Origin of the sequence: beta proteobacterium MWH-UniP1, from assembly GCA_036362785.1 — a bacterium.
In the GTDB taxonomy this organism is placed as follows: Bacteria; Pseudomonadota; Gammaproteobacteria; order Burkholderiales; family Burkholderiaceae_A; genus Lacustribacter.
Window position 1 is genome coordinate 1,719,222 of the sequence record CP143625.1, and the last position, 230,169, is coordinate 1,949,390.

Sequence of the window (230,169 nt, forward strand, 5' to 3'; positions counted from 1 at the left end):
GGTACTCTGCGGGCCCCAATAGCCCACACGGCCCAGGTCGTAGAACTTGCGCTCAACGCTACTCTTCAAAAATGCCTTTAAGCAGCCCAGCAGGTATTTACGCTTGGTCTTATCGCGTGTCCATGGGTAATGCAGGAAGGACTTGCGCATGAAGAAGCGCCGGTAGTTGGCCATGACACCATCCAACAATTCACCACGGGTGATTGCCTCTGGCTTCATGATGGGCGTGACAAAGTTGTATTTCTCGTAGTCAAAGACTTCCACTTTGTCGCCAAGCTCTTGGAAGAGATCGCTAAATGGCCAGGGCGTGTACATGGCCCAGTTGGCCATGTCCGGATTCCAGTCCAGGGTCATGCGATAGGTTTCTTCCAGCGTTTCCTTGGTCTCGTTTTCCAAGCCCACAATGAACTGGGCTTCGGTCACGATGCCGGCATCACGCAAGAGCTGAATGGCTTTCTTGTTCTGTGCAATCGTGGTTTCTTTGTTGAAACGGTCCAGCTTTAGCTGGGCTGCAGCTTCCGTGCCCAGCGAGACGTGAATCAGGCCGGCCTTGCGGAACATTGGCAGCAGTTTTTCGTCGCGCAGAATATCCGTCACGCGCGTGTTGATTCCCCAGAGAATCCCCAGATCACGATCAATCAATTCTTGGCAGAACTGAATGAACTTTTTGCGGTGAATGGTGGGCTCTTCGTCAGCAAGAATGAAAAAGCCGACGCCGTGGTTCTTGACCAGATCTTCAATCTCATCCACGACTTTCTTGGGATCACGAATCCGATAATCCCGCCAGAACTTCCATTGGCTACAGAACGTGCAGGTAAATGGGCAGCCCCGGGCGAAGTTGGGAATGGCCACACGGGTGTTCATGGGAATGTAGATGTACTTACTCCACTCCAAAATCCCCCAATCAGGCGTAATGCGATCCAAATCTTCAATGGTCGCCTCAGCAGGTGTGGCAATGATTTTGCCGCTGGCATCTGCATAAGCAATGCCCTTCACCGAGTTGTGGTCTGCAGCCCAGCTGCCGTTTTCAACAGCAATCACAAAATTCAAAAAGACCTGCTCACCCTCGCCACGCACAATGGCGTCGATCCACGGGGCCTCTTTCAGCACCTGGGGATACATAAAGGTGGCGTGAATGCCGCCCAGCACCGTCACCACATTGGGGTTGACTTCCTTGGCTACCTGCAAAATTCGCTCAGCCTTGTAAATGGCTGGCGTAATGGCGGTGGCGCCCACGATATCGGGCTTTAATTCTGCGAGTTTCGCGCGGACCACATCTTCTTCCAGATCGTCGGTCATCGCGTCGATGAAGTGCACATCGGTGTAGCCGCCTGCTTTCAGGTAGCCAGACAAATAAGCTACCCAGGCCGGTGGCCAGTTGCCCGCAATCTCGGCACCACCGGAGTGGTAATTCGGATGAATAAAGACGATGCGCATTGCTTCCCCTTGCACGCCAAACTGGCGTTTGTTAACGTCTTCTCAAGGTAACAAAACGCGTGTCAACTGTTCTTGACACTAATCAAGGAGCGCCGTTTTCCCGCGAATCAACGAGTCGATCAGCAATGCCGGCACCCAGCCACATGCCCAGCAGACTCAGCCAGGCCGTTAGCGCGAAGATGGCCCCACCCGTCACACCCGCCCCCACGGCACAGCCGCCGGCAAGCATGGACCCAAAGCCCATAAATATCGCGCCCAGAATGTAACGGGGCATGGTGTACGCGCCACCAAAGCCTTCTAGCTTGAGATCGCCCCCAATGGCTGCGCCAATCAAAGAACCCAAAAACACACCGGGCAGCATGCCAAACTCAAATCCAATTTTCGGTGCCGGCTGGGACAGCACCCGCATCAGCCACTCAGCAGACGGCCCGCTAAAGGTCAGGCCCTGAATCTGTATCGGTTCAAAAGAATTCTTAGCAACAAGCTGGCTAAACCCCCAGGCCGCCGCCACCATCAGGCCAGTGCCAATACCGCCGATCCACATCCACCGGCTACGGGTGGCGCTTCGGCGCACGAAATACAGGGCAGCCACTGCCCAAATCAGCCCCATCACCAGGCCGCCCATATGCCCAACACCCAACTGGGCCAGCATGTCACGGCTCGGGCCCCCGTCAATGGTCCACCAGCTACTGATTTCCGTTCGAAGCGGTGATAAGGCCCCCGCCAACGACGCCTGGGCAGTGACCGCGAAAATTAGCCCAGACAACAAGGCCCGAAGATTGCCATTGGCCGACAACACCAAGAGCCGGCTGGCGCAGCCACGGGTCAGGATCATGCCGACACCAAACACCACCCCACCGACCAGGGCCCCAGAGAGACTTCCAGTCGCGGAAATTTGACGGGCGGAACTGGTATCAAGCCAGCCGGTCATGGCCATCACCTGAACCGCGATCACTGCGCTGGAAAAGGCCAGCAACCAGATCGAGAGTTTTTCACCAAAACGACGCTGCCAAAACTCAATCACCGCCGCACGAAGACAAAAGCGCGACCGCTGGGCAAAAAAGCCAAACAGCATGCCAATCACGGCCCCGCCTGCGGCCAGGACCAGGCCTTCGCCATATTGTTCGATGAAATTCGCCAGCATGATTTGGTTTAAGGAATAATCCAACATCCTAACCACCGGCCGCCCTGGCTGGCTTGATAAGCGTCAATAAAAGGGATCTACCCACCATGATGTCGATGTTCTGGTCCAGAACGTTTTTGATTCTCGCGGGAATTTTTGGGGCGACCGGGGTTATTGCCGGTGCCTATGCATCCCATGGCCTAGCGGCCATGGTGGAACCAAGACTTGTTGAGATTTTTGCAACAGCCGCCCGTTATCAGCTGGTTCATGCCGTGGCGCTGCTGGCGCTGGCCATGGTCAGCACCTTTAAATTCTTCAGAACCTGGTCGGTGGTGGCGGGGCTGGCCTTCACCTTTGGGATTGCAGTCTTTAGCGGCAGTCTGTATTTGCGCGTGCTCTTAGACATACCAAGCCTGGGTGCCGTGACACCCATTGGCGGGCTGGGGCTGATTCTGGGCTGGGTCGCCCTGATCATTGCAGGCTGGCGGGCCAGTGTTAACGCCGCGTAACAATCGCAACGTCAATCACAGCAGGGCCCGCCCTGCATCAAACTCACATCAAATTACAGTCCCAATGCCTTATCAATCCAGGCCGTGTCGTATCGGCCTGAAGTGATTTCGGCAAGCGTGGTTTTTTCAGAATCCACCTTGGCCCAAGAGGCCTTCGCAATTTCCTGGGCGATGGCAGCGGGGATCGCCACAATGCCATCAGAATCACCCACGATCACATCCCCTGGATTAACGGTCATGCCACCAATGGTGACGGGCACGTTGATGCTGCCCGGGCCGTCTTTATAGGGGCCACGGGGTGTGACCCCACGTGCGTAGCAAGGAAACTTGGCCTCTTCAAAAGCGTCCACGTCACGAATAGCGCCATCCATAACAAAGCCAACACAGCCGCGCAGTTTCGCAGTGGTCATCATGATCTCGCCCACCAAGGCACGCGTGATATCACCCTCGCCGTCAACAAGTAATACATCGCCTGCTTCCAGCATGGTGAGTGCCTTGTGAATCAATAGATTGTCGCCAGACCGCACACGAACGGTGAAGGCATTGCCCACCATGGCCACCGGCGAACGATTCACAGGCGCCAATCCGACCGAGCCGGGGATACGGCCCATGACATCGCCAATCGCAGAAGATGGCAGACCACGGCAGGCCTCGATGGCTGCCGCAGCACCCGGAACACGGGGATTAATTTGAATTCCTGGTTTCACTGTTTATTCCTTTGGTGCGCCGGAGTCACGAACAATGCCTTCGTAGCGCTTGATTTCAGAAGCGGCGAATTTACCAAACTCATCTGCAGTACCACCGCCAATCTCTGCACCAAGTTCATGCAGACGCTTACGCACTTCCGCATTCTGCAGTGCCTTGTTGAATTCCTTGTTCAGTCGGGCCACCACGTCTGCAGGTGCATTAGCAGGCAGCATCACACCGTACCAGGCCGACGCCAGCATGGGGAAACCCGCTTCAGCAAATGTAGGCACATTGGGCAACACTTCGAGCCGCTTTTTAGAGGCGACCGCGAGTGGCTTAAGACGGCCCGCACGCACACTACCCAACGAGCCCGTGTCCACCATCATGTCGATATGTCCCGCAATCAGGTCCACCGCAGCGGGGCCGCTGCCCTTGTAGGGCACATGCCGAATATCAATACCCGTAATGGTTTTAAAGTTGGCGCCCGCCAAATGCTGCGAACCACCAATGCCAGCAGAGCCATAGGTGTACTTGCCCGGCTCTTTTTTCGCAGCATTCACAATGTCTTTGATCGAATTCCAAGGCGAATTCGCCGGTACCACCATCACATTGGGCACGGATGCAACAAACACAACCGGCGTGAAGTCTTTATTTACATCAAAGCCCTGGCTCTTATACAAGTGGGGGCCTGCTGCGTGAGTCGAACTGGTGGTTAACAAAATCGTATAACCATCCGCTTTTTCCTTAACAAATGCTGCTGTGCCGATATTGCCGCCAGCACCACCTTTGTTTTCCACCACCACCGACTGGCCGAGCGACTGTGACAGGGTCTGCGCCAGAATCCGTGCAATCTGGTCGGTTGCACCACCCGGCGCCCAGGGCACCACAAACTTGATTGGCTTAGAGGGATAGGTGTCCGCCATGGCCGTGGTCGGCATGGCGACAGCAAGGGATGACAGCGCAACAGAGAACAAAGAAGTCACAACAAGAGTTCGACGTTTTTGCATGATAAAAACTCCTAAACGAAAAAAAGCGGCTGAATTGCCGCCTTTGCCAAGCACTTTGGACGAGCCTAAGTTTATCCCAGCCCCAGGACTCATAAATTTGATCTGCTGCAAGCGCACACGACATAAAAAGCAAAAAAACTACTGCTAAGATTCCGGTCAAGTTCAGTACTAAAGCGGTACAAGATTCTCGATTTCACGTTCCATCAAAGGAGTTGGTATGACATTTCCCAGACTTCGCCGCAGCCTGCTGTCTGTTGTGATCGCGGCAACCCTTCCCTCTGCAGTCTTGGCCGAGACCATCTCGGTTGTCACCTCGTTTCCAAAAGAACTCACTGCCGCTTATAAAAAAGCATTTGAGGCAAAGTACCCCAACGACAAGCTAGAAATTCTGAACAAAAACACCGCGGCCGGTATTGCCTATGTTCGTGAGCAGCCGGCGGGCTCACGGCCCGAAGTGTTTTGGGCATCCGCGCCTGATGCATTTGAAGTCTTATCCAGCAGCAAATTACTCACCAAGATCGGCGCAGGCAATCCCGCTATTCCCGCCAAAGTCGGCAACTATCCGGTAAATGACCCCGAGGGCTTTTATCGCGGCCAGGCGCTGGCTGGTTATGGCCTGATGTGGAACACCCGTTACATGGCGGCCAACAAACTGCCCGCCCCTAAAGAGTGGGCTGACTTGGTCAAACCCGTCTATTTCGGCCACTTGGCCATCTCTAGCCCATCACGCTCGGGCACAACCCACCTCACGGTGGAAACCATCTTGCAAGGCGAAGGCTGGACCAAGGGCTGGGCACAGTTGCTCGCCATTTGTGGCAACAGCGCCGCGATTACTGAGCGCAGCTTCGGTGTGCCCGATGGTGTGTCCAACGGCCAATACGGCATTGGTCTGGTGATCGACTTCTTTGGTTTAGCCGCGAAGAACTCGGGCATGCCCGTTGAATTCGTTTACCCATCTGTCACGTCGATTGTTCCAGCCAATATTGGTTTAATTGCGGGTGCCAAATCACCCGAGGCTGGCCGCCGCTTTATTGAATTCACACTCTCTGAAGAAGGCCAGATGCTCTTGCTGCAAAAAGACATCAGCCGTCTGCCGGTGCTGCCATCGATTTATGCCAAGGCCCCAGCCGGCTACCCCAATCCATTTGGCGGCAACATCAAGGCCAAGGTGAACTTCAACTCCAACTTGTCGGAAGCCCGTTACATGGTGGTCCGCTCCATGTTCGACCAAATGATTACCTTTCGTCACAAGGAATTGGTGGCTGCAACAAAGGCCATTCATGACGCCGAAAAACGCATTGGCGGCAAATCAAATCCGCGACTCGAAGAAGCGAAGAAGCTCGCCTTTTCTCCAGTGGTCGATGACAAGCAAGTGACCGATGCCAAACTCTTGGCACTCTTTAAAGCTGAAAAATCAGACGCAGAGGCCACCAAAAATAAGGCCAAGACTGAAGAAGAGTGGGCCACCAAGGCCAAGGCCAACTACGCCAAAGCCATTGAGATTGCCAACGCCGTAAAATGATCTAAGGCCGACCCCAACCAACACCCCCGCCATGTCGGGGGTGTTGTCTTAAAACCAACGTGAATCGTCGACACCACCCTGGCACCGTTGCAGTTGCGATTGCGATTGCCGCCTTTCTGATTGTCTTTCTGATCGGGCCAATTCTGTCCGTGATCTACACGGCATTTTCCGATGGCTCCGGCGGTTTCACGCTGTCGCACTTCGCCGCGTTTGCGGGCATCTCGCTCATGCGCGAGTCGTTTGCCAACAGCCTGTTTGTGGCTGGCATGACAGTACTTTTTGCCACCCTGATCGCTGTGCCCCTGGCTTATCTAACCATGCGGTTTCAATTCCGTGGGGCCGTGTTGATTCAAACCCTGGGGGTCTTGCCGCTGGTGATGCCGGCCTTTGTGGGCGCAGCGGCCATGCAGCTCATCTTTGGCCGCTCAGGTGCGGTCAATCTCATTTTGAATGACACGTTTGGCTTTGGCATCCCCGTTATGGAAGGGTTGTCGGGCATTATTTTTGTCGAAACGCTGCACTACTTTCCGTTTATTTTGCTGAATCTGTCGGCATCACTGGCGGCCATTGATTCCTCTATGGAGGAAGCCGGACAAAATCTGGGGGCCTCGGGTTTTCGGCTCTTTCGCAAAGTTGTTTTTCCTTTGGCACTGCCTGGCTACATTGCTGGTGCATCGCTGGTCTTTATTAAAGTCTTTGACGACCTGGGCACGCCGCTGGTGCTTAATGTCACCAACATGCTGGCCCCACAGGCCTATCTGCGTGTGACATCGGTGGGCATTGAAGACCCGATTGGCTATGTGATCTGCGTGATCTTGGTCTTATTTTCCATTTTCGCCATGGGCGGGTCATGGTGGTTTGTCAAACGCAAAGACTATGCGTTGGTGTCTCGTGGTGGCGCCCAGGCCCCCAAACGAAAACTCAGCAGCTGGCAGACGGCACTGGCCTATGGCTGGATTATTGGCGTGTTGATGTTGGTGTTATCACCCCACATTGGCATTTTGTTGATGTCCTTTTTCAAGGTCTGGAGCTTTAGCGTGCTGCCCGAGCAGTTCACGCTGGCCCACTACGCCACCGTGTTTACCGATGCCAAGCAGATGATCTGGAATACGCTGCTGTATTGCGGTCTGGCCGCATTTGTCGACGTGATCATCGGTGCTGCGATTGCGTATATCGTGGTGCGCACCACCATCCCAGGCCGGCAGATTCTGGATCACTTGGTCACCATCGCCCTGGCCATGCCGGGCTTGGTGCTGGGCATTGGCTATCTGCGATTCTTCCGCGGCGTTGAACTGCCCTTTGGCATTGGCGCCTTTACTGCCAGCTGGTTGGTCTTTGTGGTGGCGTATTCGGTGCGCCGCCTGCCCTATGCGCTGCGTTCCTGCATGGCAGCACTCACCCAAGTCCACCCCGCACTCGAAGAAGCCGCAGAAAATCTTGGCGCAAGCCGCTGGCGCATCATCCGCCGGATTGTGGTGCCACTCATGATGGGTGGATTGCTCGCCGGCTTTGTGACCAGCTTTATTACTGCTGCCGCAGAAATTTCCGAAACGATTCTGCTCACCAGTAAAGAGAGCCTGGCACCAATGTCGTACGGCATTTATCTGTATTTCCAATCGATCGCTGGCCGCGGCCCTGGGGCTGCACTGAGCGTGGTGGCCGTCACACTTGTGGCACTGGGCACCTATATCAGTCACCGTCTGGCCGCAGCCGCGACACCGCATCAGAAAGTGGGGGGCCGCGCATGAAATCCGTTGGCATCGACATCAAAAATATTGCTTTGTCATTTGGCAGCACATCGGTACTTAAAGACATTAGCCTCACCATTGCGCCCGGAGAGTTTTTTGCACTTCTGGGGCCGTCAGGTTCCGGGAAGTCCACACTCTTGCGATTGATTGCCGGCTTTAATCAGCATCAGCACGGCGAACTCCTGATCGATGGCAAAGATGTCACGGGCACACCCCCATGGCTTCGCAATGTAGGCATGGTCTTTCAAAACTATGCACTGTGGCCCCACATGACCGTTTTTCAAAATGTGGCCTTTGGTCTAGAGGCCCGCAAGCTGCCCAGTGCCGAGATCGAGAAAAAAGTTCAGGCCGCACTCGAATTGGTGGACCTGGCCAGCTATGCCGATCGCAGACCGGGTCAACTATCAGGCGGCCAACAACAACGTGTTGCGATTGCACGCACACTGGCCATTGAGCCGCAGGTGTTGCTCTTAGATGAGCCACTATCCAACTTAGATGCGAAACTTCGCGCCCAGACCCGCCAAGAATTGGTACGGCTGCAGCGCCGCCTGGGCATCACCACCATTTTTGTGACCCACGATCAGGAAGAAGCGCTCACCACTTGTCAACGAATTGCCGTGATGGACCAAGGCATCATTCAGCAGGTGGGCACCCCCATGGAGCTCTTTGATTTCCCGGTGAACCGTTTCGTGGCCCAGTTTGTGGGCTCGGTGAACCTGTATTCTGGTGAGATTATTCGTGAAGGCGACGCACCAAGATTTAAATCAGACGCATTAGGGGACATTGTGTTGCCCCGTGGCTTGGCATTGCCCGCCCAGTCGGCCGATCTGGCCTTTCGGCCACACTCGGTGAGTTTTGCGCCGGATACAAGCGCCGATGCATTACACCTCACTGGCACCGTAGAAGATTCAGAATTTTTAGGTGAGTTTTTGCGCTATGACATTCGTGTGGCCGAAGCCATGATCAAGGCGGATATCCCGCATGCCCGCGGCGCTGTCCCACTGGCCACTGGCTCAACCGTGCAGTTGACCGTGCCGTCTTCAGAGATTCGTTTCGTTAATCGCTAGCAAACCGCCAAGTTAGCATAACGGGCCCAATCGGCGTTCAATTCGATTGATGGCCGCGCGGGCCCTGAGTACCGGTATCTTCGCTCACCAGTGGGGAGACTACATAAGGAGCTACCCGAGCGGCTGAATTTGGCGCTATCGACATTTCCAACAACCCCTGACGGACTAGTACCTGAACCAGATTGGGTTACTCTGGGGTTCGTCGGGGCCGGTGGGTCTGAAGAATGGGTGGATTTTTAAGCCAAATCTATTTCCTCATCAGTTGACGCAAAATGTCGTCAGTATCTAAGGGTTTTTGTTGGGCGGGCGCTGACTGTGGCGCAGGGGCCGCTTGACCTGGTGAGGCACCGGGATCTTTAGCAGCGTCTTTCTCGCCAACCAATGTTTCACCAACTCGTTTGCGGACTTCGGTAACCGTTTCCTGCGGGGTTGCATCACCCGAATACCATTTCTGTATAGCACCGAAGCCAAGATACAACACAGCCACCACAACGACAACCCCAATCAGCCTGAACATGATAATTCCTTAATATCGACAAGTTAAAAATACCTCTCTTAACGACTTTAGATCTTTTGTATCTACCGCAGGATCCAAACCGATCACCTTGATTTTCTCTTGGCTATCCGTCATTACTGCTTCTGAAAACAAATCGAACATTTTGATGGCGATTTGAACCATGTAACGTAGATCGTAATCTTTTAAACGATCAAACATTGCTTTCGGTAGCTCGTTATTTTCAATTAACAATATCTTCTTATCAAACAAAACATTTTTTCTTTGCGCGTCAGAAACCTTGATAAAAAGTGACATTCCGCGGGCGTATAAGATATTCGCAATGTTAGATCCATTCGATTTTCGGAGCGCGCGATGCACGGTTAAGTCAATCACATAGTTATTTTCAAGCGGATCATTCAATCTCCCAAAAATCTTGCTAATGTTTGGAAACTTATTGAAACGTGAGGCAAGCGATCCATTCAAGACATCATTTTGTGCGAAAGGTAGTACTGAAATATCGGCCTTCTCCGCCAATGATGCTGTCAGTGCCTGGCCGAAAAACTGCTCATTGAGCGACTCTGAAATTCCCAACTCTTTAATTACGGCCGCCGCTTCTGGAGTAATCGTTACTGAGTTGACCTTTAAGCGTTTCGGTAATCGCGCCTCGCGGAACTTCTTTGTCGCGACCTTTCGCCCAAAAACATTGACGAGAGAGTTATCTACTTCGAATACGAGTTTTTTAAAGTTTTGCGTCCTATCGGTGTCATTACCGATTTTCGCGATTTCCCCCGACTGAACTCGAAAAGGAAAGCTATACAACACCCTTAAATCTCCGTCAGAACCGCCAGATCGAGGCAGATCGAGATAAAGCACTTGTGCGAGAGCATAGACAAAAGAGAGCTGGAAATCGCCCCCTCCCCCGTCGTTTGGCACCAGAATCATCTGCTCATAATCCAAAGACACCGTAAATATAAGCGCGGGATCTGAATTCGCATCCATTAATTTCGCGGGATCTTCCGCTATGCCACCGGAATAGTTTTTTCCAAGCTGGGAGGTCAGTGCGAGAGCGAGCTTCGACTGCCCACCACTTGCGTTTAGCGCCTTGGTCAGTATTGGAAAAGCCCGCGATACATCAGTATTAGGCACAGAAAACCCCATGCCACCCCACATAACCTGATCAGCTCTAGGGGGGCGTCCTGAGGACTGCGCGAATAACCTTAAAGGAATTGCCGAGGTAATAAGCGCCGTGGAAGCAGTTAACACGGTTCGACGTTTCATTTAATACCTCAGAGATCTTTGGCGAGAGCCGTCGGCGGTAGTTGCGGGGTGGGTACACCGGCCTGCTTCGCGAGCTCTACCTGACGACGTCCAACACTACATGCGTCCCGGAAGTAACGGTTAATGTGTTCTCCCGATTCCATCGTACCCCCAATATCACCCGAAAAAAACTTTAGGGCAACCTCTACCGTAATCCCTTTTAGGGAGTTCAGGTTTTCCACCATCTTTTTGTTGGCATCAGCCAATTTGGCCTTCGCTTGATCATCAAGCTGCGGGTTTTTCGCTAGCAAAGATGTCACCTCCGATTTGTATGCGGCTGACTGATTGGCAGCAACTTCAATAAGATTGGCTTCGCCAGATCCCTCTTTTTTAAGCATTTCCGCCTTGGCTCGAATTTCTGCCATACGGGGGCCTGCCCCTAGAGCCTCAAGCGTCAACTCATCAATTTTTTTACCCTCACTCATCAGCGCGAGAGCTCGCTTATTGGTATCCGAAGATTTCGCTGCGGCCCGCTGCCTGTCAAAGTCCGCAGTCATTTGCTGACTCTGCTTCAGGAGTCCTAGATATTGATCTCGAGACTGCCAGTTTGGAAGATTGTTAAGCGCAAAAAAAATCGTCTGATCGGCTAACTTGACTGAATATTGCGAACTCGCACGTCCAATATAATTTGAAAAAGTCGAAATATTCTTTTGAGCGTAATCACCAAATAAATGATGACGCGCAATCAATGCGATACCCAAACCTGAATTATCCAGGCTGGATTTTCTCAGTATTTCGTGAGCCTTCCCCTTGTCTAAGGCGAGATCAGGATATTGCATTAAGAGCATCGCGAGCAAGGTCTGTGCTTCGGTACGCTCAGATGGTTTGTCACCATCACGATAACCGTCTCCAGTCTCTGCATAGGAAATTACCTGTGCCAACATGGCCACAGAAGGGTTTGCATTGAAGGCCTCAGCCAAATCCCTAACGGTAGTGTCGTGAATGTCCGGAATATGAGCGCGAAGATTTACAAAGGAGCCCTGATGGGATTTATTAATACCCTGAAGTAACCTTTGCTCTAAATCTGCACTTAGCTTGAAATATTTTCCTGCGATCACATCTGGTGCTGCCGAAAGTTTTTTCTCTTTAAAACTTGCCCCTAAAACCTGCTTACACGTGGAGTTAAAAGCATCGCCAGCGTTTGATGCTCCACCTTTTTGCCCAGGACTCGCTGCAGCTGGTGATCCACCACCCTGCTGAATTTTCTTTAGCTTATCGTTTAACTTATCTAAGAAAGCGTGTGAAGGCGTTACTCCAACCGTCAAAAGGGTCGCAATAAACATTAGTCGTGTCTTTTTCATTTTCTCACCAGATAATTAAAGAGTGTCAATATAAATTTTCGGTGCTGCCGAGGGGGGCGCAGACTTTGGTTCAGCCGGCGGAGTTGAGGCACGCTGTGGAGGTGAAGTGCCTGCCCCACCCTCAATCATCCGCTTGGCTTGCTCCATCACATCACCCGTAGCCGATGCCGACTGCGATGCCTCCCAATTAAGATTCGATCGTGATACCCAGACAAGAATAACCGTCTGTGTTCGACATTTTTTTGCTACTGATTGGACTCCATGGGAAATTAGTGCAGCAGACTCAGAAGGAGGGCTTACTAGTTTCGAGTAGGCTTTAATAAATTCACGATATGCATAAGTTCGAGCCATGGCACTTGCGGCCTGACCATTTAGACCATCTGCAGATAATTCCTCTACAGAAACCTTGTATGCGTATGTTGCATCGCTTTCTTTTGCGATCTCAGCAAAAGACCCGATCTTTGTTTTTGCAAAACCGGTGTCATCGCAAATGCGAGATTCGATGGGTTGATTTGAAGCAGCGTTTACAAAGCCCACCCACAAAAAACAAAAGGCGAGTAAACCCGCCTTTTGCATACCTTGATTAAAAATCATCGGAGCCCTTGCGACGCTGCTCAAAACTCTTCAGATTTTTTTGCTGCAAAGTTTGCCCCTGGGCGGACTGAGGCTGGGCAGCAGGTGCGGGTGCGCCCGTACCGGGGTTGGCCGACCGTGCTGCGCCTGCCTGCGATTGCGCTGCTGCTGCTTGGCTCTGACAGCTAACTCCAATTTTTACTGTCACAGTACGCTGTTTTGCATCGACTTGACGACCCAACACCTGCACGCCAGATAACACGGCTTCCGCGCTTGTTTCGTCGATACTCGCCATCATGCGTTGGGCCTCTGTGCTACCGCTACTCGAACCATCAGCATTGGTCATCATCGTTGATTTACTGGCGTTAGCGATAGCTTCTTTGGCTTTTTGTTTGGTGGAATAGAACATCGCTAACTGACTTCTTGCTTTATTTGTTGCTTCTTTTGTGGCAAGTTGCACGTCCATTGCAGTATTAGCAAAAATGTTACCCACGCCGTAGCACTTGATGCGAGCCTGACAACCATTTTTAGGTGGAGCTAAAGAACATCCTGCAAACCCGCCTAGCGGAACTTCGTCTGCAGCTTGTATTGGTTCGCCCTCGGATTGGGCATAAACTACTGAGGAGATTCCAGTCAACGCGAGGAATACAGTGGTGATTAGCTTTTTTTTCATGATTACCCCTTAAGATTAAAATTGTTAATCGTCATCGTCACTTGTAACAAAAAGTTTTTTAGCTTTTTTGCTTTCGCCTGATCCCGACTCCACGAATACACCAAGCCCGCCAAAGGCGTCGGCTCCGTTTTCTCCGGTTCGCCATACTTGATAGCTTTGCATGGCCAACAGACGTGGATCAAGTTCAACTTTCCCAGCTAATTTCGCTCGTGAAATTCTTGCGTCAGCATAAGAGATCACGGCCGTGCCAACATCAGAGTGGTCGTGACTAAGATACTCCCCTGTGTGTGGGTCTCGTAGAGCGGCGCCCATTTTTTTGATAACTAGCTTGTCACCTATTGAAAAAAAATCAGACCCCTGCCCGATCGTTATAAAGCCACTGTCTTGACCAAGTACGGTTGGCGGATAAACGGTTTGAATAACAGCCCGTGACAATCCTTTACCTAACATTGCGATACGTCTTGCGTTGGAAGTTTCGTCACCGAATTTCAAAGGAACATTTTTCTTTTCAGAAAATTTGACTTGCCGAGTCGAATAATAGATTACTTCAAGCGTCGCGAAAGCGGACTGCCTACCATCGTTTCTTCCCGCGGTTGTAACTGACACAACCGCAATAAAATCCGGTGCAACCTCCGCTGATAAACGGACAGAGTCCTCTAAAGATCCGCTTTTGCGAATGCGAGAAAGCTGGGATTCAACCTGCACCGAATTTCTACGGTCCATAACAGCGAACTTACGACCGGTAGTCAATTGCTGGGTTACCTCGCTCAAGAGTGCATTGGTATACCTTGGATCCCCTGTGTTTGACGGAACGACAGCCAGCTTAATTCTTTTTAACTGCTCAGACCGTTTGAGCACAAAAACATCTACTGCAGCAGAGGCCGCATAGTCACCGGCCGGAGATATTTCAGAGGAAATCTTTGTCCAAGATCTAACAACCCCTTTTGTCTTGCGAGAGATATCTTCCTCGATACTACGACTCATGGATGTCGAGCTATTTGCACCATCTGAACTCGATTTTGCCGTAGTCGAAATTCTTATCGACGAAGCAACTGCCTCACCATTTACCTGCGCAACACCATTAAAAACGGCATCAGATAGCGCTTCCGCCTCTGTCTTTCCAAACCCGCTCGCCGTAACGGAGACAACCTGTATTTGCTGCGCAACAGCCGCCAAAGGAATTATTGATAATGCGACTCCCCCAAGAAAGAGGGCACGAAGACATGCCAAAAAAGTTTTAGGTGGCTGTTTATTCACGTCAATATCTCGAATTAATTGAGGTTTTTCGACCGCAACTGATTCACGATCTGCTGCGCCGCTTCTTTCGCCGCCTGCTTCAAGGCGTCTGAACGCGCACCATCTTCACGCGGCCCTACGCCGTAGTAGTCAACCGGACCCACAGACGCCACTTTTCGGGGCAAGCGACGTGAGAGTTCATAAACCTGGATATTTACTGAAGCACGAGCTCTTACACCGCCACTATTTCGGTCTTGTTCGATGCTATCAAAATCAAGCGTGCCCATTGCAAAAAACTTTTGTTCACATTTACGCATAGCATCAAAAACGAGCTTTCGTACATTATCTGACAATTCAGCGGTTTCAGATGCGAGCAAGTCAGAGCGCACCTCATTGGTTTTTACACTACCGCATTCTGCTGCCACGTCCGCATAGGCGGACGGTTCGTAACCAGCTTCCGTCAGATACTTTGAGATGTTTGAATCAACATCTTTTGCGTCGCCCAGTGCCCACTTAACTTTTTGAGCCTTACGAGTGGTCGATCCAGAGGTCGTCGCTGAGGCTTTCATCGTTACTTTATCCCCCTGAATTGCGCGCTCAGAAGATCCGCCGTCGGCTTCCTTTAATTGCTCAGCGTCAATTTTTTCATTGACTAAGCTGGTACTTGCGCTGGCCTTTTTGACCACTTTTGCATCAAAGCTCTTCGCCTCTGCTTGGATACGCGGAAGAATTAAAAAGCCAAATGCACTACCCTCACCCGACTTAGCACCGCCGGCCGAGAGGATAGTGGCGACGAGATTGTCATTCACAACGCCACGCACTGTAAAGCGCATCTTCTTTGCGTTTTTGTCTACTTGCTCGTCTATAAATTCAACATTTGTTACGAAATCGTCAATACGTTTTTGAATTTCTTCTTTCTTGGACTCAATTACACGAATCGTTGACGTATCTTGCCTGCCAACGTAACTTTTCCATAGCTCTTGCTTGGCAGTTGGGGTGATTTTCTTTTTGGTTTCTTCATTAGGTGAGTCAGAAAAAAAACCCGACTCATAGTTAATCTCAAACGTCGTTCGAATGCTCGCCGCTATCGCAGAAGTCGAGGTTAAAAGTGCAATCATGGCACCTAACCAAAAAGAACGTTTCATACCAATCTCCTAAACAAAAAATTATTTACCGTACGAACTGACGATATCGATTAGCACTTCGACTGGGTATCGCTGCTTTTTCTATCTCTGTATTTACCTGTTTCGCTAGAGCGATTCGACGATTTTCTGCAGAGGGATGCGTCGACAACAAAAGTTCGTTTGAGGGTTCTTTTGGCGACAAATTCGCGAGTTTTTCCATTACACGCAGCAAGGCCGAAGAGTCATATCCTGCGCGAGCCGCGTAAATCATTCCGTCTCGATCAGCCTCATACTCCGCCGATTGATCCAAACCACGCGCAAGAATCTGCCCTACCATCGCCGAGAGTTTGTCTGACATACCGGTTGCGTCGTCGGTAATTTTCACGGCTTGGGCACCAAACTCCAACATCCGCTGCTTACGAATAACCCGATAGTGATGCTTACGTACAACGTGAGCGACCTCATGAGCGAGAACCGCAGCAAGCTCATCCTCAGACTCGAGCAATTGCATGAGTTGGCTTGTAATTAAAATCTGCCCACCCGGCGCCGCAAATGCATTGACCGCGGTCGAATCCACCACGCCAAAAGACCATGAAAGATCTCGTCGCTCGGATTGATCAGCCACGCGACGACCCACTAAATTGACGTATTTCTGAATTTTTGAATCCGGCAGCAACTTGGCGGCACCAAGAATCTGACCTGCTACTAAGCGCCCCGTAGCCAACTCTTCCTGAAGGCTCTCGGGATCCATTTTTAATGCAGCGCCACCGATGTCAAGATTGATCGATTGGGCCTTCGCGACCCCACCCACGACGAAACACCAAGTGACTATCGCCGTACACAACCAGAGCTTTAGGGGGCTCATCAAGAATTTAATCGTCGTCATCATCTCCATCACCAGATTTTTTTCTGTCCGCGGACCTCTTAGGAGACCCCTGCGAAGCCTTTCCGTCTCGACTTGTCGGCCCAAAAGTCGGCCTTCCTTTTACACCCTGCGGGGGAGCCGCCAGGAGCGCTAATTTGCGATTTTGAAGCCCGCCTTGAGTTGCGAAATCGTCCGCAGCGCTCGCAGAAACCCCCAATTTTTTTAATTCTTCGACTTGTAAGTGATCAGGTTTCGAGGCGATCACATCTTTTGAGGAAAGCCCGCGAGCCGCCGATGTAGAAACAATATTTCCCTTGCCAGATCTCCCGCTGTCTAAGTTCGAAAGGCCACCACCAGCCCCCTTCGGCGTAGAAACTTCTGATGCTTTTAGCCAGCCTTTTGCTCCACCAGATTCCACTTCTAAGTAGAAACCCTGCCGTCTTAAAACTTTAACGGGAGCGTTTGCCGGTAACTGCTTAAGTGCTTTCGAATCTGCTGTGGGCTCAGCCCTCAAAGGCGCAGGGACGGCGAGTTCCTGGGCAAGACCAATCCCTGCGGAACACACCAAAAAGATGCATAAAAGGCAACTTTTAAATGGTACGGAGCTAAAAAACACAGGATCCCCAAAAAAAACATCTAGTTGATTTTAGACTTAATACTTATTTTTGTAAAATTGCTATAGCGATAGTTATAAGCCTTCCGTTACAGTCAAAATTTTCGATACTTCCCGATATCAAACTGATTTTTTTGAAAGTTAAAAACCCATGCCCGAGACAAATGACACCGCATCCCAAGCTGACCAATTCGAGAAAAGAATTTCGATCACGATCTCTGGAGTCGCTGTTTTGCTTTTACTGAACTCGATGGGCGCCGGAAATGCAAGTTCCGAGGCGGCCTTTCAAAATACTGTCGCAATCAACACATACGCGTTTTATCAAGCGAAAACAATTCGACAAAACGACCTTGAACTAGCCGCCAACGCGCTAGACACTATTGTTGATACAGCCGTTCCGGCGATCAACTCCGAAACAAAAAAGAAAGCAAAAGAAATTGCGGTAGGTTATCGCGCCAAAGCCTCGAGTTATGACAGTGATCCAACCACCAGCGAGGGCAAAAAGGAATTGCTCGAGAAAGCGCGTAACGCGGAACAGCAACGCGATTCAGCGATGGAGAAAGGACCTTACTTTGACTTGGCAAGTCTGTTGCTGCAGCTAGCAGTGATTCTTTTTTCGGTCGTGCTACTTACCAAGAAAAAAACCCTATTGCTCGCCGCTTCAGCTACGGCCGTGACTGGGGGATTTTTCACACTCAACGCTTTTTTTATGCTTATCAAAATCCCGGGGCTTGGATAACAGAGCGAACAACGCATCTCACGACCCGGAGGAGACTAATTGGACAAATTGTTTGAGATTTTCTTTGACTGGTTTCAGGAATTCTCAAAACGATACCTGCCAGCCATCTACAGATGGATCGAAGCAGGATTTCATTTTAGAGATCGAGCCACCACAGCAACGGCAAGGCTCCTAAGGACCTCGGGAGATCGCGGCATTTTACTCGTTGCGATTCTTACCTCGGCGTATGCGCTTTATCTCTATGGCGTGGACGTCTACAAGCCAAATACGCCCAAGCCATCTCATGACACTATCTTAAAAGCAAGATTCTCTAGCCCAGTACCTTCTGCCAATATTGTTATTCTGGATGTCGACGAACGATCAATCGCCAATATGGCAGATCAATATGGGCGATGGCCATGGCGCAGAGATGTCTTGGCTGACGGTCTTCAAAAACTTTCGGAATACGGCACAAAAGGGATTCTATTTAACGTCCTTCTGTCAGAGCCTGACAAACAAAATCCAGCTGCCGATCGGCTAATGAATGTCGCTGCCGACACAGTTAAAACGAGTGCTTATCCAGTTATCCGACTAGCACAGCAAAACGATGGCCTCAGCCAATTAAAAGTCAGCAGTCTTCCGGGGACTATTGTCGAGCCGAAAGCAGAAGATAACACCATCGCAGTCATCGTCCCCCTTTTCCCTGGAATGCACGAACGACTCGGCATCGCTAATCAGCAACCAGATAGTGATGGAATCGTCCGTAGGTATCCTTTTTATTGGGCCGAACCCGGTTTTAAATTGCCCTCAATTGTTGCCACTACATTGTTTGTCTCTGATTTGTCACCCAGCAAAGATTTGCCAGATAGCTTTTCTTTAAACTGGCGTAACAAAAAGGGAACGTATCAACGCATATCCTTCAGCGACCTATTTTTAGATCAATTATCCGAGCAAGACAAAAAATCGCTAAAGAACGCTTTAGTTGTTGTGGGTGTATCTGCCCCCGGGATTGGGCAGACAAAACCGACTGGAGTAAAAGCAACTACAGACGACAGTGAAATCATTGCAACAGCCATTGATGATGCACTTCATGATACTCACCTACGAATCACGCCCGCTTGGGTATTGTTAGTCTTGAATTTAGTATCTATCTGGTCGCTTTATTTGGTGTTCTCCGTCAAGACTGCCAAGAATCCACCGCTAAATAAAATTTTTGTCGTACTGCAGACCGCACTTGGCGGGCTAACTATGCTATCTGCAAGCTATACAAGTTATCTTGTTGACCTTACTGATAGCATGAAATTTGCCCTTGGAGTTTTTGCTGCGATAAAACTTGCTCAATCTCTTGATGATCGTTGGTCGCGCGGACGCAAAGGGTATCGTCGCCTAAGGTCTGGCTTAGCTGGACAGACAATTTTAATTATTAGTTACTTTGATAACTCCATAGTCGATGCAAATGAATCTGAGCTTCAGCGAGAGATTGAGAAAATCGTCGGTGTCGATCGTGTAGTCCGCATTGATGATTTATTTAGTGGCGAGAGTTTCGTTAAAAATTTTCTTTCTGGTTGTCACGGCCTCGTCATTTGTGTGTCCTCCATTCCTTTGAAATTGCAGGTAATCCAGACAATAAAAAGCTTCAAGATTGACCCCGTTAGCGTGCGCGAGTGCCCCATGACACACACATGGGATCTTGAAGACAAGAACTTCGCCAAAGCTATCAGTCCGGCTCTCTTGGCTAATATAGGCGGCCTGCTTGGTCCGGCCGACGGCAAACCCGTAAATTTATAGAAATTCACTGCGCCTTTTTACAGTTACCATGGTTCTTCTATTTCTCTGGATTTACGAGAAGAAACTTCTCTACTTAAAAGTCGGTTTGCTGCTATCAACTTTGACTGGACTGATGTTTTCGTATTAAATTTCTGCACAACAACCAAACTTTTTAAGTTTGGTCCTCGTCTACGGGACCCTTTTTTGCTCTCAAATTTTATGACCCATTTTCCCCAGCACAAGTTTATTCATCGGTGAAAAGACTCTCTTTTATTCTCATCACGTTTGTCACAATTGCGCTTGCCGCATGCAAATCCGCACCAGAAAACTATGCGCACATACCGGGAATCAGTGGACTAGCTTCGCTTGGCCAAAATAATTTTTTGACGGTACACGATACTAAATATGCCCCCACTGACCGACAAGGAATTTGGTTTGGTCTACTCTCTTATCCTGATGAGCATTTAAATAAGCGGTTTCTATGGTCACCGTTACATGTGGATTGGGGGCATTTAGACCAACTTCCGAGCGATCTTGAATTCGCTATTAATATTCCAAACACTAACTTTATTCTCGTCGGAGAAAGCGGAAGTTCTGGCAGTAACCATAGCCGCCTTTTTGTTTTTCGAAATGTAGGACAGAACATCAAAGTCGAGACTATCGTCAATTGGCCATCGAAGGTCTTCAATATCGAGGGGGCCTCAGTATGCGAAGTAAATGGTGTTTATTGGTTCATCTTCGCAGAGCGATCAACCAAGAGAAACGAGATACAACTTGGGTATGCGCAACTTTCCATAGACACTTTTGGTTTTTCAAAAGTTCAGTTTTTAGCAATCCCCTATCATGTAACACTAAAAAAAGGGCATCGCGCCGTATCTGATCTTATCTGCACCCCCTCGGGCTTGTTAATTGCCGCTTCTGCCGATGACCCCGGCAACGAGGCCGGCCCTTTTTATAGCCAACTTAGGGTGCTTGGTAAGTTCTTATGGACACCAAATGGGCCCATAATCGACACGAGTTTTTCGCGCCACTTAGCGCAAATTGCTGGCTTTAAAATTGAGGCTTTGTCATTACTTCAGCACAAGTCTGAAACAATATTGCTGTTTGGCACCGATGACGAATCCTTTGGTGGCACGGTTCGGACGCTACTTCTTCAGTAGGCTATTCGGTGACATCTTGTATTTCTGATATTGCATGGCCTTCCATCGGGCCGCTAAGGGTGAAGGCTCAGGGCGACTTCCCGTGATCGCCCGCATCCGCCGAATCAGAAAACGAGACTCGGCGGAAATAGAAAAGTCATCGTCCACATGAATGGGCTGACCAAAGAGCGCCGGCTGATCGAGCTGCCCCTTCTGGATAGCCTCTTGAATCTTATTTTCCGCAATGACGTCGAAAATACTCATGGCTGAAGTGTAATGCGGCCCATACCAAACAGGTGCAAACAACACTACAGTACAGACCATTTCTAGTGAAAACCCCGCCGAAACCGGCCAAATTCGCTGACCTGCCCCGCCTAGAATTACAGGTTAATTAAAGCGAATTAAGCCATGAACCCACCCGTATTGCAGATTGCTCGCCTATCGGCCCCCAGCGAAGAAAAAATCAACGCGCGCTTAAAGGTCACGCTACTGGCCAACCAGGCCCAGCCCGATGATTTCTTAAAATCCCGTGGCCACGAATTCCAGGCTTTAATTACCACGGCCCCCGTTGGCGCCTCTGCCGAACTCATGGCGAAGCTACCAAACCTAAAAGTCGTAGCTTGCCGAGGCATTGGTGTGGAAAAAGTCGATCTGGACTACACCAGAGCCCATGGCATTGCCGTGTCTTGCACGCCGGATGTGCTCACCGACTGCGTGGCTGATCTGGCCCTTGGTTTGATGATTGATACGGCACGGGGCATGAGTGCATCAGACCGTTACGTGCGTGCGGGCCGCTGGCCCAACGGAAATTTCCCCCTGTCGACCAAAGTCAGCGGAAAGAAACTGGGCATTCTTGGGCTTGGGAAAATTGGCAAGGCCATTGCAAAACGCGCCAAGGCGTTCGATATGGAGATTCGTTATCACAACCGCCAGCCTGTTACGGATTGCCAGTATGGCTATGTGTCGTCCATGGTGGAACTTGCAAGGTGGGCCGATTTTTTCATGATCGCTGTTGATGGCGGGCCACAGACTCGTAATTTGGTCACCAAAGAAGTGCTCACTGCACTTGGCCCAAAGGGGTTTATCTTTAATATCTCGCGCGGCACGGTGATCGATGAAACCGCACTGATCGAAGCCCTTCAGAACAAAACAATTGCGGGCGCGGGTCTTGATGTCTTCGTAAATGAACCGAATATCAATCCAGCCTTTTTATCCATGGACAACGTGGTGCTTATTCCCCATACCGGCAGTGGCACCGTGGAGACACGCAGCGCCATGGAGGGCCTGATTCTGGAAAATATTGAATCATTTTTTAGCACTGGCAAATTGGTCACACCAGTGCTGTAAATCAAACCCCAAAGGAGACTGCAATGGATTTAGGCTTAAAAGGAAAACGTGCCCTGGTGTTTGGCGCAGGCGCTGGTCTTGGCAAGGCAGTGGCCATGTCGCTGGCCGCTGAGGGCGCCATTGTGGTGGCTGCGGGCCGCACAATGGAAAAGCTTGACAACACCGTTAAAGAAATCAGCGCTGCCGGTGGTCAGGCCCATGCGCTTGCCTGGGATGTGAAGCAAGTGGATGCCATCACCGCCAACATAGAAGCCGCCAAGAAATTGCTCGGTGGCCCTGTTCAAATTCTTTTCAATAACGGTGGCGGGCCACCCCCCACGCCCGCCCACGGCCAGCCCGTTCAGGCCTGGCACGATCAGTTCTCCGCCATGGTGATTCCTGTAATTGCCATTACCGATGCCGTGCTGCCCGATATGCAGGCCGCCGGCTGGGGCCGCATTCTGACCAATGCCTCTTCCGGCGTGATCACACCGATCTCGGGTCTGGCCATGTCGAATTCGCTGCGCGGCTCTTTGGTGGGCTGGTCCAAAACATTGGCGGGTGAGGTTGCAAAGTCCGGCATTACGGTGAACATGGTGCTGCCCGGCCGCATTGCCACCGACCGGCTAAAGTTTCTGGATGAAGCCCGCGCCAAGCGCGAGAACACCACCTTGGAAGATGTGGAGCGTCGGCTAAAAGGCGCGATTCCCATGGGACGCTATGGCGAAATGCGTGAATACGGCGACGCAGTGGCCTTTTTGGCCTCTGAGCGGGCCAGCTACATCACGGGCTCGATGTTCCGCGTAGATGGCGGACAGATTCCGTCGATTTAATCTTAGCGACTATCTATGAGCCAGTCGGGGTATACGGATTACGCGGTTGTTTGGCTTCTCTGCGGCGCTCCAAAAACGCCAGCCACTCCCCCACCACACCGCGACGAAACGCCAACACACAGATCACGAAAATCGCACCCAGCACAATCGTGCTGAAAGATCCAATTCCAGCAAGATAGTTTTGTAATCCAATCACCACGCCTGCGCCCACAATCGGCCCCAAGATGGTGCCAATACCGCCCAGGATGGTCATCAGCACCACTTCGCCCGACATGTGCCAATGCACATCGGTAAGCGTGGCCAGCTGAAACACCAGCGACTTCACCGAGCCGGCCATGCCGGCAAGGGTGGCCGAGATCACGAACGCGACCAGCTTGAATTGGTTCACGTTATAGCCCAAAGAAATGGCGCGGGGTTCGTTTTCACGAATCGACTTCAACACCTGGCCAAAGGGGGAATGAATCGTGCGCTGAATCACAACAAACCCAAACAAGAACACTGCCAAAACGAAGTAGTAGATGGCAATATCACCCGACAGATCGATCAGGCCAAATAACTTTCCACGCGGCACGCCCTGAATGCCGTCTTCGCCGCCTGTGAACTTCATCTGTAGCGCCAAAAAGAAAATCAGCTGCGATAAGGCCAGTGTGATCATGGCGAAGTAAATGCCCTGGCGGCGAATGGCCAGGCTACCAAACAAATAGCCTGTGATTGCTGCATACGTCATTCCCAGCAGCACAGCAACCTCTGGCGTAAGGCCCCACGCTTTCGATGCGTGGGCGGTAATGTAAGCCGCACCGCCAAAAAATGCCGCGTGCCCAAATGACAGCAACCCCGTGTAACCCAACAACAAATTAAACGAGCAGGCAAACAAGGCAAAGCACAGCAGCTTCATCATAAAAACGATATAGATGAAGTCTTGGAAAGGAATTAGCAGCAACAGCAGGACCAAAATTCCGTAGAGCACTTTAGCGTTTGTATTCATGGCAGCGCTTATTTTTCCTTACCAAACAGGCCTGCCGGGCGAATCAGCAAGATGATGGCCATGATCACGAAAATTACGACACTCGATGCCTCGGGGTAAAACACTTTGGTGAGACCTTCCAGCAGCCCAAGGCTAAGACCCGTGACAATCGACCCGAAAATCGACCCCATGCCCCCGATCACCACCACAGCGAACACCACAATAATTAAGTTAGACCCCATCACTGGGTTCACCTGAAAAACCGGCGCCGCTAACACACCAGCGAAAGCCGCCAAGGCCACACCAAAGCCATACGTCAGGGTGATCATCAAGGGGACATTGATCCCCAGTGCCTGTAACAGCTTCGGGTTTTCAGTGCCAGCACGCAGGTAGTTGCCAAGCTTGGTCCGCTCAATCACGTACCAAGTTACAAAACACACGACAAGCGACGCTGCAATGACCCACATCCGATATTTCGGTAAAAAGAGTTCCAGGCTCTCGATGCGAAAGCCACCCTGCAGAGCTTCTGGCACCGTGTAACTCTCGCCCGAGATGCCGTACCAGTGGCGAAACATGCCCTCAATGACCAGGGCCAGGCCAAAGGTCAGCAGTAGCCCATACAAATGGTCCATGTGATACAGCCGCCGCAGCATCAGCCGCTCCACCACAATGCCGATGGCACCAACAATCAAAGGGGCGGCCACCAGGGCCACCCAATAGTTCACGCTGAACTCTGGGTCGCCGATCCAGTTGCCGATTTGGGTCAACCCAATCCAGGCGACAAAGGCGCCCATCATGTACTGCGCACCGTGCGTGAAGTTAATCACGTTCAACAGGCCGAAGATAATCGCCAATCCCAAACTTAAGATGGCGTAAAAAGACCCGTTGATAAGCCCCACCAGGAGCTGAGCCACCAGCGCCTGTGGGGTGATTGAAAGCATCTCAAACATGATGAACCGTTACGCAGTGCATGAGTGGGCAGTGATTACTTCACCAGCTTGCAGGACTTGTCCAGCGGTGCCGATGCTTCAGCGGCTGGAATGGTCGCTACGACCTTGTAGTAATCCCAAGGGCCTTTGGATTCCGATGGTTTTTTAACTTCAAACACATAGAAATCATGGCTGAACTTACCGTTGACCTGGATGTTGCCCTTGAACAAGCCATCATCAATTGGCGTGGACTTCAGCTTGGCCATCACCGTCGCTGTGTCGTCGGTTTTAGTGGCTTCAATCGCCTTTAAGTAGTTCATCACCGAGGAATACACGCCCGCATGGACCATGGTGGGCATGCGCTTATGCTGCTCAAAAAAGCGCTTGGACCATGCGCGGGTTTTGTCGTTTAAGTCCCAGTAGAAAGACTCGGCAACGCTCAGGCCCTGGGCCGACTTCAAACCAAGCGAGTGAACGTCGGTAATAAAGGTGAGCAAGGGAACAATGGTCTGCTTTTGGTTAATGCCAAACTCTGCCGCCTGCTTCACTGAGTTGATCGTGTCTTGGCCAGCATTGGCCAGGCCAATCACCTGGGCACCAGAGGACTGGGCCTTTAACAAGAATGATGAAAAGTCGCTGCCGGGGAAGGGATGGCGCACGCTGCCCAGCACCTTGCCGCCATTGGCCGTTACGATGGCAGAAGTGTCGCGCTCCAGGTTGTGGCCAAACGCATAGTCTGCGGTCACAAAGAACCAGGTCTTTTTGCCTGACTTCACCACCGCTTCGCGGGCCTTGCCCAGGTTGTACGTGTCATAGACCCAATGCACGTTGTTGGCCGTGCACTTGGAACGGGTGATATCCAGAGAAGCAGCGCCTGAGTTCAGAGTGATCTTGTTTTTCTGCTCGGCGATTTCCATGGCGGCAAGGCCTGCGCTTGTGGTCACCAAGTCGACAATCACGTCGACTTTTTCTTTGTCAAACCACTCGCGGGCTTTATTGGCCGTGATGTCAGCCTTGTTTTGGTGGTCCGCAGAGATGACCTCGATCTTTTTGCCCAGAATCATGCGGTTTTTGGCAAAGTCGTTGACCGCCATTTCAGCGGCAATGACCGAGCCCTTGCCCGCCAAGTCGGAATAGGTGCCCGACATGTCGGTCAGCACGCCAATTTTTACGACATCGTCGCTAATTTTCTGGGCAGCAACGCCGCCAGCAGCAGCGGCCATAAACAATGCGGCAACCGCCTTGGACATCATGTTTTGTCTCATCTTCCTCTTCCTTTGATTTAAAAATACAGCTTATAAGAACAACTCAATTACTACTCATTACTTTCAAACCACTTTGAAACGCTTACACACCAAGGTACTCGTTGAGCATCTCGCTGTTGGCGGCCAATTCATCTTTTTTCACCACTTTCACGACTTGGCCACGCTCCACCACGTAATGACGATCTGCCAGTGGTGCGGCAAAGCGGAAGTTTTGTTCCACCAACACAATGGTGAAACCTTTGTCACGCAATGCCGTTACGATCTGACCAAGCCTTTGAACAATCACCGGAGCCAAGCCCTCGGTGATTTCATCGAGCAATAAAATCTTGGCGCCTGTGCGCAAAATACGGGCAATCGCCAGCATTTGTTGTTCCCCACCCGAGAGCCGGCCACCTGGGCTGTTACGGCGCTCTTTTAGGTTGGGAAACATGTCGTAGATTTCGTCAATACTCATTCCCCCGGCTGCAACGACAGGGGGAAGCAGCAGATTTTGTTCGCAAGTCAGGCTGGTGAAAATGCCACGCTCTTCAGGGCAGTAACCAATGCCCAACCGGGCAATGTTGTGGGGCTGCATGCTGATCGTGTCGATGCCGTTGACCTTGATGGTGCCGGTGCGACGCCCCACCAACCCGCAAATGGATCGCAAGGTGGAGGTTCTTCCCGCGCCATTACGGCCCAGTAGCGTGACCACTTCGCCATGGGCGACTTCCAGACTCATGCCGTGCAGCACGTGGGATTCGCCGTACCAGGCATGCAGGCTATGGATTTGCAGAGCGTCCATCGGTCAATGCCCCGCCGGCGAGGTCAGCTCGGTGTGTGCGGAACCCATATAGGCTTCCATCACATTCGGGTTAACCGAGACCTCAGCGTAAGTGCCGCTAGCAATCACCGCCCCGCGCTGAAGCACCGTGATGGTGTCGGCAATGGTTGAGACGACCTTCATGTTGTGTTCCACCATCAGCACTGTGCGGCCAACCGAGACTTTTTTGATCAACGATGTAATACGCCCCACGTCTTCATGGCCCATGCCCTGGGTGGGTTCGTCTAGCAGCATTAAGTCGGGGTTCATGCCAAGCGTGGTTGCAATTTCAAGTGCACGCTTTCGGCCATAGGGCAGACTGACTGCCGTTTTATTTGCAAAATCGGCAAGGCCCACTTGATCGAGATAATTCATGGCTTCGTCGTTTAGAACATTTAGGCTTCGCTCGCTCTTCCAAAAATGCATGGATGTTGCCAGCCGGCGCTGCAGCCCCACCCGCACGTTTTCCAGAACGGTTAAATGAGGAAACACCGACGAAATCTGGAAAGAGCGAACCATGCCGATCAGCGCAATATCAGCAGGGCTTTTTTGGGTGATGTCTTGGCCCTTAAAGGTGATCTTGCCCCGTGTGGGCGAGATAAATTTTGTCAGCAGGTTAAAGCAGGTGGTCTTGCCGGCGCCGTTGGGGCCAATCAATGCATGAATGGTTCCCGCGCGCACCTTGAGATCGACATTGTTGACCGCAGTAAAGCCCATGAACTCCTTGGTGAGTCCTTCGGTAGTAAGAATGTAGTCCGACATTTGAGCGAATAATTCAGAGATCTGGGCGGGAAGTATTGGATTTAATTGGGCAACAGATCCATGAGCCCGTCTGCCATGGCCGGGACTAATTCTTCGCCCAGCCGAACCGACTGCGACAGGCCAGAAACACCGGGCAATATGTGATGGAAATAAAACACTGCAACCCCAATCTTCATCAAATAGAACAAATCGGAAGAATTATCTCGATGTTTTTGGGCGGCGAGTATTGCGGATTTCCCCAGTAACCAGGCGCCGCAAATGTTACCGAAACATTTCAGTAGGGGGCCCGCGCCCGACAAAGCAGCCGCGGGATTCTTGGGATAAACATCCAGCACCCACTCCACCGAGCGATCCAGTGTCAACGCAGCAACGCCCAGTGTCGCGCCCATGGTTTTGAAACGCATATCTGCTGAACCTTGCATTTGCTTGGCCAACGCATTGATTTCTGCAATCAGACGACGGGCCTCTTGGCCACCATCGCGCACAATTTTTCTGCCCAGCAAATCGTTGGCCTGAATTCCCGTGGTGCCCTCGTAGATGGGGGTGATCCGTGCATCGCGAAAATGTTGGGCGGCGCCGGTTTCTTCGACATAGCCCATGCCACCGTGCACCTGAATTCCAAGTGAGGCGATTTCAACCGAGATCTCGGTGGAGCAGCCCTTCACAATTGGAATCAGAAAATCAGCCCGCGCCTGAGCAAGCGCCCGGGCTGATGGGTCAGGGTGGGCCCGTGCACGGTCTAGTTCCGCAGCGGCCAAATAGGCCAACGCCCGCATGGCCTGCGTCTGCGAACGCATCATCATGAGCATTCTGGACACATCGGGGTGATACGCAATCGGCAGGCTGCCCGACTTTCCGGGAATTTTCCCCTGCACGCGCTGTATCGCATAGGCGGCCGCCTGCTGATAGGCCCGCTCTGAAATGGCCACGCCCTCGAGTCCCACAGCAAGCCGAGCGTTATTCATCATGGTGAACATATATTCCAGCCCGCGGTTTGGCTGCCCAACCAAATAGCCAACCGCACCACTCGTTTCACCAAAGGACATGACCGCAGTTGGGCTGCCATGAATGCCCAGCTTGTGTTCAATCGAGATGCACTTCACATCATTGCGCGCGCCAATGCCGCCGGCACTGCCTAACAAAAACTTCGGCACAATAAAAAGGGAGATGCCTTTAACGCCAGCGGGTGCATCCGGCAGGCGGGCCAAGACCAAGTGAATAATGTTCTCGGTAAGGTCGTGTTCACCAAAGGTGATAAAAATCTTGGTGCCAGTAATGCGATACGTTCCATCGGTGTGGGGCACTGCCTTGGTGGCCACAACCGACAAATCCGAACCCGCATTGGGTTCGGTTAAGTTCATGGTGCCGGCCCACTTACCCGAAATCAAATTGGGAAGATAGGTTGCCTTTTGTTCGTCTGAGCCGTGATGCTCAATGGCTTCAATAGCGCCTGCCGTTAACATGGGGCACAGGCCAAAGGCCATATTGGCCGAATGCCACATCTCGTTCACGGCAGTGGCCACCACCGTGGGCATGCCCTGGCCGCCGTGTTCCGGATTGCAGCCCAGCCCCAGCCATCCCGCTTCCACGAACTGGGCATAGGCCTGCTGAAAACCGTCTGGCGTTTTCACTGTATCGCCAGAGAGCGTGCAGCCCTGTTGGTCCCCGGTCCAGTTCAACGGCGCCAGCACACCGCCAGCAAATTTGGCGGCCTCTTCCAGAATCGCCCCAACCAATTCGTCAGTCGCTTCCTCGTAGCCAGGCAGAGCCACAATCTCTGACATGGGCACGAGCTCATTTAATACAAACTGCATGTCCCGAACGGGAGCGATGTAGTCAGCCATTTTTTCTAAACCCCTGAATAATCAATTGACTAGACGTCAATAGCAGACGATGAACCAGCTTTTTTACGAAGCTCGAACTTTTGGATTTTTCCTGTGGATGTCTTGGGTAGATCACCAAAGACCACGGCCCGTGGCACCTTAAAGCCGGCAAGATGTTGTTTGCAGTGGGCAATGATGTCTTCTGGGGTAACGTTTGCGCCGGGTTTGACTTCAACAAAAGCGCATGGTGTCTCCCCCCATTTGGGGTCTGGCTTTGCCACTACCGCAACAGCAAGCACCGCAGGATGCCGGTACAACACATCTTCAAGCTCAATGCTGGAGATGTTTTCGCCACCAGAAATAATGATGTCTTTGCTGCGGTCTTTAATCTTCACATAGCCATCGGGGTGCATCACGGCAAGATCGCCCGAGTGGAACCAGCCACCAGCAAACGCCTCGGCGGTGGCACCCGGGTTTTTCAAGTACCCCTTCATGGCGATGTTGCCGCGAAACATGATCTCGCCGATGGTTTCTCCGTCGGCGGGGACTGGCTGCATGGTTTCAGGGTTAATTACATTAATGGCGTGCTGCAGGTGATAACGCACACCCTGCCGGGCATTGAGACGGGCCTGCTCGCCAAGATCTTGGTTAGACCAATCGTCATGCTTGACACAGACCGCTGCAGGCCCATAGGTCTCGGTTAAACCGTAGACATGCGTGATATCAAACCCCATTTTCACCATGCCTTCGATCATTGCGGCTGGCGGCGCGGCACCGGCCACCATTGCGTTGACCTTGTGATCAATGCCCTGTTTCATGGCATCGGGGGCATTGATCAGCATGCCATGCACAATCGGTGCGCCACAGTAGTGGGTGACTTTGTGCGTGCGAATGGCATCAAAAATATTCTGCGCATCAATCTTGCGCAAACAGACATTGACACCGGCGCGTGCGGCAATGGTCCATGGAAAACACCAGCCATTGCAATGAAACATGGGCAGCACCCACAAATACACCGGATGGCGCGGCATGTCCCATTCCAAAATATTGGATATGGCATTGGTGTAAGCACCGCGATGGGAATAGACCACGCCCTTGGGGTTACCGGTGGTGCCCGATGTGTAATTTAGGCAGATGGAATCCCACTCGTCTGGCGGCAGACTCCAGGCAAACTCTGGGTCCCCGGTCTTAATCAGGTCTTCGTATTCTGTTGTGCCAAGCGATTCACCGGGTCCAACATATAACGGATCCGTGACATCAATCACGGTTGGCATGGGCTTGCCAGTCTGCGCATGACTGGCCAGGGCCGCTTTCATCACCGGTGAAAACTCACGGTCCACAATCACGACCTTGGCCTGGCTGTGGTCCAACATAAAGGCAATGGCCGATGGATCTAGCCTGGTGTTCAGCGAGCAGAGCACGGCACCCAGCATGGGCACGCCAAAATGACACTCCACCATGGGTGGCGTGTTGGGCAGCATGACCGCAACCGTGTCGAACCGTTGGACACCAAGCTTGGCCAGGGCCGAAGCCAGCTGCCGGCAACGGGCGTAGGTTTCGCCCCAGGTACGCTGCAGCGCACCATGAACCACTGCTGTTTTGTAAGGGTAAATCTGCGCCGTTCGTTCAATAAAGCTTAGTGGCGACTGCGCAACAAAGTTGGCTGGATTTTTATCCAAGCCTTGTTCGTAAATACTGACCACGTGCTCCTCCCTGTTGAGCGCCTTTTTATCTTGGAACGGTTTTGTTACCGTTTTGTTGTAAATCTTACTCTAGTCTCATACAAGATATTTTTCAGCTGGTGTTAGCGGCCCGCTTTCAGCGAATCACGTATCTCACGCAGCAGCGCAATGTCTTCCGGGGTTGGGGGCGGCTCTGCGGGCGCGGCTGCGGCCTCGTCAGCCTTTTCACTCTCGGCCAGTGCTTTCAGGCGGTTGATTTGTTTCACCATCATGAAAATGATGAAGGCCAGAATGACAAAGTTAAACGCGACCGTTAGAAAACTGCCATAAGCAATCACGGGCACACCTGCCGCCTTTACTGCATCCAGTGTTTTCGGAATGTTGTCCGGCACGCTGCCAAGCGCAATGAAGTACTGCGAAAAATCGAGCTTGCCAAAGGCCAGGCCCACAATCGGCATGATCAGATCGCGCACCACCGAATCCACGATCTTTCCAAATGCTGCGCCCACAATGACACCCACGGCAAGATCAATCACATTGCCGCGGACTGCAAATTCACGGAACTCTTTTAAGACGCTCATGGTTTGGTTCTCCAAATGTATGGTTGCGTTTGAAATTTAGACTCTATCAGCCATACCCTGCTTTTTCACCCCAGCAATTACGCCAACAACAATCGATCAGAACTTGACCTAGATCAGGTCTTGGTAATCGCTTTATGCGGCTAGGCGCATAGAATAAATCTCGGGTTCAAAACAAAGAAACAAAGTACTTGGGAGAGTCAGCATGCTTAAACACAGCAGCCAACTATCGGCCAACCGTCGTCGCTTTCTCGCCGGCATGGCGGCACTGCCCATTGCGGGGGCCGTCACCACCACACCAAACTCTGCCAAAGCCGCTATCAAAACCGGTGCACGCATTGTGATTGTTGGGGCCGGTGCAGCTGGCCTAACGGCTGCCGCCCGACTCTCTAGCCAGCTAGATGGCGCCACGATCATTTTGATCGATGGCCGCAAGGAACACCATTACCAGCCTGGCTACACACTGATTGCGGCAGGCATCAAGCCCCGCAATTACAGTGTCTCCAACACTGCGGATTACATCCCCAAAAATACCCAATGGATTTCTGAGCGGGCCCGCGAGATCGATCCCGACGCCAAAAAAGTTGTCACCGAATCTGGCCAGACGGTGGCCTATGATTTTCTGATTTTGTCGTCTGGGCTTGAGCTGAACTACGGCGCAATCGAGGGCATGGACACCAGTCTGATTGGCCAAAACGGGCTGGGCAGTGTCTATAACGGGCCCGATGGCGCGCTGGCCACATGGCTGGCCATGTCTGAGTTTTCCAAAAAAGGTGGTGTGGGTCTTTTTGGTCGGCCCCTTGGCGAAATGAAGTGCGCTGGTGCCCCACTGAAATACACCTTTATTACCGATGATCGCCTGCGCCGGGAAAACCAACGCGGCAAGGCCGAGTTGATTTACATGGCACAAAACACCACCTTGTTTGGTGTGCCCATCGTGTCAGAAAAGGTGCGCATGCTGTTTGTGAATCGTGGCGTGAAGGTGAACTACGACCATGTGCTCACCGCGATTAATCCCAGCAAGCGAATTGCCACTTACCAGACACCCAAAGGCAAAGTGGAACAGGGCTATGACTTTATCAATGTGGTGCCGCCCATGCGGGCACCAGAAGTCATTCGCAAAAGCCCCCTGCCGTGGACGGATGGCCCCAATGCGGCAGATGGTTGGGTAGAAGCCGATAAGGCCACGCTGCGCCACCTGCGTTACCCCGAAGTGTTTGCCGTGGGCGATGTGGCGGGTGTGCCCAAAGGCAAAACTGCTGCCAGCGTGAAATGGCAGGTGCCCGTTGCCACCGACCACTTAATTGCGGATATCACCGGCAAGGCATCGACATCGAAATACGACGGCTACACCTCTTGCCCGCTGATCACGCGGCTAGGCCGGGCCATGCTGATTGAATTCGATTATCACAACAACCTGATTGAGTCCTTCCCCGGCATTGTTGCGCCACTGGAAGAACTCTGGGTGAGCTGGGTCATGAAGACCATGGCGTTAAAGCCCACTTACATCAGCATGCTGCGCGGCCGCGCCTAACCGGAAAGGACAGACCAATGAAAGAACTCGACATCATGGTGCTGGTTGCCGTCTTCCAAGAGATGCTCGGCATTTGGTTGTGGGTCATGTTAGCGGTTGCCATTGCAGGTATTGTGGGGTTTGTTCGCGTGCTCAAGCGCGAATCCGGCATTAATGCCAAGCGGCTGGTGAAGTCAGAAGTGCTGGGGGTGTTCGGCGGATTTTTGGCACTCGTCATCATGGCCAAGGTGTCGTCGTCTGGCTTTACCGATGCCGGCGGCCCAGCTGACTGGTTCCTGATCTTCGGTGTCTATGGCGTGGGTTTAATCGCCACCACGATCTTGGCGTACGCCGTGTTGGGGCACAGGCACATGCCCAAACAGCCAAACTGAATCAGTGATCTGATCAGTACTGCTTGGCTACCGCCTGCCGTGCTGCCGTGGCAATCCAGTGGGCGCTGATACGGAATTCATCGCGAAGGCTCGCCCGGGTATCACTCTTGCCAAAACCATCGGTGCCCAGCGTTTGATATGGTGCGCCCACATAGGCGCGAATCATCTCCGGTAGCGCACGCACATAATCTGACACGGCAATGACTGGCGCCGCACTTGATTGCAGCATCTGCGTGACCCAGGGCGTTGTTACGGTATCACCCTGCAGTATTGCTTGCTCACATCGCATGCCATCTCGGGCCAGCTCGCTGTAACTGGTCACACTCCAGACCTGAGCCCGGATACCGTGCTCACGCTCAAGCTGCTCTGCGGCCGACAAGGCCTCGGCCAAGATCGCCCCAGACCCAAGCAGCCGAACATCAGGGTTTTCTGCTTGCCGCACGCAGTGCATGCCACGCAAAATGCCTTCCCGCGCGCCATTGGGCATGCTGGGCTGCGCCTGGTTTTCGTTGGTTACAGTGATGTAATAAAAAACATCATCGTGCTGCTGACCCATGCGGTGCATGCCGTCATCAATAATTGTGGCAAGTTCATAGGCATAGGCGGGATCGTAAGAAATACAGTTCGGCACAGTTGATGCCATTAACAAGCTGCTGCCGTCTTGGTGCTGCAAGCCTTCCCCAGCCAAAGTCGTGCGGCCAGAAGTTGCCCCAATCAAAAAGCCCCTGGCCCGCTGATCGGCTGCGGCCCAAATTAAATCGCCCACCCGCTGAAAGCCGAACATGGAGTAGTAGATGTAAAAGGGCATCATGGGGAGCCCATGCACGGAGTAACTGGTAGCGGCTGCCGTCCACGATGCCAATGCGCCGGCTTCCGAAATGCCCTCTTCCAGAATCTGGCCGTCTTTGGCCTCGCGGTAATACAGAATTGAGCCAATGTCTTCGGGCTCGTACAACTGCCCCTGCGCCGAATAAATACCCACTTGTTTAAACAGATTGGCCATGCCAAATGTTCGGGCCTCGTCGGCAACAATCGGCACCACATGTTTGCCGAAATCCGGTGCCTTTAAAAGATTGCCCAGCATGCGCACCATGGCCATGGTGGTGGACATTTCTTTTCCGTCAGCCTGCAGGGCAAACTGGGCATGAGATTCCATGGATGGCACGGGAAGTTGGCCAGGCGCATGCGGCCGACGCGGCATAAAACCACCCAAAGCCGCGCGCCGCGCTAAGAGATGCTGCATCTCGGGGCTTGATGCCTCTGGCTTATAAAACGACAGTGACGCTACCTGCGCATCGGTGAGTGGCAGATGGAAACGATTACGGAATTCAAGAAGATCTTCTTGGTCGATCTTTTTCTGCTGATGCGTGGTCATACGGCCTTGGCCGGCTTTGCCCATGCCAAAGCCTTTTTTGGTCTGGGCCAACACCACCGTGGGGCGGCCCTGGTGCTGCGAAGCCGCCAGATACGCCGCATAGATCTTGCGCATGTCATGTCCGCCACGCTTTAAGCGGTCAATCTGTTCATCAGTGAGCGATGCGCCAATGGCCTGAAGTGTCGGGTTCTGGCCAAAGAATTTCTCGCGATTAAAGGCGCCATCATTGGCGGCAAAGGTCTGCAACTGCCCATCTGGGGTGTTGGTGAGCGCCCGTATCAATTCCCCCGACTGATCGCGTGCCAAAAGCGGATCCCAGTCCGATCCCCAGAGCAATTTGATGACATTCCAGCCCGCGCCCTCGAACAAGGTCTCCAGCTCATCCACAATGTGGCCATTGCCGCGAACCGGGCCGTCTAAACGCTGCAGGTTGCAATTGATCACAAAGATCAAGTTGTCGAGCTTTTCACGCGCGGCCAGCGACAAGGCTGCGAGTGATTCGGGCTCATCCATCTCGCCATCACCAAAAATGCCCCAGACTTTTCTGGGCTGCTGTGCAAGCAGACCACGGTGTTCCAAGTAACGCATGAATCGCGCCTGATAGATGGCAGATATGGGCCCCAGCCCCATGGAGCCCGTGGGGAACTGCCAGAAATCCGGCATCAGCCACGGGTGCGGATACGACGACAACCCCTGTATCCCCTGGCGTTTGGCCTGAATTTCGCGGCGATAGAACTCCAGGTTTTGCTCGCTGAGTTCACCCTCTAAAAAAGCCCGCGCATACACACCCGGCGCTGAGTGCGGCTGAAAGAAGACCACGTCACCAGCAGACTGCGCATTGGGTGCATGGAAAAAATGATTAAAGCCCACCTCAAACAAATCGGCGGCCGATGCATAGCTAGCAATATGGCCACCGAGTTCTGTCGACAATTGATTGGCCCGCATGACCATGGCCAGGGCATTCCAACGCATGATGCCTGCGATGCGCTCTTCGATCTGCAGCGCAGTGGCGCCACCGGGGTATGGCGGCTCTTGATCGGGGGCAATGGTGTTGATGTAAGGCGTATTGCGCGGCCGCTGCCAATTCACACCCAGGGACTTCGCGGTTTTATAGACCTCGCTGATTAAAAATGCGGCACGCTCTGGCCCCGCATTGGCAATGACCGATGCCAATGCATCGCGCCACTCTTGGGTCTCCGTCTGATCGGGGTCCAGCATCTGGGCGATGAACCCCTGGTTCGACATGTCCATGTTTTGCTCCCACGCAATGCCAGCCCCGGTCGCCGGGGCTGCTGTTGTTTGAATAAACAACACGATATGGGAACTCGGCCAGCAGTTGATGCCAAAAAACCTTTAATTTCTGTTTTTTAAAGCATAAAATGCCGAACAAATACTTTTAAATCGAATCTTATGTCTATAGAACTGGATCTCACAGATTTAAAAATTCTGCGCTGGCTGCAAACCGATGCCAGCATGACCAATGTGGAGCTGGCCGAAAAAATCAATCTCTCGCCATCGCCCACCCTGGCCCGCGTGAAGCGGCTGCAGTCCGAAGGGGTTATTTCTAAGGTGGTTGCCCTGGCTGATCCACGGGCCCTGGGGCTCAAGGTCAATGTGTTTGTGCGCGTATCGCTTGAGAAACAGGAATCAGGAGTGTTGGAAAAATTCGAGCGGGCCGTCAGCAAATTCGACGAGGTCATGGAGGTCTATCTGATGACGGGCGACGAAGACTATCTGCTGCGGATTGTGGTTCCGGATATTCAGGCCTTGGAGCGATTTATTCTGGAGCATCTCACCAAGATTCCAGGCATCAAGAACATCAAGTCCAGTTTCGCTTTGAAACAGGTGAAATACAAAACCGCACTGCCGATCAGAACGTCGGCTTAAAAAAGAAGACTGGGGGGAGTGCCTACAGTCCACCTGGGCGGCATTCCTGAACCGGAGGTCCAGGTGGGCTAGATCAGGCCGGCTCTGGGGTCAACTGCTAAGAATCGACACACGCCTGACGGCCAATTTTCATGCCCTTGCTCGAAAGCATTGGTCCAAAGAACTAGACCCAAGCAGACTGCAGACAAATTAATTCTAAACCTTAGTTGATGGTTTGTAATGTGGATTTTTTGGGAACTCAAGCCCTTAGACAAAATCTGAATTCTTTGGCCAACCTCGGGGTATTCTTTCAGCCATGGAAAAAGCGATCTACATCCACCAAACCCATCATTCCCCAAGCAGTGTCGCGCGAGCGCCATGACGCTTAGCGGCCTACTTCTTGCCCCTTTCCTTGGCAGTGTTATTGCTGCCTTTTTGCCCGCCAATGCACGCAACCGCGAGGCATGGCTTGCTGGCGCGATTGCGCTCTTTGGCCTGATCACCGTAGTCTCGCTCTACACACCCGGCCAGATAATCTACGAAAGAATTTCTTGGGTGCCCGCGCTGGGCCTGGAGTTCACGCTCCGCATGGACGGCCTGGCCTGGGTCTTTGCCATGCTGGTGCTGGGCATTGGCCTGCTGGTCGTGCTGTATGCCCGCTACTACATGTCATCAGAAGATCCCGTGCCCCGGTTCTTTTCGTTTTTGCTTGCGTTTATGGGGGCCATGCTGGGCGTGGTGCTCTCGGGCAATCTGATTCAACTGGTGATTTTTTGGGAATTGACCAGCCTGACCTCTTTTTTACTGATTGCTTATTGGCATCACCGTGCGGATGCGCGCCGGGGTGCCCGTATGGCCTTCACGGTCACCGCAACCGGCGGGCTATGCCTGCTGGCTGGCGTACTTATTCTTGGCCACATTGTTGGCAGCTACGACTTGGACAAGGTACTGGCGTCCAAAGCCCTAATTCAATCGCACGAGCTGTATCTGCCTGCTTTGATCCTGATCGCACTTGGCGCCTTAACCAAAAGCGCACAGTTTCCGTTTCACTTCTGGCTGCCGCATGCAATGGCTGCACCAACACCAGTCTCTGCATACCTGCACTCGGCCACAATGGTGAAAGCAGGCGTTTTTCTGCTCATGCGCCTGTGGCCCGCATTGGCAGGCACCGAGGCATGGACTTGGATTGTGGCTGGTACCGGCACGGCTACCCTGTTAATAGGGGCGTTCGCTGCGATCTTTCAGCGTGACATGAAGGGCTTATTAGCCTATTCCACAATTAGCCATCTGGGACTCATCACCACACTGCTTGGTATTGGCACGCCGCTTGCCATGGTGGCCGCTATCTTTCATACCCTTAATCACGCCACTTTTAAGGCATCGCTCTTTATGGCGGTGGGCATCATTGATCACGAGACTGGCACGCGGGATATGCGGGTATTGCGTGGACTCTTTAAAAAAATGCCGTACACCGCAACGCTTGCGATTGTGGCAAGTGGCGCCATGGCCGGAGTGCCACTGCTCAATGGCTTTCTCTCGAAAGAGATGTTTTTTGCCGAGACCCTGCACGTAGGCGGTACGACCAACTGGTGGATGTCATACGCGGCGCTTGCGGTTGGAATTTTTGGTGTGATCTATGCGCTTCGCTTTATCGCGGTATTTTTTGGGCGGCCCGCAAAACCACTAGAAAAAGAGCCACACGAGCCGCCGCGCTGGATGCGACTGCCAGTTGAACTCTTAGTCGTAGCATGTCTAGTGGTGGGTATCGTCCCGAGCATAAGTATTGGGCCAATTCTGCACGAGGCTGTGATATCGGTACTGGGCACTGATGCACCAAGCTACAGTCTTGCCATCTGGCATGGCTTTAATCTGCCATTGCTCATGAGTGTGCTGGCCTTGATGATCGGCGCCTTAGGCTACGTGGTGCTGCGGCGTCAATTCAACTTAGATTGCCGTGAGGGCACACCAGTTTTGAGTCGCCTAAGTGGTGCCCAGGCCTATGAAAGCACCATGCTGGCCCTGGGCCGACTGGCCAATTTTTTACTCCATCACTTGGGCACAGAGCGCCTGCAGCCGCAGATGCTCGCCATGATCGCAGCATTGCTTGTGGTTCCCATGCTACTGGTCGGTCTGCCCACGGGCTGGTTAGTGCCACCCCCAAATGCCATTGATCCGTTTTTCGCAATGCTCTGGATAGTGGGGGGCATCTGTGCGATCGCCACCGCATGGCAAGCCAAATACCACCGACTTGCCGCACTCGCGCTTATCGGCGGTGCGGGCGTTGCCACATCGATCACTTTTCTTTGGCTCTCAGCGCCGGATCTTGCGTTGACGCAGTTGATGGTTGAGACGGTCACCACCATTTTGATTCTGCTTGGCCTGCGTTGGCTGCCCCCAAGGCTGGATCGCTCGGATATGAAACCACCTGCCAGTTGGCGTACCCGGTTGCGCCGCAGCCGAGACATGCTGCTGGCCGTTGGCGGGGGGCTGGCCATTGCCGTGGTCAGCTACGCTGTCATGGTGCGGCCCATGCCCGAGAGCATTGCCAATTTCTTTTTGGAAAAAGCACTGCCCGAGGGCGGTGGCACCAACGCAGTCAATGTGCTGCTGGTGGATTTCCGCGGCTTTGATACGCTGGGCGAAATTACCGTGATTGGCATCGTGGCGCTCACGGTCTATGCCCTGCTGCGTCGTTTCCGACCCGCACCAGAGAGCATCACGATTGCCGCCCAGGCGCCCAATCCGTTTGATGCGGCAACCCGACAGACCCCGGATCAACAGGCCAACAGTGGCTACCTGCTCGTGCCCGGAATTTATGTGCGCCTGCTGTTGCCCTTCATGACCATGGCTGCGGTCTACTTCTTTCTGCGCGGCCATAACCTGCCCGGTGGCGGATTTGTCGCGGGCCTGATCTTCTCAGTGGCCATCATCGTGCAATACATGCTGGCAGGCACCCATTGGGTCGAGACCCATCTGCATTTGCGGCCCCACCGATGGTTAAGCTATGGCCTGGTGATTGCGTGCGCAACGGGGCTTGGCGCATGGGCCTTTGGGTATCCATTTCTGACCAGTCACACGGCACACCTGAATCTGCCGCTGATTGGTGAACTGCATATACCAAGCGCTTTTATGTTTGATCTGGGTGTCTTCATCACTGTGGTGGGCTGCACCATGCTGATACTGGTTGCTTTGGGCCACCAGTCGATTCGTAGCCACCGCCCGCAAGAGCGCACAGATCGTCTTTCGGGGGCCAACTCATGGAAGCCGTGATCTCGATTGCCATTGGTGTGCTGTTTGGCTCTGGCATTTGGCTGATTCTGCGGCCGCGGACATTCCAGATCATTACCGGTCTGATGCTGATGTCGTATGCCGTGAACCTGTTCATCTTTGTGATGGGCCGGGTCTGGATTGACAAGGCCCCGTTAACGCTAAAACCGGGCCTGCCCGTGCTTGGTGATTACGCCGATCCTTTGTCACAGGCCCTGGTGTTGACTGCGATTGTGATTGGCTTTGCCACAACAGCGCTCTATCTGGTGATCATGATTGGTGCGCGGGGGTTAACTGGCACGGACCATGTGGACGGCAAGGAGCCTGACGCATGAGCGGACTTGCCTGGGCCCAGCATTTAATTCTGCTGCCGATAGTGCTGCCGCTTCTTGCAGGTGCGCTGCTGATTACCGTGAACGAGGCACGGCATGGCCTGAAATTTGCAGTCAATCTGGGCTGCAACATGCTGTTGCTTGTCTTCGCCGTGGCGCTCTTTTGGAAAACGGACCTCGAACTATGGCCCGGCCCGATGGGCGTGTATTTGGCGGCCAACTGGATTGCGCCATTCGGCATTGCGTTGGTGGCCGACCGACTTGCGGCCCTGATGCTGGTGCTCACGGCAGTCTTGTCGATTTGTGTGCTCATTTTTTCGTATCGGGGCTGGGGCCGCATTGGGGTGCATTTCCACTCACTGTTTCTCTTCATGCTCATGGGGATTAATGGCGCATTTTTAACCAATGACTTATTTAATCTCTTTGTGTTTTTTGAAGTCATGCTGGCGTCTTCTTATGGCCTGGTGCTGCACGGCTATAACGTCACACGGATTCGGGCAAGCCTGCAGTACATCGCGATTAATTTGTTGGCTTCTCTTTTATTTCTAATCGGCATTGCCCTGATCTATGCCAGCACCGGCACACTCAATATGTCGGACCTTGGGCCACGGGTTGCAGCGATTGGTGCCGCTGATCTTCCGCTACTGCAAACCGGTGCGTTGATTTTGGCGCTGGCATTTCTAACCAAGGGCGCGGCGTGGCCTTTGGGCTTTTGGCTACCCACCACCTATTACGCAGCATCGCCACCGGTTGCGGCCATGATGGTGCTGATGACCAAGGTTGGCATTTACGCGATTGTGCGGGTCTGGTCTTTGGCTTTTGGCCATGGGCCGCTAGATGGGTTCTCACTTGATGCGCTGTTTTGGGTGGGTCTGATCACGCTGGTATTCGGAAGCATTGGCATGCTGGCCAGCGAGCAGGCCGGAAAAATGGCAGGCTACGCCGCCATTATTTCTTCGGGCACCTTGATGGCTGTGGTTGGAACCAACCAGACCACACTCTTAACCGCGGGGCTTTATTACCTGGTGGGTTCGACTCTGGCCACTGCTGCGTTTTTGCTGCTTGCCGGATTGATTGAACGGATTCGCACACCGGGTTCTGCACTGCTGGCACTCAGTATGGAAGCCTTTGCCATTGAAGAAAAACCCGAAGAGCCAGTGGGGGTTGGTATCCCAACGGCGCTTGCTTTTCTTGGGCTTGGTTTTGCGGCCTGCACGCTTGTGATGACTGGTCTACCACCGCTATCTGGTTTTATTGCAAAGTTCAGCCTGTTTCACACCCTGCTTGAAGCAGAGCCAGCCGTTGCCCATGAGGCTTGGCTTTTTATCGGTTTAATTCTGGTCTCAGGTCTGACTGGCATTATTGCCATGATGCGGTTTGGTGTGCGCACCTTTTGGGCATCCGGCAGTATTCAGGCGCCAAGCCTGCACCTGAGCGAAGTGGCCCCAGTCAGTGCGCTGATTGCGATCTGCATCGGCATGACCATCTTTGCGGGCCCGCTTTTTGGCTACCTAGACCGCGTTAGTCATGATCTGGCCCTGCCCGCAAATTATGTGGAACGCGTTCTATCCACCCCGGCTGTACCAGGGCCGGCAGGAGTAAAGCCATGAGGCGTGTGATTCCTTCACCCCTGCTATCTCTGACGCTGCTTATCACATGGCTGTTGCTCAGCCAAAGCACTGAGGCCGCCCACCTGTTGCTTGGCGGATTGCTGGCGATCGTTATTCCGCTACTGGTTCGCCCCCTTCAGCCCCATGGCTATGCGCGTATTCGCAGGCCCTGGTTGCTGATCAAGCTGCTCTTAAAGGCTGGTGTTGAGATAGCGCGTTCGTGTTTTAACGTTACTCAAATTATTTTATTGGCCAAACCCGCCGGCCTGAACTCGCAGTTTATTCGTGTGCCACTAGATATGAAAAGCCCGCACGGCCTGGCCCTGCTGGCTGGCATTATCAACATGACTCCGGGCACCGTCTGGGTGGAAATTCTTCCTGACACCCATGAGTTGGTCTTGCACGTGTTTGATCTACACGATACCCAGTGGTGGATTGACACCATCAAGCGCGACTACGAGCAACCGTTAATGGAAATTTTCGAGGACTCAGCGCCATGAACCAGCTATTACCACTTGCCTTAAATTTCGCAATGGCTTGTGTTGCAATTGGCGCACTTTTTTGCGCCGTGCGGTTGGTGATTGGGCCGTCGGCCCAAGATCGGGTGCTGGCACTCGACACACTATGGATGTGTTGCATGCTCATCTGCCTGCTGCTCGGGGTGCGCTTTGGCAGCATGGTTTATTTTGAGGTGGCGCTATTGATCGCTCTGCTGGGCTTTGTATCAACCATTGCGATCGCCAAATTTCTGATGCGTGGGGAGATTATTGAATGAATCTAGATCGTGTAGTGATGACTGGAAATTGCGATGACTAACTTGGAACAGCTACCTTTGTGGGCCAGCTTACCAACTGCCATCTTGTTGGTTCTTGGTGGATTGGTCGCCCTGGTCGGCTGCCTGGGCTTGTTGCGGCTGCCACACTTTTATCAACGCGTGCACGGGCCTGCCATCACGATCACGCTTGGCGCGGGCTGCATTCTTCTTGCGTCAATGGTTTTATTTTCCACCCTAGAAACCCGGCCAGTGGTGCATGAGCTGCTGATTGCCATGTTTGTGCTGATGACGGCCCCGGTGGTGTCGATGCTGATTATGCGTGCGGCCGTGCACCGGGAGCTGCGCAGACCGCGGCCAGAACAGCCAGGTGAGGAAAGCGCTTGGAATGCGTATGACCACATTCCCAGGCAGTAAAATTGAGTTACTAGTACTTATTTGGCGGTGTGGCACACAGAATTTCGGCAGACAAAAACATGACAATCACCATCAAAATTGACTTCGTATCCGATATCGCCTGCCCCTGGTGTGCAGTGGGCCTGGGCAATTTAAATAAAGCCATGGCGTCTATGGGCGATCGGGCTAAATTCGAACTGCACTTTCGGCCCTTTGAGCTGAATCCACAGATGCCCAAGGGCGGCCAAGAGGTGATCGAACACCTGACCGAAAAATACGGCATCAGTGAAGCGCAAGTCCAAGAAAACCAGGCGCAGATCCGCGCTAAGGCAAAAGAGGCTGGCTTTGATTTTCACCCACAGGGCCGAAAACGGGTATACAACACCTTTGATTGCCATCGGCTACTCTTTTGGGCCGCGAATGAACTTGGTCTTGCGCAGCAGGCCCTGCTCAAAGTTGAATTACTCAAGACTTACTTCTGCCTAGCCGTCGACTTAGACGATGAGCAGAACTTATTGGATGCGGTGATTCGGGCCGGGCTGGATCCGCTACGGGCGCATCAGGTTTTGGCAAACAATGAGTTCGCTCAGGAAGTACGCCAAGAAGAGCAACGCTACACTAGCTTAGGGATTCACTCCGTGCCGTCGATCATCTTGAATGATCAGTATCTGGTTCAAGGGGCCCAACCGCCTGAGTCATTCGTGAGTGCGTTTGAGCAGCTTATCGAGCACACAAGCCCAGAAAAATAGCAAGCAAAGCCTGCGCCAATCCAGGCGCAAGTTCTATCGATTCCTGGCCGCGCCACTTTTTGCAAGAATTGCGTGGCCATTTGTCATGCAAAAGCTAATGGCGTTGACAAACATCACGGACAAGGCGGGGCACCATCTTTAAAATTTTGAGCGTTGTAATAGCTATTTACTCAAAATTTAAAACTTTGGAGTACTCGTGTCATGGACAACTCCCCCTCGCTTAAGCTTGTGCCATCAGCAATCGCTATTGGTATCGGTCTTTTAATCTGGTTCGGTATTCCCGTTCCGGAAAATGTCACCCCCGAAGCATGGCATCTGCTGGCTTTATTTATTGGCACCATCGCAGCCATTATTGGCAAAGCCATGCCAATCGGTGCGCTGTCAATTATCGCCATAGCACTGGTGGCCATTACAGGTGTCACACGGCCCGGTAAGCCCGATGGCGCCATTGCCGACGCACTTAGCGGTTTTGCCAACCCGCTGATCTGGCTCATTGCAATCGCAGTGATGATTGCGGTGGCCCTGACCAAGACCGGCCTGGGCAAGCGCATTGGTTACTACTTTATTTCTCTTTTTGGCAAGAAAACACTGGGTGTGGCCTATGGCCTGGTGGTGTCCGAGCTGGTGATTGCACCGGTCACGCCAAGCAATACCGCCCGAGGCGGCGCCATTATTCACCCCATCATGCGGTCGATTGCAAACGCCTTTAATTCCACCCCGGAACTTGGCACCTCAAAAAAGATTGCGCGTTACCTGGCACTTGTGAACTACAACACCAACCCGATTACATCGGCAATGTTCATTACAGCAACGGCCCCTAATCCGCTGGTGGTTGATTTGATTGCCAAGGCCACGGACTCAAGCATCAAAATCACTTGGGGCCAATGGGCGTTGGCAGCGCTGGTACCCGGTCTGGTCATGCTCTTGGTCATGCCGCTGGTGCTGTATTTCCTGTTTCCACCAGAAATTAAAAATACGCCGAATGCCAAAGAGTTGGCCGACAGTGAGCTGGCCAAATTAGGCCCGATCAAGAACAACGAAAAGATCACGCTTGGCGTTTTGGGTCTGATGCTTCTGATGTGGGCCAGCGTACCGGCATTCTTGTTTGGTCCGGCGTTCGAAATTAACGCCACCACCACCGCCTGGATTGGTCTATCGCTGCTCTTGGTCACAGGAGTGCTTGAGTGGGACGACCTTTTAAAAGCCAAGAGCGCTTGGGACACACTGGTCTGGTTCGCTGCCTTGGTCATGATGGCAACTTTCCTGGGCAAGCTGGGCTTGATCAGTTGGTTTTCAACCTCGATTCAGACCAGCATCGGCTATCTGGGTCTAGACTGGGTGAGTGGCACGGCAATCTTGGTGGCGGTCTACTTCTACGCCCACTATTTCTTTGCCAGCACAACAGCACACATCACGGCCATGTTTGCGGCCTTCTTTACCGCAGGCGTAGCGCTTGGGGCACCCCCCATGCTGCTGGCCCTAGTGCTGGCTTTTTCATCTTCCTTAATGATGTCGCTCACCCATTACGCAACCGGCACTGCGCCCATCATTTTCGGATCGAACTACGCAAGCCTAAACGAGTGGTGGGGCGCTGGCTTCGTCATGAGCGTGATAAACCTACTAATTCTTATCGTGGTGGGCGGGGCCTGGTGGTCTGTGCTGGGCTATCTGTAAACAAGACTCAGCGGAAGTAATGTCGGCAGGCAGTCACGGGCAATTGTTGCTCGGGCAGCCTGCCAGCCAGATTTACGCAGACAAGTTTGGCGCGTATATTGACGCCTGCTTATGACTAAAACCACTTCTTACCCATCCCCAGACGAAGCCGCTATCAGTTGGCTCAACAGGCTCTTGGGCTTTTTGGCTGAGACCTGCAACGTGCCATCAGCACTCATCATGCGCGTGAGCGCCGATGAGATTGAAGTGCTCTCCTCTGCGAACACTCCCGCAACGCCCTATCAAGTCGGCGATAAAGAGCATTTAAATTGTGGCCTATATTGTGAGCATGTAATGGCACACAACGCGCCACTCTTGGTACCCGACGCCACCGTGGATCCCGAGTGGCGCGACAATCCAGATATCCGCCTGGGAATGATCTCTTACCTGGGTTTCCCGCTGACATGGCCAGATGGAAACATCTACGGCACGATCTGCATCCTGGACTCGAAAAAGAATGCCTACTCCCCGCGGATTCAGGGCATTGTTGAGCTATTCAAAAATATTGTGGAAAACTATTTGGCTCTCATGTTTGAGACCCAGCGGGCCAAAGATGCCCTGGAATCGCTCCAGTCCAACCGAGAAGAACTGACTCAGGCAATTTTGCTGGCCGTGGAGGCCAAAGCCAACAATTCAAAAGTGATCAAAAAGACCTCGGACGATTTATCCGATACGGTTGACGACTTGATTCATCTTCTTGAGTCACCGGCTTGGCAAAAACTTGTTGCACAAAGTGCCAATGATGAGGACCTGCAATCACAGCTGCTACAAACGATTAGTAAGGTAAGCGCCTTATCCAGAAAATTAGCGCGCTCTCAAACCAACTCCAAGGACTAAGCGTAAGCTTTAGCCACTTAAAAATTTTGAGCATCGGTGATAAAAGTTGATCAACTGAGCAATATTGTCGAGCTCTAACTTTCGCATCAGATTCGCCCGGTGCATTTTTACCGTGGGGATAGACAGGCCCAGATCGCTACCAATTTCTTGATTTTTCCGGCCTTTCGATATCAGCAATAAAACCTCCCGCTCCCTTGACGTGAGGGTGGCGTAAGAAGCCCTTAGTACTTCTATTTCGGCCTGGTTGTCTGCTGTGGGAGATGCCCGCCCTTGACTCAGACACGATCGCACGGCCGCCACAAGCTCGTTTGCGTCAAACGGATGGGGAAAGAAGCTGGCAGCGCCATTTTTCCAGGCGTGAATGACGGACTCAACACTTGCCTGGTAACTATAAAAAATGACCTGTAAATTGGGCTCAAGCTTGCGAACCTGAACTTGCGCGTCTAACCCACTGATGCCCAGCTGGTGCTCATTCAGTACAACGCAGCGGCAGCACCCCAGGTGAGTGGGATAGCGCATCAGGTGGATAAGCATTTGCTCAGACGTATTAAATGGCTTGACGAAAAAACCGGTCTGCGCAAATACGCCCTGCAAATAGGCCCGATTCTCTTCATCTGGCTCGACAAGAAAAATCTCTACGGTTTTCACAAAATCAAAAGAAATCTCTGCAGTCGAAGTGGACGAGATGGACCCGCGGTGTTTGCACCTATCCCAAAGGATAGGTTTTGCCATACCAAATGCTAGCTGTAACAGGCAGTAACTCTGCCTAAGATGATTACTATCGTAACACTATAGGCAAAAGAGACAGTCGCACGCATGTGAACGGCACGGCAAGTCGGCTGCGTTTCTCGCTAAACAAATGAATCTAAATCCGAGTTCTAGGTGGTTGTTTGTCCGTGAGCGCGTAGTCGAACTAGCGTTTTTCGGATTGGTGCTGGGTGGTATCACTTACCTGATTACACAGGGGGTGTTTTTCATGGCGGCCTTTGTCATTAGTGCCGTTTACTTTCTGATCTTTATTGGAATTTGGGTGCGAAGGCTCAGGCGACTGTCTGCCACCTGAGTCTCTGGCTATGCAATAGCCACTGGATGTAATTGGTAGGGCGTGCTGGACTCGAACCAGCGACCAAAGGATTATGAGTCCTCTGCTCTAACCAACTGAGCTAACGCCCCCCCGAGACTTCTTTTTGCCCCGGCCTTTGCGATCCGAGTCATGTGAAAAGGCCTGGTTCCCCAGGCCTTTTGTTTACAGCGTATCTAAGAAACTCTTCAGCTTGTCGCTGCGGCTGGGGTGCCGCAACTTACGCAGGGCTTTCGCCTCGATCTGACGTATTCGCTCACGCGTGACATCAAACTGCTTACCCACTTCTTCCAGGGTGTGGTCGGTGGCCATTTCAACACCAAAACGCATACGCAGGACTTTGGCTTCACGTGGCGTGAGCGAATCCAACACCTCTTTCACCACGTCGCGCATGGAATCTTGCAGTGCTGCTTCCATGGGGGCTACCGTATTGGTATCTTCGATGAAATCGCCAAGATGGGAGTCATCATCGTCGCCAATCGGCGTTTCCATGGAAATAGGCTCTTTGGCAATCTTCAGAATCTTTCGAATCTTGTCTTCGGGCATTTCCATCTTAACCGCCAAGGTTGCAGGATCGGGCTCTTTGCCAGTCTCTTGCAAGATCTGGCGCGAGATGCGATTCATCTTGTTGATGGTCTCGATCATGTGCACCGGAATACGGATGGTGCGGGCCTGGTCAGCAATCGAGCGGGTAATCGCCTGGCGAATCCACCAGGTGGCATAGGTTGAAAACTTGTAGCCACGGCGATATTCAAACTTATCCACGGCCTTCATCAGGCCGATATTGCCTTCCTGAATCAGATCGAGAAACTGCAGACCGCGGTTGGTGTATTTCTTGGCAATCGAAATCACCAGCCGCAGGTTGGCTTCGGTCATCTCTTTTTTAGCAGCGCGTGCTTTGCGCTCACCCGCCACCATCTGCTTGTGAATCTCACGCAGATCGTTTAACGGCAAAATAACTTTCTTTTGCAGATCAATAAGCTTTTGCTGCTCTTCCTGTAAAGCCGGCAGGTTCCGCTGCAACAGCTGTGCCGAAGCGCCTGCGGAAGTAACTTTCTTTACAAAGAGATCAAGATTGGTCTCATTGCCCGGAAATTCTTTGATGAACCATTCCTGGGTAAGACCCACTTTATCCACGGCGATAGAACGAATCTTGCGCTCGATCTTGCGGACCTCTTCGGTCTGAGCGCGCAGCGTGTCAGCAAGCCGCTCCACCATTTTCGCAGTGAAGCGAATGCTCATGAACTCGTTGCTAATGGTCTGCTGAGCCTTGTCGTAAGCGGCTGACTTATAGCCGCCCTCGCTTTCAACCGTTTTCAAAAGTTTGTCATACGCCTTTTGAATCACCTCAAACTTTTCAAGGGCGGCAGTCTTGCGCTCTTCCAGGCGTGCGGTGTTGGCTGCGGCAGCAGCGGCACCATCGTCGTCTGGCTCTTCGGTGGCTTCAATGGCCGCAAACTCTGCTTCGGTGGAAGACAGCAAATCTTCTTCGGGTGCGTTTGGATCCACAATGCCGTCAACCACTTCGTTGATTGGCATTGTGCCTTCGCGGATCTTGTTGGCCGAATCCAGAACTTCCGCAATGGTCACCGGGCAGGCAGAAATTGCCATCACGATGTCACGCAGACCCTCTTCGATCTTTTTGGCGATCACAATCTCGCCTTCGCGCGTGAGCAACTCGACGGTGCCCATCTCGCGCATGTACATACGCACTGGGTCTGTGGTGCGGCCAAACTCGGAATCGACGGTCTGTAGCGCTGCCTCAGCCTGCTCTTCTGCGTCATCATCGTCAGAAGCAGGCGCATTGCTGGTGAGCAGCAAGGTTTCCGTGTCTGGCGCTTGCTCATAGACAGAGATGCCCATGTCGCTAAAGGTGGCAACGATTGTTTCGATCTGCTCAGCATCCACAACGCTCTCGGGCAGATGGTCGTTGATTTCCGAATAAGTCAGATAGCCACGCTCTTTACCGAGTTTAAACAGAGTCTTGAGCTTGGCCTTGCGGGCTTCTAGCTCTTCAGGCGTGACAGCACCACCGGCTGGTAAGAACTCTTTTAAAACACGATCACGGGCCCGACGGGCAGAGCCTTTTTTCGGTGGAGGTGGCGGCTCCATGACATCGGCAGCATCGACATCGTCGATCACCGTGTCATCAAGACCGCTGGCTTCTGCCTCGAGCTGCTCTGGCGATTTTTTCGGTGGGCGACCAGGCTTGCCCTTGGGTTTGACAACCTTGGGTTCCGGCGCGGGTTTGGGTTCCGCTGTTTTTTTTGCGGCAACTTTTTTGTCTTCCGCTTTTTCGGTTTTCTTGGCGGCTTCTTTTTTGAGCGCTACTTTTTCTTCTGGCTTTTTGGTATCGGGTTTTTTTGCTTCCGCTTTTTTTACATCAGCAGTCTTGGCTGCCGGTTTGGCCGCAGGCTTTACGGCAGGTTTCGCTGCTGGTTTGGCCGCGGGTTTTGCTGTTGGTTTTGCTGCTGGCTTAGCGCTGGCTTTGGCAGCGGGTTTCGCCGCAGGTGTTTTAGCCGGAGTCTTTGCCGATGTTTTTGCAGCAGGTTTGGCTGCTGGCTTTTTCGCAGGGGCTACCTTAGCGGCTGGTTTTGCAGCAGGCTTTTTCGCTTTGTCTGCGGCTTTTGCGGCAGGCTTTGCTACAGGCTTTGCCGAAGTTTTTGAAGCAGGCTTGGCCGCGGGCTTGGCAGCTTTTGCGGCAGGTTTTGCTGCGGGCTTTTTCTTTGGCGCAGCCGCTTTGACTGCAGCTTTCTTGGCCGCAGGTTTTACGGCGGGCTTAGCAGGCTTTACGGCCGACTTTGCCGATGCCTTGGCCACGGGTTTTGCGGGTGCTTTTTTTGCGGGTGCTTTTTTAGCTTTGCTCACGGGGCAGGGATCCTTCGGTGGCAAGAACGGAACCCTTAATTTTACCAGATTTAACCCTATTAAATCAAAGCGTTAGCAGATTTTTACCCTGCTGGTGCCGCCCCAGATTCCGAGGGGTGACGCAGGGCCTTAATCTGGGCCCGTAACTGCTGTAATTCCTGCAAAGCCCCAGGGGTGGTGGCAGCCGCTACGGCCAGTCGGGCGGCCTCTTCCTCGAGCATGCGGATCTTGAGCCGTGAGATGGCCAACAGCAACTCCTCCCGCAGCTGGGCGGGCTGGGTCTCCATCAGGTCGTCTAAGGCTGGATCGGGCTTGGAGAGTTTTAAGAAATATCGCACCGTATCCGAGCCCCGCTCCCTGCCCTCGGCCAGGGCGGCCTCGTGCAGCACGGCAAAGTTCGTCCCAGGATTGGCAGACGTTTTTTCCTGAATCCAGCCCAACAGATCTGCCTGGGATTCGTCTAAAAACCCAGTTAATTCTGGGTCGATATCCACTGACCAGCCGGGCTGACGGACCAGAATCTGCAGCACCCGTTCGGCCAGGGGGCGGATCACAGGCCGGGGCAGACGAATCGGCGGAGGCGTGTTTTTATTCCAGGGTTTTTTAAATCGGCCGGACTGATCGAACGATTTGGCGGGGGCCTGAGTCTGCACCGGCACGGCACTGGCTGGTTCAGCAACATCAAACTGCCGATTCACCCCGCGCAGAATTTGATCCCGCAAGGCATTGGCGGCCATCAGTTTGATCAATCGTTGGGCCTCGGATGCAGCGGCAGCACGGCCCTCGGCAAACTCAAGTTGTTGGCCTTGACTGGCCACTTCAATCAGCCATGCCGATAAAGGCTTGGCCTTTGCCACCCACTCTTTTAACGCATCAGCGCCATACTCACGCACAAAGCTATCGGGGTCGTGTTCTTGCGGTAAAAACGCAAAGTCGATGCGATTTTTTTCCGATGCAAACGGCATGGCCGTTTCTAATGCGCGCGCCGCGGCACGACGGCCCGCCGCATCACCATCGAACATGAAGACCACGTGATCGCTTAAGCGCAACAGCTGTTGCAGATGCTGTGGTGTTGTTGCAGTACCCAGCGTGGCCACGGCATGGCCAAGGCCGTGTTGCGCCAGGGCCACCACATCCATATAGCCTTCGACCACCCAGACCTGCTTGGCATCGCGAATATGGGGCCGCGCCTCAAAAACGCCATAGAGTTCGTAGCCCTTGGAAAAGACCGGGGTCTCCGGTGAGTTCAGGTACTTTGGCTCGTCGTTGCCCAATGTTCTTGCGCCAAAGCCCAACACCTCGCCACGGCCACTCAGAATGGGAAACATGATGCGGTCACGGAAACGGTCGTAACGTTTTCCGCCGTCGCCCTCGATCACCAAGCCCGCATCCACCAAGTCTTTGCTTTGGTAATCACCAAAGACCGATTGCAGTGGCTGCCAGCCCTCGGGTGCGTAGCCCAGGTGATATTTCGCGGCGATCTCACCTGACAAACCGCGGCGCTTTAAATACTCAATGGCCTGCGGCGAATCCTTTAATCGGCGCGCATAAAACTTTGCCGCCTCCAGTAATGCATCACGCAATCTCGCCCGAAAGTCGGTTTCTTTTTTCTTCGCAACGGGATCAACATCGGGCGCCTGCTTGGGCACTTCCAATCCCACACGGCGGGCCAGATCCTCAACGGCCTGCGGAAATGGCAGGCCAAGATGTTCGATTAAAAAACCAAGGGCGGTGCCGTGGGCGCCACAGCCAAAGCAGTGATAGAACTGCTTAGATGGGCTTACCGAAAACGATGGAGACTTTTCGGTATGAAAGGGGCACAGGCCGGAATAATTCGCGCCGGTGCGCTTGAGTTGAACGTATTGACCGACCACTTCTACGACATCAACACGTCGTAGTAGATCGTCAATAAATTGCTGGGGAATCATGGCCTTAGTGTAGGGCCACTGGTTTTTATTTTGCGAGCCTGGACTTCAGAATCTGCGAGACTAGGCCCATATCGGCCTTGCCAGCCAACTGAGGCTTAATCACCGCCATGACTTTGCCCATATCCTGCGGGCCAGCAGCACCAACCTGGGCGATGGCAGCCTGAATGGCAGCGGTCACTTCGGCTTCTGACAACTGGGCCGGCATGTAGGCGGTAAGAATCGCGAGTTCAGCCTGCTCGATATCCACCAGATCTTGACGGCCACCCGCCTGAAACTGGGCGATCGAGTCTTTGCGCTGCTTGATCATTTTCTCAAGCACGGCCAACACGGCGGCATCGTTTAATTCAACGCGCTCGTCGACTTCTTTTTGCTTGATTGCCGCTGTGACCAGACGCAGGGTCGACAGACGACCCGACTCTTTGGCCCGCATGGCGGACTTGATGTCTTCTTGGAGTTGTTCTTTGATGGACATCGCTTGCTGCTTGGCGCCCCGGGAGAACCCAGTCATGGCGCCTGAAGGATGAACAGTAAGTTGAGCGAGAACGCTAGGTAAAGATTAGTACTTGCGCTTGGGCAGCATCATGCTGCGAACACGCTTATAGTGGCGCTTCACAGCGGCCGCTTTTTTACGCTTGCGCTCAGCAGTGGGCTTTTCATAGAACTCGCGTGCGCGCAGCTCAGTCAGCAGACCAATCTTTTCAATGGTGCGCTTGAAACGGCGAAGGGCGGCCTCGAAGGGCTCGTTTTCTTTGAGTCGAACAACAGGCATGTAGGTGTCCTGGCAATAATATGTTGGTAGGGAACCCGTAAGTATCGTGGAGATAAGGATTTCTGGCAAGTGAAGGACCCCCAAATTCCGGCAACAACCAGTGGTCAGGGCCCGGCCGAGCCGGCCCAGGTCTTGATTCTGGGTATTGAGACGTCCTGCGACGAGACGGGCGTGGCCTTGGTTCGGGCCCACCGGAGCGGCAGGCGGGGCGAGATCCTGGCCCAGGCCCTGCACAGCCAGGTGGCGCTTCATGCCGCCTATGGCGGTGTGGTGCCCGAGTTAGCGTCACGCGACCACATTGTTCGACTATCGCCCCTGACCGAGCGGGTCATGGCGGATGCCGGTGTGGGCTGGACTGAAATCGATGCAATTGCTTACACACAAGGTCCCGGTCTGGCTGGCGCCCTGTTGGTGGGGGCCAGCACGGCCCAGGGGATCGCCGCCGCCACAGGCAGGCCGACCATGGGGATTCACCACCTGGAGGGCCACCTGCTTTCTCCGCTTTTGGATGACCGGGCCAGCGGCCTGGACTTCCCATTTCTGGCCCTGTTGGTCAGTGGCGGCCACACCCAGATCATGCAGGTCGACGGTATAGGCAAGTACACACTTCTTGGCGAAACCATAGATGACGCGGCCGGCGAAGCCTTTGACAAAAGCGCGCAGTTGCTTGGCTTTGGTTACCCGGGCGGGCCAGAGATTGGCAAGTGGGCCATGAAGGGTGACCCCAAAAGGTTTGATCTGCCTCGGCCCCTGCTCAAACGGCCCACCCTGGACTTCAGTTTTGCGGGCTTAAAAACGGCTGTGCTGACCCAAGTCCAGAAACTGCAAAAGGCCGGGGAATTAAACGATCAGTCCCGGGCCGACATGGCCGCCGCCGTTCAATCAGCCATTGTCGATGTGCTGATGGCCAAGTGCCGCAAGGCGATTCTGGATACCGGCATCCGGCAGCTGGTGATCGCGGGGGGCGTGGGGGCCAACGCAGAACTCCGCCAGCAATTAACTGGGCTAGAGAAAACCGATGGGGTACGGGTCTGTTTTCCGGCGCCCAGTCTGTGCACCGATAACGGCGTGATGATCGCCTGGGCAGCAGGGCTGAGAATTCTGGCCGGGGCCGCCACCACGCAGGCAGCCGGCACATTTCAGGTACTGCCCCGCTGGCCACTGGCCCAAGAAAATAAGGCCGCCTAGGATTTTTTCTTAAAAGACTTTTCCTGGCCCGACAGCAGCTGAGCAATATTTTTCTTGTGGCGAATCACCAACAAGACGGCAATGCCCAGCACCGACCAAAACGTGACGTCTAGCCCATGACGCCACAAGGTAATTAGAGGTGCTGCCGTTGCTGCAGTTAAGGCCGCCAGCGACGAAATGCCACTTACCTTGGCCATAAACAGCCAAAGCACCCCCACCATTGCGCCCAGCACAGGGTCAAAGGCAAGCAATACACCAAAGGCCGTGGCCACACCTTTGCCGCCCTGGAAACGAAAATAAACAGGAAACAAATGGCCAAGAAACACACTAAAGCCCGCCACTGCCGTGGCCGCCAAGTGCCAATCCGCAGGCAACAGCAATTCGGCAAATGCTTTGGCCGTTAAGACCATGACCAGGCCCTTGGCCGCATCCCCCAGTAGCGTTAACGCGGCGGCGACTTTGTCGCCACTGCGAAGCACATTGGTGGCACCTGGATTGTGTGAGCCATAGGTACGCGGATCATCGATGCCACGCAGGCGGCTCACCACAATGGCAAAAGAAATTGAGCCCACCAGATAAGACAGCAGGCCAATTAGAAAAATAATGAACTCAAATGACATACCGGGATTCTATGCCCGCGGGTGGTGTTTCGCATGAATCGCCTTCAGGCGATCATTGGCCACATGGGTGTAGACCTGGGTTGTTGAAATATCTGCATGGCCCAACAACATCTGCACAGCACGCAGATCGGCCCCATGGTTCAACAGATGTGTTGCAAAGGCATGCCGCAGCGTGTGCGGGGATACCGACATCTGGATGCCCGCTTTGATCGCGTAGTCTTTAATGATTTTCCAAAAACGCTGGCGACTCATGGCATGGCCGCGATCCGTGACAAATAAATCGTCAGCACTTCTTCCCGATAACAACAGGGGCCTGGACTCGCGCATGTATCGCGTAAGCCAGACCATGGCCTCTTCACCAATCGGCACAATGCGTTCTTTGTCGCCCTTGCCGATCACACGAACAATGCCGTCGGAGTGCGAGACATCAATGCTTTTCAGCACAATCAGCTCCGAGACACGCAGGCCTGCGGCATACATCATTTCCAGCATGGCCCGATCACGCAAACCCAGCGCAGAACCTGTGTCAGGGGCGTTGAGCAAGTCTTCCACTTGCGACTCAATCGGTGCCTTTGGAAAACGGGCAGGCCGCTTGGCGCTTTTCAATAACAGGCAGGGATCGTCATCACGCAGGCCTTGCAGCATGAGCCAGCCGTAATAGCGGCGCATGGAAGAAAGCCTGCGATTGGCCGTGCTGGAGCGAATGGCCGCAAAGCGCTCAGAAAAATAACGGCTAATCTGCTCCCGAGATGCTGTGGGCAGCGCTGTCTGGTTGTGGTCCCTGAGCCAGATCGCCAGGTCTCGCAGGTCTTGCCGATAGGCGGACAGTGTGTTTTTTGATAGACCGTCTTCTAGCCACAGACCATCACAGAACCGGTCAATCTCAGCGGCATCTGCGGGGTCAAGAATTGGTGGGGGTGCGTCCTGGCCATGCCGATCAAATTCAGGCGATTTGCCAGCAACGTTAGACTGAGGGCTTTTCTGAGCGGCCATGAACGGATTTTCACTTCTTTTCCCAGACTTCGCCATGATTGTGGCGGGGCTGCTCATGGCCCGCACCCACTGGCTTGGCCGAAGCTTCTGGGATGGCTGCGAGCGACTGATCTACTTTGTGCTCTTTCCTGCTCTGCTCTTTGCTGCCCTGACCCGAACCAATTTTGCAGCTGGCCAGACGGCGATCATGGTGCAAATCGCTGCACTGGCCACATTGATGGCCACCGCACTCGCTGTTCTAACGCGCTGGATTCCTGGCATCAGCCGCATGGACTGGGCATCGGGAATTCAATGCGCTTTTCGATTCAATAGCTATGTCGCCTTTGCATTGGCCGCGCGCGCGGCCGGCAGTGAGGGCTTGGCCTTGATCGCCCTGCTGGTGGGCGTGGTGGTGCCACTGGTCAATGTCTTGGCGGTGTCCTTTCTGGCCAATACCTTTCACCCCATTAAGCTCTTCAAAGAGCTGTCACGCAATCCGTTGCTAATTGCCACACTGTCCGGAATTCTCGCCAATCTGGTTGGATTTAAACCGCCCGATTTGATTTACGGCGTTTTAGATCGGGCGAGTTCTGCTTCCATTGCCCTGGGATTGATGTGTGTGGGGGCGGGCCTAAGTTTTAAGGGCTTTCGCGATACGGCAACACGTTGGTATGCCACCGCTATTACCGCGATTAAGCTCATTGCGCTGCCTGCCATCACCTGGGGGCTATGTGTCTGGTGGGGACTGGAGGGTGTACAGCGGGACATGGCCATTTTATTTGCCACCATGCCATGCGCCAGTAGTGCTTACATTCTTGCAGTCCGCATGGGTGGCAATGGCCCGCTGACCGCTGGCCTGATTTCTGTGTCGACCATTGCTTCCATGGCGACCATCACGGTCTGGTTCGCTGTCTTACCGAGCCTGGGCTAATGCCCATTGCACGTGTTCGCGCACAATCGCAGCGGGATGGTTTACGCGCGCTGAAAGTGCCTGAATCAATTCCTGCCTGAGCGGCTCCGGGCAATTCGGCTTGGCCAGGCTATTGCCCATGGCCACCGCAAGATTGCGCAGCCACTGCACATGGCCTATTCGCAAAATGGCACTGCCCTGATGCCGCGCACGGAACTCTTCTTCCGACCAGCCAAAGAGCTCAATCAGCTGCGCCTGATTCAATCCGTTGCGGACATCAAAATCAGAAAGCGTGGCCACCTGTGCAAACTGATTCCATGGACAGACCTGCTGACAGTCGTCACACCCATACACACGATTGCCAATCAATGGCCGCAGCGCCAGTGGAATGGAAGACTTCAATTCAATCGTTAAATAAGAAATGCATCGGCGGGCGTCCAACTGATAGGGCCCCACAAAGGCCTGGGTGGGGCAGGCCTGCAGGCAGGCCGTGCAAGTACCGCAATGGCCATCAGGTGACTCGGTCTGCTCCGCCGGGTAAGAGACCTCATTAAGCGGCATATCGGTGAGCAAGACCCCCAGAAAAAACATCGAGCCCTGCTCACGGTTGAGTAAGAGTGTGTGTTTGCCGCGCCAGCCCAGACCGCAGCGGCGGGCCAGCTCGACTTCGAGCACCGGGGCCGAATCCACACAGGCACGAAACTGATAGGCAGCAGCCCCGGTGTTTGCAGGGCCGCTACTTGATTCCGTGTTGAACTGGTGCGCCTGATGACTCGCCGATTGCAATTCATCGGCCAGCCGAACCAGTCGCTGACGCAACACCTTGTGATAGTCGCGGCCATGGGCATAGACCGACACCACTGCGGCCGATGGGTCGGCAAGCCGTTCCTGGTGCAGATCGCGCCAGCGCGGCTGAGAGGCTTTTGGCAAATAGTCCATGGTGACCACCACCGCGCGTAAGGTCGTTGCTGTCGTAGCCAGCAATTGGGCGGGCTGCTCACGGATGGGCGCATGCTCAGATAGATAGCCCATCTCCCCTGCAAAACCTTTGGCAAGCCAACTGCGGTACTGCGCCATGGCCGCCTTCAGGAACTGGGGTGCCTGATCCTGGTCTGCATCTAAGTTCACAATACCAACCCGACCAAAGCCCAGAGACTTGGCAATTAGAATGAGGTGATTCGCATCAAACGGCATGCGCAAAAGTATGAGCCAAAACCATAAGCCCCTGCTGCAAGAAGATTTTCCTTCGGTCGACGAGGACCAGGCAGCAGCCATTGCGCGGACCACTGCCGAGCTGGTCCGCCAAACCATCGCTGCACAGCCGGCGGTCAATTCAGGCTTTCGGATTCTGCTACATGGGGGACTGGGCGCGGGCAAGACCACTTGGACACGTCATTTTCTGCAGGCCCTTGGGGTGACCGGCCGCATCAAAAGCCCAAGCTTTAGCGTGGTGGAAACCTATGCACTTGATGGCCTGCAGGCGCACCACCTGGATTTTTATCGCCAATCCAACCCACAAGACTGGCAGGGGGGCGGATTACGCGACCTAATTACCGAACGCGCTATCGCCATCATTGAGTGGCCTGAACACGCAGCGGGCCTGCCACCCGCCGACATCGACATCTGGATTGATTGGGCAGACCAAGAACAGGCCTGTGGCCCAAGGCATTACAAAATGGCCTTGTATCAAAGGCCAGATGGGTTTGATATGGCGCCCTTTTTGCACAACTGGCAAACCAAGACGAAGTTGCGATAAACACAGAACCGTATGCCTCGCCACTCACCCCACACCCCCCAGGCAAAACAAGGTCATCGTGCCGCGGATACGCAAGTGCGCAGCCCGAAACGACGCACCGTATTGCTGACCGCGGGTGCCACACTGCTGCTTGGGGTACGAAGCGGCCCGGCAAACGCCGCACAGATTGTGGCGGTTCGCGCATGGCCCGCAAAAGACTACACACGGGTCACGATCGAACACAACGAAGAGGGGCTAAAGTATTCCACGCAGATTCTGCAAAACCCATTGCGTTTTGTTGTGGATCTTGAAGACACCGTGTTAAGCGATCGGCTCAAAGAGTTGGCCGCCAAGATCGCTGACAACGACCCCTTTATTCAGACCGTTCGCGTGGGCCAATACCAGCCACGGGTGGTACGCCTGGTCTTTGCCCTAAAGCAAGAGATCAATCCGCAGGTCTTTAGCCTGCCTGCGGTGGCCCAATACCAACACCGCCTGGTGCTGGACTTTTACCCCACCACCACAGAAGACCCACTGCTGACTTTCTTGGCCACCTATGAAAAAGAGCGGGCACTGCCGCCATCGGTTGCACGCGCACCCGAGATGTCAGACCCACAGGCACCGGCTGCTGGCCCTGATCGCAAGCCCGTGGTCAGCCGCCTGGTGACGATTGCATTAGATGCTGGTCATGGCGGTGAAGACCCCGGCGCCATTGGTAAACGTGGCACCTATGAAAAAGATGTGGTGCTGGCGATCGCGCGTCGATTAAAGCGGCTGATTGACCAAGAACCCAATATGCGGGCCTATCTGACGCGAGATGGCGATTACTTTGTGCCACTGCATGTTCGAGTACAAAAAGCACGGCGCGTGCAGGCCGATTTGTTTGTGTCGATTCATGCCGATGCCTGGATATCACCCACTGCCCGGGGCTCTTCGGTTTATGCGCTCTCCGAAAAAGGCGCTTCGAGTAGCGCAGCCCGCTGGATGGCCAATAAGGAAAACAGTGCGGATTTGATTGGCGGTGTGAATATTCGGCATCAAGACCGTGCGGTTGCAGAAGTCTTGCTCGACATGTCGACCACTGCCCAGATCAAAGATTCGCTGCAGTTGGGCCAAGCCGTGTTGCAAGAGATTGGCGGGATTAACCGACTGCACAAGACCCGTGTCGAGCAGGCAGGCTTTGCGGTGTTGCGGGCACCGGATATTCCATCGATCTTGGTGGAGACCGCGTTTATCAGCAATCCAGAAGAAGAAGCCCGGCTAAGAGACGACGATTATCAACACCAGATGGGCGCTGCCCTGGTGGCAGGCATCAAGCGTTACTTCAGGGCCAATCCGCCGCTAGCCAAATCCCGCATGATGTAATCTGGCGCCCTTGCCATGACCATACGCCTACTTCCCGACGCACTGATTAGCCAAATCGCCGCAGGCGAGGTGGTCGAGCGGCCTGCCTCCGTGGTCAAAGAACTGCTAGAAAACGCAGTCGACGCCCAATCCCAATCCATTCAAGTCGAACTTGAAGAAGGTGGTATCCGCGCCATTCGTATTCGAGACGACGGCCATGGCATTGCCGCAGATGAGTTGCCACTTGCGGTGCAGCGCCATGCCACCAGCAAGATTGCCTCGCTGCAGGATCTCTCTCGGGTCATGACCCATGGTTTTCGTGGTGAAGCCTTGGCGGCCATTGGTTCGGTATCGCGCATGTCCGTGACCAGCAAAACGGCGCAGGCTCCACATGCCACGCGCATTGATAATCATGGCGGCCAGTGGGCCAGCTCGCCAGCTGCTGGTCCACAAGGCACCCACATTGAAGTGGCCGGGCTATTTGATCAGGTGCCGGCACGCAAACGGTTTCTTAAGTCTGCCGCGACTGAACTGAATCACTGCAAAGACGCCTTTACCCGTATCGCCCTGATTCGGCCAGAAATCTATTGGCTACTGTCTCATCAGGGCCGTGCCATTGCTCGTTATCCGGCGGGCTCTGCAAGCAGCAGAATCGCCCAATGTTTAGATGCCAACGAATCTGAACTGCGCATTATTGATACGCCTGCGGGGCCGATGCGTATCCGGGCCTGGCTGGTACCGCCGACCCAATCGCGGTCGCGGGCCGATGATCAATATTTTTATGTCAATGGCCGTGCCGTGCGTGACCGTGTCTTACTGCACGCTGTGCGCAGCGGCTACCAAGATGTCTTACATGGTGATCGGCAGCCCGCATTTGTCTTGGCACTCGATATTGACCCCGAACTCGTGGATGTGAATGTCCACCCCGCAAAAAGCGAGGTTCGTTTTCGCGAAAGCCAGGCGGTGCATCAGGCCGTCCATCGTGCTGTGCGCGATGCCTTGGGTACCACCATGGTGGCACGGCCTGGTAGCGCAACACCCGACACCACTGGTGCCTCTGCATTTTCAAGATCGTCTTTCCAAGACCGGGCAGCATCCACGGCGTCAATCTTTGGCGCCGCGAATTTCAGTCACCAAGGTGATTCTGCCGGTGCGACTGCAGCAGCATTTCGTTTCTTTGGCCAGAACATACGGGCCTCAGAGCAAGCGCCCGCTGCAGCTGAACCCAGCCACGAGATGCCACTTGGTTTTGCCCTGGCACAACTCCACGGCATTTACATCTTGGCCCAAAATCACCTGGGGCTCGTGCTGGTCGATATGCATGCGGCCCATGAGCGTATCGTTTACGAGGCCTTCAAACGCCAGTTTGAATCCAGTGATCAAGTCATTGCCAGCCAATCTCTGTTGGCTCCCCTGGCGCTGCATGCCAGCCCACTGGAGATGGAAACAATTTCCCAGCATCGCACGGTGCTGACCAAACTGGGCTTTGATATCGATGCCCTTGGCGATCGACAGTTCGCTGTTCGCGCCGTGCCAGCAGTATTGGCCCAAGGGGATCTCACCACGCTGGTCCGTGACACCTTGGCCGATCTTGCCGAACATGGCGCAGCGCTGGGGGTAGAAGCCCAGCGTAACGAGTTGCTGGCCAGCATGGCCTGCCATGCGGCTGTGCGGGCCAATCGCAGCCTGACCATTCCAGAAATGAATGCCCTGCTGCGAGAGATGGAGCGGACCGACCGAGCCGACCAATGCAATCATGGCCGGCCCACCTGGCTACAGCTCTCTATTGCCGATTTAGACAAACTCTTTTTGCGCGGCCAATAACGTGCTCTGCATTCTTGGGCCCACGGCCAGCGGAAAATCAGCTCTGGCCATGGCGCTAGCCAGCGATCATTCACGCGTTGAACTCATCAGCATGGATTCGGCCCTGGTCTATAGGGGCATGGATATTGGCACTGCAAAGCCCACGGCCGCAGAACAACAACAGGTGCGGCATCATCTGATCGACATCATTGAACCCACCGAGTCGTATTCCGCAGCAAGGTTCGTGCATGATGCCACCCAGGCGGCGATCGAGATTCGATCACGCGGCAATATCCCTGTGGTGGTGGGCGGCACCATGCTGTATTACAAGGCCTATGTAGAGGGCCTGGATGATCTGCCCAGCGCACCGCTTGCGATCCGCGAAGCGATTGCGCAAGAGGCCGAACAAATCGGCTGGCCGGCACTTCACCTTCAACTATCCACGATCGATCCAAATACGGCACAGCGATTACAACCCAACGACGCGCAACGTATTTCACGGGCGTTAGAGCTCTATCGTTTTACTGGCCGGCCCATGTCTACATTAATTGCTGAGAGCCAGCCACGACAGACCCAGAACAACACCGATCGGGAGCCACTGGCTGTGGTGGCACTGATGCCCGAGGACCGAAGCCTGCTGCACCGTCGCATCGAATCGCGTTTTCATGCCATGTTGGCTGCGGGGTTTGTCGATGAAGTGCAGCGCTTAAGAGCCCGCGGCGATCTCATGCTTCAGATGCCCAGCATGCGCTGCGTGGGCTACCGGCAGGCCTGGGAATATTTAGACGGGCAGATGAACGTGGATGAATTTGTAGCCGCGGGAATTGCCGCCACGCGGCAGTTGGCCAAGCGGCAGATTACTTGGCTGCGCAGCTTTCAAGACATTCAGAAGATTGATCCGTTTGATTCGGCCAATGGCGGCATGGATGCTGCCTTGGCTGCATGCCGAGCACGCCTAAACTAAAATCGAGCTGCAATCACAACCGACTCTTTCGCGGCACGCTTGCGAAACTTCAACACCTGCAAGTCTTTCGACAACAAAAGGCTTGGCCGCAGGGTATAGGCCAAATCTAAAAAGATCTGATCATCACGGTCTTTGCACTTCCAGGGGGATGCCGCAATGTCGCTGTCAGGCAGCAAACGGGAATGCGCCTGCCACTTTGCCAAAATCTCATCACGTTGCTGGGTGCTCAGTTTAAATTTCTCACGCGCGATCACATCGGCAAATTCATTCAATGTCTTGGAAGATCGAACCGCATTGAATTCCCCTGAAAAAAGCGCCTCTCGCAGAGGCGCTGTCGCAGGGTCTTGAAAGACAAAAATATCCAGCAGAATATTGGTGTCAATGATCACGGGGCCCATTAGCACTTGCCCCGCCTGAACAACACGCTGCGCCAACCCAACAGGGGCTGCGGCTTAATCCACCACAATCGTCTGGGCCTCGTCGCCCACACGCGCGCGAATCTCGCCAATGCGATAGACCAGCTCACCCTGCTGGGTCAGATGGGCCGCCACGGCTTCGGCCTGCTTGGCATCCACCACCACCACCATGCCAATGCCGCAGTTAAAGACACGATGCATCTCGTCTTCTGGCACCTGGCCCTGGGCTTGAACCCAGCGCATCAGTGGCGGCAGAGTCCAGGCGTTTTTATGCAGCACTGCAGTGAGTTGCTCGGGCAGAACACGGGGCACATTGCCCACCAAGCCGCCGCCCGTGATGTGGGCCATGGCCTTGATGGCATCACGGTGGGCTGAGAGCGCCGAGAGCATGGGTTTCACATAAAGCCTGGTCGGCGCAATCACCAGATCCGCAAGCGACTTGGTCTCACCGGGAATGGTGACCCCAGAAAGGGATGACGGCGTGATCTCGCCACAGGCACGCTCTAAGACCTTGCGCACCAGGGAATAGCCATTGCTATGAAACCCGCTCGAGGCCAGACCCAAAAGCACATCGCCCGCAGCAACACGGCTGCCATCCAGAATTTGCGAACGCTCAACCGCCCCCACTGCAAAGCCGGCCAAATCGTATTCACCTGCCGGGTACATGCCGGGCATTTCTGCCGTTTCACCACCAATTAAGGCGCAGCCCGATAGTTCACAACCCTTGGCAATGCCGCCCACCACGGCAGCGGCCGTGTCCACCGAGAGCTGGCCGCAGGCAAAGTAATCCAAGAAGAACAGGGGCTCAGCACCCTGCACCAGAATGTCATTCACGCTCATGGCCACCAGATCAATGCCCACTGTGTCGTGGCGATCCAGGGCAAACGCCAATTTCAGCTTGGTTCCCACGCCATCGGTGCCTGACACCAAGACGGGGTCTTTGTATTTTTTGGGGACCTCGAACAGGGCGCCGAACCCACCAATCCCCCCCAGCACTTCGGGCCGCATGGTCCGTTTGGCCAGGGGCTTGATACGATCGACCAGGGCGTCACCGGCGTCGATGTCCACCCCCGCATCACGATAAGTCATGGGTGTGGTGTTGGCTGTTGCCGGCTTTTTTTCGCTCATGTCGGGGTTTCTTCCTAAAATCGACATTTTATTGAAGTTAACGCGCCTTTTGCGGCGGCAGGAGCCAGATGCAGTTACCCCTTCACCTGATCGACCCACCAGAACCCAAGCTTGAGGATGGGGTGACAGGACGCAATTCGGCAGCGCTCGCCGCACTTGGCCAGATTCTAAAGACCCCCGGCTTTTCAACCCTGTATCTATGGGGGGCCCCAGGAAGCGGTAAAAGCTTCTGGCTCAGGGCCTGGAAGGCCGCCCTGGGCGGCCAGGCCAGCCTGATCAACTGCGATGCCAGCGCCGCACTTTCAGGCGGTGCGGGCGCAGGCCAATTGCTCGCCCAGGCGCTTGAACAGATCGAGGAACCCGGTTCGCCAAGAATCTGGCTACTGGACAATGTTGATCGGGCCGACCGAGCCACAGCCGAGGGACTGTTTCGACTTTACAATGCAGGCCGAGAGCTTGGCCATTGCCTGGTGGCGACCGCCGATCGGCCGCCACTGCGGCTGGAACTGCGGGACGACTTAAGAACCCGGCTGGGCCAAGGCCTGATATTTGAATTGCATGAATTAGACGACGAAGAAAAACGAAATGCCCTGCGCGAGCGGGCTGAGCAACTGGCGCTGCCACTGTCTGAGGACTTACTAAATTACCTGATGACCCGCCTGCCCCGAGACCTGGGGCTTTTGATCCGAGTGCTGGATGGTTTAAACGACTACGCCTTGTCGCAAAAACGGCCAGCCACCATCCCCTTATTGAAAGATTTACTGGATTTGCCAGATGCAACAACTCGCCCTGTTTGATCTCGACAATACGCTTTTGCCAATCGACAGCGATGTATCCTGGGCACAATTTTTGGTGGACCTGAAAGTTGTCAATGCCGACTGGTATTCCAAGCGCAATGACTACTTCTACGTGCAGTATTGCGCCGGCACGCTCGACATTTATGAATTCTTAGACTTTCAGCTTGCGCCACTGGCCCAGCACCCACGGGCGCAACTGCTTGCCTGGCGTGAACAGTTCATTAAAGACGTGATTCGTCCACACCTGCATCCCAAAGCCAAGGCCTTGGTCGAGGAGCACCAACGCAGCGGTGCGCTCTGCGCCATTGTGACGGCGACCAATTCATTTATCACCGGGCCGATTGCCCGCGAGTTCGGCGTGGAACACTTGATCGCCACCGAGGTGGAGATTTCCCCCGATGGCAACTTCACTGGCAAGCCCCACGGATTGCCCAGCTTTCGCGAAGGAAAGATCACCCGGGTTGAGCAGTGGCTGGCCCAACAGGGACTGGGGCTTGACGATTTTTCTGATTCTTTTTTCTACAGTGACTCATTGAATGATCTGCCCCTGCTTTCGCGGGTGAAAACGCCCATTGCCGTCAACCCCGATGAGCGGCTTCGCCACCATGCACAGGCGCAAGGCTGGCAGGTGCTGGACTTATTTGATCGGACGCAGAGCACCGACGACTAAGGCCCATGATCAAAAAACTATTTAAGCGGATTGTTGACCTCGCCCCCAAAAAGCTATCCACCCGGGCCTCGCGGCGCGCCGTTGAGAAAACACTGCACGAACCCGAGATTTTCAAAGCGTCAAAAATCGGCATCGACCGAAAGCTCGCCTCGAACGCCGCCCTGCGAACTGTGGAAGACCTGCAAAAGGCCGGCTTTCGTGCCTTTATTGTGGGTGGTGCGGTTCGTGATCTGCTGCTTGGCATCCGGCCCAAAGACTTTGATGTGGCCACCGATGCCGAGCCCGAACAAGTGCAGCGGGTATTTCGGCGGGCCCGCATTATTGGCCGGCGGTTTCGCCTGGTCCATGTGATGTTTGGCCCAGAGACCATCGAGGTGTCCACCTTTCGTGCGCTTCAGTCTGATGACATCGACGTAGACGAGCATGGCCGAGTGCTGCGAGACAACGTGTTTGGTGAGCAGCACGAAGACGCCACGCGGCGCGATTTCACGGTTAACGCCCTGTATTACGACCCAGTCAGCGACAAAGTGCTGGACTATCACCACGGAGTGAAAGACTTAAAAGCGAAAGTCTTGCGCATGATTGGCAACCCTGATCATCGCTACCGGGAAGACCCAGTCCGCATGCTGCGTGCCATCCGGCTGTCAGCAAAGCTGGGGCTCACCATTGATCCAGCCACCCGCAAACCCATCAAAGCGCTGGCTGACCTGATCAAAAATGTGCCCAATGCCCGTTTGTTTGATGAAATGCTCAAGCTCTTGCAGTCGGGCAATGCCTACGAGGGCCTGCATCAGCTTCGCAATGAGGGCCTGCATCACGGCTGTCTGCCACTGCTTGATCTCGTCTTTGATGCGCAGGCCCCAGAGTCAGAAAAATTTGTCACGTTGGCGCTGAAAGCCACGGACGCACGTATCCATGACCGCAAGCCAATATCGCCCGGATTTTTATTTGCGGCGCTGCTGTGGAACCTGGTGCGTGAACGCTGGCAGAAACGCCATGCGGCAGGCGAGCATCTGATCCCTGCACTGAATGCGGCAATAGATGAAGTGACTGAACAACAGTTGGATGCACTGGCCATTCAGCGGCGCTATGTCTCGGACATGCGCGATATCTGGTTGATGCAGCCACGGTTTGAAAAGCGCCAAGGGGCAACAGCGGCTCGCCTGGTCGAACACATTCGTTTTCGTGCGGGCTACGATTTTTTACTCCTGCGCGCAGAATCTGGTCAGATCGATTCGGCACTGGCCGACTGGTGGACGGACTATATTGCGGCTGATGCCGCAGGCCGCGCCGCCTTGATCAGTCAGGCGGCTGCCGAGCGCTCGGCGAATAAATCCGGATCAACGGGAAGTGGCGGCACTGGCGCAAAGCGGCGCAGACGTCGGCGCAAACCCACGGCCAGCGAGCCGGCGTCGAATACGGACCAATAAGCACCCGCACACCTTTCGGGTGACAAGAGTCCCATCATGATCGAAACGGCCTATATTGGGCTTGGAGGCAATCTCTCAGATCCATTTTCAGCCATTGCCCAGGCGCTCGATGTCTTGCGTCAATCCCCCGGCATTGTTGGTGTGCGGTCATCGGCCTGTTATCGCACCACTCCAGTCCAATCCAGTGGGCCAGATTTCTGTAATGCCGTTGCCGAAATCAACACGAATCTGACGGCGGCCGAGATCTTGACCTTGTTGCTGTCGATTGAGCAGCAGTTTGGGCGTGCACGCTCGGTTCGCAATGCCCCAAGAACCTTGGACCTGGACTTGATTGCCTATGGTCACCAGCGACAGACGGACCCGTTTGTCACCATTCCCCACCCCAGGGCGCATGAGCGGGCCTTTGTGCTGGTTCCGCTATGCGAACTCAATCCCAATGTGCTGCTGGGGCCGCCCGAGCATCCGGCACTCATGCCTGCCGCCCATTGGAAGGCCTTGTTGACAGCGTCTCAGCTTGGGGAAGTCCGGCCCTGGTGATGCGACAATAGTCGCCATGAGCACGATTCCCGCACGCCCAACGGCGCGCCCCCCCTGGGCAGACCGCTTCCGATCCATTGTGATCGAGGGGCCAATTGGCGTGGGCAAGAGCAGCCTGGCCATTAAATTTTCTGAGCGATTCGGCTACGCGCCTCTGCTCGAGACCCCTGCCGAGAATCCGTTTTTAGCGAAGTTTTATCGCGACAGCAGCCGCTACGCACTGGCCACCCAATTGTTTTTTCTGTTTCAGCGGGTCGACCAGCTGCGCGACATTACCCAGCGAGATCTGTTTGCCGAGCATGTGGTGAGCGACTTCATGATGGAAAAAGACCAGCTTTTCGCGGGTCTGACCCTATCCGATGAGGAACTCGCGCTCTATCGAAAAATATACGAAGTGCAGCAGCCGCAGGCCCCACAGCCCGATCTGGTGATTGTGCTGCAGGCCACGGCCGACGCCCTGATTGACCGAATTCGTCAACGTGGCATTGCCATGGAGCAGAACATGTCAGAAGACTACCTGCGCCACTTGGCCGACGCCTATACCAATTTCTTTCATCACTACGATGCGGCGCCTGTGTTGATCGTGAACACCGAGCAGCTCAACCCCATTGATCGGGAAGAAGACTTTCAAGCCCTGGTACAACAGATTGCCAATTTCAAGGGGCGCCGCAGTTACTTCAACGCCCTGCATAACTAAGCCAAACCCCGCATGAAGATTGTTCATACGATTGCCGAATTGCGCGCCCAACTACGCGGCCAATTGCGCACTGCCTTTGTGCCCACCATGGGCAATTTGCACGAAGGGCACCTGTCACTCATGCGGCTTGCGGCCAATCATGGGGACCCAGTCGTAGCGTCCATCTTTGTCAACCGGCTTCAGTTTGGGCCCAATGAAGACTTCGACAAATATCCGCGGACAATGGACGACGATATTGCCAAGCTTGAAGCAGAAGGCGTCTATGTCTTGTTTGCCCCGAACGAACGAGAGATGTATCCCGTTCCCCAAGAGTACCGGGTGAACCCGCCCCATGATCTGGGCGACATTCTGGAGGGAGAATTTCGGCCTGGCTTTTTTGTCGGTGTCTCCACCGTGGTGATGAAGCTCTTTCAGTGTGTGCAGCCGCAGGTCTCAGTCTTCGGAAAAAAAGACTATCAGCAGCTCATGATTATTCGGCGGATGTGCGAACAGTTCTCGATTCCCACCCAGATCATTCCCGCAGAGACAGTTCGTGATCAAGATGGTCTGGCACTCTCTTCACGTAATCGATATCTCAGCCCCAGCGAGCGCCAGGAAGCCATCTGGCTCTACAAGACCTTGCAGCAGGTGGCCCAGCGGGTACGCGACGGCCAGGCCAGCACACAACTGCGGCCAGATGATATTGCCGATTTAGAATCCGCCGCCAAACAGGTGTTGGATCAACGTGGCTGGAAGACCGATTACATCTCGATCAAACGCCGGCGGGATTTAAAAAGCCCAGAAGCCGCCGATCTTTCCCAGCCCGATCAACTGGTGGTGCTCGGTGCAGCCAAGCTTGGCGCCACCCGGTTGATTGACAATCTTGAAATTTGAAACAAGGGATCCTTGAGGTCTAAATTTCTGAATCAGAAGGTGCCAATGAAAAAAGCCTGCGACGAACATCGCAGGCTTTTTAATTTATGCAATTTCAGTTCGGAAATCGCATGACCCGAATCAACTTATCGGATCACGAGTGCCACCACTAGGGCGATCAAAAATATGATCGCCATGGTTTTTAAAATGGTACGGTTGTTTTTCTCGGGTGGGTTCATGCGGCCGTCCTTTGCTGCTGACGCCAGGTCAGCAGCTTACCAACAGCAATGACGAACACCACGCCAATCCACGCCAGGGTGTGGGTGGGGATACTCACAGTGGTCGTCCAGAGGTCTTTCAAGCCCGGGTCGTTTTGAATCATTTCACCGGCCAGGTAGCCCAATAAACCACCGCCCAGAACCACAATCCAAGAGAAGCGATTCATCAAGGACAAGACAATCTTCGATCCCCAAACGACCAGGGGGATCGAGAGCGCCAGACCAAAGACCAACAGGAACATGCTGCCCTTGGCCGCACCGGCCACGGCAATCACGTTGTCCAGCGACATAGCAAAGTCGGCAATCACGATGGTTTTGATTGCCGCCAAGAGCTTGTCTTTGCCCTCGATCTCGTGGCCGTCGTCTTCGGCCTGCGGCATGACGAGTTTCACGCCGATCCAGACCAATAAGAGCCCACCAAATGTTTTGAGATAAGGAATTTCAAGGAGTTGCACCGCGAACGCCGTGAGGACCACCCGCAAAAGAATCGCGGCGGTGACCCCCCAGAAAATGCCCAATCGGCGCTGCTTGGCGGGCAGGTTACGGCAGGCCAACGCAATCACGATGGCGTTATCGCCTGAGAGCAGCAAGTCGATCCAGACGATCTGCAGCAAGGCGATCCAAAACGCGGTGCTTCCGAAATCCATTCGTGTTTCCTTAAAAAATTAGGGGGACAGTTTGATCTGAAACGGCTTTCACCGACTTCGGATGCTGCCCCCCACTATTATGCCGTTGGCATTACATGACTGACTTGAGTAATTTCCCCATCTCCGAGGGGTTCTTGGTGGTCTTGATGCCACAGGCTTCCATGATTTCCAGTTTCGCTTGTGCCGTATCAGCACCACCAGAAATCAATGCACCGGCGTGGCCCATGCGTTTGCCCGGGGGAGCGGTCACACCCGCGATAAAGCCAACGATGGGCTTTTTCATATGGTCTTTGGCCCACATCGCAGCGTTGACTTCATCGGGGCCGCCGATTTCGCCAATCATGATGACGGCATCGGTCTCGGGGTCGTCGTTAAAGAGTTTCAAGACATCGATGTGCTTTAGACCGTTGATCGGATCCCCGCCAATACCAACAGCAGAAGACTGACCCAGGCCCATCTCGGTGACCTGCCCAACGGCTTCGTAAGTCAACGTGCCAGAACGCGACACGATGCCGATACGGCCCTTGCGGTGGATGTGGCCCGGCATGATGCCGATCTTGATTTCTTCGGGTGTGATCAGGCCGGGGCAGTTTGGCCCGAGCAAGAGCGTGCGCTTATTGGCCGCTTTCATCTTGTTGCGCACGACCATCATGTCGCGCACAGGGATGCCCTCGGTAATACAAATGACCAAGTCCAGGTCTGCCTCTACGGCTTCCCAGATGGCATCAGCTGCGCCTGCGGGCGGCACATAAATGACAGAAACCGTGGCGCCCGTTGCACTCTTGGCATCTTTGACTGATGCGTAGATGGGAATGCCCTCGAAGTCTTCGCCTGCTTTTTTGGGGTTCACGCCAGCAACAAAACAGTTCTTGCCGTTGGCATAGTCACGGCACATGCGGGTGTGAAACTGGCCGGTCTTACCGGTGATGCCCTGGGTGATGACCTTGGTATCTTTATTGATCAGAATTGACATGTGGTTCTCCGGCCTTAGGCTTTTTTCGCGGCATCAACAACTTTTTTCGCTGCATCTGCCATGGTGTCCGCGGTGATAATCGGCAGGCCCGAATCCGCAAGAATCTGTTTACCTTGATCTTCATTGGTACCCTTCATGCGCACCACCAGAGGAACCTTCAGGCCAACCGCACGCGATGCGGCGACCACGCCCTCGGCAATGACATCACAACGCATGATGCCGCCAAAGATGTTGACCAGAATGGCCTTCACATTGGGGTTGCCCAGCATGATCTTGAAGGCTTCGGTCACTTTTTCAGTAGTGGCACCACCGCCGACATCCAAGAAGTTGGCTGGTTCACCGCCAAACAATTTGATGGTGTCCATCGTGGCCATGGCCAGACCAGCGCCATTGACTAAGCAGCCGATGTTGCCATCGAGCTGGATATAGGCCAGATCGAATTTCGATGCTTCGATCTCGGCGGGATCTTCCTCGTCAAGGTCACGCATTTCGGTGATCTCGGGGTGACGATAGAGCGCGTTGGAATCAAAGTTCCACTTGGCATCCAGGGCGATCACTTTACCGTCGCCAGTCAAAATAAGAGGGTTGATCTCGGCCAGTGATGCGTCGGTATCCCAGAAGGCCTGATACAGACCCTGCAAGACTTTGCGGGCCTGGGGCACGGATGCAGCGGGAACGCCAATCTTGTTCGCCAACTCATCGGCCTGGGCATCCGTCAAACCAGTTGCGGGGTCAACGAATACTTTGTGGATTTTTTCAGGGTGGGTTGCGGCGACTTCTTCAATGTCCATACCGCCTTCGCTTGAGCCCATGACGCAGACGCGTTGTGTGACTCGGTCGGTCACAACAGCAACATAGAGTTCTTTTTTGATGTCAGCGCCGTCTTCAATCAGCAAACGACGGACTTTTTGTCCGGCGGGACCGGTCTGATGGGTGACCAGCTGCATGCCGAGGATGCTGGATGCATAGGTTTTTACATCGGCCATGGATTTCGCCACCTTCACGCCACCGCCTTTGCCGCGACCACCGGCATGAATCTGAGCCTTGACGACCCAGACCGGACCGCCCAGCTTTTCAGCTGCAGCGAGTGCTTCGTCAACAGAAAAACAGGCAATGCCGTTGGGTACGGGAACCCCGTAGCGGCGCAGAATTTCTTTGCCCTGATACTCGTGTATTTTCATTTTTTAGCCCCCTGAATAACCGGTCCAGTTTATCACGCGAAGCCAGGCCAGCCGGGTGCCGGGGCGGCCCCCTGGGCTTTACTAACGGCCCTGCAGCTCGCGCATTAGCCTGCCAATGGCAGCGCTGGAAAAGCCCCGCTGCATGAGAAAACGTTGCTGTCGGAGAGCCTCTTGCGCACTGGTTGGCGCAAGACCAAATTTCTTCTCCCAGACTTGTTTAAGACGATCGGCCTCTGTGTCTTGCAGCTGATGCAAGACCGATTCCAAAACGGCGTCGGAGACACCCTTTTGCTGCAATTCGTAGCGCACTTTTGCGGCGCCGAACCGGGACCCCCGAACACGGGCGACCGACTCAGCAAACCGGCGATCAGACAGGAGATTTTCGGACTGAAGTTGATCTAAAACCGCAGCAAGTTGATCAGGCCCCTGCGCGAGCGGTGCCAGTTTGCGCTCAAGTTCCTGGCGGGAGTACTCCCTGCGAGCCAAGGCCGCGATGGCCCTGGCCCGCAGAGACTGAGAAGAAAGCGGTTCAGAAGAATTCAGAGGCGATCAAACCAGGAATGAATAGTTGAGGTGGCGTGACGCGTTAATCCTGATCTGCGGGCGCGTTAACGACCGCAGCAGTCTGCCGAGCAGCAACACCAAACTTCTCACGTAGTTTGTTTTCAATCTCGATGGCCATGTCGGGGTTCTGACGTAAAAACTCGCGGGCGTTGTCTTTACCCTGGCCAATTCGTTCGCCGTTGTAGCTGTACCAAGCACCCGACTTTTCAACGATGTCCGCATCTGAGCCGAGATCGAGAATTTCACCCTCGCGAGAGATGCCTTCACCATAAAGAATATCGAAAGAGGCGGCTTTAAACGGGGGCGCAACCTTGTTCTTGACGACTTTGACCTTGGTTTCAGAGCCGATGACTTCTTCGCCTTTTTTGATCGAACCGACACGACGAATATCTAAGCGAACGGAAGAGTAAAACTTCAGCGCGTTACCACCAGTGGTGGTTTCAGGGTTGCCAAACATCACGCCGATTTTCATGCGGATCTGGTTAATGAAGATGACGGTGGTGTTGGTGCGGTTGATGGTGCCGGTGAGTTTGCGCAGGGCCTGGGACATCAGGCGGGCCTGCAGGCCTGGCAGCGAGTCACCCATTTCGCCTTCGATTTCAGCACGCGGCGTGAGTGCGGCTACGGAGTCCACCACGATCAGATCCACCGAACCCGAGCGGACCAGGGCATCCACGATTTCCAATGCCTGCTCACCAGTGTCGGGCTGGGAGATTAAAAGTTCGCTGAGATTGACACCGAGTTTTTGGGCGTATTGGGTGTCTAGGGCATGCTCTGCATCGACGAAGGCGCAGGTGCCGCCGAGCTTTTGCATTTCGGCAATGACCTGAAGGGTGAGCGTGGTCTTGCCCGATGATTCCGGACCATAAATTTCAACCACACGGCCGCGTGGCAGCCCCCCAACCCCAAGGGCAAGATCTAGGCCCAGGGAACCGGTTGAGACCACCTGAATATCGGGGGCGACTTCGTTTTCGCCCATGCGCATGATGGAGCCTTTGCCGAACTGCTTTTCAATTTGGGCCAGCGCGGCCTGCAGGGCTTTGGCCTTTTCGGCACGGGTCTTGTCTTGTTTGTCTTGCATGGTGGTTCCTTTGAATGGGGCTGGCGAAATATTACTGTATAAAAAAACAGGTTACAAGCTTTGTTGAAATTCTAAGAAACCCGACCACCACCCGCCAATCGGGCAAACGCCCTAGATGGCTTGGTCTAGCGGCGGCAGGCCCGCGCGAACATCCCCGCCATGGCCCAGGCAGCCGCCTGCCGCTGGATCTGGGCTCGGTCGCCCCGAAACTGTTGGACCTGGGTATCGGTCCCCGCCGGCCCGGACCAGCCAAACCAGACCAGCCCCACGGGTTTGTCTGGCCGACCACCCTGAGGGCCAGCAATACCCGTGACAGAGAGACTGTAATGGGGGCCACGGTGGCCAAGGGGCAGTTCAGTGTGACGCTGCCGAATCCCATCGGCCATCTGGCGGGCGATCGGTTCACTGACAGCACCATATTCTTCAAGAGCGTGACCACTCACACCAAGTAAGCCCTCTTTTGCCGCATTGGCGTAACTCACCACTGCCCCATCAAACCAATGACTCGACCCCCCAATCGCCGTGACCCAGTGACTCACCAGCCCCCCAGTGCAAGATTCAGCGGCCATGAGGCGGCCGCGATGGCGGCGCAACGCAAAGCCAAGGCTCAGCCCCAACAGCAGCGTAAAGCGGTCCGAGATCTCTGTGGGGTTTGCCATAGGCGGTTTATGGTTAGAGCCAGGCCTGGGCCAGATGAATGAGTCGCAGCAAGATGGCGCAGACCAGCAAGGTGTACGCAGCAGCAACCAAATCATCAAGCATCACGCCCCAACCGTCTTTGCTTAAGCGATCAATCGTGCGAATGGGTGCGGGCTTCACAATGTCAAAAAAGCGAAACAGTACAAAACCGCAACCCTGAATCAGCCACTCGGGCAGGCTACCCATGGCATGAAACCCGGCCGGATCCGTGGCTTTGGGCAGCACCCAGAGCACCAGCCAAAAGGCAATGATCTCGTCCCAGACCATGGAAGATGAATCCACCTGCCCCAGGGCTCGGCCAGTAAACGTGCAGGCTTTTGCGCCGAGCACCAAACCAAAAAATAAGACCGTGGCCCAGGCGAAATCCGTCATGAACGGGTCGATCATGAGAAAGACCACCCAAGCCCACAGCGTTGCGATCGTGCCAGGCGCAAATGGAAAAAGCCCACTGCCAAAACCAAACGACACCAAATGCATGGGGTGCCGCAGGAACAATCCGGCGGGAGTATTAGAAGTGTGTGAATCCACCATCGCGCAATCTTGCATCAAGTGCTGCGGGAATTGGCCTACCCTCAGAGGTAAACCACTCAATCATTGGCACATCCGCCGCGGCCACAGTGCCAATTTTGGTGAGCGTGAGATTGAGCGAGGCACCGATGGCGGCCACCAGACCTGCCCGTTCACTCGGCGCAGCAAACAACAATTCATATTCATCGCCACCGGTCACTGCACGAATTTGCGCGTCTTCTGTGCTGATTCTCCCAGACGATATGGCCGCAGATAACAGCGGCCCAAGAGGAAGCGCCTGCCACTGCATCTTGGCAGCAAAGGCAGAGCCCGCACCACTTCGCATAGAGGAAGACTTCAACAAGTGCAGCACTTCTGACTGCAGGCCATCCGAGATATCAATTGCAGCATGGGCAATGCCGAGTAAGGCGCGGCCCAGCGCCAAACGCGGCTGCGGCCAATTTAATTTTGGGTCGGCAATTCTTTGATTGACGGCATACGCCGCATCGCCAAGACTTCCTGACACCCAAAGCTCATCTCCGACTTGTAGGCCATCGCGACGTAAGGCCTGCCCAACAGGAACCGCCCCCATGACGGTAACCGAAAACACCTGTGGCGCATCCGGTGCTGTTTTAGTGGTGTCACCCCCCACCAACGGACACTGGGCATCACGTGCCAAGGCCAGCATCCCCTCTAAAAACGCGGTCAACCACGGCACGTCAATTGTGCGCAGGCCCGCCGCCAGCGTAAAGGCGACTGGCCGTGCGCCCATGGCGGCGAGATCAGAGAGATTGACGGCCAATGCCTTGTGGCCCAAGGCACGCGGATCAACTTCTGGAAAATAATGTCGGCCCTCGATCAGCATGTCGGTCGACACCGCGAACTGCTCATCAGTAGCCAAGGGCGGAATTAATGCGGCGTCGTCGCCAATACCAAGGGCCAGGGGGTCGTCATGAAATGACTGGCCGCGAGCGGCCTGGGCACGAATCAGTTGATCAATAAACTCAAACTCGCCAAGGCTAGCCATGCGGACGCAGCTGTGCGGCAAGTTTGTCGAGCACGCCATTGATGTATTTGTGGCCATCGGTACCACCAAACGATTTGCCAAGCTCAATGGCCTCGTTGATGATCACGCGGTAAGGCACTTCCGGCGAATATAAAAATTCGAAGGTCGCCAACAACAAAATTGCATGTTCGACTGGCGACAACTCCTGGACAGGCCGGTCACATTGGGCCGAAAACCGTTCGCGCAACAATGCATGCTCGCGAATGGCGCCGTGCAGTAGCCGATCAAAATATTCCTGATCACAACGGCCATAGCTCTCTTGCTCACGCAAAAACGCATCAATCGCACCCGCATCTTCGGCAGAGGCCAGCCACTGGTACAGGCCCTGTACTGCTAGGCTGCGGGATGCACGGCGAGAACCCCGGGCAAGCCGGTCCACACGGCCGGAAGCAGAATTAGTCATCTTCACCGCTCAGTTGATCATCAATCGCAAACAATAAATTGGCCATCTCCACGGCCACCTGCGCACAATCCCGGCCCTTGTCAGCAGCGCGCACCATGGCCTGCTCATCGTTTTCGACGGTTAACACGCCGTTGGCCACCGGAATGTGAAACTCCAAGGCCACCCGTGAAATACCAGCGGCCGATTCATTGGACACCACTTCAAAGTGATAAGTCTCGCCACGAATCACTGCGCCCAAGGCAATCAAGGCATCAAATTGGCCGGTCTCCGCAAGCTGCGCCAGTGTCAATGGAATTTCAAGAGCACCCGGTACCGTTGTGATCAGAATGTCGCTCTGATCCACGCCAAGCGCTATTAACTCGGCAACGCAGGCCTGGCGCTGCGCGGAACCCACCTGCTCGTTAAAACGCGCCTGAACAATACCAACCCGCAGGCCTTCGCCTTCGAGATCTACTTTGAGTTCATTCATGTGTTTCTCCCCCGCGAAAACCGGTAACTTCTAAACCAAAGCCCGTCATGCTGGGCATCTTTCTGGGCTGCGACAGCAAAAGCATTTTGCCCACACCAAGATCCCGAAGGATGGCGGCACCCAAACCGTAGTTGCGCAATTGATTGCTGGCTGCCCCCGTGCCCCACGATGTTGGCGCAGACTGATTTAACTTGGCAAATAATAATTCTGATGGGGGCGCGCAATTCAGCAAGACAATTACACCCTCACCGTGTTGATCGACCTCTTGCAGTGCGGCCGCAAAACTCCAGCTGTGGGTGGTGGCCTGAGTTTCAATCGCATCAATCACGGTAAAGGGTTCATGGACCCGAACCAGCGTTTCACGGTCTGGCTGGGGCTTGCCTTTGACCAGAGCCAGGTGGGGCTGTTGGCCAGCGCGATCCCGATAAACCACCATTTCGAAGCAGCCAAAAGCAGTCTCCACTTGCCGCTCGGTCACCCGCGTGACCAGACTCTCGTTGGCACTGCGGTATTTGATCAGGTCGGCGATGGTGCCGATCTTTAATCCATGGCTCTGCGCGAACGCCACCAAGTCGGGCAGTCGCGCCATAGAGCCGTCATCTTTCAGAATTTCGCAAATCACCGCGGCAGGTTCGTGGCCCGCAAGCTGCGCCAAATCGCAGCCCGCCTCGGTGTGGCCGGCCCGCGCCAACACGCCGCCAGGCTGCGCCTTTAAGGGAAAGATATGACCGGGCTGCACCAAATCAGCAGGCTTGGCCGCAGGTGCCACTGCAGCAGCAATGGTCGTGGCCCGGTCAGCTGCACTAATGCCGGTGGTCACGCCGCTTGCGGCCTCGATCGACACGGTGAAGGCCGTGCCATGAGACGAGCGATTGTCATTGACCATGAGCTGTAGATTCAGCTGCTGACAGCGTGACTCGGTAAGCGTGAGACAGATCAAACCACGGCCATGCTTGGCCATGAAATTAATCGCATCGGGCGTCACGCACGATGCAGACATGACCAGGTCCCCTTCGTTTTCACGATCTTCATCGTCAACGAGCACCACCATGCGGCCTGCACGAATCTCGGCGATTAAGTCAGCAGTCTCAGACAAATAACGTTGCGGCATAAATTAGTGTGATGATTGAATGCGTTGAAGGATGCGTTCGACTTGCTTGGCCAGCTGATCGACCTCGACATTTAAGCGATCCCCCGGCTGACGCAGGTGTAATGTGGTGGACTGCCAAGTATGCGGTATGAGATTTATCGAAATGAGCGTGCCATCGGCCTGATCGACCACCGAGTTCACGGTCAAGCTCACGCCATCTAAAGCGATGGACCCTTTAGAAGAGACATAAGCCGATAAATAATTTGGCAGCAGCACATTGAGTTGCCAGGACTCGCCATGCGACACCACAGAGTCAATCACGGCTGTGCCATCCACATGGCCACTCACCATGTGGCCACCGAATCGATCGCTGGCCCGCATGGCTTTTTCTAAATTCACGGGGCCGGGCTGATCCAAGCGAACCGTGCGCGCCAGACTTTCTTTTGAGACATCAACTTCAAATGATGACGCATTCATGGCCACCACCGTCATGCAGGCCCCATTGATCGCGATGGAATCGCCAATCGCTACATCATCACTGGGCAGTCCGCCAAACGCCACTGACAGCCGCAGTCCGGTGCGATCGCCTGCCGGCGCATCAGGCGACACCCAGGACACCTGAATGGGCCGAACGGATTGGATTTGGCCAAGGGCCTGAACAATTCCGGTAAACATAATGGCAGTCTAGCCTTAGCGCTCAGTTTTCACTAACCGCAGGCGCACCGCATCGCCAATCAGCGCCTGGTCTTTCCACCGCCAGCGGGGTGCATCGGCAACAGATGCCCAGGGGCCAATGCCGGCAGCAATCGGCCGGCCCTCTCCAAGAAACACCGGCGCAAGGTAGACCAACCACTCGTCAATCAAATCATGCCGCATCATGGCGCCGGTTAACTGAGCACCACCTTCGACATGGATCTCATTACAGCCGCGACTGGCGAGGTGCTTCATCAGGGCAGGCAAATCAATCTTGCCCTGCGGCGACTCAAGCGGCAGGTGGATGACTTCCACACCATGGTCACGCAGCATGGCGGCCTTATCGGAATAAGCAGCGGCCGATAAGTCGACCCCCACTGCGAGCAGGCTATTGCCCCCGGCCAGCACAGCCGCCTGGGTATCAATTTCAAACCGCGTGTCGACAATGACCCGAAGCGGCTGCCGTGGGGTGTCCACGGCGCGGACCGTCATCTGGGGGTTGTCTTTGCGAACCGTGCCAATGCCGGTGAGCACCGCACAGGCGCGGGCGCGCCAGGCGTGGCCATCGTCTCGTGCCGTTTTATCTGTGATCCACTGGCTCGTGCCATCTGGCAAGGCCGTGCGGCCATCAATGGATGCAGCTGATTTAGCCCGCACCCAAGGCATGCCGGTGGTCATGCGCTTAATAAAGCCAGGGTTTAAATCAGCCGCCTGCTCAGCCAGCAGCCCACAACGCACATCCATGCCGCGATTACGCAAGGCGGCAAGCCCGGTGCCTGACACCTGGGGGTTTGGATCTTCCATGGCTGCCACCACCCGAGTCACGCCGGCATCAAGCAAGGCCTGGGCACAAGGCGGTGTTTTCCCAAAATGACTGCAAGGCTCTAACGTGACATAGGCTGTGGCACCAACGGCGCGATGTGCCCCTGCGGCTGCGATCGCCACCACCTCTGCGTGGGGGCTGCCTGCACGTTCATGCCAGCCCTCGCCCACAATCTGATCGTCTTTCACCAAGACGCAGCCCACGCGGGGATTGGGCGTGGTGGTGTTCATGCCACGGGCTGCTAAGGCCAGCGCATGTTGCATGAAGAATTCGTCTTGGGGGGTGAACATGACTTATTTTTTGCTGGCCTTGCTCGCGCGGCCTTTGCCGTTTGACCGGCCGTTTGATTTTGTGCTGACCTCGGCGACCAGGTCCTGAAATTCGGCCACGTCTTGAAAGCTGCGATACACCGATGCAAAACGAATGTAGGCAACCTTGTCGAGTTTTTTAAGTTCGTGCATCACCAATTCGCCAATGCGCTGTGATGCCACCTCGCGCTCACCACTGGCAGCCAACTGCTCTTCCACGCGGCGAACAGCACCATCCACAATCTCGGCCGATACCGGCCGTTTGCGCAGGGCCAATAAAAAACTGGCACGAAGCTTTTTCTCATCAAATTCCAGCCGTGCGCCGTTCTTCTTCACAACATAGGGCAGCGACAACTCAATGCGCTCAACGGTTTTAAACCGGCGGCTACAGGCCAGGCAACGACGGCGACGGCGAATCTCAACGCCATCTTCGGACACCCGGGTCTCCGTGACCTGAGTGTCTTCCGATCCGCAGGCAGGGCATCTCATGATGGCGTTGAATTTAAGGTAATAAAGAGCGTTCCGGCAGAGGCTTAACGATAGACCGGAAAGCGCGCCGTTAAGGCTTCCACCTGGCCACGCACTCGGGCAATCACAGCAGCATCTTCAGGTGCTTCGAGCACATCGGCAATCAGATTGCCGACCAGCGTCATTTCCTGCGGGCCAAAACCACGGGTGGTACAGGCGGGTGTGCCCAGGCGAATACCGCTGGTCACCATGGCTTTTTCTGGGTCGTTGGGAATGGCGTTTTTGTTGACCGTGATGTGGGCCTGGCCCAAAGCCGCTTCGGCAGCCTTGCCGGTAATGGATTTGGCGCGAAGATCGACCAGCATGACGTGACTTTCCGTGCGACCAGAAACAATACGCAGTCCGCGGGCCACCAGGGCCTGAGACAAGGCCTGGGCGTTGTCCAAAATTTTCTGCGAATAGACTTTGAATTCAGGCTTTAATGCCTCGCCGAAGGCCACTGCTTTTGCAGCGATCACATGCATGAGTGGGCCACCCTGCAATCCAGGGAACACCGCGCTGTTGATTGCCTTTTCGTGCTCGGCCTTCATCAAGATGATGCCGCCACGTGGGCCACGCAGACTCTTGTGGGTGGTGGAGGTCACCACATCGGCATGCGGCACCGGATTGGGATACACACCACCGGCAATCAGGCCAGAGTAATGGGCCATGTCCACCATGAAGATGGCGCCAATTTCCTTGGCGACTTTGGCAAAGCGGGCCCAATCTGTCTTTAAGGCATACGCCGATGCACCAGCGATGAGTAGCTTGGGCTTGTGCTCGCGGGCGAGCGCCTCCATGCGGTCATAATCAATCTCTTCCTTGGCGTTTAAACCATAGGGCACCACGTTAAACCACTTGCCCGACATATTGAGCGGCATGCCATGCGTTAGGTGGCCACCTTCGGCCAGCGATAAGCCCATGATGGTGTCGCCAGGTTTTAAAAACGCAAGAAACACCGCCTGGTTGGCCTGCGCGCCAGAGTGTGGCTGCACATTGGCGCAATCGGCACCGTAGAGTTTTTTCAATCGATCAATGGCCAACTGCTCGACGACATCGACATGTTCACAGCCGCCGTAATAGCGCTTGCCAGGATAGCCTTCGGCGTATTTGTTGGTGAGCTGCGAACCCTGGGCCGCCATCACCGCTGGGCTTGCGTAGTTTTCCGAGGCAATCAATTCAATGTGGGCTTCCTGGCGCGCATTTTCAGCGGCAATCGCAGCAGCGACATCGGGGTCGACTTGGGTAAGTGAGACTTGGCGATCAAACATAAGAATTCCTATTGGCAGATGGAGAAGCAGGTTGAGATTGGGTATCGGCGGGCGAACGCGCTGCCAGTGATTCATTGGAACGATACTGACTCACGGATAGCACGCACCACTGGAACCAGAGCACACCGAAGATGAGATGCGCCACCAGCAGATGTACGGGCTGGGCGATTGCCGGAAAGCCCAAGTGATTCAGGGCACCACCCAGCAACATTTCAAACGTGACTAAACCCACAAGCCCATAGGCCGCCTTGCCGACAGCAGTGCCGCGCAGACGGCTCTTAAAAACTTTGTAAGTGAGAAAACCAGCCAGGGCCAAAATGACCCAAGAAAAGGAGCGGTGCACATAAAAAATTTGTGGCACTAACTGAATCCATTCATTTCGCTCCACATCGCTTGCGGTCTTGGCAATCCAATCCACGCTTTCACGAATCTGAAGCCCCAGCACAATCTGCACAATCAATGCCAGCATTGTGGCGAGCAACAAATGGCGAAACCAGTTGGGCAGCCCACCCTGAATCTGCTGGGCAAAGCGTTCACGTGCGGCACGCGTGGTGGCATAAATCAAGGCCATCTGCACAAAAAAGGCGCCTGCCATGTGCAAAGAAATCATGACCGGCCGAAGATTGGAGGCCACGACTTTTGACCCCAGCCACCCGTTAAACGCAACGGCCAGAAGGCCCAACACCGCCACCCAAAAGACCGGCGGGTCAATCTTTCGAAAGCGGGCTGCAACAAATACAAAGCCAATGATGAGAAAACCAATGGTCACGCCGGTTAGGCGATTGATGTATTCAATCCAGGTCTTGGTGGCATCAAAGGGGGCCTTGTCATAGCCGCGATCCGCATAGATTTCACGCCAATTGGCTGGCAGCTGACTTTCGTGCGTGGGCGGAACAATCTGACCGAAACAAAGCGGCCAATCCGGGCAGCCCATGCCCGCGCCGGTGGCCCGCACCGTGCCGCCCACCAGAATTAAAAAATACACCGCGATCACGGCGATCAGGCCCACGCGCATGACGCGGCGATCTAGGCGGTTGCTTAGGCTCATGTAATGGTCACCCGCGCAAATTTTCGCTTGCCAACCTGCAACACATAAGTTCCTGCGGCCAGTCGCAGATTGCGATCCGCAACTTTTTCGCCGTCTATTCGAACACCACCCTGCTCGATATTTCGAATCGCCTCGGATGTGGATGGGGCAAGCGCCGCCTGCTTTAACGCCGCCACAATGCCCACGGGTGCACCCGATAGCGAGACCTGGGCAATGTCATCAGGAATAGCGCCCTGCTTAAAGCGGGCCTCGAAGTCTTCTAATGCCTGATGGGCGGCCGACTGACTATGAAAACGGGCAACGATCTCCATGGCCAGATCCACTTTCACATCGCGCGGATTTCGACCGGCCTGGACTTCGGCCTTGAGTGCAGCAATCTGCGACAGGGGCCGAAACGACAGCAGCTCAAAGTACTGCCACATGAGCTCGTCTGAAATCGACATCAGCTTGCCGAAAATCTCGGAGGGCTTTTCTGAGATACCGACATAGTTGCCCTTACTCTTCGACATCTTCTCAACGCCGTCTAGGCCAACCAACAGCGGCATGGTCAGAATGCACTGCGGCTCCTGGCCATATTCACGCTGAAGTTCGCGGCCCACGAGCAGATTGAACTTTTGATCGGTGCCGCCAAGCTCTAGGTCAGATTTCAGCGCGACCGAGTCGTAGCCCTGGACCAAGGGGTAAAGAAATTCATGGACCGAGATCGGAACGCCGCCCTTGTAGCGCTTGGTGAAATCGTCGCGCTCTAACATGCGGGCCACGGTGTAGCGGGCCGCCAGTTGAATCATGCCCCGTGCCCCCAGAGCATCGCACCACTCCGAATTTCGGCGGATCTCTGTTTTGTCTGGGTCCAACACCATGGAGGCCTGATTGAAGTAAGTCTGGGCGTTTGCCGTGATTTCCTCGGCGGTCAACGGTGGCCTGGTGGCGTTGCGGCCGGTGGGGTCCCCAATCAATGCCGTGAAATCCCCCACCAGAAAGATCACGGTGTGGCCAAGATCTTGCAGCTGACGCAATTTATTCAGCACCACCGTGTGGCCTAAATGCAGATCGGGGGCCGTTGGGTCTAGCCCCAGCTTGATTCTTAAGGGCGTACCGGTCTTTTCGCTTCGGGCCAGTTTTGCTGCGAACTCGTCCGCAACAAGCAACTCCTCACAGCCGCGAGCAACCACGGCCATCGCCTGCTGAACCGACTCGGACAGGGGCAAGGCAGGGGCATTCGCCGATGGGGCAGCAGTAGCTGATAAAGAGGCTTGATTCACAAGGTGGCTCACAAAAGGCTGGACAGGACGGGCAAGACGGTAAGAGGCTAGAATTTTAGCCCTTATGCCGCGCTTCTCCATTCCAAGGCCCGAGCGCCTGTGGACAATTCTTCCCGGTGTCTTCGGCATCTTCATGACGTTTACGACCACCCTAGGGCTGTCGGGCCTCTCCGAGGCAGAGTCACGCATGTTGTCGGCCCAGGTCAGCCAGGAATTGCAGCCCCAGGGGCTTGCGGCCCAGGTGTCAGCGCTGTCGGTCCACGGCCTGGAACTCACCCGCGAAGACGAAGTCCGCAAGGGGGACAGCATCGATTCCCTGCTCGAGCGGCTAGGTGTTCAAGACCCGGCAGCAAAGAACTATCTCAACAAAGACACCAGAACCAAGGCGGTTTTACGCAGCAATGTGGGCCAGAGCGCCCTGGTGCGGACCGACTTAGATGGCAAGCTGTTGCGGCTGCAACTGCTCAATCGGCTGGATGCCTGGATCGTGGAGCGCACTGGCGAAGGCCAGTATGTCACCCGAAGCGCCCGGCTGGGGGCCGAAAACCGCATTGAACATCGCTCGGTGCAGGTCGGCCGGTCCTTCTTCGGTGCCATGGACGAGGCTGGCGTACCCGACGCCATCACCGAACAGGTGGTGACCCTCTTCGAATCCGATTTGGACTTTCGGCGCCAGGTCAATCCGGGTGACATTGTTCGCGTGATCTATGAAAACCAACTGGTGGGCGGGCGGGACATTGGGGCCTATAAGCTCATTGCAGTCCGGTTTGAAGCGGGTACCAAGACTTACGAGGCGCTTTATTTCGAAAATCCCACTACAGGCAAGGGCAACTATTACGACGCGCAAGGCCAATCTGTACGCCGGGGTTTTCTAGCCGCGCCTCTGCGCTACACGCGGATGTCATCGGGTTATACGACCTATCGGCTCCATCCATTATTTGGCGACCCAAGGGCCCACCGTGGCGTGGACTATGCGGCACCCCATGGCACACCCGTGCGGGCCGTGGCCGATGGCGTGGTGATCCTTCGAGGGTGGAGCACGGGTTATGGCAACACCGTGGAAATCAAACACAACGAACGTTATTCCACGCTGTATGCCCACTTAAGCAGCTTTTCACCCGCCGTTGCCAAAGGCAAAAACGTTCAGATGGGGGACGTGATTGGCTATGTCGGCACCACGGGCTGGGCAACGGGGCCACACCTGCACTATGAATTTAAAGTCAATGGCCGACACATGGACCCAAGCCGCATTCTGGCAGAGAACCCACAGGTGCCAACGCTCAAGGGTGACGAACTCAAACAATTCGCGGTGGTTGCCGCAGATTTGCGCAATCGCTTAACGCTACTGGACAGCGTTAACACCGCGAAAACACAGTAGTCGACACGATCTCTTGCCATTAGCACCCCCGCCATGACCGCCCCCAGCAAACCACAGGCCCAGCATTTCATTGGGGTGATGACGGGCACGAGCCTAGACGCCATTGATGTGGCGATCATTCGCATGGCCGATGAAGTCACACTCGGTCACGTCACGCCAAGCATCCGTCTGATCGGCCTCTACAGCAGGCCACTTGATGGCCCACTGGCCGAAGCGATGCTAGAACTACAAATAAGCGGAGCCGATGAATTACACCGGGCGGCGCTCGTTGCCAATGCCCTGGCCGATGCGATTGGCCGCACCATCTTAGAGGCCATTAGTCTTCATGGTCTGCGCAGCCAAGACATCGTGGCCGCAGGCGTACACGGCCAGACCATTCGTCACCAGCCCCAGCTGGGGTACACGATTCAGCTCAATGCCCCAGCCCGCATTGCAGAGACCACCGGTATCACCGTGGTCTCTGATTTTCGTAGCCGTGATATTGCAGCAGGCGGGCAAGGAGCGCCGCTGGTGCCCGCCTTTCATCAGGCTATTTTTGGCCACGAGCAGAATATTCGGGCAGTACTGAATATTGGCGGTATCGCCAACGTCACAGTATTGAACGACACCCTGATCGGGTTTGATACAGGCCCCGGCAATATGCTGCTCAATCACTGGGCCCAGCGACACCTTGGTCAACCGTTTGACAACCAAGGCGCCTGGGCCGCATCGGGCCATGTCGATCACGAATTGCTAACAGCGATGTTGGCCGATCCGTTTTTTAGCGCCCCACCGCCTAAGAGTACGGGCCGAGATCATTTCGGGGCCCACTGGCTGAATGCCTTTCTGAAGCAGCCTGCATGGGCAAGATTGGCGAGCAAAGACATTCAGGCAACGCTCACACAACTCACCGCCCAAACCATTGCTGATGCACTGAGCAAAAGCCTGGCCCAATCGCTGGGCCAACACAGTGGTCCGCAAAGAATTCTGGTCTGTGGTGGTGGAGTACACAACACCGAACTGATGCGCCGGCTTAGCGCGGCATTCAATACCGATCACAGCCAAGAATTTTTACTCGACTCGACTCAGGCCGCAGGATGGCCCCCGCAGGCCATTGAGGCCGCTGCATTTGCATGGCTTGCGGCACAGACCATGGCGGGACTGCCTGGCAACTGCCCCAACGTCACGGGGGCACTTGGCCCACGAATCTTGGGGGCGATTACGCCGGCTTAATGGCTTTGGCCAAGACGTTCATCCACCCACTCAAGCCAATGCCGAACGGGCACATCGGTGCCAGACTGAATGTGGGTAATGCAGCCCACGTTGGCCGACAAAATCACCTGTGGCTGATGGGCATTGAGCGCCGACACTTTGCGTTGCTTGAGCTCGCCCGAGAGTTCGGGCTGCAATACCGAATACGTTCCGGCAGAACCACAACACAAATGGCTATCGGCCACCGGCACCAATGTGGCGCCACAGGCGGCTAACAAACGCTCCACCACACCGCGAATTTTCTGGCCGTGTTGCAATGTGCAAGGGGGATGAAAGGCCACCCGGTCCCCCAATGTCTTGCGTGACCCAGAATTAGTTTGAAGTTGTGACTGCAGCTCTGGAATCAGCGCTTCCAACAACTCGATGGGGTCTTTCGCAATCGCACTGATACGCGCGGCCTTTTCTGCATAGGCGGCATCATCAGCAAACAAATGGCCATAGTCCTTCACCATAACGCCACAGCCACTGGCATTGGCAACAATGGCTTCCACCTTGCCCTGCGACACCAGCGGCCACCAGGCATCAATGTTTTTGCGGGCATCGGCAAGGCCGCCTTGGGCGTCAGCCATATGATGCTTCAAAGCACCGCAACAGCCTGAACCATCAATCACCAGCGACTGAATCAGCAGTGCATCCAAAACGCGACGTGTGGCGGCATCAATACCAGGCAGCATGGCGGGCTGTACACAGCCCTTGAGCAGAATCACCTGGCGGACATGGGACCGCGTGGGAATGGGGCCCGGTGCGCGATAGGCAGGCACTTTGGCCTTCACCGATGCGGGCAAGATGCCACGCACCGATTGGCCAAGACGCATGGCAGGCGCAAACCAAGATGAGGTGAGCCCCGCCTTTAGTAAGTTGCGCATAAAACGTTCGCCCGCAGGGCGGGCCACGCGCTCTTCCACCATCTCTCGGCCAACATCCACGAGCTTGCCGTATTCCACGCCCGATGGACAGGTGGTCTCACAATTTCGACAGGTCAGACAGCGGTCCAGATGGATCTGGGTCTCGCGTGTGACATCCGCGCCCTCGACCATCTGCTTGATCATGTAGATGCGGCCACGCGGGCCGTCTAACTCATCACCTAGCACCTGATACGTGGGACAAGTCGCGGTACAGAATCCGCAATGAACACAGCGACGCAGAATTTCTTCGACAATTCGGCCCTTGGCCGTGCCGGCATAACGTGGGGCAAGTGTGGTTTCCATTCGAAATCAGATCGTCGCGTTGGTGGGGTGCGGTAGCGTGACCAACTGCATCACAGGCCGGAATACAGCCGTCCGGGATTAAAAATGCCGTGGCTGTCGAGTTCTTGTTTGAGCCGCTGATGAATCTTCATGAGTGCGGGCGAGACCTGGGTAAACGCTCCAATCTCAGCACGGGCCGAGTCGCTGGCGGCACGAAACAAGGTGGCATGGCCACCGTGTTGGCGGGCCAGGGCCCTGATGCGCTCTGCGGACGCATTGGTGTTCAGCCAACGCAATGCGCCACCCCACTCGATCCACTGTGGTGCATCGAGCTCTGCCAGGTGCGGGGTGGTCGACGGCAAGGACAGCCGCCAGAGATGCTCCCCCGATCCCGATGATCCGGCCGAAAAAAACCCATGATCATGATCACGAAGGGCGCGCCAAAATGCATCTGCCTGCGCTTGAGGCACCACTTGGCCGCCAAGTTTTTCAATTGCGCTATTCACTGCGGCGACAGCGCCGGCCAGGCGGACCATCAAGACACCGTCATGCCAGCTCGTGGCCGAGATCGGCAGGGGTTGGCCGCCCCAGGCATTGACCCACTCAATCGACTGGGCCGCCGACACTTCAAATGAGATGGTCGCCTGGGCAGGCGGTAGCGGCAAGACCTTGATGGAAACATCGACAATCAAACCGAGGGTGCCCATGGCACCAGTGTGTAGACGCGATAAGTCATAGCCCGCCACGTTTTTCATGACGGTGCCGCCATAACGCATGGGCGTGGCCTGTTCATCTAAGACGGTCATGCCCAACACAAAATCTTTCACGGCACCTGCCGACATACGGCGTGGGCCCGACAGCCCCGTGGCCATCATGCCGCCCACTGTGCCCTTGCCGTCAAACCGCGGTGGTTCAAAGGCCAGCATCTGTTGAGACGCGGCCAGGACCGATTCCAGTTCAACAATGGGGGTGCCCGACTTCACCACGACCACCAACTCGGTTGGGTCGTAATCCACCACACCCGAATGATCCACAGTCGATAAGACCGTGGCCGAATCTAAAGGCGGTTGGCCATAAAAATCTTTACTGCCATGGCCACGAATTGCCAAGGCGGTTTTGTTGGCGCGGGCTTGATGAATCAGATCGGCAGCCTTGGCCAGCCAATCCGCGCTTTGCGCTTGTGTTGTTGTGCTCATGATTGGCTGCTAGAAACGCGGAAGTTCGGGAAACTTTAATGCGCCACGGTGGACATGCATCTTTCCGTATTCCGCACAACGCGAGAGGGTTGGAATGGCCTTGCCAGGGTTTAACAAGCCCACCGGATCAAAGGCCCGCTTCACTGCAAAAAAGCTCATGCGTTCTTCAGGCGAAAACTGCACGCACATGCTGTTGATTTTTTCTATGCCCACGCCGTGCTCTCCGGTGACCGTGCCACCGAATTCCACGCAGAGTTCCAAAATCTCGGCGCCAAATAACTCGGCCCGATGGAATTCGCCAGGATTGGCCGCATCAAACAAAATCAGCGGATGCAGATTGCCATCACCGGCGTGAAAGACATTCATGCAGCCCAGGCCATACTTCAGTTCCATTTCGGCAATCCGACGCAGCATCTCGCCAAGGCGGCGCCGCGGGATGGTGCCATCCATACAGTAATAGTCCGCTGCTACTCGACCGGCCGCAGGGAACGCATTCTTTCTGCCGGACCAGAAACGCAGGCGCTGCTCTTCAGACTCCGAGACTTTCAAATCGGTGGCGCCACTGCTTGAAAGCACCGCCTTCATGCGGCCGATCTCTTCTTCAACCTCTTCGGGTGTGCCATCGGATTCACACAACAAAATCGCCTGAGCATTTAAGTCATAGCCAGCGTGTACAAATTCTTCAACCGCACGCGTGGTTTTCTGGTCCATCATCTCCAGGCCCGCAGGAATAATGCCAGCGGCGATCAGGTTGGCCACGGCATTGCCCGATTTCTCAACATCATCAAATGAGGCCATGATCACGCGGGCCAGCTGTGGCTTGGGCACCAGTTTGACCGTGACTTCTGTGACCACCGCCAACATGCCCTCGGAGCCGACCACCACGGACAAAAGATCCAAGCCCGGGCTGTCGAGCGCTTCAGAACCAAGCTCGATGACATCGCCTTCGATCGTGATGCCACGAACACGCAGCACGTTATGGACGGTCAGACCGTATTTCAGGCAATGCACACCACCAGAGTTTTCAGCCACATTGCCACCAATCGAGCAGGCAATCTGCGACGACGGATCTGGTGCGTAATACAAGTTAAATGGCGCGGCAGCCTCGGAAATGGCCAGATTGCGCACACCGGGTTGAACACGTGCTGTGCGGGCTACCGGGTCAACCGACAAAATATTTTTGAATTTCGCGAGTGACAACACCAAGCCACCGCGGTGTGGCGTCGCGCCGCCTGACAATCCTGTGCCCGCACCACGGGCCACCACGGGCACATCTAACCGATGGGCAATTTTTAAAATCTGAATGACCTGAGACTCCTCAGTGGGCAACACCACTGCCGCAGGCACCTGCCGGTAGCCGGCCAGGCCGTCACATTCATATGGCCGCAAGGCCTCGGGCGTTGAGAGCAGACTTTTCTCAGGCAGCACCCCAGCCAACTCGAGAATCAGGGCGTCACGTTTGGACGCATCCATGGGTTGCGTGAAATCCGAGAAACGAAGTTCACCCAGGTGAAGCTCGCGCGGCGCATTCATTGGTGTGGCCTTTATGGTTGGACTTAGCGAATAGAATGACGATTTTAGAGGAAAGACTTGGCCCAAAACGCCAAGAACCATTTGATTCTCATGGCCAATCGACTCTCCACCATCACCACACGCACTGGCGACAATGGCATTACCGGCCTTGGGGACGGCACACGCGTGTCCAAAGACCATGCCCGGGTATGTGCCATGGGCGATGTCGATGAACTGAATAGCAGCCTGGGCGTACTCTTGGCCGAACCGCTGCCAGACGACATTCGCACGTTACTGACAGAGATTCAGCATGATCTTTTCGATCTCGGGGGTGAGCTCTCTATTCCTGGCTATGAGCTACTGAATCTGGATCGTCTCTTGGTGCTGGATCAGACCATCAACGACTGGAATGCCAAGCTGCCACGCCTGGCCGAATTTATTTTGCCGGGGGGCTGCCGGGCCTCTGCGTTGGCCCATATATCCAGAACCATTGCCCGTCGCGCAGAGCGAAGCGTGGTCCATCTGACCACCGCATCGCCGGTGCGCAACGAAATCACCCAATACTTAAATCGACTATCCGATCTGATGTTTGTGATTGCCCGTGTGCTTAACCGCCGGCCCGAGTGCAACGGGCCCGGCAGTGATGTGCTCTGGCAGCGCGGCAGGAAGTAAAAACTCGCTGCCTGAGGTCAGCAGTTAATTACCAGCGACTGCAGCTTCGGCCTTGATCCGGCGAACCTTGACTGCGTTGGCCAGGTTTTCCAGAATCTTCATGCTGCCTTCCCAGTCAATGCAGCCGTCGGTGATGCTCTGGCCGTAAGTCAGCGGTTGACCGGCGATAAGATCCTGGCGGCCACCCACCAAATGACTCTCCACCATGACACCGAAGATACGGTGATCGCCACCAGCGACCTGTTGGGCAATGTTTTCTGACACAGGCAGCTGGTTTTCAGGCTTTTTGCTGCTGTTGGCGTGGCTCATGTCGATCATGAGTCGGCAGGCCATATTCGCCGCAGCTGCTTCTTTGCAAGCGGCCTCGACACTGGCTGCATCGAAGTTGGGTGCCTTGCCACCACGCAGAATCACGTGACAGTCTTCATTGCCACCCGTTGACACAATGGCAGACACACCACCCTTGGTCACCGACAAGAAGTGATGGGGATGTGCAGCGGCCTTGATCGCATCAATCGCAATACGCAGATTGCCGTCGGTGCCGTTTTTGAATCCCACCGGGCACGACAGCCCCGAGGCGAGTTCGCGATGGACCTGTGATTCTGTGGTGCGTGCACCGATCGCGCCCCACGACACCAGATCTGCAATGTATTGCGGCGAGATCATGTCCAAAAACTCTGTACCAGCCGGCAGGCCAAGCGAATTGATGTTGAGCAAGAGCTCGCGGGCGGTTCGCAGGCCAAGATTGATGTCGAAACTGTTGTCGAGCTTTGGGTCGTTGATCAGGCCCTTCCAGCCAACGGTGGTGCGGGGTTTTTCAAAGTACACCCGCATGACAATTTCTAGTTCACCGGCATAGCGCTCACGCTGCTTCAAAAGCCGCTGGGCGTAATCCATTGCGGCCTTGGGGTCATGAATGGAGCATGGGCCAATGATGACCAAGAGCCGATCATCCATTTCATGCAGGATGCGGTGGATGGCATCCCGCGTGCCGCTCACGACATTGGCGGCAGTCTCAGTAATGGGAAACTCGCGGATGACATGCGCCGGGGGAGCAAGTTCTTTGATTTGCCGAATGCGAAGATCGTCCGTGCGGGACGGGGTTTTAGGGGCTGTTTTGGTATCCATCGGTTTATTTTAGCCTGCGGTGCCGCCAACGGTCAGGGCCTCAATCCGCAGCGTGGGCTGCCCAACGCCCACGGGAACACTCTGACCCTCTTTACCGCAGGTGCCCACGCCCGAATCAAGCGCGAGGTCATTGCCAATCATGGTGACGCGTGTCAACGCGTCCGGCCCGTTGCCAATAATGGTGGCGCCCTTGACGGGGTACTGAATCTTGCCGTTTTCCACCCAATAGGCCTCGGACGCTGAAAAGACGAATTTGCCGCTGGTGATGTCAACCTGGCCTCCCCCGAAATTCACGGCATACAGGCCCCGATCAAGCGATTCCACAATGGCTTTGGGGTCGTCCTTGCCTGCCAGCATGTAGGTGTTGGTCATCCGCGGCATGGGCAGGTGGGCATAAGACTCTCGACGGCCATTACCCGTGGGGGCCACCTTCATTAGCCGCGCATTCAGACTGTCTTGAATGTAACCACGAAGAATGCCGTCTTCGATCAATACATTGCACTGGGTGGCGTGTCCCTCATCGTCGACATTAAGTGAACCACGCCGATCTTTGAGTGTGCCGTCATCCACCACGGTTACACCCTTGGCGGCCACCTGCTGACCAATGCGGCCTGAAAACGCTGATGACCCTTTGCGGTTGAAGTCGCCCTCGAGTCCGTGGCCCACGGCCTCGTGGAGCAGCACGCCTGGCCAGCCAGGGCCAAGCACCACGGGCATGGTGCCCGCCGGTGCAGGGCGCGACTCCAAATTGATCAGGGCCTGACGAACCGCTTCGTCGACATAGTGGCCAATCAAGGCATCTGTAAACATGGTCAAGTCCTGACGGCCACCACCGCCACTGGAGCCCTGCTCTCGCCGGCCATTTTGTTCAGCAATCACCGTGACGGAAAGCCTGACCAGGGGGCGAATATCCGCGGCCATCACACCATCACTTCGCAAGACCATGACCACATCGTATTCACCGGCCAGTGATGCCATGACCTGAATGACCCGAGGGTCACGCTTGCGGGCCATGGCTTCCACGCGGCCCAATAAATCCACCTTGTCTTGTGATGACAGGGCTGCAATCGGATCAAAATCCCCGTAGAGCACGCTGTGAGGGATCGAGAGTGCTGGGGCGGTCTGCAGTTTTGTTTTTGCCGACTTGCCAGCCCGGGCAATTGCGCGAGTGGTCACCGCAGCCTCTTGCAGGGCCTGGGGGCTTAAGACATCGGAATAAGCAAAGGCCGTTTTTTCACCGCTCACTGCACGAACACCCACACCCTGATCAATCGAAAAGCTGCCGCTTTTCACGATGCCTTCATCCAGGCTCCAGGCCTCGGAACGGGTGTACTGGAAATACAAATCTGCGAAATCGACTCGGTGCTGAAAAATGTCCGCAAGGGCCCGATGCAAATGCTGCTCTGATAAACCATATGGTTCCAGCAGCAGGCTTTGCGCGGTGGCTAAAGAGGCAATGGCGGCGTCAGCAGGTTTCATATCGATTCACATTACGCGATGGGTCAGAGCCGGCAAGTTTAGGCGAATCTCGGCAAGCCGGTCCCGATCGACCCTGCCCACCACCAGGCCTTCGCCCTCGGGCAAGACCGAGATCACTTCACCCCAGGGATCGATCAGCATGCTGTGGCCCCAGGTGCGCCGACCGTTTTCATGGATTCCACCCTGAGCGCTCGCCAGCAGGTAACACTGGTTTTCCACGGCGCGGGCACGCAATAACAACTCCCAATGGGCACGGCCCGTGGTGTAGGTAAAGGCCGCCGGCACGGTAATTAAATCAAGGGGCCCAAAGCCACGGTACAGCTCTGGAAAGCGCAGGTCGTAACAGACCGACAAACCCGTGCGGCCCGCAACTGTTTCGCAGGCAACCGGTGCGGTACCCGGCTCAATCGTGCGGGCTTCGTCGTAAGACTCATCGCCTTTTTGGAAGGCGAACAAGTGGATCTTGTCGTAACGGGCCTGTTCTTTGCCGGTGGGATCAAAGACCAACACCGAATTTCGCACCCGATTCGGCGTGCTGGCCACAAGCGGCACTGTGCCGCCGATCAGCCAGACGCCATGTTGGGCGGCGGTTTCTGCCAAGGCCCGTTGAATGGGCGAACCCGCCCCTTGGCCATGCGGCTCTCGAATTTTCACCTTGTCGGTCTCAGCCCCCATGACACAGAAATATTCTGGCAGGAGTACCAACTGCGCGCCCGCCTGGGCCGCCTGGGCAACCCAGTCCCGCATGCGCGATAAGTTATCTTCCACACGTGGCGTGCTCACCATCTGAACAGATGCCACCACAACTGAATTCGACATTCGGGTCTCCTGATCACTGCAGGCGCTGCAGGTCTATTTTTGAAGCGGTTTGATCTCGGGCGTGTCTGAGCGCATCTCGCGCTTGACCGAATCGACCACCGGGTCCGTCCAGCTACCGGTGACGCGATATTCATAAGACAAGAGTTCGCGCACTGGGTTTCGCAAGATGTATTGGGCAATAAAGGCCCCCAGGCCCACCGCAGGATTAACGAGCGCCGCATAGCCAAGCGAAGCAAGCCCTGCGTTGACTTCCGGCAAGACCAACACCCGAAGATCTTGTGTCTCGGATTTAATGTCGGCCGAGCCCTCAAGCAAGACCGAGGCCTGGATGCCCAGAATTCTTAGGTTCTGTGTGCTGACACGGCCGCTATTGAACTGCAAATCACCGCTAATTTTTTCGTAGGTAAAGCCCTCGGAAAATACATCGCGAAAATCCAACTTGATTCGGCGCGGCAGGGACTGCAGATTCAACACGCCAACCAGCCGCGAGATGCCGGGCTCTGCCTTGAGAAACTGGCCTTGGGCAAGATCCAATTTCAAATCGCCATTGAGCGCAGCACCCGAAAATTCAATGGGGGAGCCAGGCCAAAACAGGCGGCCCTCGATCTTGCCGCTGGTGTCTTTCACGACATTGGGGTAGCCGGAACGCACCAGATAAGCACCACCATTTTTCAACTGCAATTCCACACTGAGTGATGTTCTGGACCGAGGCGCGCCACGGGCAGGGGACTTCAACATACTCCATTGGCCCTGGCCACTTAAAACACCATCGGGATTGGTCAACGCAAACTTCAAGATTTCCCAGCTGCGGGTAGCCGCCACCGGTGAGGCCTGGACTTCCAATTTGCCCCAGGCCCTCTCCCCAACGCGAAAGTCTTCGACCGACAGATCCACCACCGGCCAATCCTCGGCAATCGAATCCGACATCGCATCAGATTCGCTTGCTTCGTCTGATTTTTTAGATTTCTCTAGCCAAAGCCTGGAGAGTCTGGCCTGCAGCACTGCTGCACGGCGCGGCGCCGTGGCCGATTTAGTCGACTTCATTGCCGCCTGCTGCGCCGGAATCCACTTGAATTGTCCAGCCACATCGCGCGAATCCAAATCAATCTGGGTTTCGCCACGGGCGCTTAAACTGCGATTGATCTTGGCATTGACATGCTGCTGATTGCTGGTGATCACCCAAGAATCTCCGCCATAACCACCTGGTGTCGTGGCGGCTGTGCGCTGGAGATCAATTTTCAAACCCCAGTTGTCCCGGGCCTGTTTTTTAAAGGGCCCATAGAAATTAGTCGATAGGCCCTCGAGTGAGGACTCGATTCTTGCCTGTGTGGCGTTACCGCGTGATGTGACCGATGCAGAGTAACGGGCCATGCCGGACATGGTGTCTTTCAATGACATGCCCAGAGACTGCTCAGCCCACTGCTGTAAACCAGCCGCGGTGGCCTGCCCCTCGATCAAAACATTCAGATCTTTACTGCCCTTTGGTGGCGGGCGGTTCGTGATGCGAATAGCGCCGCCAAGGGCCTGGCCCTGCACATCCAGCCCCTGAACCATATCTTGATCAAAAGTGATTTCTGCAAACTGGGTAGAGATCTCTGGAAGCGACTCCGAAAAAAGAAAGGTACTGCCACGCGCCAAAGAGAGTTTGCCGGCCACTTGAGACCGGTCGGTGTTGTCTAAATCAAGCCGTAACGCAAGATTTAAATTCGCGTTACCGCGGGCCCGCATCTCCGCAGTCACGTCGTCAAGGTCTGCTTTCAGTGGCGAACGGTTGGTGGCGTCAATTAATTTTTGCGCATCTCCACTAAGACTTCCGTCCAGCACCAAGATGGGCCTGGCCGCCTCCACATCGTCGATCTTGCCGGTCACTGTCGAAAACGACAAATCGTTTAACTTTGCGCCGGTAGCGTTAATGCGAAAGGCCTGCCGCTCGAAGATCACATTGGCGTGAATATTGGTGATCGCTGGCCAATTTGGCGCGGGGAGAATACTCCCCGCATCGGCCTGTGCCTTGACGATGAATCGATGCTGCGGCTCATCACGAAACGGAAAACGATCCAGTGGCCCATGCAGTGCAAACGTGGCGGTATACGGCTTTGATGCCAACAGAGATTTTTTTAGCCAGGCGCGGGTGTCGGCGCCAACCTGAAGCGGTACATAACGATGAATTTTTGTGGGGTCTGCCCGAAGCACTCGGCCATCTAGGGCAGCAACACCAGCGCCGTGTCCAGGCCAATCAAATTTTCCGGCCACTTCAATGGCGGTGTCACGGTTGGCCAAGGAAAGTTTTTTGATTGACACAGCAAAACTTGGGCGGATCGTCTGGCCATCTGCCGTAAGAATATTTTCTGATCTCCAACTTAACTGCGCGTCCAACCGATCCAAGTCCAATCGCGGCTGCTCAAACACCCCTGGGAAACTCAGCGCGGTAGAGCGGCTATCCAGGCTGAGTTCGCCACCCGACTCCTTGGCTTCGACGCGACCCGACAGGCCGCTAAACCCTGGGCGGGTCTTGCCTGCCGCCAACGACAACTGATCAAATCGACTGTCCAATGAAAAACCTGTGATCTGGGCAGAGGACTCCCGCCAGGTCAGCTTTAGGTCGGTAAACCGGCCCTGCGGCTGCAGCTCTGTGAGATTTTTTTTCCAGGCTGCTGGAAGCGGCACATGCTCGGCAAACCACATGGCCGCCGAGAGGTCGAGTGTCTTGGCAGAAAGCGCAACCGACAAATCACCCGCCTCACTCAGCTGCTCAATATTCAGGCGGGCCGATGGAATATTGATTGCCTCTTGCAGTTGGGCTGAACGCAGCCCGATATTGGTGAGCACCACATCTTGTTTTTTGGCAGACAGCCTGGTCTCTACCCGGCCCGAGAGTTGTTGCAATGTCATGGGTCGGCGTGTGGTGCCCCACTGCAACGACGCCCCGGTGAGATCGAGATCAACGGTTAAATCTTCAATCTGTTGGGCACGCACCACTATCCAAGCCCGCAACGCCCCCTGACCAGCATTGACTTTTAATGGTGTCTGCTCTGGCAAGTGCACAAAACCGAAGAGCTCTGACAGATTGACCCGGTCAAACTGCACAAAGGTCTCGCCGGTCCAATCCCGAATTGCCGAAGGTTGATCAAACAGGCCGTGATTAAATTTTCCTTGTAAGACAAAACCCTCGCCCAGGGCCGACGGTGGTGTCGCCCGCAGGGCCCAGGCATGCCGGGGGCCAAAGTTGTTCATGGCAAAGGTAATGTCGCGAAGCTCGGCTGATTTGTTGCGCTGATCATCGCGCCAGGTCAGCGCACCCCCATCAATTCGTAACCGGCCCTGACGCAACAACCAATTCAAGACCGATGGGTCTGCAGTCTCGCCTGCCAGAGAGAACCCCGCAACAACCATCTCACCCGATGGACGGCGTTCCACCAAAGCACTCGGATTGGCCAGACGAAGCTCTGAAAAAATTGGCTGCCAATGCAAAAGCATGGCCAAAGAACGTGGGCCAAGGATGGCCTGCACCTGATCAGCCGACATCACGGATTGACCATCGGCCCTCAGCAGGCGGATGTCTTTTATCTGTAGCCTGGGCCGATACCAGGATTCCCAGTCCGCCTGGGCCGAACCGATACGAAGTGTCAGCCCCTGGGGCGCGAGCTGAGTTTCAAGCTTGGCCAAGACATCGTTTTGCCACTGTGGCACCGAGGGCCAGAGCCAAAACCGAATGAGCAGCAGGCCAATAAGCAGCATGGCCGAGAATCCGACCGCCAGATAGGCGGCCACACGAATCACGGTCCGAACAACTGGCTCGTAGCGGCCTAGTGCTTGGGTTAGCATGAGCAGAATTCTTGCACAGGACACCTCCTTTCCCTACCAGCGTCGATTGGCCAACTCAAAAAACATGCTGAGCCAAGATCATCTCGTCGATCAAATCCCCGACTTGCCCGGCTATGCTGCTGCCCTGTCCCACTCTGCCTTTGCGCGGCGGGTGCTGCCTGGGGTGCTCGCCCGAGGCCAGGTCATCGATGTGTCCCAGCCCCTGAGCGCTGAGCGGCTACACGCCCACTTTCAAGCCTGCTGGCCATCTGCGGATCCTTGTTCTGACCAAGCCGCCGAAATCATGCCCGGCGCCTTGCGCCAGTTTCGCAACAGTGTGGTGCTGGCCATCATGGCCCGTGACCTTGCCAAACAGGCCTCTTTCGATGAGACGCTAGAAAGCATCACCGCCCTTGCCGAGATGACCGTCAATGCGGCGTATCAGTGCGCGATGACCACATCAATCGCGCAACATGGCATTCCGCGAGATGCCAGTGGTGCGCCCCAGGACATGATGATTATCGGCATGGGCAAGCTTGGCGGTGGTGAACTCAATGTCTCATCTGATGTGGATCTGATTTATGTCTTCTCAGAAGATGGCGAGACCGATGCCAGCACGCCCAGATCAAAATCTGTCGACACCACTACTTTTTTTACCAAAGTCGGTCGGAAAATGGCGGCACTCCTGGGGGAGCTCACCGCCGATGGCATCGTCTTTCGCGTGGATCTTCGGCTGCGGCCCAATGGGGACGCAGGACCACTGGCGGTCAGTCTTGGCATGCTCGAGGAATACTTCATTGTGCAGGGCCGGGAGTGGGAGCGCTATGCATGGATCAAGGCCCGCGTCGTCAACCAGCATCGCGTGCAAGACGCGGCAAGTTTCGCCCAATCGGTGCGCGGTCTTTACGATGTGGTGCGCCCCTTTGTGTTTCGCCGCTATCTGGATTTCAACGTATTGGGCGCCCTTCGCGACCTGCATAGTCAAATTCGGCAAGAGGCATCGCGCCGTCAATCTAACCGCGAATCACACATGGGGGGAGAACGCTCCCCTGTCGATATCAAACTCGGACAAGGCGGTATTCGAGAAATTGAGTTTATTGCCCAACTCTTCCAATTGATTCGTGGCGGCAAGGAAGAGCCGCTTCGGGCCAAGGGCACACGAGAAATCCTGCGTCACTTGGCGCAAAGCGGGCGTCTCGGAAAAGAAGAAGCAGATCGTTTGCTAGAGGCCTATCAATTTTGGCGCGACCTTGAGCATCGACTTCAATACTTTGACGACGCGCAGACCCATGTCTTGCCAGGCAAGGCCGATGCCATTGCCCACATGGGGCGGGCCATGGGCTTTGATGATCCAGAACGTTTTATCGCTAAGTTGGAATCCACCCAGCAGCTTGTTCGTGAGTCGTTTGAGCCCTTGTTTGCGAGTGTTCCGATCGAGCCTGGCGCCCCCGTGGCCAATGATCGGGCATCCCGGCTTGAGCGTTTGTCGGCCAAGATCAAAACCATCGCTGCCGAGTCACCCAACCCAGAACAAACGCTAGCAAGACTGAATCAATTGATTGAAGCCATTGGCCGGCGGGCATCGTATCTGGCTCTGTTTGACGAATTTCCCAACGCACTGTCGCGCGTGGCCCATGTGGTGAGCGCATCGGCCTGGGCGGCAGACTACTTACGCCAACACCCGATCGTGTTAGATGAGTTACTGGACACACGATCAATCGAGACGCCGCCCGATGATCAGGCGTTTCGGGCCGAACTGTCTGCACGCGTTGCTGAGGCTAGCCTAAATGGCGTGGCCGACATTGAGCAACAAATGGATGCGCTGCGTGAAGTGCACCATGCCCATCTCTTTCGGCTACTGGTACAAGATTTGGATGGCCGCTGGCCCTTAGAAAAACTATCCGACCACCTGTCAGCCATGGCGGATGCCGTTTTGCAAGTGACGTTGGATACGGTCTGGCCCACCATGGCCAAGCGTCACCTCGACACGCCGCGTTTTGCTGTAATTGCGTATGGCCGACTTGGCGGCAAAGAACTGGGCTATGCCTCTGATTTGGATTTGATCTTCTTATACGACGATGATCATGAGATGGCCTCTGAGATCTACGCCCGCTTTGCCCAGCGCGTGAATGTCTGGTTATCCACCGCTACATCAGCGGGCACTTTGTTTGAGATTGATCTGCGGCTGCGGCCCAATGGCAACGCTGGGCTTTTGGTGACATCGCTTGATGGCTTTATTGATTATCAGACCCAGCGGGCCTGGGTATGGGAGCAACAGGCTCTGACGCGGGCAAGGTTTTGCGCCGGAGACACCGGCATTGGCGCTGCTTTTGAAAAAGAACGTGAACGGATCCTGCGCTTAAAGCGGGATGTCGCTCCATTGCTTGAAGAGGTGCTGGCCATGCGACAAAAAATGCATGAAGGCCACCCCAACACGAGCGACTTGTTCGACATTAAGCACGACCAAGGCGGCATGGTGGACATTGAATTTATTGTCCAGACCCTGGTGCTGCGCTTTAGTCACGACCATCCGGTGCTTACCGGCAATCTGGGCAATATCGCACTACTCCGAATCGCCGGTGAACTGGGCCTGATTGATGCTGATCTTGGCCAACGGGTTGGCAATGCCTATCGCGAGTTTCGCCGCAGGCAGCACGCCGAACGGCTCTCTGGCGCGGGCTCCGCTCGGGTTGGGCCCGAAGAGTTTGCCCTCCAACGGCAAGACGTAGGTGCGTTATGGGAGTTTGTGTTTCGCGATGCGCCCAGTCCCATTCGTGATCTGCAATCAATTCACGAGCGGGCCAGGACCTAAAGGCCGAAGGCCAGTTTCAAGATCACATAGACCGACAGCCCCGACAGCAAACAGGTGGCCATCTGCCGGGTAAACCACCAGGCCAGTAAAGCCGTTGCCACCGACAGGGTCTTCGGATGCATCAGTTCAAAAAAGCCCGCACTGGCCGGCTGGGCCAGCACACTTGGCACAATCACCGCAGCAATCGCCGCCATCGGCGCAAATCGCAAGGCCCGTTGTAAACGGGGGGCTAAGGTGATGGGCCGCGGCCACACCGACACACCACATCGCGTTAGCAGGGTCATGGCCATCAGGCCCGCCAGGCCAAGCCATATGTACAACTCATGATCCATCTGCGGTGCCCTCATTCGTCAAGACACGCTCCTTAGGTGTTCCATCAAAGACCATGGCCGCTGCAACACCCGCCAGAACCGCCAGCAACAGGCCAAGATTAAGCGGCAGTGATACGCACAGGGCCGCAACGCCCCCCGCAACCCCCACGCAGATCAGGGCCGCCCGATCCGTGATCATGGGCATCAGCAACGCAATCAGCGCCAGGGTCGCCACGAACTCCAGGCCCCAAGCTGACGGAATCCATTGGGCCAAGAAAATACCCGCTAAGGAGCTGGTCTGCCAGACGGCCCACATCATGAGACTGGCCGCCTCAAAGTAGCGCACGGGGGCCTGCTGATCGGCCTGGACATCGTGTAAGAGCGCCGGTGATTCGGCGCGGGCCGGATCAAACCGACGCAAGAGCTGCGCGGCCAAAACATCGACCATGCCAAAGCCATAAATGATGCGGCGGCCTAGCGGCAGGTGTCTGAAAAACGGTTTTGCCGCCACGGCATAAATCACAAAGCGCAGATTCACAATCAAAGCGCTGGCCCAGATGATGGGAAACGGGGCGGAGGCCGCAAAAAGCGGCAGGCTGGTGAGCTGGGCCGAGCCCGCATAGACCATAAACGTCATACCCACCGCCTGAAGTGGGGTTAAGCCCGACTGGACCATGGCCACCCCCGTCACCGCCCCCCAGGCCACCATGGCCACGGCGGCCGGCAACATGTCTTGAACCGCCATCCGGGCATTCGGGTCGGATAGGCTGGTGAAAAGCCGCTTTAGCGCTTGCATGGCCCAAATTGTAGAGGGGCAGGTCCGCTAAAATGTCGGTTTACTTTATTTTGAACAGGGGCAAGTCATGTCAATGGCCGATCGTGATGGCTGGATCTGGTTAGATGGTGAATTCGTGCCTTGGCGCGATGCCAAGATCCACGTGCTCACGCACTCTCTGCACTACGGCATGGCCGTCTTCGAAGGCGTTCGGGCCTATAAGACTTCCTCTGGCCCCGCAATTTTTCGTCTGAAAGAGCACACCCAGCGGCTGATGAACTCGGCCAAGATTTTCCAGATGAAGGTGCCGTTTGATACAACAACGCTAGAGCAGGCGCAGAAAGAGGTCGTGAAGCGCAACAATCTAGAGTCGTGCTACATCCGCCCCATCATCTGGATTGGTTCCGAAAAGCTGGGTATTGCTGCCCGCGACAACAAAATTCACGTGTCGGTATCGGCATGGCCCTGGGGCGCCTACCTTGGTGAAGAGGGGCTGACAAAGGGCATTCGTGTGAAGACATCGTCATTCTCACGCCACCATGTCAACGTATCGTTGGTGCGGGCCAAAGCAAGCGGCTACTACATCAACTCGATTCTGGCCAACCAGGAAGTCTGCGCTAATGGCTACGACGAGGCGCTTTTGCTCGACACCGATGGCTATGTGTCCGAAGGCTCGGGTGAAAACGTATTCATTGTGAAAAACGGCAAGCTCTACACGCCCGACTTGGCCTCTTGCTTAGATGGCATTACGCGTGATGCCGTGCTGACCATGGCCCGCGACCTTGGGATTGAAGTCATTGAAAAGCGCATCACACGTGATGAGGTGTACTGTGCTGACGAAGCCTTCTTCACTGGCACTGCCGCAGAAGTCACCCCCATTCGTGAGCTGGATGATCGGCCCATCGGAGCAGGACAGCGTGGCCCCATCACCGAAAAATTACAAAATTTATTTTTTGATGTGGTGGCCGGTAAAGCATCGCAGTATCGCCACTGGATCTATCCGGTCTAATCGCAAAAGGAGACCGCATGTCCTCTGATGCAACATCGGCTCAGCAGCAGTCCCCGGTCATTCTCAAGGCCGAGGACCTGCCTGCACACTGCCCCAACCCAAAGATGCCGCTTTGGAACCATCACCCCCGGGTGTTTTTAGACGTCACACATCAGGGCCAAGCACGCTGCCCGTATTGCGGCACGACGTATCAGCTTGAGCCGGGTGCAAAAGTCCACGGCCACTAATTTCAACGGCGGCCGAGCCGCCTTAGTCATCGCACCACAGTGGGTGGGCGATGCCATCATGTCATTGCCATTAATTCATCAACTCGCCCAAGAGTATGGGGCGGTGGATGTCATGGCTGTTCCCGCTGTCAACGCCGTATACGAGTGCTGCCCCGACATTCGCCAAATCCATACCGTTAGCTTTGTCCATGGCCAACTGCAATGGGGACTGCGACGCGACATTGCCCGCAGGTTTCGCGGTCAATATCAGACAGCCGTGGTGCTACCGAATTCGCTGAAATCAGCACTTGTGCCCTGGCTTGCTGGCATTCCCATGCGGCGCGGCATGCTTGGCGAATCACGCTATTGGCTGATTAATGATCGCCGCACACTTGCCCCTGCAGTGGATCAAACCGGGGGGTCAAGACCCTCCATGCTCGACCAATATCTGGCCTTGGCCGATCATGCGATTGATCGATCTGCGATTGATCGCTTCGGCCAGCATCGGCCGGTGATGGTGATGCCCACTGCCATTGCCAGTTTCGGCAACCATGGTTTGGGTCAGCAAGCCTTTGATGCGTTTATTCAAAAGTCGATCATGGCGATTTGCCCGGGCGCTGAATACGGCCCCGCGAAACAGTGGCCCGCGGCCTACTTTGCGCAAGTGGCCAATGACTGGTTAGCAGGCCGAGACGATCGGGCAGTAGTTGTGGTGGGTGGGCCTAAAGATATGGAATCGGCTACGGCCATCTGTGCTGCGGCCACACCAGCGGATCAAATTTTAAATCTCACCGGCAAGACAAAATTGCTTGAGGCCTTTCGGTGGATTTCGCTGGCGCGTGTTGCGGTCAGCAACGACTCTGGTCTGATGCATGCGGCCGCCGCACTCGGTGTGCCTGTGGTTGGCATCTTTGGGTCAAGCGATCCGCATCACACGCCACCGCATGCCAAGACCGCCCGGGCCTTGTCCCTCAATCTCTCATGTAGCCCGTGTTTTCAGCGGGTATGCCCGTTGGGGACCACCGCTTGTTTACGTGACTTGGCACCCCACCAAGTCACGGACGCGGTCAACGGCCTGATTGCTGACGCTCCAACTGTTCACGGCGCAACATCGCCCGCATCGTTGTAAGCCGTGCATCGACCTTAGACAGGGTGATGAAATCGGCATCGGCAGCAGTCCGGGCCAGCGTCAACTGTTCAATCGCGGCCGCATAAGCGCCCGACAACGCATATTGTTCGGCAATAGCCGCATGCTGCGCGGTGCGTTTGCCGCGGGCGGCCTCTGCCCGGCCAAGCAAGGCCCACGCCTGCGGGTCCCAAGGCCACTGCTGTGTAACTTGTCTTGCTGTCTGTGCCGCTGTGTCGGCCGAAGCGCCACTGATTAAGTAGGCCTCTGCTGCGCTTCTAAGCAAAGCACGCGACTCTGAATGCTGGACAACGGTTTGGGATGCGATGCTTTGTAATTCGCGCCGCTGATCCGCATCGGCTGCGGACAGCATAGCGATCTGAAGCTTTAAATAGGCCAGTAAAGGTGTGGTGGCATCGATCACTCGGGCAGTAATCGCAGCCTGCTCTGCCATCTGGTGGTGACGCCGTGCTGCAGTGAAATCCCGTTGCGAGAGTGCTGCCCATGCAATACCGTAATGAATAGATGCCTGCTCAAGCGCGGCATCTGGTTTTAATGACTTCAGGCGCAATTCGAAACGCTGGCGTGCAACTCGCAAGCTATCGACCTTGGGGTCAGCCAGCGCGGTGAGTTTGGCGCGCACCCAATCAAATTCGATTGAGTTGGATTGAGTAGCGGTCAGCTGGGCAACGCGTATCACGGCCGGATCACTCTGCAGCCGCGATTGAATATCCGCAATACGCTCTGTGGTCAGCGGGTGGGTTCGCAGATACGCTGGGGCATTGTTGTCATAAAGCCTGCCGGCTTGGCTCAGCCGCTCAAACATGGACGACATTCCCGTGGGGTTAAAGCCTGACTCGGCGAGAATCTGCAATCCAACCCGGTCTGCCTCGCGCTCAGCATCACGTGAAAACGCCAATTGCTCACGGATTGCCACCGTCTGCCCAAGTGACAACACGCCCATGGCGGCATCGGGGCTACCCTTGGCGGCCATGGCCGCCAACACTGCAGCCGCAATCATCACGGCCGAGGTCTGCCGTTGCTGCCCAAACATGCGTGCAATGTGGCGCTGGGTGACATGCCCAATTTCATGGGCCAAGACGGACATGACTTCCGACTCGCGATCAGAAGCGGTAATCAACCCGGTGTGAACACCGATATAGCCACCCGGCAAAGCAAAGGCATTGATGCTGGGATCTTTGACCAGGAAAAAGCGGAAAGGCCTGCCGTCATAACTATGGCCGAGTGTGTTCGAAGCGGACAACAATCGATTGGCCTGACGGGATAAAAGATCAGTCACCTCGGGGTCGTCATGGACTACCCCCATCCGTAAAAATTCTTGAAAAATCTGATCGCCCAGGCGCTGCTCAGCGGCGGGGCTTAGCTCGTCAACTGACGCTTCGCCAAGCGAGGGCAGGTTGTCAATGCCGCGGCCAATAGACTGGGCGCGCAGCGGACCAAAGGATGTGGCAAGGCACGCCAGCGCCAGGCCGGCTGCGGTCAAACGACGGGAAAACGACAAATTTTTCTTGGGCATACGCTCTATCATAGGGTCTATGACTGACTTCACCCATTTTGATTCCGCAGGCCAGGCCCATATGGTCAATGTCGGCGAAAAGGCCGACACCCATCGAACCGCCGTCGCCCGGGGCAGGATTCTGATGCAGCCCGAGACGCTGAAAAAGATTCGCCAGGGCGATGCCAAAAAAGGCGATGTGATCGGCATTGCCCGCATCGCCGCTATTCAGGCGGCCAAGAAAACAGCCGATCTGATCCCCCTGTGCCACCCACTCATGCTGTCTCGGGTTGCGGTTGAGTTTGAGCTTCATGATCTCGCCGATGGGCAGCGTTCATCCGTTGAGTGCACCGCCACAGTAGAAGTCACCGGCAAAACCGGCGTCGAGATGGAGGCGCTCACTGCTGTGCAGGTGGGCCTGCTGACCATCTATGACATGTGCAAAGCTGTAGACCGTGGCATGACCATGACCGATATCGAGCTGCTTGAAAAGCATGGCGGCAAATCTGGCAGCTATCGTCGACCCTGAGATTTTTTCAATGACGCATTAAAAGAAGAGTTTCTCTATGCAACCCATGGCACTTCAAGGCGTTCGGGTTTTGGATCTCACCCGAATTCTGGCCGGCCCATCGGCAACACAACTGCTCGGCGACTTGGGTGCCGATGTGATTAAAGTAGAAAAACCCGGCGAAGGGGATGACACCCGCAAGTGGGGCCCTCCGTTTGTCACCGGCAAAGATGGCCAGCCCACCACCGAGAGCGCTTATTACCTGTGTGCCAACCGCAACAAACGGTCGATTGCAATTGATATCGCATCCAGTGAAGGCCAAGCACTGATTCATCGGCTTTTGGAAAAAGCCGATATCCTGATTGAAAACTACAAGGTCGGCGGATTAAAGGCTTATGGCCTGTCTTACGAGCAATTAAAAGAGAAGTTCCCGCGGCTGATCTACTGCTCTATCACGGGCTTTGGCCAGACCGGTCCTTACGCACCCCGTGCTGGCTATGATTTTCTGATTCAAGGCATGGGCGGCATCATGAGCTTGACCGGTGAGCCCAATGGTGAACCCATGAAAGTCGGCGTGGCGGTGGCCGATGTCATGGCTGGCATGTACGCTACGGTGGGTATTCTGGCGGCCCTGCGGCACCGTGATCAAACGGGCCAAGGCCAGTACATCGACGTGAGCCTGCTCGACACGCAGATTGCATGGCTGGCCAATGCCGGCACCAACTTTTTAGAAAGCGGAAAAAATCCACAGCGCCTCGGTAACGGCCACCCCAATATCGTGCCCTATCAGGTCTTTCCCACAGCCGATGACCCGATCATCGTGGCGGTGGGCAACGACAGTCAATTCCGAAAACTCTGCGACACGATTGGCGTATCCGAACTGGGGGCGCACCCAGATTACGCAACAAATGTTGCACGCGTCAAAAATCGTCAAGTCTTAATTGAAAAGCTGTCAGTGGCCTTACAACGTCAGGGCCGGCAGCACTGGATTGATGCGCTGGAAAAAGTAGGCGTGCCCTGCGGGCCAGTCAACACCTTGGCCCAGGTCTTTGATGATCCGCATGTGCAAGCCCGTGGTGCCGTGGTTAGCATGCCGCACGAAGCCTCTAGTCGTGGCCATGTCCGAGTGCTGGCCAATCCGATTCGTTTTTCAGAAACGCCCGTGCAATATCGCATCACCCCGCCCATGCAGAACCAGCATGAGCAGGAGATTCTGCGGGACTGGCTTGGCCAATAATGTTTCGGCTCGGCATTGATCTTGGTGGCACAAAAATTGAAGCAGCACTGCTGAGCCCATCAGGCGAAGTGGTCTGGCGCAAACGCATTTCCTCACCAAGACACGACTATGGCGAGACCCTGCGGGCAGTGGTTGGCTTAATTAAGGATGCGCAGCAGGCCCACAGTGCTTCTGATTTTTCAATTGGCATGGGCATCCCCGGTTCGCTCTCCCCCAAAGATGGTCGAGTCAGAAACGCGAATTCCACCTGGCTTAACGGCCAACCACTCAAGACAGATTTAGAGCAAGCCATCGGTCATCGGGTCGAGGTCGCAAACGATGCGAACTGCCTGGCGATATCCGAAGCAACCGATGGTGCAGCCCGCGATGCGACATCAAGCTTTGCAGTCATTCTGGGCACGGGTGTAGGCGGTGGGTTAGTACTGCACAAAAAACTGGTCGTGGGGGCCAATGGCATCGCTGGCGAATGGGGCCACACGCCCCTGCCCTGGCAGCAAGAAGACGAACGACATCGAAACCCCTGCTGGTGCGGTCGGCAAGGCTGCATTGAAACCTTTTTAAGCGGGCCTGCCCTGGTCAAAGAATTTAATGCAGCAAGCCGCAGCACGATCACCAATGTAGAGGCCCTGCTAGAAAAGCGCAGCGCCGGCGATCCGATTGCGATGACCGTGATGGAAAACTTTTTTGACCGACTGGCCCGCGCATTGGCCATGGTGATCAATATCCTGGACCCCGATGTGATTGTGGTGGGCGGGGGCCTTAGCAACATCGATGAGATCTACACAGAAATTCCCAAGCGATGGCAGCAGTGGATTTTCTCGGATCAGCCTACCAAGACCCATCTGCTACCCGCCATGCACGGTGATGCATCGGGTGTGCGCGGTGCGGCCTGGCTGCCCAGCCGGCATGACACACTCCATTCCGATCGTCTGCAACAAGACGAGTCTGGGGACTAGCCACCAATTACTATGGGCTCAAAACTAATTCTTGGCGATTGGGGCAAATGTGCCGAGATGGCCACGCCGATTCGTTTCAAAGTTTTTGTCGATGAGCAACGAGTCCCTGCAGAAGAAGAGCTTGATGAACTAGACGCGGTATCAATCCATGCCGTGATTACGCTAGACGGAGAACCTATCGCCACTGGCCGGCTCTGCCCCGACGGCCGCATTGGCCGCATGGCGGTCTTAAAAGAATTCCGTGGCGAGGGCTTTGGCGGGCTATTGCTGTCCGCACTGATTGAAGCCGCGCGAGACCAAGGCCACCAGGAAGTCTTTCTGCACGCCCAATGTCAGGCACTGGGCTTTTATGAATCGCTTGGGTTTGTTGCAGAGGGCCCCGTCTTTTCCGAGGCGGGTATTGATCACCGGCTGATGCGGCGATCACTCCTTATCGGGTGATGCAAGCCCCACCAGTGTGTCCGGCAAACTCTTGCTCGGCTTTACGCCCAGCTCTTTCAGCATCTCAGCCTGACGAATGACATTGCCCCGGCCGCTGGTGAGCTTGCCGTGGGCTGCATCGTAATCCTGTTGGGCTTGACGAATTCGGTCACCAATTGATTCGAAATCTTTCACAAAGCCAACAAACTTGTCATAGAGCTCCGCGCCACGGTTGGCAATGTCTTGGGCATTACGACTCTGCGCCTCCTGACGCCACAAATGGGCAACAGTGCGCACCACAAAAAGTAAGGTCGACGGACTAACCAACAAAACATTCTTTTGCCAGGCCTCCATGAATAATCCACGATCATGAGTCACCGCTGCCATAAATGCAGGCTCAATTGGCACGAACATCAGCACAAAATCCAGTGATTCGATCCCGTAAATTGTCTGATAATTTTTATCAGAGAGCCCTTTCATATGCTTACGAACTGACTCTAAGTGCTGCTTCACAGCAATTTCCCGCTCGGCGTCAGTCTCCGCTGCAGCAAAGGCATCATAAGCAACCAAGGAGACTTTCGAGTCCACCACCAGATGTCGGCGCTCGGGAAGATAAATCACAACGTCAGGCTGAAGTCGAGAGTTGTCTTCTTGGGTGTGGCTCTGTTGAACCACATACTCTTGCCCCTTGCGCAGGCCAGAGGCCTCGAGCACTCTTTCCAAGATCAATTCGCCCCAATTACCCTGAGTCTTTGCCGAACCCTTTAAAGCACTCGTTAAATTTTTTGCATCATCGCTCAGCAGCTTGTTGAGTTCCATGAGCTGCTTAACTTGTTCGGCAAGGGCGGTTCGATCCTTACCCTCTTGCACATAGACTTCTTCGACCTTGCCTTGGAATTGTGAGAGCCGCGTCTTAAGTGGCTCAAGCAGTTCGCCCAGGCTTGACTTATTTTGCTCGCTAAATTTTTTTGATTTTTCCTCAAGAATCTCGTTGGCCAAATTTTTGAACTGATTCGAAAGATCTTCCCGAGCAGCCTGAAGCATCTGCAATTTCTCAGAAGACTGCCGACGCTCAGCATTCAATTCTGTTTCTAACCTAGCGATTTCGGCTGCGCTAGCTGCTTTCGCATTGGCAACCTCGCTTGCAGATTGAGTTGACACCGCCGCAAGCTGCTCCGCATTCCGGCGTTGTGCATTTGCAAAACGCCAACCCATGAACGCGGCACCGAGCGCAACGCCAACAAGAAGCATCAAAAGAGAAGACATTTCAAGCATAAAAATTGGTCCTAAAACACGCGATTAACTGGAACGATACGACAGGAGAGGCTCAACAAATGACTTAGCCCGAGTGACTGATTGAAACAGGGCCGGCGCAAAGGCAAAACTAGGGCTTTTTCTCTTGTCAGAAAGGATAAGCCCCCTTATGATATCTATCATTGAGACATACCAAAAGAGCCAAGCCCTCATGGATAGCGCAAAAATTTTCCAAACCGGACGCAGTCAGGCAGTAAGACTGCCAAAAGCCTATCGCTTTGCAGGCAAAGAGGTTTACATCAAAAAAACAGATCAGGGAGTTTTATTAATCCCCAAGGAAGACGCTTGGTCGATCGTGGAAGCGGCTGTTTCTGAATTCGAGCGGGGGTTCAAAGTGGAACGGGAACAGGCCGGAAATCAGTCACGACCAGAGCTGCGTAAATGAAAATCCTGGACACCAATATCTGTATCTACATCATTAACGAGAAACCAAAAGAAGTGTTCGACCGCCTCCGTCAACACACTATTGAGGAAATCGCATTGTCGAGTATCACTGTGGCTGAATTGGCGTTTGGCGTCGAAAAATCCCTTTCCAAAAAGAATCAAATTGCGCTTGAAAAGTTTATTGCTCCCCTCCAGGTGGTGGATTTCAATAGTAATGCCGCTTGGGTCTACGGAAGAATCCGTCATGCCCTGCAAAAGAAAGGGCTGCCCATCGGCCCCATGGATCAGTTGATCGCAAGCCAGGCGATTTCTCTAAATGCAACACTCGTCACGAACAATGAACGCGAGTTTCGAAGAATTCCGAACCTCAAGTTAGAGAACTGGCTTCGCTAGGCAAAAAACAAAGTCGCCAGACCCAGGAAAATGAAAAAGCCCATGGAGTCGGTGCTAAAGGTCAGCAGCACCGACGAGCCAATGGCCGGGTCTCGGCCAAGCCGCTCGAGTGTGAGCGGCACCAAAATGCCAATGAGCGCGCCAATGAGCAGATTCAGCAAGATCGCCAGCATCATGGTGAGCCCCAGCATGAGCCCTTGATCTGAGTCGCTGTAAAGCCACCAGGCAAAGAGCCCGGCAATCGAGCCCCAGACCAGCCCATTTAAGCCGGCAATGCCAAACTCTTTGGCAAACACACGGGGCGCATTCTTGGCATTGACCTGACCAAGCGCAATGGAGCGAATAAACAACGTCATGGTCTGATTACCCGAATTGCCGGCAATCCCTGCCACAATCGGCATCAAAGCTGCCAATGCCACCACCCGTTCAATCGTGCCCTCAAAGGCCCCAATCACGCGGGAAGCAAAAAATGCCGTACAAAGATTTAAAGCCAGCCAGAGCCAGCGGTTCTTTGCTGACTCCCATACCGATGAAAACAAATCCTCTTCATCGCGCAGACCGGCCTGGGCAAAGACATCGGACTCGCCCTCTTCACGAATCACGTCCACCACTTCATTCACCGTGAGTCGGCCCAACAGTCCCCCGTGGTGATCGAGCACGGGGGCGGACACCAAGTCATATCGCTCAAAAGCCTGGGCTGCTTCGCCCACATCGTCATGGGGATGCAGGGTCATGAACTCCCGAACCATGACATCGCTGACCATCGTCTCTGGCTCGTGCACCAGTAATTTCGAAATCGGCAGTGAGCCCAACAACTTCTCATCGCGGTCTACTACAAAGACCTGATCGGTATGGTCAGGCAGTTCATCGAAACGCCGCAGATAGCGCAACACGACTTCAAGCGTCACATCATCACGAATGGTAACCATCTCGAAATCCATACGGGCGCCCACACTACCCTCGGGATATGACATGGCCGCGCGAAGCTGCTCGCGCTCTTCGATGGACAACCCCTCACTGACCTCTTCCACCACCTCTTCAGGCAGGTCAGGCGCAAGGGCCGCAAGATCATCTGTGTCGAGCGTCTCAACCGCTGCGACCAGCTCTTCCACATCCATCGACGCAATCAGCGTTTCTCGGACAGCGTCGGAGACCTCCACCAGAATTTCACCCTCGCGGTCGGCGCGGACCAGATCCCAAATCGCGAGACGCTCTTCGCGTGGTAGTGCTTCTAAGATGTAAGCAATATCGGCCGGGTGCAATTGATCGAGTCGGCCCTGCAGAGCCGCGTGCTGCTGCTTGGCCACCAGCTGCTCGACCAAGGCCTGACGATCGGAACCTACCGCATGCTGCTCACGATGCACGATCTGACTCTCGACCTTCTGGCGCGCCAATAACTCCTGCACTTCGACGAGTGCAAGCTGCGCGGCCTCGGGGTCGCGTATCGGCGTTGGAGTCAGGTTCTGTTCGGTCATTAAATCAACAGGTCAAGATTGCTTTGATCGCCGCTTTTCGTGGCCAGAAAATTAAGTTGCCGCTAACTGTAAACGCAATTGGCTCAGGACCGAAGCAGTTTCTGGCCGGACACCCCGCCAAAGACTAAACGCCTCGGCGGCCTGCTCCACCAGCATGCCCAGGCCATCGGCCACCATAGCCGCACCGGCCGCCTGGGCTTGTTGCAGAAAAGAGGTCATTGATGCCCCATACATCATGTCCACGACCAGGCGGGCATTGGCAAATCGAGACGGATGGATCGCAATCGTGGCACCCGCAAGGCTGGCCGATGTCGCATTGATCACGATCTCATCTAACTGCCGTTTATCTGGATCTTCAGCGGAGAGCTGTTCCGCCTCGGCGAGTAACTCTAGCGGCATGGCCGACAGCCACTCGGAAGAAGTGGCATCAATTGCCGCCCAACGGCTAACCACTGCTTGGGCTTTCTCAAGGTTGCGATTGGCAATTCGAATGTGGCGCACACCAGCAGCCCGCAGCGGCCCAATGACCCCTTGGGCCGCACCACCGGCACCGATCAGCAAGACCCGCTGATCATCCAACGCGCCTGTTGCCCCCAGTAAACGTTCAAGATCTCTGACCAATCCTATGCCGTCGGTGTTGTCTGCCGAGACAAAACCATTGGCGCCGAAGCACAGTGTATTGATCGCATTGGCGGCCATGGCCCGATCCGACACTTCCCAATCCTGACTCTGGGCCAGCGCAAAGGCCTGTTCTTTGAGCGGCACCGTCAGGTTAACGCCACCATAACCTGCTTGAATCAACCGCTCTAGCTCGCTGGCCAGCTGCTCAGGCACGACTTCAATCGCCTGATAATCCATGGCCTGTTGGGTCTGGTCTGCAAATTGACGGTGAATCCATGGTGATTTGCTGTGTGAGATGGGATGCCCAAGAACAGCATAGTGTTCACTTAAACTCATCGGTTCTTCCTCCGTGGCAACACCTTGGGATGTGACGGCTACAAATTTTGCCTGCAGAGCAAGCTCCAATGCATCGGCTGCCAAGAGCTCCACTTCTACTTCCACGCCGGGACTCAAGACGGGGGCATCAGGGCAGCGAAACACAATGGGGGCTCGGCGCAGCCGGAATGCACCCTCACGCAGCGCAACCGCCCGCTCACGCACCGACTTGGCCTGGGCAATGGCAGACCAAGACTCTTGTTCAATCAACCCATGCTGCCGACCAATCCAACGCTGGGCCCAATAGCGCTCAATCAAATCCTGAAAATCGCCATATTGGTTGTAAACCGTGTCGAACTGGGTCACGGTCGAAAATAAATCGGCCTCATTGCCTTTAAAGACCGGCGGCCGCTGGCCCAGTACAGCAAGAATCTGCCACTGATTGATCAGGTCGCTATAACGCCGCAGTGGCGATGTTGCCCAGATGTAGTTGTCGACCCCAAGGCCCTGATGTGGGCCGGGTTGGGTCTGCATGCGCACACGGCCCATGGTCTGCACACGGTAGATTCCCGGTAATCGTGCAAGCGCCAAGACATCGCCCCAGGTCGTATTGGCCAAAATCATGAATTCAGAGACCAAGACATCAACGGGCGAACCACGGCGCCGCTCCACAATTCTTGGCACACCGTCGCCATGAAGGCTTGCCTCAGGGTTGTTGGTATTCCAATCGACGTAAAAATTAAAGTCCACCCGGCCTGTGATTTCAGGTTTGCCCCGGACTTGCTCGCGTTTTGCACGCAGGCCACGGGCAATCATGAGCATGGGTTTTAACCCGGCCCAGGGCAACGCTTGTGGATCAATCTCATCAAAGGCGGAATCAAGTACTGACTCCCAGTCCCCAAGGCGAATGTTTTTCTCGATTCGCACCCGCTCTACTTTGGAATAACTAGATCGCTTTTCTCCCGTCGCATCGAACTCCACATAAAGCGATAACGCCGGCTGTTCACGGCCCTCGTCAAGAGAAAATGCGGCCACAATGGGTTCGGGCAGCATGGTGATCTTGTCGCCCGGAAAATACACGGTCGAAGCACGCTCACGGGCAAACTTTCCCAGAGCACTCTCTGGCGTAATGCCAATGCCCGGTGCTGCAATATGAATACCAACCCGCCAACCACCGCCTTCGATTTCCTCTAAAGAAAAGGCGTCATCTATTTCCGTGGTGGTGCTGTCGTCAATGGAATAAGCTGGCCTGGTGGCCTGCGGTAAAGACTGCTTGGCAGCCAGCTCTGCTGTGGCCTGCAGTTCAGAATCCGTAATCGAACACCCAGTGCCTGCCGGAAAACATTGGTGCATAAACCGGGCCCGATGCAGGCTGTAGACCGAATGCAGTGCGCCACGGTCCAGCAGTAGTCGGGCCGGGTTGGTCTGCAATGCATTGGCCGCCGCCTCAAGCGCCTTGTAGGTGATCGATTGCTTGTCGGGCCGAATTAATAACGACAACGCCTGCGCCTGTATCTCGGCTGGCATACCGCCCGCCACGATCGACTCTTGGAGCGCTTGCTGAGCCTCGGCCGCCAATCGCTTGCGCTCTGCCCCGGCGAGTGCGGCCTGCAACGACTCGATTGGTGCGCGCCGATATTGGCCACGGCCCTTGCGATAAAAATACATCGGGGCCTGGTGCAGGGCCAGCAGCAGCCCGGCCGACTCGGCCGTGCTCGGTGTTTCAGAAAAGACTTCTTTAGCAAAGTCTTGAAAGGCGAATTCTTCAGCTGGGGCGCACTCCCAAAGAAACTGCGGCTCTAATTGCGCAGCAATTTCCTGAGCCTGCGGCAGCAAGGCATCCCGCGCCGGCGTGGTGAACATCAACAACACCGTATTGCGTTTGATTTTGCTGCGCTTGCCTGTGGGGGTCTCGACCTGAATGGTGGCATCGGCCTCGGAAAAAAGAGTGGCAACTTTAAAGCTGCCATCTTCTTCAAATAATACAAACATGGTCTGATCGCTTTAGTGGCCAACACCCGAGCGCGGTGTCTGACACCCGGCCGCACCCGACCGCAGGGCCGAAAGAATTTTTTCGTGAATTCCGCCAAAACCGCCATTGCTCATGACCAAGATGCGATCACCGGGTTTTGCCGCTAAGGCAATTGCAGCCACCAAATGGTCCATGTCTGGGTGAACCTGAGCGCGCAACCCAAGCGGCGATAAAGCCGAAGTCAGGTCCCAATCGATACCCCCTGAATAGGCAAAAGTCAGTTCAGCATCCGTCAGGCTGTCGGCAAGCTTGGCCGCCATGACCCCAAGCTTCATGGTGTTGGATCGCGGCTCGATCACCGCAAGGATGCGGCCAGACTCTCCGGCACGGCGCATCTGGTCTTTTAATCCCGCTACTGTCGTCGCGATGGCCGTTGGATGGTGGGCAAAATCATCAAGTACGGCAATGCCGTTGACATCGCCGCGCACTTGCATGCGGCGCTTGACACCTTCAAAGCGCGCTACCGAGGCACAAGCCGTGGCTGCCGGCACACCATAAGCAACCGCCGCAGCAATCGCTGCCAAGACATTACTGCGATTGTGCGCACCAGTCAGGGGGCTTTCCACATGGCCCACGATCTGCCCTTCGAACCAAACATCGAATCGGTCCATGCCATCAATCGATCTTGCTGAATTGGGAGCTGTCTTGTTGTCGGGCTGGAACTCATGAATGCACCAGCCTGCCGGGTCGTTGAATGCGTTGACCGGTGTCCATGCGCCCTTGGCGATCACACGGGCAAGGGCGGACTCTTGATGGTTCACAATCAGCCTGCCTTGCGAAGGCAGAGTCCGTACCCAATGGTGGAACTGAGTCTCAATGGCCGCAAGATCTGGAAAAATATCGGCGTGATCGAATTCAAGATTGTTCAGAATCGCGATCTCTGCGCGGTAATGTAAAAACTTTGATCGTTTGTCGAAAAAGGCGGTGTCGTATTCGTCGGCCTCGATCACAAATGGCGGCCGGGTATTACTGGCTGCCGACAATCGCGCAGAGACGCCGAAATTTTCCGGAACGCCGCCAATCAAAAAAGATGGCGAAAGGCCAGCGTCTTCCAACAGCCAAGCCAGAATCGAACTTGTGGTGGTCTTGCCATGGGTGCCTGACACCGCAAGGATACGATGGGTACTCAAAATATTTTCAGCCAGCCACTGGGGCCCGGACTGTAGCCGCGCCCCCTGATTCAACAGCGCTTCAATCAAAGGCATGCCCCGACGGGCCACATTACCCACCACCCAGACATCGGGCTTAAGCGCCAATTGATCTTCAGAAAAGCCCTCCATCAGGGTGATGCCCGCCTGCTCGAGCTGGGTGCTCATTGGCGGGTAGACATTGGCATCGCAGCCCGTGACTTTGTAACCGCAGGCGCGGGCCAATTGCGCCACACCGCCCATGAAGGTGCCGCAAATACCAATAATGTGAAGATGCATGCGCCCATTGTAGCGATGGGCATAATGCAGCCCATGGAATTTATCGACCCAACCGCCACAGGCCTGCGGGCAGAGATCGCCGCCGCAGCGGCCAGCCTGATCGCAGAGGACGGCTTTGATTACGAGAGTGCCAAGCGCAAAGCCTATGAGCGACTCACTGGCGCAAAGGGCAGTCGTATTGCCCGCGAAGTGTTGCCCTCAAATGAAGAGGTTGAAGATGCGGTACGCGAGTATCAGCAGATTTTCCAATCAGACACGCAGCCCGCCCGATTGGTTAGCCTGCGTCGAAAGGCCCTGGCACTCATGGAACTGCTTCGGGACTTCGCGCCAACGATCACGGGAGCCATTGCCAATGGGACAGCGGGCGAACACAGCGACATCCACATCCAATGTTTCGCCGATAACGCCAAGGCCCTTGGGCTTTTTTTGATCCATCAAGGAATCTCAGCTGAGGCTGGTACCCTGCCCCACTTTCGGCCTGGCCAGCCAGACGTGGAAGCCTTGGCCATGCAATGGCAGGGTGAATTGGCCACGATTGCCGTCTACCCTGAGACCGACCAGCGGGGTGCCCTGAAACCGGATGGCCGCGGCCGTGTCCAACGACTGGACTTGGCTGGCCTGAAGTCTCTTTTGGCACAGACCACCGCTTCCACTGACCCAGAAAATCATCATGAATAAAAATCGCCGATCTCTTCTCGTGGCCGTTGGCCTCATCACCCTGATTGCCGGAGTCGCCATTGGCCTGTGGCGGATCAAGCCAAACACGGTATCCACCCCGGCCGACTGGGTTTTTGAGTTGAGCTTCCCCGACCCAAAAGGCCAGACCACCCCGCTACGTTCGACCCGCGGGGAAAAGCTCACCCTGGTGAATTTCTGGGCCACCTGGTGCCCCCCTTGTATCGAAGAGATGCCAGAACTTTCACGATTTCACAGCGAAATGTCGTCAAAAGGTATCAAAGTAGTGGGATTAGCCGTTGATTCACCATCCAATGTCCGGGAATTCCTGCAGAACAAGACGTTTAGCTACCCCCTGCTGATTACCGGTGGCGCGGGAACCGAGTTGGCCAAAAAGATGGGGAATGCCGTTGATGCCCTGCCTTATACGGTACTAATCGACGAGAAAAACCGAATAATCAAGCAAAAAGCCGGCAGGATACGCGAAGAAGAGCTCAAATCATGGATTTCTGAAACGCGCTAAAATCCACGGCATCGAATCCTTGGGAGGGTTGCCGATGTCGTCATCTTCGTTGATCTGGGTCCTACATGGCCCGAACTTGAATCGACTTGGCCTTCGCGAGCCCCAAATTTATGGGACCACCACGCTCGACCAAATTAACCAAACCCTGGTTGAAGAGGGCAAATCCTTGGGGCTAAATGTCGAGTGCTTCCAAAGCAACCACGAGGGCGAGATCATTGATCGCCTGCACCAGGCACCCGCCAAAGGCGTGAGCTTTATCCTGATTAACCCCGCCGCTTTTACGCACACCAGCGTCGCAATTCGGGATGCGATGGCCGCTGTCGCCATTCCTTTTGTCGAAATCCACCTCTCCAATGTCCACCGTCGCGAGGCATTTCGCCACCACTCCTATTTTTCCGACCTGGCCGAAGCCGTGATCTGCGGCCTTGGGCCAGCGGGCTATCAGGCCGCTTTGCGGTTTGCTGCCCAGAAAGTTCACCAATAAACAATGAACCAATCAAAGAAACAAGTCGCAAAGGAACGATCCACCATGGACCTAAGAAAACTCAAGACCTTGATCGATCTGGTTGCCGAATCTGGCATCTCGGAACTTGAAATCACCGAAGGCGAAGACAAAGTCCGTATCGTTAAATCGGCCGGTGGCCCACAGACTTCCCATATCAGTCATGTCTACGCCGCGCCGACTGGCGTGGTGAGTGCTCCAGCACAGGCCGCCCCCGCTTCTGCGACAGAGTCGGCTGGTGCCGCTACTGCCGCAGCCGCCCCCGCAGCGCCTGAGGGCAAGGTCATCAAATCCCCCATGGTCGGCACCTTTTATCGTGCCTCGGCACCAGGCGCAGAGCCTTTCGTGTCGGTCGGCGCCAGTGTCAGCGAAGGCCAGACAGTCTGCGTGATTGAAGCCATGAAACTGATGAACGAGATTCCCGCCGATATGTCCGGCGTGGTGAAAGAAATCCTGGTGGAAAACGGCCAACCCGTGGAATTCGGCCAGCCATTGTTTGTGATCGGCTAACAGGACGCATTCATGGCTCTTTTTGAAAAAGTCTTAATTGCCAACCGCGGCGAGATCGCACTGCGAATTCAGCGGGCCTGCCGCGAGCTTGGCATCAAAACAGTGGTTGTCCACTCCGAGGCCGACACCGACGCCAAATATGTGAAGCTGGCCGATGAGTCCGTCTGTATTGGACCGGCACCATCACGCCAGAGCTATCTCAATGTGCCGGCGATCATTGCAGCAGCTGAAGTCACAGACGCCGAGGCCATTCACCCTGGCTATGGTTTTTTGTCAGAAAACGCCGATTTCGCAGAGCGTGTCGAACGCAGTGGCTTTAAATTCATTGGCCCAACCGCTGATGTGATTCGCATGATGGGCGATAAGGTCGCCGCAAAGCGGGCCATGATCGCTGCGGGCGTGCCCTGTGTGCCCGGCTCAGACGGTGCCCTGCCCGATGACCCAAAGGAAATTATCCGCACCGCCCGCAGTGTTGGCTATCCCGTCATCATCAAAGCGGCCGGCGGTGGCGGTGGACGCGGCATGCGTGTCGTCCACACCGAGGCAGCCTTGCTTAATGCCGTTGCAACGACGAAGTCTGAGGCGGCCGCAGCCTTTAACAATCCCGAGGTCTACATGGAGAAATTCCTGGAGAACCCTCGGCATATCGAGATTCAGATTCTGGCCGACCACCACGGCAATGTCGTCCATCTGGGCGAGCGGGACTGCTCCATGCAGCGTCGCCACCAGAAAGTGTTAGAAGAGGCCCCCGCACCCAAATTGCTCGCCCGGCTTCGCGACAAAACCGGTGAGCGCTGTGCGGATGCCTGCCGGCGCATCGGCTATCGCGGTGCTGGCACGATTGAGTTTCTGTTTGAAAACAATGAGTTCTACTTTATTGAGATGAACACGCGGGTCCAGGTGGAACACCCTGTGACTGAACTCATCACCGGCATTGATATTGTTCAAGAGCAGATTCGCGTGGCCAGCGGCCAGAAGCTTCGCTTCAAACAAAAAGATGTCCACTTCAAGGGCCACGCCATCGAGTGCCGAATCAATGCGGAAGACCCCTATAAGTTCACGCCCTCGCCGGGGAAAATCACCACCTGGCATGCCCCGGGCGGGCCAGGGGTTCGTGTGGATAGCCACGCCTACAGTGGCTATGTTGTGCCACCCCACTATGACTCCATGATTGCCAAGCTCATCGTCTATGGCGACACGCGCGAGCAGGCCATTGCACGGATGCAGATCGCCCTATCCGAAACGGTGGTCGAGGGCATACAAACCAATGTGCCACTTCACCGTGAACTCATGCGGGATACCCACTTCATTGACGGCGGAACATCGATTCACTACTTGGAGCACATGCTGGCCGCACGAGAACGCGATCGATAAGCCCCATGCGTGAACTGGTTTTCGAGACCGAGCTCGACGATACCGATGAGATTTCAGATCTTCTGATGGCGCTTGGCGCACTCTCGGTCACCGTGGAGGATGCGCAGGCCGATCGGCCCACCGAGCAGCCGATTTTTGGGGAGCCCGGCATGCCACTGGATGTCCAGGCCTGGCCCTCTTCGAAGTTTGTCGCACTGCTGGACCAAGACACCGACCCGGTGTCGTTTTGGAAAGACTTCTGTGCCCAGGATTCACGATTTGAATCCGCGGCCATGGAGATCCGTGAGATTGCCGACCAAGACTGGGTCCGTGAGACCCAACGGCAGTTCACACCGCTGGTCATCGGTCAAACACTATGGGTTGGTCCAAACTGGACCGAACCACCGCCTGAATTCAAAAAGCAAGGGATCGTAATTCGTCTCGACCCTGGCATGGCGTTCGGCACGGGAAGTCACGCCACGACACAACTCTGTCTCGAGTCGCTGATTCGCGTGATGGACAAGGGGCCCAAACCTGCCAAGCACGGCACGCTGCGCGTCTTGGATATGGGCTGCGGTTCTGGCATTTTGGCCATTGCTGCCGCCAAGCTTGGCGCGCAAGAGGTGATTGCCGTAGATATCGATCCCATCGCTGTCCAAACCGCAAAAGACAACGCTGCTGCCAATCACGCCAACATCATGGCCTTTGATGCCGAACAAAACCTGCAAGGCAGCTTTGACATCGTGCTGGCCAATATTCTGGCCCAACCTTTAAAGGTGTTGGCACCAGCACTCACACGATTCACCCGCCCGGGCGGGGCCCTGCTGTTATCTGGGATCCTGGCCCGCCAGGCCGACGAGATTTTGGCCTGCTATCAGCCGCTGTCACAGCATTTGGGGACGCTTGAAGTACTGCAGGAGCGAGACGGGTGGGTCTGTATTGGCACACTCGGCCAGATGCCACAATAGGATTCGTTCGCTCGAATACCGGGTGCGTGGCCTGTTTATTTCCAACCGTTTATTGCAAAGAGAGTCTTTATGTCGGTTCAAATCAGTGGTTCGATTGCCTTTGACACCATCATGGTGTTCGAAGGCCGCTTTCGTGAACATATCTTGCCCGACCAGGTACACATGCTGAACGTGGCCTTTCTCGCCCCGCAAATGCGACAAGAGTTTGGTGGTTGTGCAGCAAATATTGCCTACACCCTGCGTGGGCTGGGCCAGCCTTGCGGCCTGCTTGGCGCGATCGGTAAAGACGGTGCGGATTATCTGCAACGCTTACAGCAGCTTGGTATTCACACCAGCCAGGTCTTATCCGCCGATGATTGTTTTAGTGCCCAGGCCTTTATCACCACCGACATGGATGACAACCAAATCACGGCCTTCCACCCTGGCGCCATGAGCCGTGCGGGGGAAGTCGGTCTACCAACCGAAGAGATTCGCCTTGGCATCGTCTCTCCCAATGGCAAAGATGCCATGCTGCGCCATGCCCGCGAATTCGCCGGCCGCAAGATTCCATTTGTCTTTGATCCGGGCCAGGCCATGCCCATGTTCAACGCTGACGAACTCGATGGGTTCGTTGAGCAGGCCCACTGGGTCGCAGTGAACGACTATGAGGGCCACATGCTGGCCGAAAAACTTGGTACATCGCTTTCTGCGTTGGCCAAACGGGTGCCAGGCGGGCTAATCGTGACCCGGGGTGCAGAAGGGGTGGACCTGATTGAACAATCCGGCATGACGCGTGTCGAAGGCCTAGATGCAGCAAATGTTTTTGGTCACAAGGCGGTGGATCCAACGGGCTGCGGCGATGCCTTCCGTGGCGGCCTTCTTTTCGGCCTGGCAAAGGGCGCCTCATTGATCGACAGTGCACGCTTGGGCAATATCATGGGTGCTATGAAAGTGGTGCATCGTGGCGGCCAGAACCATCCGGTGGACCCGCGTATCGTTGCACAGCATCTGAAAGCGCTTTACCCCGATTCGGCAAGCCGACTTGGGTCACATCTGGAATAACCCAGTTATCGACTACTTGTGGAGATCATCATGACCCCATCTGTATCCATCCCATCCAAGAAACAGCCATCGTTGCGTGCCATGGTCGGCGTTACCGCAGCACTCGGGCTTGCTGTTCTGGTCTCGGGCTGTGCCACCCAAAGCAGTTCTTCTGCCGTCTATCGTGCTGATGAGACACAGCGGGAACAGACCGTGCGTATGGCCACGGTGGAGTCCGTTCGCAAAGTCATGATTCAACGAGACAGCAAAGGCATCGGTGTGATTGGTGGTGCCGTGGTGGGTGGCCTGGCCGGCAGTTCAGCCGGTGGCGGTCGTGGGCAAGATATCGCCACTGTCTTGGGTGCCATCGGCGGCATGGTGGCAGGCCAGGCCATTGAGAACCAGTCCAATCAGCGCGAAGGCTTAGAGGTGATCGTGAAATATGACTCGGGCGAGACCCGTGTGATTGTTCAAGAAGCGGATGTGGACGTGAAAGCCGGTGATCGGGTGCGCGTGATCAGCGGCGGTGGCGTACTGCGAATCAGCAAATAAGTCCGCGCCGCCAGAACAAGGCGGCGATCAAACCACTAAAACAAGTGCCGCATCACGCCGGATTCCATTTCGGCGATGACGGCACTTGCAATTTGCAGCATCAAAAAAGCGCCAATCGGCGACAGATCTAGGCCTGCCTGACGGCCTGGCCCCCGGCCCATAAGTTTTTGAAAAGGCAGCAGCATCGGGGCCACCAACAGGTCAAACACAGGCTTTAATGGATGCAGCGGGTTTAACCACGACAGCGCGACACTCACGATCAGCAACACTACCGCCAGCTGGAGCGACCAAGACAGCATCCACAGGGCGGCCAAGGCCACCAACCAACCAAAAGGACGCACTGGTTTTTGTAGAGAGGGGCTGTCGGCGAAGAGCCCCACCCCCATCAGAAAATAAAAAATCACCACCAACACCAGGGCAATCAACAGCCCAGCCAAGGCGCTTGCCCAGTCAAACCCGCCAAACCCAGGCAGTAAGCGCCGCAACGGCAGCACGATCCAATCCGTCATCTGAAAAGTTAGTCGACTAATGGGGTTTTGCGCATGCAGGCGCACCACCTGAAGATAGGCGCGCAGCAGGCAGGCCACCACAAATAGGCTTCCCACTGTCTTGATGGCTAACCAGAGAATATTCATAGTGGCAATGATACGGGCAGACGGAGGAGCATAAAAAAAGTCCCGCCAGGGCGGGACTTTTAAGGTTTCGAATCAGAAAATTCTGATCGAAAGACTGCTTACGGACGGCTGCCCGTTGGGAACGGCCAGGTGCTCGACAGCGTTGCAGCAGCGGCAGGCGCAGCAGCGGCTTTCTTAGCGCGCTTCTTGCCAGCTTTACGCTTAACGCCGGCTTTCTTAGCAGCGGGCTTCTTAGCAGCTTTACGCTTAGCGCCAGCTTTCTTGGCAGCAGGCTTCTTAGCGGCTTTACGCTTAGCGCCAGCTTTCTTAGCGGCAGGCTTCTTAGCGGCTTTACGCTTAGCGGCAGGCTTCTTAGCAGCTGCGCGCTTTTTAGCGGCGGGCTTCTTAGCAGCCTTACGCTTAGCGCCAGCTTTCTTAGCAGCAGGCTTCTTAGCAGCTACGCGCTTTTTAGCGGCAGGCTTCTTAGCAGCTGCGCGCTTTTTAGCAGCAGGTTTCTTGGCCGCAGTTTTTTTCTTTGCTGCGGGACGCTTCTTTGCTTTCTTCTTTGCTTCTTCAGCCATGGAGTACTCCTTCAAGCTAGAACAAAAGGGGATTCGCACCGGACGGTCCGAACCATTCATTTGCGCAAGAGAACAAGCCCCCAACGCTAATGAATTCTGTGTGGCGCAGACCTGGAGTCACCCTTTTGTCACTCCCAGGACAGTGCGCCGCCCGTCTGATACTCGATCACACGGGTTTCAAAGAAATTCCGTTCCTTTTTCAGGTCGACCATCTCGGCCATCCAGGGGAACGGGTTTTCCTCGTTGCCGAAAATTGGCTCCAGGCCAATTTGCTGGCAACGACGGTTTGCGATGTAACGCAGATAGGACTTGAACATCGACGCATTCAAGCCCAGCACACCGCGTGGCATGGTGTCTTCAGCGTAGCGATATTCGAGCTCTACTGCCTTTTGGAACAGGCCCCGCAACTCTTCCCGGAACTCGGGCGTCCAGAGGTGGGGGTTTTCCAGCTTGATGGTGTTGATCAGGTCGATGCCGAAGTTGCAGTGCATCGATTCGTCGCGAAGAATGTATTGATACTGCTCGGCAGCACCCGTCATTTTGTTCTGGCGACCCAAGGCCAGAATCTGAACAAAACCCACATAGAAGAACAGACCTTCCATCAGGCAGGCAAATACGATCAGAGACTTGAGCAGCTTTTGGTCGGCTTCCGGTGTGCCAGTCTTGAATTCCGGGTCGGTCAGCGTATCGATAAAGGGGATCAGAAACTCGTCTTTGTCCCGAATCGAGGCGACCTCGTGATAGGCGTTGAAGATTTCACCTTCGTCCAGGCCCAGGGATTCCACGATGTACTGGTAGGCATGAGTGTGGATGGCCTCTTCAAAGGCCTGACGCAGCAAATACTGGCGGCACTCGGGCGCGGTGATATGGCGGTAGGTGCCCAACACGATGTTATTGGCCGCTAATGAATCCGCGGTCACAAAAAAGCCCAGGTTGCGCTTAATCAGGCGGCGCTCGTCTTCGGTCAGTCCGTTGGGGTCTTTCCATGTCGCGATGTCGCGCGACATATTGATTTCTTGGGGCATCCAATGGTTGGCGCAGCCGGCCAGGTACTTTTCCCAGGCCCACTTGTATTTAAACGGCACCAACTGATTGACGTCGGTTGCAGCATTAATAATGCGCTTGTCTTCAACACGGACGCGGCGGGCTTGCGCAGAGTCCTGTGAAGGCACAGCGGATGCGGTGCCGACACCAGCAGGCGCTTGGGCCTGCGGCGTGAAGGACGCAGCGACCGGCTGCAAGGCCGGTGTGGCATTCAAAGCACCTGTCGCCAGGTTTGGCGTTTGTGCGATGGCGGTGGAGCTATCTTCCCAGTTCAGCATTTCGACTCTCACTTTACTTTTTCCCCCTCTTTGCCAGAGAGGTCTGACGATCACAGATTAGAAAACGGTTGTATCGACAAATGAAAGCAACGTGAGATTCGGTTGTTGTACACAGCGCGAATAATGCAAGAACATTTTTCACGTTGCAATCATTTTTTTAATTTTTTTTTAAATTCAAGAATGCGAGCACATTCGTGTCGCATTCTTGCCACTCCAAAACATCACTCCATCACTGACAAGCCTCGCACTCTGGATTGTCGATGGAGCAAAACTTCACATCGCTGCCGGCAGCCGAATCGGCAACTGCACCAGCGACAACACCGCCCGCGACTGGCACTGCATTTAACTGGCCGGTCGTAATGGTGGATTTCTCAGCATGCGTTGCACCCATGGTCCGCAGGTAGTAAGTTGTTTTCAGCCCGCGCAGCCAAGCGAGTTTGTAGGTTTCGTCTAGCTTTTTGCCAGAGGCCCCCGCCATGTAGATGTTGAGCGACTGGGCCTGATCGATCCATTTCTGGCGGCGGGCAGCACACTCCACCATCCAGCGAGTGTCGACCTCAAAGGCGGTTGCATACAGCTGGCGCAGCTCAGGCGGCACCCGGTCAATCTTGGCCAAGCTGCCATCGAAGTACTTCAGATCGGCGACCATGACCTCGTCCCAAAGGCCGAGCTTCTTTAAGTCCTGCACCAGATACTCGTTGACCACCGTGAACTCCCCAGAGAGGTTCGACTTCACGTAGAGGTTTTGATAGGTGGGCTCGATGGAGGCCGAAATGCCAACGATGTTCGAAATGGTGGCGGTCGGCGCGATGGCCACGCAGTTGGAATTGCGCATCCCATGGGTCTTGATTCGGCTGCGCAGCGACTCCCAGTCCAGGGTCGATGACATATCCACTTCCACATAGCCGCCACGCTCGTCGGCTAACATCTTCAGGGTGTCGAGCGGCAAAATGCCACGGTCCCAGAGCGAGCCACGGAACGAGGAATACGCGCCGCGCTCTTCTGCCAACTCGGTGGAAGCCCAATAGGCGTTGTAGCAGACCGCCTCCATGGAACGGTCTGCGAACTCCACGGCCTCTTGGCTAGCGTAGGGCACGCGCATGGCGTGCAGGGCCTCTTGGAAGCCCATGATGCCCAGGCCGACCGGGCGGTGACGGATGTTCGAGTTACGGGCCTTGGCAACCGCGTAGTAGTTGATGTCGATCACGTTGTCGAGCATCCGCATGGCCGTTTTAATGGTGCGATGGATCTTGTCGAGATCGAGCTCAAGTCCGGGCCGGCCAACGGCAGGCTTTAAGTGATGGACCAGGTTGACCGAACCCAGGTTGCAGACGGCAATCTCGCTGTCATTGGTATTGAGCGTGATCTCCGTGCAGAGATTGGATGAATGCACCACGCCAACATGCTGCTGGGGGCTGCGAATATTGCAGGGATCTTTGAAGGTGATCCAGGGGTGGCCCGTCTCAAAGAGCATGGTCAACATCTTGCGCCACAAAGACAGGGCCGGCATGCGCTTGAAGTGTTTGATGTCACCACGGTCAGCCTTGGCTTCATAGGCCACATAGGCCTCTTCAAACGCCTTGCCGAACTTGTCGTGAAGGTCTGGCACATCCGAAGGCGAAAAGAGCGTCCACTCACCGGCTTCCATGACCCGCTTCATGAAGAGGTCAGGAATCCAGTTGGCGGTGTTCATGTCGTGGGTGCGACGGCGATCGTCACCGGTGTTCTTGCGCAGCTCCAGGAATTCTTCCACGTCCAGGTGCCAGGACTCGAGATAAGTGCAGACCGCGCCCTTGCGCTTGCCACCCTGGTTCACGGCAACCGCCGTGTCGTTGACGACTTTCAGAAAAGGCACCACACCCTGGCTCTTGCCGTTGGTTCCCTTGATATGGGCGCCAAGTGCACGCACCGGCGTCCAGTCATTGCCCAGGCCGCCCGCATATTTGGCGAGCAGGGCATTTTCTTTGATCGCCTCGTAGATGCCATCGAGATCATCGGCCACCGTTGACAGGTAGCAAGACGACAGCTGGGAGTGGGTGGTGCCCGAGTTAAAGAGGGTTGGTGTTGAGCTCATGAAATCAAAGCTCGACAGCAGCTGATAAAACTCAATGGCTCGGTCTTCACGGTTTAGCTCATTTAAGGCCAGGCCCATGGCGACCCGCATGAAAAATGCCTGAGGCATCTCGATACGGCGGCCCTCGCCGCTGAAATTGTCGTTGCGATCAATCAGGAAATAGCGGTCATACAGGGTCTGCAGGCCCAAGTAATCAAACTGCAGGTCGCGCTTGGCATCAATCGCTGCAGCCATTTTCTGCAGGTCAAAACGGGAGAGCTCTTCGTTTAGTAGGCCAATCTCGACGCCCTTCTTGATGAATCGAGGGAAGTACTCCTTGTAGCGACTAGACATTTCGGCCTGCGGGACATCGGCCTGCAGGATTTCCTTGCGAATCGTGTGCAGCAACAGACGGGCGGTGACTTTTGCATAGGCGGGATCCTTTTCAACAAGTGCGCGGGCCGCCAGGATGGCGGATTTGAAGACCTCTTCGAGCGGCACACCGTCATAGAGATTCTTAACGGTGTCTTCCATCACGGCGTCAGCGCTGACCGCATCGCCAAGCTCGGCGCATGCCGAGGTGATGATGTCGCGCAGCCAAGCCTGATTGAGTGGCTGTGGCTGGCCGTCGACCAGCATACGCAGTGCTGTGGGTGCATGCTCGACCGAAGATGGGTCTGCCTTTTGTTTGGCGGCACGCTCCTGAGCGCGACGCTCGCGATACAGCACATAAGCGCGGGCCACTTCGTGCTCGCCCGAACGCATCAGGCCAAGTTCGACTTGGTCTTGGATGTCTTCAATATGCAGGGTGCCGCCAGCCGGCAGGCGGCGCAACAGGGCCATCACCACCTGATTGGTGAGTGACTCCGTGATCTCGCGAATACGTGCAGAAGCCGCACCCTGGTTGCCCTGAACAGCCAAAAAGGCCTTGGTCATGGCCACCTGAATTTTGGATGGCTCAAACCCAACAACGGCTCCGTTTCGCCGAATGATCTTAATGTCCGAGATATTGGCCTGCGCAGACAGTCCGCCCAAGGTTTGACCCGACTCGCCCATGCTGCCTGGCATGACGCCAGATGGGGGGTTGGTGGTTTGTGATTCTGCGCTCCATTGCATCATGGACGAACTCCCTCAATTTATTGATTTGTTTGGTGGTGGTTGCGATCGGGGCGCTACGACGGGGCGCCTAAAAACACTAGATCTAGTAGTTTTTATGTCGTTCGGGACCTAATTCTAGTAGTCAGGAGAAAAACGGAGCAAGTGCTTTTTTTTGAGAAAAAACCCCCAGAGACACCGCATCTTCAGCCCAAAGCCTTATGCCAATTGGAAAAAATATTGAAGGCCCATATAGAGCGGGGCTTGCAGACAGAAAAGTCCGAGAAAGGCGCTTAAATTGGGCCTCTCCCAAACAAGCGCTTCGTTAGAACTGCGGAAAAACCCTTAGAGCGAATCCGGCAATGGCCGATGCAAAACACAGCCTCGGTTTTTCAATCGGCCAAGAAAGTCAGACCAAGAGAAGTTTGGTCCAGGGTCTGTCTTGCGACCAGGTGCGATATCGCTGTGGCCGGCTACCCATCGCAGGCTAGGAAGTTGATCGGCGATCGCCGCCGACAATTTGGCGAGCTGGGTCATCTGCACTTCGGCGAAAGCATCTGAATCACAGCCTTCCAACTCGATCCCCACTGAAAAATCATTACAGGCTGTGCGCCCCTGAAATGCTGACTGACCAGCATGCCAAGCCCGCCCATAGAGACCAACAAATTGAACGATCACCCCATCACGTCGAATGAAAAAGTGTGACGAGACCCGAAGCCCCGCCAAATCCGAAAATGACGGATGGGCCTGTAGATCAAGCCGGCCTTGAAACAAGGCCTCGATGTGGCCGCCTCCATAGACTCCTGCAGGCAGACTAATGTTGTGAATGACCAAAAGATCGATGGGCAGCCCGGTAGGCCGCTCATCTGCATGAGGCGATGGGATTTTTTCTGCGCCATCGATCAACCAGCCCTGGGCATCAAATCGAAGCTCCATGTTCAAAACCCGTGGCGCAATCGAACGCTTAGAAAAATGGGCTATCGGGGGCCAAGATTACGATGGGTCATGCTGCAATAGCCCTGGCCCTCTTTCCAAACGGCATCGGTTGCAGGAAGCCTTGCGCCGCAGTGGGCGCATTGAATCAGTTTGGCCTGATTGGCCGCCTGATCGCTCGGGGGTGGTCTGCGTGAGCCCATGGTTTTTTTCAGCAGCCATAAACCAAGGCCCACCAACACCATGATGATCAGAATGCGTCCGAGCATGGCTATTCCTTATCGCTTGAGCAAGACTTCTAAAACGAAACTCGAGCCCACATAGGCCAGCAGCAGCGCAATAAATCCCGCAAGTGTCCAACGTGCAGCCACCTTGCCGCGCCAGCCCCACCAGCGATGGCCCAGCAGTAGGGTCAACGACAGACACCAAGAGGCGATCGTAAAGACCGTCTTGTGGTCCCAACGCAGCAAGCCATAGCCACGCTCAAGGCTAACCGCCATTCCAGAAATCAGGGTGAACGTCACCAGTGCAAAGCCAAAGAAGACCACGCGAACCAGCATCTGATCCAGGCCAATCAAGGGTGGCAGGCCCTGCCACCAGCCAGGCTGATCGATTGAAAACTTGCGTGTCTGATGCAGCGCCTTTTCCATGGCCAACATGACCAGGGCCGTGGCAGCGGCAATCGTGAACGTGCTGTAGGCCAGCATGGCCAAAAGCAAATGAATGCGAAAGACGCCGTCCACCGAGCTAGTCAGCAGCCTGCCCGGAAAGACCATGGGCAACACGACCGACACCGCTGCCGCGATGAATACACCACGTGTAATCGGCGGCAGTCGCTGAAACCAAGACTCAATCCAAAGCAGCACCACCGCCAGCCAGAGCGTCCAGGAAATCGAGATGGCAAAGCCAAACTTCAGGCCATTTTGATGAAACCAGTTGGGCAGTAGCGATGCGCCATGCAGCCCAATCACCAGAAGCAGGCCAATCTGGCCAGCCCGGGACGCCAAGGGCATCACCGCAGCCTGGCCGCTAGAGCGGTGCAGCCAGGCCAGGCCAAAATAGCCGATGCCAGCAAGCAGGGTCACAGCGCCGTAAAATGTGGTTTCCATACTGATTGCAGTGTAGCGCAGCATGCTCGAAAACCTAACTGAACGGCTCGCCCGGGTTGTCAAGACCATCAAGGGTGAGGCCCGCCTGACCGAATCCAACACGCAGGACATGCTGCGTGAAGTTCGGCTCGCGCTTTTGGATGCCGACGTTGCGCTCCATGTGGTCAAAGACTTTATCGCCAAGGTCAAGGAAAAGGCCCTTGGTGAAGAAGTTCAGAGCAGCCTGACACCGGGCCAGGCGCTGGTGGGCATTGTGAACCGCGAGCTTGTGGCCCTGATGGCGGGCGAAGACGATCCGCTCCAACTGCGCCGCGGCCTGAATCTGGCCACCACACCGCCCGCGATTGTCTTGATGGCCGGCCTTCAGGGTGCCGGTAAAACCACCACCGTCGGCAAGCTCGCCAAATGGCTTAAAGAAACTCAGAAGAAAAAAGTACTCACCGTCTCTTGTGACGTCTACCGACCCGCCGCCATTGAGCAGCTGCGTCTGGTCAGTGAGCAGGCCGGGGTGGACTTCTTCCCCACGCCCGAGAATGCCAAGCCAGTCGATATCGCCAAGGCGGCGGTGGATTGGGCCAAGCGCCATCTGCATGATGTGGTCTTGGTCGATACGGCTGGTCGATTGGCCATTGACGAAGCCATGATGCAAGAGATCGCCGCACTGCATCGGGCACTCAATCCAATTGAAACGCTCTTTACCGTCGATGCCATGCAGGGCCAAGACGCGGTCCGGACCGCATCGGCGTTTAAAGACACCATTCCGCTCACCGGCGTCATGCTGACCAAGATCGATGGCGATTCCCGTGGCGGCGCGGTGCTCTCCGTTCGTGCCGTGACCGGCTGCCCCATTAAGTTCGTCGGCACATCAGAAAAAATTGATGGCCTAGAAGCCTTTGATGCCGAGCGGATGGCCAACCGTATTCTGGGCATGGGTGACATTCTGGCGATCGTTGAACAGGCCCAGAAAACCGTTGATCTGAAATCGGCCGAGAAGATGGCCGAGAAATTTAAGTCGGGCGGCAAATTCGACTTAAATGATTTCAAAATGCAGATCGGCCAGATGCGCAATATGGGCGGCTTATCGAACCTGATTGATAAGCTTCCCGCCCAAATGCAGCAGGCGGCCAAAGGTGCTGATCTCTCCCAAGCTGAAAAATCCATTCCTCGCATGGAAGGCATCATTAATTCCATGACCCCAAAAGAGCGGGCCCATCCTGAACTACTCAAAGCCAGCCGCAAACGCCGCATTGCCGCAGGCGCTGGTGTGAGCGTGCAAGAGGTCAACCGCATGCTCAATCAGTTTGAGCAGATGCAAGACATGATGAAGAAAATGCAAAAGGGTGGCATGGCCAAGATGATGCGGGCCATGGGCGCCATGAAGGGCTTGGGTGGCATTGGCGGCATGGGTGGGTTTGGAAAACGATGAAATTTCTCTGCAGACTGTCATTCGAGTGAAACGACTACCAGAAGACACCCTTGGGGCCCTGCTGCTTGCAGCCCTGCTTTTGATCACCCTGGTCAATGTTTTTGTTCGGTATTTCACCGACCAGTCCTTTGCCTGGACCGAGGAAATCTCCAGCTTTCTAATGTTGGTGTTGTGCATGGCCGGCAGTGCTTCTGCAATTGCCCGGGACAGCCACATTCGTGTGGAATATTTTTTCGATGGCGGTGGCGCAACGCGTCGCTCCCGACTCGCAAAAGTCTCAGCCATTGCCAATGCCCTGTTCTTTCTGGCTTTGGGCGTGCTTTCGGCACAAATGGCCTGGGATGAGTTTCGGTTTGATGACACCTCGCCTGCCATTGGCCTGCCCAAGTGGTGGTATTCCGTCTGGCTGCCCATCTTTTGCGGAATTCTTTGTGCACGCTCGATCCAGCGTTTTCGCCAACGCGATCAAGACCAAGGCATGGTCGAACACGATCCCAGCAAAGGCAGCCTATGATCGGCGGGCTCTTGTTCACACTGTTTGTGGTGCTAATGCTGGCGGGCGTGCCCATCGGCGTGGCCCTGGGCATTGGCGCGGCCGTGGCGATCGGCCTGGCCAATGTGGACACCGCCACGTTCGGTTTGTTGGCGGTGCCACAGAATTTTTATGCCTCGCTGACCAAATACCCCTTACTGGCGCTGCCCATGTTCGTGCTGGTGGGATCAATCTTTGACCGCTCCGGTGTTGCGCAACGCCTAGTTAACCTCGCGATCGCACTGGTCGGCCGTGGGCCCGGCATGTTGCCGGTGGTGGCCATTGCAGTGGCCATGTTCCTGGGCGGCATTTCGGGATCTGGCCCAGCCAATGCTGCGGCAGTGGGCGGTGTCATGATCGCGGCGATGGCGCGGGCGGGCTATCCCGCCGCATTTTCTGGCTCAGTAATCGGCGCAGCAGCTTCAACCGATATTTTGATTCCGCCATCCATCGCGCTGATTGTGTACAGCATTCTCGTGCCGAGTGCTTCGGTCCCCGCACTTTTTGCAGCAGGCATGATCCCCGGCGTGCTCGTGGGGCTTGCACTGATGATCCCTGCTTTTTGGTTATCGCGCCGACACCAATTCGGTGCCCATGAGGCCAAAGAACCAAGGCCACCTCTACTCAAAAGCCTACAAGAGGCCTCTTGGGGATTGGCTGCACCTGTATTAATTCTGGGGGGCATGCGACTGGGGTGGTTCACCCCCACAGAGGCCGCTGCCGTTGCCGTGGGCTACGGACTGTTTGTGGGGATGGTGATTCACCGCACCATTGGCGTGCGCGATCTTGGATTGATCTTTCGCGAAGCAGCAGAGTTGTCGGCCGTGATTCTGATGATCATTGGCTTGGCATCCATTTTTGCGTATTCACTCTCAACCCTGTCGATCATTGACCCAATCGCCAAGGCCATTCTCTCGAGCGGAATCGGCAGCGCGGCGGCCTTGGCCTGCATTGTGTTGCTGCTCTTGATCGTTGGCATGTTCTTAGATGGCGTATCCATCTTCCTGATTTTTGTGCCGCTACTCACGCCGTTTCTTCTGGCCTTTGGCTGGGATCCGGTCTGGTTTGGTATTCTCATGACCATGATGGTGGCGGTTGGCCAGTTCACACCGCCAATGGCCGTCAATCTGATGGTGTCTTGCAAGATGGCCAAGGTTTCCATCGACCAAACATTTCCGTGGGTTTGGTGGTTCGTCATCGCCGTATTGATTGCGGTGGCCGCCGTCATCGTGTTTCCAGACTTGGCGCTCTGGCTGCCCAGATCAATGGGCTACTAAACCCGGTTTCCTTCCACATCAAAAAGGAGTTGTTCGCATGACATTTCTTTCCAAATCTATGGTGCGTGGTGTCGCCCTGATCGGCATGGCGCTTGGCTTTGGGCTGGGCGCTGCCCACGCCCAACAAGCGGCTGTCCCAGCAGGCTACAAGGCCGAGTACAAATTGTCTGTGGTGCTGGGCAACGCATTCCCCTGGGGCAAGGGCGGCGATATCTGGGCCGATTTGGTTCGTGAGCGCACCAAGGGCCGCATCAACATCAAGATGTACCCCGGCACATCACTGGTTGGCGGTGACCAGACCCGCGAGTTCACCGCGATTCGCCAAGGCGTGATTGATATGGCGATTGGGTCTTCCATTAACTGGTCACCCCAGGTGAAAGAGCTCAACCTCTTTTCCTTGCCTTTCCTGGTCAAAGACTTCAAATCGATTGATGCCCTAACCAGCGGCGAAGTCGGCAAAGATATTTTTGGCACCCTGGAAAAGTCTGGTGTCGTGCCACTGTCATGGGGCGAAAATGGTTTTCGTGAGCTCTCCAACTCCAAACGGGAAATTAAAGTACCGGCTGACTTAAAAGGCATGAAGATCCGTGTGGTGGGCTCCCCGCTCTTTATTGACATGTTCACTGCCCTTGGTGCCAACCCCGTGCAGATGAGCTGGGCCGACACGCAGCCAGCCTTGGCTTCGGGCGCGGTAGACGGTCAAGAAAACCCGCTGACGATTTTCACCGCAGCAAAACTTCACACCGTGGCCCAGAAGCATCTGACCATGTGGGGCTACATGATTGACCCGCTGATTTTTGTGGTGAACAAAGAGGTGTGGAACAGCTGGACACCGGAAGACCGCGAGATCGTTCGCAAGGCCGCCATTGACGCAGGCAAACAGCAAATCGCGATTGCCCGCACTGGTCTGGTGGAGCCCGGCAAGCCACTTCTGAAGACTATTGAGGGCCTGGGCGTAAAAGTGACCACCCCGAGTGCTGCAGATCGTGATGCTTTTGTAAAAGCCACACGCGGCGTTTACAACAAATGGAAGTCGCAGATTGGTGCCCCGCTGGTCGACAAAGCCGAAAAGAGTCTGGCTGCGGTGAAGTAACAAACCCGTGTGCCGTCAACGACGTGGCCCTAGCGTCACGTCAGAATCACCGAAACAAAACGCCCGAAACATTCGGGCGTTTTGTTTTTTGTGGTGCCGCTTGAGTGAGAACCCTGGTTTCCCCGGTGATGTTCTTACATCAGGGCACGCACCGCCGAAACAACATCCTTGCGCTCGCAGGCCGATGCCACCATGCCCGTGCGTTTTAATAATTCCAGCTTGCCTTCTTTGAGCGAACGCTCTCCAACCGTAACCCGCACTGGCACGCCAATCAACTCCCAATCGGCAAACATCGCACCCGGCCGCTCGTCACGATCATCAAGAGCCACATCAATACCCGCCGCCAACAGCTCTTGATAAATCGCCTCGCTTTCGGCCTTGACCAGCTCTGACTTTCCCGCACCCACCGGGCAGATCACCACCTCAAAAGGCGCAATACCAACCGGCCAGGCAATGCCTTTGTCGTCGTGGTTTTGCTCAATGGCCGCGCCCACGATCCGTGTCACACCAATGCCGTAGCAGCCCATCTCCATGAGCGCGGGCTTGCCGGTCTCATCTAAATAAGTTGCCCGCATGGCCTCGGAGTACTTGGTCCCCAAATAAAACACATGGCCCACTTCAATGCCGCGTTGAATGGCCAGTGTTCCTTTGCCGTCAGGCGAGGGGTCACCCTCCACGACATTGCGAATATCCGCCACCATATCGGGCTCGGGCAGATCCCGGCCCCAGTTCACGCCACGAATGTGGTGATCCCACTGGTTGGCCCCCGTTGTGAAGTCACTCATATTGGCCACCGTGCGATCGGCAATCACCGTCACCGGTTTTAGTGTCTTCACCGGACCAAGGTAGCCGGGCTTGCAGCCAAAGTGGGATTCAATTTCTTCAACCGTGGCAAAACGAAAACCGCTGGCAAAGCCATCTAACTTGCCTGCCTTGACTTCGTTGAGATCGTGGTCACCACGCAGCAGCAACAGCCAGACCTTGGTGGCCACCACATCGCCTTTGTCGTTCTTGGTGTCGGTGGCCAGCACAATCGATTTCACCGTGCGTTCAATCGGCAGGCTAAGCAAAGCGGCCACATCAGCGCAAGTCGATTTGCCTGGCGTGGGCACAATCTGCATGGGCTCAGCTGGTGCAGCACGTGTTGTCAGCAATGCCACGGCTTCGGCCAGCTCGATATTGGCGGCGAAGTCTGAGTTCGGGCAATAGACAATGGCGTCTTCACCCGTGTCGGCAATGACTTGAAACTCGTGTGATCGCGAGCCACCAATGGCGCCGGTATCCGCCGCCACGGCGCGATACCGCAGGCCAAGACGATCAAAGATACGGCAGTAGCAGTCAAACATAATGTCGTAGCTTTTTTCTGCGCCCGCCACATCTCGGTCAAAGGAGTAGGCGTCTTTCATGGTGAACTCACGGCCCCGCATCACGCCAAAGCGCGGGCGGCGCTCATCCCGGAACTTGGTCTGAATGTGATAAAAGTTCTTGGGCAGCTGACGCCAACTCTTCAATTCTTGGCGGGCGATATCGGTAATGACTTCTTCGGAAGTCGGCTGAATCGCAAAGTCACGGCCATGGCGGTCTTTCACGCGCAGCAATTCAGGCCCCATCTTGTCCCAGCGGCCCGTCTCTTGCCAGAGTTCGGCGGGCTGGACCAGAGGCATCAGCAACTCAATGGCACCCGATCGGTTCATCTCCTGGCGAATGATGTTTTCCACCTTGCGAATCACCCGCAGGCCAAGGGGCATGTAGTTGTAGATACCCGCGCCAAGACGGCGGATCATCGATGCGCGCAGCATCAACTTGTGGCTAATCACCTCTGCGTCAGAGGGGTCTTCTTTCAAGGTCTGAAAGTGGAACTGGGAAATGCGCATTGCGGCCCTTTTAGAAATGTCGACAAGCCCGCCCGGGCAACAAATGGTTTCTTTTGCCGGAGTGACTCTTATAATCAGCGCAATTCTATGATTAATCGGACAACCGTCACTGCGCAGTCCCATGCTTGACGAACACGGCTACCGACCCAATGTCGGCATTATTCTGATCAACGCCAAGCGCCAGGTCTTCTGGGGCAAGCGGGTCCGTGAGCATTCCTGGCAGTTTCCCCAGGGTGGCATCAAGTCCGGGGAAGACCCCGAGCAGGCCATGTACCGGGAGCTTGAGGAAGAGACCGGCCTAAAGCCCCACCATGTCGAAGTCATTGGCCGCACGCAAGACTGGCTTCACTACGATGTGCCTGACCGCTGGGTGCGCCGCGAATGGCGTGGCCATTATCGGGGCCAAAAACAGATCTGGTTTTTGCTGCGTATGCTGGGCCAAGATTCGGATGTCACCCTGAAATGTGATTTTGAAAAGCCGGAGTTCGATGCCTGGCGCTGGAATGATTTCTGGGTGCCCCTGGACTCTGTGATCGAATTCAAGCGCAACGTCTATAAATCTGCCTTAGATGAGCTTTCCAGGTACATCTTTTCGGAAGACGAACTGGTGCGGATCCACCGACTGGCAACCGAGACCTTTACCCAGGCAGTGGATCAGGCTGTTCACGCCAGCCTGTCGATCGCCAATGCCATGATGGGTGGTGCTAGTTCGATTGCCACATCGCCCGCAAACGCTGACGCCAAGCAATCTGCTAGAGCGACGGACGACTCAATAAAATAAGGTTGTCACGGTGGATGAGCTCAGTCTCTTCCACAAAGCCAAGAATGGCCTCGATCTCTGCAGTGGGTTTGCGCAGGATACGGCGGGTATCCGATGACCCATAGTTCACCAAGCCCCGAGCAATCTCTTGGCCTTGGGGCGACACGCAGGCCACCACATCACCGCGCTCAAACTCACCCTCGACCGCCACAACACCAATCGGCAGCAGGCTTTTCCCTTGATCGAGCAGCACCTGGGCGGCACCCGCATCCAGGATTAATCGGCCCCTGAGTTGGAGCTGATCAGCCAGCCACTGCTTTTTAGCGGCAATCGGCGCCATATCCGCGACCAGACACGAGCCCAAGACCTCGCCGGCCGCCAGGCGCGGCAAAACATCTGATTCGCGGCCACTGGCGATCAGGGTGGCTGCACCACTGCGGGCAGCGCGCTGAGCAGCGCGGACTTTGGTCAACATGCCGCCGGTTCCGATGCCACTTCCTGCGCCACCGGCCATGGCCTCGATTGCCGGGTCATCGGCGCGGCCATGATCGATCAGCGCGGCGTTCGGGTCTTTGCGCGGGTCTGCCGTAAACAGGCCCTCTTGGTCGGTAAGGATAACCAAGACATCGGCCTCAATCAGGTTGGTGACCAGCGCGGCCAATGTGTCGTTATCACCGAGCTTGATCTCATCGGTCACGACCGTATCGTTTTCATTAATGATCGGCACCACGCCGTACTGCAGCAGCGTGTTGATGGTGGAGCGGGCATTGAGATAACGCCTGCGATCGGCAATGTCTTCGTGGGTCAACAAAAGCTGTGCGGTTTTGAGCTGCCACTTGGCAAAGCCAGACTCATAGGCCTGGGCCAATCCCATCTGGCCAACTGCCGCGGCCGCTTGCAATTCATGAATCTCGTGCGGGCGCGACGTCCAGCCCAGCCGCTTCATGCCCTCGGCAATGGCGCCACTCGACACAAGAATGACCTCCCGGCCCTGGGACCGCAGCGTCGCTATCTGTGCGGCCCAAAGGGCGATGGCCTGGGGATCAATCCCCTTGCCACCATCAGTCACTAGGCTGGAGCCAATTTTGACCACCCAGCGTTGCGCAGAGCGCACAACCTGGCGGTTGGAGTTTGTGTGGCTAGTTTGTTCAGACGACATCATCACGATCCTGTGGAGCGGCAGTGTCCAACACATCTTCATTCACAAATCGAACATCGGGCTGGGCCGATTGAATTTCAGCGATTCGTTGGGCATCAAGCCAGCGCTGAATGTCCATCATGAGTTCTTCGCAGCCCTGACGTGAGACACCCGACACGCAATAGCCAGGGCCTTTTGATCGCAAGGTCTTCAACAGGGCTGCCTTGATTTCCTCGCGCAGCTCTTCGCTGATCAAATCAATTTTATTGAGCACAATCCAACGTGGTTTTTTCGCAAGGCCAGCGTCATAACGCTTCAACTCCGCAACAAGCGACTTGATCTCGGCTGCGAGACGCTTGACCAACGCCGAGATGTCCGCTGCCGAATCCAGGCTGCTGCCCGGCGGATGAATGTCCACAATGTGCAGCAACAGCCGCGTGCGCTGTAAATGCCGCAGGAATTGATGGCCAAGTCCTGCGCCCTCGGCTGCGCCTTCGATCAGGCCAGGAATGTCGGCCATGACAAAGCTTTTGGCCGGGCCGGTGCGGACCACGCCAAGATTCGGGTGCAAGGTGGTAAACGGATAATCTGCAATCTTGGGCCGGGCGTTTGAGCACGCCGTGATCAAGGTGGATTTACCAGCGTTCGGCAGGCCCAGCAGGCCCACATCAGCAAGAACTTTGAGCTCTAGTTTTAGTTTGCGATGCTCACCTTCGGTGCCCTTGGTGGCCTGACGGGGGGCGCGGTTGGTACTCGATTTGAAATGTAGATTGCCAAGGCCCCCTTGGCCGCCCTTGGCCAGGACCAGCCGCTGCCCATCCATAGACAAGTCGGCAATCAACTCACCCGTTTCAAAATCTGTAATGACGGTGCCCACGGGCATGCGCAAGACAATGTCTTCTGCAGCCGCACCATAACGATCAGAGCCCTGGCCGTGTTCGCCACCACGTGCCCGATGCAGACGGGCATAGCGATAGTCAATCAGGGTATTGATATTGCGATCAGCAACGGCAATGATCGAGCCGCCGCGGCCGCCGTCCCCGCCGCTTGGGCCACCCTTGGGAATAAATTTCTCGCGGCGAAACGCCACAATGCCATTGCCGCCATTACCGGCATGGACTTCAATCGTGGCTTCGTCGATAAATTTCATTGGATTGGGTCTGGTCTTGGACGAGATCGCTTCATTAGGTTTATAAACAAAAAACCCCGCGTCGTGGCGGGGCTCCTTGCAGATTAACGGCGAGAAACCGTTTGGTCTGTGCTTCTTACTCGCTCACCACGCTTACGGTGGAACGGTTCAGAGGGCCGCGCACACCGAACAAAACCTTGCCATTGGTGAGTGCAAACAGGGTGTGGTCTTTGCCCATGCCAACGTTTTCACCCGCATGAAACTGGGTGCCACGCTGCCGAACGATGATGCTGCCAGCGGCGATCTGCTCGCCACCAAAAACCTTGACACCCAGACGTTTTGCTTCTGAGTCACGACCATTTCGCGTACTGCCGCCGCCTTTTTTCTGTGCCATTTTGCTTAGCCTTTGTTGATCTGATCAATGCTGAGTTCAGTGTAGTTCTGACGGTGACCCTGAGTCTTGGCGTAATGCTTACGACGACGGTGCTTGAAAATGCGCACTTTGTCGTGACGGCCCTGGGACAGCACGGTGGCGCTGACCGAAGCACCGTTCACACGGGGTGCACCGACCACAACGGACTCGCCCTCGCCAACCGCGAGTACTTCGGATAGCGTGACTTTGCTGCCGACGTCAGCGGTCAGGGACTCTACTTTTAGTTTCATTCCAGCGGTAACGCGGTACTGCTTACCACCGGTTTTAATCACGGCGTACATGGTTTGTGCCTAACTCTAAGGTGTCGATTAACTGTTTGGAATTCTTGGCGGCAAGAACCAACGCCGCAGAACCCGCTAATGTAGGGCTAAGTGGCTGTTTTGTCAATTAAAAGCCGGCCGGCGGCGCCAAAAAATCAGGGGGGTGTCATAATTTCGCGGTGAACGCGATCGCCTCCCCCACCCCCCTTTCAGACCATCCGCCTTCTGGCCAAGGCCCCCAATCTATCGTTGCTGCGGAGATGTCCGCAGTCGACCAGGTCATCCGCGACCGGCTGGCCTCGGACGTGGTGCTGATTGGTCAGATTTCGGAATACATCATTCAAAGTGGAGGGAAACGGGTTCGACCATCCCTGCTTTTAATGGTTTCTGGGGCACTAAGTGCTCACTTACAAAAGTCTGGTAAGCCCATGGGGCTGTTGGATCCAGGGCGGTCCAGAACCATGGCCGCCGTGGTGGAGTTTATTCACACGGCCACCCTGCTGCACGACGACGTGGTGGACGAATCTGGCCTGCGCCGGGGCCGGCCCACCGCCAATGTGCTCTTTGGCAATGCGGCCAGCGTCTTAGTCGGTGACTTCCTGTATTCCCGGGCCTTCCAGATGATGGTGGATGTGGGCTCGCCCGGCGTGATGGCCGTGATGGCCGAGAGCACCAATGTGATCTCAGAGGGCGAAGTCTTGCAGTTGATGAACTGCCAGGACCCTGACGTGACCGAGGATCGTTATCTCACCGTCATTCGATTCAAAACGGCAAAACTCTTTGAGGCCGCCGCCAAAGTGCCCGCGGTACTGGCCGATGCGCCCCCGGCGGTCATTGAAGGCTGCGCGGCGTATGGCCGCCACCTGGGCACCGCCTTTCAATTGATCGACGATGCGCTGGATTACGCTGGCAGCGAATCCGAGATTGGCAAACGGGTTGGCGATGACCTACGCGAAGGCAAGCCCACTCTGCCGCTGATTCGCATCATGGACCAGGGCACCCCGCAAGAAAAAGAGTTGGTCCGTAATGCCATCGTCAACCCAGACGAGGCCAACTTTGATCAGGTGGTGGCCGCCATTCACCGCACCGGCGCCATGCAATACACGTTGGACTGCGCAGCCCGCGAGTGCGAACTAGCCAAAAATGCGATCGCTGTCTTAGAAGACTCGCCTTACAAGCAGGCCATGACCACGTTGCTGGACTACGTGATCGAGCGGCGCAGTTAGCGCGTGCTAGACTTCTGCCTTCATTTCGGGGTGTAGCTCAGCCTGGTAGAGTACTGCGTTCGGGACGCAGGAGTCGGAGGTTCGAATCCTCTCACCCCGACCATCACACATTAATTAACGCGCGATTCTCCGCGTGTTAAAAACCGACCGCCATTCCGTCTCGCCGGTGGTCCGATCCCGATACATAGCCCTTTTGGTGATCCGCCGCATCAAGCCGTGCAATGCCCTGGGCGCTTCCAAAATCCAGGCTATCAGCGGGCATCACAGCGACCTGGTGGCCCAATGCGCGCAGGCCATCCACCACGTCTTTTGGCATGTTGTGCTCGACCGTGAGATTGCCGTTGTCATCAATTCGCCAGCGGGGCGCGTCAGAAGATGCCTGCGGGTTTAATTGCTCATCAACAAAGCGCATCACAAATTGCAGATGGCCCTGCGGCTGCATATTGCCGCCCATCACACCAAAGGCCATGACCGGCTTGCCCGACTTGGTTAAAAAGGCCGGGATGATGGTGTGAAACGGCCGCTTGCCAGGTGCGACTTGATTCGGGTGGCCGGGCACAAGCGAGAACCCGCTGCCGCGATTTTGAAACGCAATACCACCAGGGGCGACCACACCAGAACCGAAGCCTTTGAAATTGGACTGGATATACGAGACCATCATGCCCGATGCATCTGCTGCGCAGAGATAGACGGTTCCACCAGAATGGGGCTGGCCCGCACCGTAACGGTCGGCCTGATTCAAACTAATTAAGGCGGCGCGAGACTTTAGATAGTCCCGATCCAGGAGTGCCTTGGGATCAAACTTCATAAAGCGTGGGTCTGCCACATGGGCATGAACATCGGCAAATGCAAGGCGCATGGCCTCGATCTGCAAATGAATACGCTGGGCTGAGTTTGCAGGATATTGCCGCGCATCCAGAATATCCAAAATGCCAAGTGCAATTTGTGCCGCCATGCCAGAACCATTGGGCGGAATTTCTAACAAAGTGTATTCGCCGTAGTTGGATGCCAGTGGCGCCACCCAGTCGGCCTGATGGGCAGCAAAGTCTTCATGCGTCAACACGCCGCCGGTGCGTTTTGCAAAAGCCACCATGCGATCAGTGATGGCACCGCGATAAAACGCCTCGCCCTTGGTGGCGGCAATCTCAGCAAGCGTGTCGGCCTGGGCTTGAAAGCGCCATATCTCGCCCGCAGTCGGTGATTGGCCATTTTTCAAAAAAGAATCCGCAAACCCGGGCTGGCTAGACAACGTATCGCGTGCGGTTGCCCACTGGCGCGCAATCACTGGCGACACAGGAAAGCCATCTTTTGCGTAGCCAATTGCCGAACGAAACAATTGCTCAAAGGGCAGCTTGCCAAATCGCTGCGACAGACTCACCCACGCAGAGACAACGCCCGGCACCGTCACACTGCCCCAACCAATTGGCGGCATCTTGTCTTGGCCCGCAAAAAACTCTGGTGTCCAGGCGGCCGGGGCGCGGCCAGATGCATTAAGCCCATGAATTTGATTTCCATCCCAGATGATGGCGAACGCATCGCCACCAATGCCGTTCATCGTCGGCTCAACCACCGTTAAGGTGATGGCAGCCGTCAAGGCGGCATCGACTGCGTTGCCCCCTTGCGCCAAGGCATTTAAGCCAGCTTGCGCTGCCAGTGGCTGAGAGGTGGAGACAACATTTCTGGAAAAAAGCGGTGCACGTGCGCCGCCAAACGGAATCGGAAATTTCATGGGGGTTCGGGATCTAAATGAAAAAGCCTGGCTGTAGATGAGTTTAACGTTGGCCAATTTGATCACACCCGCCCTGTCGTGCCTTGCAGTAAAAACCCCGGCCAGAATCGGGTAGTCTTTAGGGGTGTTGAACTAACGGCCAGGCCTGATGCTGCCGGCCCCAATGCATTGAACGAGCTACCCCTGTGGACCCATCTCACCGCAATCGTGGTGTTGCTCTTGGTGTCCGGATTTTTCTCGATCTCTGAGACCAGCCTGATGGCGGTCAACCGGTATCGAATTCGCCACCTGGCGAGCCAGGGCAAAAGCGGGGCAAAGCGGGTGCTCGCCCTGCTCAACCAGACTGACCGGCTATTGGCCACGATCTTATTGGGCAATAACCTGGTCAACTCTGCGCTCACGGCCCTGGTCACGGCGCTTGCCATCCAATCCTTTGGCAACAATGACAAGGTGCTGGCGATCGCGACAGGTGTGGTGGCCTTTGCCATCATTATCTTTGCTGAAATCACGCCCAAGATTGTTGGCGCCAGCCGGCCTGAGCCAATCGCCATGGCCACCAGTTTTGTACTGGCACCCCTGGTGCGGGTGCTCTATCCGCTGGTCGTGGTGATCAACGGCATTGTTTCAAGTATTTTGAGAATCACAGGCCTGAAAAAAATTACTCAAGCCCCCTCGAATCAGGCCATGTCCCCGCAGGAGCTGCGCACTGCCATCTTAGAGTCAACACGACTCATTCCGGCAAAGCATCGCAGCATCATGCTCAATCTGTTTGATATCGAAGATCTAACGGTTGACGATGTCATGATCCCGCGTAGCCGGATCGAGGCTCTTGATATCGAATCAGACCCACAGGCACTGATGGACCAACTCGGCACCTGTTTCCATAACAAACTGCCTGTTTATGAGGGGGATATTCACAACATCATCGGCATTTTGCATGTCCGCAAGGCGGTCTCACTCATGTCCCGGGAAGACCTGACTCACGAGGCCATTCGAGACATATTGATTGACCCTTACTTTATTCCGAGCGGCACGCCTTTGTTCACGCAAATGCAGTACTTTCAAGAAAACAAACAACGCATTGCCTTGGTCGTTGACGAGTACGGCGAGATCGAGGGCTTAGTCACGCTGGAAGACATCGTGGAAGAACTGGTCGGCGAGTTCACCACCAATGCGCCGGGTGCCCATGCCACAGGGCTGCAATGGGGCGACGACAACACCGTTGAGCTGGATGGCACGTCACCGATTCGCGACATTAACCGTCAACTTGGGCTAGACCTACCCATGGAAGGGGCAAGAACGCTCAATGGGTTGTTGCTTGAAACGCTTGAAGATCTGCCTGATGCCCACGTGTCGGTCAAGATTGCAGATGTCCCTATCGAAATTTTGCAAACACAGGGCCGACTCATCCGCCGAGTAAGACTGACTCGGCCCGAGACCACTGAGACATGACACTGGGTCATCAAATCAGTGCTGCCTGCTCTGCCGCACTCATGGCGTTGCTGATTTTTCCAGTCGCCTCAAGGTTTGGCCAGCGGGGTGTCGATCAATGGCTCTCAGAAGAGGAGCGCCAGCGATTGGGGTCAATCGGCCGGCCCTGGTGGGTCACCACAGCGATCGTTGGTGGACTGGTCTCATGGCAGGCTCTTTTTCCCCTATCAGCACAGGTGGGCGCCATGAGCCTGGCCTGGCTTACCCAGAACGCTTTTATCGGCAGCTACGCAGGAATCCTGATTGCATTGGCCAGAATCGATCTGGCCAGCCGCCTCTTGCCCGACCAGCTCACGGCAAGCTTGGTGCTTTCTGGTCTCATGTTTCACTGGCTATTTGACACTGGTCAGCTGATGGCCGGCATTCAAGGGGCTGCTCTGGGCTACGGGCTTCTTTGGATTTTGGCCCGACTCTTTGAATGGCTAGGCGGCCGAGAGGCCATGGGCCGTGGTGATTTTTTTATGGCAGCAGGCCTTGGCGCATGGCTGGGCTGGCAGGGTCTGCCCATGGTGCTCATGCTGGCAAGCCTGTCGGCCCTGCTGGCCGCATTGGTGGCGCGACTCGCCAGGCCGAATCCAGAAGATCCGGGTCTGGCCGACGCTGGGCCGGGCTTTTTAAAGCAAGAAATCGCCTTCGGGCCAGCCCTGGCGTTCGGGGGCATTGCCGCCTGGATACTGATTCATGGCTAAGCGGATTTTCATTCTGACTGGCGGGATCGGCTGTGGGAAAAGCGTCGTCGCCCAGGCCTTTTCTGACCTGGGAATTGGCGTGGTCGATGCGGATGTCATCGCCCATGAACTCACTGGCAGTGCCGGAGACGCCATGCCCGCCCTGAGAGAGCTGTTGGGTGCGCAGGCCGTAAACCCCGATGGCAGCCTGAATCGGCCCTGGGTCCGCCAGCAAGCCTTTCTTAACCCGTCCATTCGGCAGCGGCTCGAATCAGTCCTGCACCCCATGATTCAGGACAGGGCGCTCACAGCTCTCTCGGCAACACCAGGGCCATACGCGATCTATGTTGTGCCCTTGTGGCTTGAGAAATACGGCAAAGCGGGTCAGCCAGGGGCCAGCCAGGGGCCAGACGCTGGGCAAAAAGCCGTCCCTAAAATTCTTCCCGAAGCAGTCATCGTGGTCGACTGCCCCGAAAGCCTTCAAATCACGCGGGTCTGTGAACGAAGCGGACTGGCTGCCAACGAGGTCCGCGCCATTATGGCCACGCAAGTCAGCCGATCTGAACGCCTTGCCGCCGCCGACCACGTGATTGAGAACGACGAATCGATTGAGTCGGTAGTAAGCAAAGTTAAGCTTCTGCACAAAAAGTTAATTGCTTCATAATCCACTCTTATGAGTGACCCGATGGCATCGCCCGTCGCCGCCCCGCCGGGCTGGATGACTTTTGAATTCCCATGCAACGAGCGCATACGCTCGCTGATGCGGATCGACAGTCTTTTTAAGCGCTGCTTGTATTTCACCACGCAGGCCCAGCCTGCCGATCACCAGGCCGCGCTATGGTCCATATTCGAACTCTTTGATTTGGTTGGTGGCCGCGGCGACATCAAGTCCGAACTGCTGCAGGAACTCGAACGGCAACGCAGCCGTTTAAACCAATACGTAGGAAGACCTGGGGTCTCGAACCAGGCACTTGAAGAATTGCTCGAGCAGATTCAAAAAATCTTTGCTGACATCTCTTGTGTTCAGACTCGGCTTGGTCAACACATTGTTGAACACGAATGGTTGCAATTGCTCAAAGGCCGTTTCGGCATCCCCGGGGGCATCTGTGAGTTTGACGTGCCGTCGCTGCATGTCTGGCTGCATCGCCCTGTTGAAACCCGTCAGGCCATGCTCAACAACTGGCTGGAAACCCTGCGGCCGGTTTATAACGGCGTGGAGATTGTATTGCGGCTCTTGCGAGAGGGCACACAGCCTGATTCTTACCTGGCAAGCCGCGGCTACTTTGAATTGTCGATGGACGGCAGAACCATTCAAATTATTCGGGTCGCAGTTCCAAAGCAGCCGGAAGTCGTGGCCGAAATTAGTGCCAACAAGTATGTGGTCTCAGTCCGCTTCCGCCAGCCCGAAGCAGATATGCGCTTAAAAACGATTGAGCAAGACATTCCGTTCCAGCTCAGTCTTTGTAATTTCTAAACCGAAACTGCGCTGCCTGCCCCTACCGGCCAGTCGATCTAACGCAGACGCGTTTGTGCAATAGCACCCTTGCGAATTTGCTCTAGCAGCGGAATGGTTGCCGGTAACACCGGATAGGGCCAGGCATCATGCAGTCCCACCCAGAGTGTGTGCTGGGCTTCAAGGCCGGCAGGTTCTCCTTGCCACTCGGTTACCCAGTGAAAATGAAGTTGCACATGGGCATGCGGATACTCATGATCAACATGCCAAGCATAGGACTCACGCAACACCCGGATGTTGATTTCTTCGGCGAGTTCTCGAGACAAGGCATCGGCCGATGACTCATCGCCCTCGAGTTTGCCGCCAGGAAATTCCCAGTAGCCTGGAAAAGGCTTACCAGCCGGGCGCGAGGACATGAACACCGCGCCATCTGGTCGGCACAACATGCCCACCGCCACCTGAACCAACTTTGCTGATGTCAATGACGGCCCGCCCAGTCACGGGCAAAGTGCAAGGCCACGCGGCCAGAGCGCGAACCACGCTCAAGCGCCCACTGCAATGCTGGCTGGCGTGCGGATTCAATCTTCGCAGCATCGCAGCCGAACCGAGCAAGCCAATAGGCCACAATGTCCAGATAGTCTTGCTGGTTAAAGCTGTAAAACGAGACCCACAAACCAAAACGTTCAGACAGCGACACTTTTTCTTCCACGCTTTCGCCAGGGTGAATTTCACCATTGGCCTCGTAGCGTGTTTCCAGGTTGTCGCTCATGTGTTCGGGCATCAGGTGCCGGCGATTCGATGTTGCATAGATTAAGACGTTGTCGGACTGCGCTGAGACCGAACCATCCAGCACGGTCTTTAGTGCCTTGTAACCGGCATCGCCCGACTCAAACGACAGGTCGTCACAAAACACAATAAAGCGATACGGTTGGGAGGCCACCGTTTCAACAATCCGCGGCAGATCGACCAGGTCCTGCTTTTCTACCTCGATCACCCGCAGGCCCTGCTTGTGAAACTCGGTCAGACAGGCCCGCACCAACGACGACTTCCCCGTGCCACGGGCGCCGGTCATCAACACATTGTTAGCGGGCTTCTTAGCCAAAAACTGCCGGGTGTTTTGTTCAATCAAACCACGCTGACGCTCGATATGCTGCAGATCTTTAAACCAGATTTCAGCAAAATGGGCCACCGATTCCAGATACGAAATATGGCCCAGCAGCGTCTGGCGGCGGACCCAGCGAAAAGCCTTCGCAGAGGCGTACTCCGGCGCTGGCGGAACCGCTGGCAAATAGGCGTTGAGTTTGTGCAGAAGTTGGCTAAGCGAATCCGTAGACATGATGAGACGCCTTGTTAACCTTATGAGCGGTAATCCGCATTAATGGATACATAGTCGTGCGACAGGTCACAGGTGTAGACCACTGCCTCTTCGGTACCGCGAGCCAAATCAATCGTGATGGTGATTTCAGACTGCTGCATGACACGCTGCCCATCGGACTCGGTGTAAGCAGCCGCACGGCCGCCCTGCTCTGCCACCAAAACATCATCCAGAAAAACTCGGATCTTATCCACGTCCAGACCGGCAACGCCGCTATAGCCAATGGCCGCCAGAATACGGCCAAGGTTGGGGTCACTGGCAAAAAATGCGGTCTTCACCAAAGGTGAATGGCCGATCGCGTAGCCAATCTGTTTGGCCTCTGCCTTGGATGCGGCCTGTCGAACACGAATCGTGATGAACTTCGTGGCACCCTCGCCGTCACGCACAATGGCCTGCGCCAAAAGCCGACACACACCAATCACGGCGTCGCGAAATACTGGCCAGTCAGCATCTGCGGCTGACTCAAAACGAATGCCCGACTGATTGGTGGCAGCAATCACGAAAGAGTCGTTGGTCGATGTATCACCATCAATCGTGATGGCGTTAAACGACTCATCTGCCGCGTCCTTTGCAAGCTGCGATAAGAGCGCCGCATCAATACCAGCATCGGTAGCTACATAGCCCAGCATGGTGGCCATATTCGGCCGAATCATGCCAGCACCTTTGGAGATACCGGTAATCGTGATGGTCTTGCCACGAATTTGAATCTGAGCGGACGCGGCCTTGGGCTGGGTATCGGTGGTCATGATCGCGTTGGCCGCATCTAACCAGTTCGCCTGACCCAGATGGGCTGCTGCGCTTGCAATACCTGCCTGTAGTTTGTCCATCGGCAGGTGCTCCAGAATCACGCCCGTGGAAAACGGCAAGACCTGATTGGCCTGAACCCCCAGCGCCTTGCCAACCAACAGCGTTGTGTCAATCGCATTCTGCAGGCCGATTGCACCGGTACCTGCGTTAGCACAGCCGGTGTTGACCACCCAGGCTCGCATCTCCTGGGTAGTGGAGAGATGTTTGCGACAGATCTGAACGGGTGCCGCACAAAAAGCATTCTGCGTGAATACACCCGCCACCTGTGAGCCCGGCGCCAGGCGCACCAACAAAACATCTTTGCGGCCCGCTTTGCGAATGCCAGCGCTGGCAACACCAAGCTCAACCCCAGGGACGGCATGGAGTTGATCTGCAACTGGAAGGGGAAGATTTACCGGCATAGGTCTATGGCCCTAAGAAAATTACAAGAAGACGATGGTCGGAAAAGAAAACCTGCCCTTAGGCAAGTTTTCCATGACACTGCTTGTATTTCTTGCCCGAGCCGCATGGGCAAGGATCATTGCGGCCAACCTTAGGCTCTCCCCGACGCACCTGCTCAACACCCTCGACACTACCGGCCGCATCACCCGATGCGCCAATGGGCTGCTGGGCGGCCAAGGCCAGGGCTTCGGGGTCCTCGCCTGACAACGCAGCCTGAGCATCAAAGTCAGCATGCTGATATTTCACATCCGCCAAGACAGGTGCCTCGGGAACCGCCTGCTCCACCTGCTCTGCCGACTGAACTTCAACGTTCATCAACACACGGGTGACATCATGACGAATGCGATCCAGAGTTTGCTCAAAGAGTGCGAAGGCCTCGCGCTTATATTCCTGCTTGGGGTTTTTCTGAGCATAACCACGCAGATGGATGCCCTGACGCAAATGATCGAGCGCTGCAAGATGTTCACGCCAGGTCGTATCCACAGCCTGCAGCAGTACGGAACGTTCGTAATTGTTAAACGGCTCGCGGCCCACCGGCTCGACTTTGTCGGCATAGGCCTTGTCTGCAGCCTCGACCACAAGCTTTAATACATCGTCATCGTCAAACGAATCGGTCGATTTCGCCGCCGATTGCAAGTCGATTGGCAGGCGCCATTCGTCGGCAAGTGTGCGCTCTAAGCCGGGCAGATCCCACTGCTCTTCAACACTTTCGGCAGGAACAAAGCCACGGACCACTTCTTCCATCATGCCCTGGCGCAGACTCATCACCAGGCCAGCCAAGTCATTGCTCTCTAGAATCTCATTGCGCTGGCTGTAAATGATCTTGCGCTGCTCGTTGGCGACATCGTCGTATTCCAAGAGCTGCTTACGCATATCGAAGTTGCGGTTTTCAACCTTGCGCTGTGCCGACTCAATCGAACGAGAGACCATGCCCGCCTCAATGGGTTCTCCGCGAGGAACGCCAAGCTTGGTCATGATGGCCTTCATCCGATCGCCGGCAAAAATGCGCAGCAGCGGATCGTCCATCGACAGATAAAAACGCGAAGAGCCTGGGTCGCCCTGACGACCCGCACGGCCACGCAGCTGATTATCAATGCGGCGGGACTCGTGGCGTTCGGTACCAATGATGTGCAGGCCACCCGCTGCAATCACCTGATCGTGCAAAGACTGCCACTCCGCACGCAGGGTATCGGCTTTGGCGTCTTTCTCGGCATCGGAGAGTTGATCGTTGGCCCGCAGGCTATCGATCATTTTCTCAACGTTGCCGCCCAGCACAATGTCAGTGCCCCGGCCAGCCATATTGGTGGCGATTGTGATCATGCCGGGGCGGCCTGCCTGGGCCACAATCTCGGCCTCGCGCTCATGCTGCTTGGCATTGAGCACCTGGTGCGCAAGCTTTTCTTTGTCCAGCATGCCAGACAAAAGCTCAGAGTTTTCAATCGAGGTCGTGCCCACTAGGATCGGCTGGCCACGGCCGTGACGCTCTTGAATGTCTTTCAGAATGGCTTCGTATTTTTCTTCTACCGACTGAAAGATCTGGTCTTGCAAATCCAAACGCACCATTGGTCGGTGCGTGGGAATCACCACCGTCTCAAGGTTATAGATCTGTTGAAACTCATAGGCCTCGGTGTCGGCGGTACCGGTCATGCCCGAGAGCTTGTCGTACATGCGGAAATAATTCTGGAAGGTAATCGAGGCCAGGGTCTGGTTCTCAGCCTCGATCTCGACACCCTCTTTGGCTTCGATGGCCTGATGCAGGCCCTCGGACCAACGACGGCCAGGCATGAGACGGCCGGTGAACTCATCCACAATAATGATCTTGCCGCCCTGCACCACATAGTGCTGATCCTTGGCAAAGAGCGTGTGAGCACGCAATGCCGATGTTAGGTGGTGCAGCAGAGAAATATGGGCGGGGTCATACAGACTGGAGCCCCCTGAGAGCAGGCCCATCTCCGCCAAGATCGTTTCAGATTTCTCAAAGCCAGCTTCCGACAAAAAGACCTGGCGGGATTTCTCATCAACCCAGTAATCGCCCGGCGACTCTTCAGTGGCCTGTGGTTGAAGCTTGCTGGGGATTGCATTTAAAACCTGATACAAATCGGTCTGGTCATCGGCATGGCCCGAGATGATCAGCGGTGTTCTGGCCTCGTCGATCAAAATGGAGTCAACTTCGTCAACGATGGCAAAGGTCAGACTGCGCTGCACACGGTTGGCTTTATCCAAAACCATGTTGTCACGCAGGTAATCAAAGCCGTATTCGTTATTGGTGCCGTAGGTAATGTCGGCTGCATAAGCCGCCTGCTTCTCCGCATGATCAAGCCGAGAAAGATTGATCCCCACCGAGAGCCCCAAAAAGCTGTAGAGCTTGCCCATCCAGGTGGCATCACGTTCGGCCAGATAATCGTTGACCGTAACCACGTGAACGCCCTTGCCGGAGAGCGCGTTGAGATAAGCAGGCAGTGTGGCCACCAGGGTCTTGCCCTCGCCCGTGCGCATCTCGGCAATCTTGCCGTCATTGAGTACCATGCCACCGATGAGCTGCACATCAAAATGCCGCATGCCCAGAGCACGTTTACCAGCTTCGCGGCAGACCGCAAAGGCTTCGACCAGCAGGCTATCCAGCGTTGCGCCGTTGGCGACACGCTGTTTAAATTCCTGTGTCTTGGCCCGTAACTGCTCGTCTGACAACGACTGGATGCTCGGTTCGAGAGCATTAATCGCCGCGACACGCTGGCCGTAGGATTTCACGAGCCGGTCATTCCGGCTGCCAAAAATTTTCTTAAGTAATTGGTCAATCATGGACAAAAGATCTTAGCATGGGGGTATGTCCCTGACCGCCTTCAAATCATTGACTGCCGCCCTGACCCAGTCGACCGACTGGGCCCCGATTGATCGCGCCTGGCAGGAAACCGAGGGCCTGACCGAGGCACTGCGGGCCCATATCCCTGCCGCGCTATTTGCCCAGGTCACCCAGGTCCGCCGGGGGGACCCCAGCCGGGGGATCCGAGGCAGCCTGCTTACCGTCGTGGCCAAGAACTCAGCCGCCGCCGCAAAGCTTCGACTGGCCCTGTCTGATTGGGATCAAACGCTTCGGGCAGCAGGATGGGGGATTCAGCAGATCAAGGTCGTGGAGGCCCGGCAGCAACCGCTTGGCACAACGCCGCAGCCCACGGTCAAACGGGACCCAATCCCGGCACAGGCCAAGACTGCCTTTGGGGCCTTGGCCCAGGAAATGCCCAATCAGGCCCTGAAATCGGCTTTATCTCGGCTGGCCAAGCGGGGCTAGACCCAGGACCATTGTCGAGCCCAGGCCACTGGGGCGTGCTGCAGGTCTTCAAACGTTGTTTCTCGCCACGCGGTTGGGGTTCGCATGAGTTCGCGCAACAGCAAGTTATTCAAGGCATGGCCCGACTTAAAGGCGGTGTAGCTGGCCATCAGTGGGTTACCGAGCAGGTACAAGTCACCAATCGCATCGAGTGCTTTGTGCATGGCGAACTCGTTGGGCTGTCGAAGCGCGCCGGGATTCAATACCCGCACCTCATCCATCACGATGGCGTTGTCCAAACTACCACCCAGGGCCAAGCCGCGGGAACGCAACATATCGACATCGCTGACAAAACCAAAGGTGCGGGCCCGAGCGATATCGTCAACGAACGATGTGTTGGCAAAATCAATCAACACATGTTGGCCAGTGGTGTCCACCGCCGGGTGTTTGAAATCAATCGTAAATTCGAGACGAAAGCCGAAAAAGGGTTCGAGCCTGGCCCACTTTTCTCCGTCCCGGACCTCGACGGGAGCCAGCACCTCGATAAAGCGCTTGGGTGCACGCTGCTCTTCCACGCCCGCAGATCGCAGCAGATAAACAAAGGTGGCGGCACTGCCGTCCATGATGGGGATTTCTGCAGCGTCCACTTCAACAATCGCATTGTCGATGCCTAGCCCCGAGAGCGCCGACATCAGATGCTCCACCGTGGCGACTTTTATATCGCCCTCAGAAATCGTGGACGCCATGCGGGTGTCGCCCACCGCACCGGCATTGGACCGGATTTCTTTGGGCGGATCGACATCCACCCGCCGAAAGACAATCCCATGATCGGCTGGCGCCGGCCGCAGACAAAGACTCACCGGCACACCGCTATGCAGGCCAATGCCCTTTGCGCAGACTGTTTGGCCGAGAGTTCTTTGTCGTAACACGCGTGAATGACCTAAATAGAATCAGAGCTTCGCCAACACGGCCTCGGCACTGCTGACCTCGAACTGGCCGGGGGCCTCAACGGCGACATGCTTGACGATACCGTTTTCAACAATCATGGCATAACGATTGGAACGAACACCCATGCCACGAGCCGTCAGATCCAGCGTCAGATCCACGGCCTTGGAAAACTCGGCGTTGCCATCGCCCATCATGCGGACCTTTCCCTTGGTGCCCTGATCCCGGCCCCAGGCGCCCATCACAAAGGCATCGTTCACGCTGACACACCAGACTTCATCAACACCCTTGGCCTTGAGTTTGTCAAAGTGAGCCACAAAGCCTGGAACATGCTTGGCAGAGCACGTCGGCGTGTAGGCGCCGGGCAGACCAAAAATCACAATCTTTTTACCCTTGACCAGATCGGCAACCTGAAAGGCATTGGGGCCAATGCTGCAGCCGCCGGTTTCTTCGTCGAAGAATTCATACAGGGTCGCGTTAGGGATCGCTTGACCAACTTGGATAGGCATAGTGAGACTCCTTTGGGAAAACAAAGACTATGCCAAAAAAGAAAGGCCCGGGGGCATCGGGCCTTTCCATAGGTAGGGAAATTCACCGGGCCGCAGGCGCAGGCGCTGATCAGGCCGCCTGGCCGCGCTTACCCGTCACATCAAGGACTTCAGTCGGCTTGCTTGCGCAAAAACGCCGGGATGTCCAATCGATCAACACCGCTTTCCGTCATGGCTTCTACCCGCGCTGCTGCATGGCTGCGGGGGTCACGCCAGACCGTCGGCGAGTCATAGGCACCGTAATCAGGGCCTTGAACTGCCGGGGCACTGCCCATGGCCGCACCCACTGGCTGAGACTGTCCCACTGCGGCTCCCGGAGCTCCCACAGGCATTGGAAATCCAACGTTGTCCGTGCCAGTCCGCTGCCCTACGGCAGTCTGCGGCGTGCGAACAAGCGTTGGTTTGCGATTACGGCCCAGACCAGTGGCCACCACAGTCACGCGGACCTCATCTTCAAGGGAGTCGTCATACACCGTGCCCATGATGATGGTGGCGTCTTCGGCAGCAAAGGCGCGAATGGTGTCCATGGCGATTCGGGTCTCTTTGAGTTTCAAGCCACGGCTTGCGGTGATGTTGACCAAAATGCCGCGGGCACCAGAGAGATCCACGCCCTCGAGCAGCGGACTCTGAACTGCATTTTCTGCGGCAATCCGTGCACGGTCTTCGCCGCTTGCGGTGGCAGTACCCATCATGGCCTTGCCCTGCTCGCCCATCACGGTCTTCACGTCTTCAAAGTCAACGTTGACCAAGCCCTCGACATTAATAATTTCCGCTATGCCTGCAACTGCGTTGTTCAGGACATTGTCGGCTGCGGCGAATGCCTCGATCTGGGTGATGTCATCGCCGAGAACTTCTTCGAGCTTTTCATTCAACACAATAATCAAAGAATCCACCCGGCTCTCAAGTTCAGCCAGGCCGTGCTCGGCGGCATTTTCGCGGCGCACACCCTCAAAGCTAAAAGGCTTGGTGACAACGGCCACCGTGAGTGCGCCCAGCTCTTTGGCGATCTCGGCCACAACCGGCGCAGCACCGGTGCCGGTTCCGCCGCCCATGCCCGCAGTAACAAACACCATATGGGCCCCACGTAAGGCATCGGCGATACGCTCGCGATCAGCCTCGGCCGCTGCACGGCCCGCCTCGGGTTTGGCGCCCGCGCCTAACCCAGTTCCGCCAATCTGTAATGTGCTGTCGGCCTTGGATTTCGCGATCGCCTGCGCATCGGTGTTGATGCAGATAAATTCCACACCCTGGACATTGCGCGACACCATGTGATTGACTGCATTGCCGCCGGCGCCACCAATGCCGACGACTTTAATGACAGTGCCTTGTGTATCGGTTTCAAACATTTCGAAGTTCATTGAATTCTCCTGATCAGAAATTAAAAGTTCCCTACAAACCACGCCTTCATCCGCGCAAGGGTGTCCTTGTACGACCCACTGCTATGCACATCCTTGCGGCCCCGGATCCATTGAGTCCGCGCCTCTTCCAATAGGCCCATGGCCGTGGAGAATCGCGGATTACTAATCACATCAGACAGATTGCCCCGGTATGCCGGCATACCGATTCGCACCTGTTTTAAGAAAACATCTTCACCAAGTTCCACCATGCCAGGCAGCATGGCGCTGCCCCCAGTAATCACAATGCCGGAGGACAGCAGCTCCTCGTAACCCGACTCACGGATCACGTGCTGTACCAATGAGAAGAGTTCTTCGACACGCGGCTCAATGACTGCGGCAAGCGCCTGACGCGACAGAGTACGTGGTGCACGATCGCCCAGACCGGGCACTTCAAACCAGGCTTCCGGATCTGCCAGGGCCTGCTTGGCAATTCCATGACGAATCTTGATTGCCTCGGCCTCGTCCGTTGGTGTCCGCAAGGCCATGGCAATGTCATTGGTAATCTGATCGCCTGCAATCGGAATCACCGCAGTGTGCCGAATCGCTCCGCCAGAGAAAATTGCAATGTCTGTTGTGCCACCGCCGATATCGACCAGTGCCACGCCCAGATCTTTCTCATCTTTGGTGAGTACCGCATGGCTTGATGCCAGAGGCTGCAAGATCAACTCATTCACTTCTAAGCCACAGCGACGAATGCACTTCACAATGTTTTGCGCAGCACTCACCGACCCGGTCACGATGTGCACGCGGACTTCTAGCCTTACCCCGCTCATGCCTAATGGTTCGCGAACATCATCTTGGCCGTCGATCATGAACTCTTGTGGCAAGACATGGAGCACCTGCTGATCCGACGGCACACTGACTGCGGTTGCCGTCTCGATCACGCGGTCGACATCCGTCTGGGAGACCTCTTTGTCTTTAATCGCCACCATTCCCGTTGAGTTAAAGCTTCGGATATGACTGCCGGCAATGCCAGTCCAGACGGCCGCAATCTTGCAATCCGCCATAAGCTCTGCGTCTTCAAGCGACTTTTGAATCGCCTGAACTGTGGCATCAATATTGACCACCACACCTTTTTTCAGGCCCTCGCACTCGGCCTGGCCAAGGCCAATCACCTCCATGCGCCCGTCATCCATGACCTCGGCAACAATGGTCACGATTTTGGATGTGCCAATGTCTAGGCCAACAATCAAATTTTTAGATTCGCGTGTCATAGCTTGTCCCTTTGAACGTCACGCACCATAAAACTCATGTGCTTACTCCAATACAAAGCGGTTCAGATTCATTGGTCACGGCACTCGCTGTGCCCACCGTGGTCTGAAATGCATAGCCAATGGCATATCGCAGATCAGCCTTCATCAGACTTCCTTTCTCATTTTTTGCGGCCAGGCGCTCGGCAAGCCAGGGCTGTGTCTTCACAAACATTCGAACGCGCTCCTCAATAGGCGTTGCCAAGGAATCACGGCCCAACTCCAGAGTCACACCGCCTGCCAGTTCCGCTGTCCAGGCATACTGTTCTGACAGGGTTAGCGACTGTAATGGTCGATTTAAAGGAGCAAGCCACTGCGTCAACTGGCGAGCACGCTCTAGCACCAGACGTTGGCTGCCCGCTGGGCCATAAAGCGGAAGTAGTCGACACGAGTCGTCATGATCGGCTGCTGCGCCCACAAAGACCTCGCCCATGTGATTCACAAGCCGGCCCTGGCCCCATGTGCCCACGGCCCGCTGCTCCTCGATGCGCACCAACAAACGATTTGGCCAAATACGCCGAACGCTGACGGACTTCACCCAAGGAATGGCCTGTAAGGCCCGATGAATCACCGTGAGATCAGCCGATAGGGTCGTGCCATTTAATGCTTCAGCAACGGCGTCGTGCACTTGTGAGGCAGAGACATATTTCAATTCAACTTGGGGGCTATCGACAATCACACGCTTGACCACGAAGACCGGACGATTGGCCATCCAGATGCCGAGCAACACCAACAGCGCGGCCAGCGAAATGCCAATCAGGCTACCGGCAATCCGATTCATTAGATTGGGCGAGTGCCAGAAATCGCGCAATGGCGTCATCGTCATTGGGCGCGCTCCAACTTCAGACTAGCGCCTGCTGCGACTTGCATGACCAACTGTTCATAAGTTATTCCGGCCTGACGTGCCGCCATCGGAACCAAAGAATGGTCGGTCATGCCCGGTGCCGTATTGATTTCTAAAAGCGTTGGACCAAGTTCCGCATCGAGCATTAAATCCGCCCTGGCCCAGCCTTTGCAGCCCAATGCCTGAAAGGCCTGCACGGACAAATCGCGCATCTGGGACTCCAGTGATGCTGAGATGGGCGCCGGGCACAGATACTTGGTGGCGGTACCGAAGTATTTGTTCTGATAGTCGTACTCGCCCTTGGGTGCCACAATTTCAATGACGGGAAGCGCCTGCACACGGCCCGGTGCGGTCTCGAGCACTGCGCAGGTAAATTCACGGCCCGAGATAAAAGCCTCTGCAATGACTTGCTGATCGTAACGACATGCGAGCGTATAGGCATCGTGCAGCTCGGCGGTCTCGTTGACTTTCGAGAAGCCCAACGAAGAGCCCTCGATGGCGGGCTTGACCGCAATGGGTAGCCCCAGTGCCGCAACCACTGCGTGGGGGTCCATGTCAGGCCCAAGCATCTCAAATAATGGTGTTGGCAAATCAAAGGTTCGCCAGATCCGTTTGGTCATTGGTTTATCCAAGGCCAGCGCACTCGCCAACACACCACTGCCCGTATATGGAATTTTCATGAGCTCAAGGGCACCCTGGACGGTACCGTCTTCACCGAAGCGGCCATGCAGCGCAATAAACACGCGATCCACCGATTCATCTTGAAGTTCATGCAGGCCACGCTCGGCAGGGTCAAAGGCAAATGCATTGACGCCCGAGCGCTGCAAGGCCGCCAACACGCCCGCCCCAGACCGCAAAGAGATCTCACGCTCGGCAGACTCGCCCCCCATCAAGACCGCAACCCGGCCAAGCGCCTGCGGTGAGATCGAATTAATGATCATGTGGTCTTGGCTCATGCTGTCTTGCCCCCATGGCCATCAAGGGCGACTGCAAAGGCTTTGAGTGCGGCGGGCACACCACCAATGGATCCCGCGCCCATCGACAAGACCACATCGCCATCACGCGAGAGTTCGCGAATGCGCTGAGGCATCTCACCAATAGTTTCGACATAGATCGGTTCAACTTTTCCTGCAACACGAATGGCACGGGCCAAGGCCTTGCCATCGGCAGCAGTGATGGGGGCTTCTCCGGCGGGATAGACCTCGGCCAAGAGCAATTGATCGGCCTCCCCCAACACGCGAACGAAGTCTTCGAACAGATCTCGGGTTCGGCTGTACCGATGCGGCTGAAATGCCACCGTTATGCGACGGCCCGGAAAGGCCCCACGGGCTGCAGAAATCGTTGCCGCAATCTCGGCAGGGTGATGGCCATAGTCATCAATCAAAGTGAACTGACCGCCCTGGGCGCAATAGTGTTCGCCGCAGGGCTGGAATCGGCGGCCAACGCCTTTGAAATCACGAAGTGCCGCGACAATCGCCTGATCTTCCACGCCAAGCTCGGTGGCAACCGCAATTGCAGCCAAGGCATTGAGCACATTGTGTCGGCCAGGAAGATTCAGCAGCACGGTCAAGGGTGGTTCAGACTCGCGCATCACCTGAAATTCCATTGCCCCGGCGCGCTCCACTACACGATCCGCACGGACCTGTGCGTCATCGGCAAACCCATAGGTCACCACGGTCTTGGAAATAAATGGAATGATCTCTCGCACATGGGGGTCGTCTAAGCAGACCACTGCGGTGCCATAAAACGGCAGACGCTGGGTAAAGGCGATAAAGGCCTGTTTTAACTTAGCGAAGTCATGGTCATAGGTGTCCATGTGGTCTTCATCGATATTGGTGATGACTTCCATCATGGGCAGTAGATTCAAGAATGAGCCGTCGGATTCATCAGCCTCGGCCACGATGTAATCCCCCATGCCCAAACGCGCGTTTGCACCAGCGCTATTGAGCCGGCCACCAATCACAAAGGTGGGGTCCAGGCCGGCCTGCCCCAAAATGCTGGCCACCAGGCTTGTCGTGGTGGTCTTGCCGTGGGTGCCTGCAATGGCGATGCCTTGCTTTAGCCGCATCAATTCGCCCAACATCAAGGCGCGCGGCACTACGGGAATACGACGCTGCCTGGCCGCCAAGACCTCGGGGTTGTCATTTTTCACGGCACTGGAAATGACCACGGCATGGGCATCTCCCAAATGGTCTGCAGCGTGACCAATAAAGATTTTTGCGCCTTGAGCGGCAAGCCGATCGGTTGACGCATTCTTGCTGAGATCGGAACCCTGGACGCGATAGCCCAGATTCAACAACACCTCGGCAATGCCCGACATGCCCGAGCCGCCAATACCCACAAAATGAATCGTTTCAATTTTGTGTTTCATGGCTGCCCCTTCTGGGTCACATTGCGCACAATGGTCGTGACCTGCTCTACCGCATTTGGAATTGCACGCTGACGCGCGCGCACGGCACGCTCTTGCAATGCGTTTCGATCAAGGCCAGCGATCAACTCACCTATCTGGTTAGTCAGATCACTGCTTTGCGGAATCAGCCAAGCGGCATCCGCCTGGCTCAGATAGCGGGCGTTGGCCGACTGGTGGTCATCAATAGCGCTAGGCAAAGGAATAAAAATGGCGGCGACGCCAGCAGCGGCGACCTCGGTCACTGTCGATGCGCCTGCACGACAGACCACCAAGTCAGCGCCCTGGTAAGCCGCATCCATGTCATCAATAAATGCAGTGCATTGCGCGACCAGGCCAAGCGACGCATATCGGGCTTGGACTTCCGCCAATTCTTTCAACCCAGTCTGATGATGAATCTGTAACTCGCAGCCTGATGCGGCAGCCTTGGCAAATGCATTCGGTAAGTGATGATTCAAAGCAGAGGCACCAAGGCTTCCGCCAATCACCAAGATACGCAGTGGACCAGTTCGGTTAGCGTAACGCTGCACCGGATCGGCAAGCTGAACGATTGATGGGCGCACCGGATTGCCGACCAATCGGGCATTGGGCGGCGAGAATTTCGTCTCTGGGAAACTCACCATCACCACGCGCGCCATTTTTGCAAGCCAACGATTGGCCGTTCCCATCACTGCGTTTTGCTCATGAACACACAAGGGCACTCGACGCAGCCTTGCCATCAGGCCAACAGGAAATGTGACATAGCCACCAAAGGCCACCACCACCTGCGGCTTGGCCCGATCAAGAATGTCTGCAGCACTTCGCAGTGCAGACCAAAGCCGAAACGGCAGGCTTAACCAGGCGGCTGCGCCCTTACCCCGCAGGCCAGCAAAATGCAGAATATGTAGGCCAATGCCCGTTGGGGGAATCACGCGGGACTCCAGCCCACGATCTGACCCCACCCACTCGGCGTGCCAGCCCATCTGTTTCAAGGCCTGGGCGACAGCGAGTGCGGGAAACACATGGCCCCCGGTGCCCCCGGCAGCAATTAACACGCGGGGTGTGCTCATGTCTTGGCCCCCCGCACGTGCGCACGATTTTCACAATCAATCCGAATCAAGGTACCCATGGCAATACAGGCCGCCAGCATGGAACTGCCGCCGTGACTAATAAAAGGCAGGGTTAAGCCCTTGGTCGGCAATAAACCGGTATTCACACCGGCATGAATCAGGGTCTGCAGCCCGATCCACACGCCGATGCCTTGTGCGACAAGCCCTGCAAACAAACGCTCTTGTGACATGGCAGTACGGCCAATTTCAATGGCACGACGGACAATAAAAGCAAACGCCAGAATCACCAGCGTGACACCAATAAAACCAATCTCTTCGCCCATCATGGCGAAAATGAAGTCCGTGTGCGGCAGCGGCAGATGGCCCATCTTGGCGATTCCTGTGCCCAGACCCGAACCGAAAAAGCCGCCCCGGCCAAATGCAATCAAGGCACCACAGAGCTGAAAGCCCGTGGTCTGAACCTGACTCGGATCACAGGGACTTAAGTAAGCAATCAGGCGCATCAAACGCCATGGCGTTAACCAGACCATGGCCACAAAGACCGCAACCAAACCCAACAAGAGCGGGATAAAGATCCGCATGCTCATGCCGCCCAGAAATAAGATGGTGGCGGTGATCAGCATGATCACCATGGTCGATCCCAGGTCGGGCTGATAGAGCAGCAGCAACATCACGAACGACATCAAGACACCAATTGGCAATAGTCCCCGCACAAAGGTGTGCATGCGGTCCTGACGGCGAATCACATAAGCGGCCGCGAACAACAAAGCAAAGTACTTCATCAGCTCGGCAGGCTGCAGGGTAAAAAATCCCAGTGGGATCGCCCGGACCGCGCCATCTTTCAAGATGGCACTGCCCAGAACAATCTTCATGCCAGCAATGACCACGAGTAATGCGATACCGAAAAAGAATAATGGCGTTGACATGGCATGCAAGACTGCCGTCGGAACGCGGGTCATGATCAGCATAGCCACCAGCCCAATGGCCAAATGAATCGGATGGCCACGCATACTGCGCCAAAAGACCGACTCGGTGTTTTGGCTCGGCAGGGGCAGATTGGCGGAATAGACCATCACCAGGCCAACCAATAACAGGGCCGCAAAAACAGAGATCAACGCCCGATCTGCATGAGCGATTGAACCTGAATCGAAGGACCGCTGATTTAGCATGCGACTCCCTGCGATTGAGCCAGCGCATGGACCGCGTTGTGGAATGCTTTTGCCCGGGCAACGTAATTGGCAAACATGTCAAAACTCGAACAGGCCGGTGACATCAAGACCACACCGCCAGGCTTAGCCAACGCAAAGGCCTGTAAAACGGCCTCTTCCATGGATGCCGCTGCAAACGCATCGACATGAACCCCACGCGCGACTTCCGCGATTGCTGGGCCATCCTGACCAATCGTTACCACCGCCTTTGCGTGCTGACGAATCGGCTCGGCTAGCGGAGAAAAATCTTGTCCTTTCCCAACACCACCGGCAATCAGCACCAGCGGGAGCGCAAGCCCCTTGAGCGCAGCCGCAGTCGCGCCCACATTGGTGCCCTTGCTGTCATCCACAAAATCAACTCCGTCAACATGAGCCACCCACTCCATGCGATGGGCACCACCACGAAACTCACGAAGCCCATGAAGCAAGGGCGCCAGGACCGGTGTGACCGCACGACTCAGCGCCAGTGCCGCAAGGGCATTGGCAGCGTTATGGCGGCCCCGAACACGCAAGGCGTCAGCCGGCATCAGTCGATGCAGACGATCAGCATCCGCGCTGTCGCGCATCGCCATCCAGGTCAGGCCCTCTTCATGAAGCCCAAAATCTCCGGGCTGCTCTGGCCGGCCGCTGCCAAATGTGATCACAGACCGCTGGCCCGTAATGCCTGCCATAGCCATGCTGTCATCACGATTCACCACACACAACACATCGGATGCGTCTGGATCAATACCGATGCCAAAGACCCGATGCTTGGCCTGCATGTAATCCGACATGTCGGTATGCCAATCAAGATGGTCTTCAGTGATGTTTAATAAGGCCGCTGCCGTCGGGTGAAAATGCTTGGCAATGGCAAGCTGAAAACTAGAAAGCTCCAACACCCAGACCTGCGGGAAAGAACTTTCATCTTCACGCGCCATCACCGCATCTAAAAGTGATGGACTGATATTGCCGGCTTCCTGGGCGTCAAACCCAGCCCGGCGCAACAAGGCCACCGTCATCTGTGTGGTGGTGGTCTTCCCATTGGTACCGGTAATGGCCAACACCTTTGGCAATTCCAAAGGCAGCTCCAGATCCAGGCCAGAATTGGCCGTGCTGCTGGCATGCGCCGCATGATGGATAGCCCACTCAAAAAGATCAATCTCACCAAGAATCGATATCTCGCGCTCAGATGCGGCTTTCAATAAGTCCGCAATTGGGCTTTGATGCTGCGCATGGGGCGATAAACCCGGGCTTGGGATCACCATGGTCATACCATCAAGCCAGCTTGATGCCACTGGGGCCGGCACCGCAGTCTGCACAGCAAAACGGTCTGACGCCAAGTCGCGGGCAGCGTCTGCTGCGGGGGGATTGTCTCGCGTGTCGAGTACCGTCACCTTGGCGCCCTTGCGAAGCAACCAACGGCAGGCGGCCAGCCCTGATTCGCCAAGTCCCAAAACCAGCGCGTGCTGATTCGGCCAGGCAACATCCATAGAAATCGCCGGCACCCTGGGTGCAATCGCCACTGATTTTATTTTTTTAAATCCGCCCATCACATCACATTCCTAAAGAGTTTCTTGGCCATCAAAGTGCATCGTGGTTTCAACGTAGCTTTAATGTCGACAGTCCTGCCAACACCAAAATCATGGTGATAATCCAAAAACGAACAACCACTTGTGTTTCTTTCCAGCCGCCCACTTCAAAGTGATGATGAAGCGGCGCCATTTTTAAAATCCGACGGCCCTCACCAAATCGTCTCTTGGTGTATTTGAAGTACGTGACCTGCAGCATCACTGAGAGCGTCTCGATCACGAAAACGCCCCCCATGATGAATAAGACAATTTCTTGGCGGACCACCACGGCCACCGTGCCCAGCGCACCGCCAAGGGCAAGTGCACCAACGTCTCCCATAAAGACTTGGGCCGGGTAGGTGTTAAACCATAAAAAGGCAAGGCCGGCCCCAACCAAGGCCGCACAAAACACGGTCATCTCACCCGCGCCAGGGATATATGGAATCAAGAGATACTTTGCGAACACCGCATTACCGGTCACATACGCAAAGACACCAAGTGCACCCGCCACCAAAACGGTCGGCATGATCGCCAGACCATCAAGGCCATCGGTCAGGTTGACGGCATTGCTGGAACCCACAATGACGAAATACGTCAGCACCATGAAGCCCACCACGCCCAAGGGATAGGCCACCTGCTTAAAAAACGGCACGATCAGATCCGCGCGCTGCGGCAGCGTGATCGAAAAACCGTTATTCACCCATTGCAAAAAGAGATCGATGGCCTGGGCATTGCTCTGGGCCGGCACCGAAAAGGCGAGATAGATCGCCGCAACCACGCCGATCAGTGACTGCCAAAAATATTTCCAGCGGGCCGCGAGTCCCTTGGGGTCGCGATAGACGACCTTCCGATAATCATCGACCCAGCCCACAGCACCAAACCCCATCGTCACCAGAATCACGGCCCAAACAAATCGATTGCTCAGATCCGCCCAGAGCAGCGTGGTGAGCCCGATGGACAGCAGAATCAAGGCGCCACCCATGGTCGGCGTACCCGCCTTGACCAGATGGGTCTGCGGACCATCGTCACGAACGGCCTGCCCCACCTTCATCTCGGTGAGTTTGCGAATCACCAACGGCCCAAGGAACAAACCAATACCCAGGGCCGTCAGTGCGGCCAAGACAGCACGCAGGGTGATGTAGTTGAAAACATTAACAGCTCGAATATATTGCTCAAGCCAGTCAGCCAGTATCAAGAGCATGTGGCGGCCTCTCCTATTGGGGATGACAGCGCCTGCACAACACGCTCCATCTTCATAAAACGGGATCCCTTCACCCAAATCGAAGGCGACTGCTGGGCGGCCTGTTGTTCTGTCGACCAGGCGCGTAAGCCGTCAATTAATTCATTCACCTCACGAAAGTGATGTCCGATGCCCAAAGAACGAGCAGCCTGCTCAAATGCAGTGCCATGGAGCCAAATCGATGCGATGGCTCTCTGGTTGGCGTACTGCAAGACTTCTTGATGAAACGCATCGCTTTGATCACCCACCTCTCCCATATCCCCCAGCACCAAAGCCTGAGGGCGCGGCATGAAAGCCAAGGCATCAATCGCTGCGCGAACCGAATCGGGATTGGCGTTGTAGCTGTCATCAATCAAGACACCCCCGCCCGCCAAGGCGCAACGTTGACCCCGGCCCTTCATGGGCTCAAACGCATTTAGACCCCGTGCGATGATCGCCGGTGAAATATCCACTGCGTAAGTGCAGGCGGCGGCCGCCATGGCATTCAGAGCAAAATGCTCCCCCACACCGCGCAGCCGGAGGTAAATCTGCTGTTGATTCGGAAATGTGATCTGCAAAACGGTCTGCCCATCGGCTGCATCAGTACGCCAAGCACCCAAGACCTCTTTTCCATGAAACAGATCGTCAAAGCGCTCGCCAAAACCGAAACGAATCATGCGGCGATGGCCAGTAAGCCCAAGCCAGATGGACTCATGGGCCGCGTCTTGTGGAAATATGGCCACACCATCGCTGGGCAGGGCTTTAAAGACCTGACCATTTTCCTCTGCAGCAGCAGCAACCGATTTCATGAACTCTTGATGCTCGCGCTGTGCGTTGGTCACCACCGCCACGTGTGGTGCCGCAATTGCCGCTAGGCCAGCAATCTCATTGGGATGATTCATGCCCAGCTCTAAAACCGCCAACTGATGGCCTGCCGACAGGCCCAAAACAGATAAGGGCACGCCAATGTGATTGTTTAAATTCCCAGGCGTAGCCCATGCATGTTCTTGGCCGACCGCCTGCGTAAAAATGGAGGCAATCATCTGCTTGACGGTTGTTTTGCCATTGCTACCCGTTACCGCAACCAGACACCCTGTCCACTGGCTTCGCCAATGACGGGCCCACTGCTGAAGTGCTGCTAACGAGTCCTGCACCTGGATCAACGGGAGGCCAGATGCCTGCATGTCATCATCCATACGTGTTACCACTGCCGCAACAGCACCGCGCTCCTTGGCCGCCGCAACAAATGCATTGGCATCAAAATGGGGGCCACTTAGCGCAAAGAACAAAGCGCCTGCTGACAGAGTGCGTGAATCGGTACTGACAGAATTAAAGACACAATCCGCCGCCTGCTCCGACATGCAGACGGCCTGTGGGTTCACCTGGGCAAGAAATTCACGCAGCCTAGGCATGCGCAACTCCCAGGCCAGTGGTCAGCGGCGTCCATGCATCAATCGCGCGTCGCGCATGATCAACATCGCTAAATAAAATTTCTTGATCGCCAATTTTTTGATAGTTCTCGTGTCCTTTGCCCGCCAACAAGACCAAGTCCGCGGGCTGGGCCCGAGCAATAGCCTGTGCGATAGCCAGCGCGCGATCGGATTGCCGCGTGACCTTGTGGGCCAATGCCGTGGGTACGCCAGATTGGATTGCGTCCAAAATTACTTCGGGCGGTTCAGAGCGTGGATTGTCAGATGTCAGCACGACTTGGTCGGCCAATTCAGCAGCGACCCGGCCCATCATGGGCCGCTTCACAGGATCGCGATCCCCGCCGCAGCCAAACAAACAAATCAGTCGGCCCCCGCGCATGGTGACCAAGGGCCTGAGGGCTTCAAGCACTCGGGAAAGAGCATCTGGTGAATGGGCGTAATCCACACAACCCCAAGGTGCCGATGGGCTGGTGATCATTTGTAGACGACCAGGGGGCAGGCTGAATTCCGTCAGGCTCTGAAAAATGGTGGGGACATCCATTTTTAGCGCCAACAGGCATCCCGCAACAAGCAATGCATTGTCAACGTTGTGGCGGCCATACACAGGCAATGCGACTACGCCATCAAGACCGGCCGCCTTACCCGTGCCATGCAGTGTCAGTTGCCATCCGTGTTCAGTCGGTTGGGCAATCGTTGCTTGAAGTGAAGCGTGGGCGTTTTCCGGGATTTTGCTGCCAATTCCAATACGCGCAATATGTGGATCGTCTGCCTTCCACATGGTCATTGAATAGTCGTCATCCGTATTGATCACAATCGCATCTAGACTGGGGGACTCAAACAGATACGATTTGGCCTTGGCGTACGCTTGCATGCTGCCGTGTAAGTCAAGGTGGTCGTGACTGAGATTGGTGTAAGCCGCGACTTTGATGGCGCAACCACGCAGGCGGCCCTGAACAATCCCGATTGACGAGGCCTCCAGACAGACCGCACGAACACCACGCGACTGCAGATGACGCAGGGTGCGCTGCAGATCAACTGGATCGGGTGTGGTCAGGCCTGCGGTGAATCGATCATCCCAGACCGGCATGAAACCGGCATCGCAACCGGCTGGAAACACACCAACACCAAGAGTGCCCACTGCAGCCGACTGCAGGCCCGCCCGGGCAAGCGCATGGGCCAGCGCAGCAGTTACCGTTGACTTTCCGTTGGTGCCGGTGATGGCAATTAACTGAATTGCCATGCTTGGCCGGCCATAAAAAACAGAAGCGATCATGCCCATACGCTCAGCCAAACGTGGCACTCGAAGCGTCGGCACCTTGGCTGCCACTGGTTCAATGGCAGCTGCATTGTCATCAGCGGGAAGCACAATCGCCGAGGCGCCAGCGGCAATGGCCGATTCCACGTAATCGGTTGCCTTTGTTGACTTTCCTGGGCGGGCCAAAAAACCATCGCCGCGCGTTAGGCGGCGGCTGTCGGCACAAAGATTGGCACTGGCGGGCAAATGCTCGGACAGCCATTGAGCGGCCTGATCGGAGATGGCGTCACGCAACGCTAACGGGTGAAGCGGCTGATAGAAACCGGCGCTCATTGGGTCCCCTCGCCAATCAATGCGACCGCAGGAAGAATTCGAACCGACGGATCCGGCGAGATCTGTAAACGACGCAGGGTGTCGTTCACGATCTGTGAAAACACCGGTGCTGCGACCTGACCGCCATAGTGCTGACCAGCACTAGGCTCATCGACCATGACCGCAACGACAAACTTTGGTTTGTCGGCTGGGGCAAATCCAACGAAAGACGCAACATATTTGTTCTTGGCGTAGCCGCCCCGTTCCGGTTTATAAGCGGTTCCGGTTTTTCCGGCCACACGAAAGCCGGCAACTTGCGCCTTTGGCGCAGTCCCCTCTGGGCCAGTTGCACGCTCCAACATGGCGCGAACAGTTCGCGCCGTTTCTGGTGAGAACACGCGCAGGCCCGTGACCGGCCCCGACTGGGGAACAAAAGACAGGGGGGCTACATCTCCGTCTCGCGCAAACACGGTATAGGCCCGTGCCAATTGCAGCAATGACACCGAGACACCATGGCCATACGACATCACCGCTTGATCAATTGGCACCCACTTATCCGGGTTACGTAGACGCCCTGTGACAGCGCCCTTTAGGCCTACATCCGGCACACGCCCAAAACCCGCCGCAGAGTAAAACGCATGCATTTCCTGGGGCCGAAGCTTCTGGGCAATTTTTACCGTGCCAACGTTGCTTGATTTCGCCAACACCTCTTCGACTGTCAAGACACCGTGAGGATGCGCATCCCCAATTGTTCGGTTGCCAATGGTCAGCTTGCCGGGCGCCGTTTGAATCTCGGTGGTCGGTGTCACACGGCCCAATTCCAAAGCAGCCGCAATGGAAAACGATTTCATTGTTGAGCCCGGCTCAAAAGTATCGGTAATCGCACGGTTGCGAACCGTATCGACATTAAGTCTTGCGCGATTATTGGGATCAAACGATGGCTCATTGGCCAACGCCAAAACTTCGCCAGTCTGCACATCCACCACCACCGCCGAGGCGGCCTTGGCCCGATGCTCGGTCATGACATTTTTGAGTGCGTTTTGAACAATTGTTTGAATGCTGGCATCAAGCGAGACCCGAAGATCTTTGCCAGGTGCAGGGTCCACAATGGAGGCATGGCCCACCGGCCGGTTGGTGCGGTCGACCACATGGCGGACCTTGCCAGGTGTGCCCTGAAGTTCACCATTTAACATGGCCTCAATGCCCTCGGCGCCTTTTTCCTCGGCATTGGTAAACCCAACGACATGGGCAAATGCATCGCCATAGGGGTAATACCGCCGAAAATCAAACTCTAAGACCACGCCATCAAGACGAAGGGCACGAATACGATCTGCTTTTTCCGCATCGAGCCCCTTGGCCAAATAGAAAAACTTTTTAGATCCAGCAATCTTTGCGCGTAACTCCGAGGCCGGCATTCCCAAAATCTGAGCCAGCGCGTCAAGCCGTTTGTCGTTGAGCCGAGTACCCGCGTTTTGCTTGCCCGCCTTCGATGCATTGGCGGTGTTGTCTTTTGCCGTGTCACCAAGAAAACGTGAGGGCACGATACCGAGCTGCTCTTCTCGAACACTCGAAGCAATCACCGCACCATGCCGATCCAACACCCGACCGCGCGTAGCCGGAATTTCCTGTGGCCGTTCGAACCGTTTTTCTGCTCGGCTTTGCCATTGGTCCGCATTGACCAGCTGCAACATAAAGGCGCGAATCACCACAGCCAAGAATCCGACCATGAGCAACAGCAGCACAACTTTTGAGCGCATCTGAGTTGCACGCCAAGTCAGCACCGGCGCTGCGGACTTGCCGACCGCGCTGGATTTGAAGCGGCCGGGCATGGCGACCGTGCGCACGGTCATTCAGATGCTCCCTTCTCACCCGATTTGGGTTTGAAGTAGTAATAAATCTCGGTCGGCTTGAGTGGCACCATCTTCAGATCACGCCGTGCCGCACTATCGATACGGCCGAGATTACGCAGGGCCGTTAATTCCACCTGAAGCACTTCAATATCCGACTCGAGCTTTTGGGTGCTGCGATCCACACGATCCATCTGCGTATACAGCCGGCGCTCGTGGTAACGGGCATTGACCAACGCAAGGGCGGAGATCGTGATGAGCATGACCAGAATCCATTGCTGTCGTGTCATCTCGCCCCCTGCGATGCCGAGCCAAGGCGCTCCGCAATTCTTAAGGTAGCCGAACGGGCCCTGGGATTGCGACGAACCTCTTCCGTTGATGGACGAATACGCCCCAGCAAACGCAAGCGCGGTTGGCTCACCGGATGGCCGCCACGCCGGACAGCCTGATCCTGAATGCTGTTTAAAAATGCCTGCTGCCCGCGGCTTAGTCGACGGTCACCCGAGGACGCTACTGCCTTGCCGGATTGATCACGAAAGAACTGCTTAACGAGCCGATCTTCGAGCGAATGGAAACTGATGATCGCAATGCGCCCAGACTCACGCACGATTTCGACTGCGGCCTGAAGGAGCGATGTGAGTTCTTCAATTTCGCTGTTGATGTAAATCCGTAAAGCCTGAAATGTTCGAGTGGCTGGATGTTGGCCCGGCTCTTTGCGGGCCCCACAGCGGCGCAATGCTTCGGCCACCAAGTCCGCAAGCGCCTTGGTCGAGTCCAGGGGCTCAGCCTCGCCTCTTGCGTGGGCTGTGCAGCGCGCTTTAATCGCGTCTGCAATCTGAAAAGCAAACCGTTCTTCACCATAGCCTGCGATCACCTCTTTTAATTCTTGCGTTGATGCCTGCGTAATCCAGTCGGATACTGGTACACCGCGCGTTGGATCCATACGCATATCGAGCGGACCATCTGCCCGAAAACTAAATCCACGTTGGGCTTCATCCAGCTGCGGTGATGAGACACCAAGATCTGCCAGCAATCCATCAATCTGGGCAACGCCACGCTCAGCGAGCGCTTGCTGCAGCTGACTAAATGGCGCATGAATAATTTCAAACCGGGTATCGGTAATGCGCTTTGCGTTTTCCACAGCAGCAGGGTCACGGTCAAACGCAATCAGCCTGCCTTTTGGCCCTAGGGATTGAAGAATCAAGGCGCTGTGTCCGCCGCGTCCATAAGTGGCGTCTACGTAAATCCCTTCAGGAATAATCCGCAAGCCTTGCACTGCTTCATCTAAGAGCACCGACAGGTGGGCAGCAGATTCCGAGAAAGGTGGTGTTGCGCTATCAGAAGGACTCGCCAAAGCAGCGGTCACGTCTAGCCTCCGCCACGCTTACGATGACGAACCGCCTGTTTGTGCGATTCAAGTGATGCCGCATCCCAGATCTCAAAATGAGTTCCGACACCGAGAAGAATGACATCGCGCTGAATATGTGCCCCATCGCGCAAAACAGGATTGATCAACACACGGCCTTGCCCATCCATGTCGGGGGTATCACTCAATCCCAACCAGAAACGACGGCGTTCGGCGTCGGACTCCTCTTCACTAAACGTGGCGATTTTTTGTTCCCAAAGTGACTGGGCCATCAGCAGTAGACAGCCGTCGTCACTCTCCACTAAGGCAAGTGCACCTTTGGATTGGGCCACCAAGGCGTCCCGATAGCGTGTCGGGATCGCCATGCGACCCTTCGCATCCAGACTAAGCGCCGTAATACCGGCAAATTGACCCAAAACCGCCAAAGATGACTCCCCACAAAAAACCACTTTTTTGCACGTTTTCCCACTTTATGGAAAAGCAATCAGGCGGTCAAGTAAAAAAGGGAGTTTTTCTTTCTAAAACAATGACTTAGCGCTCTTTTTGCGAGTCAAAATTTACCAAATAATCATTAAAATCAATGAGATAAAAATGGCTTATAAAGTGATTTATTACATAAAACAGGAATAACCCCCAATCCGACGGACTGATGTGGTGAGATTTGCTCCCCGATCTGGCTACTGCAGTGGGGTCTTGAGTAGCTTGCCAAATGGGATGGCCACTACCGGGATGCCCTCTTCGGCGAGCTCCTGGGCGGTTTCAAAGTCGGTTTGGCCATGAATTGGTCGGGCCGGAATGTCATTGGTATGCATTGCACGGGCCTCTTCAGCGAAGCGATCGCCCACATCTTCACTAGCCGCCAACATCTCACGAACCAGCTGGATGGCCGCAGCCAAAGAAGGCGAGGCTGCCCCCGCGGAGGCCATGACGGCCTGGCCGGGTTCGGCAGGCGTTACCTCTGCAGCCGGTTTCAACACCGAGGGCTCATCTGATGCGCCCAGCAAGTTCAAGCGGGGCGCAGAGAGAGTCTTTTCCACTGCCCGACTGTCACACACCGGACAAGACAGCAAGCCCTGAGCCTGCTGGGTTTCAAACGCCGCATGGTCTTTGAACCAACCCTCAAAGGGATGGCCGTGCTCACACTTCAGATTAAAAACTTTCATAGCCGGATTTTAAGAGATCCCTCGAAGTTCATCTCGAGCCGTTGGACCATCGAGGTGGTCTGTAATTCCCCAATCAAGCACTTCTAGAGAAAAATCAGAGGCCAGTAACCGCTGAATGCCTGCGTTTGGAATCGGCCAGTGCCGAGACGCTTGAAGATCGATCTGATTGGCCAAACGATAGATCATGTCTAACACGCCCCCATGGCTAAACACAGCCACGGTTTGACCGGGGTGTTGGCCAACAATTTCTCGGATGCCCGTTTCCACACGGCCACGAAAATCCACCAATGACTCGCCGCCCTGGGGGCAAAACTCTGGGTCACGGTCTTGCCAACGACGATAGTCGTCTGGATACCGGCGCGATATTTCTTCGGGCGTTAACCCCTGAAACACACCGAAGTCACGCTCGGCCATCGCGGGCACCAGCTGAACCGAACGTTGCTGATAGGCCGCCAGTGGGGCAGCCGTCTGCGTGGTGCGTGCCAGCGGGCTTGTATAGATCGCATCTAACACAACTGAACCAAGCCGTTTGGCTACCGAAGCTGCCTGGGCATGGCCCAATGCATTTAAGGCAATGTCAGTGCTGCCCTGAAGACGCCGAGAGGCATTCCAGTCTGTCTCACCGTGCCGCACCAGCCAGATGGTTGTTTTCAATCACCGATCCAGTGTCTTAAAGCCCGTGCTGAATCAGCTCTATTTTGTAGCCGTCCGGATCTTGCACAAACGCAATGACGGTCTCGCCACCTTTGACTGGCCCAGCCTCTCGGGTGACATTGCCGCCTGCTTGCTTAATTTTTTCGCAAGCGGCATACGCATCAGGAACCGCAATCGCAATGTGGCCATAGGCGCCACCCATCTCGTAGCTTGAGACGCCATAGTTGTAAGTCAATTCCAGTTCGGCCTGGCCTTCTGCATTGCCCTTTCCGAACCCAAGATAGGCCAATGCATACTGCTGATCTGGTCGATCAACCGTACGCAGTAAATTCATACCAAGCACCTTGGTGTAGAAATCAATCGACCGCTTCATGTCGCCAACACGCAACATGGTGTGTAAAAAATTCATGGCTAGCCCCAGATAAAAAGAAAAATCGAAGCAGATCTGTAGGCCGGATTCTGTTACGAAACACCGATTGCTCGGCGCTTTATAGCGATCATCCCTCTAGGCCCGCTGTTACCAACGGGCTCAAGCCACCTACCCGCGCGCATCGGGCGGGACACCCTTTACAGCCGAAGCTGCACGCGCGCCTATTTGGTGTTGCTCCGGGTGGAGGTTGCCGCGTTTCACGTCCACGCGGTTGCCCGCGCTTACTCGTCTCTGTGGCCCTATTCCTCGCCTTGGGTGCCCTTGCAGGCACTTGCTGCGTACGGCCGTTAGCCGTCACCCTACCCTGCGGAGTCCGGACCTTCCTCTTCTGCGAATGCAGCAGCGATCGCCCGACCTGCTTCGATCAGCTAATCATATAGGGTTTTAACTATTGGGTCACGGGGCATGTGATCGATTATGCTTTTCTCGGTCAGTGATCTTCTCAGCTCCTTTACGTGAACCGCCTCTTACATCTGCCTGACGCACGTTTCGTCACATTCGTCTCCAGTTTTAAAACGTCCTTAGCCCAGGGCGAAAAACATCTCTCTACCCGAATCTGGTCCCTCATTGGCAATGGACAGCCAATGAGAAGAACGCTCTTACTGCTGGCGATCATTCCAATGGTGGTGGTACTGATTGCTCTTGGGCTATCCATCACCCATGTTGTGCGAAAGCAAATAGAAAAAGAGCGAGGCGAGCAGCTCAGGACTTATGCCGCTTACTATGCCGAGAGTCTTGACCAATCGGTTCGTCGTCACTTAGTCGATATCAAATCTCGTGCGGCCTTGCTAGCAACGTTCAACTTACACGATGACCACTCGCAACTCGCAACATGGATGTATACCGTTCAGAGCCAAGTCACCGACTACGCCTGGATTAGCTTTGCTGATCGTCATGGGCAGGTGCGGGTCTCCACTCGCCCGACAAACCCTCAAAATGACGTCAGGGCAACATCATGGTTTCAATATGGGCTGACACAGCCAGCAGTCATTGAAGCACCCACTACCAGCCCTTCCCTAGACAATGCATCCGGTCCGTCAGACAGCAATCCGAAAGCTATTCATTTGGTTGCCCCTGTTTATAGCCGGCAAAGTGATGTCGCGGGTGTGCTCAAGGGGCATTTGGATTGGAATTGGCTCGTTAGTCAGCACAAACGGTTTCTACAACAAGTCGCGCCAAACCAAAATATCGAGGTGTTTATCGCCGCAGCAGATGGTCAGGCCAATCTCGTCTCCGCTGACACCACGAGCTTTGCACTACATAAAATCGGCAGCTTTCAGCTCGCCCAAACGGGCGACCCCGGCTGGCACAGAGAGACTTGGCCAGATGGAAAAGATTATTTGGTAGGTTATGCCAAATCTGAACAGCTTCAGGGCCTTCATGGCGCAGGCTGGACGACCCTGGTCCGCGTGCCTGCAGGCGCTATTTATGGGCCTATCGACCAGCTCATCAACGGTCTATGGCTATTAATTATCGCGACTATCGTTGGCTTTGTGCTGATGACACGCCTGCTGTTGCGAGTCACCCTCCAACCCATCGAGCAATTGGTCAGCACGATCAACACAGTGGCAGACCACGGAGGGGTGATCCCCACCGGAGGGCCTGCCCCAAGTGAGTTTCAGGTGCTGACGCACGCCGCCAATCGAATGATCCAAGCAGTCCAAGACCGTGAGACGGCCAATCAAGCAAAAACCCAGCTTATTGCCGACATGAGCCATGAAATTCGTACGCCACTTCACGGATTGATTGGACACGCAGAACTGCTGAAGGGACGACTCCAAAGCCCACAAGATCAGGCAGATGTCAGTCGGATGATTAACTGCGCAAAAGACATGACCGCACTGGTGAACGATGCCATCGATTTGGCTGCACTTGAGCAGCGAGAAGTTCAACTCAACCCCCAGCCAATCCTCTTAAAAGAGTTGGTCGAATTTAACGCAGAAATTTTTCGGTCGCTGGCAACGCAACAGGGCCTGTATTTCGACTTGGAAATCACCGCCGATGCGAACCTGCGACTGCTCGCCGACCGGCTTCGATTTGGGCAGGTTCTGCGCAATCTGTTTTCTAATGCAGTGAAGTTTACGGTCCATGGCGGTGTCCGGGTAACTGTAGAAGCGGTGCCGCTTGATTCAAAGGAGACCGATGTGTCTCAAGGCACTCGCGGGGAAGTGATGCTCAAGATTGACGTACGGGATAGCGGTATCGGGATTCCAAAAGATCAGCAATCAAGAATTTTTGATCGGTATCGTCGCGCCCATACCGCAACGGCCGACCATCAAAACGACTCCAAAATCGGAACTGGGCTGGGTCTGTCCGTGACCAAAGGTCTGGTCGAGTCCATGCGGGGCAGCATTGTCGTGGAATCAGAACCAGGCTGCGGCACTCGCGTGACCGTAGATCTAAAGCTACGAGTTGCGCCTGCAGACGCGGCCACATCAGAACCACAAATGCTCCCCAAAAATCCGTGCGGGTTGCGCGTGCTTCTTATTGAAGACAGTCGACAAAACCTGGACGTGATGGAACGATGGCTGACACAACAGGGCCATCAAGTTATGACCGCCCAATCAGGGTCGTCGGGCTTGGGCCTGATCATCGAACAAACTTTCGATTTGATTTTGCTTGATATCGACCTGCCAGACATGAATGGGCGTGAACTGGCACAACGTGTTCGTAATAGTTCGCATGCGAATGCCAGGGCGAAAATCTTCGCCGTATCAGGGCTAGCCTTTGACGAAGATCGTCAGGCCTCGCTGGCGGCCGGCATTGATCAGCACATCAGCAAACCCTTGGACTTTGATCTTTTTCGTCATCAACTCGCCCTGCTTAAGCGAAACACTTTCGGATCGGCATAAAAGTCCTCGGCCTGATTTGCCGCATCCCATCCCGGCACCCCCATAACGGGTAATGGGCGAAAGATGGCTGTGTTCATCCCAAGGTGGACGCGGTCCGAGAGCACAACATCAAGTTGGTGTCGATCGCGACTAGACATCTCTTGCACAATCGCGTGGCCGGTAATCGCCTTATAAGGGCTTGCGAGTTTTTCTAAAAGCGCATGACCAAACGGAACAAGATGCCACCGCGTGTGCCAATGTGAACGATTCTTTAAAAAGAGCGTTTGCCAATCATGTAAATCCAAGGCGGCCTGCAACTCATTGGCGGACTCTTGGGCCAAGACAACGACAAGATTTTCGTCCCACAGGGTGGCTGCATCGCGCACCGGCCCTCGTTTGCCTGTCATGCCAAGCCGATCAAGCTCACTAGCCTGCACGGCATTTAGCTTTGCCTTGGTTTTCGGAAACGTTAGCCACATCAAGGCGTTATAACGATCATGCAGATTGTCCCGAGTCGGGACCTCGCCGGTCTTCGCGATCCAGGACTCGTAGGCGATACCACTGGGAAGTTGAGACTGGGGCACGAAGGACAGGGGTGCCCCCCGGCCGCTCACGATGCCCGTGCCCTGCGCACGATCATTAAGCCAACTCAGTAGCCGATCAAATGACAGGCCATGAATTGCCGCGAGCACCTCAGCATCAAATGATTGCCACCACGGCGATTGGTGTTGCAGCGAATCAGACAAGGCCTTGAAAACGCCAGGCCAAGCGCTCGCCAGAGGCAAGGGGCACGATCTGGCCTTCAGCATACGGGAGTACTGCATCAATCTGTTGGCCAGACTTCTGAAGAGTAATTTTCGATGTATTGCGGGGTAGGCGATAAAAATCTGGCCCATAAAAACTTGCAAACCCCTCGAATCGGTCAATGGCATTAACGGACTCAAACGCCTGTAAATACAACTCTAAGGCATAGGGTGCCGAAAAGCAGCCGGCGCAGCCACAAGCAGCTTCTTTGGTCGACTGTTCATGGGGCGCGCTATCCGTGCCAAGAAAAAATTTAGGGCTGCCACTGGTGGCAACCTGCAACAGCGCCTGTCGATGCACCTCGCGCTTCAAAATCGGCAAGCAGTACCAATGCGGACGAATGCCGCCCTGAAAAAGCGCATTACGACTGTACAAAAGATGTTGCGGTGTGATCGTGGCCGCGATCGGACCAGATGCATCGCGAACGAAGTGTGCGGCTTCTCGCGTGGTGATATGTTCAAACACAATCCGAAGCTCAGGAAAGTCGTGCCGAAGTGGTGCAAGCACCTGATCAATAAACACGGCTTCCCGATCAAACACATCAATTTCAGATGCGGTCACTTCGCCATGAACACAAAGCGGCATGCCGGCTTGTTGCATGGCTTCTAATACCCGATAGCAATGCTTGATGTCCGTAACGCCGCTATCAGAATTGGTGGTGGCGCCCGCGGGATAGAGTTTGACTGCCTTGACAACCTGACTGTCGGCGGCACGACGAATCTCATCGGCCGAAGTGTTGTCTGTTAAATAGAGTGTCATGAGCGGCTCAAAGCCATAGCCCTGCTCAAGCAGGCTTTTGGGAATCATGCTGGTAATGCGTTCAGCGTAGGCGATCGCCTGATCCGTCGTGGTGACTGGCGGTCGCAGATTGGGCATGACAATCGCACGGGCAAACTGCCGAACGGTATACGGCAATACCGATGCCATCTGCTGTCCATCACGCAGATGCAGATGCCAATCATCGGGACGGGTAATGGTGAGTTGTTGTTCCACAGTTAGAGCACCACGATGGCGCGATAGTCATTCACATTGGTTCGAGTTGGGCCTGTTGTAATCACGGCATTCATTGGTTCGAATAGACCCAGACCATTATTGTCGTCGAGTAGCGCCCTCAATGACATGCCCTGCTGCCTTGCTCGCCGCACGGTATCGGGCATAAGTACGGCGCCGGCGTGTGGGCTCACCCCATCAATACCATCGGTGTCGGCAGCGACCGCAGCAATCCGGTCGGCCACGCCCAACTCATCGGTCGCCAGGGCCAAGGCCAGCAAGAACTCCACGCATCGGCCGCCACGGCCCTTGCCGCGAACCGTGACTGTACATTCCCCGCCCGAAATGAGTGCCACGGGGCGTTTCATCTGGGGATCAGAAAAAAGCGACAACTCCCTTACCCAGGATGCGTAGACCCCAGCCACATCTCGGGCCTCGCCGGTAACAGCATCACCGAGAATAACGGGCCGGATTCCCGCTTGCGCGAAAACCTGTGCGGCAGCCTGCAGACTGGCCCTGGCCGTTGCAATAACACGCGTATCCGAATGCGCCAATCGGGCATCCCCTGGTTTTGGTGTTTCAGGAATCTGGCCATTCGCCCCGGCCTGCAGATGTCGCGCGATCGAATCCGGCGGTGTCACGCCCCAACGGCGCAACACGTCCAACGCATCTGCATACGTGCTCGGGTCTGGGGAACAAGGGCCCGACGCAATTGCCGAGGGGTCGTCCCCCACCACATCCGAGATCACCAGACCACAAACGGGCGCACGAGACGCCAAGGCAAGGTGCCCCCCCTGAATTTTCGAGAGATGTTTACGAACAATATTCATGTCCGTAATCGGCGCACCCGACTTTAAGAGTTGTTGGGTGAGCGTTTTAAGATCAGCCATGCTGACATCTGCTACAGGCAAGGCCAGCAGACTCGAACCACCACCGGAGATTAAAACGATCAATTGATCTTGCGCAGTGAGTGCCGAGACACGATTCAAAATCTCTTGCGCCGCCCGCTCACCCGCCTGATCTGGCACCGGATGTCCAGCCTCGATGCATTCGATACGTTTCAGGGGCAGTCCGTGGACATAGCGGGTAATGACGATTCCTGACAATGGCGCATCGGGGGGCCACGCCGCCTCAACGGCAGCCGCCATACTGGCCGCAGCCTTGCCAGCGCCAACGACCAGTGTCTTGCCAGACCTGGGCGGCTGCGGAAGATGTGCAGCAACAATCTTGAGTGGATCTGCGGCCGCAACTGCCGCATCAAAACTGCTTCGCAGCAGCTGTTCTATCGCGGAGGCGGTGTTGATGCCCAAATTTGTTAAACAACTTTTGCGCAGGCCACGGCGTTGGCAATCGCCTTGCCCACATCTACCGTGTTGGCCGTGCCGCCAAGATCTCGGGTCTTCGGACCAGAACGCAAAACTTCTTCAATGGCTTGCAAGATCACATCGTGGGCCTTGGGGTAGCCAAGAAAATCCAGCATCATGGCGGCTGACCAGATCTGGGCGATTGGGTTCGCAACGCCTTTCCCGGCAATATCCGGAGCCGAACCATGAACCGGCTCAAACAAAGACGGATAGCGACGGTCAGGGTTGAGATTGGCCGAAGGCGCAATACCAATCGTGCCGGTGCAGGCTGGGCCAAGGTCCGACAAAATATCACCAAACAAATTACTGGCCACCACCACATCAAACCAGTCGGGATGAAGCACAAAATTCGCCGTCAGGATGTCGATGTGGTACTTATCGACCTTTACATCGGGGAACTGCTTGGCCATCTCAACCACTCGGTTGTCCCACCAAGGCATGGTGATCGCAATGCCGTTTGATTTTGTTGCCGATGTGAGGTGTTTTTTGGGCCGCTTCTGGGCTAGCTCAAACGCAAACTTCAAAATACGGTCGGTACCGAACTTACTCATGACCGTCTCCTGAACGGCGACTTCACGTTCCGTGCCCGGAAACATAATGCCGCCCACCGCAGAGTATTCCCCCTCGGTATTTTCGCGGACTACAAAAAAATCAATATCGCCCGGCTCGCGGCCCGCCAAGGGACACCTCACACCGGGCATAAGACGCACCGGCCGCAGGTTGACGTACTGATCAAAGTCGCGACGAAACTTCAGCAGCGACCCCCAAAGGGATACATGGTCTGGCACCGTTGCGGGCCAGCCCACAGCGCCAAAAAAGATCGCATCATGGCTGCCGATCTGCTCTTTCCAGTCTGCCGGCATCATGTCGCCGTGCTTTAGGTAGTAATCACAAGAGGCGAAATCAAATTCATCAATGGCCAGTTTGATGCCAAATTTTCTGGCAGCTTCATCGAGAACACGCAGGCCCTCGGGCATGACTTCCGTGCCAATTCCGTCTCCTGGAATGGCGGCAATTCGAAATGTAGACATGGCGTTCTTTACGATTTAGTGGCTCAGAATCTTGGACAAAAATTCCTGGGCACGTGGGCTGCGCGGCGCACCAAAGAACTCGTCTTTACTGCAGTCCTCCACGATCTTACCGGCGTCCATAAAGACAACTCGGTCCGAGACTTTTCTGGCAAAACCCATCTCGTGAGTCACCACCATCATGGTCATGCCCTCTTTGGCAAGTGCCACCATGACATCCAACACTTCGTTGACCATCTCGGGGTCTAGGGCCGATGTGGGTTCGTCAAACAGCATGGCCTTAGGGTCCATGGCCAATGCCCGGGCAATGGCCACACGCTGCTGCTGCCCACCAGAAAGTTGGCCGGGAAACTTGCTAGCATGAACACTCAGACCAACCCGTTCCAGCAAAGACTTGGCTTTTTGATTGGCCTCATCTTGAGACCGGCCAAGCACCTTGACCTGACCAATCGTCAGATTTTCCATTACAGACAGGTGGGGGAAGAGTTCAAAGTGCTGAAACACCATGCCAATGTGCGAGCGAAGCTTTGGCAGGTTGGTCTTTGGGTCTCCGACCGACACGCCGTCAAATAAGAGTTCCCCTTTTTGAAAAGGCTCGAGACCGTTGGCACATTTAATCAGGGTTGACTTGCCAGAACCAGAGGGGCCGCAGACCACCACCACCTCGCCCTTAGACACATGGGTCGTGCAGTCATCAAGAACTTGAAAAGAGCCATACCACTTACTAACGTTTTTAAATTCGATCATGGACGAAACCGTTTCTAAATTATCGAATGATGGAGATCCGAGCCTGTAAGCGTCGGACATACCAAGATGCTGTGAAGCAGATGATGAAATACACAAAGGCCGCAAAGGTGTACATCTCAACAAGTCGACCGTCACGGTTGGCCACCTTGACCGCAGCGCCCAAGAAGTCGGTGCTGGAAATCACGTACACCAAAGATGTGTCCTGAAACAGAATAATGGTCTGTGTCAGCAGCACTGGCAGCATGTTCCGAAATGCCTGAGGTAGCACCACATAAGACATGGTCTGACGATAATTCAGGCCAATGGCGTAGCCGGCAGCCACCTGCCCTTTGGGAATCGACTGAATACCGGCCCGCATGATCTCGCAGTAAAAGGCCGCCTCAAACATAGTGAAGGTAATCAAGGCGCTGGCAAACGCACCCACCTTAATCGGCTGATTGCTGCCCGTAAGCCAGCCGCCAATATAGGGCACCAAAAAGAAGAACCAGAAAATCACCAACACCAGGGGCAGCGAGCGCATGAAATTGACATAAGCGGTTGCCACACCGCTGAGCACGCGATTCGACGAGAGCCGCATTAATGCCAACAATGTTCCCAACACCACGCCACCCAACATGGCCAGCGCAGTCAAGGTCAAAGAAAAGGTCATGCCATCTCGAAAGAGATAGACGAAAGACCTCTGAATAACATCAAAATCGTAATTACCGAACATGATCAGTGCCCCGCTTGCGGCACTTGGCCAGGAGATCCAATAAACCCTGGCACGCGCAACTTCTGTTCCACAACACGCATCGCCATGACCACCAGAAGGTTCACCACCAGATAAATCGCCGTTGCTGCAGCAAAGGCCTCGAAGACTTGGAAGCTGAATTCCTGCATTGCACGGGCGCGCGCAGTGAGCTCCATGAGACCAATCGTCAAGGCCAGTGACGTGTTTTTGATTGTGTTTAAAAATTCAGATGTCAACGGCGGCAAAATGATTCGAAACACCATCGGTAGCAACACATAACGATAAGTCTGAAAGCGCGTGAGCCCGATGGCAAGACCGGCCATCTGCTGCCCCCTTGGCAAAGACTGAATGCCCGAGCGCACCTGTTCGGCGACTCGGACCGACATGAAGAGGCCCAGGCAAAGAACTGCAGGCACCATGGAGGCCCAGGGCGGCGGCATCTGTTTGATGGCGGTACCCAGATCTTGCGGCAACATCTCCGGCAGCACGAAATACCACAAAAACATCTGGACCAGCAAAGGAATGTTTCTAAACAACTCAATATAGGCAAAACAAATTCGCTCAATTCCTTTGTGCCCGGTGGTACGCAAGGTGCCCACCACAACGCCAATGATTAATGCCAAGGTCCAGGCAAAAATGGCGGTCACCACAGTCCAGCCCAGCCCCCCAATGAGATACGAGAGATACGTTCCCGACGCGCCCGGCTCGAGCTCGAAAAATATTCCCCAATTCCAGTTGTAATTCATAACTATGTGACCTTTTCTAGATCAGGCGTTATTCAAACACGCCGTTACTGCTGCCTTGGCCAACGCAACCGTTGCATCGATACAGAGATGTTGGGTGGACAGCTTATCCACCACCAATGGTAACTCGGTGCAACCCAAGATCAGCCGCTGGGCACCACTTGCGAGCAATTCCTGTGCCACCTGATCGACAATTTTAGCCGCTGCGTCGTGTTGGCCCGATTTTAAAAAGGCGATCGCTGCCGCTAAGGCCTGCTGCGACGCCGCCTGCGGCACAACCAGACGCAGCCCCAAGGCCGCAAGCCGGTCCGCGTAAAACCCGGATTGGACCGTGCCATGCGTGGCCAGTAGCCCCACACAACGAACGGGAGTTTCAGACTGGGCCAACTGCGCATGTACGGCATCAGCGATATGAATAATTGGGATGGCAGTGCTTTCCTGCAGCTCGCGATACCAATGGTGGGCCGTATTGCAGGCAATCACAATCTGCTGGGCACCCATTTGCTCCAGCCCACGTATGGCTTGAGCCATCGCGACAAGAGGGGATTCACCACCACCAATAATCGCAGCAGTTCGATCGGGAATCTGAGGCACATTCCAGACCACCACTGGCAAATGTTCTTGGTCTTTCTTCGCAGGGGTTAAACGAAGAACTTTCATTTGCAAATCAATGGCGGCTTCCGGTCCCATTCCACCCAAAATTCCAAGTCGCTTCACACTCATTTCCTGTTATTGATAATTCTCAATCAGAATGAAAAAGGGGAACCCGAGGCTCCCCTTTTTGAACAACTAAACTGCCCGAATTACTCGTAAGCTTTCGGATCTGGCGAATCCGTGGGCTTGGCCACAACCTTTTTCAGGTTGGCGCTCATGGGAATATTCATGGTGATGTTCTTCGGCGGGATCGGCTTTAAAAACCACTTGTCGTAGATCTTGTTGATCTCACCCGAAGCCATCAAATCTTTAATGACTTTATCTGCCAAGGCCTTGAACTTAGGATCGTCTTTGCGAACCATGATGCCATAGGGCTCCACCGACAAAGCTTCTTCGGAGATTTCAAAGTCGCCAGGGTTCTTGGAAGTTGCTACCAAGCCAGCCAGCAAAATGTCATCCATTGCGAAGGCTGCGGCACGGCCCGTTTCCACCATCAGGAAGGCTTCAGCATGGCCGTTTGCTGACACGATGTTCACGCCAAGATTCTTTGCCGCATTGATCTCGGTCACGCCCTTGATGTTGGTCGTACCCGCAGTGGACACCAGGGTCTTACCCTTTAAGTCCGCCAGCTTTTTGATGCCGGAGTTCTTTTTGTAAACGATGCGGTTTGCCGTTACGAAGGTGGTGGGCAGATAAGACACCTGCTTTTGACGATCGGCGTTATTGGTGGTGGAGCCGCACTCGATATCGACAGTGCCATTGGCCAACAGAGGAATACGGTTTGCAGAGGTCACCAACTGGTACTTCACATCCAGGTTGGGCATGCTCAGTTCTTTTTTAACGGCATCAACAACCTTCATGCAGAGATCCATGGAATAACCAATGGGACGCTGTTTGTCGTCGTAGTAGGACAAAGGGATAGATGCATCACGGTGTCCGATCGTGAACGATCCAGACGACTTTACTTTGGCCAATGTATCAGCAGCAGCGGTGCCGGATACGGCCAACGCAGCAATGCCCATTGCCAAAACGGCAAATTGCTTTTTCATAAACTCACCTCGAGGTTAAAAAATAAAATCTAACACCTAATGGTACAAGCTATCATTGGGCAGATCGGTCACTACCCTAGAGAATCAGGGAAACTACTGATTTGCCCCAATCTGGCGCCGAACAGGATTCATTGCGGTGCATGAAAGGATTCTCGTGCCTGCAACTCCCACAACTCGGCATAGCGGCCACGTTTGGCCAAAAGATCTGCATGACAGCCTGATTCCACCACCCGACCGTCTTCTAAAACCACGATCTGGTCTGCGTCCACAATGGTGGACAGCCGGTGGGCAATCACCATGGTGGTGCGGCCGCGGGAGATTTCCATCAGTTCTTGCTGGATCGCCTTCTCAGACTCAGAGTCCAGGGCCGAGGTTGCCTCGTCAAAAATGAGCAGTGCCGGCCGCTTTAAAAGCGCCCTGGCAATGGCCACGCGTTGCTTCTCCCCGCCAGAGAGTTTCAAGCCCCGTTCACCCACCCGAGTGGCCATACCATCGGGCAAAGACGCAATAAATCGGGCCAAATGGGCGGCGTCAGCCACTGCGGCCACTTCCGCGTCAGAGGCGCTTGGCCGACCATAACGAATGTTGTATTCCAGAGTGTCGTTAAACAACACCGTATCCTGGGGCACGATACCGATTGCGGCCCGAAGCGATGCCTGGGTGACCGACCGAATATCTTGGCCATCGATTCGGATCGCGCCATCCCCAATGTCATAAAACCGATACAGCAATCGTGACAGGGTCGATTTGCCAGCGCCCGATGAGCCAACGATTGCGGTGGTTTTCCCTGCCGGAAGTACAAGATCAACCCCCTTGAGAATTGGCCGGGCGGGATCATAAGCAAAGGAGACATTCTCAAACCGGACTTCGCCCTGCGAAATCTGCAAAGGCCGGGCATTGGGGTCGTCGTCAATCTCGCGGTGCTCTGCCATCAAGCCAAACATCCGCTCCATGTCGGCCAAGCTTTGTTTAATTTCTCGGTACAGAACACCGAGAAAGTTCAGGGGAATGTAGAGCTGGATCATGAAGGCATTCACCAGCACGAGATCGCCAAGGCTCATGCGGCCTTCGACCACGCCAACGGCCGCCCGCCAGACCATGAGTGTGACCGCTACTGAAATAATCAGGGCCTGACCAACATTTAAAACAGACAAAGATGTCTGGCTTTTAATGGCGGCTTCCTGCCAACGCTCCATGCTCTGGTCATATCGCCGTGCCTCGAACTGCTCATTATTGAAGTACTTCACAGTTTCGTAGTTCAACAACGAATCCACAGCCCGGGTGTTGGCGCGGGAATCCAAATCATTCATGGTGCGGCGAAAATTAGTCCGCCATTCCGTGACCGCAAAGGTATAGACCACGTAGAGCACCAAGGCGACTACGGTGATGACTGCGAACCAGATCTCGTAATGCAGCACCAACCAGGTCAACACCATTGCCACTTCGATGATGGTGGGCAGAATCGAATACAGCGTGAACGACACCAGGCTCGACACACCACGCGTACCACGCTCGATATCACGCGTTAGCCCCCCGGTCTGGCGATCCAGGTGAAAGCGCATAGATAACGCATGCAAATGCTCAAAGACCTTGAGTGCAATGCGCCGAACCGCCTGCTGCGTGACCCGGGCAAAGACGACCTCCCGGAGTTCAGTAAACAGTGTCGACATGACCCGCATCAGGCCATAGGCCATGACCAGCCCAACCGGCACGGCCAGCAAGGTCAACTCTGGCTTGACGCTCACTGCATCAACAATGTCTTTCAGAATAATCGGTACAGCAACGTTGGCCACTTTGGCCAGCACCAGAAACGACAGGGCAATGCCCACACGCCATTTGTACTGCCATAAATAAGGCAGCAGTGTTTTTAAAGTCTGCCACTCACCCTTGGGAGCGCCAGGGGGAGATGGGTAGGCCTTGGTGGGACGTTCAACAGCAGAGTAGTGACGCATCTTCCAATCTTACACAGAGGCAATCCAGCCCTCGAGCGGGTCTAGATCAGTGGGGAAACCATAGCCCGGCGTTGCCATCGCATGCGCGGCCTGCAAAGCACAGATGGCAGCATCCATTAGGTCGCCAGAACCGTCTGCAATGAATTTCTTGTGCCAGCTCGCGCTAAGCGACAATGCCACCGAAAGGCCCGCCTGGCCATCAACCAGCGCTGAGACAATCTGCCGACGAACGGCCCGGCGCTCTGGCGTTTGTTTGGCCGGGTCATCACTCTTATAAGAAAGTTTGGATACTTTTCTGGCTGTGAACCCAGGATAGGCCTCGAGGGCTACGCGCCGTTGATCAGACGCATCACGGCCAAGGAAAAGCCCAGGCACATGCAGGCCAGACTCAAGAATTCGGGGGGCTCCCGCATGCAGCATCCAGGCCACCGGGGGATTGGTCCATCGCATCGCCGGGCTTGAACCGGCAGGCTTATCCGTGCGCCGATAGACATATTTATTGCCAACTGGTCGGGCATCACAAAACATTTTGAAATGCTGGCGCAGACTCTCTCGCGACTGGCTTGCGTACCAACGAATAAAATCCGGCCACTCGGTAGGCCAGCCATAATGTTCAATCAATGGCCGTGGCAGACTGAATGGCAAATCAAATCCGGCCACCCAAGGGCCCGGGTGCATCAAAAAATCTTCAAAGGCTTGCAGGCTTGTCAGGCCGACCACCTGATCCAAGAAATAAACCCCACCACGCACTTCCCCCACAGCCACCGTAATCGGTTTACGAGTGCTTGGCGCGGAACTGAAGTCCACGCCATAAACCCGCGTCGATACGGATGAGCCCGCCAGTGGTGTCGGTGCCGACGGATCCATTTAACGAATCCGAAACCCGGTGCCGCTAAAGGCGATAAAAATTCGCAACGCCATGAGTGAAAATGTAATGGCCGCCGCCCGCGCCAGGCCGCGCAAAGGACCACGCCGAACCACCAAGGGTTCGCGCTTTGCTGAAATGGATATCGCTGCCTCTAACTTTTCCCGAAGCTGCGCCGTTGCGCTGGCGTCATCGGCCACCAGATTGGCTTCCAGAGAGAGCATGAGCGAAAAAGGATCGATATTCGATGAGCCCACCGTCATTGCATCATCGATCACAGCAACCTTGGCATGCAAAAAACTCTCAGTATATTCATAGATCTCAATACCCGCCGCCACCAACTCGCCAATGAGTGCTTGCGTCGCCCAATGGGTCCACCATTGGTCGCTGTTGCCTTGCAAGAGCAGCCGAACACGAACACCGCGGCCGGCGGCCTCGATCAAGGCCTGCCGAAAACGGTAGGTGGGTACAAAATAAGCATTCGCGATAAGAACGTCCCGCTTAGCAAAACGAATCTTCCACAAATACCAGCTCTCGATGCTGCGCCGATGACGCAGATTGTCTCGCAGCAACAGTCGCGAGCGCCGTGACACATATTTCCGAGCGGGCGGCCCCCGCCAGCGTAGATGTCGGCGCGTACTACGCCAGGCCTGACGGACCCGAATCAGTTCTTCGGCACGGCGCTCTGATTCCAGCAGCCGCTTAAGACTGCCACGCAGTGAGTTGCGTAAGCTCGTGCGCCACCACAGCCGACGCATCACCCGAGACATGGCATTGATCACTCGGGCCGAGCTAACCCTGACAGCGAAATCTAGTCTTGGCGACTTCAGATCCCCATGTACAAGATCAAAACGATCCCCAATCAAATTGATGCCACCAATAAAACCGACACGCTCGTCGATCATGACAAGCTTGCGATGAATACGCCGCCATGTCTTTGGCGCGAGCCAACGAACACCAGGCCGATAAAGTTCCACCTCGACTCCGCTGGTATCGAGCCGCTGCCCAACCCACGCCATGGCACCGGCTGCGCCAAAACCATCAAGCACCACATGCACACGCAGTCCGCGTTTGGCGGCCCGCACCAATGCCGCAAGCACCTCATTGGTGGGCGGGTCGTCGTGAATCAGATAAGACTCAAGATAAATCGCATGCTGGGCACGATCAATCTCGCTGATCAAAGCTGGGAAATACTCGTCAGCGCCTTGCAAGATTTCAATCAGTGGTGTGCCGAGTTCAGCCACGTTTCAGCTCAAGATCAACAATTACGGGCACATGGTCGGAAAGCTTTGACCAGCCACGAGCGTTGTGGATTTCAGGGGCTGCCTGACGGGCAGTGCCGCAAAAAAGAACTGAAAACCCCCGCTGGAAAATACGGTCCATGCGCATCAGGGGCATCAGGCTTGGAAAGGTCCGCAGTGGCCGCCTTCTTCCAGAACGCATGACCTCGGCCATGCCAATCTCAGTGACCAAACGATGGCCAAGCACCAAGCGCCAATCATTAAAGTCACCGGCAATAAGCACTGGCGCATTGGCGGATACTTCCTGCTGTATCCATTGCACAAGGGCCGTCTCTTGACGCCTGCGACTTCCTGAGAATAAGCCAAAATGCACTACAAACACATGGACATGCTGGCCATGAACATCTAAGACGGCATGTAGCGTTGCCCGCTGCTCTAACACATGGTCAGAAAAATCCCGTGTCTCGGTCGACACGATTGGGTAGCGACTCAGGATTGCATTTCCGTGGTGGCCATGCAGATAACTGGCCGTAGTGGCATAGGCAACGTAATAGCCAGATGGGGCCAGAAAATCATGTTGGCCACTGCTTGGCCAATCGCGATAGCGAAGGGCGTGGCGATCATGGCGCCCCTGGACTTCTTGCAGGCAGATCACATCTGCGCCGAGCTGATGAATCGCTGATTGCACCTCGTGGATACTCAGCTGTCGTCTGAGCTTTGGCAAAGCGCGTTGTCGCCCTTTGTGAATGTTGTAAGTGGCCAGTCGAAGTTGTGGTGGCGTTACGGAAAGGCGGCTCGGAAGTTCTCGAATCGCCTTGGCGTTACTCCATGAAAAACAACGCTCTGCGGCTTCCTGCCAGGGCAACCACTGATAAGAAAGGTGCTCTCGCGGAGCAAGTCGAACCGCGATGCTTTTCGGCACACAGACACTAAACACATGCTCGGTGTTGTGCGTGACGCCATCGGGATAGCGATGACGCCAATGCGGAAAAATTTCATAAACCTGCTGAAAGCCCCAATCCATTAGTGGTTCAACGGCAGGATCATCCAGCCCAATTCCTGTTTCTTCGAATAACTCTCGTCGCGCCGTCTCGGCCAATGGTTCGTCATAAGAATCGCGACTTCCGGTAACAGACTGCCAAAAGCCTGGATGGTCGGCACGCTCGAGCAACAAGACGTCCATGTCCGAGGAATGGATGATTACAAGAACCGACTGTGGAATTTTGGTGCCTGCCATGGAATAAAAGCGGCAATCTACGTTTTAACGATAGGCCAACAAGATCGGAAACCAAAAGGCCACGGTTGCCACCACAAAGAAGAGTCGACTGGCGTAACGCAGCGTTCGAAAGCCGCGATCCGTTTCGCCATGAGTCATTAGGCGCCACGACTTCCATGCAGGCACCGCAGCACTGACCACCCAAAACATTGGGGCCGGCAGCAACCCAACCAGACACAACATCGTGACCACAAAGACTGCGGCGTAAAGCAGTAATACCCCTGCCTTTAGATTGGCGAGACTGCGACGGCGGACAAACCAGGCGGCCACCACAAGGGGGGCCGTAGCGGCAAGCGCCGCCAGTAGTGTCGCCATTGACTGGGCTGCCGCACCCCCAATGGCCACCAACAGCAACAGATAGCCCGGCGGCCCAAACAAGGAACTATCCCGCGATCTTTGGCGCTTCGCGCAGGCGGATATGCAGCTCACGCAACTGCTTTTCATCCACCGCCGAAGGTGCCTGAGTCAGCAAACACTGTGCACGCTGGGTCTTGGGGAAGGCAATCACATCACGAATGCTCTCGGCGCCCGACATCAGAGTCACGATACGATCCAAGCCAAAAGCAATACCGCCATGGGGAGGCGCGCCATATTGAAGCGCATCCAACAAGAAACCAAACTTCATCTTGGCTTCTTCAGGGCCAATCTTCAGAGCACGAAAGACCTTGCTCTGGACTTCTTCGCGGTGAATACGAACCGAACCGCCACCCAACTCCCAGCCGTTTAGCACCATGTCATAGGCTTTGGCCACACATTTTCCAGGGTCGGTGTTCATGAGATCTTCATGACCATCTTTCGGTGCGGTAAACGGATGATGGACAGCAACCCAGCGGTCCTCTTCCTCGTCGTGTTCGAACATGGGGAAATCAATCACCCACAAAGGTTTCCACCCTGCCTCAAAAAGACCATGTTGTTTTGCAAAATCACTATGGCCAACTTTCAGACGCAAGGCACCAAGCGCGTCGTTGACAACTTTTGCACGATCCGCACCGAAGAAAATCAAATCGCCATCCTGGGCACCGGAGCGCTCCAGGATCGCTGCAATCGCATCATCGTGCAGGTTTTTGACAATTGGTGATTGCAAACCATCGCGGCCTTTGGCGCGGTCATTGATCTTGATCCAAGCCAGGCCCTTTGCCCCATAGATCTTGACGAATTCAGTGTAACTATCAATTTCCCCGCGGCTAATCGATGCGCCCCCAGGGATTCTCAAGCCTGCAACACGGCCCTTCGGGTCGTTGGCTGGATCAGAGAAGACTTTGAAATCCACTGATTTCATGGCGTCGGTCAACTCAGTGAATTCGAGCTTGACACGCAAGTCTGGCTTATCGGAACCGAAACGTTGCATTGCCTCGGAATAGGCCATCACCGGGAAGGAGTCGGGCAATGCAATCTGGATGGTGGTTTTAAACACATGACGAATCATGCGCTCGAAGAGATCACGGATCTGCTGCTCGGTGAGAAATGATGTCTCACAGTCAATCTGAGTGAACTCGGGCTGACGGTCTGCACGAAGATCTTCATCTCGGAAGCATTTGGTGATCTGATAATAGCGATCAAAGCCCGACACCATGAGTAGCTGCTTAAAGAGCTGGGGCGATTGGGGCAAGGCAAAAAACTGCCCCGCATTCACTCGGGACGGCACGAGATAGTCACGCGCACCCTCGGGCGTGGACTTGGTCAGCATGGGCGTCTCAATGTCGACAAACCCTTCGGCATCGAGATAGCGACGCACCTCCATGGCCACGCGATAACGCAACATCAGATTCTTTTGCATCATCGGCCGGCGCAGATCCAACACACGGTGGGTCAGACGGGTGGTCTCTGACAGGTTGTCATCGTCGAGCTGGAATGGTGGCGTAACCGAAGGATTTAGGACCGTGATCTCATGGCAGAGAATTTCAATCTCGCCACTTTTTAAGTTGGAGTTGATCGTGCCTTCGGGCCGCTTACGGACCAGACCTGTGATCTGGATACAGAATTCGTTGCGCAGCGTTTCGGCCGTTTTGAACATGTCAGGCCGGTCTGGGTCACAGACCACCTGAGCCAGACCTTCGCGATCACGCAAGTCAATAAAAATCACACCACCATGGTCACGCCGGCGATGCACCCAGCCGCATAAGGTAACCGTCTGTCCAAGTTGCTCAGCACAGACTGAGCCAGCGTATTGAGAGCGCATAAAAGTTCCTGAATGGATCTAGATCATAAAAACGAGAAAGCAGAGATGGGCCAATCAAGCCTTGGGCTTTTTTGGTAACGGCGGTACCGTTCCCATGCTCACGACATACTTCAAGGCAGCATCCACGCCAATGGATAACTCCACGACTTCTGATCGGGGAATCATCAAAAAGAAACCCGATGTTGGGTTTGGTGTTGTTGGCACATAAACCGACACACAATCAGTGGGCAGATGTTGCGCGACATCTGGGGAAGGCGTGCCCGTTAAAAATGCGATCGTCCAGGCGCCCTGACGGGGGTATTGGATCAGCACCGCCTGACGAAAGGCCTGACCATTTGGCGACAAAATCGTGTCGCTGACCTGCTTCACCGATGAGTAAATTGAGCGGACCAGCGGGATGCGCTGCATGGTGGCTTCCCAGATATCCACTAGCTTTTGGCCAAGAAAGTTTGCCGCCAAAAAACCGGTGATCAGGATGAATAACACCACCACCAGCACGCCAAAACCGGGGATGTGCACACCGAAGAGCGACTCTGATCGCAAGGCGATCGGCAAGATGCTGTCGAGAAGATCAAAAATCCAGGTGATCACCCAAATGGTGATCGACAACGGCGCCCAAAGAATCAGGCCCGCAAGGAAATAACGCTTAAAGTTTGTCTGGGTGAGCACAGTCTGATCCCGATCGCGTGACGTCAGGTCGTTGAGGGGGGTGTTGCTGAACTCGAGGCGCTAGGGGCAGCTGGCGCTGGACCGCTGGCCGATGCGCTGGTACTCGTTGCCGTAGTACTCCCGGCAGTGTCTGCAGCCGCCGAGGTTTTTTTACCCTGGTCTCGGAAATCTGTCACATACCAGCCAGACCCCTTCAGCGCAAAACCTGCGGCGGTCACCTGCTTGACGAGTTTCGGCTGTCCGCACTCCGGACAGTCCACCAATGGTGGATCAGAGAGCTTTTGAAGGGCGTCTTTCTGAAATCCGCACCCTTCACAACGATAGGCGTAGATCGGCATGATGGTCACTTCCCGTAAAAAAGACGCGCGCCGCAAAGGCGGCGCGATAGATGGAAATAAACCAAGATTTTACCCGTGAAAGCGCCTGTTTGGGCGAATCAACGGGCAAGCCCTGCTTGGGAAGAACGCCCCTAAACAGCCAACTTAAAAGGGAATATCGTCGTCAAGCTCGTCAAATCCCGGGGCCTTGGCGGCCGACTTGGCGGTGCGGGCCGGCGCAGAGGCTCCGCCGCCGCCCATATCTGGGGCATCTCCCGAAGACTCATCCCGACGGCCGCCAACAAACTCCAACTCAGTGATCCGGGCGCGCAGTGAAAAGCCCTGGCCTGAGCCGTCTTTCTTGTCATAGGTCTCGATATGAGGCTCTGAAAGGGTGACAAAGACCTGGGAGCCCTTGGACAGGTAAGGCTGAAGCTTCTCAACGCGATCCCCCCACATGGCGGCATTGATCCACTGGGTTGGGCGACGGCCGTCGCTGCCTTTTCGGCCGTAATCAAAGGCCAACGAGATATCCATGACCGCCTTGCCATCGGGGGTATAACGGGCAACCGGTTCGTTTCCAATTCTTGCAACACCAACCATCAACATAGTTTTCTCCTAAAAAGCGCCCGACATCGGGACCACCCCAGCATGGATAAGCACCCGCGTTTTGACGATCCGGTATTTGGATTAGCCAGACGCCTGACCCATCGGGTCAGCCGGTTTGGGCTTTCGGGGGCCTAATTCTTTTAAACCAAACGAGATAATGCCCCAAACCAGGATCGTCGCGGCGCAGACCAGATAGACCGCGGTCTCACCAAAGGCCTTGGCCATAATGCCCCCGAGCAGGCCCCCAGTGAATAGCCCGAGTGACTGGGTTGTGTTGTAGACCCCAAGCGCTAGGCCGCGATGCTCTGGCGGCGCAACTCGGGATACCCAAGAGGGCAAAAAGGCCTCTAAGAGATTGAATGACGTGAAAAACAAAAACAGGACGGCCGCCCATATCCAAATGACATGGGGAACGAAGGCAAAGCCGGCGATCGCGGTGCCCATCAGGCCGATGGCTGCCAAAAAAGCAGGCTTGTAATGGCCGGTCCGCTCAGCCCAAAAAATAGGCGGAATCATGGCCAGAAAAGACAGCATCACGACAGGCAGATAGATCTTCCAGTGCTCGGGCAGTGCCGTGCCCATATCGATCAGGGCCAGGGGAATCACCACGAAGATGGCCGTCTGGGTCATGTGAATCATGAAAATTCCCAGGTTTAGCCGCATCAACTGGCCGTTAGATAGGACAGTTTTCTTGGCCTGGTCCATGGAAGCGTCCATGGCCTTTTTTCGGGCGGGTTCCTTCATGCGAACCACGGGAATCATTGCGGCAAGGACTAAAAGCCCAGTGAGCCAAAACAACCCCTCCATGCCCATCACGGCAGACAAGGCGGGTGCCACGATCAAAGACAAGGCAAAGGCCAACCCGATCGTTCCACCAATAAGCGCCATAGCGCGCGTACGCAGTTCATCCCGCGTGGAATCCGCAAGAAAGGCCGTGACTGCTGCAGAGATTGCGCCCGCGCCCTGTAGGGCCCGGCCGACCGCAAGGATTTCAATACTTGTCGCCAGTGCAGCAACAAAGCTGCCCAGCGCAAAGACTGCCAGCCCCACCAAGATTACTTTTCGGCGGCCATAGCGATCCGAAGCGATGCCAAACGGGATCTGCAACAGGGCCTGTGTCAATCCATAGACGCCGACCGCAATACCAATCCAAAGCGGATCAGCGCCACCGTCTAATTTTTTTGCCTCGGCAGCCAGGATTGGGAAAACCAAAAATAGGCCAAGCATCCGCAAGCCATACAGCATGGAGAGCGCCAGGCAGGCCCGCCATTCATCCCGTGTGAACCGAAGTTTTTGAGGTGCTTTCGTCATAAGCGGGAGTTATAGTATTCGATTGGCCTAATCCAAGCGAACTATGCGTGACGCGATACGGGTGCGCGGTGCCCGAACCCACAACCTCAAAAGCATCGATCTCGATTTACCCCGCCACCAGCTGGTGGTGATTACTGGACTGTCTGGTTCCGGAAAGTCGTCGCTTGCCTTTGACACCCTTTACGCAGAAGGGCAGCGCCGCTACGTGGAGTCTCTGTCGGCCTATGCCCGGCAGTTTCTCCAGCTCATGGAAAAGCCCGATGTTGATCTGATCGAGGGCTTATCGCCGGCAATCGCGATTGAGCAAAAAGCCACCAGCCACAACCCACGGTCCACGGTGGGCACCGTGACCGAGATCCATGATTACCTTCGGCTTTTGTTTGCGCGGGCTGGTGTGCCACACTGCCCGGACCATCCCCATCATCGCCTTGAGTCTCAGACCATATCGCAGATGGTGGATCAGATTCTGAGCTGGCCTGAGCAATCGAAGCTCACGGTCATGGCACCAGTACTCAGTAATCGTAAAGGCGAGCACCATGATCTGATCAATAGCTTGCGGGCCCAAGGCTTTGTTCGGCTACGAGTGCAGACAGAGCACCAGCCACCCGTGCTGTGTGACATCGATCAGATCGGAGCCCTGCAAAAAAATCAACGCCACTCGATTGATGTGGTGGTTGACCGCCTGAAAGTAAAACCCGATATCGGCCAGCGGCTTGCGGAATCTCTTGAGACTGCACTTCGACTTGGCGATGGCCGTGCCTTGCTCGATTGCGAGCCCGCCGTTGCGAATACCAAAGAACATGTCTTCTCAACAAAGTTTGCCTGCCCGGATTGCGGATTTAGCCTGAAAGACCTTGAGCCACAGCTCTTTTCGTTTAATAGCCCCGCAGGTGCATGTACTGCGTGTGATGGTATTGGCGTAGTGGACTATTTTGATGAAAAGCGGGTAGTGGCTTTCCCAAATTTAAGTCTCGCGTCTGGGGCAATCAAAGGCTGGGACCGGCGAAATGCCTTTTATTTTCAGCTGCTGCAGAGTCTGTCAGAACACTATGGCTTCGATCTTGAAACACCATTTGAAGCCCTGCCCGATCACATTCGGCATGTGATCCTGCACGGTTCAGGCGAAGAAGAGATTCCGCTTCGGTACCCCGGCGATCGCGGCAAGATAGTGATCAAGAAACATGCTTTTGAAGGAATTCTTCCCAATATGCTTCGCCGCTGGCAGGAGACCGATTCTTCGGCAGTGAAGGAAGAGCTTGGCCGCTATCGAAGCGAGCAGGCCTGCCCTGAATGCGCCGGCACACGACTTAAGCGAGAGGCCCGTTTTGTTCGGGTGGGCGTGCCCGGCGACGACATCAATCTGCCAGAACTCCTCCGCATGCCGCTGCGCGATGCGGCAAATCGTTTGTCGCATCTGGTATTGCCCGGCATGAAGGCAGCGATTGGCGAAAAAATTCTCTCTGAAATCACTGCCCGGCTTGGTTTCTTAGTGAATGTGGGGTTGGATTACCTGACCCTGGATCGGCCTGCTGCGACACTGTCGGGCGGGGAGAGCCAACGGATTCGTCTGGCCAGTCAGATTGGCGCTGGTTTATCGGGTGTGATGTATGTCTTGGATGAACCATCCATCGGCCTGCATCAGCGGGACAACGATCGGCTGCTCTCAACCCTGCAGCACCTGCGTGATCTGGGTAACACCGTGATTGTGGTAGAGCACGATGAAGATGCGATCACTTCTGCCGATTATGTGGTGGATATGGGACCTGGTGCGGGCGAACATGGCGGCCGTATCATCGCCCAAGGCCCCCCTGCAGAGATTCTGCAGCACCCCACATCACTCACGGGGCAATATCTCTCAGGCCGCAAGACGATTGCGATTCCAAAGCGCCGTCATGCCCCCAGCGATCGGGTGATTAAAATCATCGGGGCCCACGGTAACAACCTAAAACAGGTCTCGGTCGATATTCCATGTGGTCTGATGGTCTGTGTGACGGGTGTTTCGGGCTCCGGGAAGTCAACGCTGATTAATGACACGCTGTATACAGCAGCGGCCAAGAAAATCTACGGCTCAAGCGCAGAGCCAGCGGGCTTTGATTCCATTGAAGGTCTTGATCATTTTGACAAAGTCATCAATGTTGACCAAAGCCCGATCGGCAGAACACCAAGAAGCAATCCCGCGACCTACACCGGGCTATTTACGCCAATACGCGAACTCTTCGCGCAGACCGCCACCGCCCGTGAACGTGGCTATGATGCTGGCCGCTTTTCATTTAACGTCAAAGGTGGCCGATGCGAGGCCTGTCAGGGGGATGGGTTAGTCAAAGTAGAAATGCACTTTCTGCCCGATGTCTATGTGCCCTGCGATGTCTGTCATGGGCTACGTTACAACCGAGAGACCCTAGATGTTCGCTATCGCGGGAAAAATATTGCGGAAGTCTTGGACGTAACGATTGAGCAGGCGATGGAGTTTTTCCGCGCAGTGCCCAATGTGGCCCGGCGACTGCAGACCCTGATGGATGTCGGTCTTGGCTATGTCAAGCTTGGCCAGAGTGCCACCACACTATCTGGTGGTGAGGCCCAGCGGGTAAAGCTTTCTCAAGAGCTATCCAAACGCGATACAGGTCGCACGCTCTATGTGCTCGACGAACCCACCACTGGTCTGCATTTTCAAGATATTGAATTACTGCTCAAAGTCTTGCATGCCCTGCGCGATGCCGGCAACACGCTGGTCATCATTGAACACAATCTTGATGTGATTAAGACTGCGGACTGGATTATTGATCTGGGGCCCGAGGGTGGCGATGGCGGTGGACAGATTGTGGCCACTGGAACTCCCGAGACGATTGCCGAGCAAAAAGGAAGTCATACCGGCCAGTATCTGGCCAAGGTATTGCGGCGGTAATGTAAAAAGAGTCCGGCTCGCGGACTCTTTTTTGCATTTAAAAAAACAACGGCTTACTTTTTGCGAACACAGTAATAGCCACCGCCCTGGAACTCATTGCCGTCAGGGTCCTTGGCGCGGGCGTGGTACCCGGTTGGCACGTAGACATCCTTGCCCGCATTCATGGCCGCACAGACTTTGCGGCCGGTCTCCATGAGTTCAGCCGGTACTGGCCCAAAAGCCGAGGGGTTGTCCCAGACCCGAAAACCATCTTTCATAATGAGCTGTGGTGGCACCTTGGCCTGTGCCTTGCCTGGGCCCTGCTGGGCGATCGCAATACCACTCATCCCAAGCCCGCAGGCCAACACAACAGCAGTCGCTAATGAAACACGTTTCATGTCCTGTCTCCCTTATTCATTGACGAGCAGGCCGACGGTCTGCTTCAAGGCTGATTCTATTTCTGATCAGCTGGGTTCAGACCAATCTACTTGTGGGAAACCGATGGTTTTCTGATCTACCTCAAAAACAGGCGTCCCAACTAAAAGCTGATGCCCTTGGCCAACACCTTTAGTGGTTTACCGGGCGCATCAAACTGGGCCACGATCATCTCACCCATGCCCAGATAATGACTAGTCAGACTGCTGATCACCACTTGATGTGACACCCATACTTCGAACTGGCCCACGCTTTTTCTCAAAGCGATCGCCCGAGCAGCTGCCACTGCCTGCGCCAGCTGTTGGTCACGGTTTCCCTGGCCCTGGAAAAACGAATTCAACGCAACCCATGGCTCAACCGGCAACTCTGCCCCAAAAATTTTTGGATCGAATGCGGCCCGCGCCGTATTTAAACAGCGGCACCACTGACTCGATTTCACCGCAGTGGGGCGAAGCTGGTGCTTCACAAACCACTGGCCAAAACGACGGGCCTGGGAGTAGCCCGCATCGGACAAGTCGCGTTGGCTTGAGCAATCATCCAGACGCATGCCAGGTGGATCACCAATGCCGGGCCCCGTCTGGGCATGCCGAATCAACACCACACAATTGCCGCGACGCAAGGCATCGACGTATTGCTGCTCATTAGTGGTCGCCCACAACGACTTTGGGCCCAACACGGACACTGCCCCTGCAGCGGTTAGAAATTCACGGCGTGATGGTTTGGTGGGCATATCAGTTCAACCAAACAAATCATCTAAAGCTTTTTTGGCCGAATCCACATCACCACCGGATCGGCCACTAACCCGCACATACTCTTCAGCGATTCGATCCTCCCAATACGTGGTTGGATTCGGTGCGTTACAGAATCGGCGAAAGACCTCGTTGGGTACGGCCTGATAAGAACGCACAGTGCCTTCTTGAAAATGAAGATCAAGCTGTCGCGTGGACTCGTTGTAATCAGCGCGCACAATACGCCCGACAGAAAAAGTTTTGGTCACCATGTCTCATCCTGGTCTGCAATGGCTTCTTTTCGACGATCTGTACGGATCTGCACCACTGGCAAGGTCTTGATTGCCTTACGAAGAATTTTGTAGACATCAAGATCAAAGACCGGTTCCCCGGCGTCTAGTAACTCATGGACCTGCTCATCAGAAGATGCCGCGCCGAGATAACACCAGGACTCGATCAGGTGAATGACACCCCCCTCTTTTAACCCGACCGGCCCGGGGTAGGGCCAGGTAGGGATTTTGTGCCGGGCCATCGCCATCAACAAACGCAGATGATGGGCCTGAGGCTTCTCCTTACCCACGCAGGCGCCCTTGCATTGCCTGAGTTGATAGCCAAAACAGGGGGATCCAGCCTTGATTTTTTCTAGACCCAGAAGTCCCTTGCAAAGCTTTTCTTCCTTAGCAAGTTCTGAAAGCATCTCTAAGGCATCACGCTGACTTCTAAAGACACCGAACAAATCCGGCTGGGCTCCCAGATTTAGATCCCGTGCCCAGACCAACTCAGGGGCTACCTGAGGCAAAGTGTCAAGCGGGGTGTCTGACACCTCGGATACGGGTACAACGTTAAGCTTGGTGTCAGGCACGGTGTCTGACACCGTGTCGGATACCAACGGAGAAATACGCCAGGAGCAGAGCTCTTTATTTCGGCGAAGCCTGGTGTTGTGGCTGGGCAGAAGCGACTTCACCAAGGCAGACTCTTTTAACAGCGCCGAGATCTCACCAGCCGTCTCAATCCACTCCACCCGACGGACCTGAAGCGACAGACTCATTTCCTTGCCGCGCGAATGATCAGAAGAAAAGTGAGACATGACCCGTTTGCGCAGGTTGTTACTCTTTCCAACATAGAGTGGAAAGTCGTTGTCCCCATAAAAAATATAGACCCCATGGGACTCTGGCAGCTGATCAGGAAGATCTGGATCGAGCTGAGAAGGCAAAGCCGGCCGTGCCGAGAGCTTCTCGACTGCAGAGATCAGAGTTTCGGCATCCCACTCGCCCTGAAGCTTTTCCCAAAACTGGAAAATCAAATCAGCGTCCGCCAGAGCACGATGGCGTGCCGACTGAATCAAGCCATGGCGGGCGATCAATGCATCCAGATTGTGTCTGGCCTCGGCGGGATACAAGAGCCGAGAGAGTTTGACAGTGCACAAGACCCGAGCCCGGAAATCGATGCCCAGTCGTTTGAATTCGTTTTTGAGAAAACCGTAATCAAACCGGGCATTGTGGGCTACAAATAATTTACCGTTAACTCGCGCCAATACATCATGTGCCACGTCTTCAAAACGAGGTGCATCGGCCACCATCTCTTCAGTAATCCCTGTGAGACCCTGAATAAACTCTGGAATGCGGCACTCAGGGTTGATGAGTTGGCTATAACGCTCGACACCCGATTCTGTGACTTCGACAATGCCAATCTCGGTAATGCGATCTTTGGTGGCAGTGGCGCCCGTCGTCTCTAGATCAAGAAAGACCATGGGCTGAAAACCAGTACGCATCGAACTAAACAGTCCTGATCATGGGCTTCAAGCGATGAGTTGGCTTAGGCGCTCAAGACCACGCCGAAGGGTCTCTTCTTTTTTGGCAAAACAAAACCGAATGGTTTTGTTTTCTGTGGGGGCCTGATAAAAACTCGACATGGGAATGGCGGCTACACCAATTTCTTGCGTCAGCCACTCACAGGCCTGCCGCTCGTTTTTGTTGGCAAGCTGGGGAACACCGGCATAGTTCACGATTTGGAAAAACGTACCCTCACAGGGGTAGAGATGAAATGGTGTCTGGGCTAGGCCTTGCCGAAAAAAGTTGCGTTTGCGCTGATAGAAATCAGGCAGCTGCAGATAGCGTTCCGGGGCGCCCATGTAATTGGCAAGCCCCACTTGCACCGCACTATTGGCCACAAAGACATTGAACTGATGGACCTTGCGGTATTCCGACATGATGTGACTGGGGGCTGCCACATAACCCATCTTCCAGCCAGTCACATGAAAGGTCTTGCCAAATGACGACACCATGATGCTTTGATTGGCCAAGCCCGGATATTGCGCCACACTCTGATGCGACTCTTGGTCAAACACCATGTGCTCATAGACCTCATCGGAGATCACCAGCACGCCGTGCTTCAGAGCGATCGCCTCTAAGGCGTTCATATCGGCATCCCGCAGAATCAGGCCAGATGGATTGTGTGGCGAATTGACAATCATGATGCGCGTCTTGGGTGTGATCGCAGCTTCCACACGGGGCCAATCCACCCGGTAATCACTGCCCATCGGCACACAGATAGGGGTGCAGCCCGCCAAGGCAATGCCTGGCAGATAACTGTCAAAGGCTGGCTCAATGATCAATACATCGTCACCCGGCTGGGTCAGGGCCATAATTGCCGTGAAGATGGCCTGAGTCGCACCCGCCGTGACCATGATTTCAGTGTCCGGGTTGTACGCGTGGCCATAGAGCCGTTGCAGTTTTTCCGTTAACGCCTGGCGCAAGATCGGCATACCGTTTAATGGCGCATACTGATTAAAGCCTGCCCGCATAGCGGCATTAACTTCGTCGAGCAAGAGGGGATCCGGACCAAAGTCTGGAAAGCCCTGGCCAAGGTTGACTGCGCCACACTCGGTAGCCATGGCGGACATGACCGTGAAAATATTGGTACCAACGTGGGGAAGCCGAGATCTCATGGCCATAAAGATACACGATCCAAATTCACAAAAAACAAGGGCCCCGACAGGAGCCCTTGAGAGAAATGCCACAGCTGAAAGCCTGATGCATTAACGCGGCAGCGTCGAACTGCCCATTAAGAACTCATCAATTGCACGGGCGGCCTGGCGGCCTTCGCGAATCGCCCAGACCACCAGCGACTGACCACGACGCATATCGCCTGCGGCGAAGACTTTTTTGACATTGGTGGCGTAACAACGATCACCATCCGTCGTGGCCTTTGCGTTACCACGGGCATCTTTATCCACGCCAAAAGATTCGAGAATAGACCTGATCGGTGACACAAAGCCCATGGCCAGGAAGACCAGATCGGCTTTCATGATTTTCTCGGTGCCTGGCACCTCGATCATCTTGCCGTCTTTCCATTCGACATGAACACTCTTTAGGCCGGTGAGTTTTCCGTTTTCGCCCAAAAACTCTTTGGTTGCAATCGCGAACTCACGCGTACAGCCCTCTTCGTGGCTCGACGATGTCCGCAGCTTGATCGGCCAGTACGGCCAAACGAGCGGCTTGTTTTCCTGCTCGGGTGGCTGGGGCATTAACTCAAACTGGGTCACGCTGGCAGCGCCATGGCGGTTTGATGTACCAACACAGTCCGATCCGGTGTCACCACCGCCAATCACGATCACATGCTTGCCGTCTGCACGAATCTGCGAATCAAACTTATCCCCCGCATTGACCTTGTTTTGTTGTGGCAAAAACTCCATGGCGAAATGAATGCCAGAGAGCTCACGGCCAGGAACCGGCAGATCACGTGGCTGCTCTGCACCACCCGTTAACAAAACCGCATCAAATTCGGCCATCAGGGCCTGCGGCGAAATGGTCTCTTTGGCCCAGTTGGTGACCTTGATGTCTTTGGGCAGCTCCGCTACCAGCACGCCCGTTTTAAAGGTCACACCTTCCGCCTTCATCTGATCAACACGCTGATCGATATGATGCTTTTCCATTTTGAAATCTGGAATGCCGTAACGAAGCAGGCCGCCAACGCGATCATTCTTCTCAAACACGGTCACCTCATGGCCTTCGCGAGCCAGCTGCTGTGCCGCTGCCAATCCTGCGGGACCGGAGCCGACAATTGCAACCTTTTTGCCGGTCTTGGCCTCGGGGGGCTGGGGCACCACCCAGCCCTCCTTCCAGCCGCGATCAATGATGGCGTGCTCAATGGATTTGATGCCGACTGGCAAGTCATTCACGTTCAGGGTGCAGGCGGCCTCACACGGCGCCGGGCAGATTCGGCCCGTGAACTCAGGAAAGTTATTGGTGGAGTGCAAAACATCCAGTGCACGTTTCCAATCCTGTTGGAAAACCAAATCATTAAAGTCAGGAATGATGTTGTTGACCGGGCAGCCGTTATTACAAAACGGCGTGCCGCAGTCCATACAACGGGCCGCCTGGGCCTTGGCCTGGTTGTCATCTAGCGCAATCACAAACTCTTTATAGTTTTTTAACCGTGCCTCGACAGGCAGATAGCCCTCTTCTTGGCGCTGAAATTCCATAAACCCAGTAATCTTGCCCATTACGCAGCTACCTTTTCTTTTTCAGATGTTTTCTTCTGAGCGAGCTCAGCAAGTGCGCGCCGATATTCATTTGGAAAGACCTTGACGAACTTCTCACGAGCCGCTGACCAGTTGTCCAGCAGCTCACGGGCCCGACGGCTGCCCGTCCAACGATGATGGTCCTCGATCAATTTCTTCAATGTTGCGTCGTCTTCCATTGGCGTCTTTTCAAGGGTCACCATGGCCTTGTTACAGCGCTGGTCAAATAGCCCATCTTCGTTATAAACATAAGCAAAGCCGCCCGACATGCCCGCTGCAAAGTTGCGGCCAGTCTTGCCAAGCACCACTACCGTGCCACCCGTCATGTATTCACAGCCGTGGTCGCCCGTACCTTCGACGACTGCTGTAGCACCAGACAAACGAACTGCAAAGCGCTCGCCGGCAACGCCGCTAAAGAATGCCTCGCCAGAGGTTGCGCCATAAAGCACGGTGTTACCGACGATGATGTTGTCGTGGGCCACGCCGCGAAAATCAATGCTTGGGCGAACCACAATACGCCCACCTGATAAGCCCTTGCCCGTGTAGTCGTTGGCATCACCAATCAGATAGAGCGTGATGCCCTTGGCCAAGAAGGCACCGAAGGACTGACCACCAGTTCCCTCTAGCTGAATCCGGATGGTGTCATCCGGCAGACCCTCGGGGTGGTGCTTGGTGACTTCGCCCGAAAGCATCGCGCCCACTGTGCGGTTCACATTACGAGCCACTTCCATAAACTGGACGCGTTCGCCTTTTTCAATCGCTGCTTTGGACTTCTGAATTAAGACATTATCCAGGGCCTTATCCAACCCATGGTCCTGAGTCTCGGTATGGAAGCAAGCCTTGGCAATCGTTTCTCTGAGCTGATAAAAAATCTTAGAAAAATCCAAACCCTGGGCCTTCCAGTGGGCAATGCCCTTGCGGGTATCGAGCAGATCAGCACGGCCGATCAGTTCGTCAAACGTAGCGATGCCGAGCTGGGCCATGATCTGGCGGACCTCTTCTGCAATAAAGAAGAAGTAATTCACGACATGCTCAGGCTTGCCGGTAAATTTCTTGCGCAGCACAGGGTCCTGGGTGGCCACACCCACCGGGCAGGTGTTGAGGTGGCATTTGCGCATCATGATGCAGCCCTCGACCACCAGTGGTGCAGTCGCAAAACCAAACTCGTCAGCACCCAAGAGCGCACCGATCACCACGTCACGGCCAGTCTTCATCTGTCCGTCGGCTTGCACACGAATACGGTTACGCAGACCATTCAACACCAGCGTCTGTTGGGTTTCGGCAAGGCCAATTTCCCATGGCGTGCCCGCATGTTTAATCGAAGACCAGGGCGATGCGCCAGTGCCGCCATCATGGCCAGAAATCACGACGTGATCACTCTTGGCCTTGGCCACACCCGCGGCCACCGTGCCCACACCAACTTCTGAAACCAGTTTGACTGAGATCGATGCATGGGGCGCCACGTTCTTTAAGTCGTGAATGAGCTGGGCCAAGTCTTCGATCGAATAAATATCATGGTGCGGTGGTGGTGAAATCAGTCCCACACCAGGAACCGAATAACGCAGTTTGCCGATGTAATCAGAGACCTTGCCACCAGGAAGTTGGCCGCCCTCGCCGGGTTTGGCGCCCTGGGCCATCTTGATCTGGATTTGATCAGCAGAGACCAGATATTCAGCGGTGACACCAAAACGGCCCGAAGCCACCTGCTTGATCTTGGAACGCAGCGAGTCACCCTCACTGAGTTCGTAGTCGGCCTCGACCACATCTTTGCCGATGATGTCCGAAACCTTGGTGCCCCGCGTAATCGAGATGCCTTTGAGCTCTTGGCGATAACGGTTGGCATCTTCGCCCCCCTCGCCGGTATTGCTCTTACCACCGATGCGGTTCATGGCAATGGCCAGCGTGGTGTGGGCCTCGGTTGAGATCGATCCGAGCGACATGGCGCCGGTCGCAAACCGTTTCACAATTTCTTTCGCTGGCTCCACTTCATCTAAGGGGATTGCCTTTGCCGGGTCGACCTTGAATTCAAACAAGCCGCGCAGCGTCATGTGACGTTTACTCTGATCATTAATGATCTGTGCGTACTCTTTGTAAGAATTCCAGTTGTTAGCGCGTGCCGAGTGCTGCAGCTTTGCAATCGCATCTGGCGTCCACATGTGGGCCTCGCCACGAGTACGCCAGGCGTATTCACCGCCCGTGTCCAGCATGCCCGCCAAAACCGGATCATTACTAAACGCTGCGGTATGGGTGCGGATGGCTTCTTCGGCAATTTCGAATACACCAATGCCCTCGACCTGACTGGATGTGCCCGTGAAATATTTGTCGATGGTGTCTTTGTTAATACCAATGGCCTCAAAAATTGCAGCGCCACAGTAAGACATATAGGTGCTGATGCCCATTTTGGACATGATTTTGGAAAGCCCCTTGCCGATAGCCTTCACATAGTTGTAAATCGCTTTTTCAGCAGACAGATCGCCGGGCAGATCGTTGTGGATTGCTGCCAGAGTCTCCATGGCCAAATACGGATGTACCGCTTCCGCACCATAGCCTGCTAGCACTGCGAAGTGATGGACTTCTCGCGCTGAACCGGTTTCCACCACCAGGCCCGCAAGGGTGCGCTTGCCTTCGCGAACCAAGTGCTGATGAATGGCAGAGAGTGCCAACAGCGCAGGAATCGCAACATGCTTGGCGCTGATATTGCGGTCACTCACAATCAAAATGTTCTTGCCGGAATTGATGGCATCGGTGGCCTCGGCGCATAGTGACGCCAGCTTGGCCTCAACCCCTTCGCGGCCCCAGTCCAGCGGGTAGGTGATATCCAAGACATAGCTCTTGAACTTGCCCTGGGTGTGACGCTCGATTTCACGAATCCGCTGCATATCGGCGAAATCCAGAATCGGCTGACTGACTTCTAAACGCAGGGGCGGGTTGACCTGGTTGATGTCCAACAGGTTTGGCCGGGGTCCAATAAAGGACACCAACGACATCACGATGGCTTCGCGGATCGGATCAATCGGCGGATTGGTGACCTGGGCAAACAGCTGCTTGAAATAGTTGTATAGGGGCTTACTGCGATCAGACAATACGGCCAGCGGGGAATCATTTCCCATGGAACCAATCGCCTCTTCACCATTGGCGGCCATGGGTGCCATTAGAAACTTAATATCTTCTTGGGTGAATCCAAAGGCCTGTTGGCGATCAAGCAACTCCACTCTTGATACTGGCGGCACATTAGCGGGAGGTGAGTTTGCCCCCAAAGACTCCAGCCGAATACGCAGATTTTCAATCCACTGCTTGTAAGGTTTGGCCTTGGTCAGAGATGTCTTTAACTCTTCGTCGTCGATCATCCGGCCCTGCTCTAAATCGATCAGAAACATTTTGCCGGGCTGCAGACGCCATTTGCGAACGATCTTGCTCTCAGGAATTGGGAGCACACCGGATTCCGAGGCCATGATCACGAGATCATCATCCGTGACGCAATAGCGCGAAGGACGCAATCCATTGCGATCTAAAGTCGCGCCGATCTGGCGGCCATCGGTAAACACGATGGATGCGGGACCGTCCCAGGGCTCGAGCATGGCGGCGTGATATTCATAGAAGGCCTTGCGGCTCTCGTCCATGGTGGTGTGCTGCTCCCAGGGTTCCGGGATCATCATCATGGCAGCCTGCGCCAACGGATAGCCTGCAGCCACGAGCAATTCAATACAGTTATCGAAAGTTGCGGTGTCCGATTGATTTGCAAAACTAATGGGATAGAGTTTGTGCAAATCGTTGCCGAGTACTGGCGATGACATCACCCCCTCGCGCGCCACCATCCAGTTGTAGTTGCCCTTCACGGTGTTGATTTCGCCGTTGTGGGCGACCATACGATAGGGGTGAGCCAGTGACCAACGTGGGAAAGTATTGGTTGAGAAACGCTGGTGAACCAAGGCCAGTGCCGACACGCAGCGCGGATCCTTCAAATCTAAGTAGTATTCGCCGACTTGATCTGCAAGGAGCAGCCCTTTGTAGACGATAGTGCGGCTTGACATGCTCGGCACGTAATACTCTTTGCTGTGCTTGAGTTTCAGTTTCTGAATTGCACTCGATGCCGTCTTGCGGATCACGTAGAGCTTGCGCTCCAACGCGTCTTGCACAATCACATCCGTGCCGCGGCCAATAAAAATCTGGCGCATCACGGGCTCTTCTTTGCGCACCCGGGGGGACATCGGCATCTCTCGGTTGGTGGGCACGTCGCGCCAGCCAATCACCACCTGGTTTTCTGCCCGCACGGCTCGCTCCAACTCCTGCTCACAGGCAAGACGCGAGGCCTGCTCCTTGGGTAGAAACACATTGCCCACCCCGTATTCGCCAGGGGGCGGCAGGGTAATGCCCTGCTTGGCCATCTCTTCTCGGAAATAGGCATCGGGGATTTGGATCAAGATGCCTGCCCCGTCGCCCATCAGGGGGTCAGCGCCCACCGCACCCCGATGGTCCAGATTGCGCAGGATGTTTAAGCCCTGGGTAACGATGTCGTGGGACTTCTTGCCCTTGATGTGGGCAACGAACCCTACACCACAGGAATCGTGTTCGTTTTTCGGATCGTAAAGGCCTTGGGCTTGGGTCATGGTGCGTGGCAATAAACAAAAATGGGCCTGCCAATATAGCCCCATCAATGCCGCACATCAATCTAAAAAGAGTCTGAAACCCTTATAAAATATGATTATTAAATGGGGTCAGACAAATATTTATTGCGCCCTAAATTGGTGAAAACTAATAATAGTGACGTATCAAAATGGTGCGTCTTATGTATCGACCAGGCTCGATTTTGACGGTCTGCCACGCGGGCGGCGCACCCAACGCTGCCGTTCTTCGGGCGACAAACCCGCCATGGTCTGCTCTGTGACCCAAGGCCGGCCGCTGGACAGACCCTTGCGGATCGTCTCCCAGGTGGCCTCTGTAATCGACTGCTCAATCACCCCGGGATAGCGGGCCTCCCGCTCAAAGGGGGTGTTACCGAGTGCCCAATAACTGGGCAAGGCCGCCAATCGGGGTTCCGGGGTAAGGCCAAGGTGAGTCTGAAGACTTGACCATTTCCAGTCGACCGGTCTGTGGACCAGACCATCACGGACAGCAAGCCACTCAATCGCACGTTGGGCCAGCAGGCCGAAGGCCGGCTCGTCGATCCAGTAGGCGCGGTAGCGGCCCTCCCAGAGCGTGCCGTGTCGAGACCAGCGGGAATTGAATCGGCGGACATAGCTGCGGCCAACTTGTTGAACGACATCGGCCATGGCATCAGCCCGATGCGGCGTAACCAGCCAGTGGGATTCACTGGTGAGCAGACAGTAGGCATGCACGCGCAAACCGAACCCAATGCCGGCCTGCAAGAAAGACTCTAAGTAGGCCTTGCGGTCCTGATCGTCGCGGAAGATCTCCGCATTATCGTGACCACGCTGTACAAGGTGATAGGTCCGCCCGGGTCGTGCGTCACGCGCCTGTCTTGCCATCGAACCCTCGTGGGTACTCTTAGGATATGACTATCATGCGCCCGAGTCGGCTGGGGATGCAATCGCTTTTTGAATGACTTTGATGATTTCGTCGTCATCGACGGCCTGCATGTCCGCGTTTCCCATGCTGCGCAGCACCACATAACGGACCTTGCCTGCCTTTGATTTTTTGTCATGAGAGATCCAAGACAGATATTCAGAGGCCGGCCAGTCAGGCGGCACGGTTGGCAAATTTGCACGCGCAATCAATCGCGTGATGCGGTCCTGCATCTCTACTGTGATGCCCCCGAGACGACGAGACAGATCAGCCGCCAAGACCATGCCGCAACCAACCGCCTCGCCATGCAGCCACTTGCCATAGCCGAGTCCCGCCTCGATCGCATGGCCAAAGGTGTGGCCGAAGTTCAGAATTGCACGGCGAGCTGATTCACGCTCGTCTGAGGCCACCACCTGCGCCTTGAGTTCACAAGAGCGATAAATCGCGTAAGACAAGACCTCGGGATCGCGGGCCATGAGCCGGTCCATGTTGGCTTCCAACCACTCAAAAAAAGCCATATCAAGAATGCAGCCGTATTTGATAATTTCTGCAATGCCCGCACTCAATTCGCGATCCGGCAGGGTATTGAGCATGTCAATATCGATCAGCACAGCAACAGGCTGATAAAAGGCACCGATCATGTTTTTACCAAGGGGATGGTTAATCGCGGTTTTGCCCCCCACCGAGGAATCCACCTGAGACAGCAAGGTGGTGGGAATCTGCATAAACCGAATGCCACGCTGATAACAAGCTGCCGCGAAACCCGACATATCCCCAATCACACCACCGCCCAGGGCGACAAGCGTCTCACCGCGCTCAATACGCGCCTGCATCAAGACATCAAAAATCTTGTTCAGATTCTGCCAATCTTTAAACGCTTCCCCATCGGGCAGGGTCACCCGCACCACATGATGGCCGGCGGCTTCGATATTGCCGGCGACCATATCCGCATAAAGGGGGCCCACGGTTTCATTGGTCACCAACGCCACCCGCCCGGGCGCAAGCGCCTGCTTCCACAAGACGCTGTCTTTCGCAATGCCTGAGCCGATCCAGATTGGATAACTCCGATCGCCAAGACTCACCTGCAAGGTCTTCATATCGACAACACTCCCGCCTGCTTTAAACCATTTTCAATTGACCGCATCACCACCGAGACCGATGCACGCGTGGTGGGCACGACTAAATCTGCCACGGAACGATACAGCGGATCGCGTTTGGCATGCAGGGCAGCCAGCGTTGCCCTGGGGTCCTCAGATTTTAGGAGCAGGGGCCGGGAGGTGTCCGTTTTTAGCCGCTGCCAGAGCTGCTCGGGGTCTGCGTCTAGGTAGATCACAAATCCGGACGCTAGGGCCTGCCGGTTTTCGTCGAGCATGATGGCCCCACCCCCGGTGGTGATGACGTGACCAGAGAGCGACATGGCGTCGGCCAGGACCTTGGCCTCACGCCTGCGAAAGCCCTCTTCTCCCTCCAAATCAAAAATGGTGGGGATACTGGCCCCGCAGCGCCGCTCAATCTCGTGATCGGTGTCCAGAAAGGGGAGCCCATGGCGCTTGGCCAGGCGCTTGCCCACCGTGGTTTTTCCCGCCCCCATCAGGCCAACAAAAACGATATTCCGCATGGTTTGGAGTCTATCAGGCGATAAACTCTTGCCCATGAAAACGTTTTTGCGCTGGATGGCCTTTGGCCTGTCAAGCCTAGTGGCCGTGATCGCCATCGGTCTGCTGATCATCGCCTTGGCAACCCCAAGGCTTCCACCCATCACAACGGTGGCCGACTATCAGCCCAAGATGCCCCTGCGCATCATGACCGCCGACGGCGTGCTCATCGGCGAGTTCGGAGAAGAGCGCCGCAGTCTTGTGCGGCTGCCTGATGTGCCCAAGCATTTGGTTCAGGCCATTCTTGCCGCAGAAGATGATGGCTTTTTTCAACACCGTGGCATTGACTTCTACGGAATCGCACGGGCCATGGTGGCCAATATCTTTTCTGGCAGCAAATCCCAAGGCGCAAGCACGATCACCATGCAAGTCGCCCGAAACTTTTATCTATCCAGCGAAAAGACCTTCACCAGAAAAATTTATGAGGTACTGCTGGCCTCTGAGATTGAACGCAAGCTAACGAAGAACCAGATTCTTGAGCTCTATCTGAATCAGATCTATTTGGGCAAACGCGCCTATGGATTTGCTGCAGCATCCCAGACTTATTTCGGCAAAGACATTCGCCAGATCAGCCTTGCTGAAGCAGCAATGCTCGCGGGCTTACCCAAAGCGCCGTCTGCCTATAACCCTGCAGCCAACATACGTCGAGCCACCCAGCGGCAACACTATGTCTTGGGCCGCATGGAAAAACTTAATCTCATTAAAAAAAGTGAAGCTAACGCCGCACGTCAGGAAAAACTCAACATTATTGGCCGCAGTGATGACTACCCTGTGCGCGCACCCCACGTTGCTGAAATGGCACGGCAGTTGGTCTTTGAACAGTTCAAAGACGAGGCCTATACGCTTGGTCTCACGGTCTACACCACCATCACTGCCGAAGAGCAGCGGGCCGCGTATAAGGCGGTTCGCAATGGCCTGCTCGATTTTGATCGCAGGCAAGGCTGGCGCGGGCCAGAGGCCTTTATTACCCTGCCAAGCGGTAAAGATGCGATGGAAGATGCGATCGAAGATGCCCTTGAGGAGCGGCCCGATAGCGATGATTTGCTGACTGCGGTTGTGATGGATGTGAGCGAAGAAAAAGTAGTGGTACGCCGCAGCCGAAACCAACGCGTCGACATTACAGGAGAGGGGCTGAAATTTGCGAGCCCTGGCTTGTCATCCACCGCCCCGGCCGCCAAACGGCTGCGCAAAGGTGCCATCGTTCGAATCGCCCGGATGGACAACGGAGAGTTTGAAATTACACAGATGCCCCAGGTCGAATCCGCCTTGGTATCACTGCATTCTCAGACCGGCGCCATTCGATCTCTGATCGGTGGGTTTGACTTCAATCGCAATAAATTTAATCGTGTGACGCAGGCTTGGCGGCAACCTGGTTCGGCCTTTAAACCCTTTGTCTATTCCGCTGCGCTGACTCGCGGGTTTTCTCCTGCAACCATTGTCAACGACTCGCCCGTGAAATTTGATCCCGGCCAGACTGGGGGCCAAGCTTGGGACCCCAAAAACTACGACAACAAATACGAAGGGCCGATTAGCCTGCGTATGGGCCTGGCCAAGTCAAAAAACATGGTCTCGATCCGTATCTTGCACAGCATCGGCCCGCGATACGCCCAGGACTACGTCACGCGATTCGGATTTGAGCCCGAGAAAAATCCGCCCTATCTCACCATGGCGCTTGGTGCGGGCTCGGTAACTGTGATGCAGATGGCCCAGGGCTATGCGGTCTTTGCGAACGGTGGTTATCGCGTGAACCCGTATTTGATTGATCGTATTGTCGATCTGAAAGGCAGCGTCGTGGCCCGAGCCAAGCCGATTCGCGCCGGAATAGAGAGCCAACGGGTGATGGATCCGCGGCATGTCTTTATCGTGGATAGCCTGCTGCAAGAGGTTGTGAAATCAGGCACCGGCAGCCGGGCAGCCTCGCTCGGCCGGCCCGACCTTGGGGGCAAGACCGGCACCACCAACGACTCCCACGACGCCTGGTTCGCGGGCTATGGCACAAATGTCGCAAGCGTGGCCTGGGTCGGTTATGACCAACCCCGCAAGTTGGGTGACCGGGGTGAAACGGGGGGTGGCCTAGCCCTGCCCATCTGGATGGATTACATGAAGGTGGCGCTGGCTAAAACACCGCCAGCCACCCGCGTGATGCCAGCGGGCGTGCTGAATATTGGCGGCGAGTACTACACCCAAGAGAGCCGGCCAGGCGTTGGGGTAGCAAGCGTTGGCCTGCGCTGATTAAAAAGCCTAATCGATCGCACGGCCAAGAATGAGCTTGGCCTGTTCAGCCAATACCGCCCAAAAGTCTGTTCCGGTGCGAGTGTCCACCCATTGGCCCCCTTGGCACTGGAAATGAAACGCACCGTGGGGCGAGGCCAGCCAGATCTGTTGCATCGGCGTCTGGGGGTTAATGACGATCTTGCGGCCAGAATCAAACTCGATTTCTAAGACAGGCCCAACCCGACAAGCTTCGACATCTAAATCCTGCTCGTCAGCCCAGAGGTCGACCTTTGACTCAACGCCCCGCCAGACTGTAGCGACCTGATCCAAAAACTCAGTTTCCGTCATACTCTCATCCCATGGCGACACGACCACATCACCCTATTTTTCAAAAGAAACGCCGCGCATATCAAACGCTTATCGCGGCCATGCTATCGAGCGCAATTTTAGTCGGCTGCGGGCAAAAGGGCCCATTAACCCTGCCCAAGCCCCAGTTTCCGGCGCCGCCTGAAGAGCCGGCCAGCGGCGGTGGCGGACCCGGCCAAACAAAATAAGAACTTACAGCCCAACGCAAGAAATAATGAGTCAGCACCCTTTTACAAACGGCCCCTTAAAAGCATCTGCCTTTACAAGAGACGATACCGGCACCCTTTGCTGTGAAGGCCGGTCGCTCGCGCAGATTGCGGCCGAATTCGGCACACCCACCTTTGTGTATTCCGAGCGCATGATTGCCAGTGCCTACCAGGCCTTCGCCGAACCCGCGACAGCACAACGGGCACTCATTTGTTACGCACTAAAGGCCAACTCCAATCTGGCCATCATTCGCTTACTTGCCAAACAAGGCGCTGGGTTTGACATTGTGTCGCTTGGAGAGCTTGAACGCGTGCTTGCAGCAGGTGGCCGTGCCGACCGAATCGTATTTTCCGGCGTGGGGAAAAAACCGGCAGAGATTCGTGCAGCACTCACGGCTGGCATTAAGTGCATCAATGTTGAGTCTGAAGCGGAGCTTGAGATGGTGTCGCAGGCCGCAGTTGCCCTGGGTCTTTCCGCGCCCATTTCTCTACGCGTTAATCCAGACATTGATGCAAAAACGCATCCTTATATTTCCACTGGACTAAAAGAAAATAAGTTTGGTATTCCCATGGCCGAGGCGCTGCGGATCTATCAAAAGGCCATCAGCCTTCCCGGTATTTCGGTACAAGGCATTGATTGCCATATTGGTTCTCAGATCACGACCTTGCAGCCGTTTCTGGATTCGCTCGATAAAGTCTTGTTGCTCACCGACCAGCTACGGCAAGCCGGTATCGTCATCCACCATCTTGATCTTGGCGGTGGCCTTGGTATTTGCTACGACAACGAAACGCCGCCCGCCCCTGCAGAGATGTTAAACGCGCTCTTTGCCCGCATTACGGGCTGGGCCAAAGCCAATCAGATTGCCACACCCGAAATTTTGTTCGAATTTGGCCGGGCCATTGTTGGCAACGCCGGCGTGCTGCTCACCAGTGTCGAGCTTTTAAAGCCCAGCCCTGAGAAAAACTTTGCCGTGATCGATGCCGCAATGAATGACCTGATGCGGCCAGCGCTCTATGAAGCTTGGCATGGTGTTGAGCCCGTGAAAACAGGCCCGCACACTTCCGAAGCAAAGCCTTGGGATCTGGTGGGGCCGGTCTGCGAAAGCGGTGACTGGCTTGCCAAAGACCGTCATCTGGCACTTCAGCAAGGCGATGTGCTTGCCCTGCTATCGGCAGGTGCGTACGGCATGAGCATGAGTTCCAACTACAACAGCAGGCCTCGGGCAGCAGAAGTGTTGGTGGCGCAAAACGGTGATCTGCATCTCATTCGACGCAGAGAACAGTTTGAAGATTTAATTGGGCCCGAGCGTATCCCAAACTATTTGCGTGACTGAGCCAAGAAAAATCGTGCGGCGAAAAGTCCTGCAATCACCGTGAGGGCAATCAGCGGGTCTAAGAAATTATTTTTTCCCGCCCGGTGTAAAAAGAAATGCAGGCAAGACAGCAGGGCAACAGCATAGACGGCACGATGTAATTGCTTCCAACGGGGACCAAGTGCCCGCATTGATTGTTTGTTGGAAGTGATTGCCAGTGGCACCAGCAGGGCAAAGGCCGTTAGGCCTACCGTCACAAAAGGCCGCTTCAGGCCGTCTTGCAACACGGCAAACCAGACAAAATCGTGCTCAAAGGCCCAGAAACACAGCAAGTGAACCACCGCGTACGCAAAGGCCCACAGGCCGAGCATGCGTCGCACGCGAATCAACTCTGGCCAATGCCACCAATGTCGAAGCGGCGTGACGCCCAGCGTGACCAGAAGTAAGACCAGGCACCAAGTGCCCGTGGCCCGCAATAAAGTCTCCTGGGGATTTGTGCCGAGCTGATTGACAAAAGTGCGCCACACCAAATCCAGCAAAGGCATGGCCGCCAAGCACCAGAGGGCAAACTTTAATCGGACAATCGGGGCCAACGCAGTCGACATGGCGGCAACGAGGCCCTGTTGAGTTGGTTAATAAAACTTCTTCAGGTCCATGCCCGCGTACATATTACCGACGAGATCGGCGTAGCCATTAAAGAGCTGGGTCTTACGGCGGGGGCCAAAAATTCCCATGTTCTCGCCACCAAGCACACGCTCGGACGCCTGTGACCAGCGCGGGTGAGCAACATCCGGGTTCACGTTGGAATAAAAACCATATTCGTGTGGCGCAGCCAGGCTCCAGCTCGTGCTGGGCTGGGTGTCAGTAAAACGAATTTTCACAATGGATTTAATGCTTTTAAAGCCGTACTTCCACGGCACGACCAGGCGAATGGGCGCGCCATTTTGTGCTGGCAAAACAGATCCATACATGCCGAAGGTCAAGAGCGTTAAGGGGTGCTGGGCCTCGTCAAGACGTAATCCCTCTTGGTAGGGCCAACGCAATACGCGCGAGGACAAACCAGGCATCTGTTTGGAGTCCGCCAGTGTGGTGAATTCAACAAACTTTGCCGACCCAAGCGGCTGCACCTGCCGAATCAATTCAGAAAAAGAGTACCCCACCCAGGGGATCACCATCGACCAGCCCTCGACACAACGCAGCCGTGTAATGCGCTCTTCCATCGCGGCGAGCTTGCGTAAGTCGTCGACATCAAACACCCTTGGTTTGGCCACCATGCCCTCGACCGATAATTTCCAGGGGGCTGTTTTTAAACGACTCGGTGCATTTTCAAAAGGGTCTTCTTTTTCTAAACCAAACTCATAAAAGTTGTTGTAACTGGCCGCGTCTTCAAATGGAACAGGCTTTTCCATAAGCGAGTAGCGGCTAGGCTTACCCGGCAATGGACCAAGTTTTACAGGTTTAGATGACGCCAAAGCGGGAGTGGCGCCCACCGCAGTGGCCAAGGGCACTGCTGCTGCAACCCCTTGGCGAAGCGTGAAGCCCGTAAAGGCCGCGATTAATGAACGTCGTTGCTCATAAACCGACTGTGGTGTGATTTCTTTGTCTAAATCACTGCCCAGCAGACGGCGACGATCAGAGCGTGCCATAGGAATGCAGGCCCGAGAGGAACATGTTCACACCAAGGAATGCAAAGCCGGTAATCAGCAGGCCCACCAAAGCCCAGTAGGCCGCCACCTGACCACGCAGGCCTTTCATCATGCGCAGATGCAACCACGCTGCGTAGTTCAGCCAAACGATGAGTGCCCAGGTTTCTTTCGGGTCCCACTGCCAATACGTGCCCCAAGCCTCTGCAGCCCAGAGGGCACCAAGGATGGTGGCGACCGTAAAAAACGCAAAGCCCACCGCAATCGCACGGTACATGACATCGTCGAGAACATCTAATGAAGGCAGCGCATCACCAATGCGACGACGCAGGGCGACAATAGCGCCCACTAGGCCAGCGGAGATACCAAAGTACAAGGCCCAGTAGTCGGGCAGCCCCGAGCGACGAAATACCAAAGGCTCTGCGCACAAGAGCACCCCCAGAACAAATAAAGGGGCAAGCTTCCAAGTAGAGCGTGTGTGGGCGTTTTCTTTGATCAGATAGGCAAAGCCGACCATCGCAGCCAGAGAAAATGTACCGTAACCCACGAAGTTCGCGGGCACATGGATTTTCATCCACCAAGACTGCAACGCAGGCACCAGCGGCTGAATCTCGTGGGCTGAGCGGGCACCGATGTACCACAGCAGAAATCCCACTGCCGCCGAAATGATCAACAACACGAAGCCGCCAAGGGCGCGGGTTTTGTAGCGGCCTTCGTAGTAAAGATAAAACAAGGCGGTGATCACCGAAAAGAGAATGAAGACCTCGTAGAGGTTGCTAACTGGAATGTGGCCGACGTCTGGACTAATGAGATAAGACTCGTACCAACGCACCAAGAGGCCAATAAAGCCCATGGCACTTGCAGCCCAAGTCAGCAGGCTACCCATCCAGAGTGCTGTTGCGCCCTTGGATAACAGCCCAACCCAATACACCACTGTGGCCAGCGCAAAGAGTGCGCACATCCAGAGAATGGCGGACTGAGAAGAGAGGAAGTATTTCAATAAGAGATTGGTTTCGGCAGACGCAGAAGAACCGCCATACATCATGACGGCCGCCACCGATGCAATCGCACAGCCCAAGATGTAGGGCCGCAAGGCCGCCCAGAGGTAGCCCAAAAACACGACACCGGGTACACAGGCCCAAAGAATCACCAGCTCATAGATATCCATGAAGGACGCGTAACGCTGAGTGGCAAATGCCGCCCCCAGGCCAGCAATCAGTCCGATGCCCAGATCACGCAGACCCCACTTGCGTGCCGAGGCACTGGGGTCCGACGAAAGATTCGTAGCTAAAGTGTTCATGACTCAGGCGTCTCCTGCTAAATGCTTTTTACACGGTGTTATTCGATTTGACCGCAACGGTACTTCCCAATTGCTCTGTGACCTGACTTAAAGACGAAAATTCCTTTTGGAAATCCATGGTGAGACGGGGTGTGGAAGCGGCCAATTTCAACGTGGTGCGATCCCCATTGGGACTGAGCCAAATCCAGATCCGACGCTCCTGGATGTAGAGCATCGCGAAGATGCCCAAAGTAAGCAACAAACACCCCAGGTAGACGGTGGTCTTGCCGGGAGAGCGGGTGACCTGAAACACGCTGGCCTTGACCTCTTCAAACTCTTTTAGGGACACCAACATTGGCGCTCCAAAGAGTTGGGCGTCGCTGACCGCAGTCAAGGAGAGCTGGGCAAACTGCATGTTCTCGTCGTTTCTGGGCAGTGCCGGCAGGCCGTCTTTTACCCGGGCCTGTTGCCAGACTTCCCAGAAAGACCCGGCCAAAAGCCTGAGCACGACCTCGGCAGCCCGTTCGCGCTCGGCTTCGGGAACGGTGCTTTCCAGGATCCGGCCAAGCCCGTCAATCCCCCCTTCGGCGACCGCCGTTAGCGCCTTTTCTGCGCTTTCGGCCAAGGCACCCGAGACACCCGCCGGCGCCGAGCGGTCAGCAAATCGTTTGGCTGCAATTTTCCGAACGGCGGGATCGGTGAGCGCAGCCCGTATCCGCATGAATTCGTCGAGACTGTCTTTGGCATCTGCAGGGATGCGCAGGTACTTAAATTGCTCGTCTGGCGAGTTGCGAACCCCTGCTAAAAATACCCGAACCCCCTCAAGTTCAACCGGCAGCATGTAGGTATGAAACTCACGGGCTTGCCCGCTTTGATCGCGCAGCTTGTAGTTGATCGAGGGGCCGACATTACGGAGTGTGTTGGCCTTGTTGGTATTGACCGCGGGAGACAACACCGTGGACACATGTTTTTGAAATGGGTCTTCCGTGGCCGCGTTGTCGGTCGGTCCCCCCATGTTTTCGACATTGATGGCCTTAAAACCAGAGATTTCCAAAGAAATGTTCTGAGTGGAATTGCGCAATCCGATGGATTGGCCCACGTTAATGTCAATTGGCAGTGGATTACGCAGCGGGCCCATCATTGGGTAGGCCGCAAGTTTTAACTTCGATCCGCCATCGTCAAAGCTTGATTGGTAGATGGCAATGCCACGGTGAATCAAAGGCTTGTTCACCTCGATCGTGGCCGCCTTTTCTTCACCGGTTGCTTTGTCTTTCAGGACAACATCGCTGGCAAATAACTTCGGCATGCCTGTGGGGTAGTACTCAATCCGAAACTTGTTTAAGTGCAGCTCAAATGGCAAATCTAAGAGCAAAGCCCCATCGCCTTGCGGCACAACGGCCACATCAACGGTTGCCCCCTCTGGCACGAGTGAGTTGGCACGATAGGTCGGCGTGCTCACAGGAAGTCTTGCGCTTGCGGGCACCTCGTTACCACCAAAGGTGGCCATTTGTAATGGCTTTTTATCCCACCACCATGCGGCTGCTTTCAGTGGCAGTTCGCTATCTAAAAGCCCCCCAAGAGAGATCACCACAATCGAGAGGTGGGCGGCAATGTAACCAAAGCGGTTCGACGTGCCCTTGCGGGCGACCAACACCGGCTGGTTGGCGGATTCGGCCCCGGTTGCCTGACGCAACTTGTAGCCACGGCTTTCTAAAAATTTTCCAAGACTAGCAACAGCGCCTGTCGCGTTTGCTGGTGCGACATCGACCGCGACACGATGCTTAAATGCAGGGAACGTGGTGTCACGGACTTTTTCGCGCCAGGAGCGCGAGTCCTTTAACATTTTTGGTGTGTTGCGGATCAGGCACAAGCTGGTCGAAACCAACATCAGGCCCATGATCACCAAAAACCATGGTGCGTTGTAGACACGAAACACATCGAGCGCCGCTAATACTTCTGCCCAGAACGCGCCAAACTGATTCACGTAATTGATGGGTGCCGCGTTTTGTGAAACGACAGTACCAATCGCACTGGCGATACACACCACCATTAGGGCAGAAATCGCAAACCGCATAGAGCTCAACAGCTCTACGGTGTCGTCGATCCAGCGGCGATTTGTCGACAGCTCAATGCCGTGAGTCGATTGCGGCGCCGGCGGGAGATCAGAAGGTTGTGGATTGCTCATAGACGTTGGGGCGGTGTGGCCTCTTGCTCAGAAAACAAAGACGCCCCTGGGTGAGCAACCGGGGCGTCTTGTGGATCAAACTGAATTAACGCAGCGAGGCGATGTATTCAGACACCGCTGCGATATCGGACTCTGACATCTTTCCAGCAATGGTCATCATCTGAGCGCTGTTTTTGCGCTGACCAAGACGGAAGTTGTTCAGCGTGCCCTCGGTGTACTCGGGGTGCTGCCCAGCAAATCTGGGGTATTGGGCACCAATACCCGCACCGTTAGGGCTGTGGCAGCCAGCGCATGCTGGCACACCTTTTTCGGGAAGCCCGGCGCGATAAATCTTTTCGCCCACTGCCAGCAACTCTTTGCGTTTTGGCGACACTGGTTTCGGTGTCTGTTGTGAATAATACGCAGCAAGATTGGCGATGTCGTCTGGCGTTAGCATTGCTGCAAAACCGGCCATCACCGCGTTCTCGCGCTCAGCCACTTTTGCACCAGGTTTAACGCGGAAGTTGTGTAACTGTTTTTCTAAGTAGGCAGCATGCTGGCCTGCCAGAATTGGGTTCTGAGGAATCATGCTGTTGCCATCGGGCATATGACAGGCGGCACAGACTGCCGCAGCGGTGGCTTTACCCTTGGCCAAGTCGACTACCTTTTTGGCGGGCGCAGGCTCTGCCGCTGAAACAGGCGCGACCATCATAAACGAGGCTGCGGCGGCAGCCACGGTCAATAGCTTTCGGCCCATTGCGGCAGACTTTGATAAACGGCTTAGAGAAAGCATGTCAAACTGGCAACGCATAATTACTCCCGGCATATTTATTAATCGGTCTATTTTAGTCGAGTCCTTATCCCACATGTCGCTCCAATCCCAAAGCCCACTGCCCCCACTCAAGGATTGGATCCACCAGATCGCCTTTCTTACCAGCGCCGCAAAATCTGGTGATTTGCCAGCCATTGGGGCGGGCGAGATCGCTATCGCGGGACGCTCCAACGCAGGCAAGTCGTCGGCCCTGAACACCATCTGCAACCGCCGGCGCTTGGCGTTTAGCAGCAAAACACCCGGCCGAACGCAGCTGATCAATCTCTTTACGCTGCAATGGCAGGGCGAGGAGCTTGGGCGGCTGGTCGACCTGCCTGGCTATGGTTATGCGGCCGTTGACCATGCCACCAAGGCCCGCTGGCAGGCAGAACTCGCTCGATTTTTAGACAGTCGGGTGAGTCTCGTCGCCCTGATCTTGGTTATGGATATCCGACACCTTTTCGGTCCGTTGGACGTGCAAATGCTGGAATGGTTCGGTCGTCGTCAGCAGCCCATTCATGTCCTGCTCACCAAGGCCGACAAACTCACTCGAAATGATCAGAACAAGGCCTTGTTTGCCGCAAAGAAAATCATTGACGAGCATGCCTCCCAGTGGGGCAACCAGGTGTCCGTCAGCCTGTTTTCAGCAACCAGCAAGATGGGCCGAGACGAAGTGCTCGAAAAAATCGGACAATGGTGGGGACTGATGGATAAAAAAAACCCGGCGACACCGTCGCCGGGTAGGAACGCCTAAATTCGATAGGCACCCGCTCAGGGAGGAGAAGCGGGAGACGATATTCTGTCTGTGTCTATATTATGTCCAAGACATAAACTTTTCAAATATTAACCATACTGAGAGTAATGTTATGAGTCATGCCGCTAAATTCCCCACTGTTCGAATGCGCCGAAACCGGCGTGACGCTTGGTCCAGGGCTCTTGTTAGTGAACACTCATTATCAGTTAATGACTTAATTTATCCAGTTTTTGTCACGGAAGGGACGGGTACCGTTATTGACGTTCCGTCTATGCCAGGGGTTCAGCGTTATTCGTTAGACAAGCTCCTGCCGGTGGCAGAAAACGCGGCCAAGCTTGGTATCCCCGTGCTGGCCCTCTTCCCGGTGATTGAAAATTCGAAAAAAACGCCTGATGGACGTGAGGCTGCGAACCCCGCGGGCCTGGTGCCCCGGGTTGTCGCGGCTCTAAAAAAGCATGTGCCCGAGATTGGGGTCATGACCGACGTGGCACTCGACCCGTACACCAGTCACGGCCAGGATGGGCTTATTGACGAAGAGGGCCGCATTCTGAACGATGAGACCGTGAAGGTCTTGGTCGAGCAATCCGTCATGCAGGCACAGGCCGGAGTGGATATTGTGGCGCCATCCGATATGCAAGACGGGCGCATCGGCGCGATTCGTCAGGCACTCGAGGAACGAGATCTGATCCATACCCGCATCATGTCTTATGCGGCGAAATATGCATCCGCGTATTACGGGCCCTTCCGTGATGCGGTTGGCAGTGCTGGCAATCTTGGCAAATCCGATAAGAAGACTTATCAGATGGATCCGGCCAACACCAATGAAGCACTACGAGAGGTGGCGCTCGATATCGAAGAGGGCGCAGACATGGTAATGGTCAAGCCCGGCATGCCGTATCTCGACATTGTCTGGCGCGTCAAAGAAACCTTCGGCATGCCCACCTTTGCCTATCAGGTGAGTGGTGAGTATGCGATGCTGAAAGCGGCCGCAGCCAACGGCTGGCTTGATGAAAAAAAGACTGTATTAGAGGCCATGATGGCATTCCGCCGGGCTGGTGCTGACGGTGTGCTGACCTATTTCGCACCCGATGTTGCCAAGTGGATCAAGGAAGGTATTTAGGATTTTAGTTTCAACAAGTTCTCGCTTGCTTAATGAGTAACGATATGCCCGATACCATCGCGCCACTTCGTCAGTTTGTTCTCGATGCCACCCGAATCGTCTCGGAGTACTCCCTTGAGTCCGAGATCATCTCGGCAATAAAGATGCCGCTTGCCCAATTGATTGAGCGGGATGATTGGCTTCCCGATGCATTTGCCAAACCCCACCCACAGTACTACCAGCAGTACTTGTTGTACTGTGACCCGCAGGAGCGCTTCTCGGTACAAAGTTTTGTATGGGGCCCCGGACAATCCACACCGATTCATAACCACACGGTGTGGGGCTTAGTCGGGGTGCTACGTGGCGCTGAACTCTGTCAGCGCTATCAACGTGATGCACGTGGTGTGGTGAGTAAAGATGGCCCCAGCGTCATGCTCAAGGCCAAAGAAATTGATGCTGTGTCGCCCGCTATTGGCGATCTGCATACGGTTGCCAATGCCCTCACGGACCGACCATCGATCAGTATCCACGTCTACGGAAAAAACATTGGCAACACGATTCGCGGAGTCTTCAAAGAGGGCAGTAGCGAAGAGAAAGCGTTTGTCTCGGGCTACTCAAGCGATGTGGTTCCCAACCTGTGGAATCAGGCTGACGAGATACGCGCGCGTTTAAATTGATCAATACGCCCCAGCAGGCCGGGTTTGCGTAAAACTCCAGAATTGCGTCTCAATGAGCACCGACAAAAATGAAAAAAGCCAGATGGGAATCTGGCTTTTTTACTGTCGCATCGCGTGGTTAGACGGATGCGAGAAACACAGACTGCGTATTTAAGCAGCCTTTTCCGTGTCGACTGCCTCGGTCACTTCGGGGCGATCTACCAACTCCATGAGGGCCATCGGCGCGTTGTCACCGGCACGGAAACCAAACTTCAGGATCCGGCAGTAGCCGCCTGGACGCGTGGCGTAACGGGGGCCGATTTCTGCAAAGAGCTTGCCCACCATCTCGCGGTCACGCAGACGATCAAAGGCAAGACGACGGTTGGCCAGGGTTGGGGTTTTGCCCATCGTGATGAGCGGCTCCACAACGCGACGCAACTCCTTTGCCTTGGGCAGAGTGGTTTTGATCGCCTCGTGGCGCAACAGTGCATTGGCCATGTTGCGGAACATCGCCAAGCGATGGCTAGAGGTTCGGTTGAGTTTGCGTAATCCGAGACGGTGACGCATGGGTATTCTCCTTAATTCTTCGCGGGTAAACGCGTATTAACGGTCAAGACCTGCGGGTGGCCAGTTCTCGAGCTTCATGCCGAGCGTCAGGCCACGGGATGCCAGGACTTCTTTGATTTCATTGAGCGATTTACGACCCAGATTGGGGGTCTTCAACAGCTCATTTTCGGTGCGCTGAATCAGGTCACCGATGTAATAGATGCTCTCGGCCTTCAGGCAGTTGGCTGAGCGCACGGTCAGCTCCAAGTCGTCGACCGGACGCAACAGCATCGGATCTACGCTGGCACCACGGCCCACTTCAGCGACCTGTTCACCACCCTCGAGCGCGGCAAACACCGACAGCTGATCCACCAGGATTCGAGCGGCACGACGCACGGCGTCTTCCGGATTGATCACGCCGTTGGTCTGTACTTCAATGACCAGGCGGTCCAAGTCGGTACGTTGCTCCACACGGGCGCTCTCAACGGTGTAGCTCACGCGACGAATTGGTGAGAACGAGGCGTCTAACACGATACGGCCAATGGCGCGGCTGGTGTCGTCTGACAGCTGACGCAGGGTGCCTGGCACATAGCCACGGCCTTTTTCAACACGGACCTGGAGCTCCAGTTTGGTGTTGTCAGAAACGTGGGCCAACACGTGGTCGGGATTGATGACTTTGACATCGTGTGGCAGATCAAAGTCAGATGCCTTGACCACGCCACCGCCTTGCTTGCGCAGGGAGATCAGCACGTCGTTGCGGCCTTCGAGGTCGAAGACCACGCCTTTTAGGTTTAACAAAAGATCAACAACGTCTTCCTGCACGCCTTCGATCGTGGAGTACTCGTGCACGACACCAGCGATTTGAACTTCCGTTGGCGCAAAGCCTTCCATAGAGGACAGCAGTACGCGACGCAGGGCGTTACCCAGGGTGTGGCCAAAGCCCCGCTCAAACGGTTCCATGATGATTTTGGCCGAGTTGTTGCCAGTCGGTTCAACTTCAATAATGCGCGGCTTAAGAAATGCTGTTTGCATAAGAATCCTTCGCAATGATTAGCGGGAATACAACTCGACGATCAAGCTCTCATTAATTTCTGCGGAGAGATCGGAGCGATCAGGCACTTGCTTAAAAACGCCTTCCATTTTCTTGGTGTCGACCGACACCCAGGAAGGAAATCCATTTTGTTCAGCGAGCTGTACTGCGGAAATCACACGGGCCTGGCCCTTGGACTTCTCGGCGATAGAGATCACATCGTTCGGCTTGACGTGGGCCGACGGGATATTGATCGGCTTGCCATTGACTAGCACGGCCTTGTGGCTGACCAGCTGGCGTGCCTCGGCGCGGGTTGAACCAAAGCCCATGCGATACACCACGTTATCTAAACGCGATTCCAAAAGCTGCAGGAGGCTCTCACCCGTGTTGCCTTTTTGTTGGCTGGCGTTGGCGAAATAACGGCGGAACTGGCGCTCCAGCATGCCGTAGATACGCTTGACCTTCTGTTTTTCACGCAGCTGCTTGCCGTAGTCCGAAAGGCGGGCACCCGAGGTGCGGCCATGCTGACCGGGTTTGCTGTCTTGTTTGCACTTGGAGTCCAGTGAGCGGCGGGCGCTTTTTAATCCAAGGTCGGTGCCTTCACGGCGGGATAATTTACAACGTGGTCCAGAGTAACGTGCCACTTCGATTTCCTTTCGAAAAACGCTAAACGATTAATTCGTTAGCGCAGTGTTGGGCGCAAATGCCCAACGGTGGGCTTTTAATAAACCCGAAGGCCTGTTCGGCCCCGGGGACTTGTACTGCGAATTAAATGCGGCGACGCTTTGGTGGGCGGCAGCCGTTATGGGGTACTGGCGTGATGTCCGAGATCTGGGTGACCTTCATGCCAAGCGCGTTCAGTGCGCGGATGGTGGACTCTCGGCCGGGGCCAGGGCCAGTAATTCGAACTTCAACGTTCTTTACACCGCACTCAAGTGCCACACGGCCAGCGGCTTCTGCTGCGACCTGAGCCGCAAAGGGCGTGCTTTTACGCGAACCCTTAAAGCCAGCACCACCACTCGATGCCCAAGACAATGCGTTGCCCTGGCGGTCAGTGATCGTGATGATCGTGTTGTTAAACGATGCGTGGATGTGGGCCACCGCATCGGTGACGTTCTTGCGAACCTTTTTGCGGGTGCGCTGAGTAGTGGTTCCTGCCTTAGCCATAAGTACCCTCTTGGATTATTTCTTCAGTGCTGCTGCAGCCTTTTTCGGGCCTTTGCGCGTACGAGCATTGGTGCGAGTGCGCTGACCGCGAACGGGCAGGCCGCGACGATGACGCAAGCCGCGATAACAGCCCAAGTCCATCAGACGCTTAATGCTCATGGAGATCTCACGACGCAGGTCACCTTCAGTGGTGTACTTGCCGACTTCGGCGCGCAGACGCTCGAGTTCGTCGTCGGTCAGATCTTTGATCTTTTTGGTGTAAGCAACGCCAGCAGCGTCACAGATGACGCGGGCACGAGGGCGCCCGATGCCGTAGATGGCGGTCAGGCCAACGTCGGCATGCTGATGGTTCGGGATATTGATACCGGCAATACGTGCCATGTTCGACTCCTAGATGTTCCGGAATTGGTTAGCCTTGACGCTGCTTGTGGCGCGGATCTGAGCAGATCACGCGGACCACACCGTGGCGCCGAATAATTTTGCAATTGCGGCAAATACGCCGAACTGATGCCAAAACTTTCATGATGTTTCCTTTACTGTTCCTGCATTACTTGGCACGAAAAACAATACGTGCACGGGTTAAATCGTAGGGGGTCATCTCTACTGTGACCTTGTCGCCGGGAAGAATACGGATGTAGTGCATCCGCATGCGACCGGAGATATGGCCAAGCACCACATGACCGTTTTCTAACTTCACGCGAAATGTTGCATTGGGGAGGTTCTCAATCACCTCGCCTTGCATCTGAATCGCATCGTCTTTCGCCATTGACTACCTAATCTCGCTTCGCGTTATTTACGTCGGTCCGAACTCATGAATTAGCGGGAAAACCCGCCGCCCTTAAAGTGCGACTTTTTCAACAGGCTGTCGTACTGCTGGGACATCATGTAGGCCTGTACCTGCGCCATAAAGTCCATAGTGACCACCACAATAATCAAAAGGGATGTGCCACCGAAATAAAACGGAACATTCCACTTCAGCACCATGAACTCGGGCAACAAACAGACCAGGGTAATGTAAATCGCACCCACCAGAGTTAGACGCATCAAAATCTTGTCAATAAAACGGGCGGTCTGATCGCCAGGGCGAATGCCTGGAATCAACGCGCCAGACTTCTTGAGGTTGTCTGCCGTTTCCTTGCTGTTAAAGACCAGAGCGGTGTAGAAAAAGCAGAAGAAAATAATCGCGGTAGCGTACAACGCAATGTAAAGCGGCTGTCCAGGCGACAGAGATGCAGCGATGTCTCCCAGCAAGGTCGAGCTGCCGTCGCTCGACGAGCCAAACCATGAGCTTAAGGTTGCGGGGAACAAAATAATGCTGGAAGCAAAAATCGGGGGGATCACACCCGCCATGTTGAGCTTCAAAGGCAGATGGGATGTCTGACCGGCATAGACCTTGTTGCCCACCTGACGCTTGGCGTAGTTCACCAGAATCTTACGCTGACCACGCTCAACAAAGCAGACAAAGGCCGTGACCAGAACCACCAGGACCACGATGATCAACAGTGCAATGGCGCTCATTGAGCCAGTGCGGACCAATTCAAACAAACCGCCAAGGGCGCTGGGCAAGCCAGCTGCAATACCGGCAAAGATGATGATCGAAATGCCGTTGCCAAGACCGCGCTCGGTGATCTGTTCGCCAAGCCACATCAGGAACATGGTGCCGGTGACCAAAGAAGTAACCGTGACAAACCGGAACATCAAGCCCGGATCAATGACCAGGCCAGGCTGCGACTCTAGCGCCACCGAAATACCGATCGCTTGGAAAATCGCCAACGCAACCGTTGCGTAACGGGTGTACTGAGTAATTTTGCGACGGCCAGCTTCGCCTTCTTTTTTCAAGGCCTCGAGCTGGGGCGACACCACGGTCATCAACTGCATGATGATCGACGCAGAGATGTAGGGCATGATGCCCAGCGCAAAAACAGTAAAGCGCGATAAAGCACCGCCCGAGAACATATTAAAGAGGCCCAAGATGCCGCCACTTTGCGACTTAAACAACTGGGCCAGCTGATCGGGGTCAATGCCGGGAACAGGAATGTGCGCGCCGATCCGATAGACCACGAGCGCCAAGACAAGAAAGATCAACCGCTTGCGCAGATCGGCAAAACGGTCAGTCTTGATTGCTGGATTGGCCATATCGGTCAGTTCTCTTATTGCTTTGATCGATCAAACGTTGGTGAATTAAGCGGCCGCAGGCGCATCAACCACCACCGTGCCGCCAGCGGCCTCGATGGCTGCCTTGGCACCAGCAGTTACGCCCAGACCACGCAAGGTGATCTTGCGGGTCAACTCACCGGACTTGATCACTTTTGCAGCACGAGTCAGCTCAGCAACAATGCCGGCCTGCTTGAGTGCCAGGAGATCAATCTCGTCGATGGGCATGCGCTCTAAGTCGGACAAACGGACTTCGGCGTTAAATTTAGCAAAAGGCGCAGTAAAGCCACGCTTGGGCAGGCGACGATGCAAAGGCATCTGGCCGCCTTCAAAGCCCACCTTATGGAAACCGCCGGAACGCGACTTCTGACCCTTGTGGCCACGGCCAGCCGTCTTACCCAAGCCGGAACCGATACCACGACCCACACGACGCTTGGCGTGCTTTGCGCCTTCGGCGGGAGCGATGGAGTTCAAGCGCATCGATGTTTTATTTGCGTTATCTGTCATGGCGATCTCACTCAACCTTCACGAGGTAAGAGATTTTATTAATCATGCCCCGCACTGCCGGCGTGTCTTCAAGCACACGGCTGGAGCGGATCTTTTTCAAGCCCAGGCCAGTCACCGTGGCGCGGTGCGATGCACGCGTACCGATCGGGCTTTTAACCAAGGTTACTTTTACTGTTTTCTTTTCCATGGCATTTCTCCTGATCAGTTCAGGATTTGTTCAACCGACAGGCCGCGCTTGTTAGCGACTTCTGCTGGCGTTTGCATGTTGCGCAGGCCATTGATCGTGGCGCGCACCATGTTGTAAGGGTTTGTCGAACCCAAGCTCTTGGCGACCACGTCGGTCACACCAAGCACTTCGAAAATGGCACGCATTGGGCCGCCCGCAATAATGCCGGTACCCTTTTGTGCGGGCGAAATCATCACTGTCGATGCGCCATGCTTGCCGGTCACGGTGTGATGGAAAGTGCCGCCTTTGAGCGGAACCTTGATCATCTTGCGGCGGGCTTCGTCCATTGCTTTTTGAACAGCAACCGGGACTTCACGGGACTTGCC

Annotated in this window: 220 protein-coding genes, 2 tRNA genes and 1 other RNA gene (2 of these 223 running past the window's edge); 74 read left to right on the plus strand and 149 right to left on the minus strand. The window is 55.1% G+C overall.

Translation table 11 applies throughout. From position 1 onward, the window contains the following. On the minus strand, positions 1 to 1,437 hold the 5' portion of the coding sequence (gene bchE / locus AOB54_08480; protein ID WVN41506.1) for a magnesium-protoporphyrin IX monomethyl ester anaerobic oxidative cyclase. It extends 255 nt beyond the left edge of the window; the window shows 1,437 of its 1,692 coding nt (coding positions 1–1,437); it begins with the start codon at positions 1,435 to 1,437; its stop codon lies beyond the left edge, outside the window. Positions 1,438 to 1,519: 82 nt separating this feature from the next. Next, positions 1,520 to 2,581 (minus strand): YeeE/YedE family protein, encoded by a 1,062-nt coding sequence (locus AOB54_08485; protein ID WVN41507.1) that lies wholly within the window; start codon positions 2,579 to 2,581, stop codon positions 1,520 to 1,522. 86 nt (positions 2,582 to 2,667) lie between these two features. On the opposite strand from AOB54_08485, the gene AOB54_08490 reads away from it, so the two are divergent. Continuing rightward, positions 2,668 to 3,069, plus strand: a complete 402-nt coding sequence (locus AOB54_08490) for a DUF423 domain-containing protein (GenBank protein WVN41508.1) — start codon at positions 2,668 to 2,670, stop codon at positions 3,067 to 3,069. Positions 3,070 to 3,122: 53 nt separating this feature from the next. Here AOB54_08490 and AOB54_08495 read toward each other — a convergent pair whose 3' ends face one another. Both AOB54_08495 and AOB54_08500 read right to left on the minus strand, forming a co-directional pair. Beyond that, the gene (locus tag AOB54_08495; protein WVN41509.1) at positions 3,123 to 3,776 is read right to left on the minus strand and encodes an RraA family protein; all 654 of its coding nucleotides are present in this window, start codon (positions 3,774 to 3,776) and stop codon (positions 3,123 to 3,125) included. A 3-nt stretch (positions 3,777 to 3,779) separates the two neighbouring features. Continuing rightward, positions 3,780 to 4,763: a tripartite tricarboxylate transporter substrate binding protein gene (locus AOB54_08500; protein ID WVN41510.1), complete on the minus strand. Its 984-nt coding sequence runs from the start codon at positions 4,761 to 4,763 to the stop codon at positions 3,780 to 3,782. A gap of 217 nt (positions 4,764 to 4,980) precedes the next feature. Here AOB54_08500 and AOB54_08505 point away from each other — a divergent pair, with 217 nt between their 5' ends. Genes AOB54_08505 through AOB54_08515 form a run of 3 tightly spaced genes read left to right on the plus strand, consistent with a single transcriptional unit; the run spans position 4,981 to position 9,100 of the window. Beyond that, positions 4,981 to 6,285, plus strand: a complete 1,305-nt coding sequence (locus AOB54_08505; GenBank protein WVN41511.1) for an extracellular solute-binding protein — start codon at positions 4,981 to 4,983, stop codon at positions 6,283 to 6,285. Between the two features lie 59 nt (positions 6,286 to 6,344). Beyond that, on the plus strand, positions 6,345 to 8,033 hold the full coding sequence (locus tag AOB54_08510; protein ID WVN41512.1) for an iron ABC transporter permease: 1,689 nt from the start codon (positions 6,345 to 6,347) through the stop codon (positions 8,031 to 8,033). Next, positions 8,030 to 9,100: an ABC transporter ATP-binding protein gene (locus AOB54_08515; GenBank protein ID WVN41513.1), complete on the plus strand. Its 1,071-nt coding sequence runs from the start codon at positions 8,030 to 8,032 to the stop codon at positions 9,098 to 9,100. Before AOB54_08510 ends, AOB54_08515 begins: the two co-directional genes overlap by 4 nt. Before the next feature lie 247 nt (positions 9,101 to 9,347). Here AOB54_08515 and AOB54_08520 read toward each other — a convergent pair whose 3' ends face one another. Genes AOB54_08520 through AOB54_08560 form a run of 9 tightly spaced genes read right to left on the minus strand, consistent with a single transcriptional unit; the run spans position 9,348 to position 17,301 of the window. After that, a complete protein-coding gene (locus tag AOB54_08520) occupies positions 9,348 to 9,617 on the minus strand; it encodes a hypothetical protein (protein ID WVN41514.1) in 270 nt (89 codons plus the stop codon). Positions 9,618 to 9,626: 9 nt separating this feature from the next. Further along, positions 9,627 to 10,874: a hypothetical protein gene (locus AOB54_08525; protein WVN41515.1), complete on the minus strand. Its 1,248-nt coding sequence runs from the start codon at positions 10,872 to 10,874 to the stop codon at positions 9,627 to 9,629. 8 nt (positions 10,875 to 10,882) lie between these two features. Continuing rightward, positions 10,883 to 12,196 (minus strand): hypothetical protein, encoded by a 1,314-nt coding sequence (locus AOB54_08530; protein WVN41516.1) that lies wholly within the window; start codon positions 12,194 to 12,196, stop codon positions 10,883 to 10,885. Positions 12,197 to 12,229: 33 nt separating this feature from the next. After that, the gene (locus tag AOB54_08535) at positions 12,230 to 12,808 is read right to left on the minus strand and encodes a hypothetical protein (protein WVN41517.1); all 579 of its coding nucleotides are present in this window, start codon (positions 12,806 to 12,808) and stop codon (positions 12,230 to 12,232) included. Next, positions 12,798 to 13,460 (minus strand): hypothetical protein, encoded by a 663-nt coding sequence (locus AOB54_08540; GenBank protein WVN41518.1) that lies wholly within the window; start codon positions 13,458 to 13,460, stop codon positions 12,798 to 12,800. Before AOB54_08540 ends, AOB54_08535 begins: the two co-directional genes overlap by 11 nt. A gap of 24 nt (positions 13,461 to 13,484) precedes the next feature. After that, complete coding sequence (locus AOB54_08545) at positions 13,485 to 14,717, minus strand: hypothetical protein (GenBank protein ID WVN41519.1); 1,233 nt, start codon at positions 14,715 to 14,717, stop codon at positions 13,485 to 13,487. A gap of 14 nt (positions 14,718 to 14,731) precedes the next feature. Beyond that, the gene (locus tag AOB54_08550) at positions 14,732 to 15,841 is read right to left on the minus strand and encodes a hypothetical protein (GenBank protein ID WVN41520.1); all 1,110 of its coding nucleotides are present in this window, start codon (positions 15,839 to 15,841) and stop codon (positions 14,732 to 14,734) included. Between the two features lie 25 nt (positions 15,842 to 15,866). After that, a complete protein-coding gene (locus tag AOB54_08555) occupies positions 15,867 to 16,709 on the minus strand; it encodes a M48 family metalloprotease (GenBank protein WVN41521.1) in 843 nt (280 codons plus the stop codon). Further along, entirely contained in the window at positions 16,693 to 17,301 is a 609-nt protein-coding gene (locus tag AOB54_08560; GenBank protein ID WVN41522.1) for an SH3 domain-containing protein, read from the minus strand. Before AOB54_08560 ends, AOB54_08555 begins: the two co-directional genes overlap by 17 nt. 148 nt (positions 17,302 to 17,449) lie before the next feature. Between AOB54_08560 and AOB54_08565 the strand changes: the two genes are divergently transcribed. The 3 genes from AOB54_08565 (at position 17,450) to AOB54_08575 (ending at position 20,943) form a co-directional block, all read left to right on the plus strand. Further along, entirely contained in the window at positions 17,450 to 18,037 is a 588-nt protein-coding gene (locus tag AOB54_08565; GenBank protein WVN41523.1) for a DUF4337 family protein, read from the plus strand. 39 nt (positions 18,038 to 18,076) lie between these two features. After that, the gene (locus AOB54_08570) at positions 18,077 to 19,804 is read left to right on the plus strand and encodes a CHASE2 domain-containing protein (GenBank protein WVN41524.1); all 1,728 of its coding nucleotides are present in this window, start codon (positions 18,077 to 18,079) and stop codon (positions 19,802 to 19,804) included. A gap of 233 nt (positions 19,805 to 20,037) precedes the next feature. Further along, positions 20,038 to 20,943 carry a hypothetical protein gene (locus tag AOB54_08575; protein WVN41525.1) on the plus strand — a complete coding sequence of 302 codons (906 nt, stop codon included), beginning with the start codon at positions 20,038 to 20,040 and terminating at the stop codon, positions 20,941 to 20,943. Here AOB54_08575 and AOB54_08580 read toward each other — a convergent pair. Beyond that, the gene (locus tag AOB54_08580) at positions 20,929 to 21,186 is read right to left on the minus strand and encodes a DnaJ family domain-containing protein (GenBank protein ID WVN41526.1); all 258 of its coding nucleotides are present in this window, start codon (positions 21,184 to 21,186) and stop codon (positions 20,929 to 20,931) included. The two genes, AOB54_08575 and AOB54_08580, sit on opposite strands and share 15 nt — an antisense overlap. Before the next feature lie 144 nt (positions 21,187 to 21,330). Here AOB54_08580 and AOB54_08585 point away from each other — a divergent pair, with 144 nt between their 5' ends. After that, positions 21,331 to 22,269: a 2-hydroxyacid dehydrogenase gene (locus tag AOB54_08585; GenBank protein ID WVN41527.1), complete on the plus strand. Its 939-nt coding sequence runs from the start codon at positions 21,331 to 21,333 to the stop codon at positions 22,267 to 22,269. A 23-nt stretch (positions 22,270 to 22,292) separates the two neighbouring features. After that, entirely contained in the window at positions 22,293 to 23,081 is a 789-nt protein-coding gene (locus tag AOB54_08590) for an SDR family oxidoreductase (protein WVN41528.1), read from the plus strand. Positions 23,082 to 23,094: 13 nt separating this feature from the next. Here the strand turns inward: AOB54_08590 and AOB54_08595 are convergent, their stop codons facing one another. The 8 genes from AOB54_08595 to mscL all read right to left on the minus strand — a co-directional run bounded on the left by AOB54_08595 (position 23,095) and on the right by mscL (position 31,886). Then, complete coding sequence (locus tag AOB54_08595) at positions 23,095 to 24,066, minus strand: branched-chain amino acid ABC transporter permease (GenBank protein WVN41529.1); 972 nt, start codon at positions 24,064 to 24,066, stop codon at positions 23,095 to 23,097. Positions 24,067 to 24,074: 8 nt separating this feature from the next. After that, positions 24,075 to 24,995: a branched-chain amino acid ABC transporter permease gene (locus tag AOB54_08600; protein ID WVN41530.1), complete on the minus strand. Its 921-nt coding sequence runs from the start codon at positions 24,993 to 24,995 to the stop codon at positions 24,075 to 24,077. A 35-nt stretch (positions 24,996 to 25,030) separates the two neighbouring features. Further along, on the minus strand, positions 25,031 to 26,239 hold the full coding sequence (locus tag AOB54_08605; GenBank protein ID WVN41531.1) for an ABC transporter substrate-binding protein: 1,209 nt from the start codon (positions 26,237 to 26,239) through the stop codon (positions 25,031 to 25,033). A gap of 82 nt (positions 26,240 to 26,321) precedes the next feature. Beyond that, positions 26,322 to 27,020, minus strand: coding sequence for an ABC transporter ATP-binding protein (locus tag AOB54_08610; GenBank protein WVN41532.1), 699 nt, complete (start codon positions 27,018 to 27,020; stop codon positions 26,322 to 26,324). Between the two features lie 3 nt (positions 27,021 to 27,023). Beyond that, the gene (locus AOB54_08615) at positions 27,024 to 27,800 is read right to left on the minus strand and encodes an ABC transporter ATP-binding protein (GenBank protein WVN41533.1); all 777 of its coding nucleotides are present in this window, start codon (positions 27,798 to 27,800) and stop codon (positions 27,024 to 27,026) included. A 41-nt stretch (positions 27,801 to 27,841) separates the two neighbouring features. Continuing rightward, positions 27,842 to 29,644 (minus strand): acyl-CoA dehydrogenase, encoded by a 1,803-nt coding sequence (locus AOB54_08620; GenBank protein WVN41534.1) that lies wholly within the window; start codon positions 29,642 to 29,644, stop codon positions 27,842 to 27,844. A gap of 29 nt (positions 29,645 to 29,673) precedes the next feature. Further along, positions 29,674 to 31,326, minus strand: coding sequence for an acyl-CoA synthetase (locus tag AOB54_08625; GenBank protein WVN41535.1), 1,653 nt, complete (start codon positions 31,324 to 31,326; stop codon positions 29,674 to 29,676). Between the two features lie 101 nt (positions 31,327 to 31,427). After that, the gene (mscL, locus tag AOB54_08630) at positions 31,428 to 31,886 is read right to left on the minus strand and encodes a large conductance mechanosensitive channel protein MscL (GenBank protein WVN41536.1); all 459 of its coding nucleotides are present in this window, start codon (positions 31,884 to 31,886) and stop codon (positions 31,428 to 31,430) included. 202 nt (positions 31,887 to 32,088) lie between these two features. On the opposite strand from mscL, the gene AOB54_08635 reads away from it, so the two are divergent. Beyond that, the gene (locus tag AOB54_08635) at positions 32,089 to 33,417 is read left to right on the plus strand and encodes an FAD/NAD(P)-binding oxidoreductase (GenBank protein WVN41537.1); all 1,329 of its coding nucleotides are present in this window, start codon (positions 32,089 to 32,091) and stop codon (positions 33,415 to 33,417) included. Between the two features lie 17 nt (positions 33,418 to 33,434). Beyond that, positions 33,435 to 33,788 (plus strand): DUF5368 domain-containing protein, encoded by a 354-nt coding sequence (locus tag AOB54_08640; GenBank protein WVN41538.1) that lies wholly within the window; start codon positions 33,435 to 33,437, stop codon positions 33,786 to 33,788. Positions 33,789 to 33,801: 13 nt separating this feature from the next. On the opposite strand, the gene mdeB is transcribed toward AOB54_08640, so the two are convergent. Continuing rightward, a complete protein-coding gene (gene mdeB / locus AOB54_08645) occupies positions 33,802 to 36,414 on the minus strand; it encodes an alpha-ketoglutarate dehydrogenase (protein ID WVN41539.1) in 2,613 nt (870 codons plus the stop codon). A gap of 165 nt (positions 36,415 to 36,579) precedes the next feature. On the opposite strand from mdeB, the gene AOB54_08650 reads away from it, so the two are divergent. The 10 genes from AOB54_08650 (at position 36,580) to AOB54_08695 (ending at position 46,705) form a co-directional block, all read left to right on the plus strand. Further along, a complete protein-coding gene (locus AOB54_08650) occupies positions 36,580 to 37,050 on the plus strand; it encodes an Lrp/AsnC family transcriptional regulator (GenBank protein WVN42811.1) in 471 nt (156 codons plus the stop codon). A 357-nt stretch (positions 37,051 to 37,407) separates the two neighbouring features. After that, positions 37,408 to 40,299, plus strand: a complete 2,892-nt coding sequence (locus AOB54_08655; protein WVN41540.1) for a monovalent cation/H+ antiporter subunit A — start codon at positions 37,408 to 37,410, stop codon at positions 40,297 to 40,299. After that, positions 40,287 to 40,631: a Na+/H+ antiporter subunit C gene (locus tag AOB54_08660; protein ID WVN41541.1), complete on the plus strand. Its 345-nt coding sequence runs from the start codon at positions 40,287 to 40,289 to the stop codon at positions 40,629 to 40,631. Before AOB54_08655 ends, AOB54_08660 begins: the two co-directional genes overlap by 13 nt. After that, the gene (locus AOB54_08665) at positions 40,628 to 42,238 is read left to right on the plus strand and encodes a monovalent cation/H+ antiporter subunit D (protein WVN41542.1); all 1,611 of its coding nucleotides are present in this window, start codon (positions 40,628 to 40,630) and stop codon (positions 42,236 to 42,238) included. The genes AOB54_08660 and AOB54_08665 overlap by 4 nt, the downstream gene beginning before the upstream one ends. After that, positions 42,235 to 42,738, plus strand: a complete 504-nt coding sequence (locus tag AOB54_08670) for a Na+/H+ antiporter subunit E (protein ID WVN41543.1) — start codon at positions 42,235 to 42,237, stop codon at positions 42,736 to 42,738. Before AOB54_08665 ends, AOB54_08670 begins: the two co-directional genes overlap by 4 nt. Continuing rightward, positions 42,735 to 43,013, plus strand: a complete 279-nt coding sequence (locus AOB54_08675) for a K+/H+ antiporter subunit F (GenBank protein ID WVN41544.1) — start codon at positions 42,735 to 42,737, stop codon at positions 43,011 to 43,013. The genes AOB54_08670 and AOB54_08675 overlap by 4 nt, the downstream gene beginning before the upstream one ends. Positions 43,014 to 43,046: 33 nt before the next feature. Then, positions 43,047 to 43,427, plus strand: coding sequence for a monovalent cation/H(+) antiporter subunit G (gene mnhG, locus AOB54_08680; protein WVN41545.1), 381 nt, complete (start codon positions 43,047 to 43,049; stop codon positions 43,425 to 43,427). A 59-nt stretch (positions 43,428 to 43,486) separates the two neighbouring features. Beyond that, positions 43,487 to 44,155: a DsbA family oxidoreductase gene (locus tag AOB54_08685; GenBank protein WVN41546.1), complete on the plus strand. Its 669-nt coding sequence runs from the start codon at positions 43,487 to 43,489 to the stop codon at positions 44,153 to 44,155. A gap of 201 nt (positions 44,156 to 44,356) precedes the next feature. Further along, positions 44,357 to 45,829 (plus strand): DASS family sodium-coupled anion symporter, encoded by a 1,473-nt coding sequence (locus AOB54_08690; protein WVN41547.1) that lies wholly within the window; start codon positions 44,357 to 44,359, stop codon positions 45,827 to 45,829. 111 nt (positions 45,830 to 45,940) lie between these two features. Next, entirely contained in the window at positions 45,941 to 46,705 is a 765-nt protein-coding gene (locus tag AOB54_08695) for a GAF domain-containing protein (protein ID WVN41548.1), read from the plus strand. 9 nt (positions 46,706 to 46,714) lie between these two features. On the opposite strand, the gene AOB54_08700 is transcribed toward AOB54_08695, so the two are convergent. The 6 genes from AOB54_08700 to rpsU form a co-directional block, all read right to left on the minus strand. Next, positions 46,715 to 47,437, minus strand: a complete 723-nt coding sequence (locus AOB54_08700; GenBank protein WVN41549.1) for a LuxR C-terminal-related transcriptional regulator — start codon at positions 47,435 to 47,437, stop codon at positions 46,715 to 46,717. 364 nt (positions 47,438 to 47,801) lie between these two features. Next, positions 47,802 to 47,878, minus strand: a tRNA-Ile gene (locus AOB54_08705). Positions 47,879 to 47,951: 73 nt separating this feature from the next. Next, on the minus strand, positions 47,952 to 50,654 hold the full coding sequence (rpoD, locus tag AOB54_08710) for an RNA polymerase sigma factor RpoD (GenBank protein ID WVN41550.1): 2,703 nt from the start codon (positions 50,652 to 50,654) through the stop codon (positions 47,952 to 47,954). A gap of 83 nt (positions 50,655 to 50,737) precedes the next feature. Continuing rightward, complete coding sequence (gene dnaG, locus AOB54_08715) at positions 50,738 to 52,582, minus strand: DNA primase (protein WVN41551.1); 1,845 nt, start codon at positions 52,580 to 52,582, stop codon at positions 50,738 to 50,740. Between the two features lie 25 nt (positions 52,583 to 52,607). Next, a complete protein-coding gene (locus AOB54_08720; GenBank protein WVN41552.1) occupies positions 52,608 to 53,054 on the minus strand; it encodes a GatB/YqeY domain-containing protein in 447 nt (148 codons plus the stop codon). An 84-nt stretch (positions 53,055 to 53,138) separates the two neighbouring features. Continuing rightward, positions 53,139 to 53,351 carry a 30S ribosomal protein S21 gene (gene rpsU, locus AOB54_08725; GenBank protein ID WVN41553.1) on the minus strand — a complete coding sequence of 71 codons (213 nt, stop codon included), beginning with the start codon at positions 53,349 to 53,351 and terminating at the stop codon, positions 53,139 to 53,141. 69 nt (positions 53,352 to 53,420) lie between these two features. Between rpsU and tsaD the strand changes: the two genes are divergently transcribed. Then, the gene (tsaD, locus tag AOB54_08730; protein WVN41554.1) at positions 53,421 to 54,539 is read left to right on the plus strand and encodes a tRNA (adenosine(37)-N6)-threonylcarbamoyltransferase complex transferase subunit TsaD; all 1,119 of its coding nucleotides are present in this window, start codon (positions 53,421 to 53,423) and stop codon (positions 54,537 to 54,539) included. Here the strand turns inward: tsaD and plsY are convergent. Both plsY and xerD read right to left on the minus strand, forming a co-directional pair. Continuing rightward, positions 54,536 to 55,159 (minus strand): glycerol-3-phosphate 1-O-acyltransferase PlsY, encoded by a 624-nt coding sequence (gene plsY, locus AOB54_08735; protein ID WVN41555.1) that lies wholly within the window; start codon positions 55,157 to 55,159, stop codon positions 54,536 to 54,538. The genes tsaD and plsY overlap by 4 nt on opposite strands. 9 nt (positions 55,160 to 55,168) lie before the next feature. After that, positions 55,169 to 56,152 carry a site-specific tyrosine recombinase XerD gene (xerD, locus tag AOB54_08740; GenBank protein ID WVN41556.1) on the minus strand — a complete coding sequence of 328 codons (984 nt, stop codon included), beginning with the start codon at positions 56,150 to 56,152 and terminating at the stop codon, positions 55,169 to 55,171. Here xerD and AOB54_08745 point away from each other — a divergent pair. Beyond that, on the plus strand, positions 56,151 to 57,062 hold the full coding sequence (locus AOB54_08745; GenBank protein ID WVN41557.1) for an AEC family transporter: 912 nt from the start codon (positions 56,151 to 56,153) through the stop codon (positions 57,060 to 57,062). The two genes, xerD and AOB54_08745, sit on opposite strands and share 2 nt — an antisense overlap. On the opposite strand, the gene queG is transcribed toward AOB54_08745, so the two are convergent. Then, positions 57,045 to 58,235 carry a tRNA epoxyqueuosine(34) reductase QueG gene (gene queG, locus AOB54_08750; GenBank protein WVN42812.1) on the minus strand — a complete coding sequence of 397 codons (1,191 nt, stop codon included), beginning with the start codon at positions 58,233 to 58,235 and terminating at the stop codon, positions 57,045 to 57,047. The two genes, AOB54_08745 and queG, sit on opposite strands and share 18 nt — an antisense overlap. 10 nt (positions 58,236 to 58,245) lie before the next feature. On the opposite strand from queG, the gene tsaE reads away from it, so the two are divergent. From tsaE to miaA, 4 genes are all read left to right on the plus strand, one after another. Then, positions 58,246 to 58,797 carry a tRNA (adenosine(37)-N6)-threonylcarbamoyltransferase complex ATPase subunit type 1 TsaE gene (tsaE, locus tag AOB54_08755; protein ID WVN41558.1) on the plus strand — a complete coding sequence of 184 codons (552 nt, stop codon included), beginning with the start codon at positions 58,246 to 58,248 and terminating at the stop codon, positions 58,795 to 58,797. Between the two features lie 75 nt (positions 58,798 to 58,872). Next, positions 58,873 to 60,141, plus strand: a complete 1,269-nt coding sequence (locus tag AOB54_08760) for an N-acetylmuramoyl-L-alanine amidase (GenBank protein WVN41559.1) — start codon at positions 58,873 to 58,875, stop codon at positions 60,139 to 60,141. Between the two features lie 15 nt (positions 60,142 to 60,156). Continuing rightward, positions 60,157 to 61,944: a DNA mismatch repair endonuclease MutL gene (mutL, locus tag AOB54_08765; GenBank protein WVN41560.1), complete on the plus strand. Its 1,788-nt coding sequence runs from the start codon at positions 60,157 to 60,159 to the stop codon at positions 61,942 to 61,944. Between the two features lies 1 nt (position 61,945). Then, a complete protein-coding gene (gene miaA / locus AOB54_08770; GenBank protein ID WVN41561.1) occupies positions 61,946 to 62,887 on the plus strand; it encodes a tRNA (adenosine(37)-N6)-dimethylallyltransferase MiaA in 942 nt (313 codons plus the stop codon). Here the strand turns inward: miaA and AOB54_08775 are convergent. After that, on the minus strand, positions 62,884 to 63,285 hold the full coding sequence (locus tag AOB54_08775) for a putative toxin-antitoxin system toxin component, PIN family (GenBank protein ID WVN42813.1): 402 nt from the start codon (positions 63,283 to 63,285) through the stop codon (positions 62,884 to 62,886). The genes miaA and AOB54_08775 overlap by 4 nt on opposite strands. A gap of 54 nt (positions 63,286 to 63,339) precedes the next feature. Beyond that, on the minus strand, positions 63,340 to 64,431 hold the full coding sequence (gene purM, locus AOB54_08780) for a phosphoribosylformylglycinamidine cyclo-ligase (GenBank protein ID WVN41562.1): 1,092 nt from the start codon (positions 64,429 to 64,431) through the stop codon (positions 63,340 to 63,342). Positions 64,432 to 64,499: 68 nt separating this feature from the next. Here purM and AOB54_08785 point away from each other — a divergent pair, with 68 nt between their 5' ends. The 6 genes from AOB54_08785 to panC are packed head-to-tail and all read left to right on the plus strand — an operon-like array spanning position 64,500 to position 69,435. Further along, the gene (locus AOB54_08785; GenBank protein WVN41563.1) at positions 64,500 to 65,228 is read left to right on the plus strand and encodes a DnaA/Hda family protein; all 729 of its coding nucleotides are present in this window, start codon (positions 64,500 to 64,502) and stop codon (positions 65,226 to 65,228) included. Further along, a complete protein-coding gene (locus AOB54_08790; GenBank protein WVN41564.1) occupies positions 65,206 to 65,898 on the plus strand; it encodes an HAD family hydrolase in 693 nt (230 codons plus the stop codon). Before AOB54_08785 ends, AOB54_08790 begins: the two co-directional genes overlap by 23 nt. A 5-nt stretch (positions 65,899 to 65,903) precedes the next feature. Then, positions 65,904 to 67,328: a polynucleotide adenylyltransferase PcnB gene (gene pcnB / locus AOB54_08795; GenBank protein WVN41565.1), complete on the plus strand. Its 1,425-nt coding sequence runs from the start codon at positions 65,904 to 65,906 to the stop codon at positions 67,326 to 67,328. Positions 67,329 to 67,364: 36 nt separating this feature from the next. Then, positions 67,365 to 67,865: a 2-amino-4-hydroxy-6-hydroxymethyldihydropteridine diphosphokinase gene (gene folK / locus AOB54_08800; protein ID WVN41566.1), complete on the plus strand. Its 501-nt coding sequence runs from the start codon at positions 67,365 to 67,367 to the stop codon at positions 67,863 to 67,865. A gap of 16 nt (positions 67,866 to 67,881) precedes the next feature. Then, the gene (locus AOB54_08805; protein ID WVN41567.1) at positions 67,882 to 68,562 is read left to right on the plus strand and encodes a deoxynucleoside kinase; all 681 of its coding nucleotides are present in this window, start codon (positions 67,882 to 67,884) and stop codon (positions 68,560 to 68,562) included. Between the two features lie 12 nt (positions 68,563 to 68,574). Further along, on the plus strand, positions 68,575 to 69,435 hold the full coding sequence (gene panC, locus AOB54_08810) for a pantoate--beta-alanine ligase (GenBank protein WVN41568.1): 861 nt from the start codon (positions 68,575 to 68,577) through the stop codon (positions 69,433 to 69,435). Positions 69,436 to 69,649: 214 nt separating this feature from the next. Here panC and AOB54_08815 read toward each other — a convergent pair whose 3' ends face one another. The 17 genes from AOB54_08815 to tyrS form a co-directional block, all read right to left on the minus strand. Continuing rightward, entirely contained in the window at positions 69,650 to 70,339 is a 690-nt protein-coding gene (locus AOB54_08815) for a TerC family protein (GenBank protein WVN41569.1), read from the minus strand. A 91-nt stretch (positions 70,340 to 70,430) separates the two neighbouring features. Then, entirely contained in the window at positions 70,431 to 71,312 is an 882-nt protein-coding gene (gene sucD, locus AOB54_08820) for a succinate--CoA ligase subunit alpha (GenBank protein WVN41570.1), read from the minus strand. 14 nt (positions 71,313 to 71,326) lie between these two features. Continuing rightward, complete coding sequence (gene sucC / locus AOB54_08825) at positions 71,327 to 72,493, minus strand: ADP-forming succinate--CoA ligase subunit beta (protein ID WVN41571.1); 1,167 nt, start codon at positions 72,491 to 72,493, stop codon at positions 71,327 to 71,329. A gap of 81 nt (positions 72,494 to 72,574) precedes the next feature. Then, positions 72,575 to 73,036, minus strand: a complete 462-nt coding sequence (gene recX / locus AOB54_08830; protein ID WVN42814.1) for a recombination regulator RecX — start codon at positions 73,034 to 73,036, stop codon at positions 72,575 to 72,577. Between the two features lie 43 nt (positions 73,037 to 73,079). Further along, entirely contained in the window at positions 73,080 to 74,138 is a 1,059-nt protein-coding gene (gene recA, locus AOB54_08835) for a recombinase RecA (protein ID WVN41572.1), read from the minus strand. A gap of 125 nt (positions 74,139 to 74,263) precedes the next feature. Next, positions 74,264 to 74,797: a CinA family protein gene (locus tag AOB54_08840; protein WVN41573.1), complete on the minus strand. Its 534-nt coding sequence runs from the start codon at positions 74,795 to 74,797 to the stop codon at positions 74,264 to 74,266. Positions 74,798 to 74,810: 13 nt separating this feature from the next. After that, positions 74,811 to 75,368: a phosphatidylglycerophosphatase A gene (locus tag AOB54_08845; protein ID WVN41574.1), complete on the minus strand. Its 558-nt coding sequence runs from the start codon at positions 75,366 to 75,368 to the stop codon at positions 74,811 to 74,813. Next, entirely contained in the window at positions 75,346 to 76,371 is a 1,026-nt protein-coding gene (gene thiL / locus AOB54_08850) for a thiamine-phosphate kinase (GenBank protein ID WVN41575.1), read from the minus strand. The genes AOB54_08845 and thiL overlap by 23 nt, the downstream gene beginning before the upstream one ends. After that, positions 76,364 to 76,813 (minus strand): transcription antitermination factor NusB, encoded by a 450-nt coding sequence (nusB, locus tag AOB54_08855; protein ID WVN41576.1) that lies wholly within the window; start codon positions 76,811 to 76,813, stop codon positions 76,364 to 76,366. The genes thiL and nusB overlap by 8 nt, the downstream gene beginning before the upstream one ends. Further along, the gene (ribH, locus tag AOB54_08860) at positions 76,806 to 77,282 is read right to left on the minus strand and encodes a 6,7-dimethyl-8-ribityllumazine synthase (protein WVN41577.1); all 477 of its coding nucleotides are present in this window, start codon (positions 77,280 to 77,282) and stop codon (positions 76,806 to 76,808) included. Before ribH ends, nusB begins: the two co-directional genes overlap by 8 nt. Further along, the gene (gene ribBA, locus AOB54_08865) at positions 77,275 to 78,393 is read right to left on the minus strand and encodes a bifunctional 3,4-dihydroxy-2-butanone-4-phosphate synthase/GTP cyclohydrolase II (GenBank protein ID WVN41578.1); all 1,119 of its coding nucleotides are present in this window, start codon (positions 78,391 to 78,393) and stop codon (positions 77,275 to 77,277) included. Before ribBA ends, ribH begins: the two co-directional genes overlap by 8 nt. Positions 78,394 to 78,396: 3 nt before the next feature. Next, positions 78,397 to 79,047, minus strand: coding sequence for a riboflavin synthase (locus AOB54_08870; protein WVN41579.1), 651 nt, complete (start codon positions 79,045 to 79,047; stop codon positions 78,397 to 78,399). 15 nt (positions 79,048 to 79,062) lie between these two features. Then, the gene (gene ribD / locus AOB54_08875; GenBank protein ID WVN41580.1) at positions 79,063 to 80,178 is read right to left on the minus strand and encodes a bifunctional diaminohydroxyphosphoribosylaminopyrimidine deaminase/5-amino-6-(5-phosphoribosylamino)uracil reductase RibD; all 1,116 of its coding nucleotides are present in this window, start codon (positions 80,176 to 80,178) and stop codon (positions 79,063 to 79,065) included. A gap of 3 nt (positions 80,179 to 80,181) precedes the next feature. After that, positions 80,182 to 80,685: a transcriptional regulator NrdR gene (nrdR, locus tag AOB54_08880; protein WVN41581.1), complete on the minus strand. Its 504-nt coding sequence runs from the start codon at positions 80,683 to 80,685 to the stop codon at positions 80,182 to 80,184. 44 nt (positions 80,686 to 80,729) lie between these two features. Continuing rightward, entirely contained in the window at positions 80,730 to 81,974 is a 1,245-nt protein-coding gene (gene glyA / locus AOB54_08885; GenBank protein ID WVN41582.1) for a serine hydroxymethyltransferase, read from the minus strand. After that, positions 81,967 to 83,022, minus strand: a complete 1,056-nt coding sequence (locus AOB54_08890; GenBank protein WVN41583.1) for a COX15/CtaA family protein — start codon at positions 83,020 to 83,022, stop codon at positions 81,967 to 81,969. Before AOB54_08890 ends, glyA begins: the two co-directional genes overlap by 8 nt. After that, entirely contained in the window at positions 83,019 to 84,200 is a 1,182-nt protein-coding gene (gene tyrS, locus AOB54_08895; GenBank protein WVN42815.1) for a tyrosine--tRNA ligase, read from the minus strand. Before tyrS ends, AOB54_08890 begins: the two co-directional genes overlap by 4 nt. 148 nt (positions 84,201 to 84,348) lie before the next feature. Here tyrS and AOB54_08900 point away from each other — a divergent pair, with 148 nt between their 5' ends. After that, on the plus strand, positions 84,349 to 85,662 hold the full coding sequence (locus tag AOB54_08900) for a M23 family metallopeptidase (GenBank protein ID WVN41584.1): 1,314 nt from the start codon (positions 84,349 to 84,351) through the stop codon (positions 85,660 to 85,662). A gap of 33 nt (positions 85,663 to 85,695) precedes the next feature. After that, entirely contained in the window at positions 85,696 to 86,874 is a 1,179-nt protein-coding gene (locus AOB54_08905; protein WVN41585.1) for an anhydro-N-acetylmuramic acid kinase, read from the plus strand. Here the strand turns inward: AOB54_08905 and glcF are convergent. The 3 genes from glcF to AOB54_08920 are packed head-to-tail and all read right to left on the minus strand — an operon-like array spanning position 86,871 to position 90,769. Beyond that, the gene (glcF, locus tag AOB54_08910; GenBank protein ID WVN41586.1) at positions 86,871 to 88,121 is read right to left on the minus strand and encodes a glycolate oxidase subunit GlcF; all 1,251 of its coding nucleotides are present in this window, start codon (positions 88,119 to 88,121) and stop codon (positions 86,871 to 86,873) included. The genes AOB54_08905 and glcF overlap by 4 nt on opposite strands. A gap of 50 nt (positions 88,122 to 88,171) precedes the next feature. Beyond that, positions 88,172 to 89,296, minus strand: a complete 1,125-nt coding sequence (gene glcE / locus AOB54_08915) for a glycolate oxidase subunit GlcE (protein WVN41587.1) — start codon at positions 89,294 to 89,296, stop codon at positions 88,172 to 88,174. 9 nt (positions 89,297 to 89,305) lie between these two features. Next, positions 89,306 to 90,769, minus strand: coding sequence for an FAD-linked oxidase C-terminal domain-containing protein (locus tag AOB54_08920; GenBank protein ID WVN42816.1), 1,464 nt, complete (start codon positions 90,767 to 90,769; stop codon positions 89,306 to 89,308). Between the two features lie 150 nt (positions 90,770 to 90,919). Here AOB54_08920 and AOB54_08925 point away from each other — a divergent pair, with 150 nt between their 5' ends. Further along, complete coding sequence (locus AOB54_08925; protein ID WVN42817.1) at positions 90,920 to 91,480, plus strand: cob(I)yrinic acid a,c-diamide adenosyltransferase; 561 nt, start codon at positions 90,920 to 90,922, stop codon at positions 91,478 to 91,480. A 24-nt stretch (positions 91,481 to 91,504) separates the two neighbouring features. Here the strand turns inward: AOB54_08925 and aroG are convergent, their stop codons facing one another. Genes aroG through AOB54_08945 form a run of 4 tightly spaced genes read right to left on the minus strand, consistent with a single transcriptional unit; the run spans position 91,505 to position 98,731 of the window. Then, entirely contained in the window at positions 91,505 to 92,608 is a 1,104-nt protein-coding gene (aroG, locus tag AOB54_08930) for a 3-deoxy-7-phosphoheptulonate synthase AroG (protein WVN41588.1), read from the minus strand. Positions 92,609 to 92,617: 9 nt separating this feature from the next. Further along, entirely contained in the window at positions 92,618 to 94,087 is a 1,470-nt protein-coding gene (gene tldD / locus AOB54_08935) for a metalloprotease TldD (protein ID WVN41589.1), read from the minus strand. Between the two features lie 6 nt (positions 94,088 to 94,093). Further along, a complete protein-coding gene (locus AOB54_08940; GenBank protein ID WVN41590.1) occupies positions 94,094 to 94,906 on the minus strand; it encodes a carbon-nitrogen hydrolase family protein in 813 nt (270 codons plus the stop codon). Between the two features lie 33 nt (positions 94,907 to 94,939). Further along, a complete protein-coding gene (locus AOB54_08945; protein WVN41591.1) occupies positions 94,940 to 98,731 on the minus strand; it encodes an AsmA-like C-terminal region-containing protein in 3,792 nt (1,263 codons plus the stop codon). Between AOB54_08945 and glnE the strand changes: the two genes are divergently transcribed. Continuing rightward, the gene (glnE, locus tag AOB54_08950) at positions 98,730 to 101,522 is read left to right on the plus strand and encodes a bifunctional [glutamate--ammonia ligase]-adenylyl-L-tyrosine phosphorylase/[glutamate--ammonia-ligase] adenylyltransferase (GenBank protein WVN41592.1); all 2,793 of its coding nucleotides are present in this window, start codon (positions 98,730 to 98,732) and stop codon (positions 101,520 to 101,522) included. The two genes, AOB54_08945 and glnE, sit on opposite strands and share 2 nt — an antisense overlap. On the opposite strand, the gene AOB54_08955 is transcribed toward glnE, so the two are convergent. Further along, on the minus strand, positions 101,519 to 101,869 hold the full coding sequence (locus AOB54_08955) for an AzlD domain-containing protein (protein ID WVN41593.1): 351 nt from the start codon (positions 101,867 to 101,869) through the stop codon (positions 101,519 to 101,521). The genes glnE and AOB54_08955 overlap by 4 nt on opposite strands. Further along, positions 101,844 to 102,629, minus strand: coding sequence for an AzlC family ABC transporter permease (locus AOB54_08960; protein ID WVN41594.1), 786 nt, complete (start codon positions 102,627 to 102,629; stop codon positions 101,844 to 101,846). The genes AOB54_08955 and AOB54_08960 overlap by 26 nt, the downstream gene beginning before the upstream one ends. Positions 102,630 to 102,696: 67 nt before the next feature. Here AOB54_08960 and AOB54_08965 point away from each other — a divergent pair, with 67 nt between their 5' ends. The 3 genes from AOB54_08965 to waaF are packed head-to-tail and all read left to right on the plus strand — an operon-like array spanning position 102,697 to position 104,952. After that, entirely contained in the window at positions 102,697 to 103,617 is a 921-nt protein-coding gene (locus AOB54_08965; protein WVN41595.1) for a branched-chain amino acid transaminase, read from the plus strand. Positions 103,618 to 103,634: 17 nt separating this feature from the next. Next, positions 103,635 to 103,844: a zinc-finger domain-containing protein gene (locus AOB54_08970; GenBank protein WVN41596.1), complete on the plus strand. Its 210-nt coding sequence runs from the start codon at positions 103,635 to 103,637 to the stop codon at positions 103,842 to 103,844. After that, positions 103,822 to 104,952, plus strand: coding sequence for a lipopolysaccharide heptosyltransferase II (gene waaF, locus AOB54_08975; protein ID WVN42818.1), 1,131 nt, complete (start codon positions 103,822 to 103,824; stop codon positions 104,950 to 104,952). The genes AOB54_08970 and waaF overlap by 23 nt, the downstream gene beginning before the upstream one ends. Here the strand turns inward: waaF and AOB54_08980 are convergent. Beyond that, a complete protein-coding gene (locus tag AOB54_08980; GenBank protein ID WVN41597.1) occupies positions 104,891 to 106,486 on the minus strand; it encodes a M48 family metalloprotease in 1,596 nt (531 codons plus the stop codon). The genes waaF and AOB54_08980 overlap by 62 nt on opposite strands. Before the next feature lie 19 nt (positions 106,487 to 106,505). Between AOB54_08980 and moaC the strand changes: the two genes are divergently transcribed. The 4 genes from moaC to AOB54_09000 are packed head-to-tail and all read left to right on the plus strand — an operon-like array spanning position 106,506 to position 109,607. Then, the gene (gene moaC, locus AOB54_08985; GenBank protein WVN41598.1) at positions 106,506 to 106,994 is read left to right on the plus strand and encodes a cyclic pyranopterin monophosphate synthase MoaC; all 489 of its coding nucleotides are present in this window, start codon (positions 106,506 to 106,508) and stop codon (positions 106,992 to 106,994) included. Between the two features lie 37 nt (positions 106,995 to 107,031). Continuing rightward, on the plus strand, positions 107,032 to 108,210 hold the full coding sequence (locus AOB54_08990; GenBank protein WVN41599.1) for a CaiB/BaiF CoA-transferase family protein: 1,179 nt from the start codon (positions 107,032 to 107,034) through the stop codon (positions 108,208 to 108,210). Continuing rightward, the gene (locus tag AOB54_08995; protein WVN41600.1) at positions 108,210 to 109,166 is read left to right on the plus strand and encodes an ROK family protein; all 957 of its coding nucleotides are present in this window, start codon (positions 108,210 to 108,212) and stop codon (positions 109,164 to 109,166) included. Before AOB54_08990 ends, AOB54_08995 begins: the two co-directional genes overlap by 1 nt. Before the next feature lie 12 nt (positions 109,167 to 109,178). Beyond that, positions 109,179 to 109,607: a GNAT family N-acetyltransferase gene (locus AOB54_09000; GenBank protein ID WVN41601.1), complete on the plus strand. Its 429-nt coding sequence runs from the start codon at positions 109,179 to 109,181 to the stop codon at positions 109,605 to 109,607. Here AOB54_09000 and AOB54_09005 read toward each other — a convergent pair. After that, positions 109,590 to 110,861: a DNA recombination protein RmuC gene (locus AOB54_09005; protein ID WVN41602.1), complete on the minus strand. Its 1,272-nt coding sequence runs from the start codon at positions 110,859 to 110,861 to the stop codon at positions 109,590 to 109,592. The genes AOB54_09000 and AOB54_09005 overlap by 18 nt on opposite strands. 190 nt (positions 110,862 to 111,051) lie before the next feature. Here AOB54_09005 and vapB point away from each other — a divergent pair, with 190 nt between their 5' ends. Both vapB and AOB54_09015 read left to right on the plus strand, forming a co-directional pair. Beyond that, a complete protein-coding gene (vapB, locus tag AOB54_09010) occupies positions 111,052 to 111,285 on the plus strand; it encodes a type II toxin-antitoxin system VapB family antitoxin (GenBank protein ID WVN41603.1) in 234 nt (77 codons plus the stop codon). Continuing rightward, positions 111,282 to 111,677 carry a type II toxin-antitoxin system VapC family toxin gene (locus AOB54_09015; GenBank protein WVN41604.1) on the plus strand — a complete coding sequence of 132 codons (396 nt, stop codon included), beginning with the start codon at positions 111,282 to 111,284 and terminating at the stop codon, positions 111,675 to 111,677. The genes vapB and AOB54_09015 overlap by 4 nt, the downstream gene beginning before the upstream one ends. Here the strand turns inward: AOB54_09015 and mgtE are convergent. Genes mgtE through mpl form a run of 3 tightly spaced genes read right to left on the minus strand, consistent with a single transcriptional unit; the run spans position 111,674 to position 117,547 of the window. Then, on the minus strand, positions 111,674 to 113,152 hold the full coding sequence (gene mgtE / locus AOB54_09020; GenBank protein ID WVN41605.1) for a magnesium transporter: 1,479 nt from the start codon (positions 113,150 to 113,152) through the stop codon (positions 111,674 to 111,676). The genes AOB54_09015 and mgtE overlap by 4 nt on opposite strands. Before the next feature lie 51 nt (positions 113,153 to 113,203). Beyond that, on the minus strand, positions 113,204 to 116,080 hold the full coding sequence (aroE, locus tag AOB54_09025) for a shikimate dehydrogenase (protein WVN41606.1): 2,877 nt from the start codon (positions 116,078 to 116,080) through the stop codon (positions 113,204 to 113,206). 12 nt (positions 116,081 to 116,092) lie between these two features. Then, entirely contained in the window at positions 116,093 to 117,547 is a 1,455-nt protein-coding gene (gene mpl / locus AOB54_09030; protein WVN41607.1) for a UDP-N-acetylmuramate:L-alanyl-gamma-D-glutamyl-meso-diaminopimelate ligase, read from the minus strand. Between mpl and AOB54_09035 the strand changes: the two genes are divergently transcribed. The 8 genes from AOB54_09035 to AOB54_09070 all read left to right on the plus strand — a co-directional run bounded on the left by AOB54_09035 (position 117,542) and on the right by AOB54_09070 (position 123,650). After that, positions 117,542 to 118,225: a hypothetical protein gene (locus AOB54_09035; protein ID WVN41608.1), complete on the plus strand. Its 684-nt coding sequence runs from the start codon at positions 117,542 to 117,544 to the stop codon at positions 118,223 to 118,225. The two genes, mpl and AOB54_09035, sit on opposite strands and share 6 nt — an antisense overlap. Next, a complete protein-coding gene (locus tag AOB54_09040; protein WVN41609.1) occupies positions 118,218 to 118,745 on the plus strand; it encodes a TlpA disulfide reductase family protein in 528 nt (175 codons plus the stop codon). Before AOB54_09035 ends, AOB54_09040 begins: the two co-directional genes overlap by 8 nt. A 34-nt stretch (positions 118,746 to 118,779) precedes the next feature. Next, positions 118,780 to 119,229 (plus strand): type II 3-dehydroquinate dehydratase, encoded by a 450-nt coding sequence (gene aroQ / locus AOB54_09045; protein WVN41610.1) that lies wholly within the window; start codon positions 118,780 to 118,782, stop codon positions 119,227 to 119,229. A 45-nt stretch (positions 119,230 to 119,274) separates the two neighbouring features. Beyond that, entirely contained in the window at positions 119,275 to 119,757 is a 483-nt protein-coding gene (accB, locus tag AOB54_09050; protein ID WVN42819.1) for an acetyl-CoA carboxylase biotin carboxyl carrier protein, read from the plus strand. A gap of 12 nt (positions 119,758 to 119,769) precedes the next feature. Then, positions 119,770 to 121,131, plus strand: a complete 1,362-nt coding sequence (gene accC, locus AOB54_09055; GenBank protein ID WVN41611.1) for an acetyl-CoA carboxylase biotin carboxylase subunit — start codon at positions 119,770 to 119,772, stop codon at positions 121,129 to 121,131. Positions 121,132 to 121,136: 5 nt separating this feature from the next. Next, positions 121,137 to 122,078: a 50S ribosomal protein L11 methyltransferase gene (gene prmA / locus AOB54_09060; protein WVN41612.1), complete on the plus strand. Its 942-nt coding sequence runs from the start codon at positions 121,137 to 121,139 to the stop codon at positions 122,076 to 122,078. Positions 122,079 to 122,147: 69 nt separating this feature from the next. Beyond that, on the plus strand, positions 122,148 to 123,119 hold the full coding sequence (locus tag AOB54_09065) for a carbohydrate kinase family protein (GenBank protein ID WVN41613.1): 972 nt from the start codon (positions 122,148 to 122,150) through the stop codon (positions 123,117 to 123,119). A gap of 30 nt (positions 123,120 to 123,149) precedes the next feature. Beyond that, a complete protein-coding gene (locus AOB54_09070) occupies positions 123,150 to 123,650 on the plus strand; it encodes a glycine zipper 2TM domain-containing protein (protein ID WVN41614.1) in 501 nt (166 codons plus the stop codon). A 35-nt stretch (positions 123,651 to 123,685) separates the two neighbouring features. Here AOB54_09070 and AOB54_09075 read toward each other — a convergent pair whose 3' ends face one another. The 7 genes from AOB54_09075 to ccsA all read right to left on the minus strand — a co-directional run bounded on the left by AOB54_09075 (position 123,686) and on the right by ccsA (position 131,357). Next, on the minus strand, positions 123,686 to 124,285 hold the full coding sequence (locus AOB54_09075; GenBank protein WVN41615.1) for a YggT family protein: 600 nt from the start codon (positions 124,283 to 124,285) through the stop codon (positions 123,686 to 123,688). A 98-nt stretch (positions 124,286 to 124,383) separates the two neighbouring features. Then, complete coding sequence (locus AOB54_09080; protein ID WVN41616.1) at positions 124,384 to 124,845, minus strand: histone H1-like repetitive region-containing protein; 462 nt, start codon at positions 124,843 to 124,845, stop codon at positions 124,384 to 124,386. A 128-nt stretch (positions 124,846 to 124,973) separates the two neighbouring features. Next, entirely contained in the window at positions 124,974 to 126,167 is a 1,194-nt protein-coding gene (locus AOB54_09085) for a ribonucleotide-diphosphate reductase subunit beta (GenBank protein ID WVN41617.1), read from the minus strand. A 229-nt stretch (positions 126,168 to 126,396) separates the two neighbouring features. Continuing rightward, positions 126,397 to 129,276, minus strand: coding sequence for a ribonucleoside-diphosphate reductase subunit alpha (locus AOB54_09090; GenBank protein WVN42820.1), 2,880 nt, complete (start codon positions 129,274 to 129,276; stop codon positions 126,397 to 126,399). Between the two features lie 384 nt (positions 129,277 to 129,660). Next, complete coding sequence (gene ampD / locus AOB54_09095; GenBank protein ID WVN41618.1) at positions 129,661 to 130,251, minus strand: 1,6-anhydro-N-acetylmuramyl-L-alanine amidase AmpD; 591 nt, start codon at positions 130,249 to 130,251, stop codon at positions 129,661 to 129,663. Positions 130,252 to 130,292: 41 nt separating this feature from the next. Beyond that, positions 130,293 to 130,517, minus strand: coding sequence for a PP0621 family protein (locus AOB54_09100; GenBank protein ID WVN41619.1), 225 nt, complete (start codon positions 130,515 to 130,517; stop codon positions 130,293 to 130,295). A gap of 9 nt (positions 130,518 to 130,526) precedes the next feature. Further along, positions 130,527 to 131,357: a cytochrome c biogenesis protein CcsA gene (gene ccsA / locus AOB54_09105; protein ID WVN41620.1), complete on the minus strand. Its 831-nt coding sequence runs from the start codon at positions 131,355 to 131,357 to the stop codon at positions 130,527 to 130,529. A gap of 22 nt (positions 131,358 to 131,379) precedes the next feature. On the opposite strand from ccsA, the gene ffh reads away from it, so the two are divergent. The 4 genes from ffh to AOB54_09125 all read left to right on the plus strand — a co-directional run bounded on the left by ffh (position 131,380) and on the right by AOB54_09125 (position 135,685). Then, positions 131,380 to 132,783, plus strand: a complete 1,404-nt coding sequence (ffh, locus tag AOB54_09110; protein ID WVN41621.1) for a signal recognition particle protein — start codon at positions 131,380 to 131,382, stop codon at positions 132,781 to 132,783. Between the two features lie 25 nt (positions 132,784 to 132,808). Beyond that, entirely contained in the window at positions 132,809 to 133,297 is a 489-nt protein-coding gene (locus AOB54_09115) for a TRAP transporter small permease (protein ID WVN41622.1), read from the plus strand. Further along, on the plus strand, positions 133,294 to 134,592 hold the full coding sequence (locus AOB54_09120) for a TRAP transporter large permease (GenBank protein ID WVN41623.1): 1,299 nt from the start codon (positions 133,294 to 133,296) through the stop codon (positions 134,590 to 134,592). Before AOB54_09115 ends, AOB54_09120 begins: the two co-directional genes overlap by 4 nt. An 85-nt stretch (positions 134,593 to 134,677) precedes the next feature. Then, the gene (locus tag AOB54_09125) at positions 134,678 to 135,685 is read left to right on the plus strand and encodes a DctP family TRAP transporter solute-binding subunit (protein WVN42821.1); all 1,008 of its coding nucleotides are present in this window, start codon (positions 134,678 to 134,680) and stop codon (positions 135,683 to 135,685) included. Positions 135,686 to 135,819: 134 nt separating this feature from the next. Here the strand turns inward: AOB54_09125 and AOB54_09130 are convergent, their stop codons facing one another. After that, positions 135,820 to 137,559: a proline--tRNA ligase gene (locus tag AOB54_09130; protein WVN41624.1), complete on the minus strand. Its 1,740-nt coding sequence runs from the start codon at positions 137,557 to 137,559 to the stop codon at positions 135,820 to 135,822. A 121-nt stretch (positions 137,560 to 137,680) separates the two neighbouring features. Here AOB54_09130 and AOB54_09135 point away from each other — a divergent pair, with 121 nt between their 5' ends. Beyond that, a complete protein-coding gene (locus AOB54_09135; GenBank protein WVN41625.1) occupies positions 137,681 to 138,340 on the plus strand; it encodes an RNA pyrophosphohydrolase in 660 nt (219 codons plus the stop codon). Here AOB54_09135 and proB read toward each other — a convergent pair. The 4 genes from proB to rplU form a co-directional block, all read right to left on the minus strand. Next, positions 138,312 to 139,478, minus strand: coding sequence for a glutamate 5-kinase (proB, locus tag AOB54_09140; GenBank protein WVN41626.1), 1,167 nt, complete (start codon positions 139,476 to 139,478; stop codon positions 138,312 to 138,314). The genes AOB54_09135 and proB overlap by 29 nt on opposite strands. Next, positions 139,468 to 140,607 (minus strand): GTPase ObgE, encoded by a 1,140-nt coding sequence (obgE, locus tag AOB54_09145; protein WVN41627.1) that lies wholly within the window; start codon positions 140,605 to 140,607, stop codon positions 139,468 to 139,470. Before obgE ends, proB begins: the two co-directional genes overlap by 11 nt. 115 nt (positions 140,608 to 140,722) lie before the next feature. Next, positions 140,723 to 140,980 carry a 50S ribosomal protein L27 gene (gene rpmA, locus AOB54_09150; GenBank protein ID WVN41628.1) on the minus strand — a complete coding sequence of 86 codons (258 nt, stop codon included), beginning with the start codon at positions 140,978 to 140,980 and terminating at the stop codon, positions 140,723 to 140,725. Between the two features lie 5 nt (positions 140,981 to 140,985). Then, a complete protein-coding gene (gene rplU, locus AOB54_09155; GenBank protein ID WVN41629.1) occupies positions 140,986 to 141,300 on the minus strand; it encodes a 50S ribosomal protein L21 in 315 nt (104 codons plus the stop codon). Between the two features lie 239 nt (positions 141,301 to 141,539). Here rplU and AOB54_09160 point away from each other — a divergent pair, with 239 nt between their 5' ends. Further along, the gene (locus tag AOB54_09160; protein WVN41630.1) at positions 141,540 to 142,505 is read left to right on the plus strand and encodes a polyprenyl synthetase family protein; all 966 of its coding nucleotides are present in this window, start codon (positions 141,540 to 141,542) and stop codon (positions 142,503 to 142,505) included. Between the two features lie 26 nt (positions 142,506 to 142,531). After that, positions 142,532 to 142,608: transfer RNA gene (locus AOB54_09165), tRNA-Pro, on the plus strand. A 33-nt stretch (positions 142,609 to 142,641) separates the two neighbouring features. On the opposite strand, the gene AOB54_09170 is transcribed toward AOB54_09165, so the two are convergent. Beyond that, positions 142,642 to 144,234: a gamma-glutamyltransferase family protein gene (locus AOB54_09170; protein WVN41631.1), complete on the minus strand. Its 1,593-nt coding sequence runs from the start codon at positions 144,232 to 144,234 to the stop codon at positions 142,642 to 142,644. 168 nt (positions 144,235 to 144,402) lie between these two features. Here AOB54_09170 and AOB54_09175 point away from each other — a divergent pair, with 168 nt between their 5' ends. From AOB54_09175 to zapD, 4 genes are read left to right on the plus strand one after another with little or no spacing between them, the layout of a single operon-like run. Further along, a complete protein-coding gene (locus tag AOB54_09175) occupies positions 144,403 to 145,686 on the plus strand; it encodes an HlyC/CorC family transporter (protein WVN42822.1) in 1,284 nt (427 codons plus the stop codon). Next, entirely contained in the window at positions 145,683 to 146,414 is a 732-nt protein-coding gene (locus AOB54_09180; GenBank protein WVN41632.1) for an A24 family peptidase, read from the plus strand. The genes AOB54_09175 and AOB54_09180 overlap by 4 nt, the downstream gene beginning before the upstream one ends. Further along, entirely contained in the window at positions 146,407 to 147,057 is a 651-nt protein-coding gene (coaE, locus tag AOB54_09185; GenBank protein ID WVN41633.1) for a dephospho-CoA kinase, read from the plus strand. The genes AOB54_09180 and coaE overlap by 8 nt, the downstream gene beginning before the upstream one ends. A gap of 21 nt (positions 147,058 to 147,078) precedes the next feature. Beyond that, positions 147,079 to 147,867: a cell division protein ZapD gene (gene zapD, locus AOB54_09190; protein WVN41634.1), complete on the plus strand. Its 789-nt coding sequence runs from the start codon at positions 147,079 to 147,081 to the stop codon at positions 147,865 to 147,867. Positions 147,868 to 147,905: 38 nt separating this feature from the next. Here zapD and mutT read toward each other — a convergent pair whose 3' ends face one another. From mutT to secA, 4 genes are read right to left on the minus strand one after another with little or no spacing between them, the layout of a single operon-like run. Continuing rightward, positions 147,906 to 148,328, minus strand: coding sequence for an 8-oxo-dGTP diphosphatase MutT (gene mutT / locus AOB54_09195; GenBank protein WVN41635.1), 423 nt, complete (start codon positions 148,326 to 148,328; stop codon positions 147,906 to 147,908). Then, on the minus strand, positions 148,325 to 149,182 hold the full coding sequence (locus tag AOB54_09200) for an ATP-binding protein (protein ID WVN41636.1): 858 nt from the start codon (positions 149,180 to 149,182) through the stop codon (positions 148,325 to 148,327). The genes mutT and AOB54_09200 overlap by 4 nt, the downstream gene beginning before the upstream one ends. A 20-nt stretch (positions 149,183 to 149,202) precedes the next feature. Then, a complete protein-coding gene (gene argJ / locus AOB54_09205; GenBank protein ID WVN41637.1) occupies positions 149,203 to 150,429 on the minus strand; it encodes a bifunctional glutamate N-acetyltransferase/amino-acid acetyltransferase ArgJ in 1,227 nt (408 codons plus the stop codon). Positions 150,430 to 150,487: 58 nt separating this feature from the next. Then, entirely contained in the window at positions 150,488 to 153,268 is a 2,781-nt protein-coding gene (gene secA, locus AOB54_09210; GenBank protein ID WVN41638.1) for a preprotein translocase subunit SecA, read from the minus strand. 25 nt (positions 153,269 to 153,293) lie between these two features. Here secA and AOB54_09215 point away from each other — a divergent pair, with 25 nt between their 5' ends. Then, positions 153,294 to 153,755: a hypothetical protein gene (locus AOB54_09215; GenBank protein WVN41639.1), complete on the plus strand. Its 462-nt coding sequence runs from the start codon at positions 153,294 to 153,296 to the stop codon at positions 153,753 to 153,755. Here the strand turns inward: AOB54_09215 and lpxC are convergent. From lpxC to rnpB, 21 genes are all read right to left on the minus strand, one after another. Beyond that, positions 153,752 to 154,663 (minus strand): UDP-3-O-acyl-N-acetylglucosamine deacetylase, encoded by a 912-nt coding sequence (gene lpxC / locus AOB54_09220; GenBank protein WVN41640.1) that lies wholly within the window; start codon positions 154,661 to 154,663, stop codon positions 153,752 to 153,754. The two genes, AOB54_09215 and lpxC, sit on opposite strands and share 4 nt — an antisense overlap. A gap of 21 nt (positions 154,664 to 154,684) precedes the next feature. After that, complete coding sequence (locus AOB54_09225; GenBank protein ID WVN41641.1) at positions 154,685 to 155,188, minus strand: peroxiredoxin; 504 nt, start codon at positions 155,186 to 155,188, stop codon at positions 154,685 to 154,687. Between the two features lie 149 nt (positions 155,189 to 155,337). Continuing rightward, positions 155,338 to 156,585, minus strand: coding sequence for a cell division protein FtsZ (gene ftsZ / locus AOB54_09230; protein WVN41642.1), 1,248 nt, complete (start codon positions 156,583 to 156,585; stop codon positions 155,338 to 155,340). 20 nt (positions 156,586 to 156,605) lie between these two features. Continuing rightward, on the minus strand, positions 156,606 to 157,838 hold the full coding sequence (gene ftsA / locus AOB54_09235; protein WVN41643.1) for a cell division protein FtsA: 1,233 nt from the start codon (positions 157,836 to 157,838) through the stop codon (positions 156,606 to 156,608). A 34-nt stretch (positions 157,839 to 157,872) separates the two neighbouring features. Then, positions 157,873 to 158,700 (minus strand): cell division protein FtsQ/DivIB, encoded by an 828-nt coding sequence (locus tag AOB54_09240; protein WVN41644.1) that lies wholly within the window; start codon positions 158,698 to 158,700, stop codon positions 157,873 to 157,875. After that, positions 158,697 to 159,674 carry a D-alanine--D-alanine ligase gene (locus AOB54_09245; protein WVN41645.1) on the minus strand — a complete coding sequence of 326 codons (978 nt, stop codon included), beginning with the start codon at positions 159,672 to 159,674 and terminating at the stop codon, positions 158,697 to 158,699. The genes AOB54_09240 and AOB54_09245 overlap by 4 nt, the downstream gene beginning before the upstream one ends. After that, a complete protein-coding gene (gene murC / locus AOB54_09250; protein WVN41646.1) occupies positions 159,671 to 161,089 on the minus strand; it encodes a UDP-N-acetylmuramate--L-alanine ligase in 1,419 nt (472 codons plus the stop codon). Before murC ends, AOB54_09245 begins: the two co-directional genes overlap by 4 nt. Continuing rightward, positions 161,086 to 162,174 (minus strand): undecaprenyldiphospho-muramoylpentapeptide beta-N-acetylglucosaminyltransferase, encoded by a 1,089-nt coding sequence (gene murG, locus AOB54_09255; protein WVN41647.1) that lies wholly within the window; start codon positions 162,172 to 162,174, stop codon positions 161,086 to 161,088. The genes murC and murG overlap by 4 nt, the downstream gene beginning before the upstream one ends. Then, entirely contained in the window at positions 162,171 to 163,343 is a 1,173-nt protein-coding gene (locus tag AOB54_09260; GenBank protein ID WVN41648.1) for a putative peptidoglycan glycosyltransferase FtsW, read from the minus strand. Before AOB54_09260 ends, murG begins: the two co-directional genes overlap by 4 nt. Next, positions 163,337 to 164,851: a UDP-N-acetylmuramoyl-L-alanine--D-glutamate ligase gene (gene murD, locus AOB54_09265; GenBank protein WVN41649.1), complete on the minus strand. Its 1,515-nt coding sequence runs from the start codon at positions 164,849 to 164,851 to the stop codon at positions 163,337 to 163,339. Before murD ends, AOB54_09260 begins: the two co-directional genes overlap by 7 nt. Before the next feature lie 109 nt (positions 164,852 to 164,960). Continuing rightward, the gene (gene mraY / locus AOB54_09270; protein ID WVN41650.1) at positions 164,961 to 166,130 is read right to left on the minus strand and encodes a phospho-N-acetylmuramoyl-pentapeptide-transferase; all 1,170 of its coding nucleotides are present in this window, start codon (positions 166,128 to 166,130) and stop codon (positions 164,961 to 164,963) included. After that, on the minus strand, positions 166,121 to 167,560 hold the full coding sequence (gene murF / locus AOB54_09275; GenBank protein WVN41651.1) for a UDP-N-acetylmuramoyl-tripeptide--D-alanyl-D-alanine ligase: 1,440 nt from the start codon (positions 167,558 to 167,560) through the stop codon (positions 166,121 to 166,123). The genes mraY and murF overlap by 10 nt, the downstream gene beginning before the upstream one ends. After that, positions 167,553 to 169,166: a UDP-N-acetylmuramoyl-L-alanyl-D-glutamate--2,6-diaminopimelate ligase gene (locus tag AOB54_09280; protein ID WVN41652.1), complete on the minus strand. Its 1,614-nt coding sequence runs from the start codon at positions 169,164 to 169,166 to the stop codon at positions 167,553 to 167,555. The genes murF and AOB54_09280 overlap by 8 nt, the downstream gene beginning before the upstream one ends. Next, positions 169,163 to 170,995 carry a penicillin-binding protein 2 gene (locus tag AOB54_09285; GenBank protein WVN41653.1) on the minus strand — a complete coding sequence of 611 codons (1,833 nt, stop codon included), beginning with the start codon at positions 170,993 to 170,995 and terminating at the stop codon, positions 169,163 to 169,165. The genes AOB54_09280 and AOB54_09285 overlap by 4 nt, the downstream gene beginning before the upstream one ends. Next, positions 170,992 to 171,282 carry a cell division protein FtsL gene (gene ftsL / locus AOB54_09290; protein ID WVN41654.1) on the minus strand — a complete coding sequence of 97 codons (291 nt, stop codon included), beginning with the start codon at positions 171,280 to 171,282 and terminating at the stop codon, positions 170,992 to 170,994. Before ftsL ends, AOB54_09285 begins: the two co-directional genes overlap by 4 nt. After that, on the minus strand, positions 171,279 to 172,346 hold the full coding sequence (gene rsmH, locus AOB54_09295; protein ID WVN42823.1) for a 16S rRNA (cytosine(1402)-N(4))-methyltransferase RsmH: 1,068 nt from the start codon (positions 172,344 to 172,346) through the stop codon (positions 171,279 to 171,281). Before rsmH ends, ftsL begins: the two co-directional genes overlap by 4 nt. A 14-nt stretch (positions 172,347 to 172,360) precedes the next feature. Beyond that, positions 172,361 to 172,807, minus strand: coding sequence for a cell division/cell wall cluster transcriptional repressor MraZ (locus AOB54_09300; GenBank protein WVN41655.1), 447 nt, complete (start codon positions 172,805 to 172,807; stop codon positions 172,361 to 172,363). A gap of 228 nt (positions 172,808 to 173,035) precedes the next feature. Further along, complete coding sequence (locus tag AOB54_09305) at positions 173,036 to 173,521, minus strand: DUF1178 family protein (protein ID WVN41656.1); 486 nt, start codon at positions 173,519 to 173,521, stop codon at positions 173,036 to 173,038. 9 nt (positions 173,522 to 173,530) lie between these two features. Continuing rightward, positions 173,531 to 174,175 carry a histidine phosphatase family protein gene (locus AOB54_09310; protein WVN41657.1) on the minus strand — a complete coding sequence of 215 codons (645 nt, stop codon included), beginning with the start codon at positions 174,173 to 174,175 and terminating at the stop codon, positions 173,531 to 173,533. A gap of 16 nt (positions 174,176 to 174,191) precedes the next feature. Then, complete coding sequence (gene gloA, locus AOB54_09315) at positions 174,192 to 174,584, minus strand: lactoylglutathione lyase (protein WVN41658.1); 393 nt, start codon at positions 174,582 to 174,584, stop codon at positions 174,192 to 174,194. Positions 174,585 to 174,607: 23 nt separating this feature from the next. After that, positions 174,608 to 174,967, minus strand: an RNA gene (gene rnpB / locus AOB54_09320) — RNase P RNA component class A. Between the two features lie 222 nt (positions 174,968 to 175,189). On the opposite strand from rnpB, the gene AOB54_09325 reads away from it, so the two are divergent. Continuing rightward, positions 175,190 to 177,457, plus strand: coding sequence for an ATP-binding protein (locus tag AOB54_09325; protein ID WVN41659.1), 2,268 nt, complete (start codon positions 175,190 to 175,192; stop codon positions 177,455 to 177,457). On the opposite strand, the gene AOB54_09330 is transcribed toward AOB54_09325, so the two are convergent. The 19 genes from AOB54_09330 to AOB54_09420 form a co-directional block, all read right to left on the minus strand. Continuing rightward, positions 177,415 to 178,182, minus strand: coding sequence for a DUF3025 domain-containing protein (locus AOB54_09330; protein WVN41660.1), 768 nt, complete (start codon positions 178,180 to 178,182; stop codon positions 177,415 to 177,417). The genes AOB54_09325 and AOB54_09330 overlap by 43 nt on opposite strands. Then, a complete protein-coding gene (gene pyrC / locus AOB54_09335; GenBank protein WVN41661.1) occupies positions 178,175 to 179,233 on the minus strand; it encodes a dihydroorotase in 1,059 nt (352 codons plus the stop codon). Before pyrC ends, AOB54_09330 begins: the two co-directional genes overlap by 8 nt. A 2-nt stretch (positions 179,234 to 179,235) precedes the next feature. Next, a complete protein-coding gene (locus tag AOB54_09340; protein ID WVN42824.1) occupies positions 179,236 to 180,534 on the minus strand; it encodes a glycerate kinase in 1,299 nt (432 codons plus the stop codon). 11 nt (positions 180,535 to 180,545) lie between these two features. Then, entirely contained in the window at positions 180,546 to 181,625 is a 1,080-nt protein-coding gene (locus AOB54_09345; GenBank protein WVN41662.1) for a tartrate dehydrogenase, read from the minus strand. 15 nt (positions 181,626 to 181,640) lie between these two features. Beyond that, positions 181,641 to 182,369 carry an amino acid ABC transporter ATP-binding protein gene (locus AOB54_09350; GenBank protein WVN41663.1) on the minus strand — a complete coding sequence of 243 codons (729 nt, stop codon included), beginning with the start codon at positions 182,367 to 182,369 and terminating at the stop codon, positions 181,641 to 181,643. 19 nt (positions 182,370 to 182,388) lie between these two features. Beyond that, positions 182,389 to 183,081, minus strand: coding sequence for an amino acid ABC transporter permease (locus tag AOB54_09355; protein ID WVN41664.1), 693 nt, complete (start codon positions 183,079 to 183,081; stop codon positions 182,389 to 182,391). 2 nt (positions 183,082 to 183,083) lie between these two features. Further along, positions 183,084 to 183,845, minus strand: a complete 762-nt coding sequence (locus tag AOB54_09360; protein WVN41665.1) for an amino acid ABC transporter permease — start codon at positions 183,843 to 183,845, stop codon at positions 183,084 to 183,086. A gap of 21 nt (positions 183,846 to 183,866) precedes the next feature. Then, a complete protein-coding gene (locus AOB54_09365) occupies positions 183,867 to 184,565 on the minus strand; it encodes an amino acid racemase (GenBank protein WVN41666.1) in 699 nt (232 codons plus the stop codon). An 80-nt stretch (positions 184,566 to 184,645) separates the two neighbouring features. Next, positions 184,646 to 185,518, minus strand: coding sequence for an amino acid ABC transporter substrate-binding protein (locus AOB54_09370; protein WVN42825.1), 873 nt, complete (start codon positions 185,516 to 185,518; stop codon positions 184,646 to 184,648). 155 nt (positions 185,519 to 185,673) lie between these two features. Next, entirely contained in the window at positions 185,674 to 187,497 is a 1,824-nt protein-coding gene (locus AOB54_09375; GenBank protein ID WVN41667.1) for an ABC transporter ATP-binding protein/permease, read from the minus strand. 9 nt (positions 187,498 to 187,506) lie between these two features. Next, positions 187,507 to 188,364, minus strand: coding sequence for a DUF429 domain-containing protein (locus AOB54_09380; GenBank protein WVN41668.1), 858 nt, complete (start codon positions 188,362 to 188,364; stop codon positions 187,507 to 187,509). Next, positions 188,365 to 189,606, minus strand: coding sequence for a phospholipase D-like domain-containing protein (locus AOB54_09385; protein WVN41669.1), 1,242 nt, complete (start codon positions 189,604 to 189,606; stop codon positions 188,365 to 188,367). Further along, a complete protein-coding gene (gene nudB / locus AOB54_09390; GenBank protein ID WVN41670.1) occupies positions 189,599 to 190,840 on the minus strand; it encodes a dihydroneopterin triphosphate diphosphatase in 1,242 nt (413 codons plus the stop codon). The genes AOB54_09385 and nudB overlap by 8 nt, the downstream gene beginning before the upstream one ends. A 24-nt stretch (positions 190,841 to 190,864) precedes the next feature. Continuing rightward, complete coding sequence (locus AOB54_09395) at positions 190,865 to 191,257, minus strand: hypothetical protein (GenBank protein ID WVN41671.1); 393 nt, start codon at positions 191,255 to 191,257, stop codon at positions 190,865 to 190,867. Positions 191,258 to 191,261: 4 nt separating this feature from the next. Further along, positions 191,262 to 193,058 (minus strand): aspartate--tRNA ligase, encoded by a 1,797-nt coding sequence (gene aspS, locus AOB54_09400; GenBank protein ID WVN41672.1) that lies wholly within the window; start codon positions 193,056 to 193,058, stop codon positions 191,262 to 191,264. A gap of 54 nt (positions 193,059 to 193,112) precedes the next feature. Then, positions 193,113 to 193,727, minus strand: coding sequence for a DUF502 domain-containing protein (locus AOB54_09405; protein ID WVN41673.1), 615 nt, complete (start codon positions 193,725 to 193,727; stop codon positions 193,113 to 193,115). 23 nt (positions 193,728 to 193,750) lie between these two features. Next, the gene (locus tag AOB54_09410) at positions 193,751 to 194,065 is read right to left on the minus strand and encodes an FmdB family zinc ribbon protein (GenBank protein ID WVN41674.1); all 315 of its coding nucleotides are present in this window, start codon (positions 194,063 to 194,065) and stop codon (positions 193,751 to 193,753) included. Positions 194,066 to 194,209: 144 nt separating this feature from the next. Beyond that, positions 194,210 to 194,653, minus strand: a complete 444-nt coding sequence (locus AOB54_09415; GenBank protein ID WVN41675.1) for a single-stranded DNA-binding protein — start codon at positions 194,651 to 194,653, stop codon at positions 194,210 to 194,212. An 81-nt stretch (positions 194,654 to 194,734) separates the two neighbouring features. Further along, positions 194,735 to 195,964, minus strand: a complete 1,230-nt coding sequence (locus tag AOB54_09420; GenBank protein ID WVN41676.1) for an MFS transporter — start codon at positions 195,962 to 195,964, stop codon at positions 194,735 to 194,737. A 43-nt stretch (positions 195,965 to 196,007) separates the two neighbouring features. Here AOB54_09420 and uvrA point away from each other — a divergent pair, with 43 nt between their 5' ends. Continuing rightward, entirely contained in the window at positions 196,008 to 198,866 is a 2,859-nt protein-coding gene (gene uvrA, locus AOB54_09425; protein ID WVN41677.1) for an excinuclease ABC subunit UvrA, read from the plus strand. A gap of 53 nt (positions 198,867 to 198,919) precedes the next feature. Here the strand turns inward: uvrA and AOB54_09430 are convergent, their stop codons facing one another. The 10 genes from AOB54_09430 to AOB54_09475 all read right to left on the minus strand — a co-directional run bounded on the left by AOB54_09430 (position 198,920) and on the right by AOB54_09475 (position 211,671). Further along, a complete protein-coding gene (locus AOB54_09430; protein WVN41678.1) occupies positions 198,920 to 199,243 on the minus strand; it encodes a hypothetical protein in 324 nt (107 codons plus the stop codon). 140 nt (positions 199,244 to 199,383) lie between these two features. Further along, entirely contained in the window at positions 199,384 to 200,010 is a 627-nt protein-coding gene (locus tag AOB54_09435; protein WVN41679.1) for a histidine phosphatase family protein, read from the minus strand. 6 nt (positions 200,011 to 200,016) lie between these two features. Further along, the gene (locus AOB54_09440; GenBank protein ID WVN41680.1) at positions 200,017 to 200,280 is read right to left on the minus strand and encodes a KTSC domain-containing protein; all 264 of its coding nucleotides are present in this window, start codon (positions 200,278 to 200,280) and stop codon (positions 200,017 to 200,019) included. Beyond that, positions 200,274 to 201,779, minus strand: coding sequence for an exonuclease domain-containing protein (locus AOB54_09445; protein ID WVN41681.1), 1,506 nt, complete (start codon positions 201,777 to 201,779; stop codon positions 200,274 to 200,276). The genes AOB54_09440 and AOB54_09445 overlap by 7 nt, the downstream gene beginning before the upstream one ends. A 27-nt stretch (positions 201,780 to 201,806) precedes the next feature. Then, positions 201,807 to 202,961 (minus strand): methionine aminotransferase, encoded by a 1,155-nt coding sequence (locus tag AOB54_09450; GenBank protein ID WVN41682.1) that lies wholly within the window; start codon positions 202,959 to 202,961, stop codon positions 201,807 to 201,809. Between the two features lie 84 nt (positions 202,962 to 203,045). After that, positions 203,046 to 204,512 carry a glutamate synthase subunit beta gene (locus tag AOB54_09455; GenBank protein WVN41683.1) on the minus strand — a complete coding sequence of 489 codons (1,467 nt, stop codon included), beginning with the start codon at positions 204,510 to 204,512 and terminating at the stop codon, positions 203,046 to 203,048. Next, positions 204,512 to 209,137: a glutamate synthase-related protein gene (locus AOB54_09460; protein WVN41684.1), complete on the minus strand. Its 4,626-nt coding sequence runs from the start codon at positions 209,135 to 209,137 to the stop codon at positions 204,512 to 204,514. The genes AOB54_09455 and AOB54_09460 overlap by 1 nt, the downstream gene beginning before the upstream one ends. 177 nt (positions 209,138 to 209,314) lie before the next feature. Further along, on the minus strand, positions 209,315 to 210,016 hold the full coding sequence (locus tag AOB54_09465; GenBank protein ID WVN41685.1) for a transposase: 702 nt from the start codon (positions 210,014 to 210,016) through the stop codon (positions 209,315 to 209,317). Between the two features lie 33 nt (positions 210,017 to 210,049). Continuing rightward, positions 210,050 to 211,150, minus strand: a complete 1,101-nt coding sequence (gene aroB / locus AOB54_09470; protein WVN41686.1) for a 3-dehydroquinate synthase — start codon at positions 211,148 to 211,150, stop codon at positions 210,050 to 210,052. Then, entirely contained in the window at positions 211,147 to 211,671 is a 525-nt protein-coding gene (locus AOB54_09475; GenBank protein ID WVN41687.1) for a shikimate kinase, read from the minus strand. Before AOB54_09475 ends, aroB begins: the two co-directional genes overlap by 4 nt. A 34-nt stretch (positions 211,672 to 211,705) precedes the next feature. Here AOB54_09475 and AOB54_09480 point away from each other — a divergent pair, with 34 nt between their 5' ends. Continuing rightward, complete coding sequence (locus AOB54_09480) at positions 211,706 to 213,940, plus strand: penicillin-binding protein 1A (GenBank protein ID WVN41688.1); 2,235 nt, start codon at positions 211,706 to 211,708, stop codon at positions 213,938 to 213,940. Between the two features lie 9 nt (positions 213,941 to 213,949). Here the strand turns inward: AOB54_09480 and cyaY are convergent, their stop codons facing one another. Then, positions 213,950 to 214,270, minus strand: a complete 321-nt coding sequence (gene cyaY / locus AOB54_09485) for an iron donor protein CyaY (protein WVN41689.1) — start codon at positions 214,268 to 214,270, stop codon at positions 213,950 to 213,952. Positions 214,271 to 214,281: 11 nt separating this feature from the next. Here cyaY and AOB54_09490 point away from each other — a divergent pair, with 11 nt between their 5' ends. Beyond that, the gene (locus AOB54_09490; protein ID WVN41690.1) at positions 214,282 to 214,476 is read left to right on the plus strand and encodes a lipoprotein; all 195 of its coding nucleotides are present in this window, start codon (positions 214,282 to 214,284) and stop codon (positions 214,474 to 214,476) included. 26 nt (positions 214,477 to 214,502) lie between these two features. Beyond that, positions 214,503 to 215,828, plus strand: a complete 1,326-nt coding sequence (gene lysA, locus AOB54_09495; GenBank protein WVN41691.1) for a diaminopimelate decarboxylase — start codon at positions 214,503 to 214,505, stop codon at positions 215,826 to 215,828. On the opposite strand, the gene AOB54_09500 is transcribed toward lysA, so the two are convergent. The 5 genes from AOB54_09500 to AOB54_09520 form a co-directional block, all read right to left on the minus strand. Then, the gene (locus AOB54_09500; GenBank protein ID WVN41692.1) at positions 215,813 to 216,412 is read right to left on the minus strand and encodes a protein-methionine-sulfoxide reductase heme-binding subunit MsrQ; all 600 of its coding nucleotides are present in this window, start codon (positions 216,410 to 216,412) and stop codon (positions 215,813 to 215,815) included. The genes lysA and AOB54_09500 overlap by 16 nt on opposite strands. A gap of 27 nt (positions 216,413 to 216,439) precedes the next feature. Further along, entirely contained in the window at positions 216,440 to 217,459 is a 1,020-nt protein-coding gene (gene msrP, locus AOB54_09505; GenBank protein WVN42826.1) for a protein-methionine-sulfoxide reductase catalytic subunit MsrP, read from the minus strand. Beyond that, on the minus strand, positions 217,440 to 218,750 hold the full coding sequence (ccsB, locus tag AOB54_09510) for a c-type cytochrome biogenesis protein CcsB (GenBank protein WVN41693.1): 1,311 nt from the start codon (positions 218,748 to 218,750) through the stop codon (positions 217,440 to 217,442). The genes msrP and ccsB overlap by 20 nt, the downstream gene beginning before the upstream one ends. 28 nt (positions 218,751 to 218,778) lie before the next feature. Next, positions 218,779 to 220,914 carry a cytochrome c biogenesis protein ResB gene (locus AOB54_09515; protein ID WVN41694.1) on the minus strand — a complete coding sequence of 712 codons (2,136 nt, stop codon included), beginning with the start codon at positions 220,912 to 220,914 and terminating at the stop codon, positions 218,779 to 218,781. A gap of 85 nt (positions 220,915 to 220,999) precedes the next feature. Beyond that, on the minus strand, positions 221,000 to 221,686 hold the full coding sequence (locus AOB54_09520) for a c-type cytochrome (GenBank protein WVN41695.1): 687 nt from the start codon (positions 221,684 to 221,686) through the stop codon (positions 221,000 to 221,002). Positions 221,687 to 221,759: 73 nt separating this feature from the next. On the opposite strand from AOB54_09520, the gene yihA reads away from it, so the two are divergent. The 3 genes from yihA (at position 221,760) to AOB54_09535 (ending at position 224,234) form a co-directional block, all read left to right on the plus strand. Further along, the gene (yihA, locus tag AOB54_09525) at positions 221,760 to 222,458 is read left to right on the plus strand and encodes a ribosome biogenesis GTP-binding protein YihA/YsxC (GenBank protein WVN41696.1); all 699 of its coding nucleotides are present in this window, start codon (positions 221,760 to 221,762) and stop codon (positions 222,456 to 222,458) included. Between the two features lie 112 nt (positions 222,459 to 222,570). Further along, positions 222,571 to 223,578 carry a porphobilinogen synthase gene (gene hemB / locus AOB54_09530; GenBank protein WVN41697.1) on the plus strand — a complete coding sequence of 336 codons (1,008 nt, stop codon included), beginning with the start codon at positions 222,571 to 222,573 and terminating at the stop codon, positions 223,576 to 223,578. Between the two features lie 44 nt (positions 223,579 to 223,622). Continuing rightward, positions 223,623 to 224,234 (plus strand): cysteine dioxygenase, encoded by a 612-nt coding sequence (locus tag AOB54_09535; protein WVN41698.1) that lies wholly within the window; start codon positions 223,623 to 223,625, stop codon positions 224,232 to 224,234. Positions 224,235 to 224,384: 150 nt separating this feature from the next. Here the strand turns inward: AOB54_09535 and rplQ are convergent, their stop codons facing one another. From rplQ to rpsE, 11 genes are all read right to left on the minus strand, one after another. Further along, on the minus strand, positions 224,385 to 224,780 hold the full coding sequence (gene rplQ / locus AOB54_09540) for a 50S ribosomal protein L17 (GenBank protein WVN41699.1): 396 nt from the start codon (positions 224,778 to 224,780) through the stop codon (positions 224,385 to 224,387). 36 nt (positions 224,781 to 224,816) lie between these two features. Further along, the gene (gene rpoA, locus AOB54_09545) at positions 224,817 to 225,791 is read right to left on the minus strand and encodes a DNA-directed RNA polymerase subunit alpha (GenBank protein WVN41700.1); all 975 of its coding nucleotides are present in this window, start codon (positions 225,789 to 225,791) and stop codon (positions 224,817 to 224,819) included. A gap of 18 nt (positions 225,792 to 225,809) precedes the next feature. Next, positions 225,810 to 226,433, minus strand: coding sequence for a 30S ribosomal protein S4 (gene rpsD / locus AOB54_09550; protein WVN41701.1), 624 nt, complete (start codon positions 226,431 to 226,433; stop codon positions 225,810 to 225,812). Between the two features lie 124 nt (positions 226,434 to 226,557). After that, the gene (gene rpsK, locus AOB54_09555) at positions 226,558 to 226,956 is read right to left on the minus strand and encodes a 30S ribosomal protein S11 (protein ID WVN41702.1); all 399 of its coding nucleotides are present in this window, start codon (positions 226,954 to 226,956) and stop codon (positions 226,558 to 226,560) included. Between the two features lie 15 nt (positions 226,957 to 226,971). Beyond that, positions 226,972 to 227,337, minus strand: coding sequence for a 30S ribosomal protein S13 (gene rpsM / locus AOB54_09560; protein ID WVN41703.1), 366 nt, complete (start codon positions 227,335 to 227,337; stop codon positions 226,972 to 226,974). A 28-nt stretch (positions 227,338 to 227,365) separates the two neighbouring features. Continuing rightward, positions 227,366 to 227,479 carry a 50S ribosomal protein L36 gene (gene rpmJ / locus AOB54_09565; protein ID WVN41704.1) on the minus strand — a complete coding sequence of 38 codons (114 nt, stop codon included), beginning with the start codon at positions 227,477 to 227,479 and terminating at the stop codon, positions 227,366 to 227,368. 24 nt (positions 227,480 to 227,503) lie between these two features. Next, the gene (gene infA / locus AOB54_09570) at positions 227,504 to 227,722 is read right to left on the minus strand and encodes a translation initiation factor IF-1 (GenBank protein ID WVN41705.1); all 219 of its coding nucleotides are present in this window, start codon (positions 227,720 to 227,722) and stop codon (positions 227,504 to 227,506) included. Between the two features lie 50 nt (positions 227,723 to 227,772). After that, positions 227,773 to 229,092: a preprotein translocase subunit SecY gene (secY, locus tag AOB54_09575; GenBank protein WVN41706.1), complete on the minus strand. Its 1,320-nt coding sequence runs from the start codon at positions 229,090 to 229,092 to the stop codon at positions 227,773 to 227,775. Between the two features lie 45 nt (positions 229,093 to 229,137). Continuing rightward, positions 229,138 to 229,590 carry a 50S ribosomal protein L15 gene (gene rplO / locus AOB54_09580; GenBank protein WVN42827.1) on the minus strand — a complete coding sequence of 151 codons (453 nt, stop codon included), beginning with the start codon at positions 229,588 to 229,590 and terminating at the stop codon, positions 229,138 to 229,140. A gap of 34 nt (positions 229,591 to 229,624) precedes the next feature. After that, the gene (gene rpmD, locus AOB54_09585) at positions 229,625 to 229,804 is read right to left on the minus strand and encodes a 50S ribosomal protein L30 (protein WVN41707.1); all 180 of its coding nucleotides are present in this window, start codon (positions 229,802 to 229,804) and stop codon (positions 229,625 to 229,627) included. 14 nt (positions 229,805 to 229,818) lie between these two features. Continuing rightward, a protein-coding gene (rpsE, locus tag AOB54_09590; protein ID WVN41708.1) for a 30S ribosomal protein S5 crosses the window boundary here: on the minus strand, positions 229,819 to 230,169 show its 3' portion. The gene runs 168 nt beyond the window's last position; only the last 351 of its 519 coding nucleotides appear in the window; its start codon lies off the right edge, out of view; it ends in the stop codon at positions 229,819 to 229,821.

Excerpts from the sequence above, each read along its gene's own strand:
- AOB54_08485 (WVN41507.1), bottom strand. The coding sequence starts at position 2,581 with ATGCTGGCGAATTTCATCGAACAATATGGCGAAGGCCTGGTCCTGGCC.
- AOB54_08490 (WVN41508.1), top strand. The coding sequence starts at position 2,668 with ATGATGTCGATGTTCTGGTCCAGAACGTTTTTGATTCTCGCGGGAATT.
- AOB54_08500 (WVN41510.1), bottom strand. The coding sequence starts at position 4,763 with ATGCAAAAACGTCGAACTCTTGTTGTGACTTCTTTGTTCTCTGTTGCG.
- AOB54_08505 (WVN41511.1), top strand. The coding sequence starts at position 4,981 with ATGACATTTCCCAGACTTCGCCGCAGCCTGCTGTCTGTTGTGATCGCG.
- AOB54_08515 (WVN41513.1), top strand. The coding sequence starts at position 8,030 with ATGAAATCCGTTGGCATCGACATCAAAAATATTGCTTTGTCATTTGGC.
- AOB54_08520 (WVN41514.1), bottom strand. The coding sequence starts at position 9,617 with ATGTTCAGGCTGATTGGGGTTGTCGTTGTGGTGGCTGTGTTGTATCTT.
- AOB54_08525 (WVN41515.1), bottom strand. The coding sequence starts at position 10,874 with ATGAAACGTCGAACCGTGTTAACTGCTTCCACGGCGCTTATTACCTCG.
- AOB54_08530 (WVN41516.1), bottom strand. The coding sequence starts at position 12,196 with ATGTTTATTGCGACCCTTTTGACGGTTGGAGTAACGCCTTCACACGCT.
- AOB54_08535 (WVN41517.1), bottom strand. The coding sequence starts at position 12,808 with ATGATTTTTAATCAAGGTATGCAAAAGGCGGGTTTACTCGCCTTTTGT.
- AOB54_08540 (WVN41518.1), bottom strand. The coding sequence starts at position 13,460 with ATGAAAAAAAAGCTAATCACCACTGTATTCCTCGCGTTGACTGGAATC.
- AOB54_08550 (WVN41520.1), bottom strand. The coding sequence starts at position 15,841 with ATGAAACGTTCTTTTTGGTTAGGTGCCATGATTGCACTTTTAACCTCG.
- AOB54_08555 (WVN41521.1), bottom strand. The coding sequence starts at position 16,709 with ATGATGACGACGATTAAATTCTTGATGAGCCCCCTAAAGCTCTGGTTG.
- AOB54_08565 (WVN41523.1), top strand. The coding sequence starts at position 17,450 with ATGCCCGAGACAAATGACACCGCATCCCAAGCTGACCAATTCGAGAAA.
- AOB54_08580 (WVN41526.1), bottom strand. The coding sequence starts at position 21,186 with ATGAGTATTTTCGACGTCATTGCGGAAAATAAGATTCAAGAGGCTATC.
- AOB54_08585 (WVN41527.1), top strand. The coding sequence starts at position 21,331 with ATGAACCCACCCGTATTGCAGATTGCTCGCCTATCGGCCCCCAGCGAA.
- AOB54_08590 (WVN41528.1), top strand. The coding sequence starts at position 22,293 with ATGGATTTAGGCTTAAAAGGAAAACGTGCCCTGGTGTTTGGCGCAGGC.
- AOB54_08595 (WVN41529.1), bottom strand. The coding sequence starts at position 24,066 with ATGAATACAAACGCTAAAGTGCTCTACGGAATTTTGGTCCTGCTGTTG.
- AOB54_08600 (WVN41530.1), bottom strand. The coding sequence starts at position 24,995 with ATGTTTGAGATGCTTTCAATCACCCCACAGGCGCTGGTGGCTCAGCTC.
- AOB54_08605 (WVN41531.1), bottom strand. The coding sequence starts at position 26,239 with ATGAGACAAAACATGATGTCCAAGGCGGTTGCCGCATTGTTTATGGCC.
- AOB54_08610 (WVN41532.1), bottom strand. The coding sequence starts at position 27,020 with ATGGACGCTCTGCAAATCCATAGCCTGCATGCCTGGTACGGCGAATCC.
- AOB54_08615 (WVN41533.1), bottom strand. The coding sequence starts at position 27,800 with ATGTCGGACTACATTCTTACTACCGAAGGACTCACCAAGGAGTTCATG.
- AOB54_08620 (WVN41534.1), bottom strand. The coding sequence starts at position 29,644 with ATGGCTGACTACATCGCTCCCGTTCGGGACATGCAGTTTGTATTAAAT.
- mscL (WVN41536.1), bottom strand. The coding sequence starts at position 31,886 with ATGAGCGTCTTAAAAGAGTTCCGTGAATTTGCAGTCCGCGGCAATGTG.
- AOB54_08635 (WVN41537.1), top strand. The coding sequence starts at position 32,089 with ATGCTTAAACACAGCAGCCAACTATCGGCCAACCGTCGTCGCTTTCTC.
- AOB54_08640 (WVN41538.1), top strand. The coding sequence starts at position 33,435 with ATGAAAGAACTCGACATCATGGTGCTGGTTGCCGTCTTCCAAGAGATG.
- mdeB (WVN41539.1), bottom strand. The coding sequence starts at position 36,414 with ATGGACATGTCGAACCAGGGGTTCATCGCCCAGATGCTGGACCCCGAT.
- AOB54_08655 (WVN41540.1), top strand. The coding sequence starts at position 37,408 with ATGACGCTTAGCGGCCTACTTCTTGCCCCTTTCCTTGGCAGTGTTATT.
- AOB54_08660 (WVN41541.1), top strand. The coding sequence starts at position 40,287 with ATGGAAGCCGTGATCTCGATTGCCATTGGTGTGCTGTTTGGCTCTGGC.
- AOB54_08665 (WVN41542.1), top strand. The coding sequence starts at position 40,628 with ATGAGCGGACTTGCCTGGGCCCAGCATTTAATTCTGCTGCCGATAGTG.
- AOB54_08670 (WVN41543.1), top strand. The coding sequence starts at position 42,235 with ATGAGGCGTGTGATTCCTTCACCCCTGCTATCTCTGACGCTGCTTATC.
- AOB54_08675 (WVN41544.1), top strand. The coding sequence starts at position 42,735 with ATGAACCAGCTATTACCACTTGCCTTAAATTTCGCAATGGCTTGTGTT.
- mnhG (WVN41545.1), top strand. The coding sequence starts at position 43,047 with ATGACTAACTTGGAACAGCTACCTTTGTGGGCCAGCTTACCAACTGCC.
- AOB54_08685 (WVN41546.1), top strand. The coding sequence starts at position 43,487 with ATGACAATCACCATCAAAATTGACTTCGTATCCGATATCGCCTGCCCC.
- AOB54_08690 (WVN41547.1), top strand. The coding sequence starts at position 44,357 with ATGGACAACTCCCCCTCGCTTAAGCTTGTGCCATCAGCAATCGCTATT.
- AOB54_08695 (WVN41548.1), top strand. The coding sequence starts at position 45,941 with ATGACTAAAACCACTTCTTACCCATCCCCAGACGAAGCCGCTATCAGT.
- AOB54_08700 (WVN41549.1), bottom strand. The coding sequence starts at position 47,437 with ATGGCAAAACCTATCCTTTGGGATAGGTGCAAACACCGCGGGTCCATC.
- dnaG (WVN41551.1), bottom strand. The coding sequence starts at position 52,582 with ATGATTCCCCAGCAATTTATTGACGATCTACTACGACGTGTTGATGTC.
- AOB54_08720 (WVN41552.1), bottom strand. The coding sequence starts at position 53,054 with ATGTCCATCAAAGAACAACTCCAAGAAGACATCAAGTCCGCCATGCGG.
- rpsU (WVN41553.1), bottom strand. The coding sequence starts at position 53,351 with ATGCCTGTTGTTCGACTCAAAGAAAACGAGCCCTTCGAGGCCGCCCTT.
- plsY (WVN41555.1), bottom strand. The coding sequence starts at position 55,159 with ATGTCATTTGAGTTCATTATTTTTCTAATTGGCCTGCTGTCTTATCTG.
- AOB54_08745 (WVN41557.1), top strand. The coding sequence starts at position 56,151 with ATGAACGGATTTTCACTTCTTTTCCCAGACTTCGCCATGATTGTGGCG.
- xerD (WVN41556.1), bottom strand. The coding sequence starts at position 56,152 with ATGGCCGCTCAGAAAAGCCCTCAGTCTAACGTTGCTGGCAAATCGCCT.
- queG (WVN42812.1), bottom strand. The coding sequence starts at position 58,235 with ATGCCGTTTGATGCGAATCACCTCATTCTAATTGCCAAGTCTCTGGGC.
- tsaE (WVN41558.1), top strand. The coding sequence starts at position 58,246 with ATGAGCCAAAACCATAAGCCCCTGCTGCAAGAAGATTTTCCTTCGGTC.
- mutL (WVN41560.1), top strand. The coding sequence starts at position 60,157 with ATGACCATACGCCTACTTCCCGACGCACTGATTAGCCAAATCGCCGCA.
- AOB54_08775 (WVN42813.1), bottom strand. The coding sequence starts at position 63,285 with ATGGGCCCCGTGATCATTGACACCAATATTCTGCTGGATATTTTTGTC.
- purM (WVN41562.1), bottom strand. The coding sequence starts at position 64,431 with ATGAGCGAAAAAAAGCCGGCAACAGCCAACACCACACCCATGACTTAT.
- AOB54_08785 (WVN41563.1), top strand. The coding sequence starts at position 64,500 with ATGCAGTTACCCCTTCACCTGATCGACCCACCAGAACCCAAGCTTGAG.
- AOB54_08790 (WVN41564.1), top strand. The coding sequence starts at position 65,206 with ATGCAACAACTCGCCCTGTTTGATCTCGACAATACGCTTTTGCCAATC.
- pcnB (WVN41565.1), top strand. The coding sequence starts at position 65,904 with ATGATCAAAAAACTATTTAAGCGGATTGTTGACCTCGCCCCCAAAAAG.
- folK (WVN41566.1), top strand. The coding sequence starts at position 67,365 with ATGATCGAAACGGCCTATATTGGGCTTGGAGGCAATCTCTCAGATCCA.
- AOB54_08805 (WVN41567.1), top strand. The coding sequence starts at position 67,882 with ATGAGCACGATTCCCGCACGCCCAACGGCGCGCCCCCCCTGGGCAGAC.
- panC (WVN41568.1), top strand. The coding sequence starts at position 68,575 with ATGAAGATTGTTCATACGATTGCCGAATTGCGCGCCCAACTACGCGGC.
- AOB54_08815 (WVN41569.1), bottom strand. The coding sequence starts at position 70,339 with ATGGATTTCGGAAGCACCGCGTTTTGGATCGCCTTGCTGCAGATCGTC.
- sucD (WVN41570.1), bottom strand. The coding sequence starts at position 71,312 with ATGTCAATTCTGATCAATAAAGATACCAAGGTCATCACCCAGGGCATC.
- sucC (WVN41571.1), bottom strand. The coding sequence starts at position 72,493 with ATGAAAATACACGAGTATCAGGGCAAAGAAATTCTGCGCCGCTACGGG.
- recA (WVN41572.1), bottom strand. The coding sequence starts at position 74,138 with ATGCAAGACAAACAAGACAAGACCCGTGCCGAAAAGGCCAAAGCCCTG.
- AOB54_08840 (WVN41573.1), bottom strand. The coding sequence starts at position 74,797 with ATGGCAAACCCCACAGAGATCTCGGACCGCTTTACGCTGCTGTTGGGG.
- AOB54_08845 (WVN41574.1), bottom strand. The coding sequence starts at position 75,368 with ATGGTGGATTCACACACTTCTAATACTCCCGCCGGATTGTTCCTGCGG.
- thiL (WVN41575.1), bottom strand. The coding sequence starts at position 76,371 with ATGGCTAGCCTTGGCGAGTTTGAGTTTATTGATCAACTGATTCGTGCC.
- nusB (WVN41576.1), bottom strand. The coding sequence starts at position 76,813 with ATGACTAATTCTGCTTCCGGCCGTGTGGACCGGCTTGCCCGGGGTTCT.
- ribH (WVN41577.1), bottom strand. The coding sequence starts at position 77,282 with ATGAATGAACTCAAAGTAGATCTCGAAGGCGAAGGCCTGCGGGTTGGT.
- ribBA (WVN41578.1), bottom strand. The coding sequence starts at position 78,393 with ATGCCGCAACGTTATTTGTCTGAGACTGCTGACTTAATCGCCGAGATT.
- AOB54_08870 (WVN41579.1), bottom strand. The coding sequence starts at position 79,047 with ATGTTTACCGGAATTGTTCAGGCCCTTGGCCAAATCCAATCCGTTCGG.
- ribD (WVN41580.1), bottom strand. The coding sequence starts at position 80,178 with ATGTTCACCCCCCAAGACGAATTCTTCATGCAACATGCGCTGGCCTTA.
- nrdR (WVN41581.1), bottom strand. The coding sequence starts at position 80,685 with ATGAGATGCCCTGCCTGCGGATCGGAAGACACTCAGGTCACGGAGACC.
- glyA (WVN41582.1), bottom strand. The coding sequence starts at position 81,974 with ATGTTTGATCGCCAAGTCTCACTTACCCAAGTCGACCCCGATGTCGCT.
- AOB54_08890 (WVN41583.1), bottom strand. The coding sequence starts at position 83,022 with ATGAGCCTAAGCAACCGCCTAGATCGCCGCGTCATGCGCGTGGGCCTG.
- tyrS (WVN42815.1), bottom strand. The coding sequence starts at position 84,200 with ATGGCCGTGGTTGCTCGCGGCTGTGAGGAGTTGCTTGTTGCGGACGAG.
- AOB54_08900 (WVN41584.1), top strand. The coding sequence starts at position 84,349 with ATGCCGCGCTTCTCCATTCCAAGGCCCGAGCGCCTGTGGACAATTCTT.
- AOB54_08905 (WVN41585.1), top strand. The coding sequence starts at position 85,696 with ATGACCGCCCCCAGCAAACCACAGGCCCAGCATTTCATTGGGGTGATG.
- glcF (WVN41586.1), bottom strand. The coding sequence starts at position 88,121 with ATGGAAACCACACTTGCCCCACGTTATGCCGGCACGGCCAAGGGCCGA.
- glcE (WVN41587.1), bottom strand. The coding sequence starts at position 89,296 with ATGAGCACAACAACACAAGCGCAAAGCGCGGATTGGCTGGCCAAGGCT.
- AOB54_08920 (WVN42816.1), bottom strand. The coding sequence starts at position 90,769 with ATGGATGCGTCCAAACGTGACGCCCTGATTCTCGAGTTGGCTGGGGTG.
- AOB54_08925 (WVN42817.1), top strand. The coding sequence starts at position 90,920 with ATGGCCAATCGACTCTCCACCATCACCACACGCACTGGCGACAATGGC.
- aroG (WVN41588.1), bottom strand. The coding sequence starts at position 92,608 with ATGGATACCAAAACAGCCCCTAAAACCCCGTCCCGCACGGACGATCTT.
- tldD (WVN41589.1), bottom strand. The coding sequence starts at position 94,087 with ATGAAACCTGCTGACGCCGCCATTGCCTCTTTAGCCACCGCGCAAAGC.
- AOB54_08940 (WVN41590.1), bottom strand. The coding sequence starts at position 94,906 with ATGTCGAATTCAGTTGTGGTGGCATCTGTTCAGATGGTGAGCACGCCA.
- glnE (WVN41592.1), top strand. The coding sequence starts at position 98,730 with ATGAGCAGAATTCTTGCACAGGACACCTCCTTTCCCTACCAGCGTCGA.
- AOB54_08945 (WVN41591.1), bottom strand. The coding sequence starts at position 98,731 with ATGCTAACCCAAGCACTAGGCCGCTACGAGCCAGTTGTTCGGACCGTG.
- AOB54_08955 (WVN41593.1), bottom strand. The coding sequence starts at position 101,869 with ATGAGGGCACCGCAGATGGATCATGAGTTGTACATATGGCTTGGCCTG.
- AOB54_08960 (WVN41594.1), bottom strand. The coding sequence starts at position 102,629 with ATGCAAGCGCTAAAGCGGCTTTTCACCAGCCTATCCGACCCGAATGCC.
- AOB54_08965 (WVN41595.1), top strand. The coding sequence starts at position 102,697 with ATGTCAATGGCCGATCGTGATGGCTGGATCTGGTTAGATGGTGAATTC.
- AOB54_08970 (WVN41596.1), top strand. The coding sequence starts at position 103,635 with ATGTCCTCTGATGCAACATCGGCTCAGCAGCAGTCCCCGGTCATTCTC.
- AOB54_08980 (WVN41597.1), bottom strand. The coding sequence starts at position 106,486 with ATGCCCAAGAAAAATTTGTCGTTTTCCCGTCGTTTGACCGCAGCCGGC.
- moaC (WVN41598.1), top strand. The coding sequence starts at position 106,506 with ATGACTGACTTCACCCATTTTGATTCCGCAGGCCAGGCCCATATGGTC.
- AOB54_08990 (WVN41599.1), top strand. The coding sequence starts at position 107,032 with ATGCAACCCATGGCACTTCAAGGCGTTCGGGTTTTGGATCTCACCCGA.
- AOB54_08995 (WVN41600.1), top strand. The coding sequence starts at position 108,210 with ATGTTTCGGCTCGGCATTGATCTTGGTGGCACAAAAATTGAAGCAGCA.
- AOB54_09000 (WVN41601.1), top strand. The coding sequence starts at position 109,179 with ATGGGCTCAAAACTAATTCTTGGCGATTGGGGCAAATGTGCCGAGATG.
- AOB54_09005 (WVN41602.1), bottom strand. The coding sequence starts at position 110,861 with ATGCTTGAAATGTCTTCTCTTTTGATGCTTCTTGTTGGCGTTGCGCTC.
- vapB (WVN41603.1), top strand. The coding sequence starts at position 111,052 with ATGGATAGCGCAAAAATTTTCCAAACCGGACGCAGTCAGGCAGTAAGA.
- AOB54_09015 (WVN41604.1), top strand. The coding sequence starts at position 111,282 with ATGAAAATCCTGGACACCAATATCTGTATCTACATCATTAACGAGAAA.
- mgtE (WVN41605.1), bottom strand. The coding sequence starts at position 113,152 with ATGACCGAACAGAACCTGACTCCAACGCCGATACGCGACCCCGAGGCC.
- aroE (WVN41606.1), bottom strand. The coding sequence starts at position 116,080 with ATGTTTGTATTATTTGAAGAAGATGGCAGCTTTAAAGTTGCCACTCTT.
- AOB54_09035 (WVN41608.1), top strand. The coding sequence starts at position 117,542 with ATGCATGCGCCCATTGTAGCGATGGGCATAATGCAGCCCATGGAATTT.
- mpl (WVN41607.1), bottom strand. The coding sequence starts at position 117,547 with ATGCATCTTCACATTATTGGTATTTGCGGCACCTTCATGGGCGGTGTG.
- AOB54_09040 (WVN41609.1), top strand. The coding sequence starts at position 118,218 with ATGAATAAAAATCGCCGATCTCTTCTCGTGGCCGTTGGCCTCATCACC.
- aroQ (WVN41610.1), top strand. The coding sequence starts at position 118,780 with ATGTCGTCATCTTCGTTGATCTGGGTCCTACATGGCCCGAACTTGAAT.
- accB (WVN42819.1), top strand. The coding sequence starts at position 119,275 with ATGGACCTAAGAAAACTCAAGACCTTGATCGATCTGGTTGCCGAATCT.
- accC (WVN41611.1), top strand. The coding sequence starts at position 119,770 with ATGGCTCTTTTTGAAAAAGTCTTAATTGCCAACCGCGGCGAGATCGCA.
- prmA (WVN41612.1), top strand. The coding sequence starts at position 121,137 with ATGCGTGAACTGGTTTTCGAGACCGAGCTCGACGATACCGATGAGATT.
- AOB54_09065 (WVN41613.1), top strand. The coding sequence starts at position 122,148 with ATGTCGGTTCAAATCAGTGGTTCGATTGCCTTTGACACCATCATGGTG.
- AOB54_09070 (WVN41614.1), top strand. The coding sequence starts at position 123,150 with ATGACCCCATCTGTATCCATCCCATCCAAGAAACAGCCATCGTTGCGT.
- AOB54_09075 (WVN41615.1), bottom strand. The coding sequence starts at position 124,285 with ATGAATATTCTCTGGTTAGCCATCAAGACAGTGGGAAGCCTATTTGTG.
- AOB54_09080 (WVN41616.1), bottom strand. The coding sequence starts at position 124,845 with ATGGCTGAAGAAGCAAAGAAGAAAGCAAAGAAGCGTCCCGCAGCAAAG.
- AOB54_09085 (WVN41617.1), bottom strand. The coding sequence starts at position 126,167 with ATGCTGAACTGGGAAGATAGCTCCACCGCCATCGCACAAACGCCAAAC.
- AOB54_09090 (WVN42820.1), bottom strand. The coding sequence starts at position 129,276 with ATGGGCGAGTCGGGTCAAACCTTGGGCGGACTGTCTGCGCAGGCCAAT.
- ampD (WVN41618.1), bottom strand. The coding sequence starts at position 130,251 with ATGGAGCTTCGATTTGATGCCCAGGGCTGGTTGATCGATGGCGCAGAA.
- AOB54_09100 (WVN41619.1), bottom strand. The coding sequence starts at position 130,517 with ATGCTCGGACGCATTCTGATCATCATGGTGTTGGTGGGCCTTGGTTTA.
- ccsA (WVN41620.1), bottom strand. The coding sequence starts at position 131,357 with ATGGAAACCACATTTTACGGCGCTGTGACCCTGCTTGCTGGCATCGGC.
- ffh (WVN41621.1), top strand. The coding sequence starts at position 131,380 with ATGCTCGAAAACCTAACTGAACGGCTCGCCCGGGTTGTCAAGACCATC.
- AOB54_09120 (WVN41623.1), top strand. The coding sequence starts at position 133,294 with ATGATCGGCGGGCTCTTGTTCACACTGTTTGTGGTGCTAATGCTGGCG.
- AOB54_09125 (WVN42821.1), top strand. The coding sequence starts at position 134,678 with ATGGCGCTTGGCTTTGGGCTGGGCGCTGCCCACGCCCAACAAGCGGCT.
- AOB54_09130 (WVN41624.1), bottom strand. The coding sequence starts at position 137,559 with ATGCGCATTTCCCAGTTCCACTTTCAGACCTTGAAAGAAGACCCCTCT.
- AOB54_09135 (WVN41625.1), top strand. The coding sequence starts at position 137,681 with ATGCTTGACGAACACGGCTACCGACCCAATGTCGGCATTATTCTGATC.
- proB (WVN41626.1), bottom strand. The coding sequence starts at position 139,478 with ATGTCGTCTGAACAAACTAGCCACACAAACTCCAACCGCCAGGTTGTG.
- obgE (WVN41627.1), bottom strand. The coding sequence starts at position 140,607 with ATGAAATTTATCGACGAAGCCACGATTGAAGTCCATGCCGGTAATGGC.
- rpmA (WVN41628.1), bottom strand. The coding sequence starts at position 140,980 with ATGGCACAGAAAAAAGGCGGCGGCAGTACGCGAAATGGTCGTGACTCA.
- rplU (WVN41629.1), bottom strand. The coding sequence starts at position 141,300 with ATGTACGCCGTGATTAAAACCGGTGGTAAGCAGTACCGCGTTACCGCT.
- AOB54_09160 (WVN41630.1), top strand. The coding sequence starts at position 141,540 with ATGTCCGCAGTCGACCAGGTCATCCGCGACCGGCTGGCCTCGGACGTG.
- AOB54_09170 (WVN41631.1), bottom strand. The coding sequence starts at position 144,234 with ATGAAATTTCCGATTCCGTTTGGCGGCGCACGTGCACCGCTTTTTTCC.
- AOB54_09180 (WVN41632.1), top strand. The coding sequence starts at position 145,683 with ATGACACTGGGTCATCAAATCAGTGCTGCCTGCTCTGCCGCACTCATG.
- coaE (WVN41633.1), top strand. The coding sequence starts at position 146,407 with ATGGCTAAGCGGATTTTCATTCTGACTGGCGGGATCGGCTGTGGGAAA.
- zapD (WVN41634.1), top strand. The coding sequence starts at position 147,079 with ATGGCATCGCCCGTCGCCGCCCCGCCGGGCTGGATGACTTTTGAATTC.
- AOB54_09200 (WVN41636.1), bottom strand. The coding sequence starts at position 149,182 with ATGTCTACGGATTCGCTTAGCCAACTTCTGCACAAACTCAACGCCTAT.
- argJ (WVN41637.1), bottom strand. The coding sequence starts at position 150,429 with ATGCCGGTAAATCTTCCCCTTCCAGTTGCAGATCAACTCCATGCCGTC.
- secA (WVN41638.1), bottom strand. The coding sequence starts at position 153,268 with ATGATTGACCAATTACTTAAGAAAATTTTTGGCAGCCGGAATGACCGG.
- AOB54_09215 (WVN41639.1), top strand. The coding sequence starts at position 153,294 with ATGTCCCTGACCGCCTTCAAATCATTGACTGCCGCCCTGACCCAGTCG.
- AOB54_09225 (WVN41641.1), bottom strand. The coding sequence starts at position 155,188 with ATGCCTATCCAAGTTGGTCAAGCGATCCCTAACGCGACCCTGTATGAA.
- ftsZ (WVN41642.1), bottom strand. The coding sequence starts at position 156,585 with ATGAACTTCGAAATGTTTGAAACCGATACACAAGGCACTGTCATTAAA.
- ftsA (WVN41643.1), bottom strand. The coding sequence starts at position 157,838 with ATGACACGCGAATCTAAAAATTTGATTGTTGGCCTAGACATTGGCACA.
- AOB54_09240 (WVN41644.1), bottom strand. The coding sequence starts at position 158,700 with ATGACGATGACGCCATTGCGCGATTTCTGGCACTCGCCCAATCTAATG.
- AOB54_09245 (WVN41645.1), bottom strand. The coding sequence starts at position 159,674 with ATGAGCCAAGACCACATGATCATTAATTCGATCTCACCGCAGGCGCTT.
- murC (WVN41646.1), bottom strand. The coding sequence starts at position 161,089 with ATGAAACACAAAATTGAAACGATTCATTTTGTGGGTATTGGCGGCTCG.
- murG (WVN41647.1), bottom strand. The coding sequence starts at position 162,174 with ATGAGCACACCCCGCGTGTTAATTGCTGCCGGGGGCACCGGGGGCCAT.
- AOB54_09260 (WVN41648.1), bottom strand. The coding sequence starts at position 163,343 with ATGCTAAATCAGCGGTCCTTCGATTCAGGTTCAATCGCTCATGCAGAT.
- murD (WVN41649.1), bottom strand. The coding sequence starts at position 164,851 with ATGGATGTTGCCTGGCCGAATCAGCACGCGCTGGTTTTGGGACTTGGC.
- mraY (WVN41650.1), bottom strand. The coding sequence starts at position 166,130 with ATGCTCTTGATACTGGCTGACTGGCTTGAGCAATATATTCGAGCTGTT.
- murF (WVN41651.1), bottom strand. The coding sequence starts at position 167,560 with ATGCCTAGGCTGCGTGAATTTCTTGCCCAGGTGAACCCACAGGCCGTC.
- AOB54_09280 (WVN41652.1), bottom strand. The coding sequence starts at position 169,166 with ATGAGCGCCGGTTTCTATCAGCCGCTTCACCCGTTAGCGTTGCGTGAC.
- AOB54_09285 (WVN41653.1), bottom strand. The coding sequence starts at position 170,995 with ATGACCGTGCGCACGGTCGCCATGCCCGGCCGCTTCAAATCCAGCGCG.
- ftsL (WVN41654.1), bottom strand. The coding sequence starts at position 171,282 with ATGACACGACAGCAATGGATTCTGGTCATGCTCATCACGATCTCCGCC.
- AOB54_09305 (WVN41656.1), bottom strand. The coding sequence starts at position 173,521 with ATGAAAGTTTTTAATCTGAAGTGTGAGCACGGCCATCCCTTTGAGGGT.
- gloA (WVN41658.1), bottom strand. The coding sequence starts at position 174,584 with ATGAATTTTTTACACACCATGTTGCGTGTTGGCGACATGAAGCGGTCG.
- AOB54_09325 (WVN41659.1), top strand. The coding sequence starts at position 175,190 with ATGAGAAGAACGCTCTTACTGCTGGCGATCATTCCAATGGTGGTGGTA.
- AOB54_09345 (WVN41662.1), bottom strand. The coding sequence starts at position 181,625 with ATGTCTACATTTCGAATTGCCGCCATTCCAGGAGACGGAATTGGCACG.
- AOB54_09350 (WVN41663.1), bottom strand. The coding sequence starts at position 182,369 with ATGATCGAATTTAAAAACGTTAGTAAGTGGTATGGCTCTTTTCAAGTT.
- AOB54_09355 (WVN41664.1), bottom strand. The coding sequence starts at position 183,081 with ATGTTCGGTAATTACGATTTTGATGTTATTCAGAGGTCTTTCGTCTAT.
- AOB54_09360 (WVN41665.1), bottom strand. The coding sequence starts at position 183,845 with ATGAATTACAACTGGAATTGGGGAATATTTTTCGAGCTCGAGCCGGGC.
- AOB54_09365 (WVN41666.1), bottom strand. The coding sequence starts at position 184,565 with ATGAGTGTGAAGCGACTTGGAATTTTGGGTGGAATGGGACCGGAAGCC.
- AOB54_09370 (WVN42825.1), bottom strand. The coding sequence starts at position 185,518 with ATGGGCATTGCTGCGTTGGCCGTATCCGGCACCGCTGCTGCTGATACA.
- AOB54_09375 (WVN41667.1), bottom strand. The coding sequence starts at position 187,497 with ATGCGTCACTACTCTGCTGTTGAACGTCCCACCAAGGCCTACCCATCT.
- AOB54_09380 (WVN41668.1), bottom strand. The coding sequence starts at position 188,364 with ATGGATCCGTCGGCACCGACACCACTGGCGGGCTCATCCGTATCGACG.
- nudB (WVN41670.1), bottom strand. The coding sequence starts at position 190,840 with ATGGCAGGCACCAAAATTCCACAGTCGGTTCTTGTAATCATCCATTCC.
- aspS (WVN41672.1), bottom strand. The coding sequence starts at position 193,058 with ATGCGCTCTCAATACGCTGGCTCAGTCTGTGCTGAGCAACTTGGACAG.
- AOB54_09410 (WVN41674.1), bottom strand. The coding sequence starts at position 194,065 with ATGCCGATCTACGCCTATCGTTGTGAAGGGTGCGGATTTCAGAAAGAC.
- AOB54_09415 (WVN41675.1), bottom strand. The coding sequence starts at position 194,653 with ATGTTGATGGTTGGTGTTGCAAGAATTGGAAACGAACCGGTTGCCCGT.
- AOB54_09420 (WVN41676.1), bottom strand. The coding sequence starts at position 195,964 with ATGACGAAAGCACCTCAAAAACTTCGGTTCACACGGGATGAATGGCGG.
- uvrA (WVN41677.1), top strand. The coding sequence starts at position 196,008 with ATGCGTGACGCGATACGGGTGCGCGGTGCCCGAACCCACAACCTCAAA.
- AOB54_09430 (WVN41678.1), bottom strand. The coding sequence starts at position 199,243 with ATGAAACGTGTTTCATTAGCGACTGCTGTTGTGTTGGCCTGCGGGCTT.
- AOB54_09435 (WVN41679.1), bottom strand. The coding sequence starts at position 200,010 with ATGCCCACCAAACCATCACGCCGTGAATTTCTAACCGCTGCAGGGGCA.
- AOB54_09440 (WVN41680.1), bottom strand. The coding sequence starts at position 200,280 with ATGGTGACCAAAACTTTTTCTGTCGGGCGTATTGTGCGCGCTGATTAC.
- AOB54_09445 (WVN41681.1), bottom strand. The coding sequence starts at position 201,779 with ATGCGTACTGGTTTTCAGCCCATGGTCTTTCTTGATCTAGAGACGACG.
- AOB54_09450 (WVN41682.1), bottom strand. The coding sequence starts at position 202,961 with ATGGCCATGAGATCTCGGCTTCCCCACGTTGGTACCAATATTTTCACG.
- AOB54_09455 (WVN41683.1), bottom strand. The coding sequence starts at position 204,512 with ATGGGCAAGATTACTGGGTTTATGGAATTTCAGCGCCAAGAAGAGGGC.
- AOB54_09460 (WVN41684.1), bottom strand. The coding sequence starts at position 209,137 with ATGACCCAAGCCCAAGGCCTTTACGATCCGAAAAACGAACACGATTCC.
- AOB54_09465 (WVN41685.1), bottom strand. The coding sequence starts at position 210,016 with ATGGCAAGACAGGCGCGTGACGCACGACCCGGGCGGACCTATCACCTT.
- aroB (WVN41686.1), bottom strand. The coding sequence starts at position 211,150 with ATGAAGACCTTGCAGGTGAGTCTTGGCGATCGGAGTTATCCAATCTGG.
- AOB54_09475 (WVN41687.1), bottom strand. The coding sequence starts at position 211,671 with ATGCGGAATATCGTTTTTGTTGGCCTGATGGGGGCGGGAAAAACCACG.
- AOB54_09480 (WVN41688.1), top strand. The coding sequence starts at position 211,706 with ATGAAAACGTTTTTGCGCTGGATGGCCTTTGGCCTGTCAAGCCTAGTG.
- cyaY (WVN41689.1), bottom strand. The coding sequence starts at position 214,270 with ATGACGGAAACTGAGTTTTTGGATCAGGTCGCTACAGTCTGGCGGGGC.
- AOB54_09490 (WVN41690.1), top strand. The coding sequence starts at position 214,282 with ATGGCGACACGACCACATCACCCTATTTTTCAAAAGAAACGCCGCGCA.
- lysA (WVN41691.1), top strand. The coding sequence starts at position 214,503 with ATGAGTCAGCACCCTTTTACAAACGGCCCCTTAAAAGCATCTGCCTTT.
- AOB54_09500 (WVN41692.1), bottom strand. The coding sequence starts at position 216,412 with ATGTCGACTGCGTTGGCCCCGATTGTCCGATTAAAGTTTGCCCTCTGG.
- ccsB (WVN41693.1), bottom strand. The coding sequence starts at position 218,750 with ATGAACACTTTAGCTACGAATCTTTCGTCGGACCCCAGTGCCTCGGCA.
- AOB54_09515 (WVN41694.1), bottom strand. The coding sequence starts at position 220,914 with ATGAGCAATCCACAACCTTCTGATCTCCCGCCGGCGCCGCAATCGACT.
- AOB54_09520 (WVN41695.1), bottom strand. The coding sequence starts at position 221,686 with ATGCTTTCTCTAAGCCGTTTATCAAAGTCTGCCGCAATGGGCCGAAAG.
- yihA (WVN41696.1), top strand. The coding sequence starts at position 221,760 with ATGTCGCTCCAATCCCAAAGCCCACTGCCCCCACTCAAGGATTGGATC.
- hemB (WVN41697.1), top strand. The coding sequence starts at position 222,571 with ATGAGTCATGCCGCTAAATTCCCCACTGTTCGAATGCGCCGAAACCGG.
- AOB54_09535 (WVN41698.1), top strand. The coding sequence starts at position 223,623 with ATGCCCGATACCATCGCGCCACTTCGTCAGTTTGTTCTCGATGCCACC.
- rplQ (WVN41699.1), bottom strand. The coding sequence starts at position 224,780 with ATGCGTCACCGTCTCGGATTACGCAAACTCAACCGAACCTCTAGCCAT.
- rpoA (WVN41700.1), bottom strand. The coding sequence starts at position 225,791 with ATGCAAACAGCATTTCTTAAGCCGCGCATTATTGAAGTTGAACCGACT.
- rpsK (WVN41702.1), bottom strand. The coding sequence starts at position 226,956 with ATGGCTAAGGCAGGAACCACTACTCAGCGCACCCGCAAAAAGGTTCGC.
- rpsM (WVN41703.1), bottom strand. The coding sequence starts at position 227,337 with ATGGCACGTATTGCCGGTATCAATATCCCGAACCATCAGCATGCCGAC.
- rpmJ (WVN41704.1), bottom strand. The coding sequence starts at position 227,479 with ATGAAAGTTTTGGCATCAGTTCGGCGTATTTGCCGCAATTGCAAAATT.
- infA (WVN41705.1), bottom strand. The coding sequence starts at position 227,722 with ATGGCGAAAGACGATGCGATTCAGATGCAAGGCGAGGTGATTGAGAAC.
- secY (WVN41706.1), bottom strand. The coding sequence starts at position 229,092 with ATGGCCAATCCAGCAATCAAGACTGACCGTTTTGCCGATCTGCGCAAG.
- rplO (WVN42827.1), bottom strand. The coding sequence starts at position 229,590 with ATGCGCTTGAACTCCATCGCTCCCGCCGAAGGCGCAAAGCACGCCAAG.
- rpmD (WVN41707.1), bottom strand. The coding sequence starts at position 229,804 with ATGGAAAAGAAAACAGTAAAAGTAACCTTGGTTAAAAGCCCGATCGGT.